This window comes from Rhodococcus wratislaviensis, from assembly GCF_900455735.1.
Classification (GTDB): domain Bacteria; phylum Actinomycetota; class Actinomycetes; order Mycobacteriales; family Mycobacteriaceae; genus Rhodococcus_F; species Rhodococcus_F wratislaviensis.
On the sequence record NZ_UAUI01000026.1, the window covers coordinates 57,672 to 288,357 of the forward strand.

Genomic DNA, 230,686 nt, shown 5'->3' on the forward strand with positions numbered 1-230,686 from the left:
GCGGGTGCCCGGGCCTGCGGAGACGGACGCCACCGACGCGACGATCTCCGCGTACGGCACGTCGACGACGCGGGAGACCGCGTACACGATCGGGATCGTGGCCTGCCCTCCGCACGTGATCATGTTGACGTTGGGGGCGCCGAGGTGTTCACGCAGGTTCGCCGGCGGGACCACGGCCGGTCCGACGGCGGCGGGTGTCAGGTCGACGGCGCGGATTCCCGCGGCCTCGTAGCGCGGTGCGGCCTCCCGGTGCACGTACGCGGATGTGGCCTCGAAGACGAGATCGGGTTTCTCCGGCTGGTTCAGCAACCAGTCGACACCCTCGGCCGACGTCTCCAGTCCCATCTTGCGGGCCCGTGCCAGGCCTTCGCTCTCGGGGTCGATCCCGATCATCCAGCGGGGTTCGAGCCACTCGGATCGCTGCAGTTTGTAGAGCAGGTCGGTGCTGATGTTGCCCGAACCGACGATCGCCACACTTGCCTTGGTCATGAACAAACTCCTACTTGAACTGCAGGGATACGGTTCCGAGCCCACTGAACTCGGCGCGGAAATGATCGCCCGGGTGAGCGTCGATGGCGCGGGTGCACGAGCCGGGCAGCACGATGTCGCCGGCCTTCAACCGGACGCCGAAGCTCTCGACCTTCTGCGCGAGCCAGGCGACGGCCGTCACCGGGTTGCCGAGCACCGCGTCGCTGCGTCCCTCGGCTTTGGTCTCACCGTTGCTCGTCAGGACGGCGTCGATGGTTTTGATGTCGATGTCCGCGGGCCGCACCCGGTTCTTGCCGAGCACGAAACCGGCGGACGACGCGTTGTCGGCGATGGTGTCCGGCAGTGTGATCTTCCAATCGGTGATCCGGCTGTCGATCAGCTCGATGGACGGTGCGAACGCCACGGTGGCGTCCAGGACGTCCTGCTCGGTGCAGCCTGCGCCGGGGAGGTCGGCGCCCAGCACGAACGCGACCTCGACCTCCACGCGCGGGAAGCAGAACCGCGCCGTGTCGACGGGTTGGTCCTCGAAGACCTCCATGTCGGCGAGCAGGTGGCCGTAGTCGGGTTCGTCGACGCCCATCATCTGCTGCATGGCGAGGGACGACAGGCCGACCTTGTGCCCGACGACCTTCGCTCCGTCCTGCAGCCGGCGGCGGATGTTGATCAGCTGGATCTCGTAGGCGTCGACGACGTCGATGTCGGGATGGTCCGCGGTCAGGGGGCCGATGGGAGCGCGGCCCCGTTCCGCGGCGTCGAGCTGATTCGCCAACTCGGTGCGTAGTTGCGTCGAGAGCATGGTTAGAGGACCTTCCCTGAAGTTCGTTTGCGTGCGCACGCCCACCGGTTTCCACTGCAACGTGTTTCGTTCTTGTTTGTTGGCGTCAGTAATACTTCCTGGCAGAAAGGATGGACTGACAACCCCATCATTCTATAACGTGTTCTACATGAGCAAGCACGAATACGACATCGTGGTCGTCGGTAGCGGTGCCGGTGGAATGACCGCGGCCCTCACCGCGGCCCACAAGGGACTCAGCGTCGTCATCCTCGAAAAGGCGCCACACTTCGGCGGCTCCACCGCACGATCCGGCGGTGGCGTGTGGATCCCGAACAACGAGGCGCTGATCGCCGCGGGAGTCGAGGACACCACCGACGCCGCGCGGACCTACCTGCACAGCATCATCGGCGACGTGGTCCCGAAGGACCGGATCGACGCCTACATCGACCGCGGCCCCGAGATGCTGTCGTTCGTGCTGAAGAACAGCCCGCTGAAACTGCAGTGGGTGCCCGAATACTCCGACTACTACCCCGAGGCCCCCGGCGGGCGGCTCGGTGGACGGTCCGTCGAGCCGACACCGTTCGACGGCAGGAAGCTCGGCGCCGACCTCGCGAAGCTCGAACCCGATTACGTGAAGGCCCCGTCCAATTTCGTGATCACCCAGGCCGATTACCGCTGGCTGAACCTCCTGATGCGCAACCCGCGCGGCCCCCTTCGCGCAGCCCGGGTCGGTCTCCGCTTCCTCGGCGCCAAGCTCACCGGGAAGCGCCTGCTCGTCCGCGGTCAGGCGCTCGTCGCGGGACTGCAGGCCGGACTGAAGGCCGCAGGCGTCCCGATCCTGCTCGACACCCCGCTCACCGACCTCTATGTGGAGGACGGCGTGGTCAAGGGTGTGACCGCCACGGTCGACGGACAGCCGCAGGTGTTCCGGGCACGCCGCGGCGTGGTGATCGCGTCGGGCGGTTTCGAGCACAACGACGAGGCCCGCAAGAAGTACCAGCGGGCACCGATCGGCACCGAATGGACCGTCGGCGCAAAGGCCAACACGGGCGACGGCATCTGGGCGGGCGAAAAGCTCGGTGCCGCGCTCGATCTGATGGAAGACGCCTGGTGGGGACCGTCCATCCCGCTCACCGGCGGCCCGTGGTTCGCGCTGTCCGAGCGGAGCCTGCCGGGCTGCATCATGATCAACGAATCCGGCAGGCGCTTCGTCAACGAATCCGCGCCGTACGTCGAGGCGACGCACGCGATGTACGGCGGCACGCACGGCCAGGGCGACGGACCGGGCGAGAACGTGCCGTGCTGGCTCGTCCTCGACCAGCGTTACCGCGACCGGTACGCGTTCGCCGGAGTCACCCCGCGGTCCCCGTTCCCCGGTCGCTGGCTGAAGGCCGGTGTCATCGTCAAGGCGGGCACCGTCGCCGAGCTGGCCGGGAAGATCGGCGTACCGGTCGACGCGCTCACCGAAACGGTCTCGCGTTTCAACACTTTCGCCCGCAACGGCAAGGACGAGGACTTCGGCCGTGGTGAAAGCGGGTACGACCACTACTACGGGGATCCCCGCAACAAGCCCAACCCGAGCCTCGGGGCGCTCGAGAAGGCGCCGTTCTTCGCCGTCAAGATGGTCCCGGGCGACCTCGGCACCAAGGGCGGTCTCCGCACCGACCGCAACGCCCGCGTGCTGCGGGAGGACGGAAGCACCATCGAGAACCTCTATGCGGTGGGCAATGCCAGCGGCCCGGTGATGGGCCACACCTACGCCGGCCCCGGCGCGACCATCGGCCCGGCGATGACGTTCGGCTATCTCGCGGTTCTCGATATCCTCGACAAGTCCTCGCAGGCCGATTCCCCGACGTCACTTACCGGAGACACCACCAATGCCCATTGATCCGAACATCGCCATCGGAGCCGAACTGCCCGTTCAGGAGTTCTCCTGGACCAGTTCCGACGTGCAGCACTACCACCTCGCTCTCGGCGCCGGATCCCGCCCGCTCGACGAGAGGGAGTTGCGGTACCTGACCGACGGAAAGCCGCAGGTGCTCCCCACGTTCGCCACGGTGGCCGCGAATTTCCACGCGACCGAGGCCCCGCGCGTGTCGTTCCCGGGCGTCGAGATCGACCTCGCCAACGTGGTCCACGGCAGCCAGGAAGTGACCGTGCACCAGCCGATTCCCCCGGAGGGCAGGGCCCGCACCACCACCCGTATCGCCGAGGTGTGGGACAAGGGCAAGGCCGCCGTCATCGTGCAGGAGTCGACGACCACCGACCTCGACGGCACTCGCCTGTGGACCGGGCGGTCGTCCATCTTCGCCCGCGGCGAAGGAGGTTTCGGCGGCGAGCGCGGACCGTCCCAGTCCGTCGAGTTGCCCGACCGGCCCGCCGACGTCGAGGTCGACACCCCCGTCCTTCCGCAGCAGGCGCTGATGTACCGGATGTGCGGCGACCGTAACCCCCTGCATTCCGACCCGAAGTTCGCTTCCGCCGCAGGGTTTCCCGCCCCGATCCTGCACGGCCTGTGCACCTACGGGATGGTGTGCAAAGCGGCCGTGGATGCGGTACTCGACTCGGACGCGTCGCAGGTCGCGGGGTTCCGAGTCCGGTTCGCGGGCGTGGTCTTCCCCGGCGAGACGCTGCACACGCGGATCTGGCGGGACGAGGGCAGGCTCCTCATCTCGGCCACGGTTTCCGAGCGTGACGATGCTCCGGCCCTGACCGACGTGGTGCTGACCCTGGCCCAAGGGTGACAGTTACCGAAATTTGACCGAATGTGCCCAGTTCGGGCGGATATTCGCGAATATCAGGCACGATGCCGCAACACTTTGTACGCTTTCCGTGACCTCATCGAGACGTGTCAACCGATGGTCGGGGCGGTTCCACGGCTCTCCACGAGCAGTAGCGAACAAAGGGGGGACCTCGTGTCCCAGCGCAGACATCTCCGTCCCGTGCGGCGCGCCGCCGTTGCCGGTGCTCTCGCGTTCTGTGCGACCGCCCTCGTCGCTCTCCCCGCGAACGCCGCACCGGTGGCGGGGAGTTCCGACAGCGGCAGCACCGGCGGCAGTTCGATGGGTTCGTCCGTACTCCCGACACCCATTCCCACCCCGACCGGGCTGGCCGCACTCGCGGCCGCGACGACCCAGACAGGCAAGCCCTATCTGTGGGGTGGGACGGGCCCGGACGCGTGGGACTGCTCGGGACTGGTGCAGTGGGCATTCCGGCAGGCGGGGGTGAATCTGCCACGCACCACGTGGGAGCAGGCCGAGGTCGGCGCACCCATTCCGCTGTGGGCGCTGGCTCCCGGCGACATCGTGGTGCTCAACCCGGACGCGTCGCACATCGGCATCTACGCCGGCTTCGGTCAGGTCTTCAATGCGTACGGGCGCGGCGTGCCCGTGGGTCTGGCGCCGCTGTCGCAGTTCCACATCTACAGCATCCGCCGGTTCTGACCCTCGGTCGTGGGCGTGCGTCTGCGGACGTACGGCCACACCGCGACGAGGAACAGCACCACCACCGCACCGGGTCCGAGCAGGGACGCCCATGCCGGTCCGTCCGGCAGTGTCGCTGCCAGACCGGCCGCGGCACCGGTGACGACCGCGCCCAGCAGTAGCGTCGGGATTCCGGGTGCGAGACCGGTATACGCGACAAGTAGCAATCCCGTCGCCGCGACACCCGCGGCCGCCGCCGCGAGCGCGGACGCGTTGCCCAGGACGAGCGCGATCAGCGCCGCCTGCACCACGACCACCCCAATCCATCTCATCGGAATGCCCCCGACGGCCGGCGGGCACGATCGGCGAGAGCCAGCGCCAGGTCCAGCGCGGAATCGTCGTCCCACGCCACCACCGGGACCCCGAGAACGCCCATGTTCCGGTACATGTTCCGCCGCTCGAGCCGCCACATCCTGCCGGTCATCGGATCGAGTTCGTACTCGAACGGCGGGCCTCGGAGCACGTCGACAGCCACCACGACGTGACCGCGTCGCCTCAACTCCAGCAGCGACAGCGCGAAATTGGTGTCCAGCATGGTGGAGAACGCGAGGACCACTGCCCTCGGCGGCAACGCGACGCGCGGGACGAGTGTGCCTTCGGCGGCGCCGGCGTCGGAGTCGAGCACGGTGTCGAGGATTCGGTAGAACTGCCTGCGCCCGATGTCGGCGCCGAGCCATCGCAGCCGGAGCCCGTGGACGACGACCCCGGCCCGGTCGCCGCGCTGCAGGGCCGTCTGCACCACTTGCGTCGCCCCGCGCACGGTCCGGTGCAGGCTCTCCGACGCCGGGCCGGGCGCCTGCGGGGTGGTGTCGAGTACGGCGACGACGTCCGCGGCGCGGTCCATGATCCGTTCGGTGACGTGGAGCCGGCCGCGCCGGGCACTCACCGGCCAGTTGACGCTCCGCAGCGGGTCTCCCGGCGCGTGCGGGCGGATGTCCCCGAACTCGACGCCCGAACCGAATCGGCGGGTGCGGTGCGCGCCGATTCGGTCCGGAAGTGTGGCGTGGGGCAACGGAGTCGGCATCGGCGGCGCCAACGGAAACACCCGCAGCTCCGTGACGGGAACCGGCAGCGACGCCGTGAGCAGGCCGCCGCCTGCACGTGCCGTGACCGTCAGTGCGGGTTCGTACCGACCCCACCGGTTCGCCGACACCACGTAGTCGCCGACGCCGACCTGCTCGACCGTGTAGCCGTCGGACGGCACCGGTGCCGCTTCGAGTTCCGCCGCACCACCGCACGCCGTCACGTCCACCGAGAGGTGCACGGACTCGGATTCGAAACACCGCAGCATGCGCGCCGACGCCTCGACCCGGACGCCGATGGCCGGACGGGGCAACCACATCACCGTGCCGAGCGCTCCCAGCATCGGGGCGGCGAACACGATCAGTTCCCACCACCGCCCCACGACACCCGCCGTCAGCGCCACGGCGGCGCAGGTCGTCAGTGCGAGGGCTGCCGGCGACGCCCGCCACGTCAGCTGGTGCTCGGTCATCGTGCCCTCGGCGCGGGGAGACGGCGCAACAGTTCCGCGAGGACGTCGTCGCTGCGGATGCGGCGCACCCACATCTCCGGGCGCAGGCTGATGCGGTGTGCGACAGCGGGAACGGCCAGGGCCTTGATGTCCTCCGGAATGACGAAGTCCCGGCCCGAGAGGAGGGCGCGTGCCCGAGCCAGCTGTACCAGGTCGAGTTCCGCGCGGGGACTGGCCCCGACCTCGACCTGCGGGTGGTGCCGGGTGGCGTTCGCGAGCGCGACGACATACCCGAGGACGTCGTGATGAACGCTGACCTGCTCGAGCGATTCGCGCATCGCCAGGAGGTCGGCCGCATCGACCACCTGCTCGACGACGACGGCGGCGGATCCCCGGTCGAGCCGTCGGCGCAGCATCTCGTGCTCGTCGGTCTCGGTGAGGTACCCCAGCCGCAGCCGGAGCGCGAACCGGTCCAGCTGCGCCTCGGGCAGCGGGTAGGTGCCCTCGTATTCGATGGGGTTGTCGGTGGCGAGCACGATGAAGGGACGCGGCAGGATCCGGGTGGTGCCGTCGACGCTGACCTGCCCCTCGGCCATCGCCTCGAGCAGTGCCGCCTGGGTCTTGGGCGGGGTGCGGTTGATCTCGTCGGCGAGGAGCAGGTTGGTGAAGATCGGGCCCGGACGAAACTCGAAGCGTCCCGACGGCATGTCGTAGATGGTGGCGCCGAGCAGGTCGGCGGGCAGCAGGTCGGGGGTGAACTGGACCCGCGTGAAGTCGAGCCCGAGCGCGGCTGCGAAAGATCGTGCCACCAGGGTCTTTCCGAGTCCGGGCAGATCCTCGATGAGCACGTGCCCGCCGGCGAGCACTGCGAGCAGGATGGATGTGAGTTCGTCGTGTTTGCCGACCACCGCCCGTTCGACCTCCGCCAGCACCGCGTGGGCGCGCGCGGTGGTGACCTCGGCGGGCATCGTCACAGCTGCTCCAGCCGTTGCAGGATCCGGTCGAGGACATTCCGGCCCGGCCCGGGTGCGGCCCGGTCGGAGCGCTGCACGCACTCGGGATCGACCCACTGCCACAAGTCGCCGAAGAACACCTCACCCGCGGCTGCGGTGTCGGCGGGGTCCAGTCCCTGCCGCTGTCCGGTGGACTGCTGGAACTCGCGCGCCAGGAGCGGACGCAGATGGTGATCCCAGTCGCCGCGCGTACCGTCCGCCCAGCTGATCAGTGATTCCGTTCGTGCCATCCAGCGGGCCGTCGCCTCGGCCCGTTCGGCTTCCAGGCCCGGCGGCTGGTCGTCGACGTCCCCGGGTGCCATGCGTCGTCGAATCTCGAAGAGCACCAGCGCGGTCACCGCTCCCGCGTACAGCACGGCCGCACTGTACCGGCCGGCGGCCACCAGCGGGACCTCCACGGCCAGCACCGCCCCGACACCGGCTACCGCGACGGCGAGCATGCGTCCCTCTCCAGGTCGTCGAGCACACGCCGGAGCAGATCCGCGGCCTCGTCGCGGTGCTGTTCGCCCATCGGATGCAGGCTGAACCGTGCCTCGGAGAACAGTCGCACCAGCGGCGCCGCCGCCTCGAAGCGCAGCGCTCCGAGTTGCACTGCACGAGCCAGCACTTCGGACGGGGTGTCCGACTCCCGCGGTTCGGCGCCCGGCGCCCCTTGCAGCGCATCCTCCATGGCGGCGTAGCTGGCGATGATGGCCTCACGCGGCGGCAGACTCGGCGCGACGACCACGGCGAGACCTTCCTCCGCTGCCCGGGCCAGCGACTGCGAGGCAGCCGGACCGTCGGGGGAACTCGCCGCGGTCCAGGCGCCGACCCGCGACCGGAGGGGGCGCCGGGCCACGGCCCCGAGGATCAGCACGGTCACCAGTACCGGACCGACAATCGCTGCCGCGGTCCACAATTCCGTCAGGTCCTCGCGGGTCTCGTCCACAATGCCGGGCGGCGGACGAGTCTCGGTGGGCACGGACTCGTCGGTTCGGTCAGCCCCGTCGTCGGCGGCCGGGCTCGCCGGCGACGGTTGACTGTCGAGTGGTTCGTCTCCACCGACGGACCCGAGGAGGAACGCCGCGGCCACGAGGAGCGAGGCGAACGCCGCCCAGCCGAGAATGTGCCGGCGCGAGACCGAGGACCCGGTGTTTCCGGTGGGCCCTGCCGGCGGCGGGTCGGGGGCGACCCGCGGCCGACCGCTGCGAAGGGCGGACGCCAGCGCCGCCGCCGCGACGACGACGGCGATCGCCGAGAGGATGACCAGCGCGCGCGTCGCACCTCCGCCCGGCTCCGACGGTGTCGCGGGGGTGTCGGGCGCGGGGGCCACCCGGACCGCAAGGGTGACCGTCACGACGGCCGCCAGCAGGGCGACCGTGTGGACGACCCTGCTGCGCACGCGACGGTCCGGCATCCTCACTCCCGAGTTGCCTCTCCATCGTGACACGCGCGGACCGGGAAAATCACCCGTTCGCGGCGGCGGACAGCGCAGCATGTTCGGGACGTATCCATCCACGAAGGAGAGTTACTTGACCACGTCCCCGGTAACCGGAGCCGACCTGGCTCGATCGCTGGAACCTCTGGGGGTTGCGGTTCCCTCGGCCGTACCCACGCACTGGTACAACCTTGCCGCCGATCTTCCGGAACCCGTTCCGCCGCACCTGCATCCCGGCACACGTGAGCCACTGGGACCGGAAGACCTGGCACCGCTGTTTCCCGCGAGCCTGATCGAACAGGAGGTCGCGACCGAGCGGTACATCGAGATCCCCGAGACGGTCCGCGAGATCTACGGCATGTGGCGACCGTCGCCGCTGGTGCGTGCGCGTCGGCTCGAGCGAGTGCTCGGCACACCCGTACGAATCTACTACAAGTACGAGGGTGTCAGCCCCGTCGGATCGCACAAGCCGAACACGGCTGTGGCACAGGCCTATTACAACGCGCTCGAGGGCACGACCAAGCTCACCACCGAGACCGGCGCGGGCCAGTGGGGCGCGTCGCTGTCGTTCGCCGGCGCCCTGCTCGGCCTCGAGGTGGAGGTCTGGCAGGTCCGCGCATCCTTCGACGCCAAGCCGTACCGCCGGCTCCAGATGGAGGCGTACGGCGGCATCTGCCATCCGTCTCCATCCGACCTCACCGAAGCCGGTCGGGCCATCCTGGCCGAGCATCCCGACACCACCGGTTCCCTGGGCATGGCGATCAGCGAGGCCGTCGAGGTGGCCGCCAACGATCCCGGTGCGCACTACTCACTGGGCAGCGTCCTCAACCACGTCATGCTCCACCAGACAGTGATCGGCCAGGAAGCGATGGCCCAGCTGGAGGAGGCGGGTGAGCCTGTCGCGCACACGGTGTTCGGTTGCGCCGGAGGCGGTTCCAACCTCGCGGGCCTGACGTTCCCGTTCCTCGGTCGCAATCTGCGCGAGGGCACCACCACCCGCCTCGTCGCGTGTGAGCCGGCGGCCTGCCCGTCGCTGACGCAGGGCGAGTACCGCTACGACTTCGGTGACGTCGCAGGCCTGACGCCGCTGTTGAAGATGTACACCCTCGGCAACGACTTCGTTCCGCCCGCCATCCACGCGGGCGGTCTGCGGTACCACGGCATGTCGCCGATGGTCTCGCACGCCGTCGCTCTCGGACTGATGGACGCGACCGCGATCGAACAGGACGACGCACTCGCCGCGGGCCTGCTCTTCGCCCGCGCCGAGGGCATCATCCCCGCGCCGGAATCCACGCACGCCGTGGCCGCGGCCATAGAGCATGCCCGCACGGTCACCGAACCGGAGGTCGTGGTCATCGGACTGTCCGGCAACGGCCAGCTGGACCTCCCCGCGTACAGCCGGCACGTCTGATCGATTCACCGGGGCAGACCCACGTACGGGTCTGCCTCGGTGGTCACCGGATCAGTGTGGACAGTCTGCTCACCACGCGGTCGAAGTCGAGCGTGCCGTCGAGTCCGGCGACCACGTCGTCCCACGACGCCTCGGCGACCAGGGTCAGCGCGGTACCCCGGTCGTACAGCACGTCGACGACGTTCGCGAACCGTCGGACGGTCTCCGCGCCGGCCTCCCGCAGTCGGGGCACGCCGGTAATCGCCCAGCATCCGAACTGCTCCGACAGGTCGAGGTAGTCGGCGGGTGCCGTCGGGGTGCCGCACAGCACCGCGAACTCGAACCAGACCGTGCGGTCCCGCACGGCGGAGGCCGTCACCGTGCGCGTCCCGACGGTCAGCGCCACGCGCTCGGACAGGGCCGGGGGCTCGCTTTCGGAAGCCCGGACGAAACGGCTCGAAGCGAACCCGGTGTCCGCGGCGGCCAAGGTGCGGTAGTCGACGGGACCGGCCACCCGCACGACGGTCAGATTCTGTTCCAGCACGGCGATCGACGGCGCGAACAGGTGATGGAACAGCGGATTCGGCAACAACCCGTCCGGTGGATAGTTCGATGTCGCCACCAAGGTGATCCCGCGGGTGAACAGGGCCTTCAGCAGTCGCGCGACCAGCATCGCGTCCCCGACGTCGTGCAGGTGGAACTCGTCGAAACACAGCAGCCGGACATCCCCGAGGGCCGTATCGATCGCGAGGTCGATGGACCCCAGCGTGTGCGCGTCGGCGTGGAGCCGGCGGAAGAACGAGTGGAAGTGTACGCGCCGCTTCGGGACCTCCGCCGACCTGTGGAAGCGGTCCATGAGCCACGTCTTGCCGCGTCCGACGGGTCCCCACAGGTACACGCCGCGAACTCCGGGCCTCCCCTGCTCCAGGCCCGCGGCGGTCTCGTCCAGGACGGCCGCGGCCGCGCGCTGCGCGTCGTCCAACAGAACCTCTACATCCACAGAGGAAACACTACGAATGTAGAGTCTCGTGCGACAAGCCGATGTGAGGAGGAAGACACCGTGCCCGAGCGGCGTGAGCAGATAGCAGACGCGGCGATCACGATCGTCGCGCGCGAGGGCATGCGCGCGCTGACACATCGAGCCGTCGACCGCGCACTGGATCTCCCGGGCGGGTCCACGTCCTACTACTTCCGCACCCGGCGTGCACTGATCGAATCCGCCGTCCGCCGGCTCGCCGAACGGTCGCGGCAGGAGTTCGAGACCACGGCGGCCCCGTCGCTCGACCTCGCATCCCTCGCCGAGGGGGTGGCCCGGTCCCTGGACCGGCTGCTGCACACCCGCCACGACGACCTCGTCGCGCGGCACGCGCTGACCGTCGAACTGTCCGGTGACGCCGACCTGCACCCTCTCCTCGCGACGTGCCTGTTCTCCCGTGCCCGCGCCGCCGAACTGTTCGACGCCCTCGGCGTCGCCGAACCCGAGAACGCGGGCGCGGACTTCGTCAGCGTCGTCGAAGGCCTGGTCTTCGACCGTTTCGTGGGCGCCCGCTCACTCGACGGCATCGAGCCCGGCACCGAACGCAGCGTGCGGCAACTGGCCCGCGCCGTCGAGTCGTATCTGCGCGGTGTGACGGCCTGAACGAATGTCACCCGGCGCGGTGTGGACGACGGGAATCCCGCGTTTCTGCCAAGATCGTGGCGTGAACCCCCAGTACCTCAGCCGTCTCCCCGACAGCGGTTTCGACCGCGTCGACGCACTCCTCGACCCCGTCGACACCGACCTCGCGGACGCCTTTCCGGGTGATCGACAGCAACCGCAGCCCATCCACACCGTCTACGTGAGTGCGGCGGACGCCGGACCGGACACCCCGAGGGTGTGGGGTGAGCAGGCTGTCGAACTGCTGGACAGGCACACGAACGCGCTGTCCGAAATCGGAACGACCGGTGCGCTTCCCGATGTCCGCGCGATGCTCGAACACCGTCCGATCATGGATCTGCGGATCGATTTCGAGGACGGCTACGGCTGGCGGAGCGACGACGTCGAGGACGCGGCCGCACTGGAGGCGGGACGCACGCTGCGACTGCTCTCGTCCGACCCGTCCGGCCCGCGGTCGCTGGGCATCCGGGCGAAGGGCCTGGCCCCGCACGAGCGCCGCCGCGGGATCCGGACCCTCGAACTCGTCCTCGAAGGCGCGGGTGGGGTTCCCGACGGCTTCGTGTTCACGGTGCCGAAACTGCGTGCGGCCCAGCAGGTCACCGCCGTCGTCGCGTTGTGCGAGGAACTCGAGCGTGCGTACGGGCTCCCCGACAGGTCGCTGCTCTTCGAGTTGCAGATCGAGAGCCCGCAGGCCGTGCTCGGACCGGACGGCACCGTGACCGTCGCGAAGGCCATCCACCTCGCGGACGGGCGCTGCACCGGACTGCACTACGGCACTTACGACTACAGCGCGGCCTGCGGAATCGCGTCCCGGTTCCAGTCGCTCGAGCATCCGGTGGCCGATCACGCCAAGTCCGTGATGCTGGTGGCGGCGGCCCAGACCGGGGTGTGGGTATGCGACGGATCCACCCAGGTCGTCCCGCAGGGCAGCGACGAGGAAGTCCACGCCGCGCTCGCCCGGCACCACCGACTCGTCACCCGTTCGCTCGAACGCGGGTACTACCAGGGATGGGACATGCATCCCGGGCACTTGATCACCCGCTGGCTCGCGACGTTCGACTTCTACCGCGGTGCGCTGCCCGCCGCGGCCACCCGTGTCCAGGCCTACCTCGACCGCCAGGGCGGCGGGGTGATGGACGAACCGGCGACCGCGCAGGCGCTCGCGACGGTGATCCTGCGGGGGCTGGCGTGCGGCGCGTTCGACGAGGACGCGGTCCGCACGCAGGCCCCCGGATGCACGGTGGACACCTTGCGTGACCTCCTCACCCGGGCGGTGGTCCCGGGCAGCTGAGCACCTCGGCGCGCACGAGGGCCGCCCGCACCACCCACTCCGACGCCCTACACTTGCCCCCACGCCCGATCAGGAGGTAGCCGCACCCGTGACCCCGAACACCTTGACCGCGCCCAGCTTCCACAGTCCGCCCCCCGGCGAGGCGAGCGTCCGCGAACGGGACGGCGGCACGGCGCGGTTGCGCCTGTGGGGTTCCCTGACCGCGGCCGGTCGGGCAGGCTTGGAATCATGACCCACGCTTTCGACTCCAGCTACCCCCGTGACCTGGTCGGATACGGGCAGCACCCGCCCGATCCGCAGTGGCCGGGCGGCGCGAAGATCGCCGTTCAGTTCGTCCTCAACTACGAGGAGGGCGCCGAGAACAACGTGCTCCACGGCGACGAGGCATCGGAGACGTTCCTGTCCGAGATGGTCGGGGCCCAGCCGTTCCCGAACCGGCACATGAGCATGGAATCGATCTACGAATACGGATCCCGCGCCGGATTGTGGCGCGTGCTCCGGGCATTCGAGCGACGCGGGCTGCCGCTCACGATCTTCGCGGTGGCCAAGGCGATGCAGCGGAACCCCGAGGCCGTCAGCGCCTTTCGCGAACTCGGGCACGAGATCGCCTGCCACGGCCTGTGGTGGAAGTCGTACCAGCTCTCCGACGAGGACGCCGAGCGCAAGGACCTGGCCGAGGCGGTGGAGATCCTGCGCGACCTCACCGGTGAGGCACCGCTGGGCTGGTACACCGGCCGCGATTCCCCGCTCACCCGGCAGCTGGTCGTCGAGCACGGCGGTTTCGAGTACGACTCCGATTCGTACGCCGACGACCTGCCCTACTGGGTGAAGGTCGATGCCCCCGGGAAGGGTCTCGTCGACCATCTGGTGGTGCCGTACACCCTCGACACCAACGACATGCGGTTCGCGTCGCCCGGCGGTTTCCCGAGCGGCGAGCAGTTCTTCGCGCACCTGCGGGACGCGTTCGACGTCCTGTACGCGGAGGGAACGGCCGGGGCGCCGAAGATGCTGTCCGTGGGTCTGCACTGCCGCATCGTCGGCAGACCCGCCCGCACCGCGGCGCTGGAGCGTTTCCTCGATCACGTGCAGTCCCACGACGACGTCTGGGTTGCCCGGCGCATCGAGATCGCCCGCCACTGGCGCGACGTCCACCCCGCCTGAGGACGGTCCGATGCCCCCGCGACGACCGTCGATGCTGGTCACGAATCTGGCCAACCGGGATCCCGGCAGCTCTCAGACCGTGATCCTGGAGGAGCTGCGCCGGGTGATCCTCAGCGGCGGCGCCCCGCCGGGCACCCCGATCCCGGTGGACGACGTGGCCGAGCACTTCGGCGTCAGCCGTATCCCGATCCGGGAGTCGCTGAAAACGCTGATCGGCGAAGGTCTCGTCGACCACCGGGCCAACGCCGGGTACACGGTCGCCCGGCTGACCGTCGACGAACTCGAGGAGCTCTACCTGGTGCGGGGTGTTCTCGAGTCGGCGGCGCACTCCGTGGCAATCACCCTCGCCGACGAGGCCGACGACGCCCGGGCCAGGGAGGCCTACGAAGCGCTCGACCGCTCGGTGCTCGAGGACGACCTGACCGCGTACCACCGGGAGAGCCGGAACTTCCACCTGGCCCTGGCGTCGCCGTGCCGGATGCAGCGACTGCTGCACATGTTCGAGTCGGCGTGGAACATCACCGAGCCGGTGCAGCCGATGTCGCAGGTGGGAACGCCTGAGCGGCTGCGCCTCCACCTCGGGCACCGGGACATGCTCGCGGCGTTCCTCGCCCGCGACGCCGGGGCGCTGAAGGCGGCCACCGACCGGCACAACGAACAACTCGACACGGTGATCGCGGCCCTGCCGACGGACACCGGAATCTTCCGGGACACGCCCGGGTAGGCCGTCCGGCAAGATATATTCTCAGCTCGGACCGTGCGCCGGCGAGAATATATCTTCGCCGTCACAACCAGGAAATATCCGAAAACTACTTTTGCTCCCAGCACTTCGGTGGTGTGCTTTTCACCGAGGCACCCTTACGTCGACGCAGTCGTGTCCGTACTGCACCAGGGAGCGAAACGATGACTCAGACAGCGCCCTCCAACGAGGGGGAAACCGTCCCCGGTGCACACCTGGCCGGCGCCGGGCTGATCAAGCCCGGCTACCACCCGAGACTCACCAACGACGATCTCGCGCCGCTGAAGACGCAGTCGTGGTCGTCCTACAACATCTTCGCGTTCTGGATGTCCGACGTGCACAGCGTCGGCGGCTACGTCACCGCAGGCAGCCTGTTCGCGCTCGGGCTGACCAGCTGGCAGGTCCTCGTCGCCCTGGTGGTCGGTATCGCGATCGTCAACGTGTTCGCGAACCTGGTGGCCAAGCCCAGCCAGGTCACCGGCGTCCCTTACCCGGTCATGTGCCGCAGCGCCTTCGGCGTTCTCGGTGCCAACGTCCCGGCCATCATCCGCGGCCTCATCGCGGTGGCCTGGTACGGAATCCAGACGTACCTGGCGTCGCACGCGTTCGTGATCCTCGGCCTGAAGATCTGGCCGGGCCTGGCGCCCTGGGCGGACGTGCACCAGCACGGATTCCTCGGACTGTCGGCCCTCGGCTGGGCCGGGTTCATGACGATGTGGGTGCTGCAGGCGCTGGTTTTCTGGCGCGGCATGGAGAGCATCCGCAAATTCATCGACTTCTGCGGCCCCGCGGTCTACGTGGTGATGCTGATGCTCGCGATCTACCTGATCAGCGAGGCCGGTTGGTCGAACATCAGCCTGAACCTCGGCGAGGTGAACTACACGGGCTGGTCCGCGGTGCCCGTGGTGCTGGGCGCGATCGCCCTTGTCGTGTCGTACTTCTCGGGCCCGATGCTCAACTTCGGCGACTTCTCCCGATACGGAAAGACGTTCGGCGCGGTCAAGCGCGGCAACTTCCTCGGCCTCCCGGTGAACTTCCTGTTCTTCTCGATCCTCACCGTCGTCACCGCCTCCGCGACCCTTCCCGTGTACGGCCGCCTGATCACCGATCCCGTCGAGACCGTCGCGCAGATGGACAACCTGTTCGCCGTCGTCCTCGGCCTCCTCACCTTCATCGTCGCCACCATCGGTATCAACATCGTCGCCAACTTCGTCTCCCCGGCATTCGACTTCTCGCACGTCAGTCCGCAGCGCATCAGCTGGCGTACGGGCGGAATGATTGCCGCCGTCGGATCCGTCCTGATCACACCGTGGAACCTGTACAACAATCCGGAGGTGATCCACTACACGCTCGAGACGCTGGGGGCGTTCATCGGACCGCTGTTCGGAATCCTCATCGCGGACTACTATCTGGTGCGCAGGCAGCGAGTGATCCTGGACGACATGTTCACCATGTCCGAGGGCGGGACATACTGGTACAAGAAGGGTTACAACCCCGCTGCGATCATCTCCACCGTCGTCGGAGCCCTGGTCGCGATGATTCCCGTGATCCTCAAGGCCCAGCCGTTCGGGCTCGACGTGTGGGGCATGGCGGGTGCGGCCCAGTACTCGTGGTTCCTCGGCATGGGCGTCGGATTCGTCTGCTACCTCGGGTTGTCCACCGGTGCCCGTCGCGCGCATCGCACAGCACCGATCGAAGCATAGGTCGACGTACGTGCACATCAAGATCGTCAATCCCAACACCACCCAGTCGATGACCGACAAGATCGGCGACTGTGCGCGCTCGGTCGCGGGGCCGGGGACGCTCGTCGAGGCGGTGAGCCCGCAGATGGGTCCCGCGTCGATCGAGAGCCATTACGACGAAGCACTCAGTGTCCCCGGGCTTCTCGAGGAGATCGCGCGCGGCGAGGAGGCCGGGGTGGACGGCTACGTGATCGCCTGCTTCGGCGACCCGGGCCTCGACGCTGCCCGCGAACTGGCCGCCGGACCCGTCCTCGGGATCGCCGAGGCGGCCATGCACGCCGCGAGCTTCCTCGGCCGCGGGTTCAGCGTCGTCACGACGCTGGGACGTACCCGGGGCCGGGCCTGGGAACTGGCCGAACGGTATGGCATGCAACGGTTCTGCCTCGGTGTGCACGCGTGCGAGATCGCCGTCCTCGACCTCGACCGCGACCCGGATGCGGTGAAGGTGATCATCGAGGCCTGCCGCGTCGCCCTCGACCGGGACGGCTCGGACGCGATCGTGCTGGGGTGCGCGGGCATGGCGGACCTGTGCGCCGTCATCTCGGCGGAACTCGGGGTGCCGGTCGTCGACGGCGTGGCGGCGGCCACTCTCATGGTCCAGTCCCTCGTGACGCTGGGATTGCGGACCGGCGCGCGCGGAGAATTCGCGACTCCCCTGCCCAAGAAGTACACCGGGCTGCTCGAGGGTTTCGGCCGCTGACGGTCAGAAGGACGGCGGGGTGCTCGTGATGAGGAACCGTGCCGGTTCCGCGGCATCGTTGAACCACCGGTGCGGCACGGTGGCCGGGTAGTACAGCGTGTCTCCCCGGTCGAGCACGTAACTCTCCTCGACGCCGACCTCCACTCGGATGCTGCCGTCGATGACGTAGATGAACTCCTCGCCGGCATGTTCGGTGTGTTCGCCGGCCTGCGAACCCGGTTGCGCGGTCACCTCGTTCGGTTCCATCGCGCGCACGCCCGTGGAGCAGAAGCGGAGCACGGCGCCGTCCGACAGCGCGAAGCGCCTGCCCTCCCGGCTGCGCACGAGGCTGGTGGGCGTGCGTGCGCCCTGTTCGAGCAGGGCGTGCGCCGTGGTTCCCAGCACCTGCGCGACCCGGTGCAGATTCATGACGCTCGGCACCGAGTGCCCGTTCTCGGCCTGACTCAGGAACGGCTGCGACAGTCCCGTTTTGGCCGCCACGTCGCGCAGGGTCAGTCCCGCGTCACGCCGGGCCGACCTGATCGCGGTGCCGATGGCAACGGCCAGTAGGCGTTGATCCTCGTCCATGAGGCGAACGCTAGCACCGTGTTTCGCGGAAACTGCGACTGATAACACGGACGAAACGAAATTGACCCTGCTTAGTAAAGATTGACGTGCTCAATAGAACGTGAACTCGAACGCTCCCTTCACTCGGACGGAGATCGACCCATGTCCTTCCACGCAGTCGACCAGCGCCTGCCTTTGGTGCGGCAAGCGGCCTTCGGTCTGCAGCACGTGCTCATCATGTACACCGGCTGCATCACCGTCCCGTTGGTCTTCGGTGCCGCAGTAGGACTCGACAAGTCCACCGTCGCGTTGCTGATCAGCGCCGACCTTCTGATCGCCGGCATCATCACGATCATCCAGAGCCTCGGGGTGGGGAAGCTGGCCGGCGCACGGCTGCCGATCGTCTGCGGCGCCACGTTCGCCGGGCTGACTCCGATGATCCTCATTGCCAAGGAATACGGGCTGCAGGCGGTGTACGGCTCGATGCTCGCAGGCGGCCTCGTCGGACTCGCCCTCGCCGTGCCCTTCGCGCGGCTGATCCGGTTCTTTCCACCGCTGGTCACCGGGGTCGTCCTCACCGTCGTCGGCATCTCCCTGATCGGCGTCGCCGCCGGCCTCATCGTCGGAAACGATCCGACGGCAGACGGTTTCGCGGATCCCGGCAACATCATGCTCGCCGGTGTGGTCGTGCTGGTCGCGATCGCCTTCCTCTGCCTCGGCCGCGGGATCTGGACCCAGCTCGGCGTGCTCCTCGCCCTCGTGATCGGCACGCTCGTCGCGATTCCGATGGGCCTGATCGACCTGGGCGGCGTGTCCGGCAGCCCCTGGTTCGGCATCACCGCCCCGTTCCACTTCGGGGCGCCGGAGTTCCCGATCACGGCGGTGGTGGCGATGAGCATCGTGATGGCCGTGGTGTTCGCGGAGTCGACGGCGAGCATGCTGGCGCTCGGCGAGATCACCGGGAAGCCCCTCACCAAGGGCGACGTGGCCCGCGGCCTCGTCGGCGATGCGCTGTCCGGCGTACTCGGCGGCATCTTCAACGCGTTCGTCGACACGATCTTCACGCAGAACGTCGGAGCCGTCGCCACCACCCGCGTCCACAGCCGCTACGTGACGGCCACCAGCGGTGCGATCCTGATCGTCCTCGGACTGATTCCGAAGATGGGCACCGTCGTCGCCGCCCTGCCCGCGCCGGTCGTCGGCGGTGTCGGCATCATCCTGTTCTCGACGGTCGCGGTGGTGGGGATGAACACGCTCCGCAAGGTTGATCTCAGCGACCGGATCAACACCACCATCGTCGCGGTGTCGGTGGGCATCGGCCTGCTCCCCGAGTTCGCCGAGGGCATGTTCGAGCACTTCGACTCGTCCGCCCAGATCCTGCTCGGCAGCGGCATCACCCTCGCCGCCATCTCCGCGTTCTCCCTGAACCTGCTGTTCAACCACACCCGGATCGGCGCTGCCGCCCGCGCCGCCTCCGCACCCGTCATCGCAACCGACCCCGTTCCCCCGACCTCCGAGGAGCCGCATGTTGCCGCCCGTGCCTGAGCCGTTCGACGTCCCCGTCATCGACATCTCCCCGTACGTGACCGGTGGGTCCGACACGGAACGCGCCCGGGTGGCGCGCGAAATCGACTCGGCGTGCGCCACCGTCGGATTCATCCAGATCCTCGGTCACGGCATCCCCGAACCGGTGATCGAGGGACTCGCCGGCGCCGTCGACGACTTCTTCGCGCTGCCCCTGGAGACGAAGAAGAGGTATCGCGTGGAGGGCGCCAACCGCGGGTACAGCCCGCCGAAGAGCGAGTCGCTCAGCCTCAGCCTGGGCGTCGAATCGGCCACCCGGATGAACGACTTCTTCGAGGCCTACAACGTCGGAACGGAGGCCCGGTCGTTCCCGGACCTGGACCTGTCCGAGGACGACTACGGGCTGAACGTGTGGCCCGAGGTGCCCTCCTTCACGGACGCCGTGCAGGCCTACTACGCGCACGGCGAGCGCGTCGCCCGCACCCTGACACGGATCTTCGCCGACGCCCTCGGGCTCGATCCGGGCTTCTTCACCGCCCTGACCGACCATTCCATCGACGTCCTCCGCATGAACAACTACGCGCTGCCGGAGGGCAGCGTCACCCTCGACGGCGAGCTGACCGGCATGGGTGAGCACACCGACTTCGGACTGGTCACCGTGCTGTGGGCCGATCGTGTGGCCGGCCTGCAGGTCCTCGGGCGCGACGAGCGCTGGCACGATGTGAGCCCCGCGGCGGGCGCACTCCTCGTCAACCTGGGCGATCTCACCGCCCGGCTCACGAACGACCGGTGGATGTCGACGCTGCACCGGGTGACTCCGCCCGTCGTCGACGGAACGATCAAGCGCCGGCGATCGGCGGCGTTCTTCCACGACGGCAACGTCGACGCGGTGATCGCGACCCTGCCGGGACTGTGCGAACACTCCGACGACGGATACGCACCGGTGACTGTCCGTGAGCACATCAAGGCGAAACTGGCGGGTTCGCGTCACGGCAAGAAGAACACAGCCGCGGGTCGGGAGGCCGAGCGGGTCCTCGCCGCGGCGGACCGGGCGGCCGCCCGGTGACCCGTGGGCACGTCGTATTGATCCACGGCGCCTGGGCGGGAAACTGGGTGTGGGACACACTTCTGGAGCCGTTGCGCAACAGCGGGTACGAGCCGCACCCGCTGGACCTTCCCGGCGTGGGAACCTGGCCCGACGGTGCGCGAACCGATCTGGACGCCGTGGCGGATGTCGTCGTGGCGCACATCGTTTCGCTGGACGGGCCCGTGTTCGTGGTCGGACACTCCGGAGGCGGCATCGTGGCCACCCAGGTGGCCGAGCGCATTCCGCAGCGGATCTCAGGTGTGGCGTACGTCGCCGGAATGATGCTGCCCTCGGGAAGCAACTTCGGCGACCTCTGCGCAGACCTGCGCCTACCGGAACCGGTCGGGATCTCGGCCTGGCTGCAGTCGACCCCCGACGGATCGGGGACCATTGTGCCCCCGGAAGCCGCGGCCGCCGTGTTCTTTAACGAATCGTCGGCCGGTGATGCGATCGCTGCCGCGCGAAAGCTGCTGCCGCAACTCGAGACTGCGCGTCTCATGGCCCCGGCGTGGACGCCGGAGCGGTTCGGCTCCGTACCGCGCCTGTACGTGGAGGCGACGCTCGACCGTTCGGTGCCGCTCGTGACGCAGCGTGCGATGCAGGACCGGGTGCCGGGCGCGCGGGTGGTGACGTTGGACAGCGATCACGCCCCGCAACTGTCGGCGCGCGAGGCCCTGGTCGCGGCACTCGTCGATTTCTGCGCCGTCGTCGGCCCGAGACCTGTTTCTGCACAGGAAATCTGATGGAAACACGATCCCGCTATATTTCGGAGCACATTGCCCATGGCTGAAACGAGCAATGTGCGAACCCGTGTCCGGCGGGCGCGAACCAGCCGCACTCCCGAGAACCCATGGAGGATGCGGATGCATGCCGATCTGATTTCCGATGTCACCGTCTACTCGAACGGCAGCTGGCTGCCGCACCGCGACGTCCTGATCGCCGACGGTCTGATCACCGAGATCCGCCCGACCGCTCCGGCACCGTCGGGGGCCACGGCGGTCGACGGGTCGGGGGCGTACCTGATCCCCGGATTCGTCAACACCCACACCCACCTGCAGCAGTCGTTGATGCGCGGCATCGGCGAAGGGCAGCCGCTGCTCAGCTGGCTGCTGACCGTGGGTGAGGAATCCGCGGTCATCACCCCGGAGCGCGCCTACCTGGCGGCGGTCGCCGCAAGCCTCGACGCCCTGCGCAGCGGCACCACGACGCTGGTCGAGCACATGTGGCCGCATCCGTCTCCGGACGTGCACGACGCGGTGCTGCGCGCCCTGGAAGACACCGGCGTGCGGGCGCTCCTCGGCCGCGGAGTGGCGGACCGCGCGGACACAACGCGCAAGTGGGGCGTCGACCCGCGGCTCCTGCAGCCGCTGCCCGGGGTGCTCGAGCACACCGACCAGCTGGTCAAGCAGGCCGACGGCACACGCGTCACGGTCGGTCTGGCCGTCCCCAACCCCCGGTCGCTGACGCCGGAGGGGATGGCGGTGGTGCGGCAGTTCGCGGGCGACCGCGACATGACCGTGTCGATCCACCTGCTGGAGACCACCACCGACGACGTGATGTGCCGCGAACGCGCCGGCGCGGGCGCGGTCGACTACCTCGACAGGAGCGGGTTCCTGTGGGACCGGTTGCTCGCCGTGCACTGCTGCGAACTCGACGCCCACGGGCGCGCGGTGCTGGCCCGTCGTGGTGTGGCCGTCTCGTACAACCCGATGAGCAACATGCGTCTCGGCAGCGGCGTCGCCCCCGTCCCGGAGATGCTCGAGGCGGGGATCGCGGTCGGGCTCGGCGTCGACGGCGCCGCCAGCAACGACACCCAGGACATGCTCGAAACGCTGCGCATGGGCGCGTACGTGCAGCGGGCGCATCGCAAGACGGCCGACCTGTTCGGTTTCGACGCCATGATGGACCTCGCGACGAACGGCGCGAACGGGAGTCTCGGTTTCGCGTCCCGCCCGAACGGTGTGGCCGTCGGCGGCGCGGCCGACCTGACGCTGATCCGCTTCGAGCGCGACTTCGGTTGCCTGCCGGTCCGCGACCCGGGCGCGACGCTGTTGACCACCGGGAGCCGGCAGATCGTCGACACCGTGCTGGTCGACGGCGAAGTGCTGATCCGGGACGGACGCAGCACCCGGGTCGACGAAGCGGGGCTTATCGCCGAATTGACCGCCACCGGTGCGCCATAGTGGTAGCCAGAGGTACCGAAAAGGCGCACGAGCGAGGAGCCCTCATGACCGAACCGCCCGGCCTGATCGCGTTCAACGCACTGAGCGACGCGCGGGCCGTCGATCTGCTCGTGCAGTGCTGCTCGTCGACGGTGTGGGCGCAGCGGATGGCCGCCGGTCGTCCGTTTCCGTCCGCCGACGCGTTGTACACCGCCGCCGAGAACGTCCTCGGCGACCTGACGGAGTCCGAGGTCGACGCGGCCCTGGCCGGCCACCCGAGGATCGGCGACCGGGCGGACAACCCGTCGTCCGCTCGCGAACAATCGGCGGTCGCCGCGGCCGACGACGACGTCCGCGCGCGCCTGCGGGCCGGTAACGAGGAATACGAGCAGAAGTTCGGGCACGTCTACCTGGTGTGCGCGTCCGGCCGGTCGGCGCACGAACTGCTGGACGTGCTGCGCGACCGCCTCGGCAACGACAGCGCCACGGAGCGCAAGATCGTGCGGACCGAACTGGCCGCCATCAACCGGATACGCCTCGAACGCCTTCTCGGCGAGATCGGAGACACGGCACACTGATGTCCAAGATCCTCAGCACCCACGTGCTCGACGCCACCGACGGCACACCCGCGGCCGGGATGCACGTCCGTCTGCTGTCACCCGAAGGCGACGTCATCGCGAGCGCGGCGACCGATACGGACGGCCGGATCGCCGAGATCGCACCCGAGGGTCTGATCGCGGCCACCTATTCGCTGGTCTTCGACACCGGCGAATACTTCGCCGCCCGCGGCCAGGAGACGTTCTACCCGGAGGTGTGCGTCACGTTCGTCCTCGACGACCCGCAGCGCGGCTACCACGTCCCGTTGCTGTTGTCCCCCTTCGCCTATTCCACCTACCGCGGGAGCTGAAGAATGACCGACCTCACCGGCGCCATCGTCCTGGGCGACAACCAGTACGGCAAAGCCGAGAACCGCATCGTGCGGATCTACCGCGACACCCCCCGGCACGAGATCCGGGACGTCAGCGTGTCGACCTGCCTGCGCGGCGACTTCTCGGCGGCGCATCTCGCCGGCGACCAGAGTTCGGTGCTGCCCACCGACACCCAGAAGCAGACGGCGTACTCCTACGCGAAGGAGAAGGGGCTCGACTCCATCGAGGAGTACGGGCTGACGCTGGCACGGCACTTTGTCGACGACGTGGCCCCGGTCGAGGGCGCCCGCATCGAGATCGAGGAATACGCGTGGCAGCGCGCGGTGGTCGACGGGGCGGAGCACGACCACACCTGGGTGCGCAAGGGTGAGGAGGTGCGCACCGCGGCGATCACCGTCGACGCCGACGGCACGTGGGTGGTCGGCGGGCTGAAGGATCTGGTGATCCTCAAGTCCACGGGCAGCGAGTTCTTCGGATTCCTGAAGGACGAGTACACGGTTCTCGAGGAGACCCACGACCGGGTGATGGCGACTTCGCTTGTCGTGCAATGGCGGTTCGTCACCACCGACGTCGACTGGAACGGTGTCTACGCGGGCATCAAGGAGCAGATCGTCGCGACGTTCGCGACCGTCCACTCGCTCGCCCTGCAGCAGACGCTGTACGAGATCGGCAAGGCGATCCTCGAGCGTTACCCCGTGCTCGCGGAAGTGCGCCTGTCCGCGCCGAACAAGCACCACTTCGCCCACGACCTCGCCCGCTTCGGAGTGGAGAACGACAACGAGGTATTCCACGCCGCCGACCGCCCGTACGGCCTGATCCAGGCGACGGTGCAGCGGTCCGACGCCCCGGACGCCGGACCCGCGTGGTCCGCGTACGCGGGCTGGCTCAGCTGATGAACGCCGGCCCGGGCACCGTCGTCGTCTCCGGCGCGTACGTCGCCACTGTCGACGCGGCGGGCACCGAGTACCCGGACGGGTACGTCGTCGTGCGGGGCAACCGCATCGTCGACGTCGGTGCCGGTCCCGCGCCCGTGATCGACGGTGCGCGAGTGGTCGACGGACGGGGTTGCCTGCTCACTCCCGGGCTGGTGAACACACACCATCACCTGTACCAGTGGATCACCCGCGGGCTCGCCGCCGACGACACGCTGTTCGGCTGGCTGACCACGCTCTACCCGATCTGGGCGGGGATCGACGCCGACGCCGTCCGTACCGCGGCCACCGGCGGTCTCGCCTGGCTGGCGAAGCACGGGTGCACGACCACGACGGACCACCACTACGTCGTGCCACGCGACGGCGGCGACGTTTTCGGCGCCGAGATCGAGGCCGCGCAGACCGTCGGGCTCCGGTTCCACCCCAGCCGAGGGTCGATGGACCTCGGTCACAGTCAAGGTGGACTGCCACCCGACTCTGTGGTGGAACGTCTCGAGGACGTCCTGAAGGGCACCCAGGACGTCATCGACCGGTGGCACGACCCGGCTCCCGACTCGATGCTGAGGATCGCGGTGGCCCCCTGCTCCCCGTTCTCCGTCACCGGCGACCTCCTGGCCGAGGCCGCGGCCCTCGCCCGTTCCGCAGGAGTGCGGCTTCACACCCATCTCGCGGAAACCGTTGACGAGCAGGACTTCTGCCTCGAGCGGTTCGGCTGTACGCCGGTGCAGTACATGGAGCAACTCGGCTGGGTGGGCCCCGACGTCTGGTACGCGCATGCCGTCCACCTGGACGACGTCGCGATCGCCGCAATGGCGGGCACCGGCACCGGGGCAGCCCACTGCCCCACGTCCAATGCGCGCCTCGGCGCCGGGATCGCCCGCGCCAAGGACCTCCGGGCGGCGGGGGTCCCGCTGGGGCTCGGAGTCGACGGCGCCGCCAGCAACGAGGCGTGCAACATGCTCGAGGAGGCCCGGCACGCCGTGCTGTTCGCGCGGGCCCGCGGCGGGCCGGGCGAGATGACGGTGCGCACCGCCCTCGAACTCGCCACGCGCGGCGGGGCCCGCGTCCTCGGCAGGGAGGACGACCTCGGCTCCCTCGAGCCGGGCAAGCTGGCCGACCTCGTACTGTGGCGGGTCGACACCCTCGCGCATTCCGGCATCACCGATCCGGTGGCGGCGCTCGTACTCGGAGTCACAGCGCCGCTGGAGTTGCTACTGGTGAACGGGCGAGCCGTCGTCGAGCGTGGGAGAGTGATCACCGTGAACGAGGAGAACGTCGCCGCAGAGGTCGAGCAGGCCCACCGGGCCCTGGTGCGCAAGGCGGGGTGAGTCGATGGATCTGTCGTTCGTGACGGAACTCTCGGCCCCGCGCAGCCGTGACGACCTGCCCGCCCCGGAACCCGGAACGGCGTACCTGGCGGGCGGCACCTGGCTGTACTCGGAACCGCAGCCGACGGTCACCCGGCTGGTGGACCTGACCACCCTCGACTGGCCGGCGATCACCGTCCACGACGACGGACTCGAGCTCGCCGCGACGTGCACAATCGAGAATCTCTGCAACGCACCGCTTCCCGCCGAGTGGACGGCGACGAACCTGTTCCGGCCGTGCGCCGAGTCCCTGGTCGCCTCGTGGAAGATCTGGCACACCGCGACCGTCGGCGGCAACCTCGCGCTGGCACTCCCGGCCGGGGCGATGATCACGCTGTGCTGCGCCCTCGACGCCGAACTCCTGATCTGGACGGCCGACGGGGGTGAACGCCGAGTCCCGGTGAACCGATTCGTCACCGGCGCCGGTCGCACGGTGCTCGGAGACGGTGACCTGATCCGCAGCATCCACCTCCCCGCTGCCGCGCTGCGAGGCCGCACGTCGCTGCGCAAGATCGCGTACTCGCCGCTCGGACGGTCCGGCGCCCTGCTGGCGGGGCGTGTCGACGCGGACGGTTTCGCGCTGACCGTCACCGCGTCGACCGTGCGCCCGTTCGTCCTCCGCTTCCCCGCCGTTCCGGGCTCCGACGCGTTGAGCGAGTCTCTGTCGGAACGGATCTCCCCCGACGACTACCTGACCGACGCGCACGGCGCCGCGGACTGGCGTCGTCACGTCACGGGAGTCCTCGCCGAGGAGATCAGGAGGGAGCTGGAATGAAGTTGACGGTCGACGGACAGTCGGTGGATGCCGACGCACGGCCCGGTCAGTGCCTGCGCACCTTCCTGCGGGAGCAGCAGCGATTCGCGGTCAAGAAGGGTTGCGACGCCGGCGATTGCGGCGCCTGTTCCGTGCTGCTCGACGGCGCTCCGGTGCATTCGTGTGTGGTGCCGGCGCATCGGGCCGAGAACCGCGAAGTGACCACCGCGGCCGGTCTCGGCAGTCCTGATCGACTCCATCCCGTGCAGCAGGAGTTCGTCGATGCGGCGGGCTTCCAGTGCGGGTTCTGCACACCCGGGATGGTGGTGACCGCGTCCGCGCTCGACTCCGGTCAACGCGCCGACCTGCCGCGCTCACTGAAGGGGAATCTGTGCCGCTGCACCGGCTATCGCGCCATTCGCGACGCCGTCTGCGGCGTGTGCACCACCGAATCGGACAGTGCCGGTGAGTCGTTCGGCCGTTCCATTCCCGCGCCTGCCGCCGCCCGGGTGGTGTGCGGCGCCGAGCCCTACACACTCGACCTGGCCGTCGCGGGCCTGACGCACATCCAGATCCTCGGCAGCCCGCACGCGCACGCCCGCATCACCCGCCTCGACACGTCCGCCGCGGAGAGGCTGCCCGGCGTCCACGCGGTGCTCACCCACCACGACAGTCCCGACGTCGCCTTTTCCACGGCCCGCCACGAGTTCCGCACCGACGACCCCGACGACACCTACGTGTTCGACACGACCCTCCGGTTCCGGGGACAGCGCGTCGCGGCCGTCGTCGCGGACTCCGTCGACATCGCCCGGCGCGCAGTGGAACTGATCGACGTGGAGTACGAAGTACTGGAACCGGTCTTCGATCCCGACCTGGCACGCCGCCCCGGTGCACCCCTGCTGCACGGCGACAAGGGCGCCGATTCCCGGATCGCGGACCCGGCACGGAACCTGGTGGCCGAGGTCCACGGGGAGATCGGCGACCTCGCCGCCGGGCTCGCCGCGGCACGGGACACGGGCGCGGTGGTGCAGGGCACATGGCAGACGCAACGCGTGCAGCACGCTCATCTCGAAACCCATTCGGCCATCGGGTGGCTCGACTCCGACGGGCGGCTCACCCTCCGCAGCAGCACCCAGGTGCCCTTCCTCGTCCGCGACGAACTCGCCCACCTGTTCTCGCTCGACCGCTCCCAGGTCCGGGTGTTCACCGCCCGCATCGGGGGCGGCTTCGGCGCCAAGCAGGAAATGCTGGTGGAGGACCTCGTCGCCCTCGCCGTTCTGCGCACCGGCAGACCGGTGCAGTACGAGTTCACCCGCTCCGACCAGTTCACGATCGCCCCGTGCCGGCACCCCATGCGGGTCTCGGTGAAGGTCGGTGCCGACGGCGACGGAAAGCTGACGGCACTCGCCGTCGACGTGCTCTCCGACGCCGGTGCCTACGGCAATCATTCGGTGGGCGTGATGTTCCACGGCTGCAGCGAATCCGTTGCGCTGTACCGGTCGCCGAACAAGCGGGTGGACGCCCAGGCCGTCTACACCAACAACCTGCCGTCCGGCGCGTTCCGCGGCTACGGACTTGGCCAGGTCATCTTCGCGGTGGAGTCCGCGCTCGATCAGCTGGCGACGCAGCTGTCCATCGATCCGTTCGAACTGCGCCGCCGCAACGTGGTCGTTCCGGGCGACGACTTCGTCAACTTCGAGGTGGAGCACGGCGACCTCACATACGGCAGTTACGGGCTCGACCAGTGCCTCGACCTGGCGGAGGCCGCACTGCGCCGCGGCAACGACGTGCGCCCGCCGGACGGGCCGCAGTGGCGGGTCGGTGAGGGCATGGCGGCGTCCATGATCGCGACCATCCCGCCGGGGGGGCACTTCGCGGACGTGTCCTGCACCCTCGTCGAGGGCGGCCGGTACGAACTTCGGGTGGGCACAGCCGAGTTCGGCAACGGCACCACCACCGTCCACGCCCAGCTCGCCGCGTCCGCGCTGGGCACCACCGCCGACCGGATCACCGTGCTGCAATCCGACACCGACGTCGCCGGGCACGACACCGGCGCGTTCGGTTCGGCAGGCACGGTGGTCGCGGGGAAGGCGGTCCATCTCGCGGGGACCCGGTTGCGGGAGCAGTTGTTCGAGGTCGCCCGCCGCATCGCAGGTGCCGCCGAGGACAGCGACTGCGCACTGACACCCGACACGGTCGAGGTCGCCGGGCGGGTCGTCGAACTCGACAAGCTGGTGCCCGAGGGACCGATCCGCGCCGAGGGCAGGCACGACGGCACCCCCCGCTCGGTGGTGTTCAACGTGCACGCGTTCCGGGTGGCGGTCGACACGGTCACCGGGGAGGTCCGGATCCTGCAGTCCATCCAGGCGGCGGACGCCGGCACGGTCCTCAATCCGCAGCAGTGCCGCGGGCAGGTCGAGGGCGGCGTCGCACAGGCGATCGGCAGCGCACTGTACGAGGAGATCCTGCTCGACGGCGCCGGGACGGTACTCAACCCGGAGCTCCGGAATTATCACCTCCCGCAGCTCGTGGACGTGCCGGACACCGAGGTCTACTTCGCAGACACCTACGACGAACTCGGCCCGCACGGCGCCAAGTCGATGAGCGAATCCCCGTACAACCCGGTCGCCCCAGCCCTGGCCAACGCGATGGCGGACGCCACCGGCGCCCGCCTTCGCCGTATCCCGATGACCCCCGCCGCCGTCTGGCGTGCGCTTCCGCGCCCGTGAGTACTTATTAACCGCGGGACGTTAATAAGTACTCACGGGCGGCGAAGCCGCAATGCGTCGACCATCGGACGCTGCCCCTTGACCAGTTTCGTCTCGGCGACGTCCGCCGGAAACCAGCGGGCGTCGTCGACCTCGGGGAACTGCTGAACCTTCCCCGACCGTGGCGGCCACTCCAGCTCGAACGTGTTGCTCTCGACGAAGGCGACGTCGTCGCTCACCTCGGCCGCATAGACGGTGATCACCTTGCGTGAGGGCTGCCGGAATTCGCCGAGCAATTCGTACTCCGCCGCCGGTGGCGGCGCGCCGATCTCTTCCTCGAACTCGCGCAACGCGGCCGCGTAAGGGTCCTCGCCCTCGACGTATTCGCCCTTGGGGATCGACCACGCGGCCTCGTCCTTACGTGCCCAGAACGGGCCGCCCATGTGCACGATCCACAACTGGAGCACCCCCGCATCGTCTGTGCGATACAGGAGTACTCCAGCGCTGGTGACGGTCATGGACCCAGGTTAGGCTGCGGCGTCCTCCCGCTGGTCGCGCAGCTCGGCAGGTTCGATTTCCTGGGCGTAGTGGAAGTGCGGGCGCCGGTGTCCGAGGAACGAACCGCACCACGACATCACCGCGACGTACCGGTTGCGGAATCCGACCAGGTAGACGAGGTGCACGGCCAGCCACAGGAACCAGGCGAGCACACCGGTCAGCTCGACCTTGCCGACGCGGGTGATCGCACGGAACCGGTTGATGATCGCCATGCTGCCCTTGTCGCGGTACGTGAACGGAGTTCCGAGGGCACGTTTCCCGGTGATGATGGCCGCGACGTGGCGTCCACCCTGCATCGCGAACGGCGACTGGGCGGGCAGGTTGTTCAGCGACGCCATGTCGCCGATCGCGTAGACGTCGTCGTAGCGGCCCACCGTGAGGTCCTCGTCGACCAGCAGACGGCCGCCGCGGCCGGTCTCGCAGCCGGTCCGTTCCGCGAGCACCGCGGCGAAGTCGTTGGCCTGGATGCCTGCCGACCAGATGATCGTGTCCGCGGTGAGGCGCTTCTCGAAGCCGGTGCTCGGCGACGACAGGGTGGCGCCGTGTTCGTCGATGTCGGTGACCATCGTGCCCAGCACCACCTCGACACCCGCCTTCTCCAGCGAGTCCTGGGTGTACTTGCTGAGCTTGCCGCCGAACACCGGCAACGTCTCCCCCGCACCCTCGACGAGGGTGACGGTGACGTCTTCGGACGTGATGTCGCGGAGCGACTTCTCGAAGTAGCGGCCCGCCAGTTCCTTGATCTGACCTGCCAGTTCGACACCGGTCGGACCGGCACCGATCACGATGAAGTGCAGCAGGTCGCGGCGACGTTCCGGATCGGAGGTGTTGTGCGCCTCCTCGAAGCAGCGGACGATCTGCCTGCGCAGCCGGTCGGCGTCGGCGACGGTCTTGAGCGCGTACGTGACCTCGGCGAACTCGTCGCGACCGAAGTAGGCCTGCCGGGCGCCCGTCGCGGCGATCAGGCTGTCGTAGCCGATCGTGTGACTCACACCGCCTGCCTCGTAGACGACCACTTTCTTGTCCGGGTCGACGTCGACGACGCGGCCGAGCCGGACGTCGCCGCTGGGGTACTTGGCGAGGATCGCGCGGATGGACGGGGCGATCTCGCCGGGCGAGATGACACCGGTGGCGACCTGGTACAGGAGGGGCTGGAAGAGGTGCTCGGTGGTCTCGGAAATCAGCACGAACGGTGTGCCGGCCTTGCCGAGCTTCTTCGCCGCCGCGAGGGCGCCGAATCCCGATCCCACGATGACGACCTGTGTGCGATCCACCGAAAACCTCCTACTGCTTCAGTCCTGCTTCAGGCGTCTACTTAGCGCCGCGTATGAGCTCCACATTAGGGATCGTCCGTTGTTAATCGCCAGTAAGCTGGGGAAATCGAAATTGTGTTATCTCGATTGCTCATAAATCCGCCAGAAAGACGTAACCTCAGGTCATGGAGTTCCGACAGCTTCGCTACTTCCTCGCGGTCGGTGAGGAGGGCAGTTTCTCGCGCGCCGCGCAACGCTGCTTCATCTCCCAGTCGGCGATCAGTCATCAGATCGCCAAACTCGAGCACGAGTTGGGCACCACCCTGCTGGAACGGTCGACTCGCGCCACCCGGCTGACCGCGGCCGGCGAACGCCTGATGCCCATCGCGGCCGAGATGATGGGCCTCGAGGCCCGCGCGCTGTCGGTGGGACTCGATCCCCGCAACCGGCTCCGCATCAGCGCGAGCATGAGCTTCGCGACGCAGAGTCTCGAGGCGATATCGCTTGTCCGCGAAGACTTCCCGCAACTGGACATCGAATTCGTCATCAAGGACTTCACCGACCGGATGACCGCCGTCGCGTCCGGGGACGCCGATCTCGCGCTCATCCGCGGCGGCGTCGACCGGCCGGGGCTCGAAACCGTGGAATTCGGGCTCGAGGACCTGGTGATCGTCACGTCGAGCAAACACCCACTGGCGGGGGTCTCGACAGTCGACCTGAGCGAACTGGCGCCGTACCCCCTGCTGCTACCGCCACGCAGCAGTCAGATCCTGATCCACAACGTGGTCGAGGACGCGTTCCGGCAGGTCGGGCAGCGAGTCATGCTCGGACCGTCGATCCCCAGCGACCACACGGCCACCCTCGACGTGCTCACGACCCCGCGGTCGTGGACCGTGCTGTACGCCGACACCGCCGACGCGACTCCCCGACGGGGACTGAGCTTTCTGCGCGAGGCGCACGACCGACTGCGCATCCCGGTGTGCGGGGTGGTCCGGAGCGGAACGGCGACGAGACCCGAACTCACACACCTGTTCCGCGCGCTCGCGCAGTCGATCGCCGGATCCGGCCAATCGACCGAGGCTTAGGCGTCGATCAGTCCGTGCCGGTCGACCCACGTGAGCACGTGGTCGAGCATCGTGCCCGGAACCTCGAGCTGCGGGGTGTGCCCCACGTTCCCGAGAATGACGCTGTCCCACCGCGGGTTTGCGGTCGCCACCTTGCGGGCCGCCGCGACCGGAACCAGCCGGTCGCGGTCGCCGTGAAGCAGGAGAACAGGTTGTGCGATCGATCGCATGGTGTCGAGGTAGCGGCGTGGGCGAGCCAGGACCCGCATCAGCGACCTGCTGGCCTGAAGGAACGCCGCATCCTCGGACGGCAGCCCGCGCCGGTATCCCGCGAGAGCCGCTGCCGCATCGAGGGAATCTTCCGACGCCCGGCTCGGCTCGGCGAAGCACAGGTCGATCATCCGCTCGACCAACTGCCGGTCCGTCAACTTCCTGCTCGAGTACTGCAGGAACCGCTCCCCCACGAACGGCGTGAAGTACATCGCGAACTGCGCCGCGATCCGCGGGTCCGGGATCCGTTGCGCGACAGGCAGTGCGGGATCGACAAGGACGAGGGCCGAGACCGTCTCGGGGTGCGCCGCCGCCTCGAACAGCGAGATCATGCCGCCCATCGAATTGCCCATCAGGATCACCGGACCGCCGACGACGTCCTTCAGGAAGCGATGCAGCACCTTCGCATTGGCGCCGACTCCGGTTCGGCGGCGGCCGGACGGACTGAGCCCGAATCCGGGGAGATCCACGGTCAGCACCCGGGTGCGCTCCGCGAGGACCGGTGCGATCCGGACCCAGTTGAGATGCGAGCCGCCGAGACCGTGAACCATGACCACGGGAAGAGATCCGGTGTCGTCACCGTATTCGACCCAGTGGACAGGACCGTCGATGTCGACGACGCTGCCGGAGCCGCCCCACTGCTGCGCGAACTCTTGCCCGGCGGGTTCGCCGACTCTGTTCGGATCCACCATGTGTCCGTCCGTTCCGACTGTTGGCGTGTCGAGGCCACCGGCCAGTGTACGGCGCACCTCGCGGCGTGGGCGAGAACCATTGATTGCATGTAATTATCGCGGGATCACCGAGCGGTCACTTCTCCTGATCCTAGCCTTATCGATGGGTTATACATTTAACGCTCACGTCACATCCGAGACCCCTCTCGTCACGTTTGCACGCAATAGTGGTTCAAACACGCCAGATTGCATGTAATCAAGGACGGAGAGACAAGATGGCCGGCAGCCACACGCTGAACGAACTCGCCAAGGAATCCCGTATGGGTGGGCTCGGGACGGAGACCACCGACCGCGAGATCCGCCGAATCGACCTCTCGGACTTCGAAGCTCGACGCTCCGACATCACCGAACAGCTGTGGAACGCGGCGGTCGACGTCGGCTTCTTCCAGGTCTACAACCACGGCATCGACCTCGCCGATGTGCGCAGGGCGTTCGCGATGTCCGAGCAGTTCTTCGGCCTCGATTCGGCCGTGAAGGCGCAGTACCCGCTGAAGAAGGGCTTCAACTCCGGGTGGGAGAGCAAAACCCAGGTGCGCCCGTCCATCGGCGTCCCGGACGAGAAGGAGTCGTACCAGATCACCCGGCCGCACATGGGCGACCTGTGGCCCACCGAGGAGGAACTCGCGGGTTTCCGCGACACGATGCTCGGATTCGAGGCGCAGTGCTGGGACGTGGCGATGCGACTACTGTCCTGCTTCGCCGACAAACTCGGGTTCGAGCACAACTTCTTCGCCGAGGCCCACGACCCGGCGGTCGACAGCTACCAGAGCACCCTGCGGATGCTGCACTACTTCGCCATCCCGGAGCACCTTCGCGGCGACCTCGGCCTGTGGCGCGCCGGAGCCCACACCGACTTCGACTGCCTCACCCTGCTGTTCCAGCAGGAGGGCCAGGGCGGTTTGCAGGTGCTGCCGGGCAAGGAGATGGACACCCAGGAGTGGACGCCCATCGAGCCGTCCGAGGACGCGGTCACCTGCAATATCGGCGACATGCTCATGCGGTGGAGCGACGACCGGTTGCCGTCCAACTTCCACCGGGTCAAGAACCCCGGACCGGACGGCGACCACGGCGCCCGCTACAGCCTCGCGTTCTTCGCCCAGGCCAACCGCGACGTCGTCATCTCCGGACCGGCGGGCAAGTACCCCGACATCACGGCCGAGGACTACCTCTACCAGCGCGTCAACGCGAACTTCGCGAAGGAAAAGTAAGTTGAACGCATGCTGCGCGGACCGGTGAGACCACGATGACGATCGGGGGCGTGCTGCTCGCCGCCGGGGCCGGTTCGCGCATGGGCCTGCCCAAGGCACTCGTCGTCGGCGCGGACGGGCAGCCGTGGCTCGCGCGCGGAGTGCGAGTGCTGTCGGAGGCCGGATGCGAGACCACCGTCGTGGTGCTCGGTGCCCGCGCCGAAGAGGCCGAGGACCTACTGCCCGGCGACGTCCCCGTCACCGTCGGGATCGCGGAGGACTGGCAATCGGGACTGTCGGCCTCCCTGCGCCGGGGGCTGGAAGTAGCGGCAACGTTCGACGACGTCGATGCCGTCGTCATCACCCTCGTCGATCTCCCCGACCTCGGTGCCGACGCAATCCGGCGGGTGGCGTCGGTGCCGCCCGGCGACGCCCGGTCGGCGCTCCGTCAGGCTCACTACGGCGGACGTCCGGGCCACCCCGTGCTGATCGGCCGGGACCACTGGCTCCCGTTGCGGCGCAGCCTCACCGGGGACTCCGGCGCAAAGAATTACCTCGGGGCACACGGTGCCGAGTCCGTCGACTGCTCCGACCTGGGGTCGGGCCGCGACGTCGATTCGCCGCGCGAACTCCGCTAGCCATGTGGACGAACGGGACGCTCGTTCGATCTGACGCAACGGGCGTCCCGTTGGTCCGGCCACCATCAGCGGCTGACGGCCTTCTTGTACCGCCGGATCGCGAACGGCACGAAGATCACCAGCAGGACCGCCGACCATGCCAGTGAGGCGATGATCGGGTGCTGCAACGGCCACGCGTCGGGAACGGTCATGGCCGGGTTGGTGTTTCCGAACAGTTCCCGCACGGCCTGCGTCACCGCGGAGACCGGATTCCATTCCGCGATCACCTTTAGCGGACCGGGCAGGTTGGTGGTCTCGACGAACGTGTTCGCGATGAACGAGAGCGGGAAGATGACGATGAAGCTGGCGTTGTTGAACACCTCCGGTGTCCGGATCCACAAACCGACAACCGCCATCACCCACGACAGCGCGTAGGCGAACAACAGCAGGAGCAGGTAGCCGAGCACCGCTTCGCCCAGGCTCGAGTGGATGCGCCACCCGATGATCAGACCCGTCAGCGACATCACGACGAGGCTGACGATGTTGATCAGGACGTCGGTGGAGGTGCGGCCGAGGAGGACGGCGGACGGGGCCATCGGCAGCGACCGGAACCGGTCGATGATCCCCTTCTGCAGATCCTCGACCATCCCGAGGCCCGTCCACGTGGCCCCGAAGATGACTGTCTGCGTGAAGATCCCGGCGATCAGGAACTCCCGGTAGGACATTCCCGGAACCTGGATGGCGCTGCCGAACACGTACGCGAACAGCAGCACGAACATGATCGGCGACAACGTGGTGAACACGATGAGGTCGGGGACGCGCTTGATCTTGATCATGTTGCGCTTGGCGATCGTGAGCCCGTCCGCGAGCGCGGTGTGCACGGACGCCGTCTGTGGTGCGCTCATGAGACGTGCTCCTCTTCGGCTTCGTGTCCGGTCAGGGTGAGGAAGACGTCGTCCAGAGTCGGCCTGCGCAGACCGACGTCGAACACCTTCACTCCTCGATTCGAAAGTCGGCCCAGCGCCTCGACGAGGGCGTCCGCGCCGCCGGTCACCGGCACCGTCACCCGGCGGACGTTCTCTTCGACCAGGATGTCGCCTGCGGCGAGTGGGGCCAGTTCGTCGCGCACGACGGACAGCTCGATGCCCTCCCGGACGCTCAGTTCGATGCGCTCACCGCCCACGCGGTCCTTCAGTTCGTCGGCGGTTCCGCGGGCGATGACCGAACCGTGGTCGATCACCGCGATCTGGTCGGCGAGGCGCTCGGCCTCTTCCATGTACTGGGTGGTCAGGAGAAGCGTGGTGCCCCTCGCGACCAGATTGTCGATGACGTCCCAGAGAGCCAGCCGGGCGCGGGGGTCGAGCCCGGTGGTCGGTTCGTCGAGGAACAACACTTCCGGCTCGGCCACGAGCGCACCCGCGAGGTCGAGACGCCGGCGCATGCCACCCGAATAGCCCTTGACGGGGCGATCTCCCGCTTCGACCAGGTCGAACTGTTCGAGCAGTTCACGGGCGCGCGCCTTACTGCGTTTGCCCCCGAGGTGGTAGAGCCGCCCGACCATCTCGAGGTTCTCGAAACCGGTGAGGTACTCGTCGACCGCCGCGTACTGCCCCGACGCGCCGATCCGCGATCGGAGCACCCGAGCATCGTGGACGACGTCGAGACCGGCCACCTGCGCCCGGCCGGCATCCGGAACGAGAAGCGTGGTGAAGACCCGCACCGCCGTCGTCTTGCCTGCGCCGTTCGGGCCGAGCAGCGCCATCACCGTTCCCGACGGGACCGCGAGGTCGACTCCGTCCAGTGCCGTGACCTTGCCGTACCTCTTGACCAGACCCTCTGCCGTTATCGCATCGACCATCAGAAGTTCCCATCCGTTGGCGTGTCGACCCAGTGTGACTCGAGGCACCGACAGGTTGCAGGGAATATTCGACGTTCCCGGCAGGCCCGGTGCGGCGGTAGTCTGAATCCGAGCAGGTCAGCGGCCAGATCTTCGGCAGGAGACAGTGATGTCCGACGCAGCGTCGGAACTCAGGACGGGCCGTGCGGCCTACGAACGACGGGACTGGCGCGGCACCTACGCACGACTGTCGGACGCCGACCGGCAGACCCCGCTGTCCGGTGACGACCTCGAACTGGTCGCCACCGCCGCATACTTGCTCGGCGACGACGACGCCAGCACCGAATGGTGGGAACGGGCGGTGCACGAGTGGACCCGCGCGGGTCGACCGGTGCGCTCCGCTCGGTGCGCGTTCTGGCTCGCGTTCGTCCTGATCATGCGGGGCGAGCAGGCGCGCGGCGGCGGCTGGCTGGGCAAGGCCCAGCGGCTACTGGACACCGCGGGCACGGACTGCGCCGAGCGCGGCTATCTGCTGGTGCCGCAGGGACTGCAACGGATCGACGACGGTGACGGCACCGCCGCCCGGGACATCTTCCGCACGGTGATGGAGACGGGCACCCGGTTCGCCGACCCGGATCTGACGACGCTCGGTGTGCTGGGCACCGGCCATTCGCTCGTCCTCCTGGGTGACGTTGCCGAGGCGGTGTCCGCATTCGACGAGGCGATGGTCGGGGTGACGTCCGACGAGGTGTCCCCGGTGGTGGCGGGGATCGTCTACTGCGCCGTGATCGAGCAGTGCCAGAACATCTGCGATCTCCGGCGATCCAGGGAATGGACTGTGGCGCTGGAGGAGTGGTGCTCTTCGCAACCCGACCTCGTCCCCTACCGCGGTCAGTGCCTCGTCCACCGCGCCGAGATCCTGCAACTGCAGGGCGAGTGGCCCACGGCGATGGACTCGGCGCGGCGGGCGCATGAGCGACTTTCCTCGCATGCCGCGGCGGGGTCCGCCGCCTACGTGATGGCCGACCTCCACCGCCTGCGCGGCGAGGTCGCCCAGGCCGAGAAGTTGTTCCTGGAGGCGAACCGCTGGGGCAGGCGCCCGCAGCCCGGCCTCGCGCTGCTGCGGATGGCGCAGGGACGGGTCGGCAGCGCGGCCGCGTCGATCCGCTGTGCGGTGGACGCGTCCACCGGCGCCGTGGAGCGCGCCCGGCTGCTGCCGGCCTGCGTGGACATCCTGCTCGCCGCCGGCGACGTCCCGGCAGCCCGAACAGCCGTCGACGAACTCGACTCGACCGCAACACGATTCGCGATCCCTTACCTGTCCGCACTGTCCGCGCAGGCGTCGGGATCGGTGCTGCACGCCGAGGGCCGGGGCAGTGACGCACTGACCGTTCTGCGCGACGCGTGGCGGCGCTGGCAGGACATCGGCGCGCCCTACGAGTGCGCGCGGGTCCGGGAGATGGTCGCGCTGGTGTGCCGCGACCTGGGGGACGACGACACCGCGCAGATGGAGCACGACCTCGCGTCCGCCACCTACCGGCAACTGGGTGCGGTCCCGGACCTCGAGCGACTGCGGGCAGAGTTCCGCCCCGACCCGACGGTCAGCACCCCACTCACCCCGCGAGAAGTGTGCGTGCTGCGCCTCGTGGCCGCAGGCAAGAGCAACCGCGCGGTGGCGACGGAACTGTTCCTCAGCGAGAAGACGGTCGCGCGGCACCTGAGCAACATCTTCGTCAAGCTGGGGATCTCGTCGCGGTCGGCGGCCACGGCCTATGCCTACGAGCATCGCCTCGTCGGGCCGTCTGCATGAAAGTACCCATACGGTCGTACGTATCTGCGCCTTTCTCCCGACGCGCCGAGTTCGGCCCGGTCATAGCGTTGAGCATGACCACCGATCACCCGAGGGAAGAAGGCAGACGATGTCCACAGAACGCTTCGACACGATCGTGATCGGCGCCGGACAGGCCGGCCTCGCCACCGGATACCACCTCACACGATGCGGGCAGCGCTTCGTGATCCTCGACGCCCACGACCGCGTCGGAGACGTGTGGCGGGAGCGGTTCGACTCGCTCCGGCTCTACAGTCCCGCCCGGTACGACGGTCTGCCCGGCTGGGGAATTCCCGCCCGGGGTTGGTCCTGGCCCGGGAAGGACGAGGTCGCCGACTACTTCGAGGCCTACGCGGAGCGATTCGCGCTACCGATCCGGACCGGCACCACCGTCGACGGCCTGTCCCGTGTCGGCGACCGGTACGTCGTCACGGCCGGGACGGACCGATTCGAGGCCGACAACGTCGTCGTCGCGTCCGGAACGTGGCAGTCCCCGGTCCTCCCGGATCTCGCCGAGCGCCTCGACCCCCGGATCCGGCAACTGCATTCGAGCGACTACCGCAATCCGTCCCAGCTGCAGGACGGGCCGGTGCTGGTGGTCGGGTGCAGCCACTCCGGCGCGGACATCGCGCTGGAAGTCTCCCATTCGCATCGCACCACGATCTGCGGGCCCGTCCGCGGGGAGGTGCCGTTCGACCTCGAGGGGCGCCTCGCCCACATCGCGATCCCGATCATGTGGTTCATGGCCAATCACGTTCTGACGGAACGCACACCCGTCGGCCGGAAGATGCGCACCCACGTCCGCTCGGGTGGCGGACCACTCCTGCGGGTCAAGCGAGCCGACCTGGCCGCCGCCGGGGTGGAGCACTTCCCCGCGAAGGTCACCGACGTCCGCGACGGCAGACCGGTCCTCGACGACGGCACCGCACTCGACGTCCGCAACGTCATCTGGTGCACCGGGTTCCGCAAGGACACGTCGTGGATCCAGATCCCGGTCACCGGATCCGACGGGTGGCCCGAGCAGTCCCGCGGAGTCTCGCCGGGCCATCCGGGACTGTATTTCGTGGGGCTGCCGTTCCTGCAGGCATTCGCGTCGATGCTCACCGGCGGGGTAGGCAGGGATGCCCAATACGTCGCGAAACACATTGCGCGCAGACAGACTCGGGCCGACCTCAGGCCGTCAGCACCAACCCTGACGTAGGCACACCGGTCCCGGCGGTGACGAGGACGTTCTGCACACCGGAGACCTGGTTCACGGACGTGCCGCGGATCTGACGCACGCCCTCGGCGATGCCGTTCATCCCGTGGATGTAGGCCTCGCCGAGCTGGCCTCCGTGGGTGTTGAGCGGCAGACTGCCGTCGAGGTCGATGGCGCCGTCGGCGATGAAGTCCTTGGCCTCGCCGCGGCCGCAGAAGCCGAGCTCTTCGAGCTGCATCAATACGTATGGTGTGAAGTGGTCGTAGAGGACGGCCAGATCCATGTCCTGCGGTCCGAGCCCGGCCTGATCCCACAGCTGCCTGCCGACCAGCTCCATCTCGGGCAGTCCCGCGAGCTCCGGACGGTAGTAGCTGGTCATGATGTACTGGTCGCTGCCGCTCCCCTGAGCCGCCGCGGCGATCACGGCCGGTTTCTGCTTCAGATCCTTCGCCCGCTCCGGTGACGTGACCACGATCGCGATGCCGCCGTCGGACTCCTGGCAGCAGTCGAGCAGGTGCAGGGGTTCGGCGATGAACCGGGAGTTCTGGTGGTCTTCGAGGGTGATCGGTTTGCCGTAGAAGAAGGCGTTCGGATTGGTGGCGGCATGCTTGCGGTCGGTGACCGCGACCCGTCCGAAATCCTCACTCGTAGCGCCGTACTCGTGCATGTACCGCTGTGCGACCACCGCGACGAACGCCGCCGGTGTCGACAGGCCGTGCGGGTAGGAGAACGCGTTGTCGGTACCCGACGAGTTCACCTGCTGCACCAGACCGGAGTTCACCTGCCCGAACCGCATTCCCGACCGCTCGTTGAACGCCCGGTACGCCACCACCACGTCGGCGACACCGGTGGCCACGGCCATCGCCGCCTGCTGCACCGTCGCGCACGCCGCACCTCCGCCGTAGTGGATGCGGCTGAAGAACTTCAGGTCCGGAATGCCGACGGAACGGGCCACGGCCGCTTCGGTGTTGGTGTCCATCGTGAAGGACGTCAGGCCGTCGACGTCCGCGGGGGTCAGCCCGGCGTCGTCGAGCGCCGCCGTGACCGCCTCCGCCGCCAGCCGTAATTCGCTGCGGCCCGAGTTCTTCGAGAAGTCGGTGGCACCGATACCGGCGATGACAGCCTTGCCCGACAGCCCGCTCATGCACCCGCTCCGTTCGTGCGTCCGTCCAGGACGAGGGTCACCTTCGACGTGATGTGGTCGCCGAGACCGTTCTTCCCGACGACGTCGAGCGTGACGACGCCGTCGACCACCGACGCCACCGTGCCGCTCAGCGTGAGGGTGTCGTAGGCGTACCACGGAACCCCGAGGCGCAACGCGATCGACGTGATCACCGCGTTCGGTCCCGCCCAGTCGGTGACGAACCGCTGCACCAGACCGGTGTCGGTGAGGATGTTGACGAAGATGTCCTTCGACCCGCGTTGCTGCGCCAGGTCGCGGTCGTGGTGGACGTCCTGGAAGTCGCGTGTCGCGAGTGCGGCCGAGACCACGAATGTCGGGTCGCCGGTGACGGTCAATTCCGGAAGCGTCGTTCCCACCGCGACATCGAGAGTGGACGTCATGACTGCTCCTTCGCTCCGCGGTTCCACGCGTACAGGGTCCACGGTGTGCCACCCGTCTCTTCGTCGCCCGGGAAGTCGAGGTAGATCGCCTCCACCGGCATCCCGACCGTCACCTCGGCGGGGTCGACACCGCGCAGCTCACCGAGCATGCGGACGCCTTCCTCCAGTTCGACCAGCGCCACCACGAACGGCAGCGAGCGTCCCGGGACCTTCGGCGCGTGGTGGACGACGTAACTGAACACCGTCCCGCGGCCCGACGCGACGACGTAGTCCGTCGTCTCCGCCTTGTCCTTCCACAGTGCGGGCACCGGCGGGTGCTGCAGTGCACCGTCCTCACGCTGCTGGATCCGCAGTTCGTGCGCGGCCACGCCGTCCCAGAAAAACTGGGTGTCCTGTGAGGCGCTGGGCCGCATCAACTTGGTGGGGTCGAGGTCGTCGTAGCTCGCGCCCCGACCGTTCGCCGACTGCGACTTCGGTTCGGCGGGTTTGGGCGCGAACTTCAGGATGCGGAACAGCATCTCGGCGACGACCTCGTCGGTGCCGTCGCCGTTCGCGACCCGCCACAGGCTGCGGGTGGTGAAGAACCATCCCTCACCGAGGCCCGTCTTCTTCGGGCCCACCAGGTCCTCGAGGGTCGTGGTGATGGTGACCTCCTCGCCGACCTTCAGGTAGCGGTGGTAGATCTGATCGCAGTTGGTGGCGACGACGGACGTGAATCCGGCCTCGTCGAGGATGGTCGTCATGCGCCCGAGCGGGTCGTCGGGTTGCCGAACGGCGTTCAGCCCCTGCATCGTCCACACCTGTGCCATCGCGGGCGGGGCGACGATGCCGTCGTGTCCCGCTGCCCGCGCCGCCGCCTCGTCGACGTAGATCGGATTCCGGTCGCCGATCGCCTCCACCCAGTTGCGGATCATCGGCAGGTTGATCGGGTCACGCCCGGGGCGAGGGGCGCTCGGGCCCGCCGACCGGACCTCTTCCGCGGCAGCGAGAATCTGTTCGGAACTCATTTCGCGCGGCGCTCCTATCGCGGGACTCGGGGAAGTTTCAGACCGGCTGTCGCGATCAGCTCGCGCATCACCTCGTTGACGCCGCCGCCGAACGTGATGACGAGGTTGCGCTTCACCTGCATGTCGAGCCACCTCATGAGGTCGGCGGTCTCGGGCTCGGACGGGTCGCCGTAACGTCCGACGATCTCCTCGACGAGTCGGCCGATGCGCTGAATACGTTCGGTGGCGAACACTTTCGTCGCGGACGCGTCGGCGATGTCGATGGCATCCGCCTCACTCGACGCCACCTGCCAATTGAGTAGTTCGTTGAGGCGGTACGTCGCGTGGATCTCGCCGAGCGCGCGCCGCACGTCCGGCGCGTCGAGCAGTTCGTGCGCGACGGCCCAGTTGCGGATGCGGTCGTAGAGACCGCCGACCCGGCCTGCCGGCCCGAGCATCACGCGTTCGTGGTTGAGCTGGGTGGTGATGAGTCGCCAGCCCTGATTCTCCTCACCGACCAGCATGTCCGCGGGAACCCGGACGTCGGAGTAGTAGGTGGCGTTGACGTGATGGGCACCGTCGCAGGTGATGATCGGCGTCCAGCTGTAGCCCGGGTCCTTCGTGTCCATGATCAGGATCGAGATGCCGCGGTGACGCGAATCCGCCGAGCCCGTGCGGACGGCGAGCCACAGGTAGTCGGCGTCGTGACCGCCGGTGGTGAAGATCTTCTGCCCGTTGACGACGTACTCGTCGCCGACGCGCACGGCCGTGGTCCGCAGGGCCGCGAGGTCGGTGCCCGCTTCCGGTTCGGTGTAGCCGATCGCGAAGTGCACCTCGCCGGCCAGGATCGCGGGCAGGAACTTGCGCTTCTGCTCCTCGGTCCCGTACTTCTGCAGCGTCGGACCCACCGTCTGCAACGTGACCGCGGGCAGCGGAACGTCGGCGCGGGTCGCCTCGTTGACGAAGATCTGCTGCTCGATCTCGCCGAAACCGCGGCCGCCGAACTTCACCGGCCAGCCCACACCGAGCCAGCCGTCCTTGCCCATCCGGCGGATGACGTCGCGGTAGGTGCTGCCGTGCCGCTCGGTGCGCATCACCTCGGCCTCGGCAGGCGAGATCAGCCCGGAGAAGTAGCGCCGGAGTTCCGCTTGCAGCTCACGCTGCTCGTCGGTCAGATCGATGAACACCGGGCCCCCACGAGGTCGAGTCGGTACGAGGCGCCGCCGACGAGGCGGGCCAGGTCTTTGGCGGTCGAGTAGTAGCGGTGCAGCGGGTACGTGACGTCGACGCCGATCCCGCCGTGTAGGTGGTGCAGAACCTGCATGGCGGCAGGCACTTCGGCGGCGATCCAGTACGCCATCACGTCCAGATCGTCCTGGGCGTCCAGGCCTTCGGACACCCGCCACGACGCCGCGAGCGCCGACACGTGGAGGGTGCGGGACGTGACGTAGACGTCGGCGATCTGCTGCGACACGGCCTGGAACGTGGCGAGCGGTTTGCCGAACTGGTGGCGCGTGGCGAGGTGCTCACCTGCCAGAACCGTTGCCCCCGAGAGCAGTCCGTCCGCCACTGCACCGATGGACGCCAGTGCGATGCGGTACAGCGTCTGCACCGCGTCGTCGCCGGCCGCGAGCAGTTCGCCCCGCGCACCGGCGAACGTGATCGCGAATTCGGGGCTACCCGACGCCGAGGGTGTCGGCGCGAGCGTGACGCCGTCCGCGCCCGGGTCCACCAGCACCACTCCGATGTCCGTGGGCACGAGGATCCGGTACGCCTGCTCGGCGTACGGCACCGCGAGCACGCGTCCGGTGACGGAGTAGCCGCCTCCGTCCTCGACCGCGGTCACCGAGGGCCGTGCCGGGAACTGCGCCCCCGGTTCGGCGAGGGCCGCGGTGAACGTGCGGCCGTCGGCGAGACCGGTGAGCAGGGCGTCCTGTTGTGCGTCGTCGCCCAGCGCGACGATGGGCAACACACCGAATCCGAGGGTTGCGAGGGCCGGGACCTGCGCCGCCTCCCGCCCGACCTCGGTGAGCAGCGCACCGACGTCGGTGACCGAGAGCCCCTCGCCGCCGAGACGTTCCGGCAGTGCGAGGGTCAGCAGGTCGGCGTCGGCGAATGCGGCCCAGAGGGCATCGCCGTCGAGGTCGCGGGCCAGCAGTCCGGCCGCGACCTGGGCCACGGCCTCCTGGGTTTCGTCTCGAGTGAAGTCCACGCTGACAATCCCACTTTCAATTTAGAACGTGTTCTAGTTGTATCACCATCCCGGACCTCGCGAAAGACCATCGCGACAGGCTCAGCCCCGCGGCAGCCCGAGAATCCGCTCGGCCGCGACCGTCAGCAGGATCTGCGTCGTTCCGCCCGCAATGGACAGGCAGCGCGTATTGAGGAACTCCCGCGCCAGCGGACCCTCCACCCAGCCGTCCGCGCCGCCGAGTTCCATCGCGAACTCCGCGACCGCCTGCCGCTGGCGGACACCGACCAGCTTGCGGACACTCGATTCGGGTCCGGGGTCCTGGCCGTCCAGCTGCCGGAGGGTGGTGCGCAGTTCGAGCTGCGAGCCGACGAGCGCGTTGCCGATGAGATGCCCGAGCTTGTCGTCGGCCACCGGGTCGCCGACCCCCGCGAGCGTGAGCAGTTCCTCCATCGCCGCACCGAGCGAGGAGCCCCCGCCCATTGCGACGCGCTCGTTCGCCAGCGTGGTGCGGGCCAGCTTCCAGCCGTCGCCGAGATTCCCGACCACCAGCTCGTCCGGCACGAACACGTCCTCGAGATACACCTCGTTGAACAGGGCGTCGCCGGTGATCTCGCGCAGCGGCGAGATGGTGATACCGGGGCTCGTCATGTCGACGAGGAAGTAGCTGATGCCCTTGTGCTTCGGCGCGTCCCGGTCGGTGCGGGCCAGGCAGATCGCCCAGTCCGCCTCCTGCGCCCTCGACGTCCACACCTTCTGGCCGTTCAGCAGCCACCCGCCGTCCACCTTCTCCGCGGACGTCCGCAGCGCCGCGAGGTCGGAGCCGGCGCCGGGTTCGCTGAACAGCTGGCACCAGATGATCTCGCCGCGCAGCGTCGGGGTGGCGAAACGCTCGATCTGCTCGGCGCTGCCGTGCTCGAGGATGGTCGGCACGGCCCACCAGCCGATCACGAGGTCGGGTCTTCCGACCCCGGCGGCCGCCAGCTCCTCCTCGATCAGGATCTGCTCCGCGGCGCGGGCACCCCGCCCGTAGGGCGCGGGCCAGTGCGGAGCCAGGTAACCCGATTCCGCGAGGGCCGCGCGTCGCTCCGACTTCGGCCGCGCCACCAGTTCGGCGATCTCGGCGCGGATCTGCGCCCGTTCGTCGTCGAGCCCGGTCAGGTCGATCGACAGGTGCCTGCGTGCGCCGGCCCGCGTCAGTTCCGTGACCCGCGCCCGCCAGCGGGCGGAGCCGCCGAGCAGCTGTCGCAGCGACGTCGCCCGGCGCAGGTAGAAGTGCGCGTCGTGTTCCCAGGTGAAGCCGATCCCGCCGAGCACCTGGATGCAGTCCTTGGCGGTCTCGACGGCGGCGTCGAGCGTGATCGACGCCGTGACCGCGGCCGCGATCGGCAGCTCGCCGCCGTCCGCATCCCACGCGTCCTCCGCCGCCACGGCCGCATCCCACGCCGCCGCCCCGGACTGTTCGACGCGGCACAGCATCTCCGCGCACAGATGCTTGATCGCCTGGAACGATCCGATCGGTTTGCCGAACTGCTCGCGAATCTTGGCGTACTCCACCGCCGTTCGCAGACACCAGCTCGCGATCCCGGACGCCTCCGCTGCGGCGAGTGTCGCGGCGAGGTCGAGCACGAGCCCCTCCCGCACACCCGTGACCACCCGGTCGGCCGCGACCGCCACGTCGTCGCAGCGCACCCGCGCGAGCGGACGGCTCTTGTCGATCGTGTCGGCGACCGTGATGTCCAGGCCGGCGGATGCGCCGTCGACCAGACACCACACGACGCCCTCGCCCGCGTCTGCGGGCAGCAGCACGGACACCCCCGTGTCCCCGCCGATCGCGAAGCCCGCGTCGCCGGTGACCGTCAGCCCGCCGTCGGCCCCGAGGGTCGCGTTCACCGGGGAGTTGCTGCCGAGAGCCACCGCGCACGGCATCGCGCCGTCGGCGAGATCCTCGGACCACCGTTTCGCGGCGGCACCGGAGCTGCGCCCGACGATCAGAGCGGCGAGAGCGGTCGAGAGAACAGGACCCGGGACGAGTTCAGTCGCGGCCTGTTCGAGCATCGCGGCGAGATCGACGATCTCCGCTCCCGACCCACCGACCTCGTCGGGCACGGCGACCGAGAAAATTCCGAGCGAGGCGAAGGACGGCCACGACGTACGCCACGAATCTGCTGGTCCTTGCCGTACTGTGACCAGCGGGTCCGTGGACCGCGCCCAAGCCTGGATCGAACCCGCTGCAGCCCTCTGTTCCTCGGTGGTGGCGATTGTCACAACGGGTATCCGCCTCTCCTGAATGACACATTCGTCTAGAACGTGTTCTAATATGACACCTGGCCATGAGTCAAGGCGCGAAGGAAAACAGGTAATGACGACCAGCTCTCGATCACGGTCCACGACGGTCGCTGCGGCGACGCTGGGCGAGGACGATCTCAGTTCCAACGCGCAGAAGGAACGGCGCAAGCGGATCCTCGACGCGACCCTGGCCCTGGCCTCCAAGGGCGGATACGAAGCCGTGCAGATGCGGGCCGTCGCCGAACGCGCCGACGTCGCCGTGGGGACGCTGTACCGCTACTTCCCGTCCAAGGTGCACCTGCTGGTGTCCGCGCTCGCCCGCGAGTTCGAGCGGATCGACTCGCGGGGAAAGAACCCGCCGGGCCGGAACCCGCTCGAGCGGATGCAGCTGATCCTCAGCCAGATCACCCGGGCCATGCAGCGCGACCCACTGCTGACCGAGGCCATGACGCGCGCGTTCATGTTCGCCGACGCCTCCGCCGCTGCCGAGGTCGATCAGGTGGGCAAGCTGATGGACCGTCTGTTCGCCCGCGCGATGACGGACACCGAGCCCACCGAAGACCAGTTGGCCGTCGCCCGCGTCATCTCCGACGTGTGGCTGTCGAACCTGGTGGCCTGGCTCACACGCCGCTCGTCCGCAACCGATGTCGCGAATCGGCTCGAACTCACCGTCGAACTGCTGCTCGGTGACGGAAGCCGCAGACCCGAGTAGGACGCGATCGGGGCACAGCCCCGGCCGAGAACGCGCTCACAGCCGTCACATCCCCTAGATTTGAACATGTGAGCGCCCATGATCTGCCCATCGAACTTCGCCGTGCCCTCTCGAGGGTTGCGCGAACCCCTCGCCTGCTCGTCGCTTCGGATTACGACGGCACGATGGCCCCCATCGTCTCCGACCCCGAGAAGGCGTTTCCCCACGCCGAATCGGTGCGCGCGCTCCGCGCCCTGGCCAGCCTCGCCGGAACGACGGCGGCCGTGATCTCGGGCCGCGCGCTCAAGGACCTCGCCGCACTGTCGCGGCTGCCCGCCGAGGTTCAACTGGTCGGCAGCCACGGCTCGGAATTCGACATCGGGTTCATCCATGCGATCGACGCCGACGCCAAGAAACTCCTCGGCGAGATCACCGAGGAACTCACCCGGATCGCCACGTTGCACGCCGGCACATCGGTGGAAGCGAAGCCGGCGAGCGTCGCCCTCCACGTCCGCAACGCCGACGCCGAGGAAGGTGCCCAGGCCCTGGCCGCGGTGCGCGCCGACGCCGGGCAGCGCGTGGGTGTGCAGGTCACCGAGGGCAAGTCCGTCATCGAACTGGCCGTCGTCGCCACCGACAAGGGGCATGCGCTCGACCTGATCCGCCACCAGGACGGCGCGACGGCAGCGGTCTTCGTCGGCGACGACGTCACCGACGAGAAGGCGTTCGCGCGTCTCCAGGGCCCCGACCTCGGCGTGAAGGTGGGCCCCGGCGAGAGCCTCGCCGAGTTCCGGGTGTCGACCACCGAAGACGTGGCCGCGGCCCTCGCGTTCCTGCTCGATGAGCGCCGCACCTGGCTGTCCGGGGCGCATGCGCCGCCGATCGAGCGCCTCACCATGCTCGCCAGTCCGCGGACCGTCGCTCTCGTCACCCCCGACGCAACTCTCACCTGGCTGTGTCATCCCGAACCCGACTCGGCGTCCGTGTTCGCTCATCTGCTCGGCGGACCGGAGGCCGGCCACTTCAGCGTCGGCCCGCACCGCAGCGCGCTGCCGCTGAGCCAGCGGTACATCGACAGCACGATGACCGTGCAGACACGCTGGGCCAGCCTCTCCGTCACCGACTACCTGCCGCACGACGTCCGCCAGGGCCGCACCGACCTGACCCGGGTGATCAGCGGGCAGGCCGCCGCCGTCGTGACGTTCGCACCGCGGCCCGAGTTCGGGCAGGGCCAGGTCATCCTCGAGGCGGTCAGCGAGGGACTGCGCGTTCACGGCACCAACGAGCCGATCGTGCTGCGCTCACCCGGCGTGCAGTGGAACGTCACGTCCGACGGCAACCAGCAGACCGCGCATGCCGTCGTCGACCCGTCCGGCGGCGACGTCGTGTTGGAATTGCGCTGCGGCACCGAGGAAATCGGCCCCTCCGAGACTCCCGAGGAGGAGCGCCGCGCACTCGCCGAATCGTATTGGTCGGACTGGGCGAAGAGCCTCACCCTGCCCACGCTCAAACCCGACCTGATGAAGCGCTCCGCGCTCACCCTCCGCGGCCTGGTGCACGTCGACTCCGGAGCGATCATGGCGGCCGCGACCACCTCGCTGCCCGAGGAGATCGGCGGCGTCCGCAACTGGGACTACCGCTACTGCTGGCTGCGCGACGCAGCGCTCACCGCGTCCGCGCTCGTCAGCCTCGGCTCCCTCAGCGAGGCCGAGGGCTACCTCGACTGGGTGCACGACGTCCTCGAGACACTGCCCGGCCCCGAACGCCTGCACCCCCTCTACACGCTGCACGGTGGCGGTCTGCCGCCCGAGGCCGTCATCGACTCGCTGCCCGGGTACGCCGGCTCGCGACCGGTCCGCATCGGCAATGCGGCCAATCAGCAGGTGCAACTCGACGTGTTCGGCCCCATCGTCGAACTCATCCACGACCTGTCCCACGCCCGCGAGAAGCAGGGCGTCGAGGTGGCGCTCAACGACCGCGACTGGGAACTGGTGTGCGCCATGGTCGAGGCCGTCGAACGTCGCTGGTTCGAACCCGACCACGGCATCTGGGAGATCCGTGACAATCCGCGTCACCATGTGTATTCCAAGGTGATGGGCTGGGTCACCATCGACCGGGCGGTGGCGCTCGCCGAACACTTCGGGCGGAACATCGAGCCCGGGTGGACGCCGTTGCGCGACAAGATCGCCGACGAGGTGCGCGAGAAGGGCTGGAAGGACGAGGTCCGCTCGTACACCGCCGCCTACGACGGCACCGACCTCGACGCCGCCACCCTGTTCATCGGACTGTCCGGGCTGATCGACCCGTCGGACGAGAAGTTCGCGGCCACCGTCACAGCCACCGAGGCGGAACTGCGCAGCGGGTCGACCGTGTACCGGTACCACCACGACGACGGACTGCCCGGCACCGAGGGCGGGTTCCACCTCTGCGCGGCCTGGCTTGTCGAGGCGTACCTGCTGATCGGTCAGCGGTCACAGGCGGAGGCGTTGTTCGCGCAACTGGTCGACGCCGCCGGGCCGACGGGGCTTCTCAGCGAGGAGTACGACCCCGTCGCCGAGCGGTCGCTGGGCAACCACCCCCAGGCGTACAGCCACCTGGGACTGCTGCGCTGCGCTCAGCTGCTGGCCTAGGGCGTTCGGGGCGGCCGGGTCAGCGTCTGGCGGGCCCGGCCGTCGAACCGCGCAGCAGTTCGGTCTCCAGCATCTCGACGGTCGCGACGCCGGAGTGCGACGGGGACATGAGCAGGGCGCCTGCCCGGCGACCCTTCTCCTCCTGGGGTTGCCGCACGGTCGTCAGGCCCTCACGCAGTGCGTCGTCGACGCCGTCGAACCCGGTGATCGACAGCCGGCCGGGCACGTCGATGCCCTGCCAGCGCGCCCAGTCCAGCGCGCCGAGCGCGAGGACGTCCGTCGTGCACACGAGCGCGGTGATCTGCGGATTCACGCCGAGTGCCTGCGCGGCGGCGGCGTGCCCCGCCTTTCCGGTGTGCTCGAACCGTTCGACGACGGTGAGCGTCCGAGGGTCCAGGCCGGCGTCGGACATGGCGTCGCGCACTCCCTCGATGCGTTCGCGCTGGACGTGGAAATTCGGCGACCGCAAGCGCTCGGCGTCGGCGACCCCGTCCGAGCGGTCGCGCCCCAGCCTCATGCTCAGCACGCCGATGTCGCGGTGGCCGAGCCCGATCAGATAGTCGGCGAGGCCCCGCATCGCGCCGCGGTCGTCGATGCCGATGAGCGACGCCCCCGGGATCTCCCGCGGCTGATCGCACACGACCATCGGCAGGTGACGCTCGCACACCGCCGCAAGGTACGGGTCGTCGTCCGCCACCGAGTACACGACGAACCCGTCGACGCCCGCCTGCTGCACGACCGCGGCGGCGTCCGCCTCCTCGCGGCCCGGGCCCGCCGGAATCAGGAGCAGACCCTGCCCGGCGGCCTCGCACGACTCGGCCAGTCCGGACAGAAAGCTCATCGCGGCGGGGTCGCGGAAGGAGTAGCTGAGGGCCTCGGTGAGCAGTAGACCGACGGCTCCGGCCTTGCGGGTGCGCAGGGATCGGGCAACCGGGTCGGGGCCGGGGTAGCCGCGGCGCTTGGCCGCCTGCAGCACGCGGTCGCGAAGTTCCGCGGAGAGTTGATCCGGCCGGTTGTAGGCGTTGGACACCGTCGTTCGCGAAATATTGAGCTCGGCCGCGAGCGACGCCAGCGTGGCTTGGCGACGAGGCTGTCGAGACCTGGGCATAGGGGGACGTTAGTACCTGGCCCGCGTTCGGGCGCGTCGGGGCTGCACCGAAAGTGCACTACCAGGACGTATCCGCTAAAGTGCAACGGTAACGGTTTCCAATAGCGTTTAGCGTTCGTCTCGGTCAGGAGTTTTCTGTGCGCGCTTCCTCAGGTTTTCGTGCCGCCACGGCGGCCGTCGGGCTGTCGTTCGCCGCGGCCCTCACCCTCACCGCGTGCGGCTCCGACACGACCGGCGACGGCACGCTGACCGTCGTTGCGTCGACGAACGTGTGGGGCAGCGTCGCGCAGGCCGTCGCCGGCGACAAGGTGGACGTCACCTCGATCATCACCGAACCGTCGTCCGACCCGCACTCGTTCGAGGCGAGCCCCACCGACGCCGCCAAGCTCACCGACGCCTCCCTGATCGTCTACAACGGCGGCGGGTACGACCACTTCGTCGACGACATCATCGGCACCGGCAACAGCGACCAGCTCTCGGTCAACGCGTTCGACCTCCTCGAGGGCGGCGCGCACGCCGGCGAGGACGAGCACTCGGACGGCGGTGACTCGGATGGCGGTGACTCGCACGAGGGCCACGACCACGGCGACGTCAACGAACACGTCTGGTTCGACGTCGACACCGTCGATGCCACCGCGCAGTCCATCGCCGACAAGCTCGGCCAACTCGACCCCGACAACGCCGACGCCTACAAGGCCAACGCCGCCACCTTCCACGGTCAGCTCGAGCAGATCTCCGCGATCACCGACGGCATCGCGGCCGCCCACAAGGACGCGCCCGTCGCCCAGACCGAACCGATCGCCTACTACCTGCTGCAGTCCGCGGGCCTGAAGGACGTCACCCCGCCCGACTTCACGAGCGCCATCGAGAACGGCAACGACCCCGCACCCGCCGCCATCGCCGCCACGCGACAGCTGCTCACCGGCAAGCAGGTGCAGGCCCTCGTCTACAACGTGCAGACGCAGGACCGGGTCACCCAGGACGTGCGGGCCACGGCCGAGTCGGCGGGAATCCCCGTCGTCGAGGTGACCGAAACCCTGCCCGAAGGCCTGGACTACATTCAGTGGCAGACCAACACCGCCGAGTCGCTCGCCGCGGCTCTGCAATAGAACTGATCGGCTTGTGACAGAACCCACTTCGAAGAACGACGGCAACGGTCGCGTCCCCGCACTGGAACTGACGGGGGCGCGACTGTCCTTCGGCGAACGCACACTCTGGCAGGACCTCGACATCACCGTGGAACCCGGCGAATTCGTCGCCGTCCTCGGGCCCAACGGGTCGGGCAAGACGTCGCTGCTGAAGGTGCTGCTCGGCCAGCTCGCCCTCAGTTCCGGCACCGCGCGCATCGCCGGATCACCCGCACGGAAGGGCAATTCGCACGTCGGGTACATCCCCCAGCAGAAGTCGCTCGACGACGGGCTGCCGCTGCGGGGCCGCGACCTCGTCGGCCTCGGAGTCGACGGCCACCAGTGGGGAACCGGTCTCCTCCGGCGCGGCCGGCGCCGTGCGATCGTCGACGCGGCAATCGCCGAAGTCGGCGCCCAGAACTACGCGGACGCACCGATCGGTTCCATGTCCGGCGGTGAGCAGCAACGACTGCGTATCGCGCAGGCCCTCGTCGGCAACCCGCAGATCCTGTTGTGCGACGAACCGCTGCTCAGCCTCGACCTGGCCAACCAGAATCTCGTGTCGGGACTCATCGACCGGCGGCGCCGCACCCACGACACCGCCGTGCTGTTCGTCACCCACGAGATCAACCCGATCCTCCCCCTCGTCGACCGCGTGCTGTACCTCGTCGACGGACAGTTCCGCATCGGCAAACCCGAAGAGGTCATGACGTCGGAGGTGCTGTCCGAGCTGTACCGCACCGACGTCGAGGTGCTGCACGTACGCGGACGCCTCGTCGTGATCGGCACCGGCGACGCCATCGACGCGCTCGGCAGCGCGGGCGGCCTCCGCCCCGGTGAGGGCGTGCACCACACGGACGAGGGACACGCATGAGCAACAAATTCACCGACGCGATGTCACGCATGTTCGACGTCTCGGCCACCGTCGACCTCCTGCAGTACGACTTCGTCCAGCAGGCACTGATCGCCGGCGCCATCCTCGGCCTGCTGGCAGGCGCAATCGGCCCGCTCATCGTGAGCAGGCAGATGTCGTTCGCAGTGCACGGCACGAGCGAGCTGTCGCTGACCGGCGCGTCGGCGGCCCTGCTCATCGGCGTCAGCGTCGGGGCCGGAGCCATCGCCGGGTCGGTGGTCGCGGCGGTCCTGTTCGGACTGCTCGGCGCGAAGGCCCGCGACCGCGACTCGGTCATCGGCGTGATCATGGCGTTCGGGCTCGGCCTGTCGGTGCTGTTCATCTGGTCGTACCAAGGGCGCACCGGCACCAGTTTCTCGCTGCTGATCGGCCAGATCGTCGCGCCGGGAGACAGCGGCCTGCAACTGCTGCTGCTCTGCGCCGTGCTGGTCATCGGGGTCCTCGGCCTCATCTACCGACCCCTCCTCTTCGCGAGCACCGACCCCGACGTCGCCGAGGCCCGCGGCGTCCCGGTACGTGCGCTGTCGATCGTGTTCGCCGTGCTCGTCGGCATCACGGCCGCCCTCGGCGTCCAGATCGTCGGGGCGCTGCTGGTGATGGCGCTGCTCATCACCCCCGCCGCGGCCGCCGCCTACGTCACCGCCAGCCCACTGAAGGCCACGATCCTGTCGATCGTGTTCGCCGAACTCGCCGCCGTCGGCGGCATCCTGCTGTCCCTCGCACCCGGTGTGCCGGTGTCGAGCTTCGTCACCACGATCTCGTTCGTCATCTACCTCGTATGCCGGCTCAGCGGATCCTCACGACGCAAGAACGCGGGACGAATCGCCCCCACCCACGCACACACGCACTGAGCCGCCACTCTCCGCGATCCGACGGCCGAACCGGCCCTCACACGCCGAAGAGTGGAGGCTCAGTACAAGTCCTGCCTACAAGTGGTCGGGGAAATAAGGCGCCAGCGTCGTCGCCACCTTCGTCGCCTGATCGCATGCCGCGTCGACTGTCGTGAACTCCGGGCTTCCCTCGCTGTAGAGAATTTCGAAATCGAGGACTCCGGGTTCAATGTCGACCGCGACAGTGCACGATCCGCCGAGGAAAAGCCCCACCACCGCACGACGACCGTCGATCTCGGTTTCATTGATGACCTCGAAGCGGTCATCTTGCCGGATGTCCTCGATGGTGTCGCCGCGCGCAGCGATCGTGATCCCGTAGTAGGGATCATGCGATGTGAACATGCAAGCAAAGTTCGATGTCGATTCGTGATCCGATCGACTAGGGGGGCGTGCGTCTATCCTCGCCTCCTTGATCGCCTCGATAGGCAGGTCGTCGCACGGGTGGTAACCGATAGTCGGAGCGGGGTCGGCTGTTGCTTCGCGGCCGGAGGATTGCTCGCAAGAAGTAGCGAATCCCAATAGAACAAGTGCCGACATTGCAGTCGCTACGGATCGTCTGCGGTTCACAGGTCTGTTCCCGCGACGCTCAGGCTTCCAGCGATCTGCGCATCCTGCTCCTGGTATCGGGCAAGCACAGCCTCGAACATCGATTTCATGTCGCGCGCATACGTTTGATGCGCTGTGAAGAGCCCCCGCGCAGTGTTGGCGAATTCGATGTCCGTACCGCTGATCGCCTTCTCGTCGAACTTGCGCGCCAGCTCGGCCGCAGACGCAATATCCTTCTCTCCGATCCCGAGATCTGTGGCGCGTAGCTCCTCATTCGCCCGACGGGCGAGATCACCCATGCGATCCGCATGCTCCTGGCACAGCTTGATGCACTGCTCTATGCCTGCGGGGTCGAGTTCGAGCCTGCCTCCCCCGGTGATGTTCTCGGTGAAAGCCTTCCATCCGGCTTCCGGTGCTTCTGGCCCCGCCATGTCGGTGTCCCCTCCGTGTGTCGTGCTGTGTCCCCACCTGTGCAATCGCCGGCGCGTGGCAATCTACCAACCGCGGGGACCGACCGACCCCGCTCGTGGAGTGGTACCGACCCTGATCAGGGTGTCGAGCGAGGATACGAGCTGGTCGGGTTCTGCCGGGTGCGCGGCGGCGGGATCGTGCCGTCCGATCACGTAGCGTCCGTCGCCGGCGATGTCGATCCAGTGCATGACGCCGACATCCCTGCCGCTGCCGTAGCGGGGGCCGCGGAAGACTCGGATCTTCCCGCGGCCGGCGTATCCCTTCTGCACGGCGGATTCGAGCCGCGGGGCGGGGGCCACCCGGTTGACCTCCTGCAGGATTCCCCGAGAGAAGTGGGTGTCCTGTTCGTCGCGCCGCTGGAACCGGCGTCGGCCGGCGGCGTTCTGCGGGATCAGCCCGATCAGTTGGGCGCCCAGCCGCCCCGCCGCACCGGCGCCGATCACCACGTCGCCACCGATCTGCGGTGCCCGGCCGGGGAGTTGCGAAGCGATCACCACCCATTGCCGGTGTTGCGCACCGATGATGCGGATCGGGGATTCGTCGGCGGTGGAACCGGAGATCTCGACATACACTTCTGGCTCGGCGAGCACGCCCAACGCCGACCGCACCTCGTCGTGCTCGGCTCCCGCGACGGCTTCGCGTATCCGGTTCTGCTCAGCGACATAGGCATTGAGCCCGGGGTGTGCGCTCACGATCCGGAACGGGTACGGAATGCGGTCCTGCCCGGTGCCGGCCCACAGTGCGTCGAACAGTTCGGGACGCAGCCGCCAGTTCCGCATCTTCATGCGCCGATCACCGGCGGCGAGACGAGGGGCAGTTTGCCGATCAACTCGTTACCGTTGTCGAGGGTGATCAGGTAGTCGGGCGTCTTGTGTTCCTTGTCCTCGCCGCCGCCCCTACCGGCCCCTGCGCCGCCCATCATTCCCCCACCCATCGGGCCGGTACCCCGCATTCCGGCACCCGCGCGACCTCCGGCGTTGACCCCCGCGACCCCGGGTGCGGTGCCGGGCCGGGCTACGGCCCCCGGCCGATTCCCGGCGCCGACACCACCGCCGAGCCCGCCGACTCCCAGTCCGCCGCCACCAGAACCCCCACCCGCGGAGCGCGAACCGGCACCCGAGGACGACTCGGCGCTGGGAGGCATGCCCGACCGACTCTGCGCCTGATCCCCCGTCACCGAGGCCGGGGCCGTCGTCGCCGGCGTGGTGGCCGCCGACGGCGCGGTTGCTGCATTCTGCTGCGTGCCATCCGCAGCGGACATGTTGTCCGCAGCCGACGGGTTCCTCACAGGAGCGTCGCCGGAGTTCGGCTGCCCGACATTCGGTCCACCGACCCGATCGCTCGAACTCGGGGTGCCGCTCGCCTGGTCGACACCGGGCCCGGACGGACCCGAAGGAACGTCGACGATGCTCTCCGGTTTCGTGAACGACGGCACGTTGCCGTCCGAGGTCGCGAGTCCCGGGTTGTAGATCGTGGCCATCTTCTCGCGCGCCTCACCGTCGCGCCGGTAGTACTCGTCCTCGGTGTCCGTGTCCCAGGGCGTCAACTTGTCCCACAGTCCGGTGCCGATGGTTTCGGGGACTTGCGACCGGAGCGACGCAACCGTCTCCGCCAGCGGCGTCAGCGCGTCCGCGACTCCGTGAAGTTGCGCCTGCGCCTGCGACGCGGACGACGAGTACCGCTCGGTCTCGCCGTAGGCGGCCGACGCGGCAGCACCTTGCCAGCTCTCGCTGATCGTCTTCTTGATCGCGTCGCTGAACTCGACGATCGCGTCGTGGGCCGTCGTCCCCAGTTCGGCCCAGGCCCTCGCGATGCCGCTCACGTTCTCGACGTTCATGCCGGCGACGGCGCTCGCGATCCGCGCGTGATCCCATTGATCCGAGTGAAAGTTCTCGGGATCCTTGATGTATGCCGGGTCGGTCACGTTTCCCCCTCCGATGGCGCAGTCCACCACGCGCGGTCAATTGTTCTGACGCAGCAGGACCCTCACCGGTTCCGCCCGCCCCCGCGAGAGAATCTACAAGACGGCACTCGGAACCCTAGTATCGAATATGTGCCGGCAATCGATCTGAACAGCGACCTCGGCGAGAGCTACGGCGCCTGGACCCTCGGCGACGACCTGGCGATGCTGAAGCTCGTGACCAGCGCCAACGTGGCGTGCGGTTTTCATGCGGGCGATCCCGCGACGCTGCTGTCCACCTGTTCGGCGGCGTCCGAGCTGACGGTCCGGATCGGCGCGCAGGTGGGCTACCACGACCTCGCCGGGTTCGGGCGCCGGTTCATCGATGTCACACCGCGTGACCTGACGGCCGACGTCATTTATCAGATCGGCGCCCTCGACGGTCTCGCCCAGGTTTCCGGTTCCGCGGTGGTGTACGTGAAACCGCACGGCGCGCTGTACAACGCGATCGTCCACCACCGCGAGCAGGCCCGCGCGGTGGTCGCGGCGGTCAGCGCGTACGACCCGACGCTTCCGGTCCTCGGTCTGCCCGGTTCGGTGTTCCTCGAGGAGGCCGAGAAGGCCGGGCTGCGGACGGTCACCGAGGCGTTCGCGGACCGCGCGTACACGCCCGAGGGAACGCTGGTGCCGCGCACGACGGACGGGGCCGTCCTGCACGATCCGGCGGTGGTGGCCGAGCGGGTCCGCAGGCTCGTCGCCGATCACACCCTCGAAGCGGTCGACGGTACAGTCCTGCCAGTTACCGCCGAATCCGTCTGCGTCCACGGCGATACGCCCGCTGCCGTCGAGATGGCCACCGCCATCCGGTCGTTACTCGACACCGAGGGCATCACGGTGGAGCCGTTCGTGTGATGCGCATCCTCGACGTCGGAGAAAGCGCGGTCCTCGCCGAGTTCGAGGATCTCGGCACCGTGCTCGCGCATTTCCGTGCGCTGGACGACTCCCGGCCACCCGGGGTCGTGGAGGTGATCCCGGCGGCGCGCACCATCCTGGTGCGGTTCGACCACGGCGCGACCAGCCGTGACCGCGTCGCCAAGTGGGTGCGGACCACGGAACCGGAGGCGATGGTCGCCGAGGACGCCCCCGACGAGATCCGGATTGCCGTGCGCTACGACGGTCCCGATCTCGAGGACGTGGCCGAGCTGACCGGTCTCGGTGTCGACGGCGTCGTCGCCGCACACACCGGAACACCGTGGACGGTCGCGTTCTGCGGCTTCGCACCGGGTTTCGGTTACCTCACCGGCGGCGCACCCGAACTTCATGTGCCGCGCCGCTCGACGCCTCGGACGTCCGTCCCCGCCGGGACCGTGGCTCTGGGCGGGGAGTTCACGGGAATCTATCCCCGCAGCTCGCCCGGCGGGTGGCAGCTCATCGGCACCACCGACGAACCGATCTGGGATGCCGAACGCACTCCCCCTGCCCTGCTCCGCCCCGGCGTCGTCGTGCGCTTCGCGCCCGTGAGTACTTATTAACCGCCCGACGTTAATAAGTACTCACAGGTCCAGGACCAGGCGGTCCCCCCTAGCGCGGGAGACGCAGATCATCATGCTGTTGCACTGCGCGCGTTCGCTTTCGGTGAGGAGATCGTCGCGGTGGTCGACGTCGCCGCCGAGGACCTTCACCTCGCAGGACCCGCAGATTCCCATCTCGCACGACGACGGATGGTCGATGCCGGCGTCGCGGACGGCCTCGAGCACAGTCTGGTCGGAACGTACCTGGACGAACTTCTCGCTGCGAGCCAGTTCGACCTCGAACTCACCGCTGGACGCGACCATGGGTGCCGACGCGGCGAACCGCTCGAGGTAGAGGTCGTCGGCACGGCCCGCCTTCGACATCCTTTCCACCAACGCGTCCATGAGCGGAGTGGGCCCGCAGCAGTAGACCGCCGCCCCCGCAGAGGACGCCACGATGGACTCCAGGTCGAGGTGACCGCTCGTGTCCTGCGGCACCAACTGCACCGCCGACGCGTCGAGCTCGCTCACGAATGCGAAGTGCTCGGCGGTGCGCGCGCCGTACACCAGTTCCCAGGTTCCGCCGCGCCGTTGCACTTCCCGGATCATCGGCAGCATTGGGGTGATGCCGATCCCGCCGGCGACGAACACGTACCGGTCCGCCTCTGCCAGCCCGAAGTTGGAGCGTGGCCTGCCGATCCGGATCGGGCGACCCGGCCGCAGCTCGCGATGAACCTCCACCGAGCCTCCCCGCCCCGCGGGCAGTTCGAGGACGGCGATGCGGTACCGCGTCGAGTCGGCTGGGTCGCCGCACAGCGAGTATTGCCGGACCATCCCCGACGGCAGATGCACGTCGACGTGAGCACCCGGCTCCCAGGCCGGCAGCTCACCGCCGTCCGCGCGGGCGAACTCGTACGAGGTGATCGACCGGGCCTCCCAGTGGGCGGCGACGACGCGGAGCGGAAGGGTCTGCGTATCAGACGAACTGGTTGACATGACTGCCGTCCTCGACGCGGTTCATCAGCTCGGTGAACGAGCGCCGGTAGTTGAGGGTGAACAGGTCGGCGGGTACGGAGAATTCCTGGTACTCGGAATCCCAGGGGATCTCGCGGGGTTCGATGAATTCGACGATCGGGATGTCCTCGAGGTACACCATCTCCTCGACGCGCAGGCATTCCTCCAAGTCTGCGCCGCGGTAGCCGACCTCGTTGGCGACGCCCCAGAAGATCTTGACGTGTTCGTAGTCGATGGGTGACGGGAACCCGGCGACGACGCGGCGACCCAGCTTCTCGTAGTGGTAGGTGATGGACGCGAGACCCGGTGCGGAGCAGCGGTACCGCATCATGCAGTCGCCGTCGTTGGCCCAGTCGCCGGAGCCGGCGTCGAGCGGGCGGTCCATCCAGACGTCGAGTCCGTCCCGGTTGACGTTCAGCGGTTCGACGACCTCCGGGGTCGGGCCCATCGACACCTTGTGGACGAAGGGGAAGTGTGCGACGTCGCGGAAGTTCTCGATCGTCACGCCGACACCAACCGACGAGTCGATGGGGTCGGCGGCAAGCCATTCGAGGTCGAGGCCCTGCCACTCCTCGATCTCGTACAGGTCGCGGATCGGGTCCTCGAGCACCGTCCAGACGTGTCCGAACCGCTCGACCGCGGGGTAGGTGGCGATCGAGGCCCGCGGCGGGATCTTGCCCTGATCGGCCAGGGACGGGATGCGGCTGCAGCTGCCGTCGGCGCTGGAGAACTCCCAGCCGTGGTACGGGCAGCCGATCGAACTCTGGTGCACTTCGCCCATCGACAGGTCGCCGCCGCGGTGCGGGCAGCGCCGCGACTGCACCGAGATCCGCCCCTCGCCGTCGCGGTAGATCACCAGGCTGACGCCGAGAAGCGTGGCCGTCTGGGGCTTGTCGAGGTCGCAGAGGCGCGCGACCGGGAACCAGGAGCGGCGCATGGACGCTTCGGCAAGTTCACGTTTGGTGGGGGTGGGGATCGAGGTTGTCACGAGGGTCCTTTCGGAGAGATCAGGCGCCGACGACGAGGGCTCCACCGTTGACCGCGAGGGTCTGACCGGTGATGAATGCGGCTCCGTCGGAGGCGAGGAAGGCGACGGCCGCGGCGATTTCGTGGGCATCGCCGAGACGGCCGAGGGGGACTGCTGCGAGTTCTTCGGCATAGACGTCATCGGGAACCATCCGGGTGTGGATCGCGCCCGGTGCTACTGCGTTGACGAGGATCTTCTGCGAGACGAGTTCGGAGGACAGCGCCTTCATCAGCCCGAGTTGCGCGGTCTTGGACACCATGTAGCCATAGGAGTGGCCGTCGGGAACCTGCCCCCACTGCGAGGAGATGAAGATGACACGCGGTGCCGCGCTGCGCGCGAGGAGCGGTGTGGCGGCTCGGGTGATGGCGTACGGCCCGAGGACGTTGACGGCGAGATAGGGCCGGAGGTTCTCGACCGGTGTCTCGTCGAGGGTCTTCCAGTCGTGCATGATGCCGGCGTTGTGGACCAGGATGTCGAGACGACCCCAGGTGTCGTTCGCGACGGCGACGACGCGTTCGCCGGCGTCCGGTGCGGTGACGTCCAGTTCGAGGCATTCGACGCGGCGCCCGGTGCTGTCGCGGATCCCCTCGGCGACCGCCGACAGTTCCGCGACGTCGAGATCGGCGATGATCAACTCGGCTCCGCGGGACGCGAGGGTCCGCGCGTGTGCGGCGCCCATGCCGCGTGCCGCGCCGGTGATCAGCGCGACGCGGTCATCCAGCCGAACACTCGGAATGGCGGCCGGACTCATACGCCCGCTCCCACGATGTGCGGCTCGGTGACGTACAGCATGTTGCCGTCGGGGTCGAAGAACGGACGGTACTGGTACCAGGTGCCGCTGGGGTGCTTCCACTGGATCCGCTCGTCGACCCATTCGACGCGTCCGTCCAGCGCGGCCTCGGCCTCGTCGAGGCTGTCGACCTCGAACGCGATCGAGTCGTAACCGGGTGCGTTGTCGGGGTTGACCGCGGTGCGGCGCGGCGCATGCTCGCCCACTTCGGATTTGAAGATGTAGAGTGTCACGTTGCCCATGTCGATCGCCGCCCACTCCTCCTCCTTCTCGTACGGGAGGTGGAAGGGCAGGCCGAGGACGCCGTGGTAGAACTCCACGAGTGCGTCGACATCGTGTGTGAGGATGTCCATGTTGTCGATGCGCTTCAATTTCAGCACGGTGTTCTCCTTGGTCGGTGCCGCGAAATCGGCAGGAATGGTGCAGGGCCCACCGGAATGGGCCGTCAGGGTTCCGTTCTCGACGTCGAGCGAGACGGTGGCGAGGGTTTCGAAGCGTGCCGCCGTGGGCAGGGCGGGGTCGACGTGGCAGCACGTCGCACCGCCGCCGAGCAGGTGCGACGTCATCGCCTCGACGACTGCGGGGGCATCGACGTCCGGTCTGCCGGACAGTCGACGGCGGAGCATGTCGAACCGGATCACGGTGTCCGGGCCGTCCCGGAGTTCGGTGTCGTGCAGGTTCGCCGGGCTGCTGAGGAAATGGTTGGTGTGGACGAGCAGGCCGTCGCGGTCCGGCAGGGCGTATCCGATCCCGCCGGGGTGTAGTTCGACGCTCACGGCGGCGGATTCGCCGCCGGAGTTCGCGACGAGTGTCAGCGACGTCGACGCCGAGACCTTCGCCTGGGCGAGCCGGACGAGCGCGTGGTTGAGGTCGCGCGACTCGTCGAGGACGGCGCGAGCCAGCACGTGCACTGGGACACCGATCCCGTTCCCGTCCTCGGAGTGGTGGAGGATGTTGAAGTGCACGCCGAGCCCGCGGTCGTTGACGCCGATCTTGCCGACGATGCCGTATTCGGTGACGGTGGTGGTCAGATGACCGTTCTCGTGCGGGATTTCCCAGACGAACCAGAGGTCGGCGAGTTCGGCGAACCAGTCCCACGCCTGAATGGAGACCGGTGCGTCCCCGTCCCGGAGCCGGACGACCGTCGAGCACTCGCTCGGCGTGACTCCGCCGACCGCGGCCAGCACCTCGGTACGCGCGTTGATCGCCGCGACCGCGGTCACCGGAAGACCGGCGCCTTCGGCGATGCCGGCAATCTCGTCGGCGATCGCGGGTGCGGCGGACGTGATCCGCTCGAGGGCGAGGGTCCCCCAGTGGTCCAGGTCGACGGCCGAGCCGGCAGCGCGGTCGAACAACTGCCGGTATGCGGCAACGGACGCGCCGACCTGTTCCGCATGGGCACTGCCGAACTCGTAGCCGCGGTCCCGCGGCCGGACCTGTGTGGAACGGAACCGGCGGGTCACGACGCCACCTGCAGTCGCGGCGCCACCAACTCGGCGACCTCGTCGAGGCGGGCGAACCACACGTCACCGGACTCGGCCATGTGCGCCACCACCTGCTCGAACTGGGCGAGCCGGTAGGGGCGTCCGATGACCTCGGGATGCATGGTGAAGCTCGTGTGCCTGCGTTCGGCACGGGCCGACTCGAATTCTGCTGTCCAACAGCGGCGCAACTCTTCCGGGTCGGCGACGTTGCCGCCACCGTCGATGTTCCAGCCGAAGCGCGGCCAGTCGTCGAGCGACCAGTGCACGGGCAGTTCGAGGATCTCGCGGCCGTCCCAGGACTCGATGTAGGGACGGTCGTCGCCCATACAGCTGGAGTCGTAGAGGAACCCGCGTTCGACGAGCAGAGCGAACGTTTCGGGGGTGAGTTCCCAGGACGTGGAGCGGTATCCCTTCGGCCGCGGGACGCCGAGCCGCTCGAGTGCCTCGAGCCCGTTGTCGATCTCGTCGATCTGTTGCTGCTCACTCACCTTGTCGCTGCGCAGGTGCAGGTGGCCGTGGTGACCGATCTCGTGCCCGGCGTCGAGCAGGCTCGCCACCATCGCGGGGTGGTGCTCCGCGGTGTGACCCGGGACGAAGAACGTCGCCGAGATGTCGTATCGGCGGAGCAGATCGAGGATGCGCGGCACTCCGCGCGTGACGCCGTAGCGCCCCTCGGACAGGATGGTCAGACGGCGTTCGTACTCGTCGCCCTCGCCGAGCCAGCCGGCCTCCGCGTCGACGTCGAATGTCAACGACACCGCGGCCGCCTTGCTGTCCGGCCAGTCGGCAGTGGGAAGTTCCTGAATCGTCAAGACGTGCTCCTCGTCGATTGTGCCGCTCCCGGCGGCTGAGAGAACTCGATGCTGCGCATTTCGGCATCCAGCGGGGTAGATTCAACGCTTTGCGTGTTTCAGAACACATTAACAGTGCGCAAACCGCTACACAACCCCGAAAATGCCCGGTTTGCGTCGATACTGCCGATCCGGCTGCGCATTGCGCAGCCTCGCTCCCGATGTGCGCGTTCGGCCCACCGGAAAACACGAAGGCGGCACCTCGACGCCGTAGTCGAGGTGCCGCCTTCCGGCATGGGACCCGTTGCGTTACAGCAGGGTCCAGGCTTCGGTGAGGACGCTGCGGAGGATGTTTTCGATTTCGTCGAATTCGGCCTGACCGCAGGTCAGGGGCGGGGCGAGCTGGATGACCGGGTCGCCGCGGTCGTCGGCCCGGCAGTACAGGCCGGCGTCGAACAGGGCGGTGGAGAGGAACCCGTGCAGGATCCGCTCGGCCTCGTCGTCGGTGAACGACTCCTTGGTGGTCTTGTCCTTGACCAGCTCGATGCCGTAGAAGAAGCCCTCCCCGCGCACGTCGCCGACCATCGGCAGATCGGTCAGCTTGTCGAGGGTGGCCCGGAACGCCGGCGCCTGCTCGGCGACGTGGGCGTTGAGGCCCTCGCGTTCGAAGATGTCCAGGTTCGCCAACGCCACCGCCGCCGAGACGGGGTGCCCGCCGAAGGTGTAGCCGTGCGCGAACATCGACGTCCCGTCGGAGAACGGTTCGAAGAGCCGGTCCGAGGCGATCATCGCCCCGATCGGCGAATACCCCGACGTCAGGCCCTTGGCGCAGGTGATGATGTCGGGGACGTACCCGAAGTCGTCGCACGCGAACATCGACCCGATCCGGCCGAACGCGCAGATCACCTCGTCCGAGACCAGCAGCACGTCGTATTCGTCGCAGATCTGCCGGACCCGCTCGAAGTAGCCGGGCGGGGGTGGGAAGCAGCCGCCGGCGTTCTGCACCGGTTCGAGGAAGACGGCGGCGACGGTGTCGGGGCCCTCGAATTCGATGGCCTCGGCGATCCGGTCGGCGGCCCAGATCCCGAACGCTTTCGGGTCGGAGCCGAGGGGTTCGGGGGCCCGGTAGATGTTGGTGTTGGGGACCCGGAACGCGCCGGGGGTGAGCGGTTCGAATGGGGCCTTCAGGGCGGGGATGCCGGTGATGGCGAGGGCCCCCTGCGGGGTGCCGTGGTAGGCGATGGAGCGGGAGATCACCTTGTGTTTGCCGGGTTTGCCGACCTTCTTGAAGTACTGCTTGGCCAGTTTCCAGGCGCTTTCGACGGCCTCGCCGCCGCCGGTGGTGAAGAAGACCCGGTTCAGATCACCGGGGGCGTAGCCGGCGAGGCGTTCGGCGAGTTCGATCGCCGGCGGGGTGGCGTACGACCAGAGTGGGAAGAACGCGAGTTGTTCGGCCTGCTTGGCGGCGGCCTCGGCGAGCTCGGTGCGGCCGTGCCCGGCCTGGACGACGAACAACCCGGACAGTCCGTCGAGGTAGCTCTTGCCGGTCGAGTCCCAGATCCGGGCGCCCTCACCGCGGGTGATGATCGGCGGGGTGATGTTCTGCCCGTGCCGGGAGAAATGCCCCCACAGGTGGCGCGCAGCCGAGCGTTCGAGTCCGGTCGTGATTCTTTCGGTGACAGCAGTCATCGTTATCCTCAATTGCGTTTTGGTTCAGTCTATTTCGGACCGGTTCGGGTTCCATCGGCCGGACCCGGGATGGCCACTCGGCGGATCGTCGAACACCGAGGTTGGATCCGGCATGCGTCAATCCTGACCGCATTTCCCCGCGAATTCAAGTAGTCACGGCGAGAATGTTGACGCAATACGCAGATTTTTGCCGGATTTGTCGACTTAATTCGCGAACACGGGTAGCCAACACGAGATCGCTCTTCTACTGTGAGGAAATCTTTCGTCGCCCCCGTCTTGGAGTGATCTCATGACCGTCTCGGCCCCCTGCCCGTCCTCTCCCCCGATCGGCCTGCCGACCACCGTGCCCGGCTGCTGGATCGCCGGATCCCCGGCCCAAGGATCCGGCGACACCCACCGCATCCTCGATCCGGCGACTGGCGCACTCGTCACGACACTGACGCTGGCGACCGCATCGGACGTCGACGCCGCCGTCCGGTCGGCACGAGCCGCCTTCCCGGCCTGGTCGGGAGCGGTCCCAGCCGAGCGCGCAGCCGTTCTCACCACCCTCGCCCGCGCACTCGAACGCGACGCGGAACTGTTCGCCCGCGAAGAAGTCGCGCAGACCGGCAAGGCGATCCGGCTCGCACGCGAATTCGACGTCCCGGGCAGCATCGACAACATCGACTTCTTCGCCGGGGCCTCCCGCAATCTCGAGGGCAAGGCCTCCGCCGAGTACTCCCCCGACCACACCTCGAGCATCCGGCGTGAGGCCGTCGGCGTCGTCGGGTCGATCGCGCCGTGGAACTATCCGCTGCAGATGGCGGTGTGGAAGGTGATTCCGGCGCTGGCCGCCGGATGCACGGTCGTGCTCAAACCGAGCGAGCTCACTCCCCTCACCACGCTGCGCCTCGCCCGGCTGGCCACTGAATCCGGTGTGCCCGACGGCGTGTTCAACGTGGTGACGGGTACGGGTGGCGAGGTCGGGGCCGCGCTCGCCGGACATCGCGGCATCGATGTCCTGACCTTCACCGGGTCGACCGCCGTGGGCCGGACGGTGATGGCGCAGGCAGCCGCGAACGGCACCCGCGTGCAGCTCGAGCTGGGCGGCAAGGCCCCCTTCGTCGTGTTCGACGACGCCGACCTCGATGCGGCCGTACACGGTGCGGTGGCGGCGTCACTGATCAACGGCGGCCAGGACTGCACCGCGGCGACCCGCGCGATCGTGGCGGACTCGCTGTACGACGACTTCGTCGCCCGTGTGGCCGAACTGATGGAACGGGTGGTCGTGGGCGATCCCTGGGATCCGGACACCGATCTCGGATCGCTGATCACGCTTGCTCATCGCGACCGGGTCGACGGCATGGTGCAGCGCGCCCGCGCCGCCGGGTTCCGGATCGTGACCGGCGGATCCGCCCCCGACCTGCCCGGAGCCTTCTACCTCCCGACCCTGATCGCCGACGTCACCGAGGACGCCGAGATCTACCGCGACGAGGTGTTCGGACCCGTGCTCACCGTGAGCCGCCACTCGGGCGACGACGACGCGATTCGCCGCGCCAACGACACCGACTACGGTCTCGCCGCGTCGGCCTGGACGACGAACCTGTACCGCGCGCAGCGCGCATCACGGGACATCGATGCGGGGTGTGTGTGGATCAACGATCACATCCCGATCATCAGCGAGATGCCGCACGGCGGGGTCGGCGCGTCCGGCTTCGGCAAGGACATGTCGACGTACTCGTTCGAGGAGTACCTGACCGTCAAGCACGTCATGAGCGACATCACCGGGGTCTCCCGGAAAGCCTGGCACCGCACGGTCTTCAGCGACGGACGGTAGGACTACTCCTTCGAGGGCGTGCCGTACCGCAGCTTGTGCACTTTGAGGATCGAGATGGTCTCCGTGGTGCGCACGCCCTCGATGGTGCTGACGTGTTGATTCAGGAAAGCCCACAGCTCGGCATTGTTGGCGCTGCCGACCTCGACGCAGATGTCGCTGCGCCCCAGCAGTGTCGAGACGTACGTGATCTCCGGCATCTCGGTCAAAGTGTCCACGACCTGCTGGTGCCGGGCCGGGTCGACCGTCAGGAACACCAGCGCCAGTTGCGAGTCGCCCAGCCGTTCGGGATCCGCGAACGCGACGATGCGCAGGATGTTCAGATCCTGCAGACGCTTCACGCGCGCCCGTACCGTCGCCTCGGAGGACCCCAGGTTTCGGGCGATTTCCCGAAACGCTCGCCGCCCATCGTCTTCGAGTTGCCGCAGGATCGCGCGGTCCAGTTCGTCCAGAGTGTGCTGAGACATGGACCGACTCTATCCAGAACGACGAGATCAGTGGCGTTGCGGGGCCAAAAGGCTGCATTTCGTGAATGAAAGCAAACAGTGAGTACGCATTGCGCGGCGCATTTCGTCTTGTGCGACGCATTGCGCGGTGTTAGTGTCTTGAATCACATACTTGCGGCGGTCCGTCGGCCTCCACCCCCACTCGACTCGAGTCGCCGAGGGCCGCATTCTGAATACACACACTGCGCCGACAAGGCCCAGAACTGGAGAATCCCGTGAGCCTGCACGATTCCTTCGCCGACGACCACACCTATGAGAAGAACCTGCGGTGGTGGGACGGCTTCACGATCAGCCTCTCGATCCCCGCCGCACTCTTCGTCGGCATGGGGTACGCAATCGGCCTGATCGGCGCGTGGACGACGCTCGTCCTCCTCGGCGCCGTCGCGGTCCTCGCGTGCCTACAGAACTTCATCTACTCCGAGATGGCCAGCATGTTCGTCGACAAGGTCGGCGGCATCTCGATGTACGCCCACCAGGGCTGGCGGACCCGGTCGACCCTCGTCGGTCCGCTCGCGACGTACGGCTACTGGTTCTCCTGGTCCAGTTCACTCGCCATCTACGGTCTGCAGATCGGAAAGCTGGTCCAGGCCGAATGGTTCCCCGAAGAGACGTGGACATTCTCCACGGGCCTGGCCACCATCGGACTCCCCCACGTCATCGCACTCGGCGTGCTGGTCATGGGCTGGGGCCTGAACGTCCTGGGCATGCGACCCGCGATGTGGCTGATGTACGCGACCGGCGCGCTCGTCCTCGTCCCGATCGTCGTCTTCGCGGCCGCTCCCCTCCTGTCCGACAACTGGTCGATGAGCAATCTGCACTGGGACATCGCCGCCAGCGGTGAAGCAGGCTGGCGCACCGCGATCGCCTGGATGTTCGTCCTCGCCTGGTCGGTGTACGGCATCGAGGCCGTCGCCTCGTTCGTGCCCGAATTCCGCGACACCATCCGAGACAGCCGAATTGCATTGCGACTGGCCGGTTTCTTCGTCATCGCCGTCTACATCCTCGTCCCGTTCGGCGTCGGCGGACTCGTCGACCAGGCGGATGTCGCCGAAAACCCCGTCTCCTTCTACCTGACCGTGTTCGAAAGCCTCTTCCCCGGTGGCGACATCGTGATGGCGATCTGCCTCATCGCCGGCCTCGTCCTCCTGATGGTCATGACCACCGCCGACGGCGGACGCGTACTCCACGGCAGCGCCCGGGAGGGCCTTACCATCAAGCAACTCGGTGAGCTCAACCGTTTCAAGGTCCCGGGGCGTGCCATGTCGCTGGATCTGCTCGTCAACGTCATCCTGATCCTGTTCGTCGGCGAGGCCCTCGCTGTCATCGTCGCCGGCATCGTCGGCTACCTCATCTGCCACATTCTGTCGCTGACCGGCTTCCTCAACCTGCGCCGCGACGAACCGGACGCCCATCGCCCCATCAAGCTCGGCAAGCAGTGGGTGTACATCGCCGGTCTCCTGGTCGTCGTCGACACGATCATGGTCGTCGTCGGCGCGCTCAGCGCCTCCATCACGGGATACGGCAGCACGAAGGAACTCATCGTCGGCGTCGTCGTCCTGTCGCTGTCGATCGTGCTGTACGCCTACCGGCGCGTCGTCCAGGACGGTCAGCCCTGGATCTGGAAGGAACCGGCCTCCGCCGTCGAAGCCGACTTCGTACCCGACGACGACGAGGACGAAGCACCCACCATCGATCCTGCACGCACCCTGTAGCTTCGCCCGTGAGTACTTATTAACCGCCCGAGGTTAATAAGTACTCACAGGCGCGAAGCGCATTGTGTCAGTGCAGATCCGCCATCGAGCGCACGTGGCGCGCCGCGACCGACAGCGACGCGAGATCGTGGGTGGACGCGGCGTCGATCTCCCCCAGCGTCCGGCGAGCCCGTTCGTTCCTCGCTCGATTCGCACTCTCCCACAGCAGAATCCGGGAGTCCGGTGCATCACCGGGCTCCCCCGAGGACAGGACGTCCCGGGTCAGGAGCCGGACGGAGCGGTACAGGTCGTCACGCAGCGCCACCCGGGCGAGGGTGTGCCACCGTTCACCCCGCGGAAGCGCCGACACCTTGATCAGCCATCGATCCACGCCGAGGTGATCGGAGAGGGCGAAGTAGAGCGGCGCCACCTCGGCGACGTCGTGCTCCAGTTCGCGGGCGACGTCCACGATGTCGAGCAGGCTGAACCGGTAGAGGCCGTCCGCGATACGCCGGGCGATGGACGTCTCGACGCCCGCCCGGTCGTAGGAGCGACGCGTGTCCTCCATCGCCAGCGCCTCCGCGCCGCGGAGCCATCCGCCGACGTCGCCGGAATGCGTGTGGACGTGGCACCGGAAGTTGTCGATCTCGTCGTCCACCGACAGCGGCTGACGACGGTTGGCGAGGAACCACCGCGACGCCCGGTCGAGCAGCCGGCGGGCCTCGACGACCAGTTCGTACTCCGTCGCCGGTGGCAGCTTCGCCGCGGCGATGTCGGACCAGAGTTCCGCAAGCCCGAACACTTCCGACGTGATGACGAACGCGCGCACCACATCCGCGGGCCCGGCCCCCGTCTCCTCGCGCAGCCGGTACGCGTACGTGAGCCCGCCGCGGGCGAAGATGTCGTTCACGATCTCGGTGGCGAGGATCTCCTGGCGGAGGGGATGCGCGTCGACGGGGAGGACGGAGCGCAGCGCGGCCGGGAAGTACGCGCCGAGCCGTTCGGAGAAGTACCCGTCGGAGAAGACGTCCGTATCCTCGAGTTCCGCTTTCAGATCCAGCTTGGCGTGGGCGAGGAGGGTCGCCAGTTCCGGCGAGGTCAGCCCGAACCCTGCCTCCGAGAGTTCGGCGAAACCGTCGGGGTTCGGAAGCGCCTCCAGGTCGCAGTCCAGACCGCGCTTGTCGACCAGGTCGTTCACCATCCTCGAGTGCACGTCCACCATCCGGTGGGCGTTCGACCGGGCGTCGCCCAGCACCCGGTTCTGCGCGCGATTGTTCGCGAGCACGAGTTCCGACACGTCGTCGGTGAGCGTCCCGAGCAGGTCCGAGCGCCGCACCGGATCCAGCCGCCGGTCGACGGGCAGCGAGTCGAGCAGGATCTTGATGTTCACCTCGTGGTCGGAGCAGTCCACTCCTGCCGAATTGTCCAGTGCATCCGTATTGACGAGCCCACCCGTGCGGGCGAACTCGATGCGGGCGAGCGGCGTCATGCCCAGGTTGCCGCCCTCGGCGACGGCCCGCGCGCGCAGCCGGCCCGCATCGATCCGGACGGTGTCGTTCGCTTTGTCACCCGCACCCGTGTGCGACTCCGACGAGGCCTTGACGTACGTCCCGACTCCGCCGTTGAACAGGAGATCCACCGGGGCGGCGAGGATGGCGCGGATCATCTCCGGCGGCGTCAACGTCGTCACCGACGAAGCGAGACCGAGCGCCGTCCGCATCTGGCTGCTCACCGGAATCGATTTGCTCTCCCGCGACCAGACGCCGCCGCCTGCACTGATGAGGGTCCGGTCGTAGTCGGCCCACGACGACCTCGGCAGCTCGAACAACCGGCGGCGTTCCTGCCAGGCCTGCTCCCCGCCGGGAGTGGGGTCGACGAAGATGTGGCGGTGGTCGAACGCGGCGACCAGCCCGATGCCGGCACTCGCCAGCATGGCGTTCCCGAAGACGTCGCCGCTCATGTCGCCGATCCCCGTGACCGTGAAACTGTCACGGTCGACGTCGATACCGAGTTCGGCCAGATGCCGGGTGACGCTCACCCACGCACCCTTCGCGGTGATGCCCATCTTCTTGTGGTCGTAGCCGACCGAACCGCCGGACGCGAACGCGTCACCGAGCCAGAAGTCGTACGTCCGGGCCACCTCGTTGGCGGTGTCGGAGAACGTGGCCGTGCCCTTGTCCGCCGCCACCACGAGGTAGGGGTCGTCGCCGTCCCGGCAGACGACCCGGTCGGGGTGAACCGATTCGGCTGTGTCCGAACGGTTGTCGGTGACGTCGAGCAGCCCGGAGATGAACTGCCGGTAGCACACTTGGCCGGTGGACGACGGATTGCGCACGACGAAACCGCCCTTGGCGCCCGCGGGTACGATGACGGCGTTCTTCACGGCCTGCGCCTTGACGAGTCCGAGGATCTCGGTGCGGTAGTCGTCGAGGCGATCGGACCAGCGGAGCCCGCCGCGCGCGACGGGTCCGTATCGCAGGTGCACGCCCTCCATGTCCGGTGAATACACGAAGACCTCGTAGAACGGCCGCGGACGCGGAAGCTCGTCGATCTCGGCGGAACGGAATTTCAGCGACAACTGGGGACGATCCGGACCGAGGGCTCCGTCCCGATAGAAGTTGGTGCGGGTCGTCGCCGCGACGAGGCCCGAGTAGGCGCGCAGGATGCGGTCGGCGTCGAGGCCCTCCACGTCGGCGAGCAGCGATTCGAGTCGGCGGGCACGATGTTCGACCTCGTCGTCGCGGGACGTGCCGCCGCCGGGACGCGATGGGTCGAAGTGCGCGTGAAACAGATCCACGAGCGCCGACGCGAACTCGGGACGCGACAGCAGGACCGCCTCGATCCGGCCCTGGTCGTAGGGCAGAGCACTCTGCCGCAGAAAGCGGGCGTACGCGCGCAGGAGCACGACCTCCCGCCAGTCCAGGCCGGCGGCGAGCACCAGCACGTTGAACCGATCCGCCTCCGCCCTTCCCGACCACAACGCACGGAACGTCTCCAGGACAGCCTCGGGTTCGACGGATCCCGACGCCACCGCGGACGTGACGAGCGGTCCCGCGGACACCTGGAAGTCGTAGAGCCGGCACACCAGTCCGTCGGCGCGGCGGAACACCGACGTCCGCTGGTCGACGACCTCGAGGTCGAGGCTCCCGAGAAGCCGGAGCACCCGCTCGAGCGACACGGTCGAGCCTCCGCTGTAGAGCGTGACCCGAAGTTGCCGGTTCTCGGGCGGTCCGACGGTGTCGACGTGCAGGTCGAATGCATCGGCAGTCAATCGGTCGAGGATTGCGACGTCGGGAGCCGGCGGCCGATCCTGTTCTTCGACATAGCCTTCCGGCAGTGACAGTGCGAGCGTGGACGTGGTCGAGCTCATAGATTCTCTCCGTTGAGATCCGGGCGCCGTGTGGTTGTCGTGGAAAAGGGAAAGATCCGCCCCGCGGGCGCCATTGACCGCGGGACGGATCGAGTGTCAGGACACGGGTGTGTCGGCAGACGGGGTGTGTCAGGAGTTGCGGTGTGCATCCGCGATGTCGAGAACCGTGTCGAGGATCGCGAGTCCTTCGCGGGCCTCGGCCTCGGTGACGGTGCACGGCGGCACAGCGTGAATCCGATTGAAGTTGGCGAACGGCAGCAATCCTCCTGCCTTGCACGCCGCGATCACCTCGTTCATCGCCGGACTGGAGGCGCCGTACGGAGCGAGCGGTTCCTTCGTGGCGCGGTCGGCGACGAGTTCGATCGCCCAGAACACGCCGAGTCCGCGGACTTCACCGATCGACGGGTGCCGGTCGGCGAGGCCACGCAGTCCCGGACCGAGGATCTCGCTGCCGATCCGGGCCGCGTTCTCGACGATCCGCTCGTCCTCCATCGCGTTGATCGTCGCGACGGCGGCCGCGGTGGCGAGCGGATGTCCCGAGTAGGTGAGCCCGCCGGGGTACGGCCGGTTGGCGAACGTCGCCGCGATCTTCTCGCTGATCGCGACACCACCGAGCGGGACGTAACCGGAGTTGACCCCCTTCGCGAACGTGATCAGGTCGGGAACGACACCGAAATGGTCGATCGCGAACCATTTTCCGGTCCGGCCGAACCCGGACATCACCTCGTCGGCGATGAACACGATGCCGTAGCGGTCGCAGATCTCGCGGACACCGGCCATGTAACCGGGCGGGGGCACCATGATCCCCGCGGTCCCGGGAACCGATTCGAGCACGATCGCTGCAATCGAGTTCGGCCCCTCGAGGCGGATCAGCTGGTCGAGGTGCTCGAGCGCGCGCTCGGTTTCCTGCTGCTCGTTCTCCGAGTGGAACTGCGACCGGTACAGGAACGGTCCGTGGAAGTGGACGACTCCGCTGTTGCCGTAGTCGTTGGGCCACCGGCGCGGATCGCCGGTGAGGTTGATCGCGGTGTCCGTGCCGCCGTGGTACGAGCGGTACCGCGACAGCACCTTGTAGCGGCCGGTGTGCAGCCGGGCCATGCGCACCGCATGCTCGTTGGCGTCGGCGCCGCCGTTGGTGAAAAACACCTTGTTCAGGTCACCCGGAGTCCGCTCGGCGATCAGCCGCGCGGCCTCGGAGCGGGCGTCGTTCACGTACTGCGGCGCGATGGTGCACAGCTTCGCGGCCTGGTCCTGAATGGCGGCAACGACTTTGGGGTGCTGATGCCCGACGTTCGTGTTGACGAGCTGGGACGAGAAGTCGAGCATGCGGTTCCCGGCACCGTCCCACACGTACGAACCCTCGGACGCGAGGATCGTCATCGGGGTGATCTGCTCCTGCGCGGACCACGAGTGGAACACATGCGCCCGGTCGAGGGCATACGCGCGCTCCCCTTCGACGCGGGCCGCGTCGAGGGACTGACCGGTGGGCAAAAGTTCCTGGGAGACTGTCGTCGTCATGACCGTAGGTCCTTTCCGGCTCAGTTGTTCTGGGGGAATCCGAGGTTGAGGCCGCCGTGGCTGGGGTCGAGCCAGCGGGTGGTGACGACCTTGCCGCGGGTGAAGAAGTGGATGCCTTCGGTGCCGTGGGCGTGGGTGTCGCCGAACAGGGAGTTCTTCCAGCCCCCGAAGCTGTAGTAGGCCATGGGGACGGGGATGGGGACGTTGATGCCGACCATGCCGACCTCGACCTCGTTCTGGAACCGCCGGGCGGCGCCGCCGTCGTTGGTGAAGATGGCGGTGCCGTTGCCGAACTGGCTGGAGTTCACCAGTTCCAGGGCTTCGTCGTAGGACTCGACGCGGATGACGGACAGGACGGGGCCGAAGATTTCGTCGGTGTACACACTCATGTCGGTGGTGACGTGGTCGATCAGGGTGGGTCCGAGCCAGAACCCGTCCGCACCGCCATTCGCCTGCACGGTCCGCCCGTCGACGACGATGGTGGCGCCGTCCTGTTCGCCGGCGTCGATGTAGGAGGCAACCTTGTCGCGGTGCACCTTCGTCACCAGCGGGCCCATGTCGGAGTCCTGGGTGCCGTCGCCGATCTTGAGGGTGTCGGTGCGCTCTTTGATCTTGGCGACCAGTTCGTCGGCGATGTCCCCGACCGCGACCAGGGCGGAGATGGCCATGCAGCGTTCGCCGGCGGAGCCGAAGCCGGCGTTGACCATGGCGTCGGCGGCGAGGTCGAGGTCGGCGTCCGGCAGGACGATGGCGTGGTTCTTGGCCCCGCCGAGTGCCTGGACGCGTTTGCCGTGGGCGGTGCCGGTGGCGTACACGTACTGGGCGATGGGGGTGGAGCCGACGAAGCTGATGGCCTTGACGGCGGGGTTGGTGAGCAGTTCGTCGACGGCGGTCTTGTCGCCCTGCAGGACGTTGAACACCCCGGCCGGGAGTCCGGCCTCGGCCCAGAGTTCGGCCATCCAGATCGCGGCGGTCGGGTCCTTCTCGCTGGGCTTGAGGACGACGGTGTTGCCGGCGGCGATGGCGATGGGGAAGAACCACATCGGGACCATGGCGGGGAAGTTGAACGGGGAGATGATCCCGACCGGGCCGACGGGTTGGCGGATGGAGGAGACGTCGATGTTGGTGGAGGCGTTTTCGGTCATGCCGCCCTTGAGCAGGTGGGGCATGCCGCAGGCGAATTCGACGACTTCCTGGCCGCGGGAGACCTCACCGAGTGCGTCGGAGACGACCTTGCCGTGCTCGGAGGTGATGATCTCGGCGAGTTCGCCCTTGCGGGCGTTGAGCAGTTCCCGGAACTTGAACACGATGGAGGAACGCTTGGCGAGGGAGGTGTCGCGCCAGGCGGGGAACGCGGCCGCGGCGGCGTCGATGACGGCGCGGGCGTCCTCGACGCTGGCCAGGGCGACCTGACCGGTCACGGCACCGGTGGCCGGGTTGGTGACCGGGGCGGTGTTGCCGCTCGTACCGGTGAAACTCTTGTTGTCGAACCAATGCGAGATGGTCCGGCCTTCGGCGGAGTGCGAGATGGTCCGGCCTTCGGCGGAGTGCGAGATGGTCCGGGTCTGCGCTGCGCCATCGCTGTGTGTCATGGGTGTCCTTACCGAGAGAGCCGATACGCGGAAAGTCCGCGCGGAGTGCGATGTCTTCACTCTGGTCCGTCAACCAGCCCCCGGAGCCCGACGATCTGTATATAAATACGACTTCTGATTTACACTGCGTAAATGCAGCCCACCATCGTCGACATCCTGGGGCTCCCGGTCGTGCAGGCGGGGGCGCCCGAGGTGATCGGCGGCGGACAGCTCGACAGACCGGTCCGGTGGGTACACGTCAGCGATCTACCCGACCTGTCGAACCTTCTCCAGGGTGGCGAACTCGTCCTCACCACCGGCCAGCCCCTCGCCGACGATTCGTCGAGCGTGGCGTACCTGGAGGGACTGGCCGCGGCGGGCGCAGCCGGACTCGTCGTCGAACTCGGCGTCCACGTCGACACCGTGCCGGACGGGGTGGCGCGCGCCGCCGACAGACTGTCGTTTCCCGTCATTGCACTGCACCGCCAGATCCGGTTCGTCGAGGTCACGGAGGAAGTGCACCGATCGATCGTCGCGGAGCAGTACGACGAGGTCGCGTTCGCCCGGCACGTGCACGAGGTCTTCACCGACCTGAGCATGAAGCGGGCGTCGCTCGGTGAGATCGTCGACGCCGCGGCCGGCATGCTCGGCGCCCCGATCGTGCTCGAGGACCTCAACCGGCAGGTACTGGCCTTCGCGGCGCAGGGAACCACGGCGGCGGATCTCCTCGCCGAGTGGGAACGTCGGTCGCGGCTGACACCCGTGTCGCATCAGACCGCGGTCGACGGCCCGGAGTCGTGGACGGCGACGCCCGTCGGCGCGCATCGGCAGGAGTGGGGACGACTCGTCGCTCCTCGCCCCGTCGCCGCCGAAGGTCGGGCGCGGATGACCCTCGAGCGTGCCGCGCAGGCGCTCGCACTGAACCGCATGGTCGAGCAGGACCGGACCGCGCTCGAGCAGCAGGCCCAGAGCGGACTCGTCGACGAACTCCGCCGCGGACGCATCCAGGACGAGGCCGAGGCGACGGCGCGCGCCCATGCGCTCGGCCTCCGGCCGGCACTGACCTACCTGCCGATGACGGTCCGGGTCGGCGAAACCGCCAGCGCCGACCAGGTTCTCGCGCAGCGACGCCGAGTGAACATGCTGGACGCCGTCCGCCACGCGGTCCGGACGTCGCGGCAAACGGCACTCACGGCGAACACCCGGGCCGGACAGATCGACCTGCTCCTGTCCCATCCGCCGGCGTCCACACCCGACGCGCTGTTCGAGCTCTGCGAGGCGATTCGTGCCGCGCTCACCCGGCTCGACGGCGTCCTCCATTGCACGATCGGTGTCGGTCCCGAATCGACCCGACTCCTGGACGCCGCGGGCGGCCTGACGGAATCCGCTCACATCGCCGAGGTCGCGCTGTCGTTGCCACCGGGCGACAAGGTTTTTCACCGAGCAGCCGACATCCGGTTGCGCGGTCTCCTCGCCCTCATCCGGACCGATCCGCGGGTGCAGGCATTCGCCGAGACCGAACTCCGCGGCCTGCTGGAACATCAGGCGCGACACGGCGGTGACAGTGTCGACGTCCTGCGCAGCTTCCTCGAACTCGGTGGCAACAAGACGGAACTCGCGAAACAGCTCCACCTCTCTCGCCCCACGCTCTACGCGAAACTGGCCACGATCCAGCGGCTGCTCGGCGTCGACCTCGACGACGCCGAGTCCCGGACGTCGCTGCACACGGCCATGCTGATCCTGCGGCTCCGCCACCCGTGAGTACTTATTAACGGCGGGCGGTTAATAAGTACTCACGGGGGCGAAGCCACTGGGCCGAACATCCTTCGACGAGGACCAGCTCAGGGTGCCCGCGTCCGAATAGTCGCGCGCCATCGCACCAATGTTGAGAATTATCTTCACAACTGTTGGCATGAAAGGACGCTTTCTTCACTATTGGCACCTACCAATCGAATTTCCGACAACACGGAGCTCTCATGAAGATCGGCATCCCCCGCGAGATCAAGAACCACGAATACCGCGTGGCCATCAGCCCCGCCGGTGTCCACGAACTCAGCGAACGCGGCCACGAAGTGATCATCGAATCCGGCGCCGGCATCGGCTCGTCCTTCGCCGACGAGGACTTCAAAGCCGCAGGCGCACAGATCCTCCAGGCCGCCGACCAGGTATGGGACGCCGCCGACCTGCTCCTGAAGGTCAAAGAACCCATCGCCGAGGAATACGCCCGCCTGCGCCAGGACCAGGTGCTCTTCACCTACCTTCACCTGGCCGCCTCCAAGGACTGCACCGACGCCCTGCTCACGTCGAAGACCACCTCCATCGCCTACGAAACCGTCGTCGGCGCCGACGGCTCCCTCCCCCTGCTCGCCCCGATGAGCGAGGTCGCCGGACGCCTCGCCCCGCAGGCCGGCGCCTACCACCTCATGCGCCAGGGCGGTGGCCGCGGCGTCCTCATGGGCGGTGTCCCCGGCGTGCGCCCGGCGAAGGTCGTCGTCATCGGCGCCGGCGTCTCCGGTAAGAACGCGATCGCCGTCGCCTACGGCATGCACGCCGACGTCACCGTCCTCGACCTGTCCATCGCCCGCCTCCGCGAGATCGACGACCAGTACCACGGCCAGGTCAAGACCATCACCTCCAACAGCCTCGAACTCGAACAGGCCGTCCTCGACGCCGACCTCGTCATCGGCGCCGTCCTCGTCCCCGGCGCCAAGGCCCCCACCCTCGTCTCCAACAACCTCGTCTCGCGGATGAAGCCCGGCTCCGTGCTCGTCGACATCGCCATCGACCAGGGCGGCTGCTTCGAGGACTCGAAACCCACCACCCACGCCGAACCCACCTACCAGGTCCACGACTCCGTGTTCTACTGTGTCGCCAACATGCCCGGCGCCGTCCCCCGCACCTCCACCTACGCCCTCACCAACGCCACCCTCCCCTACGTCGTCGCCCTCGCCGACAAGGGCTGGCAGGAGGCCACCGCGACCGTCCCCGGCCTCGCCGAGGGACTGTCCACCCACGACGGCCAGCTGCTGTCCACCGAAGTCGCTGCCGCGCACGGCTATACGGCCGCAGCATAGTCCTGAGCGGCTGATCTGCAGCCCGTGTGTACGCGTCGCGCACCTCCGTAACGGTGCGACGCGTACACACGGGGCGCGAATCGAGATCGGCGAGAGCGTATCCAGAAGCGCTGTGGATGCGGGACAATCGAACGATGGCTTGGCTCGAGGTCGTGCGCACCGGACCCTTCACCACCGTGCAGGATCGGGGCCGCCCCGGTTACGCGTCGATCGGCGTCGGCGAGTCGGGTGCCGCCGACCGCGACGCGCACGACAGCGCAAACCGGTTGGTGGGTAACCACTCCGACGCAGCGACGCTGGAGGTCACGCTCGGTGGGCTCGCGGTGCGTGCGGCCGGGACCGTCTCCGTCGCCGTCACGGGCGCCCGCAATCCCATCACCGTCAATTCCGAACCCCGGCCCGACTACACGATGCTGCACCTGACTGCCGGTGACCTGCTGGAGATCGCGTTCGCCTCGGAGGGACTTCGAAGCTACGTCGCGGCGCGCGGAGGTTTCGACGTGCCGGCGGTGATGGGGAGCCGGTCCACCGACACTCTGTCGGGTATCGGCCCCGATCCCGTCGCCGAGGGTGATCGGCTGCTGGTCGGTGCGGATGCCGGCGACTGGCCTGCGGACGAGATCATCCCCCCGCCCGTCGCTCCCGAGGATCCGCTGATGATGCGGGTGCGGCTCGGGCCGCGGGACGACTGGTTCACACCAGCGTCGGTCGAGGCGCTTCTCCGCGAGACGTGGACGGTCAGCTCCGACACCAATCGCGTGGGGGCGCGGCTCGAGGGTCCTGGACCGCTGCACCGCGCCGTGCCGGGAGAGATGCCGAGCGAGGCCATGGTGGCGGGGGCGCTGCAAGTGCCGCCCAACGGTCAGCCCATCCTGTTTCTCGCCGATCATCCGGTGACCGGCGGCTATCCGGTGATCGCTGTGGTCGCCGAGGCCGATCTTCCGGTGGCCGCGCAATTGCGGCCCGGGCACCGGGTCCGATTCCACCGAATGGTGGCGTCGAGCATTCCGCGGTGACGGCCTACCTCGCGGCGAGCGCGGTCCTGAGCCCGCGAAGACGCCCGGTCACGGGATCGGCTCCGAGCACCGACCTCCCACGGAACTTCGCTTCCGAGGCCGTCTCCGGCGCATCGTCGGACGTCGCCCGGAGGAATCGGTTGGGCAGCGCCAGCTTGTGAATGGTGCGCAGCGTCAGAAGGTACTGCCGCGCAAGCGAACCGGTGGTGTACGGCAGGTCGTACTTCTCGCACAGGCCGCGCACCGCAGTCGAGATCTCGGCGTACCGATTGCTGGGGATATCGGGGAAGAGATGGTGCTCGATCTGATAGCACAGGTTGCCGCTCATGAAGGCCATGACAGCTCCGGCCCGGAAGTTCGCGGTGCCGAGCATCTGGCGCAGATACCACTCGGCCCGGCTTTCGTCCTCCAGTTCCGCGAGCGTGAATTTCTCTGCTCCGTCGGGGAAGTGACCGCAGAAGATCACGACGTACGACCACACGTTCCGTAGCAGGTTGGCGACGAGATTCGCCTTCAGCGTTCGTCGCCACCGACGCCCGCTGAGAACGGGGAACAGCACGTAATCTTTGCCCATCTGCCGCGCGATCTTGCCGAGCAGATCTCGCACCGGTGGACGGAGACGCCGGCTCGCCTTGTCCTCGGCACTGGGCGGAAGCAGATCGTGGAGCGCGATGCCCCATTCGAACGTCGCCGCGAGCAGAAGATTCTGAATCGGTTGCACCAGGTGGATGGGGCGCCATTCCTGATCACGGGTGACCCGCATGACGCCGAACCCGACGTCCTCGTCCATTCCGAGCACGTTGGTGTACTTGTGGTGCCGGAAGTTGTGCGCATACTTCCACTGCGACGACGGCCCCACCTGATCCCACTCCCAGGTGCTCGAGTGGATCTCGGGATCGTTCATCCAGTCCCACTGCCCGTGCGAGACGTTGTGCCCGATCTCCATGTTCTCCACGCTCTTGGCCACACCCAGTGCCGTCGTACCGAGGACCACCCCGGTGGACGTCCGGCTGCCGTGGATCACCAGTCGCGCGAGGCCGTCGAGCAACCGCTGGAACGCGATGGTGCGGCGGATGTACGTCGCATCCTTCTCGCAGAGGGACTCCGCGACGTCGCGGCGTAGTGCGTCGAGTTCGAATCCGAGCGCCTCGACGTCCTGCTGGGTGAGGTGCGCGTACTCCTTGATATCGGTGATTGCCATGACCGGCCTCCAACCTCGCGGCCACTGATGACCTCAGTGAACGCCGGTGGTAGCAGCCTGTCAACACTGTAGGTCTACGGTAGGTGTCGACAGCGTTGACAGCGCCGCCCTCAGCCCACTACCGACCGTGCGGGCTTGGACGGGTCCGGGAGCCTAGCCGCGGCGACGGCGGGCGATGTCGGCGAGCACGACACCCGCGGCGACGGACGCGTTGAGTGATTCGACGGGGCCTGCCATCGGGATGCTGAGGATGGCGTCGCAGTTCTCGCGGACGAGACGCGACAGTCCCTTACCCTCGGAGCCGACCACGACCACCACGGGGCCGCTGCCGTCGAACTCGTCGAGGGTGGTGTCGCCACCCGCATCGAGACCGACCACCTGAACGCCCTTGGACGCCCAATCCTTCAGCGTGCGAGTGAGATTGGTGGCTCGGGCGATCGGCAGGCGGGCTGCCGCGCCGGCGCTCGTCCGCCACGCGACCGCGGTGACCGACGCACTGCGCCGCTCCGGGATCACCACACCGTGACCACCGAATGCGGCCACCGAACGCACGACGGCACCGAGGTTGCGGGGATCGGTGATGTTGTCGAGGGCCACGAGCAGCGGCGCCTCCTGATGCTTGCGGGCTTCCGCGATCAGGTCGTCGGGGTGCGCGTAGCGGTACGGCGGCACCTGCAATGCGATGCCCTGGTGCATGCCGTTGGCGCTGAGCCGGTCGAGATCGGTCCGGGGAACCTCGAGGATGGAGATGCCCGCGTCGGCCGCCCGCTGAACGGATTCCTTCAGGCGATCGTCGCTCTCGGTCCCGACCGCGACGTACAGCGCGGTCGCGGGGACACCGGCGCGCAGGCACTCGACGACGGGGTTGCGGCCCAGCACGTTCTCGGGGCCGTCGAGCACCTTGCGTCCGGCGGTCTGACGACCGCGGCCGGGCTGCTTGTCGGCTTCCCTGGCTGCGCGCGCGGCACGCTTGGCGGCGGGGTGCTTGGTGCGTGCTTCCGCGGGCGGGGTGGCGCCGCGGCCTTCCAGTCCCTTGCGGCGCTGGCCACCGGAGCCGGCGACCTGCCCCTTCTTGGTACCGGCCTTGCGGATGGCTCCGCGCCTACTCGAATTTCCAGCCATTACTACTGTCCTGCCTTGAGAGACCACTCGGGCCCGTTGGGGGTATCGGTGACCTCGATGCCCGCCCGGATGAGACGGTCACGCACCTCGTCGGCCACAGCCCAGTTCTTCTCGGCGCGGGCACTCTGCCTGCGCTCGAGTTCGGCCCGGACCAGAACGTCCAGGGCATCGGTTGCCGCGGACGCGTCCGCGGTCTCCTGAGTCCAGTGCTCGTCCAGCGGGTCCACGCCGAGGATTCCGAGCATGGCCCGGACCTGCGACGCGATCTCGCGCGCACCCTCGAGGTCGCCACCGTCGAGGGCGATGTTGCCCTCGCGGACCTTGCCGTGCACCTCGGCGAGCGCGGCGGGGACGGCGAGGTCGTCGTCGAGCGCGCGAGCGAACGCCTCGGTCCACCGTCCGACCGGTACCTCACCGGCACGCTCCTGCGTGCGCAGCACGAACGATTCGATCCGGCGGAACGCCGCGGCCCCCTCGTCGAGCGCGGTGTCGGAGTATTCGAGCATCGACCGGTAGTGGGCACTACCCAGGTAGTAGCGAAGCTCTTGCGGCCGAACCTTTTTCAACACGTTCGGCACCGAGAGAACGTTGCCGAGCGACTTCGACATCTTCTCGCCACCCATGGTGACCCAGCCGTTGTGCAGCCAGTACTGCGCAAAGTCGTCACCGGAGCACTTGGCCTGCGCGATCTCGTTCTCGTGGTGCGGGAACACCAAGTCCAGGCCACCGCAGTGGATGTCGAACGCCGCCCCGAGATAGAACTCGGCCATCGCGGAGCATTCGAGGTGCCAGCCCGGCCGGCCCCGGCCCCACGGCGTCGGCCACGACGGCTCGCCCGGCTTCTCCGCCTTCCACAGCGTGAAGTCGCGGGGATCGCGCTTGCATTCGCCGGCGCTCTCGCCCTGGTGGACGTCATCGAGTTTGTGCCCGGACAGGCTGCCGTACCGGGGGTAGCTGCGGACGTCGAAGTAGACGTCCCCGCCCGCCGCGTACGCGTGGCCGTTGTCGATGAGGCGCTGCATCATCTCGACCATCTGCGTGATGTGGCCGGTGGCTCGCGGCTCGACGGACGGCGGCAGCACACCCAGTTGCTGATAGGCCCACGTGAAGGACCGCTCGAACGTGGCGGCCCACTCCCACCACGGCCTGCCTGCCTCCGCGGCCTTGTTCAGGATCTTGTCTTCGATGTCCGTGACGTTGCGGACGAACGCCACGTCGTAGTCGTGGGCGAGCAGCCAGCGTCGCAGCACGTCGAATGCGACGCCGCTGCGTACGTGGCCGATATGGGGGTCGCCCTGCACCGTGGCGCCACACAGGTACACCGATGCGTGTCCAGGGGCCAGCGGAACGAAGTCACGCAAGGCCCGCGTCTCGGTGTCGAATAGGCGCAGGGTCACGACCAGCGATCCTACCTGGCGCTTCGATCGGGAATGACCAACGCGGTGGCCATGGCGGCGATCCCCTCGCCGCGGCCGGTGAGCCCGAGCCCGTCCGTGGTGGTCGCGGACACCGAAACCGGCGCGCCCAGAATGTCGCTCAGCACCTTTTGCGCTTCGTTTCGGCGCGGGCCGATCTTCGGCCGGTTCCCGATCACCTGGACCGCGGCGTTGGCGACGCCGAAGTCGTCCTCTTCGAGGAGACGGCGTACCTCGGCGAGCATGGCGGCACCGCTCACCCCGGACCACTCGGGCCGCCCGGTTCCGAAGACGGTGCCGAGATCGCCGAGTCCGGCGGCGGAGAGCAGGGCGTCGCAGAGTGCGTGCACGGCCACGTCGCCGTCCGAATGGCCTGAGCAGCCGTTCTCGTCCTCGAACAGCAGGCCGGCCATCCAGCACGGCCGCCCCTGCTCGATCGGGTGGACGTCCGTCCCGATTCCGACTCGCACTAGTGCGCTCCCTCTTCCACCAGCGCGCGGGCCAGTACGAGGTCCAGCGGCGTGGTGATCTTGAATGCTGTGGGTTCTCCGACGATGCTGCGGACCCGTTCCCCGAGGCGCTCCACCAGCCCGGCGTCGTCCGTGGCGATGCCGTCGGCGGCGTCGTAGGCGCGCCGGAGCACTTCCGCGGTGAATCCCTGCGGTGTCTGCACGGCCCGAAGTTCGGACCGTTCGGGGGTGCCGGTGACCGCACCGAGAACGTCGACGGTTTTGATCGTGTCCGTCACGGGGAGGACCGGGATGACCGCGTTGCGGCCGCATCGTAGTTCCGCGACCACCCGCGCGATGAGCGACGGCGGAGTGAGGGCGCGGGCGGCGTCGTGCACGAGCAGGTACTCGGCATCGTCGGCGACGGCCAGCCCGGCACGAACCGAATCGGTCCGCTCGCTTCCACCGGCCACAACGGTGACTTCACTCGGGACGAGGGTTCGCGTCGACTCGACGAGTTCCTCGGGAACGATCACGACGACGCGGTCGACAGCCCCCGACTCCAGGAGCCCGTCGACCGCGCGAGTAAGCATGGTCGTCCCACCCAGATCAACGAATGCCTTGGGCTTGTTCTCACCCAAACGCACTCCCTGACCTGCGGCGGGAACCAGCGCGACTACAGGACCTTTTCCCTCGGTCACTGTGTGTATCGCGGCTGTCTAGGACGCGGCCGCGAGGACCTCGTCGAGGATGGTCTCGGCCTTGTCGCTGTCGGTGCCTTCGGCCAGTGCGAGTTCGCCGACAAGAATCTGCCGCGCCTTCGCGAGCATGCGCTTCTCTCCTGCGGACAGGCCGCGATCCTGCTCACGACGCCACAGGTCCCGAACGACCTCGGCAACCTTGTTGACGTCACCTGACGCGAGCTTTTCGAGATTCGCCTTGTAGCGGCGTGACCAGTTGGTGGGTTCTTCGGTGTGCGGTGCCCGCAGTACCTGGAAGACCTTGTCGAGACCTTCCTGGCCGACGACGTCGCGTACGCCCACGTACTCTGCGTTGTCTGCGGGAACCCGTACGGTGAGATCGCCCTGAGCAACCTTGAGAACGAGATATTCCTTCTGCTCACCCTTGATGGTGCGGGTTTCAATAGCTTCGATCAGCGCCGCACCGTGATGGGGGTATACGACGGTGTCTCCGACCTTAAAAATCATCTGTCCCGTGCCCCTTTCGATCATTCGAGTTTAACACGTGTCCGGAACCTGGTCGCATCAACGGTGCAGGTCAGGGGCATCATGGCCTGACCGTAGGGGTTGACAGGGCCCCCGAGACGTGCATTCCGGACACCCCGATCGGGCGGTTCTCCAGCGCCGAAACCGCACGCAGACAACCATTGTGAGTACCCAGCGAGCAGGCCACGCGGGCGAACTACTACTCTGCCTAGTTGAAGTGCGAACCTGACACCGGAGGACAACTCGTGACTGCTCTCGACAAGTCGACTCGCCGAGTCGCTACCGCCGTCGCTCTCGCTGCCGGCGCAGCACTCGTGCTGTCCGCCTGCAGCGCGGGCCAGATCACTCAGACGTCGAGTCAGGTCGCCGCGGTCAACGGCAACAGCGCGGACGCCGAGTCGATCGCCTTGCGCAACGTGCACGTGGTCTACCCCAACTCCGCCGAGTACAGCCTCGAGCCGGGCGGCAACGCCGTCCTCGCGTTCACCGCGATCAACAACAACGAAGACACCCCGGACAAGTTGACCCGGATCAGCACCGACTTCGCGCAGTCCGTCGCCCTCGGCGAGAAGGCCGGCGGGCTGGAGATCGCGCCGCAGACCGCGCTCGTCGCCGGCCAGCCCGGTCAGGAAGCCGCTGAGGGCGCCGAGGCCGCCGGCCAGAAGGACGAGAGCGCCGACGCACCGGCCGATGTCGTCCTCGTCACCCTGGACGGCCTGAAGGAAGGCGTCCGCCCGGGCCTCACCTTCCCCGTCACGTTCGCTTTCGAGAAGGCCGGCGACGTCACCGTGTCCGTTCCCGTCGACGCGGGCCACGAGACCGAGCGCCACGTCTCCGACACGTCCCCCGGATCCGAAGCCGAGGGCGGCGGACACTAGCAGCCGGACCGGGTCCGCTGTCGGACCCGATACCTAGGCTGGCCCGGTGGCCAAACTCAAAACCAGCTTCCGCTGCTCGTCGTGCCAGTGCACGGTCCCCAAATGGGTCGGCCGGTGCCCCGAGTGCGGTAGCTGGGGATCGATGGACGAGGCCCCGATCGTCGCGTCCGTCGCCAGCCGGCCCGGCGCCTCGCTCGCGAAAGCCGGGGCCGGAGCGGTACTTCCGTCCACCCCGGCCACTCCGATCACGCGGATCGACAGCACGTCCACCCGCGCCAAGCCCACGGGCATCGACGAACTCGACCGTGTTCTCGGCGGCGGCGTGGTACCCGGTTCCGTCGTTCTCCTGGCAGGCGAACCCGGTGTCGGCAAGTCGACGCTGCTCCTCGAGGTGGTCCACCAGTGGGCCCGCCGCGGCCCGGACGACCGTTCCCTCTACGTCACCGGTGAGGAATCCGCCGGACAGGTGCGGCTGCGGGCCGACCGCACCGGCGCCGTCCACGAGCGGGTCTATCTCGCCGCCGAATCCGACCTCGCGACCATCCTCGGTCACGTGGAGCAGGTGCGTCCCACCCTGCTGATCGTCGACTCCGTCCAGACCATGCTGGCCGCGGACGTCGACGGCGTGGTCGGCGGAGTCACCCAGGTCAAGGCCGTCACCAGCGCCCTCACCTCCCTCGCGAAGGCCAGCGGCGTGCCGGTGCTCCTCATCGGCCACGTCACCAAGGACGGTGCGGTCGCCGGACCGCGGTCGCTCGAGCACCTCGTCGACGTGGTGCTGCACTTCGAGGGCGACAAACACTCCACGCTGCGGATGGTGCGCGGCGTCAAGAACCGTTTCGGCGCCGCCGACGAGGTCGGTTGCTTCGAACTGCGGGAAGACGGCATCGCCGGCATCAGCGACCCGTCCGGACTGTTCCTCCACCACCGCGCCGAGGCCGTTCCCGGAACCGCCGTCACCGTCATGATGGACGGCAAACGGCCCCTCCTCGGTGAGGTGCAGGCCCTCGTGGCGGCCACGTCCATGCCCGCACCCCGGCGCGCCGTGAGCGGGCTCGACAGCGCCCGCGTGGCCATGGTCCTGGCCGTGCTCGACCGCCGGTGCGGGGTGCCGATCGCGAAGAACGACGTCTACGCGGCCACCGTCGGCGGAATGCGGATGACCGAGCCGTCCGCCGATCTCGCGCTGGCCCTCGCCGTCGCGTCCGCGGTGAAGGACAAGCCCGTTCCGGACGGACTGGTGATCCTCGGCGAAGTGGGACTGGCCGGCGAGGTCCGCCGGGTACCCGGCGTCGGGCGCAGGCTCGCGGAGGCATACCGCCTCGGATTCACCCGCGCCATCGTTCCCCTCGACTCCGGGGCGGCCCCGAAGGGCATGAAGGTCACCGAGGTCGGGAACCTGGGGGCGGCCATCGCGTCACTGCGGTGACGCTCAGATCGACGACGTGCCGAACGGGCGCTCCGGCACACCGTCCACGAAGTCCTTGGTCTTCTCGAAGTGCTCGGCGGTGACGGTGAGGAACAGTCCCCGCGACGTCGCCACCACCACGTCGGGATCGGCCGTCGGCCCCTCGACGATGCGCGCCTCGGCGCTCGCATACACCTTGCGGCGGATCGATCCGTCGATGCGTGCATGGAATTCGAGGACGGAACCCAGCGGGATGGGCCTGGCGAAATCGATCTCCAGATGACCCGTGACCACCGGACCGTCGACGATCGATCGGCACACCATGCCCAGCGCCTCGTCGAACGCGGTCGAGAGGATGCCGCCGTGGATCACTCCCGGACCGCCCTGGTAGCGGGGGGCCACCTCGAGCCGTCCCCACACGTCGAGCCCCTCCCCGGCAGTGAAGCTCATCGACATCCCGGCAGGCGACTGGTCGCCGCACCCGAAGCACCGTGACCAGTGCTGCGGCACGGGCTGACCTGCGGCGGGAAAGCTGCCGACCGGTTCGGGCAGGGTCAGGTCGTCGGGCAAAGTCCAGGTACTACTCATGGATAGGTAATCTAAACGCGGGTCCGGACGTGTTTCCGCGGCGGTCCCCGACAAGTGACGTCTACCTCAGCGGGAGTATTGCGCGATGAACGATGCCGAGTCGTCGTCTGCGCTGCGGGAAACGATTGCCCGGCTGGCTCCCGGAACGGCACTTCGCGACGGCCTGGAGCGCATTCTGCGCGGTCGCACGGGCGCACTGATCGTCCTCGGCTACGACGAGCAGATGGAAGAGATCTGCGACGGCGGCTTCGAGCTCGACGTGGAGTTCGCCCCGACCCGCCTGCGTGAGCTGTCGAAGATGGACGGCGCCGTGGTCCTGTCCACCGACGGGTCCCGCATCGTGCGCGCCAACGTCCAGTTGGTCCCCGACCACAAGATCCCGACCGTCGAGTCCGGCACGCGTCACCGCGCCGCCGAGCGGACGGCCATGCAGACCGGGTACCCCGTGGTGTCGGTCAGCCAGTCGATGAGCATCGTCAGCGTGTACGTCGGCGGCATCCGGCACGTCATCGACGGTTCCGCCACGATCCTGTCCCGCGCCAATCAGGCGGTGGCCACCCTCGAGCGGTACAAGGCGCGGCTCGACGAGGTGACCCGCCAGCTGTCGGTGGTCGAGATCGAGGATTTCGTCACGCTCCGCGACGCCCTGACCGTGGTGCAGCGCCTGGAGATGGTGCGGCGCGTGTCCGTCGAGATCGAGCAGGACGTGCTCGAGCTCGGCACGGACGGACGACAGCTCGCACTGCAACTGGAGGAACTCGTCGGCGACAACGACGTGGCGAGGGAACTCATCGTGCGCGACTACCTGGCGGGCACCGGCCCGGCGCCCGCCGACGACGTCGAGAAGTCGCTCTCCGCGCTCGACAGGATCACGGACGCAGATCTTCTCGACCTCACGACGTTGGCCCGGGCGTTCGGCTACCCGGGCACCATCGAAGCGCTCGAGGCGCCGATGAGTCCTCGCGGCTACCGCGTCCTCACCCGCGTTCCCCGCCTGCAGTTCAACCAGATTCACCGGCTCGTCGGCTCGTTCGGGACGCTGCAGTCACTGCTGGCCGCGACGGCCGCCGACCTGCAGTCGGTGGAGGGGATCGGCGGGCTTTGGGCCCGGCACATTCGCGAGGGCCTGTCCCGGCTCGCCGAGACGTCGATCTCGGGCCCGTACGACTAGGGCCTGTTCTCGTCCCTACTGTCGGGGCTCCGGGCCGGGTTCTCCCACCACGGATTCCAGTGCGACCCGGACCGCGTCCAGGTGTTCGGCCATCGCGCGGGCGGCCTTGTCGTAACTTCCGGACGCGATGCCTTCCACGATCCGGTCGTGCTCGTCGTTCGACTTCTGCTGACGCCCCGCAACGAGATTCAGCGTTTCGGACTGCCGGGTGAGTGCCTCGCGGATATCGACGATCACCGATTCGAACACACGGTTCCGGCTCGTCCGGGCGATGAACGCGTGGAACTGCGCGTCCAGCGACACCCACACGAGGGGATCGTCCTCGTCCCGCATCTGGTCCACCAGTCCGCGCAGGGCGGCCAGGTCCTCGCCGGTGTGCCGCTGCGCCGCCCATCCGGCGGCGGGAATCTCCACGTGCGGGCGCGCCTCGACGAGTTCGTTGGCCGCGTAGTTCCCGAAGTCGAGGTCGCGGGCTATCGAATCGCTGACGACGAACGTCCCGAGGCCCGACTTCGTCTCCGTGAGTCCGAGCGCATGACAGGACCGCAGGGCCTCCCGGATCACCGACCGGCTGACCCCGTGCCGCGCAGCGAGGGACGCTTCGGACGGGAGTCGTTCACCGACCGATAGCTCACCGGACGTGATCGCGTCACGAAGATCCGCCAGGACCGCCTCCGCGGCGCTGACCCGCGCCGTGGCAGGACGCCTGGCTGCCCAGCTGTCCGACAGGTTCATGAGGACATTCTTCTCATGCCCCGGCCGCAACGTCAATACGAGACGCCGCCGGGGTTGACGCCCGCGAGTGAGCGCGGTAACAATTGCACCTGTCTGACAGCCTGGCAGGTGGATAGCCGGGTGGCTCGACCGAGAAATCTACCCTCATCGAGCAGCAGACTCCATCCACCGCATCCGTGCAGAGCAACGGCTCGCGCGAATCCCCGTGAGGAATGATCAAGTGCTCGAAACGCGAACAGAACACGATCTGCTCGGCGACCGCCAAGTGCCTGCGGATTCCTACTGGGGAATCCACACGCTGCGGGCCGTCGAGAACTTCCCCATCACCGGCCGGCCGATCTCCACGAACCCCTACCTGATTCGCGGGCTCGCCTACGTCAAATGGGCCGCGGCGAGCGCCAACGAGAAACTCGGGATCCTCGACCACCGCCGAGCCGACGCAATCCGGCAGGCGTGCCGGGAGATCGTCGACGGCCGCTGGCACGAGCAGTTCGTCGTCGACGTCATCCAGGGCGGCGCCGGAACGTCGACCAACATGAACGCCAACGAGGTGATCGCCAACCGGGCACTCGAGATCCTCGGCCACGCGCGCGGGGAGTACGCGGAACTCCATCCCAACGAGCACGTGAACCTCAGCCAGTCGACCAACGACGTCTACCCCACCGCGGTCAACATCGCGACGATCTTCGCGATCGACGACCTGCTGGACGCGATGCGCGTCCTGCAGGAGGCCTTCTCGACCAAGGCCGTCGAGTTCGCCGACACCGTGAAGATGGGGCGCACCCAACTCCAGGACGCGGTACCGATGACTCTCGGCCAGGAGTTCGCCACGTACGCGGTGATGATCGACGAGGACCGCACCCGTCTCGACGAGGCCGCTCTCCTCGTCCACGAGATCAACCTCGGCGCCACCGCGATCGGCACAGGCCTGAACGCACCCGTCGGCTACGCCGAGGCAGCCTGCGACACGCTGCGGGAACTCACCGGACTTCCCCTCGTCCTGGCCACGGACCTGGTCGAGGCGACCCAGGACGTCGGACAGTTCGTCCACCTCTCGGGCGTGCTCAAGCGGATCGCGGTCAAGTTGTCGAAGGTGTGCAACGACCTCCGCCTGCTGTCGTCGGGGCCGCGCGCGGGCCTGAACGAGATCAATCTTCCACCGGTACAAGCCGGTTCGTCGATCATGCCCGGCAAGGTCAATCCGGTGATCCCGGAAGTCCTCAACCAGGTGGCCTACGAGGTCATCGGCAACGACGTCACCATCACGATGGCCGCCGAATCCGGCCAGCTCCAGCTCAACGCATTCGAACCGATCATCGTGCACTCCCTCTCGGAGGGGATGCGCCACCTCGGCGCCGCCTGCCGGATCCTGGCCGACCGCTGCGTACTCGGCATCACGGCCAACACCGATCTGCTGCGTGCCCGGGTCGAGGACTCCATCGGACTCGTCACCGCGCTCAACCCGTACATCGGCTACACCGCCTCGACCCGGATCGCGCAGGAAGCGCTGGTCTCCGGCCGCAGGGTCGCCGACCTCGTGATCGAGGCGGGTCTGCTCGACCGTGAAGAACTCGACCGCCTCCTCAGCCCCGAGCATCTCGCCAACCTGAGAGCGTCCGGTTCGCCACGGCCGACACCCGTCGCCGCTGCCGCGGAGGTCGTCTCGTGACGATCGAGAAGGACGACACCTCCGGCGCAGACATCTTCGTCGAGGAAGACCTCGGCTACCGGAAAGCGCTCGGCCCGAGACAGATCCAGATGATCGCGATCGGCGGAGCGATCGGCACCGGCCTGTTCATGGGTGCGGGCGGACGCCTCCAGCAGGCCGGTCCCGCACTCGTCCTCGTCTACGCCCTCTGCGGGTTCTTCGCCTTCCTGATCCTGCGGGCACTGGGTGAACTCGTGATGCACCGACCCACCTCCGGGTCGTTCGTGTCGTACTCGCGCGAATTCTTCGGCGAGAAGATGGCGTTCGCCGCGGGCTGGCTGTACTGGATGAACTGGGCGATGACGGCCGTCGTCGACGTCACCGCCGTCGCGCTGTACATGAACTTCTTCAAGAAGTACTGGGCACCGCTCGGGAACGTCGACCAATGGGTCTTCGCCCTGGCCGCGGTCGTTCTGGTCCTCGGGCTGAATCTCGTCTCCGTCAAGGTGTTCGGTGAACTGGAGTTCTGGTTCGCCCTCATCAAGGTCGTCGCCCTCGCCGCGTTCCTCGGCTTCGGAATCTACTTCGTGCTGTTCGGAACACCGATCGAAGGACATTCGTCGGGCTTCAGCATGATCACCGACAACGGCGGACTCTTCCCCAACGGAATCCTGCCCGCCGTCGTGGTGATCCAGGGCGTCGTCTTCGCTTACGCCTCGATCGAACTCGTGGGAACCACTGCGGGCGAGACGAAGAACCCACAGAAGGTCATCCCCAAGGCGATCAACACGGTCATCATCCGGATCCTCGTCTTCTACGTCGGGTCCGTCCTGCTGCTGTCGCTGCTGCTCCCCTACACCGAGTACCACGCCGGCGAGAGCCCGTTCGTCACGTTCTTCGGCTCCATCAACGTGCAGGGCGCCGACGCGATCATGAACCTCGTGGTGCTCACGGCCGCGCTGTCCTCACTCAACGCGGGCCTGTATTCCACCGGCCGAATACTGCACTCCATGGCCATGGCCGGATCGGCGCCGTCGTTCGCCGCCCGGATGAACAAGGCCGGAGTGCCGTACGGCGGCATCGCCCTCACCGGTGTCGTCATCCTGCTCGGCGTCGGACTCAACGCCGTCGTTCCCGCGCAGGCGTTCGAGATCGTCCTCAACCTCGCCGCGCTCGGGATCATCAGCGCCTGGGCCGTGATCGTGCTGTGCCAGCTGAAACTGTGGAAATTCGCCAAGGAGGGGAAGCTCGCCCGGCCCGGTTTCCGGATGTTCGGCGCCCCCTACACCGGGCTCCTGACCCTGGCCTTCCTCGGGTGCGTCGTCATACTGATGGCGTTCGATCACCCCGTCGGAACCTGGACCGTCGGGTCCATCGCGATCATCGCCCCACTGTTGGTCATCGGCTGGTTCGGCGCGCGGAACCGCATCCGCACCCTGGCCTCGGACCGCCCGACCGTTTAGCGAAAGGACAACTGTGCCGAAAGTCGCCGTCGTCACCACCGGAGGGACGATCGCCAGCAGGCGGGACGGGCAGGGTGTCAGCAGACCGGTGGTCGCAGGCCCGGACCTGTTGGGCAGTGCGTGGACCGGGACGGAACTCCGTGTCGTCGACGTGATGTCGAAGGACAGTTCGAGCATGACGTTCGCCGATATGGACCGGGTCCGCGACGCCGTCACCGCGGAACTGCGCGACCCCGAACTCGACGCGGTGGTCGTGCTCCATGGAACCGACACCATGGAGGAGACCGCATTCCTGGTCGACCTCCACCACGCCGACCCGCGGCCGGTCGTGTTCACGGGTGCGCAACGCACCTTCGACCACCCGGACTCCGATGCCCAGGCCAATCTGGCCGACGCGGTCGCCGCGGGATCGGACCCCGCTCTGCGCGGAGCGGGTGTCCTCATCGCGTTCGGAGGCGCCCTGCACCGGGCGTCGGGAACGCGGAAGGTCGACACGACGTCACTCGACGCGTTCCGATCCGTCCACCCCGCCGGTGACCACTCGCGGCGAAGCCTCGAACCGCTGCCGTGGCATCCGATCTCCGGAACCCGTGTCGACATCGTCGCCGCCTACCCGGGGGCCGACCGCGTCCAGATCGACGCGTGCCGGGCTGCCGGCGCCCAGGGGCTGGTGCTCGACGGCCTCGGATCCGGGAACGCGAACCCGGCGATCGTCGAGGCGGTCCGGGACTGCGCGTCCGCCGGGATCCCGGTCGTGGTCACCACCCGGGTGCCGCAGGGCCCGACCTCCGCCACGTACGGCGGTGGGGGCGGCGGGCACGACCTCGTCTCGGCGGGCGCACTGTTCTCCACCGACCTCAGAGCAGGTCAGGCCCGCATCCTTCTCGCGGCGCTGCTCGCCGACCCCGAGCACACCGACCTCGACAAGGAATTCGATCGACGCTCGCGCATCGATCCCGCACCGAGGATCAGCTGAGGTTGAACGGCTCCGGCGCGCTGCGGAGCTGACCCAGCTGACCGACGACCGTGTACGCGCCGGGCCCCACCGGATCACGCTGGGGTTCCGGTTGCGTCAGGCAGTCGGGGGCGGAGGTCTTGGCCGACCATTTCACGGTGAACTGAGCCTGCTCGCCGGGCGCGAGGGTGCGCACGTCGGCCGCGGACTGCGGGAAGCAGTCGATGTTGGACCACAGCCGCACGGCACCGTCGATCGTGTAGACGAGCACCTGCTGGAGGCTGCTGCCCAGATCGCGTTCGCACGGTGTGGTGCCGATGTTGGTGACGACCGTCGTGAAGCTCGGCTCCTCACCCGCCAGGTACGTCGGCTTGTCGGCGGCCACCTTGATGGCCAGCGACTGGTCCGGGCACTGTCCCGCGGCGACCGGCTGGCCGCTGGGAGCCGCGCTGCTCGAGGCACCGCTGCTCGACGCGCCGGACGAGCCGGACGTGCCCGAGGAGGCCTCGCCGCCGGCGGCAGCGGCGCCACCGCCGCCGCCACCGGAACCGCCCGATCCGCCACTGGACGTGGACGAACCCGAGGCTGTCGGGGAAATCGACACAGGAGTGGTCAACGAGGAACTCGCTGCCGCCGGATCCGTCTCGGAGTCACCGCCACCACGAAGCGAGTTGATCAACCACACGACGAGCAGCAACACGACGATGGCGCCGCCGATCGCCAGCGCCCTGCGGCGCCAGTAAATCTCGGGGGGCAACGGTCCATTCGGTTCCAGCACGACGTCAACGGTAGTTCGGCGTCGCGCGGCAACGGCTCAGCGGGTGCGGCGTGTCGCGGTCAGTCCGTGAGCTCACCGATGTCGCCGACAGCGCCCTGCAGGTGGGTGCGGCCGTCGGACAGCTTGTACGTGACACCCGCGATGGCGCACGCGCCGCTCTCCACCTTCTCCGCGATGATGCGCGACCGCTGCATGAGCAGGGCCCCGGTCTCCACCACGTGGCGGCCCTCGAGTTCGTCGACGGTACTGAGGCCCTCGCGGCGTCCCATGAGGATCGACGGCGCGACCCGTTCCACGATGCTGCGGATGAATCCGGGCGGCACGTTGCCGTCGTCGAGCGCGTCGAGCGTCGCCTTGACGGCACCGCAGCTGTCGTGTCCGAGCACGACGATGAGCGGCACGTTCAGCACGCCGACGGCGTACTCGATGGACCCGAGCACGGCGTCGTCGATCACGTGACCGGCGGTGCGGACGACGAACATGTCGCCCAGACCCTGGTCGAAGATGATTTCGGCGGCGACGCGGGAGTCTCCGCATCCGAACAGGACGGCCGTGGGGTGCTGGCCGCCGACGAGCTTCGCGCGATCGGCGATGCCCTGGCTGGGATGGAGCGAGGTACCGCTCACGAATCTGTCGTTACCCTGACGCAGGGCTTTCCACGCGGACACGGGGTTGGAATTAGGCATGGGATCATTGTGCACCGGGCATGTCGCACCGTCGCGACGGGAATGTGACGACCGCGGAAAATCTGTTTCCCCCGTGAACGAAGGGACTTGTGAGGACGAAGTGGCCGTTGACTCCTCCGCGCTGATCAACTGGTACGACGTACAGGCCCGGGATCTGCCGTGGCGCCGCGACGGCGTCACCGCCTGGCACATCCTGATGAGCGAGATCATGCTGCAGCAGACGCCCGTCGTCCGGGTGGCCCCGATCTGGGAGGAATGGGTGCAGCGCTGGCCCGTCCCGTCCCGCATGGCCGCGTCGAGTCAGGCCGACGTACTGCGCGCGTGGGGCAAGCTGGGCTACCCGCGCCGCGCGCTGAGGCTCCACGAGTGCGCCGGAGTACTGGCCGCCGAGCACGGCGACGTGGTTCCGAGCGACGTCGACACTCTCCTCGGCCTGCCCGGTATCGGTGCCTACACCGCGCGGGCCGTCGCCTGCTTCGCCTACGGACAGCGGGTCCCCGTCGTCGACACGAACGTCCGGCGGGTGGTCGCCAGGGCCGTGCACGGAAGCGCCGAGCCGGGAAATCCGTCGACCACGCGTGACCTCGCCGACGTGTCCGCGCTGCTGCCCAGAACCCGCGCGCGGGCCGCCACGTTCTCCGCGGCCCTGATGGAACTCGGGGCCACCGTGTGCACCGCCCGCTCGCCCGAATGCGCTCGCTGCCCGCTGCCGAGCTGCGCCTGGGTGGATGCCGGACGTCCCGCGCACACCGGCGAGCGCCGGAAGGTCCAGAAGTTCGCAGGCACCGACCGTCAGGTGCGCGGCAAGCTCATGGCCGTACTCCGTGAGAGCTCCGCCCCCGTCGAACGCGTCCGGCTCGACCAGGTGTGGCCGGGCGATCCGGGCCAACGCGACCGCGCCCTCCATTCCCTGCTGATCGACGGACTCGTCGAGCAGACCGAGAACGGGCTCTTCGCCCTCGCGGGCGAGGGAAGCTAGCCCCCGGGCGGGTCAGCCGAGCCCGTCGAGGAATGCCTCGACCACTTTCCGGTACTGCTCCGGCTGGTCGTCGTGGACGAGGTGACCGGCCTGCTCGATGCGGACGTACTCGGCGCCGGGATGCCGCTCCGCCATGGTCCGCATCTGACCGTCGGGGGTGATCGTGAACTCCCCCTCGATCAGCAGGGCCGGCACCGTGATCGACGCCCACTGGTCCCAGAAGTGCCTGCCGCCCCACTCCTCGGAGATGTCGCGGAACGTGTCGACGTCGCCGTGCAGGTACCAGCCGTCGGCGCGCTTCTCGAACGAATCCAGGAAGTACTGTCCGGCAACCGGACCGAAGAACTCTAAGAGGTCTTCCCGCGTCGTGAACGGCTGCGGCCACTTCGAGATCATCGCCGCCCAGTCCGCGGCGGTCCGGCCACGGAAGTCGGGGGCCATGTCTTCGAGCACGAGCGCCGACACCTTCTCGGGGTGTTCGGCGGCCAGGCACCACGCGTGCAGGGCGCCCATCGAGTGACCGATCACCACCCACGGTTCGGCGAAGGGTGCGAGCGCGGCGGCCAGGTCTTCCACGAACGCTTCCGTCGTCAACTGCGCGGGTGCGGGCCTGCCGTGACCTGCGGCGTCGAACGTGAAGACGTGGCCGTGCTCGCGCAACCACGACACGTGCCGCCCCCACGTCCGGGCGCTGCCCATCAGCCCGTGCAACAGCAGAAACGGCTGTCCCGTCCCACCCTCGTCGTGCAACGCACTCTCACCCGCCACCCCTCCGACGCTAGCGGAGTAATCTCGCCCGCATGGCAGTGGTGAAGATCAACGCAATCGAAATCCCCGAGGGCGCGGGCCCCGAACTCGAGAAGCGCTTCGCAGCGCGCGCGCACGCCGTGGAGAACTCCCCCGGCTTCCTCGGATTCCAGCTTCTGCGTCCCGTCAAGGGCGAGAACCGCTACTTCGTCGTCACCCAGTGGGAGAGCGAAGAGGCATTCGCGGCGTGGCGCGACGGTCCGGCCCGGGAGGCACACGCGGGTGAGCAGAAGAAGCCGGTTGCGTCCGGAGCTTCGCTGCTCGAGTTCGAGGTCGTTCTCGACGTCGCGGCGGCGAACAAGAGCTGAGAGACGGGGCCGAGCGGGAGGATTGACACGACGGCCCGCCGGGTGCAAAAGTTCGCAGGACAAAGCGATGGTTCGGCAGGAATCCGGTGCAATCCCGGAGCGGTCGCGCCACTGTAAATCGGAGTAGTCCTTCACGGGAGCCACCTCGACAGCCAGATACTGCGGCCATCGCCTGGACCTAGGGGACGCGAAATCCCAGGAGGAACTATGGCACTCGCCTACGCACCCGGCTCGTCGGTCGATACGACCCGTCTCGCCGTCATCTCTTTCGCGATCGTTCTGTTCGCGATGCTCGCTCTCTATCTCGTGGGATTCGACCAGGGCGCGATTTCGCGCAGTGGCATGTACATGCATGAATTGATGCACGACGGCCGCCACCTCCTGGGTCTGCCATGCCACTGACCGATTCCTTCGCAAAACTCCTCATCCGTGGCCTGCTGGCCGGTCTGATCGCAGGCATCCTGGCCGGTGGCGTCGCCTTCGTCCTCGGTGAGTCGCACATCGATGCGGCCATCGCGATCGAAGAGTCGAACAGCGCCGCCGAAGCCGACGTCCACTCGCACGACGCCACGCAGGCCGAGGAGCCGGCCGGGCACTCGCACGACGAGGAAGAGGCACTGGTCAGCCGTGACGGACAGCGTTTCGGACTGTTCCTCGCCACGTCCCTCGCGGGCCTGGCACTGGGAGCAATCTTCGCCGTCGTCGCGAATTACGCGCGTCGGGTGACGACGCTGTCGGGACCGTTGCTCGGGCTGACACTGGCCACATTGGGCTGGTTGGCAATCGAGGCGGTGCCGTTCTTCAAGTACCCTGCCAACCCGCCCGCTGTCGGAGACCCCGAAACGATCACCCAGCGAACCTGGCTGTGGCTCGCCGCAGTCGTGCTGGGCTTGCTCGCGGTGGTGGCCTCCGTCTTCGCGGCGAAGGCCGTCGCAGCTCAGGAGTTCCTGTCGGTGCGGATCGCGGCACCGGTTCTCGCCTTCCTCGTGGTGGTGACCGTCGGCTACCTCGTACTGCCCACCGTCAACGAAGTGGGCGACGACTTCCCCGCAGTGCTGCTGTGGCAGTTCCGCCTGTCGTCCCTCGCGACTCAGGCAACGTTGTGGCTGGTTCTCGGACTGGCGTTCGCGTTCCTCACGGAGCGTGCCACCCGGGCTACGACGCCCGCGCCGGCGAACGCCGCCTGACCCACAGGGCGTCAGCGGGATTTGTCCCATCGGGCCGGGTCCGCCTCCAGGGCGGCCCGGTCCCAGCCACCCCGCTCGGCGGCCGCGTCGTATGTGCTGTGCAGGAACTTCAGCAGTGCGGCATCGGGATCGTCCGCGGTGCGGACGGTTTCGTACGGCAGCAGGAACTGCCCGTTCTCCTTGCTGTAGAAAGCTCCGTCGGGCCCGACCGGGTAGTCGGCGAAGCCATCGGGTTCCGGGTAGGCGTACGCGTAGAACGCACCTTCGACGCCACCACCGGGCCAGAAACCGCAGCTGCTCAGCTCGTGCGAGTAGCCCTCGACCATCACCCAGTCTCCGCAGTTCGGTGCTCCCCCAGGGTGAGTCGGTGCGGTTCGCCCGGAGAACCGCGTACAGGCCAGGTCGAGCGCACCCCAGAAGAAGTGCACGGGACTGACCTTCCCGATGAAATGGGAACGGAACTCGTGCAGGACGCGGTCCGCCTGCACGAGCTGCCGCCAGAACTGGTGCACCGACTCACCGTCGTACGAACAGTGCTGGGTGTCCTCCGCGAACGGGACGGCGGGGTCCACCTCGTTGGGCCGGGCCAGAATGGTCGTCACCACACCCAATTCGGCCAGCGTGTCCATCGTCTCCGCATAGAAGTCGGCCACCGACTTCGGTTCGAGGGCAACCGTCCCGGTGCCGCCCGTGCTCGTGCGGATCACCAGTTGATGCTCGGCGAAGTCGAATTCGATGTCGAAACAGTCGGTGCCGTACGGGATCGTCGACGTCGTGAGACCGCGGGGGCTCACGTACAGCGGGACCTGCCACCAGTGGTTGATCAACGGTGCGTGGGCCAGGCGGATCTTCCCGACGATCTGCGTCCACATGTGCAGGGTGTCCCGCGTCGCCGTCCAGTCGTCCACCTTCAACGCCGGCCATGCATCTCCGGATCGTGTCTGCTCGCGCACAGTGCCTCCCTGCCGACGACGTGCACTTCAATGTGCCCCTCGTGCGGGGTGATGGCAAGCGCGTCGCACCGATACCCGGGTAGGGGTGGACTCCACTCTCGGGGGTGATGTGCCGCGACGTCACCGATACCAGCATGGGGACATGACCACTCGCACTGCACCCTCGATCCCGCAGACGGTCGAGCGCGCGTACTGGCTGCTCGGACTTGCCCTGTTCGCCGGCATGGTCGAGGCCATCGCGCACACGTCGACCGCGCTGGAGGGCCCGGGCGCCGACGTCGGCAGCCTCGCCGGACAACTCATCGTCCGCGTCGTCGTCTACGGCGCGGTGCTGTTCGTCATGACCCGACTCCGCAGTGGCGGGGCGTGGGCGCGGAACACCCTCGCGATCGGTCTCGGCGTGTTCGGCGTCGCGTCACTCGTGATGGAACCGATCGCGTGGGTATCGGCCGGCAACGACCCGATGTCTGCCGTCTCCGGTCTGACGCTCGACGTCGCGGTGATCGCGGCCGCCCGGCTCACCCACCTCGTGGCGGTGATCGCGGCGGTGGCACTCATGTTCCGGCCCGACGCCAACCGGTACTTCACGCGCTGCTAGTTCACCGCCGCCGTGCTCGCCTGCGTCAGAAGCTGCAGGAACACGTCCTTCGGCTGGGCGCCGGACACGGCGACGCGGCGGTTGGCGACGAAGAACGGCACCGCCGACACCTGCAGTCGACGGGCGGTGTCGAGGTCGGCGCGGACCGCGTCCGCACCGGCATCGGACTCGAGTTCGGCGCGCACGGTGTCGGCGTCGAGCCCGGCCCGCGCCGCGATGTCGACGAGCACCTCTCGGTCGTCGATCACGGCTCCGTCGCCGAAGTGGGCGCGGAACAGCGCTTCCACCACGGCATCTCGTTTGTCGCCCGCCAGTTGGATCAACCGGTGGGCGTCGAACGTGTTGGCGGCGATCACGGTGTCGAAGTCGAGACGCAGCCCCTCGTCGGCCGCCGTGCGCGCAACGTGACCGAACATCTGACGGACCTGCTCGGCAGGCATGCCCTTGCTCTCCACCAGGGCGTCGAGCTCGCTGCGCCGCTCCCCGACCGGCGTATCCGGCGACAGCTGATACGACCGCCACACCACGTTCACCCGGTCGCGCCCCTCGAACTCCGCGAGGGCGGCCAGGAAACGGTGCTTGCCGATGTAGCACCAGGGGCAGGCGACGTCGGACCAGATCTCGATCTCGATGTCGCCGTCGGTGTTCTGCTGTGTCGTCACAGTTCGGTAAAACGAATCGCCGGCGCATTCTGTTCCGCCGAGTTCGTCACGATGTTTGTCTTGGTTCGCCGCGCTGCATTTCCGCACGCCGGATTCGACCGAACGGTACGGTGAGGGGATCGACACGGCGAGAGTAACGTCGTATCGATCGTGCCGCTGAGTGAGGGGCGCTCGTTGCGATGCCCGGACAATCGGCGACTCGATGATCGTGGAACCCGAACTGCTCCAGGAGTAGCCATGGTTTACGTCTCGTCACCGAGCAAGTCCGTCGAGTCACTCGGAATCGTGTTGATCGCCGTCGGAGTCGTCCTGCTCGCTCTGCTCACCCTCTACCTGGTCGGATTCGACCAGGGTGCGATCTCCCGAAGTGGCATGTACCTGCACGAATTGATGCACGACGGCCGCCATCTCCTGGGAGTTCCCTGTCACTAGTTCCACCACGACCGGAGCACGCGATGAACTCTCCAGCAGATTTCGAAGCACAGGCGAACAGGGTCGCGGAGTACGGCCCGGCCCATCACGCAGAGATGGATTCGCCGTATTACCTGTCCAATTCCGCGTTCGACGCGTTGCGACACGTTCTCCACGACGTCGGCGGCCAGACCGCCCTTCCCGTCAAGTACGAGGAGAAGGTCGAAGAGGACTGGGAGATGAGCACATACGTCACGTGCGAATGCCTCGGGTGGCGCGGTGTGTGGAACTCCGAAGAGCGCCGTCGCGCCGAGAACGACCTGGGCGCAACGCTCTATTTCGGTTTGCCGTACTACGCGCGGTGGATCACGGTGGCCGCCAAGACGCTCATCAACAAGGGCCTGATCACGCCCGACGAACTCTCCGCCAAGATCGACGAGGTCCGGGCCAGGTCTGCCGGCGGGAAAGCGACCGGAGGCCAGTCATGACGAAGTTCGAGATCGGCGACCGGGTCACCGTCAAGGACGCGACGTCGATGTTCCACACCCGCACCCAGGCATTCATCCGCGGGCGCACCGGCGTCGTCGTCGAACACCGCCCGGAGTGGGTGATCCCCGAGGACGAGGCGTGGGGACGCGTGGACGACGGCCGGACCGAGCCGTTCTACGTCGTCCGCTTCCGGCAGACCGACCTCTGGCCCCGCTACACCGGATTCGAGATCGACACGTTGGAAACCGAGTGCTCCGAGCGCTGGCTCGAGCCGGCAGGAGAGGCGGACACATGACGCATTCGCACGGCGATCACGCCCCGATCCAGGCCTCGGAAGAGGTCAGCGAGTTCGAGATCCTGGAGACCGCCATTCGGGAACTGTCCATCGAACACGGACTGTTCTCCCGCGAGGATCACCGCCGTTTCTCCGAATGGGCCGAGTCGGTGGGGCCTTCGGGTGGTTCGAAGTTGGTCGCGAAAGCGTGGGTCGACCCGGAGTTCAAGAAGCGACTGCTGGCGGACGGCACCGAAACCTGCAAGGAAGTGGGGATCGACTGGCGCGACCCGACCGGGTCGGGCACGCCCAGCGACTACACGTACTTCTACGTGCTGGAGAACACCCCGAACGTCCACAACGTCATCGTCTGCACGTTGTGTTCGTGCTATCCGCGGCCCGTTCTCGGTATGTCTCCGGACTGGTACCGCACCCCCAACTATCGCCGCCGGTTGGTGCGCTGGCCACGCGAGGTGATCGCGGAGTTCGGTCTGCACTTCCCGCCGGATGTCGAAGTGCGCGTGCATGATTCGAATCAAAAATCACGGTTCATGGTGATGCCGATGCGCCCCGAGGGCACCGAGGGGTGGAGTGAGGAACAACTTGCGTCGATCGTCACCCGCGACACCATGATCGGTGTCGCCGTCCCGCAGGTCGATTGGACCGCGACCACACCACCCTCGGACAACGGAGGAACCGCACGATGATGACGGACAAGGCATACGACGTCATCCTGAACACGTTGACACCGGAGACGACCCGCAACGACGTGACGCTACCGGACCTCGACCGCAAGCCCGACCCGTGGGAATCGAGCATGCAGGCCACCGCGGAATGCCTGTCCTGGCGTGGCGCCTGGGACAATCTCGACAGGCGCCACACCGAGGACCAGCTGGGCGAAACCATCTACCGCGACTTCCCCGTCCGCTCCCGGTCCGTCGTCGCCACCGCTCACGCGTTGATGGACAAGGGCGTCATCAGCCCGGACGAACTCCAGGCGAAGATGGAGGAAGTGCGCGCACGGTTCAACCGTCAGTAGCCGGCTGGACTCAGGACTCGAGTGCCGCGTCCAGCGTGATCTCGACTCCGGTGAGCGCCTTGCTCACCGGGCAGGACTCCTTGGCTGCCTGAGCTGCCTTGGCGAACCCGTCGGCGTCGAGACCGTCCACCTCACCGCGGACCGTCAGCTTGATTCCGGTGAGCTTGAAACCCGGGTTGTCCGGTCCGAGTGAGACATCCGCCTTCACTTCGAGGCTCTGCGGGGTCCCGCCTGCCTCCGCGATGAGTGCGGACAGCTGCATCGCATAGCAGGAGGAATGCGCCGCGGCGATCAGCTCCTCCGGGCTGGTGGTTCCACCGGCCTCTTCGGCCGCCCGCTTCGGGAACGAGACGTCGAAGGTCGCGACACCGGAACTGGTGAGTTCCACCTGGCCGCTTCCCTGTTCGAGCGATCCGTTCCAAGCGGTCCGTGCGGTACGTGTCGGCATGCCACATCCTCTCGTGGTTCTTCGGTTTACGTGTCGAACCTACTCGTACCGGGCGGACATGCGCAGCGCCCGGGAACGCAGGGCGGCCCGCAGAGCGTCCGGTGCGAGCACTTCCGCGTCCTCGCCGAACGCCCACAGAACCCCGCGTGCGTGGGAGTCGTCACCGAACACCACTTCCAGCCGCACCCGGTCGTCGTCGACCGACTGCTCGGAGCGGACGGCATAGGCACGCTCCACCAGGTCGTCGCGGCGCTCACGGCCCACGAGAACGTCGGCGACCACCGGCGTCCCGCGCGCCCGGAACGCCGAACGGCGACGCTCCCAGATCGCGGCGAGGTCGATGTCGGCAGATCGCTGCGCCGGCTCGTCGAGTTCGCGGACGTCCTCGATGCGCTCGAGCCGGTACGTCCGGTCGCGGCCGGCGTCCGTCGCCACCAGATACCACCGTCCCGCCGCATGGATGAGCCCCTGCGGGTCGATGACGCGCCACACCGCGTCGTTGCCCCGCGACGGGTACAGGATGCTCAGCCGCCGGCCCACGAACACCGCCTGCTGGATCAGCCCGAGATGATCGTCCACCGGTTCCGGGTCGGTCAGCCACGTTCCCTGGGTGACGAACACCCGCTCCGCCACCTTCGTCGCCGCCGCCCGGTGCGCGTCCGGCATCGCCGCCACCACCTTGCGCATCGCCGACGCGAATGCCGGCGCCATGCCCAGCGATTCCGACGTCATCGCCGAGCCTGCCGCCAGCAGGGCCTTGGCCTCGTCGACGGTCAGACCGGTGAGGTCGGTGGTGAATCCCGGCAGCAACTCGAAGCCGCCGTCACGACCGCGTTCGGCATACACCGGTATCCCCGCCGTCGACAATGCGTCGATGTCCCGCAGCACGGTGCGCGGCGACACCTCGAGTTCGCGGGCCAGCGCCGACGCCGACATGCGTCCACGATTACGGAGCAGAAGGACGAGTGAGAGCAAACGGTCGGCACGCATGGGAAAAGTCTGGCAGAAATACATGACAGAAGATGTCATGTTTCGCGGCGATAGTTGCCTCATGACCAACACAACAGATCCCCGACCCCTGTACCGCGAAGCCCTCACCTGGACCACCGGCCTCATCGAGAAGGTCCGCGAAGACCAGCTGACGGCGTCCACTCCCTGCACCGACTTCGACGTCCGCACCCTGCTCGGCCACCTCGTCGCCACCGTGGAGAGGGCACGCGTCATCGGCGAGGGCGGCGACCCCGGCACCGTTCCGCTCGTCGTCACCGACATCCCCGGCGACGGCTACGCGGACGCCTACCGGTCCGCCGCGGACCGCATGTGGCCCGTCTGGACCGACGACAGCCGACTCGACGCAACAGTGACCGCGCCGTGGGGCACTGTTCCCGGCCGCGCCGCGATCTGGGGGTACATCAACGAGACCCTCGTGCACGGCTGGGACCTGGCCGTCGCCACCGGCCAACCCTCCGAGACCCGCCCGGAACTCGCCGAGGCCGTGCTCGCCGTCGCCCGGCACGCGATCCCGGCCGAGACGCGCGGCGGCCACGTGCCGTTCGCGGACGTGGTCGATCCGCACCCCACCGCCGGTCCCACCGAGCGCCTCGCCAACTGGTCGGGACGCAAGAGCATCTGACCCCGCGCACACGAACGGGCCGCCGGTGGATTACCACCGGCGGCCCGTTGTCGTTCGACTACTGCCTGACTACTCCGAGTCGGCTGCGCCGGACTTGGCCAGGTCGACCGGAACCTCGTCGGGGACCGTGACCGGCTTCGCCTCGCCGCGGAACGTGAACTTCGCGTCCTCGCCCGCGCCTTCGCCGTCCCAGTTCTCGACGTCGACGTACACGATCTGACCGGGACCGACCTCGCCGAAGAGGATCTTCTCCGACAGCTGGTCCTCGATCTCGCGCTGGATCGTGCGACGCAGCGGCCGCGCACCCAGGACCGGATCGAAGCCACGCTTGGCCAGCAGCGACTTGGCCTTGTCGCTGACCTCCATCGTCATGTCCTTGTTCTTCAAGGCCACCTCGACACGTGCCACCATCAGGTCCACCATCTGAACGATCTGCTCGGTGGTGAGCTGGTGGAACACGACGATGTCGTCGATGCGGTTGAGGAACTCGGGACGGAAGTGCTTCTTCAGCTCGTCGTGCACCTTGAGCTTCATCCGCTCGTAGTTCGACTCGTCGCCCTTACCGGACGTGAAGCCGAGACCCACTGCCTTGGAGATGTCCGAAGTACCGAGGTTCGAGGTGAAGATGAGCACCGTGTTCTTGAAGTCCACGGTCCGGCCCTGACCGTCGGTGAGACGGCCGTCTTCGAGCACCTGCAGGAGCGTGTTGTAGATCTCCTGGTGTGCCTTCTCGATCTCGTCGAACAGCACCACACTGAACGGCTTGCGGCGCACCTTCTCGGTGAGCTGGCCGCCCTCTTCGTAGCCGACGTAGCCGGGAGGGGCACCGAACAGCCGCGACGCGGTGAAGCGGTCGTGGAACTCACCCATGTCGATCTGGATGAGAGCGTCGTCCTCACCGAACAGGAAGTTGGCGAGCGACTTGGCCAGCTCGGTCTTACCGACACCGGACGGGCCGGCGAAGATGAACGAACCGGACGGACGCTTCGGGTCCTTCAGGCCGGCACGGGTACGACGGATGGCCTTGGCGACAGCCTTGACCGCGTCTTCCTGACCGATGATCCGCTTGTGCAGCTCCTCCTCCATGCGGAGCAGACGCGTGGTCTCCTCCTCGGTGAGCTTGAACACGGGGATGCCGGTCCAGTTACCCAGGACCTCGGCGATCTGCTCGTCGTCGACCTCGGCGATGACGTCCAGGTCACCGGAACGCCACTGCTTCTCCCGCTCCGCACGCTGAGCGACGAGAGTCTTCTCCTTGTCGCGCAGGTTCGCGGCCTTCTCGAAGTCCTGCGCGTCGATCGCGGACTCCTTCTCGCGGCGGGCGTCGGCGATCTTGTCGTCGAACTCGCGGAGGTCCGGCGGTGCGGTCATCCGGCGGATGCGCATCCGGGCTCCGGCCTCGTCGATGAGGTCGATGGCCTTGTCCGGCAGGAAGCGGTCGTTGATGTAGCGATCGGCCAGGGTGGCTGCGGCGACGAGTGCACCGTCCGTGATGGACACGCGGTGGTGCGCCTCGTAGCGGTCGCGAAGACCCTTGAGGATCTCGATGGTGTGTTCCACCGTCGGCTCGCCGACCTGCACCGGCTGGAAGCGGCGCTCCAGTGCGGCGTCCTTCTCGATGTACTTGCGGTACTCGTCGAGGGTGGTGGCACCGATGGTCTGCAGCTCACCGCGGGCGAGCTTCGGCTTGAGGATCGAGGCCGCGTCGATGGCGCCCTCGGCCGCGCCTGCACCCACGAGGGTGTGCAGCTCGTCGATGAACAGGATGATGTCGCCGCGGGTGTTGATCTCCTTGAGGACCTTCTTCAGGCGCTCTTCGAAGTCACCGCGGTAGCGGCTGCCTGCCACGAGCGACCCGAGGTCGAGCGTGTACAGCTGCTTGTCCTTGAGCGTCTCGGGGACCTCGCCGTTGACGATGGCCTGAGCGAGACCCTCGACGACGGCGGTCTTACCGACACCGGGCTCGCCGATCAGCACCGGGTTGTTCTTGGTACGGCGCGACAGCACCTGCATGACGCGCTCGATTTCCTTCGAGCGGCCGATGACGGGGTCGAGCTTGCCTTCGAGGGCTGCCTGGGTGAGGTTGCGACCGAACTGGTCGAGCACCAGCGACGTGGACGGGGTGCCCGCCTCGCCGCGAGTGCCGCCGGCCTCGGCCGGCTCCTTGCCCTGGTAGCCGGAGAGCAGCTGGATGACCTGCTGACGCACCCGGTTGAGGTCGGCACCGAGCTTGACCAGAACCTGCGCTGCGACGCCTTCACCCTCGCGGATGAGGCCGAGCAGGATGTGCTCCGTGCCGATGTAGTTGTGTCCGAGCTGCAGTGCCTCGCGCAGGCTGAGCTCCAGGACTTTTTTGGCACGCGGGGTGAAGGGGATGTGGCCGGACGGGGCCTGCTGGCCCTGGCCGATGATCTCCTCGACCTGGCTGCGCACTCCTTCGAGGGAGATGCCCAACGACTCCAGCGACTTGGCAGCGACACCTTCGCCCTCGTGAATGAGGCCGAGCAGGATGTGCTCCGTACCGATGTAGTTGTGGTTGAGCATCCTGGCTTCTTCTTGAGCCAGGACAACAACGCGCCGTGCGCGATCGGTGAACCTCTCGAACATCGCTCTCCCTCACACTTTCCGACGTGCAGTCACGAGACCGGGTGTCTCGTCCCTGTGCGCCGCGTTTCGCTCCGGCACTACAAGCAGATCGCCAGCGCCTGCTCCGAGGGCAGAAGCCCCGAACCGACGAAGGTTCCACGACCCCAGCTATTACTCTAGTTGGCTGCCGATCGACCTGCTGCCCCTCCACCCCTTTAGGTAGAAGAGCAGGCCTGCTTACCCGTATTTAACGCCCCAGCTCCGGCAATCGTTTCCCCTTCGCTGTACGCCTGGAGCGAACAGGTCCCGCGATGCCGATGTGGACCACCATTTCGTAGCCGCCGGGATGGCTCGAATGGGCACTTCTTTCCAGTTGTTCGCCATCCAGACGTTCCTGGACGGGACCCGGCGGGCACGTCGTGACCGTGGTGTCGCAGAAATGCGACGACCGCTTTGCCCGCGAAGTTCGAGGCCCGCTCCCCGAAGGAAGCGAGACCTGCGTGTCCGGACAGGGTATGTCGATGAGCTGTGAGTTCGCCACCCATATGTTTCCGCCGGCCTCGCGGCGATACCCAGCGGGTTGCGCAGGCCTTCCCCGGTAACCGGCGCCACCCGGCGCGAGAGGAGTTGGTGAGAGCTACCCCGCGACGGGGGCGACGAAACTGCAGGGCACGTCGCGCGGGTGTGCCGGATCCAGGGCGTTCAGCACGAATCCGGCGGCCCGTGCCGAACCGGCGACGGCGACGTGGTCGGAGTAGTCCTGCTCGCAACCGTCCTGGACGACGATGTTGGTGGTGTCCGGGCCCGGCTCGATGCCGCTCGTGTACGGGACGACCAGTTCGTCGTAGCGGGTCGCGATGTTGGTGTACTCGATGCCGGGGACGTAGACCCCGTCTGCCCGCATGCGGTCGATGAACGCGGACCCCTGGAGCATCTCGGGACAGGCCCGGCAGACGGGGAAACCCGCCGCCATCTCGTCGTCGATGCCGAGCGACCGCATGTACCGCCCGACGCTGATCTGGTCGTTGCCGTACGTGCCGTGCCACGGCGGTGCCAGTGACACGACCTTTGCGACCTTGTCTGCACCACCGAAGAACTTCACGTAGTTGTTCGCCTGCAGGGTGCCCTGGGAATGTCCGACCAGGTCGACTTTCGAGGCGCCCGTGCTCGACAGCACCTGATCGACGAATGCGGCGATCTGAGCGGTGCCGGTGTCGATGGGAGTCATCCCGCCGATCGCATCGAGCGGCCACGGCAGGTCGGGGAAGTTGCCGTAGGTGAGGGAATACACGCAGTAGCCCTCGTTGGCGAGGAGCGGTGCGTACACCGCCCAGTTGGTCTGGCGTGCGCCTCCCGTGCCGTGGACGAGGACCACCGGTTCGGGATGCGCGTCACTCGGCCGGCAGGACCAGTCGTTCGAACCCGGGGCCGAACCGCCCGGATTTCCCAATTCGAGGGGCACGCCGGCGAGGAACGAATCCGGCACCGGATAGGTCGGCGCTGCGGACGCCACCCCGGCCCACATCACGAACGCCAGGAACAGAATCCCTGAAACGGCCACGCAGCGGCGCACGGCTACCCCCAGACTTCCCGATTAACGGATCAGTGCGGGACGGTAACAGTCCAGGTCACCTCGCGGAGCGAATCAGCGAATTCTGTTCCCAGCTAACTTTCAGTTCGCCTTGTTGTAGGCGTCGATAATTTCCGCGGAGATACGCCCGCGCGCAGAAACCTTTTTGTTGTTCTTGCGCGCCCATTCACGGATAGCGGCGCTCTGTTCCCGATCGACCGAAACTCGGGACTTGGTGGCGGCCGGGGCCGCCACGGCCTTGCCGCGCTTGCGCGAGCTCACCTTGCGCGCGTGGGAAACCCACACGTCGAGCTGCTCGCGCAATTTCGCCGCATTCTCCGAGGAAAGGTCGATCTCGTACTGAACACCGTCGAGTCCGAACTCGACCGTCTCGTCGGCAGACGCCTCTTGATCGACATCGTCGATCAGGGTGACAGTGACCTTCTTAGCCATGGGATGAAATTCCTCTCGAATGAAGCGACGTCTCATCGTCAACGTGAGCTACGACCCGGAGGTAACCATACCCCTGTTCTTCCGATTCGGAATACGAGGAATGGATCGAATTCATCCGCGTGAATTCACCCTGGTGAATCAGCGAGAAGAAGGCCGAACAATGGGAAAGAGGATTGTTTCGCGGATTCCCAAACCCGTCAAAGCCATGAGCAGACGGTCGATTCCCATTCCGGTACCGGTGGTCGGCGGCATTCCCTGCTCCATTGCGGCGAGGAATTCTTCGTCGAGGGCCATCGCCTCGTCGTCCCCGGCCGACGCGAGACGCGCCTGATCGACGAACCGCTCACGCTGGATGACCGGATCGACCAATTCCGAATAGCCCGTGGCCAACTCGAACCCGCGGATGTAGAGGTCCCACTTCTCGGTCACCCCGGCCTTGCTGCGGTGGTCACGAGTCAGCGGCGACGTCTCGACCGGGAAATCACGGACGAACGTCGGCTCGAACAACTGGTCGCCGCACTGGTGCTCCCACAGTTCCTCGACGAGCTTTCCGTGCCCGTAACCCTTGTCCTTGGGGACCTCCAGGCCCACCTTCTCGGCGAGCGCCAGCAATTCCTCGACGGTGGTATCCGGAGTGACCTCGACACCGATCGCCTGCGACAGCGACGGGTACATCTCGAGGGTCTTCCATTCACCACTGAGGTCGTATTCGGTGCCGTCGGCGAGAGTGACGACCTGCGAACCGAAAGCGGCCTGCGCCACTTCCTGGACGAGTTCGCGGATCATGACGGCCGAATCGTCGTACGTGCCGTACGCCTCGTACGTCTCGAGCATCGCGAATTCCGGCGAGTGCGTCGAGTCGACACCCTCGTTGCGGAAATTCCGGTTGATCTCGAAGACCTTCTCGATACCGCCGACGACGCACCGCTTCAGGAACAGTTCGGGAGCGATACGGAGATAGAGATCGATATCGAGGGCATTGGAATGCGTGATGAAGGGACGGGCCGCCGCGCCGCCCGCCACCGTCTGCAGCATCGGCGTCTCGACCTCGAGGAACCCGCGACGCTCGAGCGCGTTCCGGAGCTCACGGACGACAGCCACCCGCTTACGCGCATTCTCCCGCGCATCGGAGCGCACGATCAGATCGGCGTAGCGCTGCCGGACCCGGGACTCCTCGTTCATCTCCTTGTGCGCAACCGGCAGCGGCCGGAGCGACTTGGACGCGATCTGCCACGAATCGGCCATCACACTCAGCTCACCGCGACGGGAGCTGATCACCTCACCGTGCACGAAGACGAAGTCACCGAGGTCGACATCGGCCTTCCACGACGCGAGAGCGTCCTCGCCGACGGCGGCGAGACTGATCATCGCCTGCAGCTGGGTGCCGTCGCCTTCCTGCAGCGTCGCGAAGCACAACTTGCCCGTGTTGCGCACGAAGATCACCCGGCCGGCGACACCGACCTGGTCGCCGGTCGCCGTGTCGGGCTCGAGTTCCGGGTACTTGGCCCGGATCTCCGCCAGCGAGTGGGTGCGCGCCACCGACACCGGGTACGCCTCGCGTCCCTCCGCGAGGATGCGCTCACGCTTCTCCTGGCGGATCCGAAGCTGCTCGGGGGTGTCGTCGACTGGCTGGGCTGCTACTTCACTCACGGGTCACCAGCCTAATCGACAGCCGGGCGTGCCCCTATTCAGAGGTCGGTACCAACTCGACGGCTCGCCGTCAGTGTGCCGAGACGGTGGCCAGCTCCCGCACGCAGTGCTGCGTGGCGATGAGCGAGCCCAGCAACCCCGCCGCCTTGATCGCCTTGTACCCGCCCACGAGATCGGTCGCCTTGTGCAGACCCAGCTGCTGCAGCGCCGCCGCGGCGAGACTGGACGTGTAGCCCTCGGAGCAGACGATGATCCACTCGACGTCGTGGTCCACCGCAAGCGCCAGGTGCGCCGAGCTGGTGGGATCGCACCGCCACTCGAGGACGTTGCGTTCGATGGCGAGCGCACCGGGCAGCGTTCCCTCGACCGCTCGCTGCGCCTGCGGGCGGATGTCCACCACGATCGCGCCGCGCGCCACGGCCTCGGGCAGCTCGAATGCGTACATGCGGTCGATCTGGTTGCGGGCCTCTTCGAGCATCTGGTCGATGTTCACTTCGAACCACCCTCGGGGAGATCGGTGAGCTCGGTCCGGGTACGGCGCAGCGTGCCGTGGTCGGTGACCTCGTAATAGGACATGGCCGACAGCGGCGGCGAGTAGGCGTGCACGCTCAGCGTCGGCGTCACCACCTCCGCTCCGGGTGCGTCCGGCGCCCGCACCACGTCATGGACCCAGCCGAGCGGGAACGACGCCTGATCGCCGGCGTCGAGAGTGCGGTGGCGCAGTCGGTCACCCGCCCAACGGAACTCGGACAGCGCGCCACTGAGAACGGTGAGCGCGCCGAAAGATCCTGCGTGGTCGTGCAATTCGGTGTTCCGGTCGGGAACCCAGCTGATCAGCCAGACGTCGACGTCGTCGTCCGAGTAGAGCCGGGTCGACCAGCGCTCGTCGGTGGGCCAGCTCTGCGGGAGCAGGACGTCGTGACGGCCGTCGAGGACCTCGGAAGCACCCTGATCGGTGATGCGCAGCAGGTCAGCCGGGCGAAGACGGGTGGGTACAGATGCAGAAGAATACGTTGCGAGCACGAGAGAGACTCCCAGAAGTGTGAATTGGTCAAGGCAGCGTTCAGCCTCGACAACACTCCTGAGCACTCGTGCAGAGATTCACGGGGACTATTCTGACATAACTTCCGCGAAGAGGGAACCCGTCACTCGAGCGGGCTGCGACGCGCACCCCGGCGAGCCTGATTCCGCTCGTAGACCAGGCGCAGCCCTTCCAGCGTGAGATCCGGTTCGTGCTCGTCGACGGTCTCCGTCTCGGGCATGATCAGCGGCGCGCGGTCACCGGTCGCGATCACCACCACGTCGGAACCGGAGAAGGCGGGCAGTTCCTTGCGCACGCGACGGACCAGCCCGTCGACGAGCCCGGCGAAACCGAACACCGCACCCGACTGCATGCATTCGACGGTGTTCTTGCCGACGACGGAGCGGGGCCGAACCAGTTCGACCTTGCGCAGCGCCGCCGACTGCGACGCGAGTGCGTCCGAGGAGATCTCGAGGCCCGGCGCGATGGCGCCGCCGAGGAACTCGCCCTTGGCGGACACCACGTCGACGCACGTGGACGTCCCGAAGTCGACCACGATGCACGGTGCGTCGTAGAGGTGATGCGCCGCAAGACTGTTCACGATCCGGTCGGCGCCCACCTCCTTGGGGTTGTCGACGAGCAGCGGAACACCGGTTCGCACCCCGGGTTCCACCAGCACGTGCGGGACGTGCCCCCAGTACCGCGTCAGCATCACGCGGATCTCCCGCAGCACCGACGGCACCGTCGACAGCGCGGACACACCGGTGATCTGATCGGTGTGCGCGCCGAGGAGCCCCCGGAAGATGAGGGCCAACTCGTCGGCCGTCATGCGCGCGTCGGTGCGCATCCGCCAGTCCTGCACCAACTTCGAGTGTTCACCGGTACCGGTGAACAGTCCGAGAACGATGTTCGTGTTCCGGACGTCGACGGTGAGGAGCATGGGTTACACCAAACTGGATTCGCGCTCGGCGTCGAGCGTCGACAGCATGCGCGGGGTGATGAGACCGGAGCCCTCCGGGGCGTGCGCCGGGTCGGCGCCGAGCTCGATCGGCGAGTTGGCGGCGTCGACGAACACGACGCGCGGCTCGTAGTCGCGCACCTCCTGCTCGTTCATGACGCCGTAGGCGATGAGGATGACGAGGTCGCCGGGCTTGACCAGATGCGCTGCCGCACCGTTGATCCCGATGACGCCGCTTCCCCGCTCACCGGCGATCACATAGGTTTCGAGCCGCGCGCCGTTGTCGATGTCGACGATGCACACCTGCTCACCCTCGAGGAGGTCGGCGGCGTCCATCAGATCCTGGTCGACCGTCACCGAGCCCACGTAGTGCAGGTCGGCATGTGTGACGGTGGCGCGATGGATCTTCGACTTCATCATGGTGCGAAACATGTTCCGGTCCTTACTCTTCTAGCGGGAAAGAAGTTCGTCTGCGTCCGACGCGCCGGACGGTGGTTCGGCATCGCGTTCGAGGAATCCGGTGCCGACGGCGACACCGACGTTGTCGATCAACCGGGTGGTCCCGAGCCTGGCTGCGACGAGCAGTCGGCCGTCGCCTCGTTCGGGGGCGGGGCCGAGATCGACGCCCCGTACTTCGAGGTAGTCGACCTCGATCTCCGGGACGGACGCCAGCACGTCGCGGGCGGTGGCGAGGATCGCCTCGGCACCACCGGCGGCGGCGTGGGCGCCGGCGATCAGGGCCGCGGACAGTGCCGTCGCCGCGTTGCGCTGCGCCTCGTCGAGGTAGCGGTTGCGCGAGGACAGTGCCAGTCCGTCGTGCTCGCGCACCGTGGGCACGCCGAAGATCCGGACGTCGAAGTTCAGGTCGGTCACCATCTGCCGGATCAACGTCAGCTGCTGGTAGTCCTTCTCGCCGAAATACGCGACGTTCGGCGCTGCGATCTGCAGCAGCTTGGCGACGACGGTGAGCATCCCCGCGAAGTGCGTCGGCCGGGACGCGCCCTCCAGCTCGGCGCCGAGCGGTCCGGGATGGATCGTCGTCCGCGGTCCTGCCGGGTACATGGTGGCTGCGGTGGGCACGAACGCCAGCTCGACCCCGGCCTCGCGCAGCAGTTCGAGATCGGCGTCGAGGGTGCGCGGGTAGGCGTCGAGGTCTTCGCCGGCCCCGAACTGCAACGGGTTGACGAAGATCGAGACGATCACGACCGCGCCGGTGAGCTTGGCCTGCCGCACCAGCTCGAGGTGACCCGTGTGGAGAGCTCCCATCGTCGGCACGAGTGCGACCTGGCGGCCGACGCCGCGAAGCGCCTTCGAGACCCGGGTCAGCACGTTCGGGTCGTGGTGCACGGTCAGTTCGCCGCGCTTGTATCCGCCCTGCAGATCGCTCACGGAACTCACCTCCGGTCTTCCAGGATTTCCAGCAGTTCAGGTGTCGCGCCGGCGCGTTGCGCCGATCGCAGAGAGAGGGCGCGGTAGCCGGCCGCGATCCGAGGATCTACCTCTTCGAGTACCCGCAGATGCGTCGCCACCGCTTCCGAGTCCCCCCGCGCGACCGGCCCGGTCAGTGCCGACGGCCCGCGGCGCAGAGCGTTGTCGAGGGCCGCGGACAGCAGCGGCTGGAGAACGCGTTCGGCCAGGCCGTTCGGATCGTCGCCGATCAGCTCCTGGCCGAGCAGTTCCTGGCCCTCGAGGGCGACGCGCAGCGCGGCAACGGCGTCGACGACGAGCGTGACCAGGTGGTTGCTGCCGTGAGCGAGTGCGGCGTGGTAGAGCGGCCGCATGTCCTCACGGACCCGGACAGGCTCGCCACCGATCTCGAGGACCAGCGACTGTGCGATCGCGTAACCGATGTCGTCGGCCGCGGTGATGCCGAAACAGGCGGACGCGAGACGGACGGTGTCCTCGTCGTGCCCGGTGAACGTCATCGCGGGGTGAATCGCGAGCGGAACGACTCCCTGCTCGGTGAGGGGGTCGAGGATCCCGATGCCGTTCGCGCCGGACGTGTGGGCCACGATCGCGCGGCTCGGCACCGCACGGGTGGAGGCCAGCCCCGCGATCAATGACGGCAGTTCGGCGTCGGGGACGGCGAGAATGAGCAGTTCGGAGCGGGCCGCGACCTCTGCCACCGGCAGAATCTCGGTCTCGGGAAGCCGGGTGCGTGCCCGGTGACGTGACGCGTCGGAGACCGCCGAGCAGGCGACGACGACGTGACCTGCCCGCTCCAACGCGGCACCGATTGCTGTACCGACCCGGCCGGCGGAGACGATTCCTACCGTCAACCTCGCAGGCGCAGGGCCATTAGTGATCCCGAAAGAGGTCACCTTCGTCCTCTCGTTCGTTCCAGTCCCGCTCGGCGGGTACCAGACGTTCTCGAGTGAGGATAGCCCGGCTCGAACTCACCCCGCCATGCGCCGGCGGAGTGATATATGCCTCACACGATGCGGGTTGATCCTCGGGCGCGTCCGGCCTTATTCGGCCCGGCGACGCCTGCCTCCGGCGCTCTGGGCGGTCCCGGACGCCGACTGCATGTTGGCCATGATCTCGGCGACGGACAGCCCGTTCGAGTGCGCACCCGACGGTTCGTCGTCCTCGGGCGCCCGCCGGCGGCCCCGCCGCGCTTCGGGCTCTGCCTCTTCCTCGGAGTCGGAGTCGGGCTCGGGCTCGGGTTCCGCGACAGGTTCGGGCTCGACCTCCGCGACCGGCTCCGGCTCGGGCGCCGGCCGGGTCTCGGCAACCGGCTCGGGTTCCGGTTCCGGTTCCGGTTCGACCTCGATCTCGGGTTCGGTATGTCCGGCGTAGGCGGGTTCCACGATGGACGTCTCCGCGGTGACCGGATCGTCGTCCGGATTCGCGAAATGGTGAGACGACTGGGCGGAACCACTCTGATGCCCGGCACCGGCGGCATGCCCCGCACCCGGGATGTACAGGCCCGACGCCGCAGGCTGGTAGCTGCTGTACGAGCCGCCTGCGAGTTCCTGCACCCGAGTCGAATCCGCCCGCAGCGCGATCCGCTCGGTCGGCATCGCGCCGTCGAACAGGGCCTCCAGATTCTTGCGGAGCGACGAGAGTTCGGCCCGCAGCGCGGCGAGTTCCTCGGCGTCGGCGCGCACCTCGCTGCGCACCCGCTTCTCGACGGTGAGCTCGTATTCGCGCCGTGCCGAGATCTCCCGCTCGAGCTGCAACTCGTAGACGGTCTGCAGGTCGTTGACCTTCGCCTTGTCGAGCGCCGACTCGCGCCGGTACTTCGTCATGGCGATGGCGCCGACCGTGGCAGCCCACAGCGCGGCCACCAGGCCCACCCGCAGGAGTTGGACACTGTCGCTGAAGATCAGGAAGAGGGACGCGATCACCGCGAGTGCGAGTAACCCCGCAACGATCATCTGGCTCGCGCTGCGCCTGTTGCGGCGCGCAGACTTGAGGCGACCAGGATTCGTCATGGTGCCAGGGTACTTGGCCGCGAAGGGTGCACCGCGCATTCGTTCGGACCTGCGGCGATCCTTGGTGCCCTAATGCGCCGGCTCGTCCGACGGGTCGTCGGGGGTGCGGCAGCAATGTTCCAGCCACAGTGCCGCGCCGACGAGCGCAAGCGCGGCGACGAGACCCACCCACGCGCCGGGAGTGTCCGAGACCGCGGCCCGGAGCACCGAACGCTGCGGAAGCAGGTACAGCAGGAACCCGCCCCATACCCCGGCCGTCGCGGCACCGACGAGCGCGGATGCCTTGGCCAGCGCCGCCACCCGGGCGGCGGTGATCGGGTGCAGCTGACGCGGTCCGTCGCCCAGTTGATGGTTGCTGATCCGGGACCGCACCATGAACGCGAGCACGACCTCGATCAGCGCGACCGGATACAGCGACGCCCCGGCGTACACGGGAATCGGCGGAAACGATCCGTAGAACACGCGGACCAGAATCCAGGTGGCGGCGACGGCGAGCGCGGCCAGGAACAGCAGATCCCAGATGCGCGTGGGTTTCATCGTGCCCGTCGGTTCCGGCTTCATCGCGACCGCCGGTCCAGGACGAGCCGCGTCCGGTGCACACCGGCCCGTTCCTCGTCGTCCAGCAGCGGCAGCAGCGCGTCCACCCGGGTCGTCGTCCCGTCGACCGGCAACACCGCCTCGGGTTCGACGTCCAGCCACGGAATCAGCACGAAGGCACGCTCGTGCGCTCTCGGGTGCGGCAACGTCAATTCCGGGTCGTCGCTGCGGATGTCGTCGCACGTGACGACGTCGACGTCGAGCGTGCGCGGACCCCACCGTTCGATCCGCACCCGGTCGGCGGCGGCCTCGAGTTCCTGCCCGCGCCGCAGCCAGCCGTAGCCGTCGAGTGCGGGATCGTCGACGACGAGGACCGCGTTGAGGAAGTCCTGCTGCTCGACACCGCCCCACGGCGCCGTCGAATACACCGGCGAGACCGCGACGACCGCGTCACCGAGACCGTCCAGAACGGACTGCAGATGGGCAAGGCTGTCGCCGACGTTCGATCCGATCGACAACACCGCGCGACTCATGGCCGCGACCTGTGCGCGACCACCGCGACGTCCGCGAACGTCAGCGGGATCGGCGCGGACGGCTTGTGCAACACCACCTCGGTGCTCCGGACGCGAGGATCGGTCATCACCCCGTCCGCGATCTCCGCGGCGACGGTCTCGATGAGGTCCCGTGAGGGTCCCGCCACGATCGCGGCCGCGCGCTCGGCCAGTCCGCCGTAGTCCAGGGTGTCGTCGAGGTCGTCCGATGCGGCGGCCGGGGCGAGGTCCATCCACACGGTGATGTCGACGTAGAAGTCCTGACCGTCCCGCTTCTCGTGCTCGAAGACGCCGTGATTGCCACGAACCTTCAACCCGCGCAACTCGATTCGATCACTCACGTCCGGCTGCACCCTTTGCCCAGGCCTCGGCGACCGCAATCGCGTCGAGGGAACCCTGCGCATCGTGCACACGCACTCCCCACGCTCCGTGGGTCGCGGCGAGCGCCGAGACGACGGCGGTCGCGATCTCCCGTCCGGCGGGCGGGCGCGGCTCCCCGTCCGAATCCGCCAGCAGCGAACCCAGGAACCGCTTGCGGGACGCGCCGATCAGGACGGGGAATCCCAGCTCGTTGAACTCGGGCAGCGCCTTCAGCAACGCCCAGTTGTGGTCGGCATTCTTCGCGAAACCGAGACCCGGATCCAGCACCAGCGAACCCGGATCCACCCCTGCCTTCACGGCCAGGTCGACCTGGACCATCAGTTCGTCCCGGACCTCACGGACCACGTCTTCGTAATGGTCGGCGGTGCCGCGGTGCACATAGTCGGCGGCCGAACGCCAGTGCATCAGGATCCACGGAACTCCGGCGTCCGCGACGACCGAGGCCATCGCCGCATCCGCGCGGCCACCGGCGACGTCGTTGATGATCGACGCACCCGCCTCGATCGCGGCCTGCGCGACGGACGCCCGCATCGTGTCGACGCTGACGCAGATGCCCTCGCTCACCAGGTCCGCGATCACGGGTGCGACGCGACCGGCTTCGACGTCGGGATCGACCCGCGCCGCGCCCGGCCGGGTGGACTCGCCGCCGACGTCGACGATGTCGACGCCGAGACGCTTCAGTTCCAGACCGCGCGCGAGCGCCGCGTCACGGTCCAGGAAACGTCCGCCGTCGGAGAAGGAATCGGTGGTGACGTTCAGGACGCCCATCACCACGGTTCGGCCTGGCGAGGGCAACTCGATCACGGTCACTTCCGCAGAATAAGGTCCAGAGCCTCGGAACGTGAGGCCGCGCTGGACTGGAGCAGGCCACGCACCGCGGAGGTGGTGGTACTCGCGCCAGGCTTGCGGATCCCCCGCATCGCCATGCACAGGTGCTCGGCCTCGATGACCACGATCGCACCGCGCGGGTCGAGCTTCCGCATGACCGCGTCGGCGATCTGACTGGTCAGACGCTCCTGAACCTGCGGACGCTTGGCGTACAGGTCGACCACGCGCGCCAGCTTCGACAGCCCGGTCACCTTGCCCGTCTTACCGGGGATGTACCCGACGTGGGCGACCCCGTGGAACGACACGAGGTGGTGCTCACACGTGGAGTACAGCGGAATGTCGCGAACGAGCACCAGCTCCTGGTGCCCCTCGTCGAACGTCGTGTTCAGCACGGTGTCCGGGTCGGTGTAGAGGCCCGCGAAGACCTCGCGATACGACCGCGCCACGCGGGCGGGCGTATCCCGCAGTCCGGGACGGTCCGGATTTTCACCGATCGCGATCAGCAGTTCGCGCACCGCAGCTTCGGCACGCGGCTGATCGAACACCCGGCCTGTCTCGAGTGCCACTGGCTCACTACCGAGATGATTCACCGACAACCGAAACTCCTCCAGTACCGGGACCGATCGTCCCGAAGCAACAGCCTAGTGTCGGGCGGATCAGTTCGATCCGTCCGGTCCTTTCCAGGCCCTCGTCTGCGCGTCGTCGTCGCCGGTGCCACGCTGCTCGTGCGGCGGGTTCCACTGATTGCCCGGACCCTGGTTCCCGGAGTACTGACCCTCCGGGTTCTGGTTGCCCGGATCACGAGGCGGCCAGCCCGGAGCCGACCAACCCGCGGGGGCGCCGTAGTCCGGACGCGGCTGCGTCATCCCACCCTGCGGCCGGGCCGGTGCCGGCTGCGAGTAACCGTTGGCGGGCGCCGGCTGCGGGTACTGCTGCTGCGGCGAAGCCTGCTGCGACTGCTGCTGGGCGAACACCGGCTCGGGCTGCTGGGGCCACGGCTCGCCGCGCTCGACCGCGAGTTCCCGCGGCGTCTTGACCGGCGGCTTGTCGGACGGCGTCCGGTGGCCGAAGTCGTTGAACGCGGTGATGCGCGGGCGCTTCTCGACGCTGTGGAAGATCTTCTCGAGATCCTTGCGGGTGAGCGTCTCGCGTTCGAGCAGTTCGGTGGCCAGGATGTCCAGCACGTCGCGGTACTCGTTGAGGATCGCCCACGCCTCGGTGTGCGCGGCCTCGATGAGGTTGCGGACCTCTTCGTCGATCTCGCGCGCGACCTCGTGGGAGTAGTCGGACTGCTGACCCATCGACCGGCCCAGGAACGGGTCTCCACCCTCCTGGCCGTAGCGCACGGCACCCAGCTTGGCGCTCATGCCGTACTCGGTGACCATCGACCGGGCGATCTTCGTCGCCATGTCGATGTCGGAGGACGCACCGGTGGTCGGCTCGTGGAACACGAGTTCCTCGGCCGCGCGGCCACCCATCGCCATGACGAGTCGAGCGATCATCTCGGACCGCGTCATCAGGCCCTTGTCGTCCTCGGGCACCGTCATCGCGTGACCGCCGGTGCGGCCGCGGGCGAGGATGGTGACCTTGTAGACGGGCTCGATGTCGGGCATCGCCCACGCGGCGAGCGTGTGCCCGCCCTCGTGGTACGCGGTGATCTTCTTCTCGTGCTCACTGATGATGCGGCTCTTGCGTCGGGGACCGCCGACGACACGGTCGACGGACTCCTCGAGCGCGGCCTCCGTGATGACGGTCCCGTTCTCGCGGGCCGTGAGCAGCGCGGCCTCGTTGATGACGTTGGCCAGATCTGCACCCGACATTCCGACGGTGCGCTTGGCCAGACCTTCGAGGTCGGCGTGCTGATCGATCGGCTTGCCCTGCGAGTGAACCTTCAGGATGGCGCGACGACCGGCGAGGTCGGGGGCGCCGACCGGGATCTGCCGGTCGAAGCGGCCCGGACGCAGCAACGCCGGGTCCAGGATGTCGGGGCGGTTGGTGGCGGCGATGAGGATGACGCCGGTGCGGTCGCCGAAACCGTCCATCTCGACCAGCAACTGGTTGAGGGTCTGCTCACGCTCGTCGTGGCCGCCGCCGAGGCCGGCGCCGCGCTGGCGTCCGACGGCGTCGATCTCGTCGACGAAGATGATGCAGGGGCTGTTCTGCTTGGCCTGGTCGAACATGTCGCGCACGCGGGACGCACCCACACCGACGAACATCTCGACGAAGTCCGAACCGGAGATCGTGAAGAAGGGGACACCGGCCTCGCCTGCCACCGCGCGGGCGAGCAGGGTCTTACCGGTTCCGGGCGGCCCGTACAGCAGCACACCGCGCGGGATCTTCGCTCCCAGCGACTGGTAGCGCATCGGGTTCTGCAGGAAGTCCTTGATCTCGTACAGCTCTTCGACGGCCTCGTCCGCACCCGCGACGTCGGCGAACGTGGTCTTCGGCATGTCCTTGTTGAGCTGCTTGGCCTTCGACTTGCCGAAGCCCATGACGCCGCCGCGACCGCCGCCCTGCATACGGCTCATCACGAAGAAGAAGATGCCGAGCAGGATCACCATCGGCAGGACGAACAGCAGGATGGACGTGAGCCAGCTCTCCTGCGTGACCGTGGTGTTGTAGCTCTGCAGGCCCTTGTCGGAGATCTCGTTGAAGATCTGCTCGGACGCCGACGCCGGATACTTCGCGAGGATCTCGGTCTTGCCGTCCGTCGCGTCGTTCCCGTCCTTCAGCCACAGGCGGACCTGCTGCTCCCGGTCGTCGATCTGCGCCTTGTCGACGTTGTTCGCGTCGAGCTGCGCGATCGCCACGGAGGTGTCGACACCCTGGAATCCGCGCGTGTCGTTGCCGAAGTAGCTGAAGGCGTAGATCACCAGCAGGATGCCGGCAACTATCGCCAGGTTTCGAAACACAGTCTTACGGTTCATACAGGTCGGCCGATATGGCCGGTCCTTTCGAGAGTGCGGGTCTTCCGGGTGCGCCTTCCGGCTGCCAACCGGACAAACCAGGTTACCGCGAAGGCACCCCGGCGACTCCAGGTAGCAGCCAACCGCCGTTGGGAGCGGTCTCTTTTCTTTCAACGCATGCGGTGTCCCATCGGTTCCCCCGGACTCGATCCTGGTCCGAATGTGCGGGAGTTCACCGCGCGGGCGCGACCCTCGGCCAGCCGCCGCCCACCCGCTCGATGTGAGCGGCCAGGGCCAGGATCCGGGCCTCGCCCCCGGGCGGCGCCGCGATCTGCACGGCCAGCGGGGTGCCCGAATGCGAGTGCGTGCCGACCGGCACACTCGCCGCCGGCCACCCGACGAGATTCCACAGCGCGCTGAACGGGGCGTACCGCACGTTGGCCACGACGTTCGACAGCCACGACCGCTCGCTCCACGTCGTCGCCGCGAGCGGCGGCTGCGCGAGAGCGGGCGTGATCACGACGTCGTAGTTCTCGAAGAATGTGCGCAGCGACTCTTCGAGCCTGCCCACCTGCTCGGGACGGACGAATCGGCCCAGCGCCCTGCCCACCGCGACGTGTCTGCGGGTCCGCGGCTGCAGTTGCCGCACATCGAGCCCCTTCGCGTCGGCGGCCGTTCCCGCGGTCCAGCGGGCGAGGACGGGAAGCAGGTTGACCGGGTACGGCAACGTCGCAGGCTCGACGTCGTGGCCCGAGCCGGTCAGTTCCGTGCCCGCGCGCAGGGCCGCGTCCCGCCACTGCGGATCGACCGTGGCCAGGAACGTCGGCGACCCTGCCGCGACCGCGATCCGCAGTGGTTCCGATGCTCCGATCCGCGCGAGTTCGGGTCGGTCGGCGAGGACGGACAACATGAGGGCGGCGTCGTCGACGGTGGTGGCGATGGGCCCGTTCTCGGCCATGCCGAACCACGAGGTGGCGCCGAGTTCGGAGGGCACGACTCCCCTGCCCGGTTTGATGCCGAACACTCCGCAGTTCGCCGAGGGGATGCGGATCGAACCCAGACCGTCGGTCCCGTGGGCCAGGGGCACCATCCCCGCGGCGACGGCGGCGGCCGCTCCCCCGGACGAACCCCCGCAGGTCCGCGACGGATTCCACGGATTGCGGGTGATGTGGCCGGGCGCGTCGGTGGTTCCCCACACCGCCAGTTCGGGGAGGGTGGTCAGGCCCACGACCACCGCACCGGCCGCCCGCAGCCGCGCGACGACCGGGTGGTCGGAAACCTTCGGTTCGGCACTGGTCGCGCCCGATCCCTCACGCATCGGCAGTCCGGCCACCGGGATGACGTCCTTGATCGCGACGGGCACTCCTGCCAGCGGAAGTGTGGACAGATCGGGTCGGCGGGAGAGGGCGAGCGCGGCGGCTCGGGCCTGTTCGGCGAGGACCGTGACGAACGCCTGAATCTTCGGTTCCCGCTCGTCGATGGCCGCGAGCGCGGCCTCGACATGCTCCATCGGGCTCGAGACGCCCGAGCGAACCTGCTCGGCGACGACGACGGCTGAGGTGAACGGGGAGTCCCCCATCATCCGAGTATATGGCGCAGGGATGCAGTCATTTCGAGTATTCGCGCTGGATACGGTGGGTCTGCGGGGTTACCATTCGCTTGTCCCTGGATGGGACTCTTCACACCGCTCCAGACAACCTCGATGTGCCCAGAGAACCCGCCCAGTAGAACCCTCGATGTGCAATGACCAGAGGAAACGGGTCGGGCAGAGACGGATCGGCCGCTGGATCGGACTCTGCCGAACGGACCGCCGGAGTCACGAACTCCGAACACGAGAGCAGCGAATCGACGGTCGCGGCCGGACCGTCGACGGTGGTTGCTGAGCAAACCGTGTCCGCACGGACGATGACCGCCGAGCAGACCGCGGCCGCCGAGCAGACTGCCGCGGCCGAGCACACCGCGGCCGCCGACCAGACCGCGGCCGCCGGTCCGACCGTGACCGCCCGGCAGCCGGACACGCTCATCACCAGGCCGCCGGGCAATGCGGCTCTCGACGATGTGGAGGTCGGTCAGCAGGTCGACGACTTCGATCTGCTGATGGGCCTGGGCAGCGGCGCGTTCGGCCGCGTGTTCCTGGCACGGCAGCGGTCGATGCAGCGCCTCGTGGCGGTGAAGATCTCCCACGACAAGGGGAACGAGCCGCAGACCCTCGCGCAGCTCGACCACAACTACATCGTGCGCGTGTTCGACCAGCGGTTGCTCGAGGACCGCCAACTGCGCCTTCTCTACATGCAGTACCTGCCGGGTGGCACCCTGCTGCGGGTTCTGCGCCGCGTGCGCGTCACCCCGGAACAGGACCGGACGGGCAGCCTGCTGCTGGACGTGGTCGACGAGGAGATGCGGGAGAAGGGCGAGATCAGGCCCACCGACTCGAGTGTGCGGGACGAGATCAGTTCACTGACCTGGCCCGAGACGATCGCGTGGCTGGGGCGGCGGCTGGCGGACGCCCTCGACTACGCCGGTAAGCGCGGCGTCCTGCACCGCGACATCAAACCCGCCAACATCCTGCTGACGGCCGAGGGGGTGCCGAAGCTCGCCGATTTCAACATCAGTTTCAGCGACACCGTCACCGGAGCGTCACCGCTCGCCTACTTCGGCGGGTCCCTGGCCTACATGTCCCCCGAACAGCTCGAGGCGTGTCACCGCGGCATGCCGGGGACGGCGGCGGACCTCGACACCCGCAGCGACATCTTCGCGCTCGGCGTGATGCTGTGGGAGCTGATGTGCGGTCGGCGTCCGTTCGAGGACGAAGACGTGTCCAGCGAGTCGCTCGTCGCGCTCGAAGCGATGCTGGACCGCCGCAGCCGCGACATCGACCCGGAGTTTCTCGACCAGTTGCCCTACGACTGTCCGCCGTCCCTGCGACGGGTACTGCTGACGTGTCTGGCACCGAAGCCGGAGGACCGGTGGTCGTCCGGTGCCGAACTGGCCCAGCAGTTCGACCTGTGCCTGAATCCCCGGGCCCGGGACCTCGTCGATCCACCGCCGAACAGTTGGCGCATGCGGCTGCGCCGCTTCGCGCTGCCGATTCTGGTGATCGGTATCGCGGTGCCGAACGCGCTCGCCGGCGCCTACAACTACCACCACAACAAGATGCTGATCATCAGCAATCTGACGCCGGAGGCGCAGCACTCGTTCGAGGGGATCCAGTTGGTCATCAATTCGATCGCGTTCCCGTTGGGTGCGATCATGCTGCTCTACTGGTGCCGATATCCGCTGCTCGTTCCCCGGGGTCTGCGCAAGGGGAAAACGTACGACCGCCAGACGCTGGCCCGGGCCCGCACCGACACGCTGCTGCTCGGCGACCGCGTCGTGCTGGTGGTGTTCGGGTTGTGGGTCATCGCGGGCATCGCCTATCCGATTTCCCTGCAGCTCGCGGCGGGGAATGTGCCGCCGGGCGCGTACGTGCACTTCATCGCATCCCTGATCGTGTGCGGCGCCGTGTCGGTGGCGTACCCGTTCTTCGTGGTGGCGTTCTTCGCGGTGCGCTGTATCTACCCGACCCTGCTGCCGCAGGACATCGCCAGCAGCGCCGACGCCCACAAACTGCGGGGCCTCGACCGCCGGAGCACGCTGTATCTCGCGGTGGCCGCCTCGGTCCCGCTGGCCGGTGTGGCCGGGGTGACGTTCCTGTCACCCGACGAGATCACGCTGGTGATCATCGCGGTCCGCATCCTGTGCGTCGGCGGCATCTTCGCGTTCGTGGGCGTGTACTGGCTGTTCCGGCAACTGGAACAGGACCTGCGCGCGCTGGAGCTCGCCGTGTCACACGAACCCGTCCGCTGACGAGTAGCGCGGAGATCAGCCGCCGTAGACGGAAGGCTCGAGGGTCCCGATGTACGGCAGGTCGCGGTACCGCTCGGCGTAGTCGAGGCCGTACCCGACGACGAATTCGTTGGGGATGTCGAAGCCGACGTTCGCGACGTTGACGTCGACCTTGATGGCGTCGGGCTTGCGCAGCAGCGTGACGACCTCGAGCGAGGCGGGGTTGCGGCTCGACAGGTTGCGCATCAGCCAGGACAGCGTCAGACCGGAGTCGATGATGTCCTCGACGATCAGCACGTGGCGGCCGGCGATGTCCTTGTCGAGGTCCTTGAGGATGCGCACGACGCCGGAGGACGACGTGGACGAACCGTAGGAGCTGACGGCCATGAACTCCATCTGGGTGGGGATGGGGAGGGCCCGCGCGAAGTCGGTCATGAAAAAGATGGCGCCCTTGAGGACACCCACCAGGAGCAGATCCCCTTCCGGGGCACCCTCCGGGTAGCGCTTGGCGATCTCCTCGGCCAGTTCGACGGTACGTCGACGGATCTCGTCCTCGGAGATCAGTACCGATGCGATGTCGCCTTCGTACACGCGATCAAACCCTTCGTCGGTCGTCCAATCCGACGTTCAGCCTGCCACGTCGTCGGCGGACCACCAACCTCGCGTCCGGTGTTCCGCCCCCGATCGCCACCTGTCCCTGTCCGCGCCACCGTGCGACGAGGTCGTCCACGGCCCGCAGCTGGGTGTCTCCGAGACCGCGCGCACCGGCTGCAAGGAGCCAGCTGCGCAGCACGCGCCGGCGGACGGGCGGCGCCGACAGTGCGAGCAGGGCTGCGTCGATTTCGCCGTCCACCTCGACTTTCGCTTCGGCGTCGGCGGCCATAGCGTCGAGGACCGCCCCTTCCTCGCGCAGGTGTTCCCCGGTGCGGGCGAGGGCCCCGGCGACGCCGCCGCCCAGGACGTCCTCGAGCAGCGGCAGCACCTCGGTGCGCAGCCGCACCCGCACGAAGTCGGGTGAGGCGTTGTGCGGATCCTCGTGCGGGCCGAGTCCCAGTTCCGCGCAGGCCTGCCGGGTCACCGCGCGCCGCACGTCCAGCAGCGGTCGCCCCCACGGGCTGTCGTACGCGCTCATCCCCCAGATGGATCGACCACCCGAACCGCGCGACAACCCCAGCAAGACCGTTTCGGCCTGGTCGTCGAGGGTGTGCCCCAACAGCACCGGGCGGGTTCCGCGCGCCGAGTCGAGGGCGCGGTAGCGGGCCTGCCGGGCAGCCGCCTCCAGCCCGCCCGACCCGGTCACGTCGACGGGAAGCACCTCGGCGGACGTGCAGCCGAGAGTCCGGGCACGGGCTGCCGCCTCGTCCGCCACGTCCGCCGAACCCGGCTGCAGCCGATGATCGACGACGAGGGCACGCACCGATCGCGCTTCGGCGGAGGCCGCCGCCGTCAGCGCCAGTGAGTCGGCGCCACCGGACAACGCGACCGCGATCTCACCGTCCGGGGCGTGCGCCACGATCCAGCGCCGCACGGCGTGACGAACCTCGAGGATCGCCGGCTCCTCGGGAAGCACCATCACCGGCTCAGCCCTTCTCGAATCAGCCCAGCACCCGGGACACCCAGGCGTCCGGCGCATCGATCTCCGCGAGCCGGGGCAACGTGTCGGGGCCGGTCCACACGACGTTGAACCGGTCCATCCCGACCTTGTCCACGACCGCGTCGACGAACGCCTTGCCGCGCACGTACTGCGCCATCTTGGCGTCCATTCCGAGCAGCGCCCGGATGAGGCGTTGCACCGGGTTGCTCTTGCGCCGGCGCCGCTGATCGAACGCCGCCCGGATCGCGGCCACCGACGGCACGACCGCCGGACCGACGGCGTCCATCACGTGGTCCGCATGTCCTTCGAGGAGGGTGCCGAGCACCAGCAGACGGTCGAGTGCCTCACGCTGCGGCTCGGCCTGGGTCGCGCGCAGCAGTCCGACGATGCCGCCCGGTGCGCCCGACTCGTCCGCCTCCGTGCGCCCGCGGTCGCGCAGCGCGGAGGTCAACCGGCCGACCATGTCGGTGACGGACTCGTCCTCGGCGGACCCGAGGGTCTCCACCGACTCCTGCATGTACCCGGTGAGCCACGGTGAGGACGAGAACTGCACCCGGTGTGTCACCTCGTGGAGGCACACCCAGAGCCGGAAGTCGCTGGGCCGCACGCGCAGTGTGCGTTCGACGGACACCACGTTGGGCGCCACGAGCAGCAGGGTTCCGTTGTCGCCGGTGAACGGGTCGTACTGACCGAGGATCGCCGACGACAGGTACGCGAGCATCGCCCCGGCCTGAATGCCCGCCGGCTTGCCGACCAGCATGCCGGGAGCGGCGTCGCCGCCCGTGAGCTGCGACATCGAATGCGCGGCGGCGTGGATCCACCCGGCCCGGTCGAGGATCTGGGCGGTAGGCACCGGAAGCCCGTCGGCGAGGCCGGTGACTTCCCGGACGGGCAGTTCCGCGCGCATCGACGCGTCGGCCAGTTCCGCGACCACGGTTTCCGCCGTGTACCGCGACGTCACGGGTCCGCTGCGCGCGAGCTTCACCCCCGTCCGGGCTGCGAGTTTCCAGTCGACGGCACCGCTGAAGGCATTTCCCTCGGCGGCCATCACTGGCACCCGCACGTGCGGAGCGCTGCCGCCAGTGCGTCGAGTGCGGGTCGGCTGACCTCCGGCGGGCGGTCGTTGGACATCAACGCGAACGTGAGGACGCGCCCGTTCTGGTCCACCACATAGCCGGCGAGCGCGCTGGCCGTGGACAGGGTGCCGGTTTTCGCCCGCACCCAGCCGGCGCCCGTGCGGTTCCCCGACGCGTACCGGTCCGAGAGGCTGCCCGTGGCACCGGCCACCGGCAGGTAGTCGAGCATCGGCCGCAGGGCGGGATTGCCCTCGCCCGCGGCGGCCGTCAGAACCTGGTCGAGTGTGTGGGGGGCGATGCGGTCGTCGACGGACAACCCGCTCGCGTCGTGCAGCGTGAAACCCGACAGATCGAATCCGGCCGCGGTCAGCGTTTGGCCGATGGTCGCGACGGCGCCCGTGAACGATGCTTCCGCGCCGGCATTCATCGCAACCTCCCGCCCGATCGCTTCGGCAAGCACATTGTCCGAGTGTTCCATCATCTGCCGCAACCGGTCGCGCAGCGGCGCGGACTGCACACTCGCCACGGTAGCCGCACCGGGCGCCGCGACCCCCGACGTGACCGCCGACGGGGCGACGCCGAGCGCACCGGCGAGCGTTCGCCCGGCGTCGAGCGCGGGCGTCGAACTGCGCGGCGACTCGTCCACGAGCGGGTCGGCGCGTCCGCCGTCGATCATGATCGGTTCGGTGGGAGTGATGAATCCGGCGCCGACGTCCGTCGGGAACCACCCCTGCGCCATCGTGTCGCCCGAGTAGATGCTCGTGTCGACCACGATGCTCGTCACCTGGATGCCCGCGTTCCGGATCTGGTCGACCAGCTGCGAGATGTGCGCCGCACCCGGGTAGTAGCCGTTCTCGCCGACCGGCTTCGCGGTGAGAGTGGGATCACCACCGGCGACGAGGACGATCTCGCCGGGAGTCGCTCCCTGCACCACCTTCGTCGTCACGCGCCGGTCGGACGGCAGCGCCAGCAGCGCGGATCCCGCGGTGAGGACCTTGGTGGTCGACGCGGGGGTCATCGGGGTCTGCGGGTTGACGCTCCACAGGACCTGACCGGTGACCGCGTCGGCGACCGTTCCGCTGAACTTGCCGAGGTCGGGGTTGGCGGCGGCCGGACCGACCGCGGCGGCGATCCCCTGCGCCGTCGGCATCGGTGCGTCGTCCGGCACCGGCGTGACCTGCGGGGCCGCTGTGATCGGCGCAGGTTCCGGCGCGATCGTCAGTTCGCCGCGGCCCGCCGACGCGTTGTGCGCGGTCACCGCGACCACCAGAACAGCCGCCATCGCGAGCACCACGACGACGACCGACGCGAACAGAATTCGCATGTTCCGACGGTGGCGTCCCGCCAACGAGCCCATCTTCTTCTTTCCCTGGCCCGGCAACGCGCCTCCGTCTTCACTGTGATTCGTGGGTGGTCAGACAACCAACCTTATCCTCGACCCGATATCCTCTCCCCGAATCATCATCGACACGACAGCGAGGAATCGGCGTGGAGTTCGACGTCACCATCGAGATCCCCAAGGGTCAGCGAAACAAGTACGAGGTCGACCACGTGACCGGTCGCGTGAAGCTGGACCGCTACCTCTACACCGCGTTCGGCTACCCGGCCGACTACGGCTTCATCGAGAACACCCTCGGCGAGGACGGCGACCCGCTGGACGCGCTGGTCCTGCTCCCCGAGTCCGTGTTCCCCGGCGTCATCGTCGAGGCACGTCCCGTCGGCATGTTCAAGATGGTCGACGAGGCCGGCGGCGACGACAAGGTTCTGTGTGTGCCGGCCGGCGACCCGCGCTGGGATCACATCCAGGACATCGGGGACGTCCCGCAGTTCGAACTGGACGCCATCAAGCACTTCTTCGTCCACTACAAGGACCTCGAGCCGGGCAAGCACGTCGAGGCCGCCGACTGGGTCGGGCTCGCCGAGGCGACGGCCGAGGTCGAGGCTTCGTTCAAGCGTCTGAAGGACAACGGCGGGCACTGAGCGGTTCGCCGTTTACGCCAACGGCGTCCAACTCCGGTTTCGGGGTCGGGCGCCGTTGTCGTCTCACTCCTCCGCGGCTCCCCGCGCCGCGGCCTGGAGTCCGGACTCGCTGCGGAGGGGTACTTCCTTCCACAGCACGGTGAGGACGAAGGCGACGACCGCGAGAATCGACACGCTGAGGAAGACGGAACCGATGGCGTCGGCGAATCCTTCGCGGAAGGGCAGGGCCAGCACGTCGTCGAGTTTCCCGATCACCGAGCTGTCCGTGAGGACTCCGCTGACTCCGGCGTGGTCGGGGCTGAGGATCCCCCGCCCCATGGCGGCCTCGGCGGGGTCGTTGCTCTGTGCGGCTGCCACCACGGCTCGACGGAAGTCGGGTGTGCCTGCGGCGGCCGTCACTCGCTCACCGATGGCCGGGGTGAGGCGGGAGAAGAGGATCGACAGGAAGATCGCGACGCCGGCGGTGCCGCCGATCTGCCGGAAGAACGTGGCCGCTCCGGTCGACACCCCCATGTCCTGCGGGGGCAGCGCGTTCTGAATGGCGAGGGTGAGGGGCTGCATCAGGTTTCCGAGACCGAGTCCGAGGATCAGCATGAACACCATCACGACGGGCATCGGGGTGTCGGCGGCCAGCGTGTGCAGCAGGAACGCGCCGACCACGATCAGGGCGGTGCCCAGGATCGGGAAGTACCGGTACCGCCCGGTCCGCGAGATCATCTGTCCGCTGACCACCGAACCGGCCATGAGCCCGAGGACCATCGGCAGGATCTGGAACCCGGCCAGGGTGGGGCTCGAGCCCTTCACCACCTGCAGGTACTGCGGTAGCAGGGTGATGCCGCCGAACATGACAGCGCCCACGACGAGACTGATCACGACGCCGAGCGCGAACGTGCTGTTGCGGAAGAAGCGCATCGGGATGAGCGCGTCGTCCTTCATCGCCAGTTCCACGAGCACGAAGGCCAGCACACCGATGACGCCGATCACGTAGCACACCAACGACTTCGAGCTGCCCCATCCCCAACTGTGCCCCTGTTCGGCGACGACGAGCAACGGCACCACACCCACCGCGAGGGCGATCGCGCCCCACCAGTCGATCCGCCGGCTTCCGCTCGGTCGTCGCGGGAGGTGCAGCACGCGGGAGACGACGGTGAGCGCGACCAGCCCCACCGGCACGTTGACGAGGAAAACCCAACGCCAGCCGTCGATTCCGAGGATCTCGTCCTGTCCGGCGAACACGCCGCCGAGGACCGGGCCGAGGACGCTGGACGTACCGAACACGGCCAGGAAGTAGCCCTGGTACTTGGCCCGTTCACGTGGGGAGACGATGTCGCCGATGATGGTGAGCGCCAACGAGAACAGACCGCCGGCGCCGAGTCCCTGGACCGCGCGGAAGGCCGCGAGCACGTACATCGACGTCGAGAACGTGCACAGGACGGAGCCGATCACGAACACCGTGATCGCGAACATGAAGAACGGCTTGCGGCCGTAGATATCGGACAGTTTGCCGTAGAGCGGCGTCGCCAGGGTCGCGGTGACGAGGTACGCGGTGGTTGCCCACGCCTGCAGCGAGTACCCGTCGAGGTCGTCGGCGATGGTCCGGATCGCCGTTGCCACGATCGTCTGATCGAGCGCGGCGAGGAACATACCGAGCATCAATCCACTGAGTACAGCCAGGATCTGCCGGTGGGTGTAGGCCACCGGCGTTTCGACCGAATTCGACACTGTTTCCTCGCTGCGCTGTCGTTTACTTGTAGTCCGCAAGTATGCGAGCGCGGCGAGGTTTCGGGCAACTGATGAACTGGGCTTTACCTGCGGATAATCCTCTGCGACCGGTACAACCGCACCCGTTCCGGAAGTGCGGCTGTACCGACGGACGGTTTATTCGCCGGTGAATTCGGGGGCGCGCTTCTCGAAGACGGCGGTGATCGCCTCGGTCAGGTCCTGCGACGGCAGGAACGCGGCGTTCCACGCGGCCACGTAGCGCAGGCTGTCGTCGACGGCGGCCGCGCGGGAGTGGTCGAGGACGTCCTTGATGCCGTGGACGACGAGCGGCGGGTTCGCCGCGATCTCGGCCGCGGTCTCCTGCGCGGCGGCGAGGACGGCGTCGGCGTCCGCGAAGACGCCGTTGACGAGACCGATCTTCTCGGCGCGCCCGGAGTCGATGTCCTTGCCGGTGAGCGCGAGTTCCCGCAGATGACCGTCGCCGATGATGGCGGGAAGCCTGGCGAAGCTGCCCATGTCGGCGACGATCGCGACCTTGACCTCACGGATGCTGAACTTCGCGTCGGTGCTGGCGTAGCGGATGTCGCACGCGGAGATCAGGTCGACGCCGCCGCCGATGCACCAGCCCTGGATGGCCGCGACCACCGGTTTGCGGCAGTCGGCGACCGCGTTGATGCCGGACTGCATCCGCTTGATCATGTCGTGGAACGCGGTACGCGGGCCGGCCTGCGCCTTGTCCGCGAGGACGGAGCCGAAGCTGCCGCTCATGGCGGGCAGGTCCAGACCGAAGGAGAAGTTCTTGCCGGAGCCGGCGATCACCACCGCGCGCACGTCCGGATCGGTGTCGAGTTCACGGAAGATCTCGGGGAGCTCGCTCCAGAAATCCGGGCCCATCGCGTTGCCTTTTCCGGGTCCGATGAGCGTCACCTGCGCGACGTGATCCTTGCGCTCGACGGTGAACGCATTCCAGGTCTTCTGTTCGGTCATTACTCAAGAGTAACCACCGCTGTTCGAGGTCAGGCGAAATACCCTGGAGGTCTCTGCACCGTCTTGTGAACGGACAGCCGCCATGACGCACCGGACGACCCCGGTTGGCAACGCCGTAGTCGTCGGCGCCGGAATGGGGGGACTGCTTGCCGCGGCGGCTCTCACCGGCTCGTTCCGGAGCGTCGTCGTCCTCGACCGCGACGTCCTGCCCGATACGGCCACCGCGCGCAGGTGCGTGCCGCAGGCCCGGCACGTGCACGCGCTTCTCGCCGGTGGGCAGGCCGCGATGGAGGACCTCCTGCCGGGGTTCGTGTCCGAACTCCTGACCCTCGGCGCCACCGCGGGCGACGCGCTGGGCGACATCCGGTGGATCGTCGACGGGCATCGGATGGCCCGCGAGATCAGTGGGGTCCCCGGCATTCTCGCGAGCAGGCCGCTCGTGGAGTGGCAGATGCGCAGGCGGGTCGAGGCCCTGCCGAATGTGCGGATACTGGACCGTTCCGACGTCACGGGTCTGATCGTCGACGGCGAGCGGGTGACCGGGGTGACCGTGCAGCACCGGGGTGGTGTCCCACCGGAGGTCGTCGAGACCGATCTCGTCGTGGACTCGTCCGGCCGTAGTTCGCAGGGTGTCGCCCGGCTCGGCGAGCTGGGGTTCGCGCCACCGGCCGAGTCGCAGCTGGCAGTGGACGTCAGCTACGCAACGAGGCACTTCCGGCTCGACCCGCCGCACCTGGACGGGGATTCCGGCATCGGGATGGCGCCGGGACCGTCGAGTCCGCGCAGTGGATTCATGGGTGTGCAGGAGGACGGCACCTGGATCGTCACTCTCGCCGGGTACGGGGACGACGTGCCGCCACTGGATCCGGACGGATTCCTCGACTTCGTGAAGTCGTTCCCCGCCCCGGACATGTACGACGCACTTCGCACGGCCGAGCCGGTGGACGACGGCGTGCGGTACCGAATCCCGACGACGGTCCGGCGGCACTATTCCGCGGACGATCTGCCGTCGAATTATCTGCCGTTCGCGGACGCCATCTGCTCGTTCAACCCGATCTACGGCCAGGGCATGAGCGTCGCCGCGGTGGAGGCGACGATCCTGCGGGACTGCCTGCGGTCGAGTCGGACGCATCTCGCTCGCCGGTTTCTCCGCGGGGCGAACCGGTGCATCGATGCCGCGTGGACCCTCACCGTCGACAACGACCTCCGGATTCCGGCCGTGCCCGGACGGCGGTCGGCGCGGGTCCGGTTGGTCAATGCGTACACGTCCCGGCTCGATCGGGCGGCGGCCGTCGACCCGGCGGTGGGGTCCGCGTTCCTCCGGGTGACGCATCTTCTCGAGCGTCCGGGGACGCTGCTCCGGCCGGCGACGGTGCTGCGGGTTCTGCTCGCCGCCCGCTGACGGACGACCGCGAGATTACCTGTATGTTGACGTCACAGATACCTGAAGGATCTGCGCCGCCACGAGAGGAAATCCGTGCTCGACATAGCCTGGAACCCGACGCTGAACACGCTCACCCGCAACGCCTGGCGACTGTCCTTCGGCGGCGGAGTCGCGCCGGTCCAGCGAACCCCGTCGACGCGCATCCACGAGGCTCCCCATCAGGACCTGTACCGATTCGACACCACCGAGACCGACGGCGGCCGGCCCGTCCTCCTCGTGCCCCCGCTCGCGGCGCCCGCACACTGCTTCGACCTCCGTCCGGGCCAGAGCCTGGCCGCACACCTCGCCGATTCTGGGAAGGCGGCGTATCTCCTCGACTACGGCACCATGGGCTACTCCGACCGCGGCCTCGGATTCGAGGATTGGATCGACGACTTCATCCCGGCGGCCGTCGACCGCGTGTCCCGACTCCACGACGGTGCACCCGTCGACCTGATCGGCTGGAGTCTCGGGGGAACGATGTCGCTGCTCACGGCTGCGGGCCGAAACTATCTGCCGATCGGCTCGGTGACGGCGATCGGCACGCCGATCGACTACGAGTCGGTGACCATGATCGCGCCGCTGCGCATGGTCGGCCGGTTCACCGGCGATCGCCCCCTCACGACCGCGACGCGGGCGATGGGCGGGCTGCCCGCGCCGCTGGTCCAGGCGAGCTACCGCTTCACCGCACTTCAGCGCGAGCTCACCAAGCCGTGGTTCATCGCCCGGAACCTGCACGACACCGAGACCCTCGCGCGGATGGAGTCCATCGACCGGTTCATGGCCGACATGCCGGGTTATCCGGCCCGGTTCTTCCGCCAGGTCTGCACCGAGCTGATCCTCGGGAACACGCTCGCCGCGGGGAGCTTCGATACCCGGAACGGTGCGATCACGCTGGCCGATCTCGCGGTGCCGGTTCTCGCGATCGGCGGCACCGAGGACGTCATCGCGCCGATCCCGTCGGTCCGGGCGGCGACGGACGTCTTCACCGGTTCTCCGTCGGTGCGGTTCGAGTCCGCTCCGGGCAGCCACCTCGGACTTGTCGCGGGCCCGAAGGCCAAGGAGTCCACGTGGGCCCACATCGACGGCTTCCTCGACGGTGTCGTCGCACAGACCGCCTGAGATCAGGTCAGCCCGGCCCTCGCGACGGCCCCCGCGAACAGTGCGGTGACCGCGGCGCCCATCGTCGACTGATCCACTTCCTCGGGGTCGACGGAGTGTTCGAGCACGAGGCCGGAGATGAGGGCCATCAGCGAGATGGCCGTGGTGCGGACGTCGAACGTGTCGTCGACCCCCCACTCCCGTGCGCGTTCACCGATCAGTTCGACGAGCTTTCCCCGCAGTTGCCGCCGCTCCCGCAGGTACGCCTGGGCGATCTGCGGGTCACGTGCGGCGAGCACGCCGAATTCGAGCACCAGCAATGACCAGCCCGGCTCGCGCACCATCCACGACGCTATGGCCTCGCCGCCTTTGCCCGCGGCGTCCGACGGGTTCAGGCCGGCGATCTCGGCGAGGACCCGTCCCGCCAGTTCGAGTGAGCGCGCCGCGAAGAGTTCGGCGAACAGGTCCTGCTTCGACTCGAAGTTCGAGTAGACCGCCCCCTTGGTGAACCCGGCCCGGCGCGCGACCTCGGCGAGCCTGGCCGCGCTGAAGCCCCGCTCCGCGAATTCCTCCGCCGCCGCGTCGAGGAGGCGCTGACGCACGACATCACGACCGGGACGCGTCGTCGGCGCCCATTCGGTGTGACGACTGTCCGGTTGACGATCTTCAGTCACGATACCTAGGGTATTCAATACCTACGGTATCGACAAGGATCGAGGACGTCCGATGACCATGACCGACAGCGAATCCCCCACCCCGGCTCCCGTGCACCACGACAGTCCGGTGTCGAAGTACGGCGCTCCCAGGGTGATGGTCGCGCTGGTCTTCGGCGTTCTCCTCCTCCAGCTCGGCTTCATCCTCAGCTACGTGGCCGCGTTCCATCAGCCCACACCCCGCGACATCGAGATCGGTGTCGTCGCGGCGGAGGGACTGCCCGCAGGCACGGACCAGCAGGTCGCCGACCGGCTCGATGCGATCGACGGCAGGCCGCTGCGCGCCCGTGTCGTCTCGGACACCGTGGAGGCCCGGCGACTCCTCCACGACCGTGAGATCCAGGGCGCATTCGTCATGAATCCCGTCGGCCCCGACACCCTGATCACGGCGAGTGCAGGCGGCAGCTCGATTTCCAGCGCGCTCGAATCGGTCTTCGCGGAGGTGGAGAACAGCCAAGGTCGCCAGTTCACGGTGCGCGACGAAATTCCGGTAGGCGCGCACGACAACCGCGGACTGTCCGGTTTCTATCTGGCGGTCGGATGGGTGGTCGGCGGCTACCTGCTCGCGGCGGCGATCGGCCTGTTCATCGGCGCCCCGCGGACCCTGCGTCAGGCCTCCGTGCACACGGCTGTCCTGTTCGGGTACGCCGTGCTGTCCGGTGCCCTCGGCGCCCTGATCACCACTCACGTGCTCGGCACGTTCGCAGGCCACTGGTTCCCGCTGTGGCTTCTCGGAACAGGTGTCGTCTTCGGCACCGCCGTGTTCACACTGGGGTTGCGCGCCTCGGTCGGCATCCTCGCAGTGCCCCTCGCGATCGCCGTCTTCGTCATTCTCGGCAATCCCAGCGCCGGCGGTGCGTTCGGTTCGAACGTCATCCCCGCCTTCTACGCGGCCATCGGACGCTGGATCACCCCGGGCGCGGGCACCGAGGGAATTCGCAGCATCGTGTACTTCGACGACGTCGGACTGGGGCAGCCCGCCCTCGTCCTCGCGCTCTACTCGGCGGTCGGGCTCGGACTGCTGTTCGGGTTCACCGTCCGGCGCCTCCGGAAGCCGGAATCGACTACGCCCCGTTCCGATGTCGTGTCGGACGACGCTTCTTGATGTCGTACCGGAGGAATGGACCTACTCTTGGTTCATGCCGACGCCCCTGCACCCCCACGCCGCGCATGTCGCCGAGACTCTGATCGCGCGGGGACACCACGGGGTGATCGTGACCCAGCCCGACTCCACCCACTCCGCGGCGGAGGCGGCGGAGTCTCTGGGGGTCGACATCGGGGCCATCACCAAGTCGCTGGTGTTCCTCCTGGACGACGATCCGATCCTGCTCCTGGTGTCGGGGGCGCACGAGGTGGATCTGGCGAACACGGGCAAGCGCCTGCAGGGAAATCTGACCCGGGCACCCCTCGACATGGTGCGGATCGCCACCGGCCAGCCGATCGGGGGTATCGCCCCGCTCGGACATCCCACGAACCTTCCGACGTACGTCGACAACGCCCTGTCCGAGTACGCGGAACTGTGGGCGGCCGCCGGCCACCCGGACACCGTCTTCCGCACGTCGTTCTCAGAGTTGGTGCGGATCACCGCGGGCCTGGCGATCGACGTCGACTGAATCCCGGTCGGTCCACGCCCCTATAGTTGACGTCAGATCTCGTGAACGAGAGTGACGTGAACGAGAATGACACAGTGCCCAGACGGGCCGACCCGGAGAATGATTTGTCCGACAGAGCCGAGAACGCCGAAACCGTCGATGGTTCGGACCTCCCCCGCGACCCTCAACTCGCCCCCGGAATCTGCGCGGACGACTACCGCGCAGCCCTCCGCCGTCACCCGGCCGGGGTCACCATCGTGACCCTCGACTCGGGGTCCGGCCCGGTCGGCTTCACCGCGTCCTCGTTCTCCTCCGTCTCACTGGACCCGCCGTTGGTGTCGTTCAACATCGCGAACACGTCGTCCAGCATCGATGCACTTCATTCCGCGGATTCGCTGGTGATCCACCTTCTCGGAGAGCACCAGCAGCACCTGGCTCAGCGATTCTCCCGAAGCGCCGACCAGCGGTTCGCCGACGTGTCCCTCTGGGCGCGACTCGACACCGGCGAACCGGTCCTCCACGGAACTCCCAGCTGGTTGCGGGTCATCGTGGACCAGTTGATTCCCGTCGGCGATCACACGCTCGTCATCGGCCTCGTCACCCGCGTCCATGCCGAGGCAGACGACGATTCCGCTTCGGCTCCCCTGCTGTATCACGAAGGCCGGTACTACCGGCCCACTCCGCTCGGCTCAGCGAACAACGGCAGCTGACCTGGTCAGGACGCCAGCACCCGCTCGCGGAGGGGGAGCTCGAAGCGACGCAGCGCTTCGTCGACGGCGTCGGCGGAGGTGACGAGACCGCGCTCCTCCAGCCACGGGAGGGTGCCGTCGACGAGCTGCTCCAGAACCCTGGGCAGCGACAGCGGCAGCAGGGTCACACCGTCGGCGACGCCTGCCGCCTGGATGTCGGCGATGAGTCCGGCGAGGCCGACCGGAGTTCCGATGTACTGCAACGACACCGGAGCACGCGGTGTCTCCAGGGCGCTGTCGAGGAGGGCCAGCTCCTTGCGTGCGGCGCGGGCCTCTCCGGCGATGAGCACCTCGAGGTCCACCAGGACGGTGACGCCGTCGGGGTCGCGACCGTCGGCGACGAGTTCGGCGCGGATCCGCGCGCGTTCCTGCTGCGCCTCACGCAGATCGGATGCCCGGATCCGAACGACGTTCGGCGGGAACGATGTGAGGTCGAGCTGATCCGTCGAGTCGGCGGTCAGGTCCACCCAGTAGTCCGCACCGTTGATCGGCCGCGTGCCTGCGGCGCCCTCGGCCGCCGGGTGGTGGCCCGATCCGGTCAGTTCGACGGCGACGCGGAGGGGACGGGAAACGAAGGCATTGTCTCGAGACATAGGGGTTCCTCGGGAATGACGTGTGAATGAAACGGAGCTGGAAGAACGGTCAGCTCGAACACATACCCGAGGCGGTTCGGCACAGATCGACATGCCGACGGCACCAGTGAGCAATCATTGTGCTCCCAGCCTGCGATGCCATGCGGTCATACTAGCGCGTCCTGCGAAAAACGTGTCTCCGGCACCGGATTCCACTGGCCGCTCTCGTTGGCGTAGGTCCAGCTCCGACGCCCCGCCACCAGAGTGCGCACCGCGTCGACCAGCCGATCCACGTCCTCGGAGCAGCTTCCGAGACCCACACTCACCCGCACGGCGCCGTCGGGCCTGCCGAGGCGTCCCAGCAGCGGATGGGCGCAGAAACGCCCGTCGCGAACTCCGATTCCGTGTTCGGCGGACAGGTAGGCGGCGATCTCTCCCGGCTCGAACCCGTCGATCGTGAACGTCACGATCCCCACGGTGTCGGGGGCGTCCGACCACAGCCGCAGGAACTCCAGGCCGTCGACGGAGCCGAGGCCGTCGAGGAGCCGGCCGGTGAGCGCCGCCTCGTGTTCGGCCACCGTGCCGAAGTCCAGCTCGGACAGCGCATCGCACGCGGCGGCGAGCGCCGCCGCGCCGAGCACGTTGGGGGTTCCCGCCTCGTGCCGGGCAGGGGCGGGCGCCCACTGGGTGGATTCGACGGTCACGTTCCGGACTGCTCCGCCGCCCGCGAGGTAGGGCTCGGCGGCGTCGAGCCAGTCCCGGCGGCCGACCAGCACGCCCGAGCCGAAGGGGGCATACAACTTGTGTCCGGAGAATGCGAGGTAGTCGACGCCCCACTCCTCGACATCGATGCGGCGGTGCGGTGCAAGCTGAGCGGCGTCGACGAGAATCCGTGCGCCGCAACGATGCGCCACCTCGGCGAGGGTGGCGATGGGCAGCACCTCGCCTGTCACGTTGGACGCACCCGTCACCGCGAGTAGGGCGGTGGGCTTGGAGCACAGTTCGGCGACGAGCAGGCGGACCGTCTCGTCCAGCGTGTCCGCCGCCCTCACGACGCGAGAGTTCTTCCACGGCAGCAGGTTCGCATGATGCTCGATGTCGAGGACCACGGTGCTGCCGGGGACGCAGCCGGCGAGCAGATTCAGCGAGTCGGTCGTGTTGCGGGTGAAGACCACCACCTGGTCCTCGCCTGCTCCGACGAACCGGGCGACCGAGTCGCGGGCCTTCTCGTAGCACTCGGTCGACACTCGCGACGCGTAGCCGGCGCCGCGGTGCACGCTGGAGTACGTCGGAAGCAGTGCCGCGATTCGGTCGGTCACCTGCGCCAACGCCGGGGCACTGGCGGCGTAGTCGAAGTTGACGTAGGCGCAGTCGCCGCCCTGAACGAGCGGAACCCGCAGGTCGGAGCCCGAAACCTGGGCCAGGGGGGCAACACACACGTCAGCGGTCAATACAGCAGTCATCACGACATCCCTCGTAGTCAGGGACTCGTCGCAGGGTCGGTGCCCTCTCGGAGTCCGCGCTTGCCGGGTTCGGTATGAACCTCAGCCTGGTCGTCACCCGGAGCACCCCGCCGCGGTGGAGGGTTGCCGACCAGCTAGCCGGGGCTTGACGCTGGTACTCGTGACCTGTTTCGAAGATTGCAGGATCGACGCGCGGTTGTCAACCCGAACCCGGGAGGGTCCGGCATCCGGGCGCAAGAACCCGCGTCAGTTGGGGGTCACCCCGAGGAGCGGGGCGAGCTGGTTCGCAATCGGGTTGAGGTCCAGCCTGTTCGGGTCCTTCTTCGGCTTCGAGTCCCACGGCTGCACGGTGGCGGGGTCGCCGAACACGATCCGGTTCGCACTGCGGACGCCGGTGAGACTGCCCTGCGGAGCCGCGCAGGACGCCGCGGTGTTCTGCGGGAAGTCCTGCTGCGTGTCGTCGAAGTTCGGGTCCTTCCGCTTCATCTCCTCGAGGATCGCCTGGGTGCCCTCGTAGCCGACGGTGCACGACGGCGGATTGTTGGTCTCGGCCACCAGGCCCAGGTGAACGGTTCCGTCGCCGGGCGCAATGGTCGACGACGCCGCCGCCACCCCCGGCAGGTACACGAACAGGGTCTGCAGGGCCGTGGCCTGCACCGCGATCGCCTTCGTCGTGGCGGACAGGTTGGCGAGGTTCGTCGTGACACCCGGTGCGACCGCCGAGACGAGTTGCCCCAGTTGATCACTCGCCGAGTTTCCGTTGTCGATCAGCCGCCGGACGTCGGGGTCGCTGCTGCGCAGCCGATCCGCAAGCGAGTCCAGATCGGCACTGAAGTCCCTGATTGCAGAGGACTGTTCGGACTGCGTGTCCAGCACTGCGCGACTGTCTCGCACCAAAGCCATTGTCCGATCGAGTGATTCGGCGCCCGATGCCGACAGCCCGGAGAACGAATCCGCGAGTGATTGCAGGTCTTCACCCTTGCCGTCGAACGCCGCGCCGAGTTCCGTCACGACCGTGTGGAGCGCGTCGATCGGCACGGATTCCGTCAATCCCTGCGTGCCGGCAAGCAACTCTTCGACGGGCACCGGCGTCGACGCATCCTCGGCGGCGATACGGGACCCGTTCGCCAGGAACGGCCCGCGATCGGTGGCGGGCTGAAGGTCGACGTACTGCTCGCCGATCGCCGACCTGTTCGCCACGAGGGCTTTCGCGGACGCGGGAATGCCGGGCGCGCTCGAGTCGATTCTCAATTCGACGACGACGCCGTCCGCGGTCAGGGACATGTCCCCGACGCGGCCGACCGGCACGCCGCGGTACGTGACTTCCGCGTTGGTGAAGATGCCGCCCGACGTCTCCAACTCGAGGTTCACCGTGTATTCGCCGAAGCCGAGGAGATTGTCGAGGCGCACGTAATTCGCACCCACGTAGACGAGGCCCATGAGGGCCACGAGAACGAATCCGATCAGCTGCCACCGGACGAGCGGCGACCTCACCGTCCACCCTCGATCCGGCGTCGAGCGGACGCCGTCCCCGCTGCGGCGAGCCGGCACCGATTCGCGAAACGACTGTTGATGGCAGCGACAGGCACAGGCACTCCGATGGCAGAGGGATACATGAGACGAGCAGTTACACATATATCTAGTCCGGTAGCTGTAGCAGCGCAAACTCCGCACCGCCCTCGGTGGTGCACGTCACCCGAAGGTCTTGACTGAATTTTCAGTTTGGAATATCTTCAGTACTCAACAGGACGTGATGACGGTCACCTCCGCCGAGAATGTGAGGTCCGCAGTGTCCACGAATCTCGACCCGACGACGCCCCTCGACGACACCGCCCCCTCCCCTCCGGAGGACCGTTTCGGACACGTCGAGACGATCGGCGTGGAGTACATCCCCGAAGCGGAACGCGATTCGCGACCGCTCAACATGCTCGCCGTATTCTTTGGCGGCAACCTGGCGTTCTCGGTGATCGTGTTCGGCTGGCTCCCGATCACGTTCGGACTCGGGTTCGGCAGTGCGATCGCGGCCAGCGCGGTCGGCATCGGACTCGGCACGCTCCTCATCGCCCCTCTGTCACTTCTGGGCCCGCGCACCGGCACGAACAACACCGTGTCGAGTGGTGCGCACTTCGGAGTGAGCGGACGGATGATCGGCTCGGGGCTCACCCTGCTCTTCGCCCTCGCATACGCCGCGATCGCGGTCTGGACCTCGGGTGACGCGCTGATCGCGGCCGCCCACCGCCTGCTCGGCACGCCGGTCGACAACGGCATGCTCGCCCTGGGTTACGGCATCATCGCCGCCGAGATCGTGGCCGTCGCGCTGTTCGGCCACGGCACGGTGGTCGCGCTCCAGAAGTTCGTGCTGCCCGTCGTCGCCGCGCTGCTCCTGCTCGGTGTCTTCGCATTCGCGGGTCGCTTCGACGGCGGAGCGGGCAGCGGCGACTATCTCCTCGGCGGGTTCTGGCCCACCTGGATTCTGGCCGTGGTGCTCGCCGTCGGCGGTCCGCTGTCGTACGCCCCGACGCTCGGCGACTACAGCAGGCGGATCTCCCGGGTGCGGTTCAGCGACCGTACGATCGTCGCGGCCACGATGGCAGGCATCTTCTTCGGGCTGTTCCTGACCGCGGCTTTCGGATCGTTCACCGCGTCGACGTTCACCACGCTGAGCGACTCCTACGTTGCCCACCTGGTGGCGGAGGCGCCCGGTTGGTACGTGCTGCCGATCGTCCTCGTCGCCCTCGCAGGAGGACTCGGCCAGGGCGTCCTCAACGTCTACGCCAGCGGTCTCGATCTGGAAGCGCTGATCCCCCGGTTGCGCCGCGTCCACACCACGCTGATCACGTCGGCGCTCGCGGTCGCCCTGCTCTACATCGGCGTGTTCGTCGTCGACGCCGTCGATTCGATCACCGCGATGACCTTGGTGCTCAACGGTTTCGCCGCGCCGTGGGTGGCGATCAACGTCGCCGGCTTCCTGGTTGCGCGGCGAGGGCAGTACGACGCCGTCGACCTCCAGGTCTTCAATCTGGGCCGCAGGGGTGGGCGCTACTGGTTCACCGGCGGGTGGAACCTGCGCGCCGTCATCCCGTGGGCGGCCGGATCCGTGTTCGGCGTCCTCGCCGTCGACACGTCGCTGTACTCCGGGCCCCTTGCCGACATCGCGCACGGTGTCGATGTCAGTCTTGTCGGATCGTCGGCCATCGCCGTGGCCGGCTACCTCGTCGCGCTGCGACTGTGGCCCGAACACGTGGCCCCGGTCGAGGCGCCGACGTCCTAGGACGACACGAAGGAGATTCACCGATGAGCGAGCGACGCGATGCGATTCTGAAGGCCAGCGCGACAGCCATTGCCCAACGAGGCATCCGCGGGCTTCGCGTCAACGATGTCGCGGAGGTCGCGGGCGTGTCGCCGGGCCTGCTGTACTACCACTTCAAGGATCGCATCGGCCTCCTCGAGGCCGCCCTGAACTACATCAACGACCGTGCCCGCGCCTACCGCGGCGAGGGCGAGGGATCCGGCGACTCCGCCCGCGACCGCCTCACCCGCTCCCTCCTCGGCGAGATCCAGGACCGTCCCGAGGTCGTGGAGAACTCGCTGGCCTGGAACGAGTTACGCGCATCCGCCGTGTACGAGGAGGCCTTGCGGGAACCCCTCGCACGGACCACCGCCGCGTGGGTGTCGGAGATCGCCGACGCGATCGCGCAGGCGCAGGGCACCGGTGAGATCGCCCCCTCCCTCGACCCCCGGCGCACCGCGGTCACCATGACCGCCCTCGTGGAGGGCCTGTCCGGGCGGTGGCTCTGCAAGGAGATCTCCACCGAGGACGCCCGCTCCCATCTGCTCGGCGCGATCGACGTCGTGATGTCCGAGCCCACCCACCACTCCGATCCGACCCACCACATTTCCGACACCCCCATCACATCCAGACCGAAGGAATAACGATGACCATTCGCACGATCACCGCACTGCCCGCTCCGTCCTCACCGGCGCGCTTCACCGAATCCGCCCGCACGCCGCTGCGGGTCGGGCTGGTGCAGCACCGCTGGCGTCCCGATGCCGACGCACTCCGCACCGAGCTGACCGACGCGATCGGCGAGGCCGCCGCCCTCGGCGCTGCCGTGGTGTTCCTGCCGGAACTCACGTTGTCGAAGTACCCCGCCGACACCCGCGCGACCGGGACCCCCGGCCGCGACGCCGAGAACCTCACGACCGGGCCCACCTACACTTTCGCGGCCGCCGCCGCTGCCCGGCACGGGGTCTGCGTCCACGCCTCCCTCTACGAACGAGCCGACGGCCCGGACGGTCTCGGCTTCAACACCGCCATCCTCGTGTCCCCGTCCGGTGAACTGCTCTCCCGGACCCGCAAGCTGCACATCCCCGTCAGCGCCGGTTACTACGAGGACACCTACTTCCGCGGCGGTCCCGCCGACGACGCCTACCCCGTCTACCGCCCCGCCGAACTGAACGGTGCCGCACTCGGTTTGCCGACGTGCTGGGACGAGTGGTTCCCCGAAGTCGCGCGGATGTATTCACTCGGCGGCGCCGAGATCCTCGTCTACCCCACCGCGATCGGGTCGGAGCCGAGCGCCCCGTCTTTCGACACCCAGCCGATCTGGCAGCACGTGATCGTCGGAAACGGCATCACCAGTGGCACATTCATGGTGGTCCCGAACCGCTGCGGCAACGAGGGCGGCATCGACTTCTACGGTTCCTCGTTCATCTCCGACCCGTACGGCCGGGTGCTCGTGTCGGCGCCCCGCGACGAGGAGGCGGTCCTGGTGGCCGATCTCGACCTCGATCAGCGGAAGGACTGGCTCGATCTCTTCCCGTTCCTGACCACCCGCAGGCCGGACACGTACACCCGGCTGACGGATCCCGTGGACCACGAGCACCCCTACGGACTCCCGACGACCGTATCGGCCGCGGAGACCCGGTCATGACCTGGCGGATGCCCAGCGAGACCGAACCGCAGGAACGGGTGTGGATGGCGTTCCCACCCCTCGGGGCCTCGATGACCGCGACAGCGGACGACGCGCACGAGGCGCGGACCGCGTGGACTGCCGTCGCCCACGCGATCGCCGAATTCGAACCGGTCACCATGGTCGTCGATCCGGCGGACCGGGACGTCGCCCGGCAATACCTGTCCCCGGACGTCGATGTAGTCGAGGCTCCCCTCGACGACGCCTGGATGCGCGACATCGGACCCACGTTCGTCCTCGACGAGAACGACCGCCTCGGTGCCGTCGACTGGACGTTCAACGGCTGGGGACAACAGGAGTGGGCCACCTGGGATCGCGAACGGTCGATCGGCGCGGCCGTCACCCGGTGGTCCGGTGCCCAGCCGGTCCCGTCGTCGATGGTCAACGAGGGCGGCGGGATCCAGGTCGACGGTCACGGCACCGTGCTCGTCACCGAGACCGTGCAACTCGACCCGCTGCGCAACCCCGGCCTGGACGCGGCGGGAGTCGAGGCCGAACTCGCGCGCACGATCGGCGCCGAGCACGTCGTCTGGCTCCCCCGCGGCCTCACGCGGGATTCCGAGAAGTTCGGCACCAAGGGCCACGTCGACATCGTCGCGGCGTTGCCCACACCCGGGGTGGCTCTCGTGCACTCCCAGCGCGACCGATCCCACCCCGACCACGAGGTGACCGCCGAGATCCTGAAAGTTCTCTCCGACAGCCGTGACCGTTCCGGTGCGCCGTGGCGGATCGTGGAGGTGCCTGCCCCGACGGTCCTGCGTGACGAGGAGGGCTGGGTGGATTACAGCTACATCAATCATCTCGTCGTCAACGGCGGCGTCATCGCGTGCGGCTTCGACGACCCCCACGATGCTCTCGCCCGCGACATCCTGTCGAGCGTCTACCCCGGTCGCCGCGTCGTCACGGTCGACGCCCGGCAGATCTTCGCGCGGGGCGGCGGCATCCACTGCATCACCCAGCACCAGCCTCGCGGGCGGATCTAGCGGGCACTGTTCTCGCTGTCCACTTCCGCGAGCCGCCTCGCCAGGAATCGCCGGGTCGGTTCGTTCGCCGCCAGGCCGATCGCGGCGCGGTACTCCGCGCTCGCCTCCGCGGGCCTGCCCGCTCGGCGCAGCAGGTCGGCGCGCGTCGCGTGCACGGTGTGCGTCCGCGCCAGCCTCGGCTCCCCGGCGAGTGCGTCCAACTCGGCGAGGCCGGCGTCGGGGCCGTCGCGGAAGCTCACTGCGACAGCGTGATTGAGACGGACCGCAGGTGAGTCACCGTACGTCCCGAGTTCGTCGTATCCGGCGACGACGGCGTTCCACTCGGTGGCCGCCCAGTTCGGCGCCGTCGCGTGGGCGGCCGCGATCGTGGCCTGCGCGCTGTACGGACCGCCTCCCCTGCGCCGTGCGGCCCGCAGGCACACGACGCCTTCCTCGATCTTCGCCCGGTCCCAGCGCCGACGGTCCTGGTCCTCGAGGGCGACGAGATCGCCCGCGCCGTCCGTTCGCTGGGCGCGCCTACTGTCGTGAAACAGCATGAGCGCCATCAGCGCCCACGCCTCACCCTCGTCCGGCATCAGCTCGCACAGCAACCGGCCGAGCCGCAGCGCCTCCTCGCAGAGTTCGTCCCGGATCGCGGTGTCGCCCGACGTCGCCGAATAGCCCTCGGTGAACACCAGATAGATGCAGGCGAGCACCTGCGGGGTGCGCTCCGGCAGCAGATGGTCGGGCGGGACCCGGAAGGGGATACCGGCAGTCCGGATCTTCGACTTCGCGCGGCTGAGCCGTTGGGACACGGTCGGTTCCGGGGCAAGGAACAACCGGGCGATCTCCGCGGGCCTCAGCCCGGCCACCAGGCGGAGAGTCAACGCGACCTGCGACTCCGGGGACAGCGCGGGATGGCAGCACGTGAACATGAGCCGCAACTGGTCGTCACGCACCGGCCACACCTCTTCCTCGTCCGGAGGCGGAACGAGCCGCGCCGCATCGTGCTCCTTGTCGCCGCGCAACGACTCCCGGCGCAACCGGTCCAGGGCCCGGTTGCGTGCGACGGTCGTGATCCAGGCTCCCGGGTTCTTCGGCAGCCCCGCCTCCGGCCAGCTGCGGATCGCCTCGGCGAACGCCTCCTGGACCGCATCTTCCGCGAGGGACAGGTCGCCGACCATCCGTGCCACGGTCGCCAGCGCCCGACCGGACTCCTCCCGGAAGACGCGGCCCAGCGTGTCGCCGTCCATTACTCGGTGTAGGCGACGATCTGCCGGAGTTCGATGCAGCCCTTCGACGTCACCGGGATCTTCGCCGACAACGCGATCGCGCTCTCCCGGTCGTCGGCCGCGAGCACGTACAGGCCGTTCGCGACCTCGGCTGTCTCGGCGAAGGGGCCGTCGGTGAGAAGGAGCTCCCCGTCCCGGACGCGGATCGTCGTCGCGGAGTCCGGCGGATAGAGGGCTCCGCCGCCGCGCACCGCGGACCCGGCGAGGCGACCGAACTTCTCGTGCTCGGCCATTCCCTCGTCCCACTGGGGTGTGCCCGGCGCCACCGCCGCCGCCACCGGTTCGCGGAGCAGCGCCATCCAGCAGCCTTTCTGATCGGTCACGGGCATCCACTCGAACATCGGCCACAACTCGATGATCGCCTCGGGGATGTGCCGCGCCACATTCAGCACCTCGTCCAGGTCCGGTCCCTCGAGGACGTAGAAACCACCGATCACCTCCGCGGTCTCCGCGAACGGACCGTCCGTGATCAGTGTGCGGCCGCCCTCGTTCCGGATGGTCGCCGCCTCCGCGCTCGGATACAGGGCACCACCTCCGACGATCGCGGAGCCCGCTCTTTCCGTGAACGTCTGGTGGCGCGCAACGGCCACCGCGAACTCCGGACTGTCCGGTGCCCACTCGGTGGCGTTCTTCTCGTCCGCCAGCAATGCCAGGTAGTACATGAGGTCATCCTTCCTCTAATCGAAGGAACCCGGGTGCTCCTTCTGACCAGACGACGAAGAAGAGAAGTGAACTTCTACATGCGCGGTGCGAGAACCGGCAACTGCGGGTGAAGAATGGTCGAAGAAGCCCTACCGACCACCAACTGTTCACCATCTGGCCACTTGATCGTGAGATAACGAGCCGTACGCACCACCACCCGCTCAGAGAAGGAATTCTGGATTGTCTCTCCAGTCGCCGACGGATTCGGACCTGTCGCTCCGTATACCCCGGGAATTCCTCCGCCGTGAATTCGCACCGGCGCCGCGCACACTCGTCGACATCCTGGTCGCGACGGCCGAGGCGCACCCCGAAGCCCCGGCGATCGACGACGGCTCGACGTCGCTCACCTACCAGGAACTGCTCGAGGAGATCCGGCAGACCGCGGAGGTCCTGGCCGAATCGGGAGTCGGGGCCGGCGATCGCGTCGGAATCCGCATGCCGTCCGGATCCTGCTCGCTCTACGTCGCGATCCTGGCGACGCTCGCCGTCGGCGCCGCCTACGTGCCGGTCGACGCGGACGACCCAGAGGAACGCGCCGAACTCGTATTCGGTGAGGCGCAGGTCCGGTGCGTGATGACCGGCGCCGGTATCACCGCAGGCACCGCCCCCGACAGGGCCGAGTCTCCGAGCGCCCGTCCGCCGACCGTCGACGACGACGCCTGGATCATCTTCACCTCCGGTTCCACCGGCACCCCCAAGGGGGTCGCGGTGAACCATCGCAACGCGGCGGCGTTCGTGGATGCCGAAGCCCGGATGTTCCTGCAGGAAGACCCGATCCGGCCCGGCGATCGGGTGCTGGCCGGACTGTCGGTCGCGTTCGACGCATCCTGCGAGGAGATGTGGCTCGCGTGGCGTCACGGCGCCTGCCTCGTGCCCGCACCCCGGTCCCTGGTGCGCAGCGGCATGGACCTCGGCCCGTGGCTCGTCGCGCGCGACGTCAGCATCGTCTCGACCGTGCCGACCCTCGCGTCGCTGTGGCCCGCCGAGGCCCTCGAGGCCGTGCGCCTGCTGATCTTCGGCGGCGAGGCCTGCCCACCGGAGCTCGCGGAGCGACTCGCCGTCGACGGACGCGAGGTATGGAACACGTACGGGCCCACCGAGGCGACCGTCGTGGCCTGCGGCGCCCTGATGGACGGCAAGAGTCCGGTCAGCATCGGTCTCCCGCTGGACGGCTGGGACCTCGCAGTGGTCGACGGAACCGGTGAACCCGTCCCGGAGGGCGAGGTGGGCGAACTGGTCATCGGCGGCGTCGGCCTGGCCCGGTACCTCGACCCGGATAAGGACGCCGAGAAGTACGCCCCGATGCCGACACTCGGCTGGGACCGCGCGTACCGCAGCGGCGACCTCGTCCGCCTCGACCGCCGCGGACTGCTGTTCCAGGGTCGCGCGGACGATCAGGTGAAACTCGGTGGCAGGCGGATCGAACTGGGAGAGGTCGACAACGCCCTGCAGAACCTTCCCGGCGTCGGCGGCGCCGCCGCGGCCGTGCGCCGGACCGGAGCCGGGCACCAGATCCTCGTCGGCTATCTGGCCAGCACCAACCCCGACTTCGACCTCAAGGCGGCGCACACCGCGCTCACGGAGCAACTCCCGGCGGCGCTGGTTCCCCGGCTGGTCCTCGTCGACGAACTGCCCACCCGCACGTCGGGCAAGGTCGACCGGAACGCCCTGCCCTGGCCCCCGCCGGGTATCGACGACGCCGCGGAGAAACTGGGCCTCGAGGGCACACAGGCCTGGGTCGCGGGGCTGTGGACGGCGATTCTCGGCGCCGAGATCACGGGCCCCGACGACGACTTCTTCGAGCTCGGCGGCGGATCCCTCTCGGCAGCCCAGCTGGTCACGGCACTGCGCGAACGGTTCCCCGAAGTGACGGTCGCGCAGCTCTACGACCATCCGAGGCTCGGTTCGCTCGCGGAATACCTCGACGAGCTGGCGCCGATCGACGCCGCCGAACCCCGCATCGTCACGCCGACTCCGCGTCGGAGCCAGCTCGCGCAGATCGCGGCCACGATTCCGCTCACCACGCTCACTGGCCTGCAGTGGGTCACGTGGCTGGCCATCGCGAACAACGCCTTCTCGTGGTTCACGACGGTGTCGTGGGCGCCCACGGTGTCGTGGTGGTGGATTCTGCTCGCGTTCTTCGTGTTCATCAGCCCGGTCGGCCGGATGGCGATCTCGGTGATCGGCTCACGGATCCTGCTGCGCGGACTCGAGCCGGGAACGTATCCCCGAGGCGGCAGCGAACACCTGCGACTGTGGGTGGCGTTGCGCCTGACCGAGGCCAGCGGCGCCGCGAACCTGTCTGGCGCGCCGTGGATGCTCTACTACGCGCGGGCGCTCGGCGCCAAGGTCGGCAAGGGGGTCGACCTGCACACGCTCCCGCCGGTCACCGGCATGCTCGAACTCGGCGACGGTTGCTCCATCGAACCCGAGGTCGACCTGTCGGGGCACTGGGTGGACGGCGACGTCGTCCACATCGGTGCGATCAAGATCGGTCCGGGTGCGTCGGTGGGCGCCCGGTCCACGCTGATTCCCGGCGCCACCGTAGGCCGAAACGCCGAAGTCGAGGCCGGTTCCGCCGTGTTCGGACGCGTCAAGGCCAATCAGCACTGGGCCGGTTCACCGGCGGTCAAGGTCGGCAAGGCCGTCCACCCGTGGCCCGAGGAGACCCCGCGCCGCGCGGCTTACTGGGTTCCCGCGTTCGGCGTGACGTCGATGCTCATCGCCGGACTGCCGATCTTCGCCCTCGTCGCCGGCATCGTGGTCATCGGCTGGTGGATCCGCGACGCAGGCACGATCGGATCCGCCGTACTCCAGTCGCTGGTGATCCTTCCCGTCGCGACGCTCGTCAGCCTCGCCGTGTTCGCCCTCCTCACGGTCGTGTCCGTCCGGCTGCTGTCCATCGGGCTGCGTGAGGGCTACCACCCGGTCCGCAGTCGCATCGGCTGGCAGGTGTGGGCCACCGAACGACTCATGGACTCCGCCCGCACGTTCCTGTTCCCGCTGTATGCGAGTCTCCTGACGCCGGGATGGCTGCGGTTGCTCGGCGCCCGGATCGGCAAGAACGTCGAAGCGTCGACCGTCCTCATGCTGCCGAAGTTCACCACCGTGGCGGACGGCGCGTTCCTCGCCGACGACACGATGATCGCGAGTTACGAACTCGGCGGCGGCTGGATGCACATCGAACACGCGAAGGTCGGCAAGCGCGCCTTCCTCGGCAACTCCGGGATGACCGGTCCCGGTCGGCGCGTGCCCAAGAACGGCCTCGTCGCCGTGCTCTCGGCCACGCCGTCGAAGGCGAAATCCGGTTCCTCCTGGCTGGGCAGTCCCCCGGTCCGGCTCCGCAGGGCGCCCGGCGACGCCGACGCCTCCCGCACGTTCCGTCCCCCGGTCCGGCTCAAGATCGCCCGTGCGGTCGTGGAGACGTGCCGTCTCATCCCGGTGACGGTGACGTTCGGAATCGGCCTCGGCGTGCTGTTCGCGCTGCAGGTGATGGCTCACCACATCGGCTTCTGGCTCGCGGCGCTGGCCAGCGGTGTCGTCCTCCTCGTCGCGGGCGCGGTCGCCGGGCTGATCTCCGTGATCGCGAAGTGGCTGGTGGTGGGTCGGATCGGCAAGATCGAGCACCCGCTGTGGAGTTCGTTCGTGTGGCGGAACGAGGTGTCGGACGCCTTCGTGGAGACCGTCGCCGCACCCTGGTTCGCCCGTGCCGCCACCGGCACCGCCGTGCTCAACGTCTGGTTGCGGGGTCTCGGCGCCACCATCGGCAAGGGCGTGTGGTGTGAAACCTATTGGCTCCCCGAGGCGGATCTCGTCACGCTGGGCGACGGCGCGACCGTGGAACGGGGGTGTGTCGTGCAGACTCACCTGTTCCATGATCGGATCATGTCCATGGACACCGTCATCCTCGGGGCCGGCGCCACCCTCGGGCCGCATTGTGTCGCGTTGCCCGCCGCCCGGATCGGCGAAGGCGCCACGGTCGGCCCTGCCTCACTCGTCATGCGCGGCGACACCGTGCCGCAGTCCACGCGCTGGCAGGGGAATCCGATCGCCCCCTGGGCGGCGAGGTGAAGTCCGAGAAGGGGATCGACGAGCCGGTCGACCCGTACCTCCCCCAGAACGGCAACCGCGGATACCGGGTGTCCCGGTACGAACTCGACCTCACCTACAAGGTTCACAGCAACCGGCTGACAGGCAAGGCCACGATCACCGCGGTCACCACCGAGGCTCGCTCGCGGTTCGCTCTCGATCTGGCGGCCAACCTGCACGTCACGAAGGTCGCGACCAACGGTTCCCGGAACACGAAGTGGCTGCACCGGAACGGCAAGCTGATCGTCACGCCCGCGCAGACCGTCCCCGCGGGCGGCGCCCTCGTGCTCACCGTCCAGTACGGGGGTTCGCCGAAACCGATCCGCAGTGTGTGGGGTGAGGTCGGCTGGGAGGAGTTGTCCGAGGGCGCGCTCGTCGCCAGTCAGCCCAACGGGGCGGCGTCCTGGTTCCCGTGCGACGACCACCCGAGTTCGAAGGCGAGTTACCGCATCGCGATCACGACCGATTCGCCGTACTACACGGTGGCCAACGGTGCGCTGGTCAGCAAGCAGACTCGGGCCAGCCAGACGACGTGGGTGTACGAGCAGACCGAGCCGATGGCGAGTTATCTGGCCACCATCCAGATCGGGCCGTACGAACGCCGGAGCCTCGGTTCCGGCGGTGTCCCCATGTTCGCCGTCCATCCGCCTCGATTGCGCGCGCCGTTCGACGTGGACTTCGGCCGGCAGCCTCAGATGATGGACGTGTTCTCCCGATTGTTCGGCCCGTACCCGTTCGCCGACTACACGGTGGTCGTGACGGACGACGAGTTGGAGATCCCGCTCGAGGCGCAGGGGCTGTCGATTTTCGGCGCCAACCATTGCACCGGCCGGCGCTGGTCCGAACGCCTGGTGGCGCACGAACTGGCTCATCAGTGGTTCGGCAACAGCCTGACGCTCGGCCAGTGGCGCGACATCTGGCTGCACGAAGGCTTCGCCTGTTACGCGGAGTGGATCTGGTCGGAGAACTCCGGTGGACATTCCGCGCACCAGCTCGCCCTGCAGGCGCATCAGGGCCTGTCCCGCAAACCGCAGGACCTGGTGATCGCCGATCCGGGACCGCAGCTGATGTTCGACGACCGCGTCTACAAGCGCGGCGCTCTCACACTCCACGCTTTGCGACGCCGGCTCGGCGACGACAAGTTCTTCGGGTTGCTTCGGCAGTGGACGCTGGCCCATCGCCACTCGACCGTCACGAGCGAGCAGTTCACCGACCTGGCCACCCACTACACCGACGAGCCGCTGCGCCGGCTGTGGGATTCCTGGCTCGGCGAGAAGACCCTGCCGCCGATGTGAGCTGCGGTCACTGCGGGTTCGGCAGGTGCGCGCGCCACTTCGTGAGTGCGAGCGCGAGGCAGCCGGCGGCTGCGACCGCGCCGAAGACGAACATTCTCGGGTACGTCACCGCCGGGAACGTCTCGGACAGGTAGGCCATCACGGCGGGTGTCCCGAATCCCAGGTAGGTGAGCGAGTAGAAGACGGCGGTCAGTCCGGCGAGATCGTCCGGTCCTGCGATCCGCTGAATCTCCTGCAGTCCGGACACCATGGCCATGCCGTATCCGCAGCCGAGCACGACGGCGGCGGCGAGCGCGAGCGGAACGGTCAGCGCCGACGCTGCGACGGCGGCGACGCCCATTCCGGCGAGGACGACGATGAGTGACACCACGACGGCACGCGCGTTGCGGGGGGTGTCGATTTTGCGGCCGAGTGCCTGGATCGCGAATCCCGCCCCGAGGCCGACCGCGCACATGAGCGCCGAGAACGCGAGCGGCAGCCCACCCGTGTTCCCGGACATCAGCGACGGCAGCACCGCGTAGGCGGCGGCCGCCGTCCCGAACACCCACGGTGCGAGCGGCGCGATCACGAACAGGAATCGCTTGTGTGCGGCGGACGGGATCGCGAGGTCGCGGGCGAGCGAGACGCGCTCGGCGACCGGCTGGGCCGCGCGGGTCTCCGGGGCCCGCCACAGTGCGACGGCAGCGGCGACGGCGATCGCGCTGTGCACGACGTACGACAGGACGCTCGGCAGTGGCGCCCACTGCGCGAGAACGCCGGCGACGCCCGCGCCGAGGCCGAAGCCGCCGGTCAGACTCATCGCTGCCCGTCGCGCACCGGCACCGTCCGTGACCGTGGGATCCCACGGCGCGGACGACAGTTCCTTCACCCAGCTGCCACCGACGGCCATGCCGAGGCCGAGCGCGATACCGCACAGGACGCGGCCGACGATGAGCATCGCCGCGGAGTCGGCGCCGAGGGCCAGGAGCGCGGAACCGGCGATCGTCAGGAACGGTGCCGGGAGCAGGATCGGCCGCCGTCCCAGCCGGTCGGAGAGGGGTCCGCCGAGGAGCAGGGCGGGCACGATCCCGACAACGTAGGCGAACAGGAACAGATCGACCGTGACCGGGGAGAAACCGTGGTCGGCGCGGTACATGCCGAGGAGCGGCGTGAATTCGTTGCCACCCCACGCGACCGCGAACATGGTCGCGGCCACCAGCAGCCAGGCGCGGGGCGACGCGAGGGCCTCCGGCGCCTCCCTCGGGGATTCGCGGACGACGGTCATCGCGCAACTCCTCTCGGGTTGAGGGCGTGGACCTGGCGCATGTGGACGAGTACGGCGGTGTCGTATCCGGCGGCGTCACCCGCCTCGACGAGTTCGGTCAGCTGCTCGTGGTCGGCGATGATCCTGGGCAGCTGTCCCGGGTCGCGGGTGATCGAGTGTGCCGTCATGCGGCGCTGACGCTCGCGAATGCTGGAGTAGAACGTCGCGAGCAGCGGGTTCTCGCCGGCCTCGACGATCATCCGATGGAAGTCGGCGTCGGCCGCGCTGAAGGCGGCGACGTCGCCGCGCTCGGCGATCGTCCGCTGCTCCGCGAGGTTCTCGCGCAGGCGGGCGACGAGGAGTTCACGGGCGTGTGGCTGGTCGGCCAGCACCCGGACGCTGTGCGTCTCGACGAGTTGCCGGGCGTCGACGACGTGCTCTGCCTCGCCGTCGGCGACGGGCACGATGAGCGCGCCGCGCTTCGGGTAGAGCCGCATCCAGCCCTCGGCCTCGAGCCGGAGGAACGCTTCGCGCACCGGGGTGCGGCTGAGCCCCATGCGTCCGGCGATCTCGCCCTCGCTGATCAGCTCACCGCCGGGCAGACCGCCCGACAGGATGAGCTCTTTGACCTCGCGATAGGCCTGCTCCGCGGCGGAATACAACATAGACACAAGATGTATTTATACTCCGGAGACGGATTCGGGTCTATGCAGAGACAGCCACTGTGAGCTCTATCTCCACAGGTGCGCCGGACGGCAGGGCGTACACACCGATCGCGCTGCGCACCGGCAGCGCGTCGGGTCCCAGGCATTCGACCAGCACATCCGACGCGCCGTCGGCCACCGCGGACAGTTCGCGGAAGTCCGGGGTACACGCGACGAAGACGCTCATGCGCAGGCACCTGGAGATGGCCGCCGTGCCGCCGACGGCCGCGGCGACGGCGGCGACGGCATTCCTCGCCGCCAACCCGGCCGCCTCCCGGGCCCGCGGGATGTCCAGGTCCCGTCCGACGACACCGGTAACCGTCAGCACACCGTCACGGCGTGGCGTCATCCCGGCGCTGTACGCGATCCCGTCGTGCACGACAGCGGGAACGTAGCGGCCCTGGGGCCGTGGAGCGGTAGCGACGGATTCCTGCTCAGACACCGAGTGCAATTCCTTCCTGGCGGGGGTCGGCGGCGCCGGACAGCAGCCCGCGCGCTGCGTCGAGGGAGATGATCTGCGCGCTTCCACCGGCGGCCCACGGACCCTGCAGTGCGACGTCGTGACCCAGACGCCCCAACTCGGTGCGCACCTCCTCCGGAATGCGGGACTCACACCGCAGTTCCGCCGGGCGACCGACCACATCGGCGTCGCTGCCGGGGAAGACCGTGAAGCGGGGCGCCGCGACGGCCTCCGCCGGGTCGAGCCCGTGATCGAGCAGGTGCGAGATCAGTTGCATGTTCCATTGCACCTGCCCGTCCCCGCCCGGGGTGTTTCCGACGTGCATGAGATTCCCGGCCGTATCGGTGATCACCCACGCGTTGAGGGTGTGCAGCGGTTTACGCCGCGGCGCCGCGGCGTTGGGATGTCCCGGAATCAGGTAGGCCCCGCGGCCGTATCGGTTGTTCAGCACCACTCCGGTGCCGGGAACGGTCATCTTGGCGCCGAATGTGAAGGCGAGCGAGTGGATGAAACTGACGGCACGGCCGTCGGAGTCCACCGCGACGGTCGAGGTGGTGTCTCCGGCGCTCACACCGAAGGCGCCCGCCGACGCCCGGCGGCCGTCCAGCCGGTCTCTCGCCGCCCCGATCGCGGCCGGCTCGAGCACGGCCTTCCACCCGTCGGTGCCGGCGCCGCAGGACGCGAACCGGTCCTCGAAGGCCAGACGCGCCGCCCTCGCCATGCGATCGACCGCCGGAGCGGTGAGCCAGGGGGAAAATCCGACGACGCCGTCGTTCAGCGCCGCCTGCTGGAGCACCATCCACCCCGGCGTGGGCAGGGGTGTCTGGTGAACGACTGCACCGGCGTAGTGCCCGGTGATCGCCGACTCCGGTCGCGCGTCGGCGCCTGCCGACCACTCGTCCCCGCCGAACGGCGCCCCACCGGCGCGGAGGGCCTCGACAGCCCGCCGAGCGAACGAGCCGGTGTAGAAACCGTGCACGTCGCGCGCGAGCTCACGAATGGACCGGGCCAGGTCGTGCTGCGGCAGCAGCTCCCCGACCTGCGGCAACCGTCCGCCCGGGAGATACACCGCACGCAGGCCGGGGTCGGCGGCGATCGCGGTCTGCGCTTCTCTCACGTCGTCACGCGTCTTGGCCGAGCAGGGAAGCCCCTTCTCCGCCGTGCGCACCGCCGGCGCCCAAAGATCCGTCAGCGAGCGGGTGGCGCCGCCCGCGTGCAGCGCACCGAGGGCCGCCGGCGCTCCGGGAACCGCCACCGCCAGCGCCCCGTCGAGGGGAATCGACCGCAGCCCACGTTCTGCGTAGAAGTCCACGTCACCGCCGTCGGGCCCGAAGCCGCTGCCCCCGACCGTCCACACCGATCCGTCCGGTTCGCGGACGACGGCGAACGCGTCACCGCCGATCCCGCACTGCCCCGGCAACGTCAGCCAGGTCATCGCGGCCATGGCGAGCGTCGCGTCGATGGCGTTGCCGCCGTCGGCCAGAACTCGGGCACCTACGGTGCTCGCCGCGGGATGACTGGACGAGACCATGCCGTCGGCGGAGAGAGTGGACGGTCGCGGGTTCACTTCATGCACCCCCGCGCTGCCCGCCGGCGCGGGATGGAGCTGGTGTCGTCGGGGTCGATGCCGACGAAGATCTCGCCGTCACGTTCCTCGACCGGGTAGGTCTTGATGGCCACCGTCGCCGGTGGGCACACGGGTTCCCCGGTCTCGAGATCGAACACGCTTCCGTGGCAGGAGCATCCGATGCCGTCGTCGACGAGTTTCCCGGACGAGAGCAGGCAGTCCAGGTGTGTGCAGTAGTTGGACGTGGCGTAGGCCTTCCCGTTCAGGCGGGCCACGGCGAACTCGTGTTCGCCGGCGAAGAAGCGGCGCACGATGCCTTCGGAAACCTGTCCGGAGCGCGCAACGCGAGTGAATTCCATGGTCTTCTCCCTCTGTCGACAGGTAGATCTCAGGCCGAAGGGCTGAGGTAGACGGTCTTTTCGGCTTGGTAGAACTGCATCATCGAGTCCCCGGCCTGTTCCTTGTGGGTCTGCGTACTCGATGCCTTGTATCCGCCGAACGGCGCGTTCATGCTCATGCCGGTGGTGGGCTGGTTGATCTTCACCAGACCCGATTCGGAACGGCCCGCGAACGCGAGCGCCTTGGTCACGTTGTTGGTGACGATTCCCGCGCTGAGCCCGAATTCCGTGTCGTTCGCGAGTGCGACCGCCTCGTCGAAGCCGGACGCCCGCAGGAAGACCAGCAGTGGGCCGAACACTTCTTCCGTGACCACCCGCATGTCCGGGCTGCCGCCGGCGAACACGGTCGGGACGGCGAAATAGCCGGTCCCACTGTCGAGACGTACTCCACCACAGACCAGTTCGGCCCCTTCGTCGCGGCCGATCTGCACGTACTCGAGGAATTTGGCGAGCTGCCCCTCGCTCGCGAGAGCCCCCATGCCCACGCCAGGGTCCGCGCCCGGGCCCACGGTGATCCCTTCGGCGAGCTCCACCACGCGGTCCAGCAACCGGTCGTGGATCTCGTCCACGGCGATCACCCGGCTGGTACCCGTGCACGCCTGCCCCGACAACCCGAAGGCGCCCTTGACGATCAGCGCAGCGGCCTTGTCGACGTCGGCGTCGTCGAGAACCACGACGGGGTTCTTGCCGCCCATCTCGAGCTGACTGCGACGAGACGGACCCACCGCCGCGTGAATCGCGCGGCCCACCTGGGTGGAGCCCGTGAACGTCACGGCATCGACGCGCTCGTCCGCCGCGACCGCGGCACCGGCACGACCGGAGCCCTGGACCAGGGCGAGGGCCCCGGCCGGAAGTCCCCCGGCGAGCAGTGCCTCGACCAGCCGCTGTCCCATCAACGGCGTGAGCTCGGACGGTTTGAACACCACGACATTTCCGGCGGCCAGTGCCGGTCCGAGTTTGCGCGACGGAATGTTGAGCGGGAAGTTCCAGGGGGTGATCGCCCCGACGATTCCGACGGGTTCGCGCAGGGTGATGACGAGGCCCTCCCCCGGCGTGGGATACGTGCTGCCCGTGGTGCGCAGCGCCTCGCCCGCGTAGAAGCGCAGGTTCATCGGCGTGCGGCCGACTTCCATGGCCGCCTCTGCCCGGGTCTTGCCCTCCTCCCGGACGAGTTCGCCGACGAGGTCGTCTGCCCGCGCCTCGAGGTGCGCGGCCGCGGCTTCCAGGATCGCCGCGCGGCGTTCCGGGGGCGTCGCGGCCCACTGCGGCGCCGCCTTGGCCACCGCGCTGACGGCGGCATTCACGTCCGCCGCGGTCGAGTCCGGGAACACGCCGATCACGTCGTCGTGGTCGGCAGGATTTCGTCGCTCGAACGTCGCTCCGGTGGACGACGGGACCCACTGCCCGTCAATGAGATTGAGACCCTCGATCATGACACCGTCACCAATTCCTCGTCGTCCTCGTCCATCAGGTCGAACAGGTCGACGTCCTGATCCGCCAACCGGGCCGGCGCGATCGACCGGCCGATCAGTTCTCTGGCCGCGCTGATCTCGTCGCCGCGGTCGAGCGTGAAGGCGCCGCGCACGACACCGCTGTCCAGATAGAAGGCGGTGAACTCGCCGTCGCCGGCGCTGCCGCGGAGAACCAGGTCGGTGTAGCGGGCGGTGCCGGTGAACTGGATGTTCTTGCCGAACTGATCGGACCAGAACCAGTGCGCGGGGTCCACCACCCCGACGCGTCCGAGCATGAGGTTCGCGGTCGCCGCCCCCTGCTTGCTCGCGTTGTCGAAGTGTTCGACGCGAACGTGTCGTCCTGCTGCGTCGGAGAATCGCGCTGCCACGTCGCCGGCGGCGTAGACGTGCGGAACCGATGTCCGCCCCTGTGCGTCCACGAGGATTCCGCCGTCGACGGCAAGTCCGGAGGCCTGCGCGACCTCGACGTTGGGGACGATGCCGATGCCCACCACCACGACGTCGGCCTGAAGCACCTCTCCGCCCTCGAGGGCGATGAGCACGCCGTCCGTCCGGGTCGTCACGGTGTCGACCCGGACGCCGCCGCGGACGATGACTCCGTTGTCCCGCTGCAGCCGAGTGCAAACCTCACCCATCTCGGGTCCGAGAATTCGGGCGAGAGGTACCGCGTCCGCCTCGAGGACGGTCACGTCCGCTCCCAGGGTTCTTGCGGTGGCGGCAATTTCGAGTCCGACGAAGCCCCCGCCGATCAGCACCAGGCCGACGCCGGGGCGGAGGTGGGCGGCGAGCCGTTCGGCGTCGTCGATCGTCCGCAGGTAGTGCACCCGTTCGGGTGCCGGACCGTTCACCGGTATCGTGCGCGGCCTGCCGCCGGTCGCGACGAGTACCGCGTCGGCCGCAAGGCTTCGGCCGTCGGACAGTTCGACCGACCCGCCGCTCGCGTCGATCCGGGTCACCGTCGTGCCGGTGAGAAGTTCGACGTTCTGCGTGTCTCGCCACGCGTCGGGCAGCAGCATCAGAGACTCGCGATCCTCCTGCCCGGCAAGGAATTCCTTGGACAGCGGTGGGCGCTGATACGGCGCGTACGGCTCGTCGCCGACGAGGAGGATCCTGCCGTCGAACCCTCGGCGCCGCAGCGTGCGCGCCGCGACGGCAGCGGTCTGGCCGGCGCCGATGGTGACGATGGTGTTCAGCGTCATGGGGTCACTCGCTCTCTCAGTCGACTTCGGCCGGCGAAGTCGCGGTCTCGGCGTAATCGGGGCTGCGGGTGAGATCCACGTAGACGACGTCGTCCTCGACCTTCACCGCGTAGGTCGGCTGGCACAGGTCCTGGTCCTCCTCGTAGCCGGTGTCGAGGTCGAACGCCCACTGGTGGCCCGGACAGATGACCCGCCCGTGCAGCAGGGTGCCTTTCGCCAGTGACCGATCCTGATGGATGCACAGGTCACGAAAGGCATAGATCCGGTCGTCGGCCTGGAACAGGGCGACCGCGGTGTCCCCGACCTCGACGCGAAACTTCCGGCGGCGGCCGAGCTCACGCACGGTTACCAGCCGGGTCCAATTCGTCTCCATCGTTCTCTCCTGTCGGGCGGGATGCCTGCGTCCGGAGGGGCCCGATGCGGGCCCCTCCCTTCGCACGGTCAGGCGGTCGCGAGCTCGAGGTCGGTTGCCACGTACGTGTCGTAGAGCCCCTTCGTGTACGAGAAGCGCATCTCGGCCCCCCACTGCACGAGTTGCAGGCAACGCTGCTGCAGCTGCGGGGTATCCGCGTGGTCGAGCACGATCTGGTATCCACGCTCACCGTGCACCACGTCCGACGTGATGTGCAGGTCGAAGAACTCGATTTCGTCCTCGGTGAATCCGTACACCTCGCGCAGAGGGATGATCTGCTTCTTGTAGATGCTCGGTACCTGCGACTCGAGTCCGACGACGAGCGCGGCGGTGGCCACGACGAAGTGCTCACGCTGCGACACCGCGTAGCACCACGACTGCAGTCCGCGGGTGATCGCGTTCATGTTCGACGGGTCCTCGACGCGCTCCTTCGTGGTGCCGCACGCCTCGGCGAACTTGATGAGGAGGTCGGTGTGCCGGATGTCGGCCAGTTCCTCCTCGTACATGTTCTGGAGGGTGAAATCCTTTGCATTGGTGAAGGTGTCGGGGGTGTTGGAGTAGATGTTCGCGAGGTAGTCGGCGAAGGGTCCGACGTAGTGGTAGTGGTTCTCCGCCCACCGCGCGAAATGGTGCTTCTCGAGCTTGCCCTCGGCCCACGCCTTGCTGAACGACGCGTTCTTCGCCTCGCGGCCCTTGATGGCGTTCTCCAGAGCTGTGCGGAATTCGTCCCTGCCTAGAAGTTCGGTCATGATGTGCCTCGTCTTCCTCGAGTGTGAGAATGGTTGGGGATGCTCCGACTGGAGTGAATTCGACGTTATCGACTCGAGGTCTGCCCGACCACGGTCGAAGTGACTGCGTTGGAACGGTTTCGATGTGCACATTGTCGGCACATCGTGGAGATTCAGCTGGGTACCGCGGCGAGGGCGTCGAACTCGGCCAGCATCGCCGCTCCGACTGCCTTGTCCTGCTTGCCGTTTCCTCCGCTGATACCGATGCCGCCGACGATCTGGCCGTCGAAGACGAGGGGAAATCCGCCGACGAACACCGCAAACTTGCCCGGCAGCATCTGGCTGATGCCGAAGGCTTCGTTCCCCGGCAACGCCGGACCGTCGGGAGCCTCGTTGAACAGATGTGTCGCCCGCTCGTGACCGGCAGCGGTGAACGCTTTGGCGATCGCGATGTCGACGCCGGTGAGGCGCGCTCCGGGCAGCCGGTGCAGGGCCAGCACGTTGCCACCGTCGTCGCAGACGCACAGGGTCTGCTTGACGCCGATTTCCTCGGCCTTCGCGCGTCCCGCGGCGAGCAGTGGGAGTGCGTCGTCGAGGGTGATTCGGTGAACCTGATGCATTGTCTTCTCCGTTGCGTATTCGGGAGGAAGTGATGCACCGATTTCTATCACCGGGATGACCGGAGGAACCATGGTCAAACTATCCGGCGATCTCGGCGAATTCAGGGCATAGTGCATAGGTAGTGCAGGCGTGCGCTCCGCCATACTGCACATCCGATACTCCCGAGGAGGGTCCGTAGTGGACGACACCACGACACCGAACGCGGAGGACGAGCGGTTGTCGTTACGCGGCCTGCTGGAAGAGCCCCTGCTCGCGTCGGCCCGGCTGCTGTCCGGTACAGACGCCCTGAGCGATCCGGTGACGTGGTGCCTGCCGTGGGGTGAGGTGATGAGCCGGCCCGACTCCCTCGCCGAGGTCGCTGTGTACACCCGGCCGGAAACCCTGTCCGCGCACGGACGTGAACTCGAATCACTGGTGGCACGGGGAGCCGGCGTCCTTCTCGTCGACGGGTCGGCGCCCGCGGACACGGTCTGGCCGACCGGACTCACGGTCGTGGAGCTGGGTTTTCCCGTCGGGTTCACCGCGCTCAACCGGCTCCTCGCCGAGCGCGCACTCACCCAGGAAGCGCACGTGATGCGTTATGCCCTCACCGTGCACCAGTCGCTGGCGGGGTTGCTGCACCGCGGAGCGGGCCTGCCGATGCTGATCCGCGAGGTCGCGGCGCTGACCTCGGACGTTGCCGTCGCCCTGGATGTCCGGGGGCGCCTCCTCGCGCACGCCGGTCTCCCGGACGCCGAGGACGCGGGGACCGTCGCCCTCCTGGAGGCTCTCGCGAACGCGCTGCCGCGGCTCGAGGAATCACCACCGGCACGGATGCACAACGTTCACGTGCTCCGCCTGGAGCATCCGGACGGACTGTTCGCGCCCACGACGGCGGTCGCCGGGGCAATGCAACTCGCCGGCCGCTACGAGGGCTGGATCGTGGTCGTCGTGCCCGGGGCGAACCCGCGTCGGCACGACATCGCACAGCACCGGGTGGTCGTCGAACAGGCCGGGACGATCATCGGCACCGAGATGCTCCGGCAGCGGAGCGTGGACGAGGCCGAGGAGCGGGCGCGCGGCGACTTCGTCCAGGCCCTCGTGCACGGCAATTTCGCCAACGACCACGACCTGCGCACCCGGGCGGCGCTGCACGAGATCGATCTGGACCTGCACTACATCGTGTTCGTCGCACCCGGCCTCGTCGACCGGGCGTCGGGACGGCCCGGAGCGAGCATGGTCCGGCTGGCCCGATACGCCGCCGGCGTCCTCCCACGCCCGGGCGTCCGTTCTCACGTCACCGTCATCGGCGACGTGCTCGTGGTGATCCGATCGTTGAGCTCCGTCGACACGCCCGGCGTCGAATCCGAGATCAGCGAGTACGCGCACGCCATGTCGCTCGATCTCGAAACCCGTTTGGGTCAGCGGATTCCGGTGGCCCACGGACGCCCCGCGGCGGGCGCCCGCGATATCGGGGAAAGCTACCGCGAGGCCCGCATCACCCTGGGCATCGCCCAGCGGCTCGGGCTGTCCGGTTCGGTGGCGTACAACGACCTGCGCGGGTTCAGTGTGCTCGCCCGCGCCACCGACACCGACGAGAGCCGACGGCTCATCCGTGACGTCCTCGGGCCCCTTCGAGCGTCGAGTTCGCATGCCGACACCGAGGAGTTGCTGTTCGCCTACCTCGAGGAGGGCGGAAACATCAACGCCGCCGCACGGCGCCTCCGAATCCACCGGAACACGATGATCGCCAAGCTCGATCGCACGTCGCGGCTCATCGGCATGGACATCCGGGAACCCGAGAACCAGTTCACCCTGTGGCTGGCGCTCCGTCTCGATCTGCTCTCCCAGGTGCAGGACACCGTCAACCACGAGATCGTGACCCGCTGACCCTCAGACGGCCACCGGGTCCTCGCCGGCGAACGTCCCGGCCAATCCGGCGAGCACGACGACGGCCGCCACCACGAACAGCAGTCCGTACGGATCGGCCGCCAGGTGCGCGGCCACGCCCACCCAGGCGGCGCCCACCGCTGAGCCACCGAAGCGGATGAGGTTGAACAGTCCCAGACCGGTTCCGACAGCGCCCGCGGGCGATCGGGTCGAACCGGCCGCGGCGGGTGTCTGGACCATGCCGATCCCCACTCCGGCGACGACGAGCACGGCGCCGATCGCGACCGGGTTCCGGACGTCGGCGGACAACGTGATCGCCAGTGCCACTTGACTACTGATCAAGACACCCAGCCCGGACCGCATCACCACTCGGGCGCCGATCCTGTCGACGAGACGCCCGACGACCGGCGCCACGCACGTCATGACGACCGGCAGCACGAAGAGCATCAGCCCCGCCTGTGTGGTCGAACTGCCCGAGCCCGTCAGGTAGAGCGGAAGCGCGAGTAGCAGGGCCCCCAGCGCGAACATCTGAGTGAAGGCGGCGAGCGCGCTACGCAGGAACCGCGATTCGATCACCAGGTCGATGGGCACGAACGGGTTCGCCGCCCGCCGGCAGTGGACCACGAATCCCGCCGTGACGACGATTCCGCCGCCGATGGTCGCGATACTGACCCAGGCGGGAACCTGCTCCTGCGAGACGGTCGTGAGGCCGAGGATCAGCAGGACCGCGCCGAGCGTGACGGCGAACGCCCCGATCACGTCGAGCCGCATCTTCTTGCCGGGGTAGCGCGGGATGTAGCGGAGGGTCGCGGCGAACCCGATCAGGGCGACCGGCACCAGTGGCACGAACGCCCACCGCCAGCCCCACCAGTCGCTGACGATTCCGCCCATGGACGGACCGACGGCCTGACCGATTCCGTTCACCGCCGCCCAGGCGCCGACGGCGCGCGCCCGCCGCGCAGGCCCGAACAGCCACGCGATCAGTCCCATGACCGCCGGCGCGAACGCGGCCGCGGCGATCCCGCCGAGCGACCGCCAGATCACGAGCACGGGCAGGGACGGCGCGAGGGCCGCGCCGAGCGAACAGACCGCCGTCCCCAGGAGGGCGGCGCAGTACACGCGCCTGCGACCGAACCGGTCCCCGATCCACCCGGCCAGCGGCATCGTCGCCGCGAAGGTGAGGAGGAATCCGACGACGACGAAGATGCCGCTGCCGAGGCCGGCGTCGAAGTCCGTGAGGATCGCGTTCAACGGGACGTTGACGATGTTGTTGCTGACGGTGCCGACGAACGTTCCGGCGAGCAGCGCCGCCAGCGCGAGCGACGTGCCGGGTCCGCGTTCGTCACCCGCGGTTGCACTCTGAGCCTGACCGACCGCCGTGTTCATAGGGTCCACTTTCATCCGAGAGTTCGCGTTCCGGCGATGCCAGTTCGCACCGGGAACCCTTGCCACAAACTTTGGTTAGGCAAGCCTAATTATGAACACAAGATTCCGTGAAATGGCTTCTGCCGAGCATTCCTTTACTTGCGCGTGACAACAAGCAATCCCGGCGAAAAATGCCGGGCACAATGCACAAATACGCTGGTTATCGATGTGCACTCTGGACGTTGACCCTGGAAAACGCCCCGCGCAGTATCACTGCACTGTGACTAGTGCCACTAGTCTGTACCTATTTCGAAGGGGCGCACTGTGGATGTAAGTCTCACCGCCGCACATTGGGTGTATCTCGGAGGAATCATTGTCATCCTCGGGACGATGCTCATGCGGAAGAACATCGTCGTCCCCGCCGTCATCGGCACCTTCCTGACCGCGTTCGTGTTCTCCGACAGCCTCGTCACCGGTCTCGCGTCGATCTTCAATGCGAGCCTCGTCGCCGCCCGCGAGCTGTTCAACATCTTCCTGATCATCTCGTTGGTGACGGCGATGCTCGGCGCCCTCCGGCAGATGGGGGCCGACCGGCTGATGGTCGCCCCGTTCCGGCGCGTCATGCGCGGCGGCACCAGCAGCTTCATCGTCCTGGCCGTCGTCACCTACACGATCTCGCTGTTCTTCTGGCCGACCCCCGCGGTTCCGTTGATCGGAGCGGTCCTCATCCCCGTCGCCATCCGCGCCGGCCTTCCCCCGATGGCGGTCGGCATGGCGATCGCCATCTGCGGGCAGGGTATGGCGCTGTCCTCGGACTACATCATCAAGGTGGCGCCGGGCCTGTCGGCGAAGTCGGCGGGCGTCGATCCGGACGTCGTCGCGGACCGCGCCCTGGTGATGTCCCTGATCGTCGGCGTCACCGCCCTCCTCATCGCCTACTTCACACAGCGCAGGCACATGCGCCGACCCGCACCGGAACTACTCTCCGACTGGGAGTCACGTGCGGAGAGCGACTTCGGCAAGCCCGTCGGCGACGCTCCCGACAGCGGTGCGACCCCCACCGGCGGCGGCGCGATCGATCGCATACCCGCCGAAGCGGCGACGAGTGCGGCGCCCCCGACGTCGACGGCTGTTCTCGCCGAACCCGTCACGGCCTCCGCACGGCAGGTCATCGACGACACGTTCAAGAGCATCCGTGCCGCAAAGACTTTCGCAGTCCTCGTCCCCACCGCCTATCTGGCGTTCATCGTCTACCTCATGGTCGGCAAGTTCACCGACCTGGTGCCCGACCTCAAGGGCGGCGACGCCGCGGCGATGGTCGGCGGCATCGCCGCGCTCATCCTGTTCGCCGCTGCCGCGACCAACGACAAGAAGGGTTTCCTCGAGACGACGTCCGAGCATCTGATCGACGGCCTGGTCTTCGCATTCAAGGCTATGGGCATCGTCATCCCGATCGCCGGATTCTTCTTCATCGGCAACGGCGACTTCTCCGCCGCCATTCTCGGGCTTCCCGCGGATGCGACCGGTCCGACGCTGCTGTTCGACCTGGTGAACGCCGCGCAGTCCCACCTGCCGCAGAACGCGTTCGTGACGTCGTTCGGGATTCTCGCCATCGGGATGATCGCGGGCCTCGAGGGCTCCGGATTCACCGGGCTGCCGCTCACCGGTTCACTCGCGGGTGCGCTCGGGCCTGCTGTCGGGATGGACCCCGCAACCCTGGCGGCGATCGGTCAGATGGGGAACATCTGGTCCGGCGGTGGAACGCTGGTCGCCTGGTCGTCGTTGATCGCGGTGGCCGGCTTCGCCCGGGTTCCCGTCCTCGAACTTGCCAGGAAGTGTTTCGTGCCCGTGGTGTCCGGCCTGGTGCTCTCCACCGCGGTGTCCGTACTGATCTTCTGACAGCTCGACGGCCTCGGTGGGCATTTCCCACCGAGGTCACGCGCGGAGTCGATCCGCATTCTCGAGGATGGCGGCACGCAGCGCCTGCTCCGGTTCGCTGAGAACACTCCGGCGGGCCTCCAGCACGAATTCGACGTCGACGCCAGGCACCCACTCGTCCCGCGACCGCATCCGCACCGGCACCAGTCCCGTGGGCGGCAGCGTCTCGGCATGGAACACGACGCCGAGCCCCGCGAGACAGGCGGCCCGCAACCCGTTCAAACTGTCCGTCACACAGGCCACCCGCGCACCGCGCCCGGATTTCTCCAGGACGTCGAGCGCCGCTTCCCTCGTGATCGACGGCGGCGGATACGTCACCAAGGGCACCGGCCCCTCTGCATCCGGAACGAAGTCTGGGGCCGAGAAGAACGCCAACCGGTCGGTCCACACCAGTTCGCCGTGCCGGTCCCCTCGGCGACGCTTCCCGAAGACCAGGTCCAGCCGGCCTTCGTGCAGTTGTCGGAACAACACTTCGCTCAACGCCACCGTCAGTTCGAGATCCACGAGCGGATGGCTGCGGCGGAACTCGCCCAGAATCCGGGGAAGCTCGTGCAGAACCAGATCTTCGGACGCCCCGAACCGGACCCGTCCGCGCACGCCGGATTGCGTGAAGTATCGCTCGGCGTCCGAGTGCCGCTCGAGTATCGACGTCGCGAAACCCACCATCACGGAGCCGTCCGCGGTCAGCTCGACCGAGTGTGTGTCCCGCAGAAACAGGCGGCGCCCGGCAGCCAGTTCCAGCTTCCCCACGTGCTGACTGACGGTGGATTGCCGCAGGTTCAGGCGCCGGGCCGCGGCGGTGAAGCTCCGGGTGCGCGCGACTGCGAGAAAGCTTCGCAGATGGACCGGATCGAACATCACCCATTGTTATCACGATTCGGCATTACAGTAAACGCACCTATCGCCTTTCGGAATATGCGCGTGTTGCTTACGGTCGAACCATGCTGACGAAGATCCCGCTGCTCGGAAGACTCGATCCCTTCATTCTCGGCATCCTGATCACCGTCGGGATCGCCAGCCTGGTCCCCGCGGACGGCACGGCCCTGACCGCGTTCACCTGGGCCACGAAGGTAGCCGTCGGGCTTCTGTTCTTCCTCTACGGCGCCCGACTGTCCACCCAGGAAGCGTTGCACGGTCTGCGTCACTGGCGTCTGCACGTCACCATCCTCGCGGCGACGTTCGTCGTCTTCCCGCTACTCGGAATGGCTGCGCGCGTGCTGGTCCCGACGATCCTGACCCAGCCGCTGTACCTGGGTCTCCTCTACGTCTGTTTGCTGCCGTCGACGGTCCAGTCGTCGATCGCCTTCGTGTCGATCGCGCGAGGCAACGTGCCCGGCGCGATCGTCAGCGCCTCGTTCTCCAATATCCTCGGCATCTTCGTCACCCCACTCCTCGTGGCATTGCTGATGACGAGCGAGGGGGCAGGCTTCGACGCGTCCTCCGCGATCGGCATCCTCGTCATGCTCCTGCTCCCGTTCATCGCCGGCCAGGCAGTGCGGCGGTGGATCGGTCCCTGGGTGAAGAAGCACGGCGCACCGCTCAAGCTCGTCGACCGGGGATCGATCCTGCTGGTCGTCTACGTCGCATTCAGTGAGGGAATGAATGAGGGCATCTGGGGCACGCTGTCCGTCGGCCGGCTCCTCGCGTTGCTCGCGGTGTGCGCGGTGCTTCTCGCGATCGTCCTGTCCGTCACCTGGTTCGGGTCGAAGCGACTCGGTTTCGACCGGGCCGATCAGATCACGATCACGTTCTGTGGGTCGAAGAAGAGCCTCGCCACCGGTCTTCCGATGGCCACCGTCCTGTTCGCCAGCCAGCCGATCGGCTTGATCGTGCTGCCGCTCATGCTGTTCCATCAACTGCAACTGCTGGTGTGCGCGTGGATGGCGGGCCGGCTGGCCCGACGCGCCGCCACCGAGGAGACGGAACTCGCGACCAGCTCGAGCTAGCCGGGAATCAGTCGGCCAGCACGGCCTTCAGGAAGGTCTTGGTCCGCTCGTTCTTCGGCGCAGTGAAGATCGTTGCCGGGTCGCCTTCCTCCACGATCCGCCCGGCGTCGAACATCATCACCCGGTTCGACACGTCCCGCGCGAACTGCATCTCGTGCGTGACGATCAGCATCGTGATGTCCGTGGTGCGCGCGACGTTCCTCAGCACGTCGAGGACGTCCGCCACCAACTCCGGATCCAGCGCCGACGTGACCTCGTCGAGCAGCAGAATGTCGGGATCCATGGCCAGCGCCCTCGCGATCGCGACCCGTTGCTGCTGGCCGCCGGACAGTTGCGTCGGGTGCGCGGTCTCCTTGTCCGAAAGACCGACCGTCTCGAGTAACTCGCGTGCCCGCTGCACGGCCGCGGCCTTGTCCATCCCGAGCACATGGATCGGCGCCTCGGTGATGTTCTCGATGACGTTCATGTTGGGGAACAGGTTGAACTGCTGGAAGACCATGCCGATCCGGCGTCGTATCCGGCGCACGTACTTCTCCGACGCCGGCACGAGTTTGCTTCCCTTCTCCTCGTGCGTCAGAGGTGTCCCGTCCACCCAGATGACGCCGTCGTTCACCTTCTCGAGGGTCATGAGCAGTCGCAGGATCGTCGTCTTGCCCGAACCGCTCGGACCGATCAGGGTCACCCGGTCGCCGCGCGCGACCTGGAAGTCCAGGTGGTCGAGCACTACGTGGTCGCCGAACTGCTTCACGACGTCGTCGAATCGGATCATCGGGGTTGCTGTGCTCGCGTCATCGGGCAAGACGTCTCTCCAATCGCCGTATGAGCAGGGACGTCGGATAGCTGGCGACCAGGAAGATCACACCCGCCAGCGTCAATGGTTCAAGGTATTGGAAATGCCGGGCGCCGAACTGCTGCGCGGCCGTCACCATCTCCACCACCGTGATGGCGAACAGGAACGGGGTGTCCTTGAACATCGACACGGCATAGTTGCCCAGCGCCGGGACGACGCGGCGGATGGCCTGCGGCAGGATGATCGCCCGCCACGTCCGAGTGGGCGCGATGGACAACGCCCGCGCCGCCTCCCACTGGCCGACGGGCACCGCTTCGATACCCGCCCGGTACACCTCGGCCATGTACGTCGAATAGTGGATTCCGAGTACGACGACACCGATCTGCAGCGGCGACAGTCCGGTGAACGTGTAGTACACGAACAGCAGTTGCACGACGAGCGGGGTCAGCCGGATGAACTCGCTGACCGCGCGGACCGGGACACTCACCCACCGCGGTGCGGCCTGCCGGATCAACGCGATGACGAGTCCCAGAATGACCGAGATCAGGAACCCGAGAACGGTCGCGATCAGGGTGATCTTGAAACCGTCGAGCAGCACGGGCAGTGCCTCGAATGCGCGATCCCAACTCCACTGGACGCTCATTGCTTCGCCGCCTCCAGTCCCCGCGGATCGGAGGGCGCGAGGCTGAAGATCTCACGCAGGGACGGCCCCGTGCCGAGGCGGTTCTTCGCCCGCACCTCCAGTGCGTTCATCACCAGTGTCAGCACGTAGCCGATGACGAAGTAGATGACGAGCCCGACGCCGAACGCGAAGAGGGTGTTTCCGGTCGTCTGCCGGAGTTGGTCGATTTCGAAGGTCAAGTCCTGCAGCAGGATATAGCTCGCGAGGGCCGTGCCCTTGAGGAGCTGGATCAGAAGGTTCGTCAGCGGAGGAATCATCTCGGCCCAGGCCTGGGGGAAGACCACCCGGCGTAACCGCTGCCAGTGACTGAAGTCCAGTGCCGTGGCCGCTTCCCACTGCGATTGCGGCACCGAGTTGATCGCGCCGCGCACCACCTCGGCACCGTAGGCGCCGTAGTTCAGCCCCAGCGCAAGGATCCCGCAGAGCACCGGGTCGATGAGGTAGCCGAACAGCGGAACCACGTAGAACAGCCAGAAGAGCTGCACCAACAGCGAAGTTCCCCGGAAGAATTCGATGAACGCGCGAGCCGATCCCCTGATCACGATGCTGTGCGCACGGGCGGCCAACCCGAGCGCGAGCGCGAGTACGAACGCGAGGAGGGCGCCGCCTGCCGTCAGCTGGAGTGTGACGACGATGCCTTCCTGGATGCTCGGCCACGCATCCAGCAGGGCGTCGATATTCCCCTTCACAGGCAGTAGACCTCTACGACGATCAGCCGGCGCCGCCGCAGAGTTTGGCGGTCGTCAGGTTCGGATCGGGCAGTTCCTCCGCGGTGAATCCGAACGGTCCGACGATGGAAAGGTACTTGTCCTTGTCGGAGGTGATCTTGGCCAGTTCGGCGTTGTAGGCGTCCCGCAACTCGGTGTCTTCCTTGCGGAAGACCGTGCCGCCGGCACCGACCTGGGGTACCCCGTCGATCTCGGCGACGAAGGAATTCGTCACTTCCACCGGGGCCTGCGGGTTGTTCTGCGCCAGCCAGTTCAGTGAGATCCCGGTGAGCGCAAAGACATCCGCTCGCCCGTTGGCGACGGCGTCCATTCCGTCTTGCGGCGACGCCACCTGCATCGCATCGATCCCGAGTTGCTGCGCGTAGTCCGATTCGATCGCCCCGGTCATCGCGGCCATCCGCACCCCACTCTGCTGCACCGACTGCATATCGGTGAGCTTCGCGGGATTGCCCTTCGGCACCATCAGTGCGGTCGTGTAGTTGAACTCCGGCTCACTGAACGCTGCCTGCTCGCACCGCTGCGGGAGGATCGACATTCCGGCGCTGACGACGTCGAAGCGGCGGGCCTGCAGTCCGGGAATGAGCGCTCCGAAGTCGGTGCTCACGCCCTCGACGTTGTCGATGCCCAGGTTCTTGAAGATCTCGCGGTGCAGGGCCACGGTGGCGCCGGTCAACTGACCATCCTGCTCGAAGCTGTACGGCGCCTCGCCGGCGAAGCCGACGGTGACCGTTCCGCTGTCCTGCAGTTGCTGGAGGAGCGATCCGCCACTGGTCGTGTCGGTTTTCGTGCACCCCGCCAGGGAGCCGGCGGCCACCATCATGCCTGCGAAGGCGACAGCCGCTCTGACCGCCGGACGTTGTTTCGACATCGTGCTCGTCACCACAGATTCCCTTCGTCACCTCGGGTGATCCGGGAGGACGCGCACCGCACGGCACGATCCCAACGGATCTGCCCGGGCCACGTTACGCAGGCGAAGGATCTGCCATAGGGGAACCGGGGGGACGTTACCGCAGCGTTATCAAAGTCGCGGTCGGCGAAGTCTCCGGGAATGCCGAAAGCCCCCCAACAAGGTTGGGGGGCTTTCGGTAACGGATGTTCGGCGGTGTCCTACTCTCCCACACCCTGTCGGGTGCAGTACCATCGGCGCTGGAGGGCTTAGCTTCCGGGTTCGGAATGGGACCGGGCGTTTCCCCTCCGCTATGGCCGCCGTAACTCTATGAAACTGTCACACGGAACATCAGCGAAGACACACAACAACCGGTGTTGTTGGTGGTGTTCTTCTTTCTTCTGTTCTGAAACGTGTGTGTTGTTTCAGATACTGCACAGTGGACGCGTAGCTTCTTTGTGGTAAGTCCTCGGCCTATTAGTACCAGTCACCTGCATCCGTTACCGGACTTCCAGTTCTGGCCTATCAACCCGGTGGTCTGCCGGGGGCCTTACCCCCTCGAGGGGGTGAGAAACCTCATCTTGGAACAGGCTTCCCGCTTAGATGCTTTCAGCGGTTATCCCTTCCGAACGTAGCTAACCAGCGGTGCTCCTGGTGGAACAACTGGCACACCAGAGGTTCGTCCGTCCCGGTCCTCTCGTACTAGGGACAGCCTTCCTCAAGTTTCTAACGCGCGCGGCGGATAGAGACCGAACTGTCTCACGACGTTCTAAACCCAGCTCGCGTGCCGCTTTAATGGGCGAACAGCCCAACCCTTGGGACCTACTCCAGCCCCAGGATGCGACGAGCCGACATCGAGGTGCCAAACCATCCCGTCGATATGGACTCTTGGGGAAGATCAGCCTGTTATCCCCGGGGTACCTTTTATCCGTTGAGCGACACCGCTTCCACTTGCCGGTGCCGGATCACTAGTCCCGACTTTCGTCCCTGCTCGACCTGTCAGTCTCACAGTCAAGCTCCCTTGTGCACTTGCACTCGACACCTGATTGCCAACCAGGCTGAGGGAACCTTTGGGCGCCTCCGTTACATTTTGGGAGGCAACCGCCCCAGTTAAACTACCCACCAGGCACTGTCCCTGAACCAGATCATGGTCCGAGGTTAGAGGTCCAATACGATCAGAGTGGTATTTCAACAACGACTCCACACTCACTGGCGTGAGCGCTTCACAGTCTCCCACCTATCCTACACAAACCGAACCGAACACCAATACCAAGCTGTAGTGAAGGTCCCGGGGTCTTTTCGTCCTGCCGCGCGTAACGAGCATCTTTACTCGTAATGCAATTTCGCCGAGTCTATGGTTGAGACAGCTGAGAAGTCGTTACGCCATTCGTGCAGGTCGGAACTTACCCGACAAGGAATTTCGCTACCTTAGGATGGTTATAGTTACCACCGCCGTTTACTGGGGCTTAAATTCTCAGCTTCGCCACCGAAGTGGCTAACCGGTCCTCTTAACCTTCCAGCACCGGGCAGGCGTCAGTCCGTATACATCGTCTTACGACTTCGCACGGACCTGTGTTTTTAGTAAACAGTCGCTTCTCACTGGTCTCTGCGGCCCCACCCAGCTCACACTGCAAGAGTGATCACCGGACGAGGCCCCCCTTCTCCCGAAGTTACGGGGGCATTTTGCCGAGTTCCTTAACCATAGTTATCTCGATCGCCTTAGTATTCTCTACCTGACCACCTGTGTCGGTTTGGGGTACGGGCCGTGTGAAAGCTCGCTAGAGGCTTTTCTCGGCAGCATAGGATCACTGAATTCGCCTCATTCGGCTATGCGTCACCTCTCAGGCTTAATGAATGGCGGATTTGCCTACCATTCGCCCTACAGGCTTACACCAGTATTACCACTGACTGGCTCAGCTACCTTCCTGCGTCACCCCATCGCTTGGCTACTACCAGATCAGGTCCCATGCATCCACATCCAGGGCCCCCGAAGGGGCGTAAGGACGCTTCAGGATGGTTAGTATCACTGATTCACCAGGGGCGCGTTCACACGGGTACGGGAATATCAACCCGTTGTCCATCGGCTACGCCTGTCGGCCTCGTCTTAGGTCCCGACTCACCCTGGGCGGATTAACCTGGCCCAGGAACCCTTGGTCATTCGGCGGACGAGTTTCTCACTCGTCTTTCGCTACTCATGCCTGCATTCTCACTCGTGTGGCCTCCACGGCTGGGTCACCCCGCCGCTTCCATGGCCACACGACGCTCCCCTACCCATCCACACCACTGCCCAAGACTCCGCAGAATCAAGGGGGTGCATTGTGTGAATGCCGCAGCTTCGGTGGTGTACTTGAGCCCCGCTACATTGTCGGCGCAGGATCACTTGACCAGTGAGCTATTACGCACTCTTTCAAGGGTGGCTGCTTCTAAGCCAACCTCCTGGTTGTCTTCGCGACCCCACATCCTTTTCCACTTAGTACACGCTTAGGGACCTTAGCTGGCGATCTGGGCTGTTTCCCTCTCGACTACGAACCTTATCGCCCGCAGTCTCACTGCCGCGCTCTCACTCACCGGCATTCGGAGTTTGGCTGATTTCGGTAAGCTTGTGGGCCCCCTAGACCATCCAGTAGCTCTACCTCCGGTGAGAAACACGCGACGCTGCACCTAAATGCATTTCGGGGAGAACCAGCTATCACGGAGTTTGATTGGCCTTTCACCCCTACCCACAGCTCATCCCCTCAGTTTTCAACCTAAGTGGGTTCGGTCCTCCACGACGTCTTACCGTCGCTTCAACCTGGCCATGGGTAGATCACTCCGCTTCGGGTCTAGAACATGCCACTACAACGCCCTATTCGGACTCGCTTTCGCTACGGCTACCCCACACGGGTTAACCTCGCGACATGCCACTAACTCGCAGGCTCATTCTTCAAAAGGCACGCCATCACCCCCAGCAGCAAGCTGCTCGAAGGCTTTGACGGATTGTAAGCGCACGGTTTCAGGTACTATTTCACTCCCCTCCCGGGGTACTTTTCACCTTTCCCTCACGGTACTAGTCCGCTATCGGTCACCAGGGAGTATTCAGGCTTATCGGGTGGTCCCGACAGATTCACACCAGATTTCACGGGCCCGGTGCTACTTGGGTTTCCATCACGACAGTCATCATGTTTTCGTGTACGGGACTCTCACCCTCTACGACAGGCCGTTCCAGACCACTTCCACTAACACAATGATTTCTTACTGTCGGCCAACACGGCAGCATTGACAAGATGAACCCCACAACCCCACGAATGCAACACCTGCCGGCTATCACACATCCATGGTTTAGCCTCTTCCGCTTTCGCTCGCCACTACTCACGGAATCACTATTGTTTTCTCTTCCTGTGGGTACTGAGATGTTTCACTTCCCCACGTTCCCTCCACACACCCTATATATTCAGGTGCGGGTAACACGACATCACTCGTGCTGGGTTTCCCCATTCGGACATCCTCGGATCTCAGCTCGGTTGACAGCTCCCCGAGGCTTATCGCAGCCTCCTACGTCCTTCATCGGCTCCTGGTGCCAAGGCATCCACCGTACGCTCTTCATTACTTACAACAAAGATGCTCGCGTCCACTGTGCAGTTCTCAAACAACACACAACCAACCACCCACACAGACACCAGACCAGAAAAAACACACCCTCACGGGCACGCCCTCCTGCGGTATGACCTGCAGTGCTTGCTTGTCGTCACTTTCCTGTAGAGGAAACACTTACGTGTTCTCTCAGGACCCAACAGTGCATCGATATAACTCTTCTCCCACCGGCACTCGGGCCGGCAGCAGTGAAAAGAATGTGTGTCAGTGTTCCACCCATGAGCGTCTGCCGTTCCACATGTGGGAACGAAACAGTCTCTGCCAGAGGAGAAATCAACCTGTGTTGATCTCCTGCTGGAGATGTGCTCCTTAGAAAGGAGGTGATCCAGCCGCACCTTCCGGTACGGCTACCTTGTTACGACTTCGTCCCAATCGCCGATCCCACCTTCGACGGCTCCCTCCCACAAGGGGTTAGGCCACCGGCTTCGGGTGTTACCGACTTTCATGACGTGACGGGCGGTGTGTACAAGGCCCGGGAACGTATTCACCGCAGCGTTGCTGATCTGCGATTACTAGCGACTCCGACTTCACGGGGTCGAGTTGCAGACCCCGATCCGAACTGAGACCGGCTTTAAGGGATTCGCTCCACCTCACGGTATCGCAGCCCTCTGTACCGGCCATTGTAGCATGTGTGAAGCCCTGGACATAAGGGGCATGATGACTTGACGTCGTCCCCACCTTCCTCCGAGTTGACCCCGGCAGTCTCTTACGAGTCCCCACCATTACGTGCTGGCAACATAAGACAAGGGTTGCGCTCGTTGCGGGACTTAACCCAACATCTCACGACACGAGCTGACGACAGCCATGCACCACCTGTATACCGACCACAAGGGGGGCCGTATCTCTACGGCTTTCCGGTATATGTCAAACCCAGGTAAGGTTCTTCGCGTTGCATCGAATTAATCCACATGCTCCGCCGCTTGTGCGGGCCCCCGTCAATTCCTTTGAGTTTTAGCCTTGCGGCCGTACTCCCCAGGCGGGGCGCTTAATGCGTTAGCTACGGCACGGATCCCGTGGAAGGAAACCCACACCTAGCGCCCACCGTTTACGGCGTGGACTACCAGGGTATCTAATCCTGTTCGCTACCCACGCTTTCGCTCCTCAGCGTCAGTTACTGCCCAGAGACCCGCCTTCGCCACCGGTGTTCCTCCTGATATCTGCGCATTTCACCGCTACACCAGGAATTCCAGTCTCCCCTGCAGTACTCAAGTCTGCCCGTATCGCCTGCAAGCTCGAGGTTGAGCCTCGAGTTTTCACAGACGACGCGACAAACCGCCTACGAGCTCTTTACGCCCAGTAATTCCGGACAACGCTTGCACCCTACGTATTACCGCGGCTGCTGGCACGTAGTTGGCCGGTGCTTCTTCTGCAGGTACCGTCACTTTCGCTTCGTCCCTGCTGAAAGAGGTTTACAACCCGAAGGCCGTCATCCCTCACGCGGCGTCGCTGCATCAGGCTTTCGCCCATTGTGCAATATTCCCCACTGCTGCCTCCCGTAGGAGTCTGGGCCGTGTCTCAGTCCCAGTGTGGCCGGTCACCCTCTCAGGTCGGCTACCCGTCGTCGCCTTGGTAGGCCATTACCCCACCAACAAGCTGATAGGCCGCGGGCCCATCCTGCACCAGTAAACCTTTCCACCCTCAGCCATGCAGCCGAAGGTCATATCCGGTATTAGACCCAGTTTCCCAGGCTTATCCCGAAGTGCAGGGCAGATCACCCACGTGTTACTCACCCGTTCGCCGCTCGTGTACCCCGAAGGGCCTTACCGCTCGACTTGCATGTGTTAAGCACGCCGCCAGCGTTCGTCCTGAGCCAGGATCAAACTCTCCGTTGAAGACTCTAGATTTCACAGGCGAACCTGCCAATCAGTCATAGACATCGAGTCAAATCACTAGCAATCAAAAACTCAAACTAGCATTTCAAACACTGACCCCCCTCCGACGGAAGAAGGAGAAGAGCCAGCAAATACCCACACCACCAACACCCCGAAACCCGAAGGCCCCGAAAGCAATCCGTGATGCGGAGTACCAAAAACATTTGGCACTGACATTCATCGACACACTGTTGAGTTCTCAAAGAACACGCACACACCATCACTACCGAAGTCTCAACTTCGGCCGCTCCGGGGCAACCGTTCCATCTTATCCTACCAGCCTCACCGGCGCAAGCCGAGACGCTGATCAGAATCTAACCGGGATGGAAGCACCACCGTACACGACGGTGAACCTCCGATGTACCAGGCGCCTTCGTCCAACCTCGTGTCCCCCGCCTTCCGGCCGGGGTCGGTGTCCGTGTCGCTCTGACCTGGAATAAGTTACGCGAAGGGAAACAAGAACACCAAATCGCCAGGTCAACCGCGTGAAACCGGCGATTCAGGGCACCCAGTACTTGGCAGCCAGCTCCTCGATCACCACATCACCGTCCGAGGCCTGCTCCAAAGCCGCGAGGTCGGCGTCGATGGAAACCAATCGTGGATCGTCCCCCTCCGCCTCCTGGACTGGGTGCCCCCCGTCCTCGGCCAGCTGACGCAACAGCTTCTCGCGCACCCGGTCCTTCAGCGAATCGCTCATATCGAAATCATGACCGCGCGGCGGTGGGTTGTCGAGAGTGCACCGAACTCACTCCTCGGTCTCGTCCGGAGCCTTCACGTTGTCGCTCTTGCCGAAGACTCGCAGCGCGGTCGGAATGAGGACGATCAGCGCGCCCAGGATCGCGATCAACGAAAAGACCTGCATTGCCATCTGTGAACCGACTCTCTGTTTCGTGCCCGCGGCGACCAGGTGTCAGGCCGGCGCGAGCCAGCTTCCCCAAGATGTGTTCCTGGTGACGGTAAACGCCGCAAGGAAAATGAGCACACCGACTGTCACTCGCGGACCGAACACGATCGTGCGATCGCGTTTCCCTCGCCATCGGCGACGTGCCCATCCGATCCAGGCGAACACCATCACCGCGATGAACGGGACGATGAGAACATTGCCGGCCACAGCCGCGCCGATGTCGAGGTTGGTGAGGTCGTGCACGGCCCTCAGTCCGCCACAGGCCGGGCACCACCACCCGGTCAGGGCGTAGACCGGACAGAAGCCGTACGAACCGGGCTGATGCGGATCACGGAAGTGGAGGATCGTGGCGGCGAGAACGGCGCCGGCGGCTACAGCGGCGGGTGCGCCGAGTGCGCGCACACCGACCGCCGGCGTCGTCGGAGTTCCGTTCTGAGTATCCACGGCTCCAGTGTTCACGATTCTCCCGGTCTCCGGTGCCTGCGCTCTGGTCCTCGGTGACACCGTCCCCGCATCACGTGAACGATCCCGGAGACGACTCTGGCCCTTCCCGACTGATCGGGAAGGGCCAGAGAACCGCTGAGCTGCCTGAGAGAATCGAACTCTCGACCTTTTCATTACGAGTGAAATGCTCTACCGACTGAGCTAAGGCAGCGGTGCCTTTCGGCGGTGGCGAGTCTAGCGCCTCAACCCCGAGTATGCGAAAACGGCTCCCTGAACGCGTCGCCGAGTGTGGCCACCATGGCGTCGACAGCCCACTGCGGTTTGACATTGACGGTGATCGCTTCGCGGCACTCGAGGATGGCTTCGATGCACTTCAGGAGCCCTTCCGGGGTTGTCCGCGAGGCGAGGTCGGCCGCCCGATCCGCCATGTCCGGGTGGTTCGCGGCCGCGTTCGATTTCCATGCGACGGCAAGCGCGTCGCGGTAGAGGCCGGCCAGATCGATCAATGCACGGTCGAGTGCGTCACGGCCCGTGCGAGTGGCCCGGGACTTCTGGCGCTTCTCGAGATCCTTCAGCACGCCGGCCGAACCTCGCAGAGCTCCGGCCGCACCCTTGCCGGTGCCGCCCGCCCCCAGCGCGGTGCGCAATTCCTCGGTCTCCTGCTCGTCCCTGGACGCGCTCATCTCCTTCGCCTCCGCGTCGGCGGAACGCACGAGTTCCTCGGCCGCGGCGAACGCGGTGGCGGGCCGCAGCGCCGCGACGGCGAGATCCAGAGCGTCCTTACGGCGCACCTTGGCATTGAGATCCGTCGCGAGACGTCGGGCGCGCCCGACGTGACCGCCGCTGATCGAGGCGGCCAGCTGCGCATCGGCGGGGTCCAGGCCGTCCCGCTCGCGCAGGACCTTGGCGATGGAGTCGGCCGACGGGGTCACGAGATGGATGTGCCGGCAGCGCGACCGCAGCGTCACGGAGATGTCCTGCGGGTCGACGGAGGGCGCACACAACAGGAACACGGTGCGGTCCGGCGGCTCCTCCACCACTTTCAGGAGAGCGTTGGCCGCACCCTCGGTGAGCCGGTCCGCGTCCTCGACGACCACGATCTGCCAACGCCCCGTGCTCGGCCGGCGAGCGGCGGTCTGCACGATGGCGCGCATTTCCTTGACGCTGATGCTCAGGCCCTCGGGGACGACCTGCCGGACGTCTCCGTGGGTACCGGCCATCGCGGTAGTGCAGGCGTGGCACACGCCGCAGCCGGGCACGCCGTCGCTGGTGCATTGGAGTGCGGCGGCGAAACATTGCGCGGCCACCGACCTACCCGATCCGGGCGGGCCCGTGAACAGCCACGAATGCGTCATCGAGGAGCCCATCGCACCGACTCCACGACGGGCGGCAGTCGCCGCGGCCGTCAGCTCGGCCTCGACGTCCTCCTGGCCCACCAACCGGTCGAATACCGTCACCGCGCCAGCCTAACCGGCACGTGCGACAACCCGGCCGGCCCGAGGTACCGGCTCACGCCTTCTTGTCCGCTGCCTTCTTCGCGGCCGCTTTCTTGGCCGGCGCCTTCTTGGCGGCGGTCTTCTTTGCGGCCTTCTTGGCGGGCGCCTTCTTCGCGGCGGCCTTCTTCTTGACGGGACCGCGGGCACGCCGATCCGCCAGCAATTCCGAAGCGCGGGCGTCGGTGATGGACTCCACCTCGTCGCCCTTGCGGAGGCTGGCGTTGGTTTCACCGTCGGTCACGTACGGCCCGAACCGGCCGTCCTTGATCACCATCGGCTTCTCGCTGACCGAGTCGACACCCAGCTCACGCAGTGGCGGGGTGGCGGCGGCCTGACGTCCGCGGCGCTTGGGCTCCGCGTAGATCTTCAGAGCCTCGTCGAGGGTCACCGTGAACATCTGGTCCTCGGTGGCGAGGGACCGCGAATCCGTCCCCTTCTTCAGATACGGGCCGTAGCGACCGTTCTGCGCGGTGATCTCTTCCTTGGACTCCGGATCGACACCCACCACCCGCGGCAGCGACAGCAGCTTGAGGGCGTCGTCGAGGGTCACCGTCGCCAAGTCCATCGACTTGAGCAGCGAGCCCGTCCGCGGCTTCGGACCGGTGGCCTTCTTCGCCGCCTTCTTCGCCGGCGCCTTCTTGGCTGCCGTCTTCGTCTTGGTCGTCCCGTCGCCCGATTCGTCGGTCACCGGCACCACTGCCGGTTCGGGCTCCGGTTCCGGCTCGGGAAGGATCTCTGTGACGTACGGGCCGAAGCGGCCCTCCTTCGCGACGATCTCGTGCCCGGTGAGCGGGTCGACGCCCAGCTTGCGGCCCTCCTGCGGAGTCGAAAAGAGCTTCTCCGCGTACTCCGGTGTCAGCTCGTCCGGCGGAAGGTCGTCGGGCAGGTTGGCCCGCTGGGAGATGAGGTCGCCCTCGGGGTCGTCCGGGTTCTGGACCATCCGCTCGAGGTACGGACCGAACCGTCCGACCCGGACGTGCACTTCCCGTCCCTCGGCGTCGTCGAAGAGCCTGATCGAGTTGACCTCGCGAGCATCGATCTCCTCGAGGTTGACGCCGACCATCTTCTTCAGGCCGCCCTCACGGGCAACCGAACCCTCGGCGCCGTGATCGCCGCCGAAGTAGAAACTGCTCAGCCAGTTGCCGCGCTGTTCGCGGCCACCGGCGATCGCGTCGAGATCGTCTTCCATCCCGGCGGTGAAGTCGAAGTCGACCAACCGCCCGAAGTGCATCTCGAGGAGGCCGATGACGGCGAACGCCACCCAGGACGGGACCAGCGCGCTGCCGCGCTTGTAGACGTATCCGCGATCGAGAATCGTCTTGATGATCGACGAATACGTGGACGGGCGGCCGATGCCCAGTTCTTCGAGGGTCTTGATCAGGCTCGCCTCGGTGTAGCGGGCGGGCGGGTTGGTGGTGTGACCGTCGGGATCGAGTTTGGTGGCGGTGACCGCCTGACCCTCGACGAGCACCGGCAGGCGCGACTCGGCGTCGTCGGACTGGCCGCCGGCCTCCTCGTCGACGCTCTCCACGTAGGCCTTCAGGAACCCGGCGAACGTGATGGTGCGGCCCGATGCGGAGAAGGTGCACTCCTCGCCGGTGCCCGCGGTTCCGGTGATCCGCAGGGTCAGCGTCGTGCCCCGCGCGTCGGCCATCTGCGACGCCACGGTGCGCTGCCAGATCAGCTCGTACAGACGGAACTCGTCGGTGTCGAGGCGGGAATGCAGCTGACCGGGGGTCTGGAACACGTCGCCGGCGGGGCGGATGGCCTCGTGCGCCTCCTGCGCGTTCTTGACCTTGCGCGTGTACTGGCGCGGTGTGTCGTGCACGTACTCGGCGCCGTACAACTCGGTGGCCTGCGCGCGGGCGGCAGCGATCGCCGACGACGACAGCGTCGTCGAGTCGGTACGCATGTAGGTGATGTAGCCGTTCTCGTACAGCCGCTGCGCGATGCGCATGGTCCGCTCGGACGTGAAGCGGAGCTTGCGGCCCGCCTCCTGCTGCAGCGTCGACGTCATGAACGGCGCGTACGGCTTGCGGGTGTACGGCTTGCTCTCGGCGGAGGAGACGGTGAGGTCGACACCGGCGAGGGACTCGGCCAGACGCTGCGCCCGCGCCTCGTCCAGAACCGTGACGGTGCTCGTCTTCAGCTGGCCGTCCGCGCCGAAGTCGCGGCCGGTGGCCACCCGGGAGCCGTCGACGCTCACCAGGCGCGCCCCGAAACTGCGGGGGCTGGCCTCGGCGCCGGCGTCGAGGGTGGCGGAGATGTCCCAGTAGGACGCCGAGCGGAACGCCATCCGCTCGCGTTCCCGCTGCACGATGACGCGGGTGGCGACGGACTGCACGCGGCCTGCCGACAGCCTCGGCATGACCTTCTTCCACAGCACGGGGCTGACCTCGTAGCCGTACAGACGGTCGAGAATGCGGCGGGTCTCCTGCGCGTCGACCAGGTCGTTGTCGAGTTCGCGGGTGTCCTCGGCCGCGGCGCGGATGGCCGGCTCGGTGATCTCGTGGAAGACCATCCGGCGAACCGGAATCTTCGGTTTGAGCGTCTCGAGGAGGTGCCAGGCGATCGCTTCGCCCTCGCGGTCGGGGTCGGTGGCGAGGAAGAGTTCGTCGGCGTCCTTGAGGAGGCTTTTCAGCTCCGTGACCTTGGACTTCTTCTCCGGACTGACCACGTAGAGCGGTTCGAAATCATGGTCGACGTTGACGCCGAGCCGCGCCCACGACTCACCCTTGTACTTGGCCGGGACGTCTGCGGCTCCGCGTGGAAGGTCGCGGATGTGGCCGACCGACGCCTCGACGACGTAGTTCTTTCCGAGGTACGGGGCGATCTTGCGGGCCTTGGTCGGCGACTCGACGATCACGAGGCGGCGAGGCTGGCCGGACGCTCCCGCCGCACCCTGTGCACTGCCGTTGTCCCCTTTAGCCACCTGTAGCCCGAGCCTTCCTGAAGTCGATCGCTGCCACTCGACAGTTGTGCAGACAAACCCTTTTATACCCGGTTCGCCTATTACTAGAGTGACATACCCGGAACCCATCCTCGCAGATCAGTACCGTCTACGCGGCTCTACACGTGGGGCCAACCGGTACGGTCGTCCAAATTTCCGGGCGCCTCACCGATGCTCTCGACGAGTCTGCCGAGCCTACGCCGACCCGAGATTCGGAGCCCCGGACCGGAGCCACGGGTGCCGATCAGCGTCGGCGCGATGCCTGCTCTCATCAATGCCTGAGCCAACGGCGCGTGGGTATCCGGGGCGTGCGGGTCGAGTCCGAGGACGAACCGCTCGCCCTCCGCTTCGCTCCTGCCCGACGCGAGTGCCCACACCCTCAGCTGACGCCCCGAAGGCACCCAGCCGGAGGGCACCGCCTTGACCGCTCCCCTCGTCCACTGGTCCGCGAGCGGCCGCAAGTCGACGACCGATGCGGTGCGGACGAGCGGGCTGCCCTCGTCGCTGCGCGTGATCTCGACCTCGAGTCCGGCCTGGGCGATCAGCTCTGCAATAGCCTCCGCCCGCCACGGCGCGTCCACCACGATCGAGATGCGCGCACGCCCGGCCGATGTGACCACCTGGCCCGTCGCGGCGAGTAGACCGCACAAGTCGGTGACCGCCGGCGGCATCGCCTCTGCGGAGAAAAAGGAGAGCTGACTCACTGAAGTACCCCCTATTGCCACGGCACCGTTGCCGTGAAAACGACTCGTCCCCCACCGCCTCAGGCGATGGGGGACGAATCAGACGCGGCCACGAGGACCCCGCCTATCTGATTTACGTGTTCACGAATGTGAACGGCAGAATCAGACTGCGCGAACGCCGGTGGCCTGGGGGCCCTTGGTGCCCTGGCCGACCTCGAACTCCACGCGCTGGTTCTCCTCGAGGGTGCGGAAACCGCTGCCCTGGATCTCGGAGTAGTGAACGAAGACGTCAGCGGAGCCGTCTTCGGGTGCGATGAAGCCGAAGCCCTTTTCCGCGTTGAACCACTTCACAGTGCCCTGTGCCATGCTTTTCCTTCTCTTTCTAACCACCGGATTCGGCGGACAGCACATACAGTCCACCGGGCCGGTTCCGACCGCTGTACTTCTAGATTTCCCCCTCAGGAAAAGCAGAGCACCGCGTTCGCAACATCGATCCTGCGAACGTTCACTCTTTCAAGCCTACGAACACAGAAGCTGCGACCAGTTGTAGTCAACCATGAACTCCGCGAACGCAACAGTCGAAATCCGAACAATTCACACAAAAAGTTGATCTTGTAGCGAACAGGCGCGAAACAGCGGATTGACGCCGGGGTCGCGGCACCCCGCGCGACAGCCCCGAAGGGGCACTCGTTATCATCAAATGCGCAGGTCGTGGCGGTGTGGAAGCTACTCGCCCGTCCCCTACGACAGCCCGGAGACATCAGTGAGCACACCGTTTTCACCACGTGACGACAGTGGAAATACGGGCGAAACATACGGCCGAGCGCTGCTGAACCGAGTCCTCGAGGGTGTCCCCCGGGACGAAAACCCGCTCACTTTCGCCGCGGAAATGCCTGCCCGGACTTCTCAGCTGTCGGAATGGCCCGCGTGGGCGCACCCGAGCGTCGTCCGGGCCATGCAGGAGAACGGGATCCCCCGTCCCTGGACGCACCAGGCCGCCGCCGCCGACCTGGCCCGTCACGGGTCGAACGTCGTGGTGTCGACCGGCACCGCCTCGGGCAAGTCCCTGGCCTACCAGCTTCCGGTACTCACCACTCTGGCAACGGATCCGCGGGCGACCGCCCTCTACCTCTCGCCGACCAAGGCACTGGGCGCAGACCAGCTGCGGGCCGTGACGTCGCTCATCGACTCGGAAGTCCTGGATGCCGGGGACGACCTCCGGGGCGTGTGCCCGTGCGCGTTCGACGGCGACACCCCACTCGAGGTGCGGCACTGGGCACGGGAGAACTCGCGGTGGCTCTTCACGAACCCCGACATGCTGCACATCTCCCTCCTCCGGACCCATCAGCGATGGGCGCACTTCTTCCGCAATCTGGCCTACGTGGTGATCGACGAATGCCACTCCTACCGTGGTGTCTTCGGCTCGAACGTCGCGCTCGTGCTGCGGCGGCTCCGGCGCATCGCGGCCCGGTACGGCGCCGATCCCGTCTTCGTCCTCGCGTCCGCCACCACGGCGGACCCCGGGGCGGCGGCGTCGCGGCTGATCGGAGCGCCCTGCGCCGAGGTCGTGGAAGACGGTTCACCACACGGCCCCCGGACGGTCGCGCTGTGGGAACCCCCGCTCATGCGGGAGGTCACCGGGGAGAACGGAAGCCCCGTTCGACGGCCCGCCGGTTCGGAGGCAGCGCGCATCATGGCCGACCTGATGGTCGAAGGGGCCCGCACCCTCACCTTCGTGCGCTCCCGCCGGGGCGCGGAGCTGACCGCGATGGCGACCAAACGTCTACTCGGGGATATCGATCCCGAACTCGCGACGCGAGTCGCGTCGTATCGAGCCGGGTACCTCGCCGAGGATCGTCGTGAACTCGAGACCGCACTCGCCGACGGCACGCTGCTGGGGGCGGCGACGACGAATGCGCTGGAACTCGGCGTAGACATCGCCGGCCTCGACGCCGTCGTGGTCGCCGGGTTCCCCGGCACGGTGGCGTCGTTCTGGCAACAGGGAGGCCGGTCCGGCCGACGCGGCGAAGGGTCGCTCGTCGTCCTGGTCGCGCGGGACGATCCCCTCGACACCTACCTCGTCCATCACCCGTCCGCGCTGCTCGACAAGCCCGTCGAGGCGACTGTCACGGACCCGAGCAATCCGTACGTCCTCGGCCCGCAGTTGCTCTGCGCGGCAATGGAACTACCGCTGTCCGACGCGGAGGCCGAGGCGTTCGGGGCGATCGAGGTACTCGGGAAGCTGGCGGAGCAGGGCCTGATCCGCCGACGCACACACGGTTGGTTCGTCACCGCCGGCACAAATCCTCATGGCGCAGTGGATATCCGGGGTGGAATCGGAACTCAGGTGGCAATTGTCGTGTCGGAATCCGGACGCATGCTCGGAACCGTCGACACCGGCCGCGCTCCTGCCACGGCACATCCCGGCGCCGTCCACATCCACCAGGGTGAGTCGTACGTCGTCGACGAACTCGACCTCGACCAGGGACTCGCCCTGGTGCACGCCGAAGACCCGGACTGGACGACGTCGGCTCGCGAAACCACCGAGATCACCGTCACCTCGGTGCTCGAACAGAAGCAGTTCGGCGACGTCGAGGTCGCGCTCGTCGAGGTCGAGGTGACCCATCAGGTGATCGGATACCTCCGACGACTGTCTTCGGGCGAGATACTCGACGCAGTGGAACTGGACATGCCGAGGCAGACCCTCCCCACCCGCGCGGTGATGTACACCGTCACACCCGAACTTCTGGTGCAGGCGGGTGTTCCGGCCGAACGCGTGCCCGGTTCGCTCCACGCCGCCGAACACGCCGCAATCGGGTTACTGCCTCTTGTCGCGGTGTGCGATCGAGGCGACATCGGCGGGGTCTCGACGGCGTTGCACGCCGACACCGGACTTCCCACTGTGTTCGTCTACGACGGTCACGCAGGCGGCGCCGGATTCGCCGACCGCGGGCACGCCGAACTCACCCGCTGGCTCGGCGCGACCCGGGAAGCGATCGAATCGTGCGAATGCACCTCGGGGTGCCCGTCCTGCGTGTACTCGCCGAAGTGCGGAAACGGCAACGACCCTCTCGACAAGGACGGCGCGATCCGGGTCCTGACGGCGGTACTCGACTCGCTCGGCTGAGGGTTCAGCGCAAATACAGCCGAACCTTGTCGATCACGTCGCGGAGCAAATGAATCTCCTCACCGGTCGGCGGGGCGGTCACCGTGAGATCGTCGGCCACCTGCAGTTCCCAGCCGGTCTGCGCTCGCACCTCGTCGACGGTGACCCCCTCGTGCACGCTGACCAGTTCGAGTTCGTCGAACGGGCCCTGCCGCGACAGCACCCCCAGGTTGGTGAACACCTTCGTGACCCCTCGACCGCGGGGCATGATCCCGTCACCTGCCGCCCGGGCCCGGACAGGACTCGGCGACGTGCAGAAGTCGAGTTCCGCGGGGAAGGCGCTCGGGTCGTGTCGCCGCATCACCACGAAGATCTCGCCGGCGTTGGGCATGATCTCCACCGCGCCACCGGCGCCGGGCAGCCGGACTGTCGGCTTGTCCCAGTCTCCGATGATGCTGGTGTTGAGGCTGCCGTACCGATCGATCTGGGCCGCGCCGAGAAATCCGACGTCGACGTTGCCGCCCTGCAGCACGTAACCGAACAACGCCGACATCGACACCACCGACTCGGCGCCCGACACGACGACCGAGTCGGCGATCCCCTCGGCCATCGCGGCGGGGTGGGCGCCGCACACTCCCGATTCGTAGATCAGTTCGACGTCCGGGTTGCTCGTCCTCTTGGCGAGATCGACGGCGAGCGTCGGCAAGCCGACGCCGGCGAACACGCGCCGCTTCCCGGCGAGTTCGCGGGCGGCGACGGACACGATGACCTCCGTCGCCGAGATCGCTCCGACTGGTGCTGTGGTCATTTCCGGCTCCCGTAGTCGACTGGTTCGGAGAATCGAGGCTCGACGGCGAGGTCGTTCCAGTAGTCGTCGCCGAGTTTGTCCAGGTACTCGTCGTGATTCGCAGTGCCGTGGATCCATTCCTTCAGCCAGGCCTGCAGGAGTCCGGAGTCCTTGCTGATGGCGGTCCAGCGCCGGTAGAACGCGCAGTCCCGGTCGTAGTAGCCCTGCACGTAGGACGGATGCGCCCCGCGCGGACAGACGACCACGGCATCGACCGCGTGGGAGGGGATCAACGTGCGACTGGGGTCGGAGCGGACGACCTCGTCGTCGACGATCTCCTCGACGACCACGATCGCCTTCCGCGCGGCGTACACCGCTTCCTGCTGGACCCCGGAGATACCCCAGATCTGCACGTTGCCCTGGCGGTCGGCGCGCTGCGCGTGAACGATCGTGACGTCCGGGTTCAGCGGAGGCACGACGTACACGGTGCCCTCCCCGTAGGGATCGTCGACGAGTCGAATTCGGGGATTGAGCCGGGGAAGGTCGCTTCCCGCGTAGGAGCGCAGCGGAAAGAACGGGAGGCCGGCGGCACCCGCCTGATAGCGGCAGACCATTCCGTAATGGCTGTACTCCTCGACCTCGAGGGCCACCGGATCGTGGTGCTCGATGCGGCGTCGTAACTCGTGCAGTGATCCGGCCGAGCCGCTCGCGAAGAACGAGGCCACGAGCTTGGTGACACAACCGGCCGCCACGAGTTGATCCGACACGATGTCGGGCGTCATCCGGCACAGCGTGAGGTTCTGCCGTTCCTGCCGGATGATCTCGTGCGCAGCCGCGAACGAGATGAGATGCGAGAAGCCCTCGAGGCACACGGTCATGCCGTCTTCGACGTACGTTCCTATGGCTTCCGCCATGCTGACCACTTTGCTCATCGCCATGCCCTTCTCCGGAACGACGGGAGGTCGCCTCGGGACCCTCCCCGCCGGATTACCGCCGTGTGAATCAATAGTGTTGACAAATCTGTTGCTGGAACTGCAATAGTTCTCCCGTGGAGATTTCTCAGATCACTGCCTTTCTCGCGGTCGCCGAGGAACTGCACTTCGGCCGGGCAGCGCAGCGCCTGCACTCGGCCCAGCCGCCGTTGAGCCGAACGATTCGGCAACTGGAAAAGCAGCTCGGGGCAACTCTTTTCGAAAGAAACACCCGGAACGTTCGCCTCACGCCGGCCGGTGAGGCACTGCTCGGCCCGGCGCGCGAGATCCTGGACGCCTGCCGGCTCGCGGAGATCGCCGTCGCCGCCGCCGGGCGCGGACAGGTCGGCCGGGTGCGCATCGGCTTCGCCGGAGTCTCGTCCCACCTGCTCATCGGGCGGTGGGCCAAACTCGTCCGGCACACCCACCCCGGAATCGAATTCGTTCTGGACAGTTCCGCTTTCGCGAGCGAAGCACTGAACAAGCTCCTCGACGGAACACTCGACATCGGTCTGGTCCGGTGGATCTTCACCCCGCCCGGCATCGCGTCCCGCGTCATCCTCAACGAGGACTTCGTGGTGGCCGTACCCACCGACCACGCGCTGGCAGGCAGTGACAGTGTTCGCATCGAGGAGCTGGCCACCGAGCCCTGGGTGACGCTGCCCGCCGATCCCGGATCGGCGCTGCGCGACTCCCTGCAGAGGGCGGCCCATGACGCCGGTTTCACGCCCCGGATCGTGCAGAGCGCCCCGGACTCGATGGCGCTGATGGCGTTGGTGTCCGCGGAGGTCGGCTGTGCGTTGACCGTCTCCTCCGTGGCCGAGAACGTCAACAACCCGGACGTCGTGTTCCTCCCGCTGGTCGGCGGTCCCAGCACTCTGCAACTGCGGATCGCGTGGAGAGCGGACGACGACAGCGCCGCGTTACGGGAAGTCCTCAGGCTGTCCGAGGAGGCATTGCCCACTCCGGACTGAGCCGGACGGTCAGGAGTGGGCTGTCGCACGTGTCTGCCCTGCGCTCGGAGCGGTGTCCACCGCATCGTCCTCATCGATGTCGAGCTGCAGTTCGTCCGCGTCGGATTGCTCCGCGGTCGACAACCGGCGCGCGTCGAAGCCGGTCCGATTCAGCAGCAACAGCGTGCAGATCAGGGAGACTGCGGCATAACCGGCCGACACGAACGCGACACCGACGATGTTTCCGGACGAGTTGAGCATCCACTGCGCCAGCACCGGGGTGCCGCCGCCGACAACCAGCGAACACAGCTGGTAGGCCGCCGAAAGACCGGTGTAGCGAATGTTGGCGGGGAAGGCACGCGCGAGCACTCCGGCGATGGCGCCGTAGAACATCGAATGCGGAATGGTCGCGAGGCACATCGCGACGACGGCAATGGCGAAGTTCTCGGTCCGGATCCCGAAGAACATTGCCGGCATCAGGATGAACTCGGGAATCACCATGATGCACATGGCTTTCCGCATGTCGATCCGGGACACCAGGACGGCGCCGAACGGCTGCACGATGAACTGGACCACGAGTGCGATGGCGATCGCGCCGAGGAACGCGCCCCGGTCGTAGCCGAGTTCGCTGGTGGCCCACGACAACGCGAAGGTGTTCTTGAAGTACGTCACCTGGGCCAGGGGCAGCGCGCCCGCACCGAGGAGAACGAGGACCCAATGCTTGCGCAGCACCTCACCGATCGGCAGTGCGACGGTCTTCTTGCGCTTCAGCACGGTCTTCATCGCGTCCGACTCTTCGAGCTTGAGGCGGATGATCATGCCGACGATCACCAGGGCCGCGGAGATCAGGAACGGGATTCGCCAGCCGTAGAGCACGAAAGCCGGGGTGGGCATGGCGGAAAGCAGGAAGAACGCCATGGTCGCCAGGAGGTTTCCGGCGGGCGACCCCTGCTGGGCGAACGCCGAGTACAGAATCCCCTTCCCCTTGGGTGCGTTCTCGCTGGCGATCAGGACCGCCCCGCCCCATTCACCGCCCACTGCCACACCCTGGACGACCCGGAGGAATACCAGGGCGGCGGGTGCCCATATCCCGATCTGCGCATAGGAGGGCAGGAGTCCGATTCCGACGGTCGCGGTGCCCATCATCATGAGCGTGATGACCAGGGTGTTCTTTCGACCGATCTTGTCGCCGAGATGGCCGAAGACGATGCCGCCGATCGGGCGGGCGAGGAACCCCGCCCACAGCGTGACGAACGCGAGCAGGGTGCCCATGCCCGCAGGCAGGGTGTCGGAGAAGAACACCTGACCGAAGACCAGCGCCGACGCGGTGCCGTAGATGTAGAAGTCGTACCACTCGATCGTGGTGCCGATGAACGAGGCGATGCCCGCCCTCCGCGCCTTTGTCTCGGCCTCGGTCCGCTTCGATGGTGCCGTGGTCATGTAATGCCCTCTCTCGCCAAAGGGAGTGGTGTGGATGAAAACCAGCTCGCATCAGTGAGACTCGCATCACAGGATCGATGCCGTCCAATACTTCCTGAGCGGGGGATTGTTACCGATCTGGTCATAATCAGGGAAACCTCCCACACGCTGGAGCGACACCGACCACCGCGACGCTTCGATGTCACTCCGCGGGACCTGCCCTCGCCACTGCCCGGGCGTCCCGGACACCCAGCGAGGACAAAAGCACCGGCGCGGTGACCGCCACTTCGACGTCCCAGTCGTCGATCTCACAGGACACGACTTCGGTGCGCATTCGTCCCGCGACCTCCCTCGCCGCGGCACACGCCGCCTCGGTACCGCGGTCCAGCCCGACGGCCGCGGCGAGGGCAGCCAGATCTGCGGCGGACTGCGCCCGGTGCCGCACCGATACCGCCGAGCCGACGTGCACGAGCATCGCCGTGACCACCATCAGCGCCGCGAGCGCACAGCACGCAGTGACGGTCACGGAACCGCGGTCGTCGGTGATCCCCGAACTCACCGCCCTCCCCCGCTCCACCCCGGCACCGCGGGTTCGAGAGCAGCCACCGCCTCCGCGGAGATGTTCACGAGCGGAAGAAGCGGACTGCGAGCCCGCACGGTCGCGACGACGAACTCCCCCTCGGACCGGACCGACACGTCGGCGCCGTCGGGGGCCACTCTCGCCGCCGTGGAGATCGCCGATTCGCGATCTCCACGGGCAGCGAGCCGCGCAGCCTCGCGGGCGGAGTCGACACACCGGACGTGCAGCGTCGCCGCGGTGATCGCTCCGACACACAGCACGACCACCGCCACGATCGACGCGATCGCGATAGCCGCCTCGACCGTGACGCCCCCGGCCTCCGACCGGCGCAGGTTCTCGGCCGCGCTCATCACACCGCGGTGTTCAGCGCTTTGTCGATGATGTTCGTCAACGCCGTGACAATGCTGTCGCCGGTGACGACCGAATACAGGACTGCGCCGAAGGCCGCGGCCGCGATGGTGCCGATGGCGTACTCCGCGGTCGACATGCCGTCCTCGTCCGTCGCGAGCAGCGTCAAGCGGGCGGTCAGTGCTCGCACTTCCGCCAAGGCCTGGATTCCGTGTCCCATGGTGTTCCCCCTTCAGAGTGTCCGGCGCAGCGGTTCTGCGCCGGAAGTGTCGATGTGTCACAACAGCCCGCCGTCCAGCACGCGTGAGGCCAGCCCGACGACGACCGGGATGATCCCGAGACAGATGAATGCCGGCAGGAAGCACAGCCCGAGGGGGCCACTGATCAGCACGCCCGCCCGTTCGGCCGACGCCGCCGCCAGGTGCTCGACCTGGATTCGGCCGTCGGCGGCGAGTTCCGTCATCGAACCGGCGAGCGACGACCCCGATGCGGCCGACCGGCGCGCCATGCGGGCGAGCGATTCGGTGGCCGGGTCCGACGCCGCCGCCTCCCACGCGGTCGCCGCGTCCGCCCCCAGCGACAGCAGGTCTGCGGCGCGGCGCAGCGATTCCGACAGAGGCGCGGGCGCCGACCGCGACACGGCCTGCGCCGCGGTCGCGACCGGCAGTCCGGCGCGCAGGCACGCTGCCAGCAGGTCGAAGGTCGCGGCGATCGCGAGCGGGTCCTCGCGGCGCGCGGTGTCGTCCACCGAGGACGCCGCATCACCCGGGCCACCGGTGTCGCCGCGCAGTCGCTGCATCGGCGATCGGGGTGCGGGCAACACCAGCACGGCGCCGGCGAGGAGAAGTACCACGCACCAGATCATCCCGTCACACGTCCGGTGATCCGGTCGGTCCACAACAGGCCCGCGCACACCAGTCCTGCCCCGAGCAGCAACAGGATTCCACCCACACCCCCGCCGAACAGCACCGCCAAAGGCGACGCCCCCATCATCTGGCCGAGACCGACACCCAGGAGCGGCAGCCCGGCCAGTACGGTCGCCGTGGCCCTCGCCCCGGCCAGCGAGGCCTCGGTTCGCTGACGGAAGCGACTGCGTCCCAACAGGTCCGTTCGTGCCGCCTCGAGCAGTTCCGCCAGTGCGAGACCGTGCGCGTCGGCCACCGCCCAGATGTCGGCGATGCGCCCCAACTCGGCACCGACGCGGGAGTCCGCGATCCGGAACCCGTCGGCGGCAGATCCTCCGAGCCGCGACCGCGCCGACGCGGCCCGAAATGCAGCCGCCACACTGCCTGCCGACTCGTCCGCGGCCGTCTGGCATGCCGCAGCCGGATGGGCGCCCACACGAAGTTCCGCTGTCACGACCTCGAGGCTCGACAGTATGACACGCAGATCCGCGTCCTTGGCTCTCGCCGACCTACGTCGTGACGATCTGAAACGCACTGTTGCACAGACGATCATCGCAGCGAGAACCGCACAGAGTCCGCCCAGTTCGTACACGATCGGAATACCGGCGAGCGCCGCCGGAACCACCCAGGGCAGACGCATCCGGCGCCGGGGACCCTCCCTGCCCGTCACCGCGAGCAACCGGGGCCGCGATCGTGCGGACGGCACCGCCAGCACCGCACAGGCGAGCACTACCAGACCGGCGATCACGACGGCACCTCCGTCTCCGAACCCTCCGGTCCACGCCGGGAACACAAGTGACGGAGCCGGTCCACCGCCGGACCCTCACCCGTGTCGTGGTTCCAGGCGGGCATGATCGTGACGTGCCCGTACTCGTCGCGAGTGACGACACCGATCTGCGTCAGCCGCCGCGCCCCGCTCGAAGACCGGTGGACGTGCAGGATCACCTGGACGGCGGCGGCGAGCTGACTGTGCAGCGCCGAGCGGTCCATTCCGCCCAGTGCCGCAAGCGCTTCGAGCCGGGCGGGAACCTCCTCGGGCGAGTTGGCATGCACCGTTCCGGCACCGCCGTCGTGGCCTGTGTTGAGAGCCGTCAGCAGGTCGACGACCTCGGCGCCGCGAACCTCGCCGACGACGATCCGGTCGGGACGCATACGCAGGGATTGACGGACGAGGTCCCGGACGGTCACCTCACCCACACCCTCGACGTTGGGTGCGCGGGCCACGAGCCGGACGACGTGCGGGTGCGTCGGCGCCAACTCCGCGGCATCCTCGACGCACACGATCCGTTCCGCTTGGTCCACTGCCCCCAGCAGCGCCGCCAGCAGCGTGGTCTTGCCTGCGCCGGTGCCGCCGGTGACCAGGAAGGCGAGCCGCGCGTGCACGATCTTCACCAGCAGGTCGTGGGCCGCCTCGGCCACGGCACCGCCCGCGACGAGCGCGCCGAGCCCCTGGGTGGCCGGGCGCAGCACCCGCAGCGACAGGCAGGTGCCGCCCTGAGCCACGGGGGCGAGGACGGCATGCAGCCGCACACCGAACGAGCCGTTTCCGACGTCCCGCAGTCGTCCGTCGACCCACGGCTGAGCGTCGTCGAGACGGCGTCCGGCAGACAGCGCGAGACGTTGGGCGAGTCGGCGCACCGCCGCCTCGTCGGTGAAGCGGACGGCTGCGCGTTCGAGCCCGCGGCCTCGGTCGACCCAGACCCGGTCGGGCGCCGTGACGAGCACGTCCGCGACTCCGGGCTCCGTCAGCAACGACTCGAGCGGCCCGGCACCGGTGAGTTCGGTCATGAGCACCCGCAGTGCCCCGAGCAGGTCGGTGTCGCCGAGCACGCCGCCCGACTCGGTGCGGATGGCAGCGGCGACCGTCGCCGGCGTCGGCTCGCCGGACGTGTGCGCGAGACGTTCGCGCACCCGGTCGAGGAGGTCGGGGGTGACGAGGGAACTCATGCCGCCCACTCCCGCGACCGCGGTCTGCTGCCGACCGTGTCGAGGACCGCCTCGGCCGCGACGCCCAGCGGGGAGCGCCTGCCAGGCCGCAGTCCGCCGTGTTCGAGCATTCCGGTGAGCGCGCGCTCGGCGCGCATCGACGCGATCAGCGGCAGGTCGAGAACCTCCGCGACGTCGGCGCCCCGAAGCCCACCGGGTGCCGGACCGCGGACCACGAGTCCCTGGTTGGGGTTCCTCTCGGTGATCCACTGCGACGCCTTTCCCGCGGCGATGCAGGCCCGGACAGTCGCGGGCACGACGAGGACCACCAGATCGGCGAGTTCGAGGACGGTTTCCGTGACCGGGCCGGGAAACCGCGACACGTCGCACACGACCAGATCGCCCGCATGGCGGCCGGCCTCGGTGACCGCACGGACCGCGGCCGCTGTCGGTCCGGCGCCGTGCCCCGTCCTGCTGCAGGCGAGCACCCGCAGCCGCTCGCCGCGGGCGGGGAGGGCGTCCCGGAGCGCACCCGAGGAGATCCGGCCGCCTTCGATCGACAGACCCGACCATCGCAGTCCGGGCACGTCCTCGATGCCCAGCAGCACGTCGAGGCCGGACCCCCACGAATCGGTGTCGAGCAGAAGTGTGGACTGCGGTCGCGACGCGGCGGTGAGGGCTGTCGCCGCCGCCAGCGTGGAGGCGCCCGCACCGCCGCATCCACCGACCACGGCGACGACGGTGCCGTCCGCTTCGGGACGCTGGGGTTGTTCGCCGAGCACGGCGACCAGTGCCGACTCGTCCTCGGGCACGGCGAGCACGTGTTCCGCACCGACCGCGGTCGCGATCCGCCACTCGTCGATGCCCGGCGGCCCGTCGCACAGCAGCACCACACGGCGCCGCCGTGGGAGCCGGTTGCGGCACGCTGCGGCTGCGCGCGCGTCGAGCACGACGATCGGGGCGCTTCCCCAGAGATGCCGGGCGTCGGCGACGTCGACCTCGTTCAGCGCCCGGTCGGCGGCTGCCGCCACGCGCCTGATGCTGTGCAGCAGTGCCGGGTCGTCGATCAGAACCAGCACTTCACCCCCGCCTTCTGCGTCCATGCAGCGAGCGTGCCCGCTGCCGGAGACCGCCGGAAGGGGCTCAGCTCGAACTGTGGACAACTTCGGGCCTGTGGATAGAAACTGGTACTGCCGCACCAATTTAAGTACTTCGGGCCGAGGAGGCGGCAGACCTGCCGCAGACAGAGGACGACCCTCGCCAGGGGGGGAGGAGGCGAGGGTCGTCAGTGTTCAGCCCCGGGGGGTCGGGCTGAACATCGTCCGGATCAAATCCGGACATCAGCAATACTACACCTCCCCCGATCAGTATTTGCAAGTTCAACTGTTGAACGTTCCGTCGTGTCGATAGTGCCGAAAGACCCTTCCTTCGACCGTTCATACGAACCCCCGCCCCACCCGAAGTCCGCATATCCTTGGAAATTGTGACCGCGAAGCCACAGAGAAGCGCCAAGACAGGTCGACACACCGAGACAGGTCGGATTGCCGCATTCTTCGACCTCGACAAGACGATCATCGCGAAATCCAGCACCCTCGCGTTCAGCAGACCGTTCTTCGACCAGGGCCTGATCAATCGCCGATCGGTTCTCAAGAGCAGTTACGCGCAGTTCCTGTTCCTGCTGTCGGGCGCGGATCACGATCAGATGGAGCGGATGCGCGCCTACCTCACGAGCATGTGCGCGGGCTGGAACGTGGACCAGGTCCGGTCCGTGGTAGCCGAAACCCTCCACGACATCGTGGACCCACTGGTGTTCGCCGAGGCCGCCGACCTCATCGCGGACCACAAGTTGCGGGGCCACGACGTCATCGTGGTCTCGGCGTCCGGCGAGGAGGTGGTGGCGCCGATCGCCGAGGCCCTCGGGGCCACGCGAAGCACCGCCACCCGCATGGCGGTCGCGGACGGGCTCTACACGGGCGAGGTGGAGTTCTACTGCTACGGCGAAGGCAAAGTGGACGCGATGCGGCAACTGGCCGACGAATATCACTACGACCTGTCGGCATGCTACGCCTACTCCGACTCGGTGACCGATCTCCCGATGCTCACCGCGGTCGGCCACCCGACTGCGGTCAACCCCGACCGCGCGTTGCGGAAGGCCGCGGCCGGAAACGGTTGGCCCATATTGACTTTCTCGAATCCGGTCTCCCTCCGGGCACGCCTCCAGGCGCCGTCCGCCACCACCGTCGCGACCACGGCGGCGGTGAGTGTCGGAGCCCTGGTCGCGGGCGCATTCACGTATGGAGTGTTGCGCCGCAAGCGCTGACCACCGCAACCCGCGACACGGTCACAAACCGAATTTGATACTTGCTGTGAGGGGGGTCACGGGGTACAAAGGAGTTACGGAAGAACGGAAGGCCAAGGTCGACCCAGAAGAGAAGGATCGATCTCCCGACCAGGATTCCCAGCACGGGCACTAGGTACCCACGCGAAGCATAAGCCACTATAAGGGCAGAAGCGTTGTGGGCCTGCGAGACTCGAGTCTTCACCGGCAAGGACCCTGCACAGGTTGCAAGGACGACCCGACGATATTCGGACTCTCGCCGAGGCCACCCACACAACCCACCTTGCACGCTTGGTAACCGGTTGTCCGTGCTAACGGGCGGCGAAGTCGACACCAGTCGGCAGCGCCGCCCGTTTCACGTGTTCGGTAAGTTCTTGCAGCGCAAAGGATTCGACTAACTCGCTGCGGCCTCCGCGATCGACGTGGCTTCCCGCGCTCCGGCCTCCAGGGCGCCGCAGCACAGGACGACCCAGCTGCCGACACCCTCCGGCTCGCCCGACGCGAACGCTGCAGCCCCGTTGCGGTACACCTGCTGCCGGCGCAACCAGCTCACCTCCGGCACCCCGAGATTGTGCGGATCGAGCCCGCTCGACACGGAAACCAGACGCGACGCGGCGCGCGCGACGATGCCGTCGCCGACCCCGAACGGCTTCAGCGTCAACAATTCCCCGTGCACCACGGCTGCCAGAACCGGCGCGGGTGCGGCCGTTCCCCCCGTCACGAGCTGTGCGAGACCGTCGAGCCGCTCCGCGACGCCGGACCCGGCCCGCGGCCTGCCGAGCAGTTCCTGATCCTCCACGAGGTCGGCCGCGGCCAGCAGATGCAGCCGTGCGAGGGCCTGCAGGGGTGCCCGCTGCCAGGTGGACTGCAACAGCGTGAGGGCGTCACCGTCGAGGGCCTGCCCGACACGCAGTGCCCCCGACAGAATCGGGTCGCCGGCCTCGCCGGGGGCGGGTAGCTCAGTGCTGCCGCCGTCCAGCGACGCCGAGGCGCGGGCCGCCCGGACCGCCGCCTCGGCCGCCGTCGTCGGCCAACCGCGCCGGTTGGTCTTGTGGCGGTGAACCGCACCGAGTGCGTCGCGCGCACGGTCCGCGGCTTCGCGGACGCCGGGAAGGTCGACGAGGGGCTGCAACGGGTCGCTCACGTATCGGAACGCTACCCGGCGCCCCGCGTCAGGCGCCGAGCCGGATCGATCCCCCGGGAATCGCATCCAGCAGCTTCCGCGTGTACTCCTCCTTCGGGGACGTGAAGACCTCGTCGGTGGTCGCTTTCTCCACGATCGCGCCGGTGGACATGACGAGCACGTCGTCGGCGATCTGCCGCACCACCGCCAGGTCGTGGGTGATGAACAGGTACGTCAAACCCAGCTCCGCCTGCAAGTCGTTCAGGAGGGTGAGGATCTGGTCCTGGACCAGCACGTCGAGCGCCGACACGGCCTCGTCGCACACCACCATCTCCGGCTGCAGCGCCAGCGCCCGGGCGATCGCCACACGCTGCCGCTGGCCACCGGACAGTTCGTTCGGGAACCTCCGCATCACCGAAGCCGGCAGCGCCACCTTGTCCAGCAGATCGCGTACCCGCGCTTCGCGCTCCGCCTTCGTCCCCACCTTGTGGGTGCGCAGGGGCTCCTCGACGGTGCGGAAGATCGAGTACATCGGGTCGAGCGTGCCGTACGGATTCTGGAAGATCGGCTGCACCCGGCGGCGGAACGCGAGCGTCTCCCGGCGGTCCAGCGTCGCGACGTCCTTGCCGTCGAACACGACATTCCCCGACGTCGGCGCGAGAAGTCCGAGGACCATTTGCGCGACCGTCGACTTGCCCGACCCCGACTCGCCGACGATGGCCGTGGTCGTCCCGCGCCGGACCGCGAACGACACGTCGTCGACGGCGGTGAAGTCGGTGGACTTCCGTAGCCCGTGCCGGATCTTGAACACCTTGGTCAGCCCGGTGGCCACGACCACGTCGTCGGTCGCCTGGCCGAAGTCGACACCGATCTCGCCGTGCTGTTCGGCCTCACCGACCACCTCGAGGGCATGCTCCCGGATGTCCGCCCGGGCCAGCGAGGAACTCCGGCGTTGCGACGCCAGCGACGGCGCCGCCGCCACCAGCTTCCGGGTGTACGGGTGGCGCGGCCGCTGCAGGATCTCCAGCGCCGGCCCCGCCTCGACCACCCGCCCCTTGCTCATGACGATCAGGTGCTCGGCCCGCTCGGCGGCCAGGCCGAGGTCGTGGGTGATGAGTAGGACCGCGGTGCCCAGCTCGTTGGTGAGACCGTCGAGATGGTCGAGGATCTGGCGTTGGACCGTGACGTCGAGGGCCGAGGTGGGCTCGTCCGCGATCAGCAGTTGCGGGCGGGCCGACAACCCGATGGCGATGAGGGCGCGCTGGCGCATGCCACCGGAGAACTCGTGCGGATACTGGCCGAGGCGGTCCTCGGCGTCGGCGAGTCCGGCCTCTTCGAGCAGCTCGGCGGCACGGGCCTTCGCGGCCTTGCCCTTCGCGATCCCGTTGGCTTCCAACGCCTCCTCGATCTGGAAGCCGACCTTCCACACCGGGTTGAGGTTGGACATCGGGTCTTGCGGGACGAGGCCGATCTTCTGACCGCGCAGCGCGACGAACTCGCGCTCCGAGGCCTCCGCGAGGTCCTGCCCCTCGAACAGGATCCGACCGCCGGTCACCTTGCCCGTCCCGGGAAGAAGGTTGATGATCGCGTGGGCGGTCGTGGACTTGCCCGAACCGGACTCACCGACGATCGCCACCGTCTGCCCCGGATACACCGTGAGGCTGACACCGCGCACCGCGGGCACGAGCCCGGAATGGGACTGGAACGACACTTCCAGGTCCCGGATCTCGAGCAGCGGCACCTCGTCGGCCGAATGCTTCTGCCCGGCTAACTCGTTCGTGGACACCGCGCTCACCTCTTCCGGGCCTTGGGATCGAGCGCGTCCCGGAGAGCATCGCCCATCATGATGAAACCGAGCACCGTGATCGCCAGCGCGGTCGCCGGATAGAACAGGATCGGCGACCCCTGACGCAGCGTGACCTGGGCGGTGCTGATGTCTCCGCCCCACGAGATCTCGGTGGACGGAAGACCGATGCCGAGGAACGACAGCGTCGCCTCGGCCACGATGTAGATGCCGAGCGAGATGGTCGCGATCACGATGATCGGGGCGAGGGAATTCGGCAGCACGTGCCGGACAAGGGTGCGTATGTTCGACACACCGAGCGCCCGCGACGCCATCACGTAGTCGTTGTTCTTCGCCGAGATCACCGCGCCACGAGCGATTCTCGCCATCTGAGGCCACCCGAACAGAGCGAGGACGACGACCAGCGTCCAGATGGTGCGGTTGGCGAACAGCTGCATGAGGACGATCGCGGCGAGGATGAGCGGAATGCCGAAGAAGATGTCGGCGACCCGGGACAGCAACGAGTCGGCCCAGCCGCCGTAGAACCCGGCGACCGCACCGAACACCACGCCCACGACGAGCACGATCGACGTGACACCGACCCCCACCAGCACCGACGCCCGCGCCCCGTAGATCGTGCGGGAGTAGATGTCGCAGCCCTGCTTGTCGAATCCGAACCAGTGCCCCGCCGACGGACCCTGCATGCTGAACGCGAGATCGCAGAACCTGGGGTCGGTGCTGGTGAACAGACCGGGGAAGGCCGCCACGGCGATCACCACGACGATGATCACCGTGGCGACCAGGAACAGCGGACGTTTGCGGAGGTCCCGCCACGCATCCGACCACATGCTCGTCGGCGGCTGGTCGATGTGGACGGCGTCGGTCTCTCCCGGCGCCGCCACTTCTTCGGGTGCCACGAAATGCGCCTGACGGGTCTTCCGGTCGCCCGTCCGGGGCGACTCGTTCTCCACTTTCTCAGACATAGCGAATCCTCGGGTCGAGCGCGGCGTACAGGAGGTCGACGAGCAGGTTGGCGAGCAGGTAGATGACGATCAGCACCGTCACGAAGGACACCACTGTCGGCGCCTCACCGCGGGTGACCGCCTGATAGATCGTGCCGCCGACACCGTTGATGTTGAAGATGCCTTCCGTGACGATCGCGCCGCCCATCAGGGTGGCAAGGTCGGCGCCGAGGAACGTGACCACCGGGATCAGCGAGTTCCGCAGCACGTGCACCTGCACCACTCGGCGCCGCGAAAGACCCTTGGCCGTCGCGGTTCTCACGTAGTCGGCGGTGAGGTTCTCGGCGACCGACGTCCGGGTGAGCCGGAGCACGTACGCGAACGACACCGACCCGAGGACGAACGCGGGCAGCAGCAGATTCTTGAAACTGGTGTTGCCCCCGACCGTGGGCGGCACCAACCCCCATTTCACGCCGACGAAGAACTGGGCCAGGAAGCCGATGACGAAGATCGGGATCGCGATGATCACCAGGCTCACGAGGAGGACGGAACTGTCGAAGATGCCGCCCTTGCGGAGTCCGGCCCACAGGCCGAAGCCGATCCCGAAGATCCCCTCGATGGCAAGTGCCATCAGCGACAACTTGATGGTGATCGGGAATGCCTGCGCCAGAACCTCACTGACGGGGCGGCCGGAGAAGGACGTACCGAAGTCGAGGGTGAAGATGCCCTTCAGATACAGGAGGTACTGCGTCAGGAACGGCTCGTCGAGGTGGTATCGGGCACGGAGTTGGGCCGCCACCGCGGGGCTGAGCGCCTTGTCGCCGGCCAGCGCGGCGATGGGGTCTCCGGGCAGCAGGAACACCATCGCGTAGATCAGGAACGTGGCCCCGAGGAACACGGGGATCATCTGGAGCAAACGGCGACCGACGTACCAGAGCATCGGATCACCTCCTATTCGTCGGGAGCAGTGACGTCAGGAATCCGCAGCCTCGGCTCGTACTCCCGAGCGGGGCCGCGAACTGACAGCTCGCGGCCCCACCCGTCGTCGAAGAATCGTCGGTGCGTCAGTTCTTCTCGATGTCGGAGTACATCGGGATGCCCTTCCAGTCGATGACTACGTTCGACACGTTCTCCGACCAGCCGCTGGCGGCGTTGCGGTACCACGTCGGGACTGCAGGCAGGTCCTGCAGGAGAACTTCCTGCGCCTGGTTCAGCAGGTCCTGGGCTTTGCCGGGATCGACCTCACCCGCGGAGGCACGCAGAAGACGGTCGAACTCGGGGTTCGAGTAGTCGCCGTCGTTGGAGCTGCCGCCGGTCTGGTAGTTCTGCGCGAGGAAGCCGTACTGCTGCGGGTAGTCGCCCTGCCAGCCCGACCGGAACGCGCTGGGGATGGTGCGATTGGTGGCCTCGGTGCGGATCTGCGCGAACGTGGGGTACTCCTTGCCCTTCGCGTCGATGCCGAGGGTGTTGCGGATGTTGTTGGCGGTGGCGTCGACCCATTCCTTGTGTCCGCCGTCGCCGTTGTACGCGATCTCGAAGCTGCCCGACCACGGGGCGATGGCATCGGCCTGGGCCCACAGCCTCTTCGCCGCCTCCGGGTCGTACTTCAGGTTGCCGTTGCCGGCGAGCGAATCCGACCAGCCCTCGATGGCGGGGCTGGTGAAGTCGAGCGCGGGGGTGCGGGTGTTGTTGTAGATCTGCTCGGTGATCTGGTCGCGGTTGATCGCCATCGAGATGGCCTGGCGGCGCAGCGTCCCCTCCTCACCGCTGAAGTGCGGCAGACGGCCCGGGATCGTGAACGTCTCGATGGTCGCGGACGGCTGGTTCACGGTGCGGCCCGGCAGGTCGGTCTCGAACGTCGTGACCGCGCTCGGCGGCACCTGATCGAGGACGTCGACGTTGCCCGCGAGCAGATCCGTGTACGCCGTGTCGAGGCTGTTGTACATGACGAAGTCGACGCCGGCGTTCTTCGGCTTGCGGTTGCCGTTGTAGTCGGGGTTCACGACGGTGTCGATCCGGACGTTGTGCTGCCACGCTCCGGGGCCGGACATCATGTACGGGCCGTTGCCGATGGGATTCTCACCGAACGCGGCCATGTCCTGGTACGCCACTGCGGGCAGCGGGTAGTACGCGGCGAACCCGAGGCGGTCCGGAAAGGCCGACTCCGGCTGCTTCAGTTCGATCGTGAACGTGGAGTCGTCGACCACCTTCAGTCCCGACATGGTCTGCACGGCCGGGTTCTCGGCGGCCACCTCGTCGTAGCCCTGGATCGGGTCGAAGAACGACGCTTGGATCTGCGCATTCGTGGACAGCGCGCCGTAATTCCAGGCGTCGACGAAGGAAGCCGCCGTGACCGGCGTGCCGTCCGTGAACGTCCAGCCGTCCTTCAGCTTCACGGTGAAGTTCTTGCCGTCGGTCGTCTCGATCGACTCGGCGACCTCGTTGCTCACCCCGCCGTCGGAGTCGTAGGAGACGAGCCCCGCGAACAGCGAATCGACGACGCGGCCGCCCTGATTCTCACTGGTATTGGTGGGAATCAACGGGTTCTGCGGTTCACCCGCCCAGGCGTTGACGATTCCGCTTCCGCCCCCGCTCGTCGAATCTCCGGACGAGCAGGCGGACAGCATCCCTGCTGCCAGGCCGACCGCCAGAACGGCGGTTGCCACACGTGTGATGCGCAAAACGATCCTCCCAGATCTGCGTGGTTCCGGGCAGCGGTTCCGGGCGCAGCCCGAATGATGGGATGACGATAAGTCAACGTTTCAATCTGTGTAGCCACGACGGGCGAAACTCGTGCAATCGGCACCTGATCGAAACATCGTCGGCACGGGGGTCTCCACTCGTCGTCCCCGATCGCCGTCCGTCGCGCCCAGTCGACCGATCGTCGCAGAATATGGGCATGCAACCCTCTGCAACGGTGCGCTCGGGAGACCATGTGACTACCCTCACACGTGCTAGAAGTGCCGAATTCGAGACTGGAAAGAAGGCCGGGCCACAATGACCAGTGCAGCACAGGCGAGCGGAGCGACGGAGAAGTCGGAACATTCTGATTCCGTCCCGCAGGTGTATCCGCCGAGCCCCGAGTTCACCGCCACGGCGAACGCCGGCCCGGAACTCCAGGCTGCCGCCGACGAAGACCGTCTCGCATTCTGGGCGAAGCAGGCCGAGCGCCTGCACTGGCACGCCCCCTTCTCCGAGGTCCTCGACTGGTCCGACGCCCCCGTCGCGAAGTGGTTCGTGAACGGACGGCTCAACGTCGCCTACAACTGCGTCGACCGCCACGTCCTGGCCGGCAACGGCGACCGCGTCGCCATCCACTTCGAAGGCGAACCGGGCGACACCCGCGACCTCACCTACAACGACCTGCTCGCCGAAGTCAGCAAGGCCGCCAACACCTTCACCGACCTCGGACTCGTCGCCGGCGACCGCGTCGCGATCTACATGCCGATGATCCCCGAGGCCATCGTCACCATGCTCGCCTGCGCCCGCCTCGGCCTGACCCACTCGGTGGTGTTCGCCGGCTTCTCCGCCAGCGCCCTGCGCTCACGCATCGACGACGCCGAAGCCAAACTCGTCGTCACCGTCGACGGACAGTGGCGCCGCGGCCAGGCCGCACCCCTCAAACCCGCCGTCGACGAAGCCGTGGACGGCGCCGCGTCCGTCAAGAACGTGCTGGTCGTCAAGCGCACCGGCATCGACGTCGACACCACCGAGGGCCGGGACCTGTGGTGGCACGAGACCGTCGAGAAGGCGGAGGGCACCCATCAGGCGCAGCCGTTCGACTCCGAACACCCGCTGTTCATCCTGTACACCTCCGGCACCACCGGAAAACCCAAGGGCATCATCCACACCTCCGGCGGGTACCTCACCCAGGCGTCGTACACCCACCACAACGTCTTCGACCACAAGGCCGGCCAGGACGTGTACTGGTGCACCGCCGACATCGGCTGGGTCACCGGCCACAGCTACATCGTCTACGGGCCGCTCTCGAACGGCGTCACCCAGGTGGTCTACGAGGGCACGCCGAACTCCCCCGACGAGCACCGGCACTTCCAGATCATCGAGAAGTACGGTGTCAGCATCTACTACACCGCACCCACCCTGGTGCGCACGTTCATGAAGTGGGGCCGCGACATTCCCGACGCCCACGACCTGTCCTCGATCCGGCTCCTCGGCTCGGTCGGCGAACCGATCAACCCCGAGGCCTGGAAGTGGTTCCGCGAGGTCATCGGCGGAAACCAGGCCCCGATCGTCGACACCTGGTGGCAGACCGAGACGGGCGCGATCATGATCTCCCCGCTGCCCGGGATCACCGCCACCAAACCCGGCTCCGCGATGGCCCCGCTGCCCGGCATCTCCGCGAAGATCGTCGACGACGACGCCAACGAACTCGGCGCCGGCGGCTCCGGCTACCTCGTCCTCGACAAGCCGTGGCCGGCGATGCTCCGCGGCATCTGGGGCGACATGGACCGCTACCGCGAAACCTACTGGTCCCGCTACCCGGAGCAGGGCTGGTACTTCGCCGGCGACGGCGCCAAGTACGACGAGGACGGGGCTCTGTGGGTCCTCGGCCGCGTCGACGACGTCATGAACGTCTCCGGGCACCGCATCTCCACCTCCGAGGTCGAATCCGCCCTCGTCGGACACCACGGTGTCGCCGAGGCCGCCGTCGTCGGCGCCGCAGACGAGACCACCGGCCAGGGCATCGTCGCGTTCGTCATCCTCCGCGAGGGCGTCGAAAACACCGGCGACACCCTCATCGCCGAACTCAAGGCCGAAGTGTCGCGGGAGATCAGCCCGATCGCCAAGCCCCGCCAGATCACGATCGTCCCCGAACTCCCCAAGACCCGCTCGGGCAAGATCATGCGACGCCTGCTCAAGGACATCGCCGAAGGCCGCGACCTCGGCGACACCTCCACGCTCGTCGACCCCAAGGTCTTCGACGCGATCCGCGGCAAGTAGGGCGCTCCGCGCCCCGTGAGTGGTTGACGAGTCCCTGCACTCCTCAACCACTCACGGGCGGCGAAGCCGCCACAGCGTCTGCTCCTCGCCGATTCCCTTCAGCGCGGTCGTGAAGACGTCGCACCGGTAGTCCGATTCCGCCAGCAGCGACGCCACCTCCGGGTCGTCGTGAACGGCTCGGGACAGGACGATGTCGCCGCCCGCCGCACACCCCTGCACCCGCGCCGCCAAGTTGACGGTCGCGCCGAAGTAGTCGACCCGGCCGTCGTTGTCGATCATCACGGCGGGCCCCTGGTGCAGCCCGACTTTCAACGCCACCGAGTCGTCGGCACCGAGGTGCCCGCGACGGAAACCGTCCCAGCCGGACTGCATCGACGCCGCCGCCGACCAGGCCTCCCTCGCATCGGCGAACGTCGCCATCACCGCGTCACCCATCTGCTTCACGACACCGCCGTTCTCGCGCACCACGGCGTCACGCAGGTAGCGGAAATGGCTCTGCACGAACGCGAACGCCCGGACGTCCCCGATGCGCTCGTACAGGGCGGTCGAGCCGCTCAGATCCGTGAACAGCACCGCCAGGTTCGCGATCCCGATCTCGTCGCCGGGCGCCACCCCCTGATCCGGGAAGAGGTCCTGGAAACCGTCGAGCGACGTGACGAGCGCACCGGTCGCCGCGGCGTCCTTCCACCGCTCCCGCTCGACCACCACGAGCGCTTCGCCGGGGAGCCGGTTGGCGACCTCCAGACGGATCGCCCCGTCGGTGTCGGGAGAACCGTGCACGCGGAGTTCGCCGGGACCGCACTCGACCCGCAGCGTTCCACCGGCAGGGCCGACCTCGCAGTGCACCGGGGTGCCCACCTGATAGCACCGGAGGCGCAACCACCCCGGGTCGACGTCGAGCCGCTCGGAACGCTGCTCGCCCGGCTCGAGCCGCAGCTGAGCCACCGCCGACGGTGAATTCGCCGGACCACCGATGCAGTACCGGGCCCGCTCCGCCCGGCGGACGGCCGGGTTGACGTCGAAGCGGATCTCCACCGACCGTGCCAGGTCGGTGTCGAAGGCGATGTCGCACGTGTCGCAGTGGACGCGGCTCGCCAGCTGTCGAATGCGGCCGGCGTCCTCGCGGACGGTCCGGCAGACGGGGCAGAGCACGCTCCAGCTCAGGTCCAGCAGTCCGCAGTCCGCGGCGTGGAGGAAGACGTACAGCAACTGCATCCGATCGACACCCCAGCGGTCCGCCAGCTCGAACGGTCGCATGCCCGTCACCTCCAGGTCGGACGCGGTCCGCAGGTGGGATTCCAAGCGCTCGATCAGGTTCGGGGCATCGTGCGATCGGGACAGCTGTGCCGTGCGGAGTTCCAGCCGGCCGGCATCGAGTTGCTCCGGCGGTGGCAGCGCGGGCACGGCATGCGTCTGCGGGTCGCGGATGTGGAGTTCCAACGCGCGCGCGAGCGCCACCGTCTTCCGTATGCCAGTGCGCGCCAGCAGGGTTCGCGCCACGATCGCCCCGAACCAGGTCCGCGGGACGATCCGGGCGAACACCTCGACTTCGGTCTCGTCGGCGGCCGGGCGAAGCCGGACACCCGTGGAGACCTCCGCGAGCGGACCGCCGGAGAACCGACGGAGGACCTGGTAGAAGCGGCCCTCTATCCACTCGAACGGGAACTCCTCGTACCGCACCCGCCGCCCGTACGAACGAGTCTCCGCCGAATAATGCCCCTTGCGCCGGCGGTCCAGCATCGGAGCGAAGTGCACCGGTGACAGGTCGATGTTGCGGTTGAGCCGATCGGTATCGGCGAGGAACGACCACAGATCCTGCTTCGGCAGCCGGATCCGGGCCGTCCTGGACAGCAGCACGGCTTTCGCCATGCAAGAACTATAGGCCGCTGCGCGGCTCGTGAGTGGTTGACGAGTACAGAGACTCGTCAACCACTCACGGGGGCTACGCCCCTACGTCGTCGAGCGACTGGTCGCGGGTCTCGCGCATGACGAGCAGCGCGACGAACGTGAGCGCGGCGGCGATCAGCAGGTAGATGCCGACCCAGCCGACGCCGTACGACGTGGCGAGCCAGGTGGCGATGAACGGGGCCACGGCTGCGCCCAGGATGCTGGCGGTGTTGTAGGCGATCCCCGAACCCGTGTAGCGCACGTTGGTCGGGAACAACTCGGGCAGAACGGCACTCATCGGCCCGAAGGTCATGCCCATCAACAACATTCCGATGGCCAGGAATACGAGCATGCGAGCGTTGCCCATGCCTTCCTGGTTCAGCATCACACCGAACGTGAGCCCGAACACCATGATGAGCCCGGTGATGACGAGCAGCGTGACGCGGCGGCCGTAGCGGTCGGCCAGCCACCCCGACACGGGGACGGCTGCCGCGAAGAACAGGACCGCGATCAGCTGGAGGACCAGGAAGTCGGTGTAGTGGAAGCCGGCTCCCGTGCCGCCCTGGGCGGGGGTCTTGCCGGTGCCGTAGCTGAGCACCCAGGTGGTCATGATGTAGAAGAGCGTGTAGGTGGCGAGCATGACGAACGTGCCGATGATCAGCTGACGCCAGCTGGTTTTGAACACCTCGGCCAGCGGGGTCTTCACCTTCTCGCCCCGCGCCACGGCGCGGGCGAACACGGGCGTCTCCTCGAGCTTCAGCCGCACGTACAGACCGATCATCACCATGATCGCGCTGAGCAGGAACGGGATACGCCAGCCCCAGGTGAGGAACGCGCCGTCCAGGTCGGGGCTGCTGTTGTCGTGATCCAGGAACAGGGTGATGATCAGGAACAGGCCGTTGGCGAGGAAGAACCCGATGGGCGCGCCGAGCTGCGGCCACATGGCCGCCCAGGCCCGCTTGCCCTTCTGCGCGGTCTCGGTCGCGAGCAACGCCGCGCCACTCCACTCGCCGCCCAGTCCCAGACCCTGGCAGAAGCGCATCAACGCCAGCAGCGCGGGCGCGACGAGGCCGATCTGGTGGTACGTCGGCAGCAGGCCGATCACGAACGTGGCGATTCCCATGGTGAGGAGTGAGCCGACGAGCGTCGTCTTGCGTCCGATGCGGTCGCCGAAGTGGCCGAACAGGATCGAGCCGAGTGGCCGGGCGACGAAGGCGAGACCGAACGTGGCCAGGGAGGCCAGCAGGGCGGTGGTGCCGTTTCCCTTGGGGAAGAACAGGTGCGGGAACACCGACACCGCGGCGGTGGCATAGATGTAGAAGTCGTAGAACTCGATGGATGTCCCCACCATGCTCGCGACGACGATCCTGCTTCTGGGTACGCCGGCGACGGTGGCCCCGCCGTCCGGTTCTGGCTTCGACGTATCGACGGCACTGCTCACTCGACTTACTCCTACACGATGCTATTTCAACTATTGGGACGAGAGTCCATTCCTTAGGAATTGAACACCTCGTGTCTTTCGATTGGCAAATTGGATAAGCTCTTCTCGGTGCGCCGGGAAGTCTGGTCGGCAGAGCATTTGCCGTACCCGGACCACATCGAAAGCGAGCGACCCCGGTGACCCAGCCCCTCCGCTCCGAACTCTCCCGCTACCTCCGCACCGAGACGGTCGGCGGTTCGATCCTGCTCGTCGCCGCGGCGATCGCCCTCGTGTGGGCGAACTCCCCGGTCTCGGATTCGTACTTCGCACTGCGCGACTGGCCGATCGGCCCGGAGGCGCTCCACCTGAACCTGACGGTCGGGACGTGGGCGCAGGACGGGTTGCTGGCGGTCTTCTTCTTCGTCGCCGGCCTCGAACTGAAGCGGGAAATGGTGGTGGGCGAACTCGCCGACCGCAAACGTGCCCTGCTCCCGATCATCGCGGCCTGCGGCGGTGTGGTGGTGCCCGCGATCATCGCCGCGACGATCGGCGCCGGCACACCCGGCATGGACCGGGGCTGGGCGATCCCGGTCGCCACCGACATCGCATTCGCACTGGGTGTGCTGGCGCTGACCGGGTCTCGCATCCCTGCGAGCGCCCGGGTGTTCCTGCTCAGCCTGGCAGTCGTCGACGACCTTCTCGCGATCGTGCTCATCGCGGTTCTGTTCACCAGCTCGATCGCCCTGCTGTGGCTGCTGGGCGCCGCCGTGTGCCTGGCCGTCTACGCGTTCGCCCAGCATCGGCGCATCACCACCCCACTGCTCTACGTTCCACTCGCACTGCTCACCTGGTACTGCATGCACGACGCCGGAATCCACGCCACACTGGCCGGTGTCGCGCTCGGCCTCCTCACCCGGGTCCGGCGCGACCCCGGCGAGAGAGAATCCCCGGGCGCCCGCCTCGAGCACCGCATCCAGCCACTGTCGGCGGGCGTCTGCGTCCCGCTGTTCGCCTTGTTCGCGTCCGGCGTGGCCCTGAGCAGCGAGCTCCTCGGGCAGCTGTTCACCAACCCCATCTCTCAGTCCGTGATCGCGGGGCTCCTCGTCGGCAAGACCGTCGGCATCTTCGGCATCTCCTGGCTCGCGATCCGACTGGGTATCGCGAAGAAACCGCGAGCACTGGGGTTCCGGGACATGTTTGCCCTCTCAGTGCTCGGTGCGATCGGGTTCACCGTTAGCCTTCTCGTAGCGGATCTCGCGCTTGCGGGAATCGGTGACGGCAGCGAGGCCGAAATAGCTAAGGTCGCGGTGCTCGTGACATCGTTGACAGCGTCGCTGATCGGATCAGCGTTACTGTGGCGACGCGGTCGGGCCCATGCGGCCCGGAAGGATGACTCGGAAGTGCAAGAGCTACCTGGAGGGGTCGACAAGTGAGCATCACTCACGGCAAGGGAGACAGCCCGCGATACACGGGAGACGGGGTGCCGAACACGGTGTCGTCGATCCCGCTCACGGACGTGGACGCTCAGACACCCGGCGAGGCGAGCCTCGGCACGCTGGTCAAGCATGCGACCGCGCAGGTGTCCACCCTGGTCCGCGCCGAGGTCGAGCTCGCGAAGGCCGAGGTCACCGGTGAGGTCAAGAAGGGCCTGCAGGGCAGCCTGTTCTTCATCCTCGCGTTCACCGTGTTGCTGTTCAGCTCGTTTTTCTTCTTCTTCTTCCTCGCCGAACTCCTCGACGTGTGGATCGCCCGCTGGCTGGCATTCCTGATCGTCTTCCTGATCATGGTCGTGGTGACGGCGCTTCTCGCCCTGCTCGGTTATCTGCGGGTACGCAAGCTCCGTGCACCGGAGAAGACCATCGACTCCCTGAAGCAGGCCAAGACGGTGCTCCCGACGTCGTACTCGGATGCGGAAGCCCATCTCGCATCGTCCAGCGGACGTCACGCGCGGTAACTCGCCTGTGGCACCACCCGATCCGTCTACCGTCCGTTTCGACGGCCCCTGGATTCATCGCGACATCCATGCCAACGGAATCCGCTTCCACACCGTCGAGGTCGGCGCATCCGCACCGGATGCGCCGCTCGTCGTCCTGCTGCACGGATTCGCGGACTTCTGGTGGTCGTGGCGCCACCAGCTGACCGCGCTGTCCGCGGAGGGGTATCGGGCCGTCGCCGTCGACCTCCGCGGCTACGGGGATTCCGACAAACCGCCGCGCGGCTACGACGGGTGGACGCTGGCCGGCGACATCGCCGGCCTCATCCGGGCCATGGGATACGGCGAGGCCACGCTCGTCGGGCACGCCGACGGTGGCCTCGTCTGCTGGGCCACGGCCGTGCTCCACGCCCGCCTCGTCCGGTCGATCGCACTGGTCAGCTCGCCGCATCCCCTCGCGCTCAAGCAGGCCGTCCTCCGCGACCGCTACCAGCGCAAGGCGCTGCTGCCGTCGTTCGTCTCCTGCCAGGTGCCGTGGCGTCCCGAACGTCGTCTCACCCGCGACAACGGGTCGGAGGTCGAGCGGTTGATCCGCGCACGCTCCGGCCCTGCCTGGACGGAGAACCCGGAGTTCGACGTCGTGATGTCACGGATGCGCTCGGCGATTCAGATTCCCGGGACCGCACATTGCACGCTGGAGTACCAGCGGTGGGCGTTCCGCAGCCAGTTCCGCCCGGACGGCAGCCGTTTCATGGCGTCGATGGATCAGACGCTGCGGATCCCGGTGCTGCACCTCCACGGCGACCTCGACCCCTACGTGCTCGCGGACACCGTGCGCCGCAGCCACCGCTTCGCGCCCACCCAGCAGATGCAGACGGTCCCCGGTGTCGGCCACTACGCGCACTGGGAAGCCCCCGAACGCGTCAACGCCGCCCTGCTGGACCTCGTCGCACCCCGCACGGTCTGACCGACCGTCAGAGGATGCACGCCCCGGTGTCCACGGCGGCGGACGCCCCGGACGCAGCCTGCAGCTGACGCGACACCTCCGCGGCGGTGAGCACGAACCCGGTGTCGCTGTTGTCGACGGCGGCGCCGAAGACCACACCGAGCACCCGGCCGTCACTGTCGACGAGCGGCCCGCCCGAGTTGCCCTGCCGGATGGAACCGCGGACCGTGTACACCTCACGCTGGACCGTTCCTGCCCGGTAGATGTCGGGACCGCTGAGGTCCAGAATCTCCCGGACACGCGCGGCGCTGGCCGTGTACGGCCCGCCGCCCGGGTAGCCGAGCACCAGGGCGCTGTCGCCGGTCTGGGCCGGCTCCGGCGCGAAGTTCAGCACGGGGGCGTCCAGTCCCGGCACCTCGAGCACCGCGACGTCGGCGGACGGGTCGAACAGCACGACCTCCGCGTCCATCGGTCCATTCGCGGTGTCGACGACGATGCCCGCCGTCCCCGCGACCACGTGGGCGTTGGTCATCACCCGGTCGGGGGCCACGACGAAACCGGACCCCTCGAGCGCCCGCTGGCAACTCGGGGCCACACCCCGGATCCGCAGCACGCTCGATTGCAGCGAGGACGCAACGGGGCTCTCCAGGACGCTGGCGTCCGGCGGGTCGACGGTCGTAATGGGGGTGCGCCCGAACGGCCCGATGACGTCGGGAAGCCCGGACGTGTCGAGCAGGGCGGTGAACTCGGTGGGCAGTTGCCGCATCCAGGCGGGCGCGATGTTGTCGACCGTTTCGAGGACGCTCGACCCGCGCACCGCCGCCGCCAGCTGAGGCTGGGACGAGGACGTGAGCGGGATCGCGAGCAGCCACGCGGCGACGAACACCGCGACAGCCTGCACACAGGCGCCGATCACGCTGTCGACGGACCGCGCGACCGGACTGTGCATGCTGCCCCGCGCGGCCCGGCCGAGGACCATGCCCGCGACCTCGCCGACGATGACCAGCACCACGATCAGGGCGATGCCGACCAGCACGCGACCGCGGCCCTCGTCGACGTGCACCAGCACGTGCGGGGCGATCAGGATGCCCGCCACCGCACCGAGCACGACCCCGATGAAGGCGAGCACCGACGCCACCGCACCCTGCCGCCAGCCGGACGTCGCGGCGACGAAGGCGATCAGCACGATCGCCAGGTCGATCCAGTGCGAGCCGGTCACCGCTCGGCCGCCGGCCGGTTGTGACCGTGGGTCAGATGCTCGTCGTCCAGATCGTTGTCGAGTTCGGCGAGGACGGTGTCGAGGTCGCGGATGTCGTGCCGGTCCCACTCCTGTTCCCAGCCGGAGACCGCGAACAGCGCGGCCAGGATGCCTGCCGTGAAACCCCACACGAGCATGCCGTCGGCGGCGAACGCGGGCCCCTGGTATCCGGCCCGGTGACGCACCTGAAACCGGTTCCGCGGATCGATCAGGGTGTGCACGGGAACCCGGGCGACACGTTCGGCCTCCGCGGGATCGACCACGCCGACCGCGCTGGGCTTCTCCCAGTACGCGAGGACGGGAGTGACGTCGAATCCGGACGGCGGGATGAAGATCTCCTCGAGCACGGCGAGCGGGCGGACACCGGACGGGTCGAGTCCCGTCTCCTCCTGGGCCTCCCGCAGCGCGGTGGCGATGGGTCCCTCGTCGCCGGGATCGCTGGCGCCACCAGGGAACGCCACCTGGCCACTGTGCTGACGCATCGTGGACGCACGCTGGGTGAGCAGGATGTCGGCGTCGGCGGGCAGACCGCCCGACATCAGCGGGTCCGCCGCGGCGGGGCCGCCGAACAACACGAGCACCGCCGCCTCACGGGTGGTCGCGCCGCGGGGCGCGCGCCGATCGAGGACGGGATTGATCCTGTGCGGGTCGGCCGGGGTCCGGTGCACGACCCGGCGCAGCCAGGGCGGAACGGCGACGCCGTCCACGGAATTCGTCATGCCGCCACCCCCAGGTTCTGTTCGACGGCGTCCGCGATCTCGTCGACGCTGCGGAACGGCTGCGGCAGAACCTTCGCCACTGTGCCGTCGGGCCGGATCAGCACCGAGACGGGCAGGACAGGCGGGGCTCCGACCGCGGCGCGGACACGACCGTCGCCGTCCTGCACACCGGGAAGGGTGACGGAGTAGTCGATGAGCCGGGACAGCGCGCTGGACTCGTTGGGATCGGTGTGCACCGTAAGCACGGTAACCGCGTCACCCGCACGATCCGAAAACTGCTGCATATAGGGCAGCTCCTCGGCGCAGGGGCCGCACCAGTAGGCCCACAGGTTCAGCAGCGCCGGTTTACCACCGAGCGCGGCGGCCAGATCCACCTGGCTGCCGTCGCCCACGCATTCCAGTGTGATGCCGGACAGGACCGAACCCGGCGAAGGATCGGACGTGGCCGCCGAGGCCGGGCACGATGCCAGGCCCGCCTGCGTCCTCAGTGCCGCGAGCGCGTCGGGATCGGCGCTCACCGCTGTCGGGGTTCGACCACCCGAACCGAACCGGTCCTGGTACGACGGCGCCTCCGCGTCGTCACCCCGCGGCCAGATCGCGACGACGAGAGCCACCACGACCACGAGGGCGGCCAGACTCCACCGCGCTGCGCTAGACACTCGTATCTACCCTCACCTGCCGGCCAGACGCAGCAGATGCTCCGTCTCCGGTCCACGAACCAGTTCGGCGGCGACGTCGGGGTCGATCGGGCCGAGCCCGTACGACGGACAGTCCTTGGCGAGCACGCACACCCCGCAGGCGGGTTTGCGGGCGTGGCAGACGCGCCTGCCGTGGAAGATCACCCGGTGCGAGAGCAGGGTCCACTCCTTGCGCTCGATCAGGGCGCCGATCGCGTGCTCGACCTTGACCGGGTCTTCCTCCTCGGTCCACTTCCAGCGTCGGACGAGCCTCCCGAAGTGGGTGTCGACGGTGATCCCCGGCACATCGAACGCGTTGCCGAGGATCACGTTGGCCGTCTTCCGGCCGATCCCCGGCAGCGTCACGAGGTCCTTCAGGTTGGCGGGGACCTCGCCGTCGAAGCGTTCGAGCAGAGCCTGCCCGAGCCCGATCAGAGAGTTCGTCTTGTTGCGGTAGAAACCGGTGGACCGGATGTACTCCTCGAGTTCGGTGCGTTCGGCCTCCGCGTACGCCTTGGCGTCGGGATAGCGGGCGAACAGCGCCGGCGTCACCATGTTCACCCGCACGTCAGTGCACTGCGCGGAGAGGATGGTCGCGACGGCGAGGTCGAGTGGGGTGGTGAAGTCGAGCTCGCAGTAGACGTGGGGGAAGGCCTCTGCAAGCTTGCGGTTCATTCTCCGGGCGCGCCGGACGAGTCCGAGCCGGGTTTCGTCCTGCTTCGCGGCCCGCGAACGGGTGCGTCCACGCACTTCGGAGCCGTCGCTGGGGGTCGCATGCACGGGATCAACTCTACGGATACCCGACCGATCCGAATCGCCGCTGTGTCGCTTCTGAGACATTTGCAGTGTTTACTTCCCGGTATGCAAGGTCTCGCTGTGGTCCTCTTCCCAGTGCTGCTGATGCTGTTTGCGCTGGCAATGGAGCGGGTGGAGTTCAGACTCCGCCGGCTCACGGTTCGTCAGCAAGAGGTGGAAGAGTTCCTCGACCAGGCAAGTCACGACGAAGTGGCCACCCTGGCCCACGAAGGTTTCCCCCACGCATTGGCACGCTTCCATCGACGTCGCAAGGGTCGGTCGGGCTTCGAAGCCGACGACGCCGCCGTCACCGAAGTGGGCTCGCGGCGCGCCAGCTGAGCGCTGGGCAGCCCCCGAATCAGCACACCGCAGGACGCATCCCCCGGTTAACTTTTGCGACTTCCGTGGTATCGGTCACTCAGACCGAGCCGTCTCAACGTAGACTTCAGAGCCGTACCTGTTGCACAGCGACACGCCGCGGATCACCGGGGCACCGTCGACATGCAGCAAATCGCGCACAATATGCATACAGACGAACAATATTCCCAAGGAGCGCACGTGGACGACGTCCTGGCAAGAGCCGGCATCTTCCAAGGAGTCGAGCCCTCAGCGGTAGCGGCGCTGACCAAGCAGCTGCAGCCTGTCGACTTCCCCCGCGGACATGTCATCTTCAACGAAGGTGAGCCCGGTGACCGCCTGTACATCATCGTTTCGGGCAAGGTGAAGATCGGCCGCCGCTCGCCGGACGGCCGTGAGAACCTGCTGACGATCATGGGCCCGTCCGACATGTTCGGTGAGCTGTCCATCTTCGACCCGGGTCCTCGTACGTCCACCGCCACGACCGTCACCGAGGTCCGCGCGGTCAGCATGGACCGCGAAGCGCTCAAGGCATGGATCGACCACCGCCCCGAGATCGCCGAACAGCTCCTGCGGGTGCTCGCGCGCCGTCTGCGTCGTACCAACAACAACCTGGCCGACCTCATCTTCACGGACGTTCCCGGTCGTGTCGCCAAGGCCCTGCTGCAGCTCGCGCAGCGGTTCGGCACCCAGGAGGCGGGTTCCCTGCGTGTCACCCACGACCTCACGCAGGAAGAGATCGCCCAGCTCGTCGGCGCTTCCCGTGAGACCGTCAACAAGGCGCTCGCCGACTTCGCCCACCGCGGATGGCTGCGCCTCGAAGGCAAGAGCGTGCTGATCTCCGACTCCGAGCGCCTGGCACGTCGCGCGCGGTAGTCCCCCGCACCTACGACTGCGGCCACCCCCTCACACCGAGGGGGTGGCCGCAGTCGTTTCAGTGACTAGTCGAGGCTGCGCAGGTAGGCGAGCTGCACATTGACGGACTTCTCCGCCACCGGCCACAACTTCGGGTCGACGTCGGAGTAGACGTGCTCGACCACCTCGCGGACGCTGGGGGTGCCGCCGAGCGCGCCGAGCGCGGCCCGCACCTGGTCGAGTCGCTCCTCGCGATGATCGAGGTACTGCTGCGCGACGACGTTCAGTTCGGGCAGTTCGGGTCCGTGGCCGGGCATCACCCGGTGTCCGGCCCCGAGGTCCAGCAGGCGGCGCAGCGATGACAGGTAGTCGCCGAGGTCGCCGTCCGTGTCGTCGAGCACCGTGGTGCCGCGGCCGAGGATCGTGTCGCCGGTGAGGACGGTGCCCTCACCTTCCACGGTGAAGGACACCGAATCCTTCGTGTGCCCGGGCGTGGCGATAACCGTGAGGGTGAGCCCCGCGACGTCGATGGTCTCGCCGTCCACGAGGGTGTCGCCGCCGCCGCGGAGGAATTCGGGGTCCACCGAACGCACGGGCGCGCCGGTGAGTTCGAAGAACCGCTGCACTCCCCCGGTGTGGTCGAAATGACGGTGCGTGATCAGCGTCAGTGCGACCGGTCCGAGTGCCGCGACGCGGGCGAGATGCTCCTCGTCGGCGTCACCCGGGTCGATCACCACACACTCGTCCCGGCCCGGCGCACGCAGAATCCACGTGTTGGTTCCGTCGAGCGTCATCATGCCGGGATTGTTCTCGAGCATCACCGAGACGATCGGGGTGACCTCCCGCACCTGGGCGTAGGCCGGATGGGCAAGTGTCATGGCACTACGACTCCGGCTGCACTTCGGCGATCAGCTCCACCTCGACGGGGGCGCCGAGCGGCAATTCCGCGACGCCGACAGCCGACCGCGCGTGGGCACCCGCGTCACCGAACACCTCGCCGAGGAATTCGGAAGCGCCGTTCACAACGCCGGGCTGACCGGTGAATCCCTCGGCGGACGCGACGAATCCGACGACCTTCACGATCCGCACCACCGAGTCGATGCCGACGAGCGCGTCGATCGCCGCGAGCGCATTGAGTGCGCAGGCCCGGGCCGCGGCCTTGGCGTCTTCGTCCGACACGCCGGCGCCGAGCTTGCCCGCGATCGTCAGGTTGCCCTCGACGATCGGCAGCTGCCCCGACGTGTAGACGTAGTTGCCGGTGCGCACGGCGGGCACGTAGGCGGCCACCGGCGGGACGACGGACGGCAGCGTGATGCCGAGCTCGGCGAGGCGGGCGGTCCAGTTCTGTGTCTCTGCCACGGCCGTCAGCCCTTCGGACGCTTCAGGTACGCGACGTGCTGCTCACCGGTGGGTCCGGGCAGAACCGTCACCAGTTCCCAGCCGTCGGTGCCCCACTGGTCGAGGATCTGCTTGGTCGCATGTGTGAGCAGCGGAACGGTGGCGTACTCCCAGGAAGTCAATTCACTCATGCCGGTGAGCCTATCCCCCGCACATCCCGGCTCCCAGACTTATAGGCTCGACCCGTGGTTGCATCCCCAGACCAGCTCACCCCGACGTGGCCCGAGAAGGCTGCGCGGGCCCGGCTGCACTTCGTCTCCGGAAAGGGCGGCACCGGAAAGTCCACGGTGGCCGCCGCGTTGGCTCTCGCGCTGGCCGAGGGCGGGCGTCGCGTGCTGCTCGTGGAAGTCGAGGGCCGGCAGGGGATCGCCCAGCTCTTCGACGTGCCCCCGCTGCCGCCGCAGGAGACGAAAGTCGCGGCCGCCGAGGGTGGCGGGGAGGTCATGGCGCTGGCCATCGACATCGAGACCGCGTTCCTCGAATACCTCGAGATGTTCTACAACCTCGGCTTCGCCGGCCGCGCGATGCGCAAGTTCGGCGCCATCGAGTTCGCCACCACCATCGCACCGGGGCTTCGGGACGTGCTGCTGACCGGCAAGATCAAGGAATGCGTGGTGCGCACCGACAAGTCCGGGAAGCGGGCGTACGACGCCGTCGTCGTGGATGCCCCGCCGACCGGGCGGATCGGCAACTTCCTCGACGTGACGAAGGCGATGGCGGACCTCGCGAAGGGCGGGCCGGTGCGCTCGCAGAGTGAGGGCGTCGTGCGCCTGCTGCATTCCGACGAGACCGTCGTCCACCTCGTGACGCTGCTCGAGGCGCTTCCGGTGCAGGAGACCACCGACGCCGCAGAGGAACTGGCCCGCGCCGATCTGCGGCTGGGCACCATCGTCGTCAACCGCACCAGCCCGCAGTTCCTGCCCGCCGAGACGCTGGCCGACGCCGCGAAGGGCCGCATCGACGCCGAGGCCATCCGCGCCGGGCTGCAGAAGAGCGGGATCACCCTCGACGACGAGGATTTCGCCGGGTTGCTCACCGAGACGATCGAACACGCATCCGTGCTCGAGGCGCAGGAGGAGAGCGCCGGAGCCCTCAGCGAAGTGGACGGGGCGCGACTGCATCTGCCGTCCCTCGCCGACGGTGTCGACCTGGGCGGGCTGTACGAACTCGCCGAATATCTGACGGAACAGGGTGTCCGATGACCCAGACAACTGAACACGAGCGTCGCCGCACCGCCTCCGCTCTTGATGTCGCGGGGATTCTGCAGAACAAGGCCACGCGGATCGTGGTGTGCTGTGGCGCCGGTGGCGTCGGCAAGACCACCACGGCAGCATCGCTGGCACTGCGTGCGGCGGAGCAGGGGCGGAAAGTGGTCGTGCTGACCATCGACCCCGCACGCCGGCTCGCGCAGGCGCTCGGCGTCGCGGAACTCGACAACTCGCCGCAACCCGTGCAGCTCGGACCGGACGCGACGGGCGAACTGCACGCCATGATGCTCAACATGCGTCGCACGTTCGACGAGATGGTGATCGAGCACTCCACACCCGAGAAGGCGGAGCAGATTCTCGCGAACCCCTTCTATCAGACCGTCGCCACCTCGTTTTCGGGAACGCAGGAGTACATGGCGATGGAGAAGCTGGGGCAGCTCGCCTCCAGCGACAAATGGGACCTGGTGATCGTCGACACCCCGCCGTCCCGCAACGCCCTGGACTTCCTCGACGCACCCCAGCGTCTGGGCGCTTTCCTCGACGGTCGCATGATCCGGTTGCTCACCGCGCCGGGTCGCGGTCTCACCCGGCTCGTCACCGGCGCGATGGGCCTGGCGCTGCGCGGCGTCTCCACCATCGTGGGTAGTCAGATGCTGTCGGACGCCTCGAGTTTCGTGCAGTCCCTGGACTCGATGTTCGGCGGATTCCGGGAAAGAGCCACGCGTACTTACGAATTGCTCCGGCAGCCGGGCACGAAGTTTCTGGTGATCGCGGCAGCGGAGCCGGATGCACTGCGGGAGGCGGCGTTCTTCGTCGACCGGCTCGCAGGCGACGAGATGCCGCTCGCGGGCCTCGTCCTGAATCGGACGCACCCCACTCTCAGTTCCCTGTCGGCCGATCACGCGGTCACTGCCGCCGACCAACTCGGGGACCAAGACCCCCTCACCGCCGCTGTGCTGCGGATCCACGCCCATCGGGCGGTGATCGCCAAGCGTGAGGTCCAACTACTGAGCCGGTTCACGGCCGCCCACCCTCGGGTGCCGATCGTCGGCGTGCCCTCGCTGCCGTTCGAGGTGTCGGACCTCGAGGCCTTGAGAGCGGTAGGTGACCAGCTCACCCGCACGAGCTGATCAGCTCGCTGCCGGAGAACCGGTCACCCGCCTGTGGCCTGTCTGCGAATCAGATACCGAACGTCAGACAGCGGACTGGTGCTGCCGCTGAGCTTCGAAGAAATCGGACCATGATTCCACCTCGGGGTGCTGCTTGAGCAACGCCCGGCGCTGACGTTCCGTCATGCCACCCCACACGCCGAACTCGACACGATTGTCGAGAGCATCGGCTCCGCACTGCATCAATACCGGGCAATGCCGGCAAATGGTTGCGGCCTTGCGCTGTGCTGCGCCGCGTACAAAGAGTTGATCGGGATCGACTTCCCGGCAACGAGCCTGGGTGACCCAGGCGATTCGCGCTTCTGCTTGCTCGACGTCCAGACGGCTGGTTGGGGTGGTCATGTGCATTCGTTTCCCCTCTTCGAGTCTGCACACCCCAGCACCTAGCACGCCGAGGCTGCACCACATAAGCGATGGGGTGTTATCTCCATCACACTGTTCCAACAATTTAGGTAAAGAAACCGCAACGCGCAAGACGAAGAACACGCTTTTTTGGTACGCCCGTCCATACCCCGTGCTCAGGGCTTTTTCCTGGCCGAATTCTGCGCCCAACCAGCGCACCCACAGACCCCACGTACTCTGTAGATCGTGTCGATTGCAAAAACAGTGGGGAAGCTCGCAGGATCCTCCGCCTTGGCAGGAGTGCTCCTCGCCGGCGTGATGTTTCCGCTCGCCGGAGGGTTCGGTTACGCCTCCAACAGGGCGGCTGACACCGTCGACAACGTCTCGGCCGAACTGGTCGAAGGAACCGTTCCCGCGGTCTCGACGATGGTCGACTCGGCGGGCAACCCCATCGCGTGGCTGTACGACCAGCGCCGCTTCGAAGTGCCCAGCGACAAGATCTCGAACGAGATGAAGCTCGCCATCGTCTCCGTCGAGGACCGCCGCTTCCCGGAGCACAAGGGCGTCGACTGGCAGGGCACGATGCGCGCCTTCCTGACCAACACCACGAGCGGTGAGGTGCAGCAGGGCGCGTCCACCCTCGACCAGCAGTATGTGAAGAACTACCAGCTGCTCGTCGTGGCCAAGACCGACGCCGAACGCCGGGCCGCGATCGAGACGACGCCCGCCCGCAAGATCCGCGAGATCCGGATGGCGCTGACACTCGACAAGGAACTCACCAAGGACGAGATTCTCACCCGCTACCTCAACCTGGTTCCGTTCGGCAACGCCTCGTTCGGCATCCAGGACGCCGCACAGACCTACTTCGGCATCGACGCGTCCGAACTGAACACGCAGCAGTCCGCGATGCTCGCGGGCATGGTGCAGTCGAGTTCGGCGCTGAACCCGTACACGAACCCCGAGGGCGTCCTCGAACGACGCAACGTGGTTCTCGACACGATGATCTCGAACATTCCCGAGCGCGCCGCCGAACTCCGGCAGCTCAAGGAGACGCCCCTCGGTGTGCTCCCCGAGCCCAACCGGCTGCCCCGCGGGTGCATCGCCGCCGGTGACCGCGGCTTCTTCTGCGACTACGCCCTGCAGTATCTGGCCAACGCCGGCATCAGCCGCGAGCAGATCGACAAGGGCGGCTACCTGATCAAGACGACGCTCGACCCCGCGGTCCAGGCGTCGACCAAGGCGGCGCTCAGCTCGAACGCCAGCCCGGAACTCGACGGCATCGCGAACGTCATGAACGTGGTCCAGCCCGGCCAGGATTCGCACCGGATCCTCGCGATGGGCAGCAGCCGCACCTACGGCCTCGACGCGAACGCCAACGAAACCGTGCAGGCCCAGCCGTACTCACTGGCCGGTCACGGCGCCGGGTCGATCTTCAAGATCTTCACGACGGCCGCCGCCATGGAGAAGGGCCTCGGCACGAACGCCATCCTGGACGTGCCCGGGCGGTTCGAGGCCCGGGGCATGGGTAGTGGTGGTGCGCGCGGTTGCCCCGCGGCCACGTACTGCGTCGAGAACGCTGGCAAATACCCGGCGGCACTGTCGGTGACGGACGCGCTGGCACAGTCGCCCAACACCGCGTTCGTCAAGCTGATCCAGGCGACCGGCGTCGCCCCCACCGTCGACATGGCGGTGCGGCTGGGTCTGCGCTCGTACGCCCAGCCCGGCACGTCGGGATTCGACGACCGCAGCATGGCGGACTTCCAGAAGGATCAGAACCTGGGTTCGTTCACTCTCGGCCCCACGTGGATCAATCCGCTGGAACTGTCGAATGTCGCGGCGACACTCGCCTCGCACGGCAAGTGGTGCCCGCCCACTCCCATCGATTCGGTCTTCGACCGTGAGGGCAAGCCCGTCTCGGTCACCCAGCAGGCCTGCGAGCAGGTGGTCGAACCCGGCCTCGCCGACACCCTCACCAACGCCATGAGCAAGGACGACAAGCCCGGCGGCACGTCCGCCGGAGCGGCGGGCAGCGTCGGCTGGACACTCCCGATGGCGGGCAAGACGGGTACCACGGAGTCCCACATGTCCTCGGGCTTCCTCGGGTTCACCAACAACTTCGCCGCCGCCGTCTACGTGTTCGGTGACTCGCCGACGCCGGGTGAAATCTGCTCGGCCCCGCTGCGGCCGTGTGGTGACGGAAACCTGTTCGGCGGAAACGAACCGGCGCGCACCTGGTATGCGGCGATGAATCCGATCGCCAACAACTTCGGGCCGACGACGCTGCCGCCGGTCGACCAGAAGTACGCGCGGGGTTCACAGAACGGTCAGGTTCCGGACGTGACCGGGCTGAGCCAGTCGGCCGCGACGTCCCGTCTGCAGGGCGCGGGGTTCACCGTGAACGCGGTCACCACCGAGTCGCAGGCGGCCAAGGGGACGGTCACGAGCGCATCGCCGTCCGGTTCGGCCATTCCGGGGTCGACCATCACGATCTACGTCAGCGACGGATCGGTGAAGGCCGCTCCCCCGCAGGCGCCGGCTCAAGGGATCCCGGTTCCGCCCATCCAGCTGCCCGGCCTGCCGCCGATCCAGCTGCCGCCCATACCGCGGTAACCCCAGGTGAGTGGGAAAGTGTGTCGACGCACGCTTTCCCACTCACGTCGGGGGTCAGAGGCGGGACTTCACCGCGTGCGAGAGCCGCGAACCGTCGGCCTTGCCGCCCGCGAGTGCACCGGCGGCCTTCATGACCTGACCCATCTGGCGCATGCCGGGACGCTCACCGATTTCCTCGGCCACCTGAGCGATCGCGGTGTCCACGACGTCGACCAGTTCGGCGTCGGTCAGCGGCGTCGGGAGGTACTCGTCGATGATCTGCGCCTCGGCCCGCTCCTGCGCTGCCAGCTCACCTCGACCGTTCTCGGTGTAGATCTCGGCGGACTCGCCGCGCTTCTTCGACTCCTTCGCGAGGACCTTCAGCACCTCGTCGTCGGTGAGTTCGCGGGCTTCCTTGCCGGAGACCTCCTCGGTCTGCACGGCGGCCATCAGCATGCGGATGGTGGCGGTGCGCAGCGAATCCTTGGCCTTCATGGCGGCCGTCATGTCGGAGCGCAGTCTTGCTTTCAGTGAATCTGGCATGGGCGAAACGCTACGCGCCCCGATTCGTCCACTGCATCTCGATTGCGCTCATCAGTATCCTGGAAGAGTGTCTGACGAGTTCCGTGCCAACCTGACCCGCGCCGCCCTGGGTACGGCGGGTGCCGCCGCCCTCGGCATCGGCTACGCCTCGCTCATCGAGCGCAATGCATTCGCGCTGCGTGAGGTCACGATGCCGGTACTCGAACCCGGGTCGTCGACGCTCCGTGTGCTGCACATCAGCGACCTGCACATGATGCCCGGACAGCGGCTGAAACAGAACTGGCTGCGGGAACTGGACAACCTCGACCCCGACCTCGTCGTGAACACCGGCGACAACCTGTCGCATCAGCGGGCGGTGCCCGCAGTGGTCCAGGCGCTGGGGAATCTGCTCGCCCGCCCCGGACTGTTCGTCTTCGGCAGCAACGACTACTTCGCGCCCAAGCCGAAGAACCCGCTCAAGTACTTCCGCAAGGAACACAAGCGCGTCCTCGGCGAGCCGCTGCCGTGGGGCGACCTCCGGGCCGCGTTCACCGAGCGCGGCTGGTTCGACGTCACGCACGTCCGCCGCGACCTCGAGGTGTCGGGTGTCCGGATCGCGTCGGCGGGTGTCGACGATCCGCACCTCAAGCGCGACCGGTACGACACCATCGCCGGTCCGCCCAATCCGCTGGCCGATCTCCGGCTGGGCATCACCCACTCGCCCGAGCCGCGGGTGCTCGACCGGTTCGCGGACGACGGTTACGACCTCGTGCTGGCGGGCCACACGCACGGCGGTCAGCTGTGCCTGCCGTTCTACGGCGCGCTGGTCACCAATTGCGACATCGACCGTTCGCGGGTGAAGGGTCCGTCCAAGTGGGGCGCGCACACCCAGCTGCACGTGTCCGCGGGAATCGGGACGTCGCCGTGGGCGCCCGCCCGCTTCTGCTGCCGCCCCGAGGCGACGCTCCTCACGTTGGTTCCGGCTCAGCGCGGCGGCTCGGACGCCGACGCCGACCGGGGTCGCACCGAGTCGTCGGAGAGCACCGTTATACGGAACTGACCAGGGGATTTAATGGTGACTGGTTGCGTAATGTAAGCTAGCCGAGGTTCAACACGGGGTGTGGCGCAGCTTGGTAGCGCGCTTCGTTCGGGACGAAGAGGTCGTGGGTTCAAATCCCGCCACCCCGACAGTGTGAGACACCGAGAAGAGGCCTTGACCGGTTCGCCGGCCAGGGCCTCTTCTGCATGGTGGAGGCGTTGTCGGGGTTCACAGACCCCGCGAGCGCCCGGCCGAAACCTCAGGCTAGCCTCACCTCATGTCTTCGAGGCTCTACGTACGCGCCGGGCTGGTCGCCCTGGCCACCGTCTTTCTCGCCGCCTGCGGCACCACCGACACCGGATCGTCCGCCGGCAACGCCGACGTCGCCACCGGCGGCAGGCAGTTCGCCACGGCGGACGCCGAGACCGCCAAGCTCGGCACCGACGCCGAACCAGGCGTCTTCCCCCGGACCATCACCCACGCCCTCGGCGAGACCGTCATCGAGAAGAAGCCCGAACGGGTGATCGTCCTCGACGGCGGTGAGCTGGACGACGTGCTCTCCCTGGGAATCACGCCCGTCGGACTGGCCAGCCCCGAGAGCGCCGCCGGTCAGCCGTCCTACCTCGCCGACAAGCTGGCCGGGGTGCCGGACGTCGGGACCACCAACAATCTGAATCTCGAGGCGATCTCCGCGCTGCAGCCCGATCTGATCCTGGGCAGCAAGCTGCGCGCCGACAAGCTGTACCCGCAGCTGTCGTCCATTGCTCCGACCGTGTTCGGCATCCGCCCCGGTTTCCCGTGGAAGGAGAACTTCCTGCTGGTCGCGGACGCGCTCGGTGAGGAGACCAAGGCGGAGGACGTCCTCAACGCCTACCAGACCCGCGCCGACGAGGTCCGCGAGTCCATCACGGGCGAGCCGACGATCTCGCTGGTCCGGTTCATGTCCGGCAAGATCCGCCTGTACGGCAACCTGTCGTTCATCGGCGTCATCCTGAAGGACGTCGGCCTTCCGCGTCCGACGGTGCAGAACGTCGACGAACTGGCCGTCGAGGTGAGCCAGGAAACGATCGGGGAGGCGAATGCCGACCGGATCTTCTACTCCAGCTACGGCGCGCCCGAGACCACCGACGAGTCGACTGTGGTCGGCGGCCCGCTGTGGAATCAGATGCAGGCGGTGAAGGACGGCAAGGCCGTGCACGTCAGCGACGAGACCTGGTTCCTCGCGCTGGGACCCACCGGGGCGATGATCGTCCTCGACGAACTCGAGAACATGCTCGCGGCCTGAGTCACTGCGGGGCAGGCATGAACGCGTCGTAGATTGCCTGCGGCGCACCGTCGATGGCCCAGATGACCATGAGTCCGACGGCCACCGTGAGGGCGGGCCCGAGCACGACCTTCTCGAAGGGCCCGCCCGCCCGGATGGACAGGAACGACGGGAGCCGGAACTCCCACCACCGTTCCTTGCCGAGTGTGAGGAACGGAGCCAGGAAGGGGACGCCTTCCTTGGTGATGGCGTCCCCGAGGCAGTGGGTGGCGCAGCCCAGCGCCACCGCCACTCCGAGTCCGGTGGAACCGGCCTCCGTGGGATACGACTGCCAGGTGAGCGCGGACAGCACCGCGGCGACCGCCGAAACCGCCAGCCAGCCTTTTTCTTTGGCCAGCTCCCCGGCCAGCCCGCGGAGCGCGAGCCCGAGGCAGACGAACAGTGTCGCGATGATGGCCGGCTTGCCGAACTGGACGACCAGCGCGGACACCCCGGCCCCGATACCGGCGGCGAACAGGGCCGTGTGGGTGAGCGTCCGGTGCCCGCCGCGCCGCTTGCCGTCGCGTTTGCCCTTTGTGACGGTGTAGAAACCCAGCGACACCGCATCGACGCCCTTCGCGACGACGCTGCTGACCGGCCCGAACGAGCGTGAGACCGTGGACTGGCTCGTGTCCAGGTCCGGGAGAAGCGCCGCTCCGGCGCACACCGCCGCGAACGTGAAGGTCTCGGCGGTCGAGGTGGGCCCACCCCAGTCGAGGGGCAGCAGATCTGCCACCGCCAGACCTACAGCCGCACCGGACATTGCATGGGTGGGACCCATCACCATGGAAGACAGCACCTTTCGACCCCGACTCGGGACACGGTCATCCGAGCCGGTGTCCTGACACCGCCCAACCTAGCAACAACATCCGACACACCCGTCACACACCTGTGAGTACTTCTTAACCGCGGGCGGTTAAGAAGTACTCACGGGCGCGAAGCGCAGTGGCGTCCGTCCCCGCTGAAGGTGGATGATGGAAGTGCGCTGCGTGCAGTCGGGCGGAGGAGGGTCGTCGTGGAAACTGTGATCGTGTTCGTTCTCGCCGTGCTGCTCTATTGGTGGGGCCTGCTCTGAGCCTGCCCCACCAACGACATCAGTTCCGGCTCTGCCCTTCCCGGACACCGATTTCCACTCGCTTGCCCAGGTCGGGGTCGACGCTCTTCCAGTAGTCGAAGACCCGCAGCAGAACCGGTTCGCTGACGCCGCCGAGTGCGTGGCCGACGATGTTGTTCACCAGGCGGTCGCGTTCGTCGTCGCTCAGGACCTCTCGGACGAGCGTGCCCGCCTGCGTGAAATCGCCGTCCTCGGCGTGCTCGATGTAGCCGGCTCGCACCGACTCGCCGTCGAACGCCCACAGACCTTCGTCACCCGCGAGCGACGCGTCGGCGTGGGGGCCGCCGTAGGAGTTCGGCGCGTACACCGGGGTCTCGGGCGAATTGGTGGCGTACCGCATCGCACCGTCCTGCGAGTACGAGTTCACCTGATTCTTCGGCGCGTTGACCGGCAGCTGCGCGTAGTTGGCGCCGATGCGGTACCGGTGCGCGTCCGCGTACGAGAAGACCCGTCCCAGCAGCATCTTGTCGGGCGAGAAGCCGATTCCCGGAACGACATTCGACGGCTCGAACGAGGCCTGCTCGATCTGCGCGAAGAAGTTGTCGGGGTTCCGGTTGAGGGTCCACTTGCCGACCTCGATCAACGGGTAGTCCTTCTGCGACCACACCTTGGTGAGGTCGAACGGGTTGAATCGGTAGCCCTCTGCCTCGTCGACGGGCATGACCTGGACCTTCAGCGTCCAGCTGGGGAACTCGCCGCGGGCGATCGTGTCGTACAGGTCGGCGCGGTGATGATCGGGGTCGTTGCCGGCGAGGGTGTCGGCCTCGTCCTGAGTGAGGAACTCGATGCCCTGATCGGTCTTGAAGTGGTACTTGACCCAGAACCGTTCGCCGTCGGCGTTGACCCACTGGTACGTGTGCGAGCCGAAACCGTCCATGTGACGCCAGGTCTTCGGGATTCCGCGGTCACCCATCAGCCAGGTCACCTGGTGGGCGGACTCGGGCCGCAGCGTCCAGAAGTCCCACTGCATGTTGTGGTCGCGCAGACCGGACCCCGGCAGCCGCTTCTGCGAGTGGATGAAGTCGGGGAACTTGATCGGGTCCTTGATGAAGAAGACGGGTGTGTTGTTGCCGACGAGGTCGTAGTTGCCGTCCTCGGTGTAGAATTTCACGGCGAATCCGCGCGGGTCGCGCCAGGTGTCGGGGCTGCCCTGCTCGCCCGCGACGGTGGAGAAGCGCACCAGCGACTCGGTCTTCGCGCCGGGCTGGAACAGTGTGGCCTTCGTGTAGCGGCTCACGTCGTGGGTGACGACCAGTTCGCCGAACGCACCGCCGCCCTTGGCGTGGACGACGCGCTCTGGAACGCGCTCGCGGTTGAAGTGGGCGAGCTTCTCGATCAGGTAGTGGTCGTGGAGCAGGATGGGGCCCTGCGTGCCCGCGGTGAGGGATTCGTTGTCGCTGACGACGGGAATTCCGAAGTTGTTGGTGGTGGCGCGCTGTGTTTCAGGCATGGCAAAGC

General features: G+C 67.6%; 217 protein-coding genes, 2 tRNA genes, 3 rRNA genes and 2 riboswitches (1 of these 224 running past the window's edge). Of the genes, 86 read left to right on the forward strand and 136 right to left on the reverse strand.

Going from position 1 to position 230,686, the window contains the following annotated elements; translation table 11 throughout:
- Nucleotides 1–489: the 5' portion of an acetaldehyde dehydrogenase (acetylating) gene (locus tag DTA22_RS30750; protein ID WP_112301956.1), read on the reverse strand. 414 nt of this gene lie to the left of the window's left edge; only the first 489 of its 903 coding nucleotides appear in the window; its start codon is at nt 487–489; the stop codon falls past the left edge of the window.
- Nucleotides 490–499: 10 nt separating this feature from the next.
- Nucleotides 500–1,285 carry a 2-keto-4-pentenoate hydratase gene (locus DTA22_RS30755; protein ID WP_037242056.1) on the reverse strand — a complete coding sequence of 262 codons (786 nt, stop codon included), beginning with the start codon at nt 1,283–1,285 and terminating at the stop codon, nt 500–502.
- Between the two features lie 148 nt (nt 1,286–1,433).
- Here DTA22_RS30755 and kstD point away from each other — a divergent pair, with 148 nt between their 5' ends.
- The 3 genes from kstD (at nt 1,434) to DTA22_RS30770 (ending at nt 4,707) form a co-directional block, all read left to right on the forward strand.
- Nucleotides 1,434–3,152 carry a 3-oxosteroid 1-dehydrogenase gene (gene kstD, locus DTA22_RS30760; protein ID WP_112302101.1) on the forward strand — a complete coding sequence of 573 codons (1,719 nt, stop codon included), beginning with the start codon at nt 1,434–1,436 and terminating at the stop codon, nt 3,150–3,152.
- Nucleotides 3,142–4,008 carry a MaoC/PaaZ C-terminal domain-containing protein gene (locus tag DTA22_RS30765; protein WP_112301957.1) on the forward strand — a complete coding sequence of 289 codons (867 nt, stop codon included), beginning with the start codon at nt 3,142–3,144 and terminating at the stop codon, nt 4,006–4,008. Before kstD ends, DTA22_RS30765 begins: the two co-directional genes overlap by 11 nt.
- Nucleotides 4,009–4,206: 198 nt before the next feature.
- The gene (locus DTA22_RS30770) at nt 4,207–4,707 is read left to right on the forward strand and encodes a C40 family peptidase (RefSeq protein ID WP_005263843.1); all 501 of its coding nucleotides are present in this window, start codon (nt 4,207–4,209) and stop codon (nt 4,705–4,707) included.
- On the opposite strand, the gene DTA22_RS30775 is transcribed toward DTA22_RS30770, so the two are convergent.
- From DTA22_RS30775 to DTA22_RS30795, 5 genes are read right to left on the reverse strand one after another with little or no spacing between them, the layout of a single operon-like run.
- Nucleotides 4,686–5,018 carry a hypothetical protein gene (locus tag DTA22_RS30775; protein ID WP_112301958.1) on the reverse strand — a complete coding sequence of 111 codons (333 nt, stop codon included), beginning with the start codon at nt 5,016–5,018 and terminating at the stop codon, nt 4,686–4,688. The genes DTA22_RS30770 and DTA22_RS30775 overlap by 22 nt on opposite strands.
- Nucleotides 5,015–6,238: a DUF58 domain-containing protein gene (locus DTA22_RS30780; RefSeq protein ID WP_112301959.1), complete on the reverse strand. Its 1,224-nt coding sequence runs from the start codon at nt 6,236–6,238 to the stop codon at nt 5,015–5,017. The genes DTA22_RS30775 and DTA22_RS30780 overlap by 4 nt, the downstream gene beginning before the upstream one ends.
- Entirely contained in the window at nt 6,235–7,191 is a 957-nt protein-coding gene (locus DTA22_RS30785) for an AAA family ATPase (RefSeq protein ID WP_005263839.1), read from the reverse strand. Before DTA22_RS30785 ends, DTA22_RS30780 begins: the two co-directional genes overlap by 4 nt.
- Entirely contained in the window at nt 7,188–7,670 is a 483-nt protein-coding gene (locus DTA22_RS30790) for a hypothetical protein (protein WP_112301960.1), read from the reverse strand. Before DTA22_RS30790 ends, DTA22_RS30785 begins: the two co-directional genes overlap by 4 nt.
- A complete protein-coding gene (locus DTA22_RS30795) occupies nt 7,652–8,626 on the reverse strand; it encodes a DUF4129 domain-containing protein (protein WP_112301961.1) in 975 nt (324 codons plus the stop codon). Before DTA22_RS30795 ends, DTA22_RS30790 begins: the two co-directional genes overlap by 19 nt.
- Nucleotides 8,627–8,741: 115 nt before the next feature.
- On the opposite strand from DTA22_RS30795, the gene DTA22_RS30800 reads away from it, so the two are divergent.
- Nucleotides 8,742–10,058, forward strand: a complete 1,317-nt coding sequence (locus DTA22_RS30800; protein ID WP_112302102.1) for a TrpB-like pyridoxal phosphate-dependent enzyme — start codon at nt 8,742–8,744, stop codon at nt 10,056–10,058.
- 43 nt (nt 10,059–10,101) lie between these two features.
- Here DTA22_RS30800 and zapE read toward each other — a convergent pair whose 3' ends face one another.
- Nucleotides 10,102–11,019: a cell division protein ZapE gene (gene zapE, locus DTA22_RS30805; RefSeq protein ID WP_112302103.1), complete on the reverse strand. Its 918-nt coding sequence runs from the start codon at nt 11,017–11,019 to the stop codon at nt 10,102–10,104.
- A gap of 78 nt (nt 11,020–11,097) precedes the next feature.
- On the opposite strand from zapE, the gene DTA22_RS30810 reads away from it, so the two are divergent.
- From DTA22_RS30810 to DTA22_RS30835, 7 genes are all read left to right on the forward strand, one after another.
- A complete protein-coding gene (locus DTA22_RS30810) occupies nt 11,098–11,676 on the forward strand; it encodes a TetR/AcrR family transcriptional regulator (RefSeq protein ID WP_112301962.1) in 579 nt (192 codons plus the stop codon).
- A 61-nt stretch (nt 11,677–11,737) separates the two neighbouring features.
- Nucleotides 11,738–12,985 carry a DUF6986 family protein gene (locus tag DTA22_RS30815; RefSeq protein WP_112301963.1) on the forward strand — a complete coding sequence of 416 codons (1,248 nt, stop codon included), beginning with the start codon at nt 11,738–11,740 and terminating at the stop codon, nt 12,983–12,985.
- 88 nt (nt 12,986–13,073) lie between these two features.
- Nucleotides 13,074–13,217 (forward strand): hypothetical protein, encoded by a 144-nt coding sequence (locus tag DTA22_RS36380; RefSeq protein WP_174233890.1) that lies wholly within the window; start codon nt 13,074–13,076, stop codon nt 13,215–13,217.
- Nucleotides 13,214–14,146 (forward strand): allantoinase PuuE, encoded by a 933-nt coding sequence (gene puuE / locus DTA22_RS30820; protein WP_112301964.1) that lies wholly within the window; start codon nt 13,214–13,216, stop codon nt 14,144–14,146. The genes DTA22_RS36380 and puuE overlap by 4 nt, the downstream gene beginning before the upstream one ends.
- Nucleotides 14,147–14,156: 10 nt before the next feature.
- Nucleotides 14,157–14,870, forward strand: coding sequence for a GntR family transcriptional regulator (locus DTA22_RS30825; protein ID WP_112301965.1), 714 nt, complete (start codon nt 14,157–14,159; stop codon nt 14,868–14,870).
- A gap of 179 nt (nt 14,871–15,049) precedes the next feature.
- Nucleotides 15,050–16,588, forward strand: a complete 1,539-nt coding sequence (locus tag DTA22_RS30830) for an NCS1 family nucleobase:cation symporter-1 (RefSeq protein WP_112301966.1) — start codon at nt 15,050–15,052, stop codon at nt 16,586–16,588.
- A gap of 10 nt (nt 16,589–16,598) precedes the next feature.
- The gene (locus tag DTA22_RS30835; protein WP_037242109.1) at nt 16,599–17,327 is read left to right on the forward strand and encodes an aspartate/glutamate racemase family protein; all 729 of its coding nucleotides are present in this window, start codon (nt 16,599–16,601) and stop codon (nt 17,325–17,327) included.
- A 3-nt stretch (nt 17,328–17,330) separates the two neighbouring features.
- Here the strand turns inward: DTA22_RS30835 and DTA22_RS30840 are convergent, their stop codons facing one another.
- Nucleotides 17,331–17,894 carry a helix-turn-helix domain-containing protein gene (locus DTA22_RS30840; RefSeq protein ID WP_037242113.1) on the reverse strand — a complete coding sequence of 188 codons (564 nt, stop codon included), beginning with the start codon at nt 17,892–17,894 and terminating at the stop codon, nt 17,331–17,333.
- 141 nt (nt 17,895–18,035) lie between these two features.
- On the opposite strand from DTA22_RS30840, the gene DTA22_RS30845 reads away from it, so the two are divergent.
- The 10 genes from DTA22_RS30845 to DTA22_RS30890 all read left to right on the forward strand — a co-directional run bounded on the left by DTA22_RS30845 (nt 18,036) and on the right by DTA22_RS30890 (nt 29,357).
- Nucleotides 18,036–19,418, forward strand: a complete 1,383-nt coding sequence (locus DTA22_RS30845) for a uracil-xanthine permease family protein (RefSeq protein WP_112301967.1) — start codon at nt 18,036–18,038, stop codon at nt 19,416–19,418.
- A complete protein-coding gene (locus DTA22_RS30850) occupies nt 19,399–20,463 on the forward strand; it encodes an isopenicillin N synthase family dioxygenase (protein ID WP_112301968.1) in 1,065 nt (354 codons plus the stop codon). Before DTA22_RS30845 ends, DTA22_RS30850 begins: the two co-directional genes overlap by 20 nt.
- On the forward strand, nt 20,460–21,227 hold the full coding sequence (locus DTA22_RS30855) for an alpha/beta fold hydrolase (RefSeq protein WP_112301969.1): 768 nt from the start codon (nt 20,460–20,462) through the stop codon (nt 21,225–21,227). The genes DTA22_RS30850 and DTA22_RS30855 overlap by 4 nt, the downstream gene beginning before the upstream one ends.
- A gap of 120 nt (nt 21,228–21,347) precedes the next feature.
- Complete coding sequence (locus DTA22_RS30860) at nt 21,348–22,667, forward strand: amidohydrolase family protein (RefSeq protein ID WP_112301970.1); 1,320 nt, start codon at nt 21,348–21,350, stop codon at nt 22,665–22,667.
- 44 nt (nt 22,668–22,711) lie between these two features.
- Nucleotides 22,712–23,224 carry a 2-oxo-4-hydroxy-4-carboxy-5-ureidoimidazoline decarboxylase gene (gene uraD / locus DTA22_RS30865; protein WP_112301971.1) on the forward strand — a complete coding sequence of 171 codons (513 nt, stop codon included), beginning with the start codon at nt 22,712–22,714 and terminating at the stop codon, nt 23,222–23,224.
- The gene (uraH, locus tag DTA22_RS30870; RefSeq protein ID WP_112301972.1) at nt 23,224–23,553 is read left to right on the forward strand and encodes a hydroxyisourate hydrolase; all 330 of its coding nucleotides are present in this window, start codon (nt 23,224–23,226) and stop codon (nt 23,551–23,553) included. The genes uraD and uraH overlap by 1 nt, the downstream gene beginning before the upstream one ends.
- A gap of 3 nt (nt 23,554–23,556) precedes the next feature.
- Nucleotides 23,557–24,468 carry a factor-independent urate hydroxylase gene (gene pucL, locus DTA22_RS30875; RefSeq protein WP_112301973.1) on the forward strand — a complete coding sequence of 304 codons (912 nt, stop codon included), beginning with the start codon at nt 23,557–23,559 and terminating at the stop codon, nt 24,466–24,468.
- A complete protein-coding gene (locus DTA22_RS30880) occupies nt 24,468–25,835 on the forward strand; it encodes an 8-oxoguanine deaminase (RefSeq protein ID WP_112302104.1) in 1,368 nt (455 codons plus the stop codon). The genes pucL and DTA22_RS30880 overlap by 1 nt, the downstream gene beginning before the upstream one ends.
- A 4-nt stretch (nt 25,836–25,839) precedes the next feature.
- Nucleotides 25,840–26,649, forward strand: a complete 810-nt coding sequence (locus DTA22_RS30885) for an FAD binding domain-containing protein (protein WP_112301974.1) — start codon at nt 25,840–25,842, stop codon at nt 26,647–26,649.
- A complete protein-coding gene (locus tag DTA22_RS30890) occupies nt 26,646–29,357 on the forward strand; it encodes a molybdopterin-dependent oxidoreductase (protein ID WP_112301975.1) in 2,712 nt (903 codons plus the stop codon). The genes DTA22_RS30885 and DTA22_RS30890 overlap by 4 nt, the downstream gene beginning before the upstream one ends.
- 32 nt (nt 29,358–29,389) lie before the next feature.
- On the opposite strand, the gene DTA22_RS30895 is transcribed toward DTA22_RS30890, so the two are convergent.
- On the reverse strand, nt 29,390–29,854 hold the full coding sequence (locus tag DTA22_RS30895; RefSeq protein WP_112301976.1) for an NUDIX domain-containing protein: 465 nt from the start codon (nt 29,852–29,854) through the stop codon (nt 29,390–29,392).
- 9 nt (nt 29,855–29,863) lie between these two features.
- Nucleotides 29,864–31,168, reverse strand: a complete 1,305-nt coding sequence (locus DTA22_RS30900) for an NAD(P)/FAD-dependent oxidoreductase (protein ID WP_112301977.1) — start codon at nt 31,166–31,168, stop codon at nt 29,864–29,866.
- 164 nt (nt 31,169–31,332) lie between these two features.
- Here DTA22_RS30900 and DTA22_RS30905 point away from each other — a divergent pair, with 164 nt between their 5' ends.
- The gene (locus DTA22_RS30905; protein ID WP_037242148.1) at nt 31,333–32,232 is read left to right on the forward strand and encodes a LysR family transcriptional regulator; all 900 of its coding nucleotides are present in this window, start codon (nt 31,333–31,335) and stop codon (nt 32,230–32,232) included.
- Here the strand turns inward: DTA22_RS30905 and DTA22_RS30910 are convergent.
- Nucleotides 32,229–33,173: an alpha/beta fold hydrolase gene (locus DTA22_RS30910; protein ID WP_112301978.1), complete on the reverse strand. Its 945-nt coding sequence runs from the start codon at nt 33,171–33,173 to the stop codon at nt 32,229–32,231. The genes DTA22_RS30905 and DTA22_RS30910 overlap by 4 nt on opposite strands.
- 254 nt (nt 33,174–33,427) lie before the next feature.
- Between DTA22_RS30910 and DTA22_RS30920 the strand changes: the two genes are divergently transcribed.
- Both DTA22_RS30920 and DTA22_RS30925 read left to right on the forward strand, forming a co-directional pair.
- Nucleotides 33,428–34,420 carry an isopenicillin N synthase family dioxygenase gene (locus tag DTA22_RS30920; protein WP_112301979.1) on the forward strand — a complete coding sequence of 331 codons (993 nt, stop codon included), beginning with the start codon at nt 33,428–33,430 and terminating at the stop codon, nt 34,418–34,420.
- A 35-nt stretch (nt 34,421–34,455) separates the two neighbouring features.
- A complete protein-coding gene (locus DTA22_RS30925; RefSeq protein ID WP_112301980.1) occupies nt 34,456–35,037 on the forward strand; it encodes a nucleotidyltransferase family protein in 582 nt (193 codons plus the stop codon).
- Between the two features lie 65 nt (nt 35,038–35,102).
- On the opposite strand, the gene DTA22_RS30930 is transcribed toward DTA22_RS30925, so the two are convergent.
- Nucleotides 35,103–35,921, reverse strand: coding sequence for an ABC transporter permease (locus DTA22_RS30930; protein ID WP_112301981.1), 819 nt, complete (start codon nt 35,919–35,921; stop codon nt 35,103–35,105).
- The gene (locus tag DTA22_RS30935) at nt 35,918–36,874 is read right to left on the reverse strand and encodes an ATP-binding cassette domain-containing protein (RefSeq protein ID WP_112301982.1); all 957 of its coding nucleotides are present in this window, start codon (nt 36,872–36,874) and stop codon (nt 35,918–35,920) included. Before DTA22_RS30935 ends, DTA22_RS30930 begins: the two co-directional genes overlap by 4 nt.
- Nucleotides 36,875–37,022: 148 nt before the next feature.
- Here DTA22_RS30935 and DTA22_RS30940 point away from each other — a divergent pair, with 148 nt between their 5' ends.
- Together DTA22_RS30940 and DTA22_RS30945 are read left to right on the forward strand one after the other, a co-directional pair.
- A complete protein-coding gene (locus tag DTA22_RS30940) occupies nt 37,023–38,663 on the forward strand; it encodes a helix-turn-helix transcriptional regulator (RefSeq protein WP_112301983.1) in 1,641 nt (546 codons plus the stop codon).
- A gap of 109 nt (nt 38,664–38,772) precedes the next feature.
- Nucleotides 38,773–39,882, forward strand: a complete 1,110-nt coding sequence (locus tag DTA22_RS30945) for a flavin-containing monooxygenase (protein ID WP_112301984.1) — start codon at nt 38,773–38,775, stop codon at nt 39,880–39,882.
- Here DTA22_RS30945 and DTA22_RS30950 read toward each other — a convergent pair.
- The 6 genes from DTA22_RS30950 to DTA22_RS30975 form a co-directional block, all read right to left on the reverse strand.
- Nucleotides 39,854–41,023 (reverse strand): lipid-transfer protein, encoded by a 1,170-nt coding sequence (locus tag DTA22_RS30950; protein WP_112301985.1) that lies wholly within the window; start codon nt 41,021–41,023, stop codon nt 39,854–39,856. The two genes, DTA22_RS30945 and DTA22_RS30950, sit on opposite strands and share 29 nt — an antisense overlap.
- Nucleotides 41,020–41,442, reverse strand: a complete 423-nt coding sequence (locus tag DTA22_RS30955) for a MaoC family dehydratase (RefSeq protein WP_112301986.1) — start codon at nt 41,440–41,442, stop codon at nt 41,020–41,022. Before DTA22_RS30955 ends, DTA22_RS30950 begins: the two co-directional genes overlap by 4 nt.
- A complete protein-coding gene (locus DTA22_RS30960) occupies nt 41,439–42,449 on the reverse strand; it encodes a bifunctional MaoC family dehydratase N-terminal/OB-fold nucleic acid binding domain-containing protein (RefSeq protein WP_112301987.1) in 1,011 nt (336 codons plus the stop codon). Before DTA22_RS30960 ends, DTA22_RS30955 begins: the two co-directional genes overlap by 4 nt.
- A 14-nt stretch (nt 42,450–42,463) precedes the next feature.
- Nucleotides 42,464–43,615: an acyl-CoA dehydrogenase family protein gene (locus DTA22_RS30965; protein WP_112301988.1), complete on the reverse strand. Its 1,152-nt coding sequence runs from the start codon at nt 43,613–43,615 to the stop codon at nt 42,464–42,466.
- Entirely contained in the window at nt 43,600–44,640 is a 1,041-nt protein-coding gene (locus tag DTA22_RS30970) for an acyl-CoA dehydrogenase family protein (RefSeq protein WP_112301989.1), read from the reverse strand. Before DTA22_RS30970 ends, DTA22_RS30965 begins: the two co-directional genes overlap by 16 nt.
- An 81-nt stretch (nt 44,641–44,721) precedes the next feature.
- Entirely contained in the window at nt 44,722–46,887 is a 2,166-nt protein-coding gene (locus DTA22_RS30975) for an acyl-CoA dehydrogenase (RefSeq protein WP_112301990.1), read from the reverse strand.
- A gap of 94 nt (nt 46,888–46,981) precedes the next feature.
- Here DTA22_RS30975 and kstR point away from each other — a divergent pair, with 94 nt between their 5' ends.
- Entirely contained in the window at nt 46,982–47,620 is a 639-nt protein-coding gene (gene kstR / locus DTA22_RS30980) for a cholesterol catabolism transcriptional regulator KstR (RefSeq protein WP_005566090.1), read from the forward strand.
- Nucleotides 47,621–47,688: 68 nt separating this feature from the next.
- Nucleotides 47,689–50,229: a trehalose-phosphatase gene (otsB, locus tag DTA22_RS30985; RefSeq protein WP_037242198.1), complete on the forward strand. Its 2,541-nt coding sequence runs from the start codon at nt 47,689–47,691 to the stop codon at nt 50,227–50,229.
- Nucleotides 50,230–50,248: 19 nt separating this feature from the next.
- Here otsB and DTA22_RS30990 read toward each other — a convergent pair whose 3' ends face one another.
- On the reverse strand, nt 50,249–51,337 hold the full coding sequence (locus tag DTA22_RS30990) for a LacI family DNA-binding transcriptional regulator (RefSeq protein ID WP_112301991.1): 1,089 nt from the start codon (nt 51,335–51,337) through the stop codon (nt 50,249–50,251).
- A 137-nt stretch (nt 51,338–51,474) separates the two neighbouring features.
- On the opposite strand from DTA22_RS30990, the gene DTA22_RS30995 reads away from it, so the two are divergent.
- The 3 genes from DTA22_RS30995 to DTA22_RS31005 are packed head-to-tail and all read left to right on the forward strand — an operon-like array spanning nt 51,475 to nt 54,228.
- A complete protein-coding gene (locus DTA22_RS30995; protein WP_112301992.1) occupies nt 51,475–52,446 on the forward strand; it encodes a metal ABC transporter solute-binding protein, Zn/Mn family in 972 nt (323 codons plus the stop codon).
- 13 nt (nt 52,447–52,459) lie between these two features.
- Complete coding sequence (locus tag DTA22_RS31000; protein WP_037242206.1) at nt 52,460–53,338, forward strand: metal ABC transporter ATP-binding protein; 879 nt, start codon at nt 52,460–52,462, stop codon at nt 53,336–53,338.
- Entirely contained in the window at nt 53,335–54,228 is an 894-nt protein-coding gene (locus DTA22_RS31005) for a metal ABC transporter permease (protein WP_112301993.1), read from the forward strand. Before DTA22_RS31000 ends, DTA22_RS31005 begins: the two co-directional genes overlap by 4 nt.
- 75 nt (nt 54,229–54,303) lie before the next feature.
- Here the strand turns inward: DTA22_RS31005 and DTA22_RS31010 are convergent, their stop codons facing one another.
- The 4 genes from DTA22_RS31010 to DTA22_RS31025 form a co-directional block, all read right to left on the reverse strand.
- Entirely contained in the window at nt 54,304–54,804 is a 501-nt protein-coding gene (locus DTA22_RS31010) for a DUF3558 domain-containing protein (RefSeq protein ID WP_112301994.1), read from the reverse strand.
- 26 nt (nt 54,805–54,830) lie between these two features.
- Nucleotides 54,831–55,244: a hypothetical protein gene (locus DTA22_RS31015; RefSeq protein ID WP_112301995.1), complete on the reverse strand. Its 414-nt coding sequence runs from the start codon at nt 55,242–55,244 to the stop codon at nt 54,831–54,833.
- A gap of 63 nt (nt 55,245–55,307) precedes the next feature.
- Nucleotides 55,308–56,069, reverse strand: coding sequence for an ESX secretion-associated protein EspG (locus tag DTA22_RS31020; RefSeq protein ID WP_112301996.1), 762 nt, complete (start codon nt 56,067–56,069; stop codon nt 55,308–55,310).
- Entirely contained in the window at nt 56,066–57,208 is a 1,143-nt protein-coding gene (locus tag DTA22_RS31025) for a PPE domain-containing protein (protein ID WP_112302105.1), read from the reverse strand. Before DTA22_RS31025 ends, DTA22_RS31020 begins: the two co-directional genes overlap by 4 nt.
- Before the next feature lie 129 nt (nt 57,209–57,337).
- On the opposite strand from DTA22_RS31025, the gene DTA22_RS31030 reads away from it, so the two are divergent.
- Nucleotides 57,338–58,096: a LamB/YcsF family protein gene (locus tag DTA22_RS31030; protein ID WP_112301997.1), complete on the forward strand. Its 759-nt coding sequence runs from the start codon at nt 57,338–57,340 to the stop codon at nt 58,094–58,096.
- Complete coding sequence (locus DTA22_RS31035) at nt 58,096–58,716, forward strand: 5-oxoprolinase subunit B family protein (protein WP_112301998.1); 621 nt, start codon at nt 58,096–58,098, stop codon at nt 58,714–58,716. The genes DTA22_RS31030 and DTA22_RS31035 overlap by 1 nt, the downstream gene beginning before the upstream one ends.
- A gap of 21 nt (nt 58,717–58,737) precedes the next feature.
- Here DTA22_RS31035 and DTA22_RS31040 read toward each other — a convergent pair whose 3' ends face one another.
- The 6 genes from DTA22_RS31040 to DTA22_RS31065 all read right to left on the reverse strand — a co-directional run bounded on the left by DTA22_RS31040 (nt 58,738) and on the right by DTA22_RS31065 (nt 65,490).
- A complete protein-coding gene (locus DTA22_RS31040; RefSeq protein WP_112301999.1) occupies nt 58,738–59,691 on the reverse strand; it encodes a PDR/VanB family oxidoreductase in 954 nt (317 codons plus the stop codon).
- Entirely contained in the window at nt 59,672–60,697 is a 1,026-nt protein-coding gene (locus DTA22_RS31045) for an aromatic ring-hydroxylating oxygenase subunit alpha (protein WP_037242226.1), read from the reverse strand. The genes DTA22_RS31040 and DTA22_RS31045 overlap by 20 nt, the downstream gene beginning before the upstream one ends.
- A gap of 19 nt (nt 60,698–60,716) precedes the next feature.
- Nucleotides 60,717–61,487 (reverse strand): SDR family NAD(P)-dependent oxidoreductase, encoded by a 771-nt coding sequence (locus tag DTA22_RS31050; RefSeq protein ID WP_037242227.1) that lies wholly within the window; start codon nt 61,485–61,487, stop codon nt 60,717–60,719.
- Complete coding sequence (locus DTA22_RS31055; RefSeq protein ID WP_112302000.1) at nt 61,484–62,989, reverse strand: C45 family autoproteolytic acyltransferase/hydolase; 1,506 nt, start codon at nt 62,987–62,989, stop codon at nt 61,484–61,486. Before DTA22_RS31055 ends, DTA22_RS31050 begins: the two co-directional genes overlap by 4 nt.
- The gene (locus tag DTA22_RS31060) at nt 62,986–63,822 is read right to left on the reverse strand and encodes a polysaccharide deacetylase family protein (RefSeq protein WP_037242232.1); all 837 of its coding nucleotides are present in this window, start codon (nt 63,820–63,822) and stop codon (nt 62,986–62,988) included. The genes DTA22_RS31055 and DTA22_RS31060 overlap by 4 nt, the downstream gene beginning before the upstream one ends.
- Nucleotides 63,823–64,110: 288 nt before the next feature.
- Nucleotides 64,111–65,490, reverse strand: a complete 1,380-nt coding sequence (locus DTA22_RS31065; protein WP_112302001.1) for an aspartate aminotransferase family protein — start codon at nt 65,488–65,490, stop codon at nt 64,111–64,113.
- 289 nt (nt 65,491–65,779) lie between these two features.
- Here DTA22_RS31065 and DTA22_RS31070 point away from each other — a divergent pair, with 289 nt between their 5' ends.
- Nucleotides 65,780–67,306 carry a gamma-aminobutyraldehyde dehydrogenase gene (locus tag DTA22_RS31070; RefSeq protein WP_245973370.1) on the forward strand — a complete coding sequence of 509 codons (1,527 nt, stop codon included), beginning with the start codon at nt 65,780–65,782 and terminating at the stop codon, nt 67,304–67,306.
- A gap of 2 nt (nt 67,307–67,308) precedes the next feature.
- On the opposite strand, the gene DTA22_RS31075 is transcribed toward DTA22_RS31070, so the two are convergent.
- Nucleotides 67,309–67,770: an Lrp/AsnC family transcriptional regulator gene (locus tag DTA22_RS31075; RefSeq protein ID WP_037242237.1), complete on the reverse strand. Its 462-nt coding sequence runs from the start codon at nt 67,768–67,770 to the stop codon at nt 67,309–67,311.
- Nucleotides 67,771–68,024: 254 nt separating this feature from the next.
- Between DTA22_RS31075 and DTA22_RS31080 the strand changes: the two genes are divergently transcribed.
- Nucleotides 68,025–69,521 (forward strand): APC family permease, encoded by a 1,497-nt coding sequence (locus DTA22_RS31080; protein ID WP_112302002.1) that lies wholly within the window; start codon nt 68,025–68,027, stop codon nt 69,519–69,521.
- A gap of 67 nt (nt 69,522–69,588) precedes the next feature.
- On the opposite strand, the gene DTA22_RS31085 is transcribed toward DTA22_RS31080, so the two are convergent.
- From DTA22_RS31085 to DTA22_RS31095, 3 genes are all read right to left on the reverse strand, one after another.
- Nucleotides 69,589–72,870 (reverse strand): NAD-glutamate dehydrogenase domain-containing protein, encoded by a 3,282-nt coding sequence (locus tag DTA22_RS31085; protein WP_112302003.1) that lies wholly within the window; start codon nt 72,868–72,870, stop codon nt 69,589–69,591.
- A 129-nt stretch (nt 72,871–72,999) separates the two neighbouring features.
- Nucleotides 73,000–74,388: an aspartate aminotransferase family protein gene (locus DTA22_RS31090; protein ID WP_037242244.1), complete on the reverse strand. Its 1,389-nt coding sequence runs from the start codon at nt 74,386–74,388 to the stop codon at nt 73,000–73,002.
- A 20-nt stretch (nt 74,389–74,408) separates the two neighbouring features.
- Complete coding sequence (locus DTA22_RS31095; protein WP_245973371.1) at nt 74,409–75,980, reverse strand: CoA-acylating methylmalonate-semialdehyde dehydrogenase; 1,572 nt, start codon at nt 75,978–75,980, stop codon at nt 74,409–74,411.
- Between the two features lie 132 nt (nt 75,981–76,112).
- Here DTA22_RS31095 and DTA22_RS31100 point away from each other — a divergent pair, with 132 nt between their 5' ends.
- The 3 genes from DTA22_RS31100 (at nt 76,113) to DTA22_RS31110 (ending at nt 80,049) form a co-directional block, all read left to right on the forward strand.
- On the forward strand, nt 76,113–77,720 hold the full coding sequence (locus DTA22_RS31100; RefSeq protein WP_112302004.1) for a PucR family transcriptional regulator: 1,608 nt from the start codon (nt 76,113–76,115) through the stop codon (nt 77,718–77,720).
- 215 nt (nt 77,721–77,935) lie between these two features.
- Complete coding sequence (ald, locus tag DTA22_RS31105) at nt 77,936–79,033, forward strand: alanine dehydrogenase (RefSeq protein ID WP_112302005.1); 1,098 nt, start codon at nt 77,936–77,938, stop codon at nt 79,031–79,033.
- A gap of 134 nt (nt 79,034–79,167) precedes the next feature.
- The gene (locus DTA22_RS31110; protein ID WP_112302108.1) at nt 79,168–80,049 is read left to right on the forward strand and encodes a 5-oxoprolinase subunit C family protein; all 882 of its coding nucleotides are present in this window, start codon (nt 79,168–79,170) and stop codon (nt 80,047–80,049) included.
- A gap of 4 nt (nt 80,050–80,053) precedes the next feature.
- On the opposite strand, the gene DTA22_RS31115 is transcribed toward DTA22_RS31110, so the two are convergent.
- The 6 genes from DTA22_RS31115 to carD all read right to left on the reverse strand — a co-directional run bounded on the left by DTA22_RS31115 (nt 80,054) and on the right by carD (nt 85,444).
- Nucleotides 80,054–81,250, reverse strand: coding sequence for a fatty acid desaturase family protein (locus DTA22_RS31115; RefSeq protein ID WP_112302006.1), 1,197 nt, complete (start codon nt 81,248–81,250; stop codon nt 80,054–80,056).
- Nucleotides 81,251–81,403: 153 nt separating this feature from the next.
- Entirely contained in the window at nt 81,404–82,372 is a 969-nt protein-coding gene (gene rlmB, locus DTA22_RS31120; protein WP_007301532.1) for a 23S rRNA (guanosine(2251)-2'-O)-methyltransferase RlmB, read from the reverse strand.
- Between the two features lie 2 nt (nt 82,373–82,374).
- Nucleotides 82,375–83,769, reverse strand: a complete 1,395-nt coding sequence (gene cysS, locus DTA22_RS31125; protein WP_037242255.1) for a cysteine--tRNA ligase — start codon at nt 83,767–83,769, stop codon at nt 82,375–82,377.
- Nucleotides 83,770–83,780: 11 nt separating this feature from the next.
- A complete protein-coding gene (gene ispF / locus DTA22_RS31130; RefSeq protein ID WP_112302007.1) occupies nt 83,781–84,257 on the reverse strand; it encodes a 2-C-methyl-D-erythritol 2,4-cyclodiphosphate synthase in 477 nt (158 codons plus the stop codon).
- Nucleotides 84,257–84,937: a 2-C-methyl-D-erythritol 4-phosphate cytidylyltransferase gene (ispD, locus tag DTA22_RS31135; protein WP_112302008.1), complete on the reverse strand. Its 681-nt coding sequence runs from the start codon at nt 84,935–84,937 to the stop codon at nt 84,257–84,259. Before ispD ends, ispF begins: the two co-directional genes overlap by 1 nt.
- A gap of 18 nt (nt 84,938–84,955) precedes the next feature.
- On the reverse strand, nt 84,956–85,444 hold the full coding sequence (gene carD / locus DTA22_RS31140; RefSeq protein WP_005262216.1) for an RNA polymerase-binding transcription factor CarD: 489 nt from the start codon (nt 85,442–85,444) through the stop codon (nt 84,956–84,958).
- Nucleotides 85,445–85,707: 263 nt separating this feature from the next.
- On the opposite strand from carD, the gene DTA22_RS31145 reads away from it, so the two are divergent.
- Nucleotides 85,708–86,340: a copper chaperone PCu(A)C gene (locus DTA22_RS31145; RefSeq protein WP_112302009.1), complete on the forward strand. Its 633-nt coding sequence runs from the start codon at nt 85,708–85,710 to the stop codon at nt 86,338–86,340.
- 46 nt (nt 86,341–86,386) lie between these two features.
- Nucleotides 86,387–87,769 (forward strand): DNA repair protein RadA, encoded by a 1,383-nt coding sequence (radA, locus tag DTA22_RS31150; RefSeq protein ID WP_037206067.1) that lies wholly within the window; start codon nt 86,387–86,389, stop codon nt 87,767–87,769.
- A 3-nt stretch (nt 87,770–87,772) separates the two neighbouring features.
- Here the strand turns inward: radA and DTA22_RS31155 are convergent, their stop codons facing one another.
- Nucleotides 87,773–88,336: a PaaI family thioesterase gene (locus DTA22_RS31155; protein WP_037242265.1), complete on the reverse strand. Its 564-nt coding sequence runs from the start codon at nt 88,334–88,336 to the stop codon at nt 87,773–87,775.
- An 85-nt stretch (nt 88,337–88,421) separates the two neighbouring features.
- On the opposite strand from DTA22_RS31155, the gene disA reads away from it, so the two are divergent.
- Nucleotides 88,422–89,507, forward strand: coding sequence for a DNA integrity scanning diadenylate cyclase DisA (disA, locus tag DTA22_RS31160; protein WP_005244912.1), 1,086 nt, complete (start codon nt 88,422–88,424; stop codon nt 89,505–89,507).
- Between the two features lie 15 nt (nt 89,508–89,522).
- On the opposite strand, the gene DTA22_RS31165 is transcribed toward disA, so the two are convergent.
- Nucleotides 89,523–90,242, reverse strand: coding sequence for a FadR/GntR family transcriptional regulator (locus DTA22_RS31165; protein ID WP_112302010.1), 720 nt, complete (start codon nt 90,240–90,242; stop codon nt 89,523–89,525).
- A gap of 220 nt (nt 90,243–90,462) precedes the next feature.
- On the opposite strand from DTA22_RS31165, the gene DTA22_RS31170 reads away from it, so the two are divergent.
- From DTA22_RS31170 to DTA22_RS31180, 3 genes are read left to right on the forward strand one after another with little or no spacing between them, the layout of a single operon-like run.
- Nucleotides 90,463–91,911 carry an aspartate ammonia-lyase gene (locus tag DTA22_RS31170; RefSeq protein ID WP_112302011.1) on the forward strand — a complete coding sequence of 483 codons (1,449 nt, stop codon included), beginning with the start codon at nt 90,463–90,465 and terminating at the stop codon, nt 91,909–91,911.
- Nucleotides 91,908–93,353 carry an amino acid permease gene (locus DTA22_RS31175; protein WP_112302012.1) on the forward strand — a complete coding sequence of 482 codons (1,446 nt, stop codon included), beginning with the start codon at nt 91,908–91,910 and terminating at the stop codon, nt 93,351–93,353. Before DTA22_RS31170 ends, DTA22_RS31175 begins: the two co-directional genes overlap by 4 nt.
- Before the next feature lie 13 nt (nt 93,354–93,366).
- A complete protein-coding gene (locus DTA22_RS31180; RefSeq protein ID WP_037242276.1) occupies nt 93,367–94,329 on the forward strand; it encodes an asparaginase in 963 nt (320 codons plus the stop codon).
- Here the strand turns inward: DTA22_RS31180 and DTA22_RS31185 are convergent.
- Both DTA22_RS31185 and DTA22_RS31190 read right to left on the reverse strand, forming a co-directional pair.
- Nucleotides 94,322–95,086, reverse strand: a complete 765-nt coding sequence (locus DTA22_RS31185; RefSeq protein WP_039953105.1) for a hypothetical protein — start codon at nt 95,084–95,086, stop codon at nt 94,322–94,324. The two genes, DTA22_RS31180 and DTA22_RS31185, sit on opposite strands and share 8 nt — an antisense overlap.
- 59 nt (nt 95,087–95,145) lie before the next feature.
- Nucleotides 95,146–95,772 (reverse strand): carbonic anhydrase, encoded by a 627-nt coding sequence (locus DTA22_RS31190; protein ID WP_005244926.1) that lies wholly within the window; start codon nt 95,770–95,772, stop codon nt 95,146–95,148.
- A 100-nt stretch (nt 95,773–95,872) separates the two neighbouring features.
- Here DTA22_RS31190 and DTA22_RS31195 point away from each other — a divergent pair, with 100 nt between their 5' ends.
- On the forward strand, nt 95,873–96,751 hold the full coding sequence (locus DTA22_RS31195; protein WP_112302013.1) for an HhH-GPD family protein: 879 nt from the start codon (nt 95,873–95,875) through the stop codon (nt 96,749–96,751).
- 12 nt (nt 96,752–96,763) lie between these two features.
- Here DTA22_RS31195 and DTA22_RS31200 read toward each other — a convergent pair whose 3' ends face one another.
- Entirely contained in the window at nt 96,764–97,519 is a 756-nt protein-coding gene (locus tag DTA22_RS31200) for an alpha/beta fold hydrolase (RefSeq protein ID WP_112302014.1), read from the reverse strand.
- A 32-nt stretch (nt 97,520–97,551) separates the two neighbouring features.
- Between DTA22_RS31200 and DTA22_RS31205 the strand changes: the two genes are divergently transcribed.
- The 3 genes from DTA22_RS31205 (at nt 97,552) to DTA22_RS31215 (ending at nt 99,053) form a co-directional block, all read left to right on the forward strand.
- Complete coding sequence (locus tag DTA22_RS31205) at nt 97,552–97,866, forward strand: antibiotic biosynthesis monooxygenase family protein (protein ID WP_037242287.1); 315 nt, start codon at nt 97,552–97,554, stop codon at nt 97,864–97,866.
- Between the two features lie 51 nt (nt 97,867–97,917).
- Nucleotides 97,918–98,050, forward strand: a riboswitch (cobalamin riboswitch).
- 23 nt (nt 98,051–98,073) lie between these two features.
- Nucleotides 98,074–98,268, forward strand: coding sequence for a CbtB domain-containing protein (locus tag DTA22_RS31210; protein ID WP_005244930.1), 195 nt, complete (start codon nt 98,074–98,076; stop codon nt 98,266–98,268).
- Nucleotides 98,259–99,053, forward strand: a complete 795-nt coding sequence (locus DTA22_RS31215) for a CbtA family protein (RefSeq protein ID WP_037242289.1) — start codon at nt 98,259–98,261, stop codon at nt 99,051–99,053. The genes DTA22_RS31210 and DTA22_RS31215 overlap by 10 nt, the downstream gene beginning before the upstream one ends.
- 11 nt (nt 99,054–99,064) lie before the next feature.
- Here DTA22_RS31215 and DTA22_RS31220 read toward each other — a convergent pair whose 3' ends face one another.
- A complete protein-coding gene (locus DTA22_RS31220) occupies nt 99,065–100,006 on the reverse strand; it encodes a DUF5996 family protein (protein WP_112302015.1) in 942 nt (313 codons plus the stop codon).
- Nucleotides 100,007–100,148: 142 nt separating this feature from the next.
- Between DTA22_RS31220 and DTA22_RS31225 the strand changes: the two genes are divergently transcribed.
- Complete coding sequence (locus DTA22_RS31225; protein WP_112302016.1) at nt 100,149–100,604, forward strand: hypothetical protein; 456 nt, start codon at nt 100,149–100,151, stop codon at nt 100,602–100,604.
- Here the strand turns inward: DTA22_RS31225 and DTA22_RS31230 are convergent.
- Nucleotides 100,601–101,266 (reverse strand): DsbA family oxidoreductase, encoded by a 666-nt coding sequence (locus DTA22_RS31230; protein ID WP_112302109.1) that lies wholly within the window; start codon nt 101,264–101,266, stop codon nt 100,601–100,603. The two genes, DTA22_RS31225 and DTA22_RS31230, sit on opposite strands and share 4 nt — an antisense overlap.
- Before the next feature lie 237 nt (nt 101,267–101,503).
- On the opposite strand from DTA22_RS31230, the gene DTA22_RS31235 reads away from it, so the two are divergent.
- The 5 genes from DTA22_RS31235 to DTA22_RS31255 are packed head-to-tail and all read left to right on the forward strand — an operon-like array spanning nt 101,504 to nt 103,479.
- Nucleotides 101,504–101,698 carry a CbtB domain-containing protein gene (locus DTA22_RS31235; protein ID WP_005244942.1) on the forward strand — a complete coding sequence of 65 codons (195 nt, stop codon included), beginning with the start codon at nt 101,504–101,506 and terminating at the stop codon, nt 101,696–101,698.
- A 23-nt stretch (nt 101,699–101,721) separates the two neighbouring features.
- The gene (locus DTA22_RS37215) at nt 101,722–102,165 is read left to right on the forward strand and encodes an SH3-like domain-containing protein (RefSeq protein ID WP_112302017.1); all 444 of its coding nucleotides are present in this window, start codon (nt 101,722–101,724) and stop codon (nt 102,163–102,165) included.
- The gene (locus tag DTA22_RS37220) at nt 102,162–102,461 is read left to right on the forward strand and encodes an SH3-like domain-containing protein (RefSeq protein WP_025431751.1); all 300 of its coding nucleotides are present in this window, start codon (nt 102,162–102,164) and stop codon (nt 102,459–102,461) included. Before DTA22_RS37215 ends, DTA22_RS37220 begins: the two co-directional genes overlap by 4 nt.
- Nucleotides 102,458–103,147, forward strand: a complete 690-nt coding sequence (gene scnC, locus DTA22_RS31250) for a thiocyanate hydrolase subunit gamma (RefSeq protein WP_037242302.1) — start codon at nt 102,458–102,460, stop codon at nt 103,145–103,147. The genes DTA22_RS37220 and scnC overlap by 4 nt, the downstream gene beginning before the upstream one ends.
- Entirely contained in the window at nt 103,144–103,479 is a 336-nt protein-coding gene (locus tag DTA22_RS31255; protein ID WP_037242305.1) for an SH3-like domain-containing protein, read from the forward strand. Before scnC ends, DTA22_RS31255 begins: the two co-directional genes overlap by 4 nt.
- A 10-nt stretch (nt 103,480–103,489) precedes the next feature.
- On the opposite strand, the gene DTA22_RS31260 is transcribed toward DTA22_RS31255, so the two are convergent.
- Together DTA22_RS31260 and DTA22_RS31265 are read right to left on the reverse strand one after the other, a co-directional pair.
- On the reverse strand, nt 103,490–103,927 hold the full coding sequence (locus DTA22_RS31260; RefSeq protein WP_005244949.1) for an OsmC family protein: 438 nt from the start codon (nt 103,925–103,927) through the stop codon (nt 103,490–103,492).
- 39 nt (nt 103,928–103,966) lie between these two features.
- The gene (locus DTA22_RS31265; RefSeq protein WP_037242307.1) at nt 103,967–104,917 is read right to left on the reverse strand and encodes a helix-turn-helix transcriptional regulator; all 951 of its coding nucleotides are present in this window, start codon (nt 104,915–104,917) and stop codon (nt 103,967–103,969) included.
- A gap of 61 nt (nt 104,918–104,978) precedes the next feature.
- Here DTA22_RS31265 and DTA22_RS31270 point away from each other — a divergent pair, with 61 nt between their 5' ends.
- The gene (locus tag DTA22_RS31270) at nt 104,979–105,560 is read left to right on the forward strand and encodes a TIGR03086 family metal-binding protein (protein ID WP_037242310.1); all 582 of its coding nucleotides are present in this window, start codon (nt 104,979–104,981) and stop codon (nt 105,558–105,560) included.
- 69 nt (nt 105,561–105,629) lie between these two features.
- On the opposite strand, the gene DTA22_RS31275 is transcribed toward DTA22_RS31270, so the two are convergent.
- The 18 genes from DTA22_RS31275 to DTA22_RS31360 all read right to left on the reverse strand — a co-directional run bounded on the left by DTA22_RS31275 (nt 105,630) and on the right by DTA22_RS31360 (nt 124,017).
- Nucleotides 105,630–108,167, reverse strand: coding sequence for an ATP-dependent Clp protease ATP-binding subunit (locus DTA22_RS31275; protein ID WP_037242312.1), 2,538 nt, complete (start codon nt 108,165–108,167; stop codon nt 105,630–105,632).
- Nucleotides 108,168–108,783: 616 nt separating this feature from the next.
- Nucleotides 108,784–109,719: an esterase/lipase family protein gene (locus DTA22_RS31280; RefSeq protein ID WP_112302018.1), complete on the reverse strand. Its 936-nt coding sequence runs from the start codon at nt 109,717–109,719 to the stop codon at nt 108,784–108,786.
- Between the two features lie 99 nt (nt 109,720–109,818).
- Complete coding sequence (locus tag DTA22_RS31285) at nt 109,819–110,169, reverse strand: histone-like nucleoid-structuring protein Lsr2 (protein WP_005244957.1); 351 nt, start codon at nt 110,167–110,169, stop codon at nt 109,819–109,821.
- A gap of 138 nt (nt 110,170–110,307) precedes the next feature.
- On the reverse strand, nt 110,308–111,819 hold the full coding sequence (gene lysS / locus DTA22_RS31290; protein WP_112302019.1) for a lysine--tRNA ligase: 1,512 nt from the start codon (nt 111,817–111,819) through the stop codon (nt 110,308–110,310).
- A 70-nt stretch (nt 111,820–111,889) separates the two neighbouring features.
- Nucleotides 111,890–112,312 carry a rhodanese-like domain-containing protein gene (locus DTA22_RS31295; RefSeq protein ID WP_112302020.1) on the reverse strand — a complete coding sequence of 141 codons (423 nt, stop codon included), beginning with the start codon at nt 112,310–112,312 and terminating at the stop codon, nt 111,890–111,892.
- Entirely contained in the window at nt 112,309–112,842 is a 534-nt protein-coding gene (locus tag DTA22_RS31300; RefSeq protein WP_037242322.1) for a cysteine dioxygenase, read from the reverse strand. The genes DTA22_RS31295 and DTA22_RS31300 overlap by 4 nt, the downstream gene beginning before the upstream one ends.
- Nucleotides 112,843–112,964: 122 nt before the next feature.
- Entirely contained in the window at nt 112,965–113,780 is an 816-nt protein-coding gene (locus tag DTA22_RS31305; protein WP_005244962.1) for a type III pantothenate kinase, read from the reverse strand.
- A gap of 3 nt (nt 113,781–113,783) precedes the next feature.
- Entirely contained in the window at nt 113,784–114,230 is a 447-nt protein-coding gene (gene panD, locus DTA22_RS31310) for an aspartate 1-decarboxylase (protein ID WP_005262154.1), read from the reverse strand.
- Nucleotides 114,231–114,248: 18 nt separating this feature from the next.
- On the reverse strand, nt 114,249–115,187 hold the full coding sequence (gene panC / locus DTA22_RS31315) for a pantoate--beta-alanine ligase (RefSeq protein WP_112302110.1): 939 nt from the start codon (nt 115,185–115,187) through the stop codon (nt 114,249–114,251).
- A 5-nt stretch (nt 115,188–115,192) separates the two neighbouring features.
- Entirely contained in the window at nt 115,193–116,119 is a 927-nt protein-coding gene (locus DTA22_RS31320) for a Rossmann-like and DUF2520 domain-containing protein (protein WP_037242324.1), read from the reverse strand.
- Nucleotides 116,120–116,266: 147 nt separating this feature from the next.
- Nucleotides 116,267–117,235, reverse strand: coding sequence for a DUF6779 domain-containing protein (locus DTA22_RS31325; RefSeq protein WP_181910948.1), 969 nt, complete (start codon nt 117,233–117,235; stop codon nt 116,267–116,269).
- Between the two features lie 69 nt (nt 117,236–117,304).
- On the reverse strand, nt 117,305–117,772 hold the full coding sequence (locus tag DTA22_RS31330; RefSeq protein ID WP_181910949.1) for a DUF3180 domain-containing protein: 468 nt from the start codon (nt 117,770–117,772) through the stop codon (nt 117,305–117,307).
- Between the two features lie 20 nt (nt 117,773–117,792).
- Nucleotides 117,793–118,305, reverse strand: a complete 513-nt coding sequence (gene folK / locus DTA22_RS31335) for a 2-amino-4-hydroxy-6-hydroxymethyldihydropteridine diphosphokinase (protein ID WP_112302022.1) — start codon at nt 118,303–118,305, stop codon at nt 117,793–117,795.
- Entirely contained in the window at nt 118,302–118,664 is a 363-nt protein-coding gene (gene folB / locus DTA22_RS31340; RefSeq protein WP_037242509.1) for a dihydroneopterin aldolase, read from the reverse strand. Before folB ends, folK begins: the two co-directional genes overlap by 4 nt.
- Nucleotides 118,657–119,514: a dihydropteroate synthase gene (folP, locus tag DTA22_RS31345; RefSeq protein ID WP_112302023.1), complete on the reverse strand. Its 858-nt coding sequence runs from the start codon at nt 119,512–119,514 to the stop codon at nt 118,657–118,659. Before folP ends, folB begins: the two co-directional genes overlap by 8 nt.
- A complete protein-coding gene (gene folE, locus DTA22_RS31350) occupies nt 119,511–120,128 on the reverse strand; it encodes a GTP cyclohydrolase I FolE (RefSeq protein ID WP_025431746.1) in 618 nt (205 codons plus the stop codon). The genes folP and folE overlap by 4 nt, the downstream gene beginning before the upstream one ends.
- A 60-nt stretch (nt 120,129–120,188) precedes the next feature.
- Entirely contained in the window at nt 120,189–122,459 is a 2,271-nt protein-coding gene (ftsH, locus tag DTA22_RS31355; protein ID WP_037242332.1) for an ATP-dependent zinc metalloprotease FtsH, read from the reverse strand.
- A gap of 211 nt (nt 122,460–122,670) precedes the next feature.
- A complete protein-coding gene (locus DTA22_RS31360; protein WP_112302024.1) occupies nt 122,671–124,017 on the reverse strand; it encodes an amidase in 1,347 nt (448 codons plus the stop codon).
- A gap of 164 nt (nt 124,018–124,181) precedes the next feature.
- Here DTA22_RS31360 and DTA22_RS31365 point away from each other — a divergent pair, with 164 nt between their 5' ends.
- Nucleotides 124,182–126,284, forward strand: coding sequence for a serine/threonine-protein kinase (locus DTA22_RS31365; protein WP_112302025.1), 2,103 nt, complete (start codon nt 124,182–124,184; stop codon nt 126,282–126,284).
- Between the two features lie 15 nt (nt 126,285–126,299).
- On the opposite strand, the gene hpt is transcribed toward DTA22_RS31365, so the two are convergent.
- The 4 genes from hpt to dacB are packed head-to-tail and all read right to left on the reverse strand — an operon-like array spanning nt 126,300 to nt 130,290.
- A complete protein-coding gene (hpt, locus tag DTA22_RS31370) occupies nt 126,300–126,854 on the reverse strand; it encodes a hypoxanthine phosphoribosyltransferase (protein ID WP_005244976.1) in 555 nt (184 codons plus the stop codon).
- A gap of 4 nt (nt 126,855–126,858) precedes the next feature.
- Nucleotides 126,859–127,836 (reverse strand): tRNA lysidine(34) synthetase TilS, encoded by a 978-nt coding sequence (tilS, locus tag DTA22_RS31375; RefSeq protein ID WP_112302026.1) that lies wholly within the window; start codon nt 127,834–127,836, stop codon nt 126,859–126,861.
- A gap of 22 nt (nt 127,837–127,858) precedes the next feature.
- On the reverse strand, nt 127,859–128,905 hold the full coding sequence (locus DTA22_RS31380; RefSeq protein WP_037242339.1) for a zinc-dependent metalloprotease: 1,047 nt from the start codon (nt 128,903–128,905) through the stop codon (nt 127,859–127,861).
- Entirely contained in the window at nt 128,905–130,290 is a 1,386-nt protein-coding gene (gene dacB / locus DTA22_RS31385; protein ID WP_112302027.1) for a D-alanyl-D-alanine carboxypeptidase/D-alanyl-D-alanine endopeptidase, read from the reverse strand. Before dacB ends, DTA22_RS31380 begins: the two co-directional genes overlap by 1 nt.
- Before the next feature lie 131 nt (nt 130,291–130,421).
- Between dacB and DTA22_RS31390 the strand changes: the two genes are divergently transcribed.
- Complete coding sequence (locus DTA22_RS31390) at nt 130,422–130,913, forward strand: inorganic diphosphatase (RefSeq protein ID WP_037242345.1); 492 nt, start codon at nt 130,422–130,424, stop codon at nt 130,911–130,913.
- A gap of 63 nt (nt 130,914–130,976) precedes the next feature.
- On the opposite strand, the gene DTA22_RS31395 is transcribed toward DTA22_RS31390, so the two are convergent.
- Nucleotides 130,977–132,674, reverse strand: a complete 1,698-nt coding sequence (locus tag DTA22_RS31395; RefSeq protein WP_112302028.1) for an MDR family MFS transporter — start codon at nt 132,672–132,674, stop codon at nt 130,977–130,979.
- A gap of 117 nt (nt 132,675–132,791) precedes the next feature.
- Nucleotides 132,792–133,622 carry a crotonase/enoyl-CoA hydratase family protein gene (locus DTA22_RS31400; protein ID WP_112302029.1) on the reverse strand — a complete coding sequence of 277 codons (831 nt, stop codon included), beginning with the start codon at nt 133,620–133,622 and terminating at the stop codon, nt 132,792–132,794.
- Nucleotides 133,623–133,704: 82 nt separating this feature from the next.
- Between DTA22_RS31400 and DTA22_RS31405 the strand changes: the two genes are divergently transcribed.
- Nucleotides 133,705–135,024, forward strand: a complete 1,320-nt coding sequence (locus tag DTA22_RS31405) for an FAD-dependent oxidoreductase (protein WP_112302030.1) — start codon at nt 133,705–133,707, stop codon at nt 135,022–135,024.
- A 75-nt stretch (nt 135,025–135,099) separates the two neighbouring features.
- The gene (locus tag DTA22_RS31410) at nt 135,100–136,167 is read left to right on the forward strand and encodes an alpha/beta fold hydrolase (RefSeq protein WP_112302031.1); all 1,068 of its coding nucleotides are present in this window, start codon (nt 135,100–135,102) and stop codon (nt 136,165–136,167) included.
- Nucleotides 136,168–136,169: 2 nt separating this feature from the next.
- On the opposite strand, the gene DTA22_RS31415 is transcribed toward DTA22_RS31410, so the two are convergent.
- A complete protein-coding gene (locus DTA22_RS31415) occupies nt 136,170–136,748 on the reverse strand; it encodes a TetR/AcrR family transcriptional regulator (RefSeq protein ID WP_112302032.1) in 579 nt (192 codons plus the stop codon).
- 124 nt (nt 136,749–136,872) lie between these two features.
- Between DTA22_RS31415 and DTA22_RS31420 the strand changes: the two genes are divergently transcribed.
- The 3 genes from DTA22_RS31420 (at nt 136,873) to DTA22_RS31430 (ending at nt 139,161) form a co-directional block, all read left to right on the forward strand.
- A complete protein-coding gene (locus tag DTA22_RS31420) occupies nt 136,873–137,964 on the forward strand; it encodes an ABC-2 transporter permease (protein ID WP_112302033.1) in 1,092 nt (363 codons plus the stop codon).
- Nucleotides 137,965–137,998: 34 nt separating this feature from the next.
- Complete coding sequence (locus DTA22_RS31425) at nt 137,999–138,472, forward strand: YbaK/EbsC family protein (RefSeq protein ID WP_005244991.1); 474 nt, start codon at nt 137,999–138,001, stop codon at nt 138,470–138,472.
- A gap of 179 nt (nt 138,473–138,651) precedes the next feature.
- The gene (locus DTA22_RS31430) at nt 138,652–139,161 is read left to right on the forward strand and encodes a flavin reductase family protein (protein ID WP_370184656.1); all 510 of its coding nucleotides are present in this window, start codon (nt 138,652–138,654) and stop codon (nt 139,159–139,161) included.
- A 5-nt stretch (nt 139,162–139,166) separates the two neighbouring features.
- On the opposite strand, the gene DTA22_RS31435 is transcribed toward DTA22_RS31430, so the two are convergent.
- From DTA22_RS31435 to DTA22_RS31445, 4 genes are all read right to left on the reverse strand, one after another.
- Nucleotides 139,167–139,793: an LLM class oxidoreductase gene (locus DTA22_RS31435; RefSeq protein ID WP_037242358.1), complete on the reverse strand. Its 627-nt coding sequence runs from the start codon at nt 139,791–139,793 to the stop codon at nt 139,167–139,169.
- A gap of 49 nt (nt 139,794–139,842) precedes the next feature.
- Complete coding sequence (locus tag DTA22_RS37225; RefSeq protein WP_368680942.1) at nt 139,843–139,935, reverse strand: putative leader peptide; 93 nt, start codon at nt 139,933–139,935, stop codon at nt 139,843–139,845.
- A gap of 4 nt (nt 139,936–139,939) precedes the next feature.
- Entirely contained in the window at nt 139,940–141,235 is a 1,296-nt protein-coding gene (locus DTA22_RS31440; protein ID WP_112302035.1) for an aminotransferase class V-fold PLP-dependent enzyme, read from the reverse strand.
- A 51-nt stretch (nt 141,236–141,286) separates the two neighbouring features.
- Nucleotides 141,287–141,401: riboswitch (SAM riboswitch) on the reverse strand.
- Nucleotides 141,402–141,481: 80 nt separating this feature from the next.
- Nucleotides 141,482–142,729: an MlaD family protein gene (locus tag DTA22_RS31445; RefSeq protein ID WP_112302036.1), complete on the reverse strand. Its 1,248-nt coding sequence runs from the start codon at nt 142,727–142,729 to the stop codon at nt 141,482–141,484.
- A gap of 295 nt (nt 142,730–143,024) precedes the next feature.
- Between DTA22_RS31445 and DTA22_RS31450 the strand changes: the two genes are divergently transcribed.
- From DTA22_RS31450 to DTA22_RS31465, 4 genes are read left to right on the forward strand one after another with little or no spacing between them, the layout of a single operon-like run.
- Nucleotides 143,025–144,506 carry a purine-cytosine permease family protein gene (locus DTA22_RS31450; protein WP_112302111.1) on the forward strand — a complete coding sequence of 494 codons (1,482 nt, stop codon included), beginning with the start codon at nt 143,025–143,027 and terminating at the stop codon, nt 144,504–144,506.
- 23 nt (nt 144,507–144,529) lie between these two features.
- The gene (locus DTA22_RS31455) at nt 144,530–145,168 is read left to right on the forward strand and encodes a TetR/AcrR family transcriptional regulator (protein ID WP_112302037.1); all 639 of its coding nucleotides are present in this window, start codon (nt 144,530–144,532) and stop codon (nt 145,166–145,168) included.
- A 2-nt stretch (nt 145,169–145,170) separates the two neighbouring features.
- Nucleotides 145,171–146,169 (forward strand): nitrilase-related carbon-nitrogen hydrolase, encoded by a 999-nt coding sequence (locus tag DTA22_RS31460; RefSeq protein WP_037242364.1) that lies wholly within the window; start codon nt 145,171–145,173, stop codon nt 146,167–146,169.
- Nucleotides 146,166–147,191, forward strand: coding sequence for an agmatine deiminase family protein (locus tag DTA22_RS31465; protein ID WP_112302038.1), 1,026 nt, complete (start codon nt 146,166–146,168; stop codon nt 147,189–147,191). Before DTA22_RS31460 ends, DTA22_RS31465 begins: the two co-directional genes overlap by 4 nt.
- Here the strand turns inward: DTA22_RS31465 and DTA22_RS31470 are convergent.
- Together DTA22_RS31470 and DTA22_RS31475 are read right to left on the reverse strand one after the other, a co-directional pair.
- Nucleotides 147,188–148,423: an RNA polymerase sigma factor gene (locus tag DTA22_RS31470; protein ID WP_112302039.1), complete on the reverse strand. Its 1,236-nt coding sequence runs from the start codon at nt 148,421–148,423 to the stop codon at nt 147,188–147,190. The two genes, DTA22_RS31465 and DTA22_RS31470, sit on opposite strands and share 4 nt — an antisense overlap.
- Nucleotides 148,423–149,124, reverse strand: a complete 702-nt coding sequence (locus tag DTA22_RS31475; RefSeq protein WP_112302040.1) for a YciI family protein — start codon at nt 149,122–149,124, stop codon at nt 148,423–148,425. The genes DTA22_RS31470 and DTA22_RS31475 overlap by 1 nt, the downstream gene beginning before the upstream one ends.
- A 220-nt stretch (nt 149,125–149,344) precedes the next feature.
- Here DTA22_RS31475 and DTA22_RS31480 point away from each other — a divergent pair, with 220 nt between their 5' ends.
- Nucleotides 149,345–153,235 carry a Pls/PosA family non-ribosomal peptide synthetase gene (locus tag DTA22_RS31480; RefSeq protein WP_112302041.1) on the forward strand — a complete coding sequence of 1,297 codons (3,891 nt, stop codon included), beginning with the start codon at nt 149,345–149,347 and terminating at the stop codon, nt 153,233–153,235.
- Nucleotides 153,232–154,548, forward strand: coding sequence for a M1 family metallopeptidase (locus DTA22_RS31485; protein WP_174233891.1), 1,317 nt, complete (start codon nt 153,232–153,234; stop codon nt 154,546–154,548). The genes DTA22_RS31480 and DTA22_RS31485 overlap by 4 nt, the downstream gene beginning before the upstream one ends.
- 7 nt (nt 154,549–154,555) lie before the next feature.
- Here DTA22_RS31485 and DTA22_RS31490 read toward each other — a convergent pair whose 3' ends face one another.
- From DTA22_RS31490 to DTA22_RS31535, 10 genes are all read right to left on the reverse strand, one after another.
- Nucleotides 154,556–155,812: an MFS transporter gene (locus tag DTA22_RS31490; protein ID WP_112302042.1), complete on the reverse strand. Its 1,257-nt coding sequence runs from the start codon at nt 155,810–155,812 to the stop codon at nt 154,556–154,558.
- Nucleotides 155,809–156,456 carry a GntR family transcriptional regulator gene (locus DTA22_RS31495; RefSeq protein WP_037242377.1) on the reverse strand — a complete coding sequence of 216 codons (648 nt, stop codon included), beginning with the start codon at nt 156,454–156,456 and terminating at the stop codon, nt 155,809–155,811. The genes DTA22_RS31490 and DTA22_RS31495 overlap by 4 nt, the downstream gene beginning before the upstream one ends.
- Before the next feature lie 40 nt (nt 156,457–156,496).
- Complete coding sequence (locus DTA22_RS31500) at nt 156,497–156,937, reverse strand: RidA family protein (protein WP_112302043.1); 441 nt, start codon at nt 156,935–156,937, stop codon at nt 156,497–156,499.
- Nucleotides 156,930–158,522, reverse strand: coding sequence for a gamma-glutamyltransferase family protein (locus DTA22_RS31505; protein WP_112302044.1), 1,593 nt, complete (start codon nt 158,520–158,522; stop codon nt 156,930–156,932). The genes DTA22_RS31500 and DTA22_RS31505 overlap by 8 nt, the downstream gene beginning before the upstream one ends.
- The gene (locus DTA22_RS31510; RefSeq protein WP_005245019.1) at nt 158,519–158,881 is read right to left on the reverse strand and encodes a Rieske (2Fe-2S) protein; all 363 of its coding nucleotides are present in this window, start codon (nt 158,879–158,881) and stop codon (nt 158,519–158,521) included. Before DTA22_RS31510 ends, DTA22_RS31505 begins: the two co-directional genes overlap by 4 nt.
- A gap of 29 nt (nt 158,882–158,910) precedes the next feature.
- Complete coding sequence (locus DTA22_RS31515) at nt 158,911–160,353, reverse strand: aldehyde dehydrogenase family protein (protein WP_112302045.1); 1,443 nt, start codon at nt 160,351–160,353, stop codon at nt 158,911–158,913.
- Complete coding sequence (locus DTA22_RS31520; RefSeq protein ID WP_112302046.1) at nt 160,350–161,591, reverse strand: NAD(P)/FAD-dependent oxidoreductase; 1,242 nt, start codon at nt 161,589–161,591, stop codon at nt 160,350–160,352. The genes DTA22_RS31515 and DTA22_RS31520 overlap by 4 nt, the downstream gene beginning before the upstream one ends.
- 16 nt (nt 161,592–161,607) lie before the next feature.
- Nucleotides 161,608–161,964 (reverse strand): Rieske (2Fe-2S) protein, encoded by a 357-nt coding sequence (locus tag DTA22_RS31525; protein ID WP_112302047.1) that lies wholly within the window; start codon nt 161,962–161,964, stop codon nt 161,608–161,610.
- A gap of 68 nt (nt 161,965–162,032) precedes the next feature.
- The gene (locus DTA22_RS31530; protein WP_037242390.1) at nt 162,033–162,752 is read right to left on the reverse strand and encodes a TenA family transcriptional regulator; all 720 of its coding nucleotides are present in this window, start codon (nt 162,750–162,752) and stop codon (nt 162,033–162,035) included.
- Nucleotides 162,753–162,904: 152 nt separating this feature from the next.
- A complete protein-coding gene (locus tag DTA22_RS31535; RefSeq protein WP_112302048.1) occupies nt 162,905–163,351 on the reverse strand; it encodes a GlcG/HbpS family heme-binding protein in 447 nt (148 codons plus the stop codon).
- A 178-nt stretch (nt 163,352–163,529) separates the two neighbouring features.
- Between DTA22_RS31535 and DTA22_RS31540 the strand changes: the two genes are divergently transcribed.
- Nucleotides 163,530–165,221, forward strand: a complete 1,692-nt coding sequence (locus DTA22_RS31540) for a PucR family transcriptional regulator (protein ID WP_037242393.1) — start codon at nt 163,530–163,532, stop codon at nt 165,219–165,221.
- Nucleotides 165,222–165,224: 3 nt separating this feature from the next.
- Here the strand turns inward: DTA22_RS31540 and DTA22_RS31545 are convergent, their stop codons facing one another.
- Nucleotides 165,225–166,607, reverse strand: a complete 1,383-nt coding sequence (locus tag DTA22_RS31545; protein ID WP_112302049.1) for an MFS transporter — start codon at nt 166,605–166,607, stop codon at nt 165,225–165,227.
- 303 nt (nt 166,608–166,910) lie between these two features.
- On the opposite strand from DTA22_RS31545, the gene DTA22_RS31550 reads away from it, so the two are divergent.
- Complete coding sequence (locus DTA22_RS31550) at nt 166,911–168,485, forward strand: hypothetical protein (protein ID WP_112302050.1); 1,575 nt, start codon at nt 166,911–166,913, stop codon at nt 168,483–168,485.
- 36 nt (nt 168,486–168,521) lie between these two features.
- Here the strand turns inward: DTA22_RS31550 and DTA22_RS31555 are convergent, their stop codons facing one another.
- Nucleotides 168,522–169,382 (reverse strand): LysR family transcriptional regulator, encoded by an 861-nt coding sequence (locus DTA22_RS31555; protein WP_112302051.1) that lies wholly within the window; start codon nt 169,380–169,382, stop codon nt 168,522–168,524.
- A gap of 83 nt (nt 169,383–169,465) precedes the next feature.
- Here DTA22_RS31555 and DTA22_RS31560 point away from each other — a divergent pair, with 83 nt between their 5' ends.
- The gene (locus DTA22_RS31560; RefSeq protein ID WP_112302052.1) at nt 169,466–170,470 is read left to right on the forward strand and encodes a bile acid:sodium symporter family protein; all 1,005 of its coding nucleotides are present in this window, start codon (nt 169,466–169,468) and stop codon (nt 170,468–170,470) included.
- A 7-nt stretch (nt 170,471–170,477) separates the two neighbouring features.
- On the opposite strand, the gene ehuA is transcribed toward DTA22_RS31560, so the two are convergent.
- The 15 genes from ehuA to DTA22_RS31630 all read right to left on the reverse strand — a co-directional run bounded on the left by ehuA (nt 170,478) and on the right by DTA22_RS31630 (nt 185,900).
- On the reverse strand, nt 170,478–171,239 hold the full coding sequence (gene ehuA, locus DTA22_RS31565) for an ectoine/hydroxyectoine ABC transporter ATP-binding protein EhuA (RefSeq protein ID WP_112302053.1): 762 nt from the start codon (nt 171,237–171,239) through the stop codon (nt 170,478–170,480).
- A 19-nt stretch (nt 171,240–171,258) separates the two neighbouring features.
- On the reverse strand, nt 171,259–171,903 hold the full coding sequence (gene ehuD / locus DTA22_RS31570; RefSeq protein WP_112302054.1) for an ectoine/hydroxyectoine ABC transporter permease subunit EhuD: 645 nt from the start codon (nt 171,901–171,903) through the stop codon (nt 171,259–171,261).
- Nucleotides 171,900–172,631, reverse strand: a complete 732-nt coding sequence (gene ehuC / locus DTA22_RS31575; RefSeq protein WP_112302055.1) for an ectoine/hydroxyectoine ABC transporter permease subunit EhuC — start codon at nt 172,629–172,631, stop codon at nt 171,900–171,902. Before ehuC ends, ehuD begins: the two co-directional genes overlap by 4 nt.
- Before the next feature lie 22 nt (nt 172,632–172,653).
- Nucleotides 172,654–173,538, reverse strand: a complete 885-nt coding sequence (gene ehuB, locus DTA22_RS31580; RefSeq protein WP_011596789.1) for an ectoine/hydroxyectoine ABC transporter substrate-binding protein EhuB — start codon at nt 173,536–173,538, stop codon at nt 172,654–172,656.
- Nucleotides 173,539–173,764: 226 nt separating this feature from the next.
- Nucleotides 173,765–173,881 (reverse strand): 5S ribosomal RNA (gene rrf / locus DTA22_RS31585).
- A 132-nt stretch (nt 173,882–174,013) separates the two neighbouring features.
- Nucleotides 174,014–177,148 (reverse strand): 23S ribosomal RNA (locus DTA22_RS31590).
- A 351-nt stretch (nt 177,149–177,499) separates the two neighbouring features.
- Nucleotides 177,500–179,018: ribosomal RNA gene (locus DTA22_RS31595) — 16S ribosomal RNA — on the reverse strand.
- Together the 16S, 23S and 5S rRNA genes form the textbook arrangement of a ribosomal RNA operon.
- A gap of 538 nt (nt 179,019–179,556) precedes the next feature.
- The gene (locus tag DTA22_RS31600) at nt 179,557–179,754 is read right to left on the reverse strand and encodes a hypothetical protein (RefSeq protein ID WP_005568355.1); all 198 of its coding nucleotides are present in this window, start codon (nt 179,752–179,754) and stop codon (nt 179,557–179,559) included.
- A gap of 48 nt (nt 179,755–179,802) precedes the next feature.
- Nucleotides 179,803–179,925: a hypothetical protein gene (locus tag DTA22_RS36910; RefSeq protein WP_005248443.1), complete on the reverse strand. Its 123-nt coding sequence runs from the start codon at nt 179,923–179,925 to the stop codon at nt 179,803–179,805.
- A 42-nt stretch (nt 179,926–179,967) separates the two neighbouring features.
- Nucleotides 179,968–180,405 (reverse strand): DUF2752 domain-containing protein, encoded by a 438-nt coding sequence (locus tag DTA22_RS31605; protein WP_112302056.1) that lies wholly within the window; start codon nt 180,403–180,405, stop codon nt 179,968–179,970.
- 138 nt (nt 180,406–180,543) lie between these two features.
- A tRNA-Thr gene (locus DTA22_RS31610) sits at nt 180,544–180,616 on the reverse strand.
- A 31-nt stretch (nt 180,617–180,647) separates the two neighbouring features.
- Entirely contained in the window at nt 180,648–181,862 is a 1,215-nt protein-coding gene (locus DTA22_RS31615) for a DNA polymerase III subunit delta' (protein ID WP_037228875.1), read from the reverse strand.
- Nucleotides 181,863–181,914: 52 nt separating this feature from the next.
- Nucleotides 181,915–184,833, reverse strand: coding sequence for a type I DNA topoisomerase (gene topA, locus DTA22_RS31620; protein WP_112302057.1), 2,919 nt, complete (start codon nt 184,831–184,833; stop codon nt 181,915–181,917).
- A 137-nt stretch (nt 184,834–184,970) separates the two neighbouring features.
- On the reverse strand, nt 184,971–185,555 hold the full coding sequence (locus DTA22_RS31625) for a hypothetical protein (protein WP_037228882.1): 585 nt from the start codon (nt 185,553–185,555) through the stop codon (nt 184,971–184,973).
- A 141-nt stretch (nt 185,556–185,696) separates the two neighbouring features.
- A complete protein-coding gene (locus DTA22_RS31630) occupies nt 185,697–185,900 on the reverse strand; it encodes a cold-shock protein (protein ID WP_005248460.1) in 204 nt (67 codons plus the stop codon).
- Between the two features lie 397 nt (nt 185,901–186,297).
- Here DTA22_RS31630 and DTA22_RS31635 point away from each other — a divergent pair, with 397 nt between their 5' ends.
- Complete coding sequence (locus tag DTA22_RS31635) at nt 186,298–188,661, forward strand: DEAD/DEAH box helicase (RefSeq protein ID WP_037228885.1); 2,364 nt, start codon at nt 186,298–186,300, stop codon at nt 188,659–188,661.
- A 4-nt stretch (nt 188,662–188,665) separates the two neighbouring features.
- On the opposite strand, the gene DTA22_RS31640 is transcribed toward DTA22_RS31635, so the two are convergent.
- Nucleotides 188,666–189,448 carry a CoA-transferase subunit beta gene (locus DTA22_RS31640; protein ID WP_112302058.1) on the reverse strand — a complete coding sequence of 261 codons (783 nt, stop codon included), beginning with the start codon at nt 189,446–189,448 and terminating at the stop codon, nt 188,666–188,668.
- Nucleotides 189,445–190,365: a CoA transferase subunit A gene (locus DTA22_RS31645; protein ID WP_037228888.1), complete on the reverse strand. Its 921-nt coding sequence runs from the start codon at nt 190,363–190,365 to the stop codon at nt 189,445–189,447. The genes DTA22_RS31640 and DTA22_RS31645 overlap by 4 nt, the downstream gene beginning before the upstream one ends.
- A gap of 110 nt (nt 190,366–190,475) precedes the next feature.
- Between DTA22_RS31645 and DTA22_RS31650 the strand changes: the two genes are divergently transcribed.
- On the forward strand, nt 190,476–191,372 hold the full coding sequence (locus tag DTA22_RS31650; protein WP_112302059.1) for a LysR family transcriptional regulator: 897 nt from the start codon (nt 190,476–190,478) through the stop codon (nt 191,370–191,372).
- 9 nt (nt 191,373–191,381) lie between these two features.
- On the opposite strand, the gene DTA22_RS31655 is transcribed toward DTA22_RS31650, so the two are convergent.
- The 8 genes from DTA22_RS31655 to ssd all read right to left on the reverse strand — a co-directional run bounded on the left by DTA22_RS31655 (nt 191,382) and on the right by ssd (nt 197,632).
- Complete coding sequence (locus tag DTA22_RS31655) at nt 191,382–192,791, reverse strand: MFS transporter (RefSeq protein ID WP_112302060.1); 1,410 nt, start codon at nt 192,789–192,791, stop codon at nt 191,382–191,384.
- A 181-nt stretch (nt 192,792–192,972) separates the two neighbouring features.
- A complete protein-coding gene (locus DTA22_RS31660) occupies nt 192,973–193,329 on the reverse strand; it encodes an Rv3654c family TadE-like protein (protein WP_112302061.1) in 357 nt (118 codons plus the stop codon).
- Nucleotides 193,326–193,700, reverse strand: a complete 375-nt coding sequence (locus tag DTA22_RS31665) for a TadE family type IV pilus minor pilin (protein WP_112302062.1) — start codon at nt 193,698–193,700, stop codon at nt 193,326–193,328. The genes DTA22_RS31660 and DTA22_RS31665 overlap by 4 nt, the downstream gene beginning before the upstream one ends.
- A complete protein-coding gene (locus DTA22_RS31670) occupies nt 193,700–193,918 on the reverse strand; it encodes a DUF4244 domain-containing protein (protein ID WP_037228900.1) in 219 nt (72 codons plus the stop codon). Before DTA22_RS31670 ends, DTA22_RS31665 begins: the two co-directional genes overlap by 1 nt.
- Nucleotides 193,919–193,975: 57 nt before the next feature.
- Entirely contained in the window at nt 193,976–194,563 is a 588-nt protein-coding gene (locus DTA22_RS31675) for a type II secretion system F family protein (protein WP_037228902.1), read from the reverse strand.
- A complete protein-coding gene (locus tag DTA22_RS31680; RefSeq protein ID WP_174233892.1) occupies nt 194,560–195,351 on the reverse strand; it encodes a type II secretion system F family protein in 792 nt (263 codons plus the stop codon). Before DTA22_RS31680 ends, DTA22_RS31675 begins: the two co-directional genes overlap by 4 nt.
- Nucleotides 195,348–196,550, reverse strand: a complete 1,203-nt coding sequence (locus tag DTA22_RS31685) for a TadA family conjugal transfer-associated ATPase (protein ID WP_037229300.1) — start codon at nt 196,548–196,550, stop codon at nt 195,348–195,350. Before DTA22_RS31685 ends, DTA22_RS31680 begins: the two co-directional genes overlap by 4 nt.
- Nucleotides 196,547–197,632: a septum site-determining protein Ssd gene (ssd, locus tag DTA22_RS31690; protein ID WP_112302064.1), complete on the reverse strand. Its 1,086-nt coding sequence runs from the start codon at nt 197,630–197,632 to the stop codon at nt 196,547–196,549. Before ssd ends, DTA22_RS31685 begins: the two co-directional genes overlap by 4 nt.
- Nucleotides 197,633–198,012: 380 nt before the next feature.
- Between ssd and DTA22_RS31700 the strand changes: the two genes are divergently transcribed.
- Nucleotides 198,013–198,849 carry an HAD-IB family hydrolase gene (locus DTA22_RS31700; RefSeq protein ID WP_037228907.1) on the forward strand — a complete coding sequence of 279 codons (837 nt, stop codon included), beginning with the start codon at nt 198,013–198,015 and terminating at the stop codon, nt 198,847–198,849.
- Nucleotides 198,850–199,261: 412 nt separating this feature from the next.
- Here DTA22_RS31700 and DTA22_RS31705 read toward each other — a convergent pair whose 3' ends face one another.
- The 5 genes from DTA22_RS31705 to DTA22_RS31725 all read right to left on the reverse strand — a co-directional run bounded on the left by DTA22_RS31705 (nt 199,262) and on the right by DTA22_RS31725 (nt 205,416).
- Complete coding sequence (locus DTA22_RS31705; RefSeq protein WP_112302066.1) at nt 199,262–200,011, reverse strand: oxidoreductase; 750 nt, start codon at nt 200,009–200,011, stop codon at nt 199,262–199,264.
- 28 nt (nt 200,012–200,039) lie between these two features.
- Nucleotides 200,040–201,785, reverse strand: a complete 1,746-nt coding sequence (locus tag DTA22_RS31710) for a dipeptide ABC transporter ATP-binding protein (protein WP_112302067.1) — start codon at nt 201,783–201,785, stop codon at nt 200,040–200,042.
- Complete coding sequence (locus tag DTA22_RS31715) at nt 201,782–202,756, reverse strand: ABC transporter permease (protein WP_112302068.1); 975 nt, start codon at nt 202,754–202,756, stop codon at nt 201,782–201,784. The genes DTA22_RS31710 and DTA22_RS31715 overlap by 4 nt, the downstream gene beginning before the upstream one ends.
- Complete coding sequence (locus DTA22_RS31720) at nt 202,749–203,675, reverse strand: ABC transporter permease (protein WP_037228913.1); 927 nt, start codon at nt 203,673–203,675, stop codon at nt 202,749–202,751. Before DTA22_RS31720 ends, DTA22_RS31715 begins: the two co-directional genes overlap by 8 nt.
- Nucleotides 203,676–203,799: 124 nt before the next feature.
- Nucleotides 203,800–205,416: a peptide ABC transporter substrate-binding protein gene (locus DTA22_RS31725; protein ID WP_112302069.1), complete on the reverse strand. Its 1,617-nt coding sequence runs from the start codon at nt 205,414–205,416 to the stop codon at nt 203,800–203,802.
- Nucleotides 205,417–205,732: 316 nt separating this feature from the next.
- Here DTA22_RS31725 and acs point away from each other — a divergent pair, with 316 nt between their 5' ends.
- The gene (acs, locus tag DTA22_RS31730) at nt 205,733–207,697 is read left to right on the forward strand and encodes an acetate--CoA ligase (RefSeq protein ID WP_112302070.1); all 1,965 of its coding nucleotides are present in this window, start codon (nt 205,733–205,735) and stop codon (nt 207,695–207,697) included.
- Nucleotides 207,698–207,748: 51 nt separating this feature from the next.
- On the opposite strand, the gene DTA22_RS31735 is transcribed toward acs, so the two are convergent.
- Together DTA22_RS31735 and DTA22_RS31740 are read right to left on the reverse strand one after the other, a co-directional pair.
- Nucleotides 207,749–209,566, reverse strand: a complete 1,818-nt coding sequence (locus DTA22_RS31735; protein ID WP_112302071.1) for an adenylate/guanylate cyclase domain-containing protein — start codon at nt 209,564–209,566, stop codon at nt 207,749–207,751.
- 73 nt (nt 209,567–209,639) lie between these two features.
- The gene (locus DTA22_RS31740; protein ID WP_037228923.1) at nt 209,640–211,025 is read right to left on the reverse strand and encodes an MFS transporter; all 1,386 of its coding nucleotides are present in this window, start codon (nt 211,023–211,025) and stop codon (nt 209,640–209,642) included.
- A 176-nt stretch (nt 211,026–211,201) separates the two neighbouring features.
- Here DTA22_RS31740 and nhaA point away from each other — a divergent pair, with 176 nt between their 5' ends.
- The 3 genes from nhaA to DTA22_RS31755 are packed head-to-tail and all read left to right on the forward strand — an operon-like array spanning nt 211,202 to nt 213,904.
- Complete coding sequence (gene nhaA, locus DTA22_RS31745; RefSeq protein ID WP_037228926.1) at nt 211,202–212,437, forward strand: Na+/H+ antiporter NhaA; 1,236 nt, start codon at nt 211,202–211,204, stop codon at nt 212,435–212,437.
- Entirely contained in the window at nt 212,434–212,958 is a 525-nt protein-coding gene (locus DTA22_RS31750) for a phage holin family protein (protein ID WP_037228928.1), read from the forward strand. Before nhaA ends, DTA22_RS31750 begins: the two co-directional genes overlap by 4 nt.
- Before the next feature lie 7 nt (nt 212,959–212,965).
- Complete coding sequence (locus DTA22_RS31755; RefSeq protein WP_037228931.1) at nt 212,966–213,904, forward strand: alpha/beta fold hydrolase; 939 nt, start codon at nt 212,966–212,968, stop codon at nt 213,902–213,904.
- Nucleotides 213,905–213,911: 7 nt separating this feature from the next.
- Here the strand turns inward: DTA22_RS31755 and marP are convergent, their stop codons facing one another.
- From marP to nth, 4 genes are read right to left on the reverse strand one after another with little or no spacing between them, the layout of a single operon-like run.
- Nucleotides 213,912–215,102 (reverse strand): acid resistance serine protease MarP, encoded by a 1,191-nt coding sequence (gene marP, locus DTA22_RS31760; RefSeq protein WP_037228933.1) that lies wholly within the window; start codon nt 215,100–215,102, stop codon nt 213,912–213,914.
- Nucleotides 215,099–215,860, reverse strand: a complete 762-nt coding sequence (locus DTA22_RS31765; RefSeq protein WP_112302072.1) for an NUDIX hydrolase — start codon at nt 215,858–215,860, stop codon at nt 215,099–215,101. The genes marP and DTA22_RS31765 overlap by 4 nt, the downstream gene beginning before the upstream one ends.
- Nucleotides 215,857–216,519 carry a TlpA family protein disulfide reductase gene (locus DTA22_RS31770; RefSeq protein WP_112302073.1) on the reverse strand — a complete coding sequence of 221 codons (663 nt, stop codon included), beginning with the start codon at nt 216,517–216,519 and terminating at the stop codon, nt 215,857–215,859. Before DTA22_RS31770 ends, DTA22_RS31765 begins: the two co-directional genes overlap by 4 nt.
- 12 nt (nt 216,520–216,531) lie before the next feature.
- Nucleotides 216,532–217,377: an endonuclease III gene (gene nth, locus DTA22_RS31775; RefSeq protein ID WP_112302074.1), complete on the reverse strand. Its 846-nt coding sequence runs from the start codon at nt 217,375–217,377 to the stop codon at nt 216,532–216,534.
- Between the two features lie 21 nt (nt 217,378–217,398).
- Here nth and DTA22_RS31780 point away from each other — a divergent pair, with 21 nt between their 5' ends.
- Both DTA22_RS31780 and DTA22_RS31785 read left to right on the forward strand, forming a co-directional pair.
- Nucleotides 217,399–217,671, forward strand: a complete 273-nt coding sequence (locus tag DTA22_RS31780; RefSeq protein WP_037229304.1) for a hypothetical protein — start codon at nt 217,399–217,401, stop codon at nt 217,669–217,671.
- 219 nt (nt 217,672–217,890) lie between these two features.
- Entirely contained in the window at nt 217,891–218,565 is a 675-nt protein-coding gene (locus tag DTA22_RS31785; RefSeq protein ID WP_005256089.1) for a Crp/Fnr family transcriptional regulator, read from the forward strand.
- A 65-nt stretch (nt 218,566–218,630) separates the two neighbouring features.
- On the opposite strand, the gene DTA22_RS31790 is transcribed toward DTA22_RS31785, so the two are convergent.
- Genes DTA22_RS31790 through DTA22_RS31800 form a run of 3 tightly spaced genes read right to left on the reverse strand, consistent with a single transcriptional unit; the run spans nt 218,631 to nt 220,073 of the window.
- A complete protein-coding gene (locus DTA22_RS31790; RefSeq protein WP_112302075.1) occupies nt 218,631–219,422 on the reverse strand; it encodes an MBL fold metallo-hydrolase in 792 nt (263 codons plus the stop codon).
- Nucleotides 219,423–219,426: 4 nt separating this feature from the next.
- A complete protein-coding gene (locus DTA22_RS31795) occupies nt 219,427–219,903 on the reverse strand; it encodes a RidA family protein (protein WP_112302076.1) in 477 nt (158 codons plus the stop codon).
- A gap of 5 nt (nt 219,904–219,908) precedes the next feature.
- The gene (locus DTA22_RS31800) at nt 219,909–220,073 is read right to left on the reverse strand and encodes a DUF4177 domain-containing protein (protein ID WP_005248493.1); all 165 of its coding nucleotides are present in this window, start codon (nt 220,071–220,073) and stop codon (nt 219,909–219,911) included.
- A 54-nt stretch (nt 220,074–220,127) separates the two neighbouring features.
- Between DTA22_RS31800 and DTA22_RS31805 the strand changes: the two genes are divergently transcribed.
- Together DTA22_RS31805 and DTA22_RS31810 are read left to right on the forward strand one after the other, a co-directional pair.
- Complete coding sequence (locus DTA22_RS31805; protein ID WP_037228947.1) at nt 220,128–221,144, forward strand: ArsA-related P-loop ATPase; 1,017 nt, start codon at nt 220,128–220,130, stop codon at nt 221,142–221,144.
- Nucleotides 221,141–222,280: an ArsA family ATPase gene (locus DTA22_RS31810; RefSeq protein WP_037228950.1), complete on the forward strand. Its 1,140-nt coding sequence runs from the start codon at nt 221,141–221,143 to the stop codon at nt 222,278–222,280. Before DTA22_RS31805 ends, DTA22_RS31810 begins: the two co-directional genes overlap by 4 nt.
- Before the next feature lie 63 nt (nt 222,281–222,343).
- Here DTA22_RS31810 and DTA22_RS31815 read toward each other — a convergent pair whose 3' ends face one another.
- A complete protein-coding gene (locus DTA22_RS31815) occupies nt 222,344–222,667 on the reverse strand; it encodes a WhiB family transcriptional regulator (RefSeq protein ID WP_005248496.1) in 324 nt (107 codons plus the stop codon).
- A gap of 258 nt (nt 222,668–222,925) precedes the next feature.
- On the opposite strand from DTA22_RS31815, the gene DTA22_RS31820 reads away from it, so the two are divergent.
- The gene (locus DTA22_RS31820; protein WP_037228954.1) at nt 222,926–225,271 is read left to right on the forward strand and encodes a penicillin-binding protein; all 2,346 of its coding nucleotides are present in this window, start codon (nt 222,926–222,928) and stop codon (nt 225,269–225,271) included.
- Nucleotides 225,272–225,325: 54 nt separating this feature from the next.
- Here the strand turns inward: DTA22_RS31820 and DTA22_RS31825 are convergent, their stop codons facing one another.
- Nucleotides 225,326–225,793, reverse strand: coding sequence for a GatB/YqeY domain-containing protein (locus DTA22_RS31825; RefSeq protein WP_005248498.1), 468 nt, complete (start codon nt 225,791–225,793; stop codon nt 225,326–225,328).
- A 67-nt stretch (nt 225,794–225,860) separates the two neighbouring features.
- Here DTA22_RS31825 and DTA22_RS31830 point away from each other — a divergent pair, with 67 nt between their 5' ends.
- From DTA22_RS31830 to DTA22_RS31840, 3 genes are all read left to right on the forward strand, one after another.
- The gene (locus DTA22_RS31830) at nt 225,861–226,832 is read left to right on the forward strand and encodes a metallophosphoesterase (protein WP_037228956.1); all 972 of its coding nucleotides are present in this window, start codon (nt 225,861–225,863) and stop codon (nt 226,830–226,832) included.
- A gap of 54 nt (nt 226,833–226,886) precedes the next feature.
- Nucleotides 226,887–226,960, forward strand: a tRNA-Pro gene (locus tag DTA22_RS31835).
- A gap of 128 nt (nt 226,961–227,088) precedes the next feature.
- Entirely contained in the window at nt 227,089–228,096 is a 1,008-nt protein-coding gene (locus DTA22_RS31840) for an ABC transporter substrate-binding protein (protein ID WP_037228958.1), read from the forward strand.
- Nucleotide 228,097: 1 nt separating this feature from the next.
- On the opposite strand, the gene DTA22_RS31845 is transcribed toward DTA22_RS31840, so the two are convergent.
- Both DTA22_RS31845 and DTA22_RS31850 read right to left on the reverse strand, forming a co-directional pair.
- The gene (locus DTA22_RS31845; protein WP_037228961.1) at nt 228,098–228,901 is read right to left on the reverse strand and encodes a metal-dependent hydrolase; all 804 of its coding nucleotides are present in this window, start codon (nt 228,899–228,901) and stop codon (nt 228,098–228,100) included.
- A gap of 307 nt (nt 228,902–229,208) precedes the next feature.
- On the reverse strand, nt 229,209–230,678 hold the full coding sequence (locus tag DTA22_RS31850; RefSeq protein WP_112302077.1) for a catalase: 1,470 nt from the start codon (nt 230,676–230,678) through the stop codon (nt 229,209–229,211).
- Nucleotides 230,679–230,686: the final 8 nt, after the last annotated feature.

Coding starts and splice junctions, on each gene's coding strand:
- DTA22_RS30755 (WP_037242056.1), bottom strand. CDS start 1,285: ATGCTCTCGACGCAACTACGCACCGAGTTGGCGAATCAGCTCGACGCC.
- kstD (WP_112302101.1), top strand. CDS start 1,434: ATGAGCAAGCACGAATACGACATCGTGGTCGTCGGTAGCGGTGCCGGT.
- DTA22_RS30765 (WP_112301957.1), top strand. CDS start 3,142: ATGCCCATTGATCCGAACATCGCCATCGGAGCCGAACTGCCCGTTCAG.
- DTA22_RS30775 (WP_112301958.1), bottom strand. CDS start 5,018: ATGAGATGGATTGGGGTGGTCGTGGTGCAGGCGGCGCTGATCGCGCTC.
- DTA22_RS30780 (WP_112301959.1), bottom strand. CDS start 6,238: ATGACCGAGCACCAGCTGACGTGGCGGGCGTCGCCGGCAGCCCTCGCA.
- DTA22_RS30790 (WP_112301960.1), bottom strand. CDS start 7,670: ATGCTCGCCGTCGCGGTAGCCGGTGTCGGGGCGGTGCTGGCCGTGGAG.
- DTA22_RS30795 (WP_112301961.1), bottom strand. CDS start 8,626: ATGCCGGACCGTCGCGTGCGCAGCAGGGTCGTCCACACGGTCGCCCTG.
- puuE (WP_112301964.1), top strand. CDS start 13,214: ATGACCCACGCTTTCGACTCCAGCTACCCCCGTGACCTGGTCGGATAC.
- DTA22_RS30825 (WP_112301965.1), top strand. CDS start 14,157: ATGCCCCCGCGACGACCGTCGATGCTGGTCACGAATCTGGCCAACCGG.
- DTA22_RS30830 (WP_112301966.1), top strand. CDS start 15,050: ATGACTCAGACAGCGCCCTCCAACGAGGGGGAAACCGTCCCCGGTGCA.
- DTA22_RS30840 (WP_037242113.1), bottom strand. CDS start 17,894: ATGGACGAGGATCAACGCCTACTGGCCGTTGCCATCGGCACCGCGATC.
- DTA22_RS30845 (WP_112301967.1), top strand. CDS start 18,036: ATGTCCTTCCACGCAGTCGACCAGCGCCTGCCTTTGGTGCGGCAAGCG.
- DTA22_RS30850 (WP_112301968.1), top strand. CDS start 19,399: ATGTTGCCGCCCGTGCCTGAGCCGTTCGACGTCCCCGTCATCGACATC.
- DTA22_RS30860 (WP_112301970.1), top strand. CDS start 21,348: ATGCATGCCGATCTGATTTCCGATGTCACCGTCTACTCGAACGGCAGC.
- uraD (WP_112301971.1), top strand. CDS start 22,712: ATGACCGAACCGCCCGGCCTGATCGCGTTCAACGCACTGAGCGACGCG.
- uraH (WP_112301972.1), top strand. CDS start 23,224: ATGTCCAAGATCCTCAGCACCCACGTGCTCGACGCCACCGACGGCACA.
- pucL (WP_112301973.1), top strand. CDS start 23,557: ATGACCGACCTCACCGGCGCCATCGTCCTGGGCGACAACCAGTACGGC.
- DTA22_RS30880 (WP_112302104.1), top strand. CDS start 24,468: ATGAACGCCGGCCCGGGCACCGTCGTCGTCTCCGGCGCGTACGTCGCC.
- DTA22_RS30885 (WP_112301974.1), top strand. CDS start 25,840: ATGGATCTGTCGTTCGTGACGGAACTCTCGGCCCCGCGCAGCCGTGAC.
- DTA22_RS30890 (WP_112301975.1), top strand. CDS start 26,646: ATGAAGTTGACGGTCGACGGACAGTCGGTGGATGCCGACGCACGGCCC.
- DTA22_RS30895 (WP_112301976.1), bottom strand. CDS start 29,854: ATGACCGTCACCAGCGCTGGAGTACTCCTGTATCGCACAGACGATGCG.
- DTA22_RS30905 (WP_037242148.1), top strand. CDS start 31,333: ATGGAGTTCCGACAGCTTCGCTACTTCCTCGCGGTCGGTGAGGAGGGC.
- DTA22_RS30910 (WP_112301978.1), bottom strand. CDS start 33,173: ATGGTGGATCCGAACAGAGTCGGCGAACCCGCCGGGCAAGAGTTCGCG.
- DTA22_RS30920 (WP_112301979.1), top strand. CDS start 33,428: ATGGCCGGCAGCCACACGCTGAACGAACTCGCCAAGGAATCCCGTATG.
- DTA22_RS30925 (WP_112301980.1), top strand. CDS start 34,456: ATGACGATCGGGGGCGTGCTGCTCGCCGCCGGGGCCGGTTCGCGCATG.
- DTA22_RS30930 (WP_112301981.1), bottom strand. CDS start 35,921: ATGAGCGCACCACAGACGGCGTCCGTGCACACCGCGCTCGCGGACGGG.
- DTA22_RS30935 (WP_112301982.1), bottom strand. CDS start 36,874: ATGGTCGATGCGATAACGGCAGAGGGTCTGGTCAAGAGGTACGGCAAG.
- DTA22_RS30940 (WP_112301983.1), top strand. CDS start 37,023: ATGTCCGACGCAGCGTCGGAACTCAGGACGGGCCGTGCGGCCTACGAA.
- DTA22_RS30945 (WP_112301984.1), top strand. CDS start 38,773: ATGTCCACAGAACGCTTCGACACGATCGTGATCGGCGCCGGACAGGCC.
- DTA22_RS30950 (WP_112301985.1), bottom strand. CDS start 41,023: ATGAGCGGGCTGTCGGGCAAGGCTGTCATCGCCGGTATCGGTGCCACC.
- DTA22_RS30955 (WP_112301986.1), bottom strand. CDS start 41,442: ATGACGTCCACTCTCGATGTCGCGGTGGGAACGACGCTTCCGGAATTG.
- DTA22_RS30960 (WP_112301987.1), bottom strand. CDS start 42,449: ATGAGTTCCGAACAGATTCTCGCTGCCGCGGAAGAGGTCCGGTCGGCG.
- kstR (WP_005566090.1), top strand. CDS start 46,982: ATGACGACCAGCTCTCGATCACGGTCCACGACGGTCGCTGCGGCGACG.
- DTA22_RS30990 (WP_112301991.1), bottom strand. CDS start 51,337: ATGCCCAGGTCTCGACAGCCTCGTCGCCAAGCCACGCTGGCGTCGCTC.
- DTA22_RS31005 (WP_112301993.1), top strand. CDS start 53,335: ATGAGCAACAAATTCACCGACGCGATGTCACGCATGTTCGACGTCTCG.
- DTA22_RS31010 (WP_112301994.1), bottom strand. CDS start 54,804: ATGTCGGCACTTGTTCTATTGGGATTCGCTACTTCTTGCGAGCAATCC.
- DTA22_RS31015 (WP_112301995.1), bottom strand. CDS start 55,244: ATGGCGGGGCCAGAAGCACCGGAAGCCGGATGGAAGGCTTTCACCGAG.
- DTA22_RS31020 (WP_112301996.1), bottom strand. CDS start 56,069: ATGAAGATGCGGAACTGGCGGCTGCGTCCCGAACTGTTCGACGCACTG.
- DTA22_RS31035 (WP_112301998.1), top strand. CDS start 58,096: ATGCGCATCCTCGACGTCGGAGAAAGCGCGGTCCTCGCCGAGTTCGAG.
- DTA22_RS31040 (WP_112301999.1), bottom strand. CDS start 59,691: ATGTCAACCAGTTCGTCTGATACGCAGACCCTTCCGCTCCGCGTCGTC.
- DTA22_RS31050 (WP_037242227.1), bottom strand. CDS start 61,487: ATGAGTCCGGCCGCCATTCCGAGTGTTCGGCTGGATGACCGCGTCGCG.
- DTA22_RS31065 (WP_112302001.1), bottom strand. CDS start 65,490: ATGACTGCTGTCACCGAAAGAATCACGACCGGACTCGAACGCTCGGCT.
- DTA22_RS31070 (WP_245973370.1), top strand. CDS start 65,780: ATGACCGTCTCGGCCCCCTGCCCGTCCTCTCCCCCGATCGGCCTGCCG.
- DTA22_RS31075 (WP_037242237.1), bottom strand. CDS start 67,770: ATGTCTCAGCACACTCTGGACGAACTGGACCGCGCGATCCTGCGGCAA.
- DTA22_RS31085 (WP_112302003.1), bottom strand. CDS start 72,870: ATGAGCTCGACCACGTCCACGCTCGCACTGTCACTGCCGGAAGGCTAT.
- DTA22_RS31090 (WP_037242244.1), bottom strand. CDS start 74,388: ATGACGACGACAGTCTCCCAGGAACTTTTGCCCACCGGTCAGTCCCTC.
- DTA22_RS31095 (WP_245973371.1), bottom strand. CDS start 75,980: ATGACACACAGCGATGGCGCAGCGCAGACCCGGACCATCTCGCACTCC.
- DTA22_RS31100 (WP_112302004.1), top strand. CDS start 76,113: ATGCAGCCCACCATCGTCGACATCCTGGGGCTCCCGGTCGTGCAGGCG.
- ald (WP_112302005.1), top strand. CDS start 77,936: ATGAAGATCGGCATCCCCCGCGAGATCAAGAACCACGAATACCGCGTG.
- DTA22_RS31110 (WP_112302108.1), top strand. CDS start 79,168: ATGGCTTGGCTCGAGGTCGTGCGCACCGGACCCTTCACCACCGTGCAG.
- DTA22_RS31115 (WP_112302006.1), bottom strand. CDS start 81,250: ATGGCAATCACCGATATCAAGGAGTACGCGCACCTCACCCAGCAGGAC.
- rlmB (WP_007301532.1), bottom strand. CDS start 82,372: ATGGCTGGAAATTCGAGTAGGCGCGGAGCCATCCGCAAGGCCGGTACC.
- carD (WP_005262216.1), bottom strand. CDS start 85,444: ATGATTTTTAAGGTCGGAGACACCGTCGTATACCCCCATCACGGTGCG.
- DTA22_RS31155 (WP_037242265.1), bottom strand. CDS start 88,336: ATGAGTAGTACCTGGACTTTGCCCGACGACCTGACCCTGCCCGAACCG.
- disA (WP_005244912.1), top strand. CDS start 88,422: ATGAACGATGCCGAGTCGTCGTCTGCGCTGCGGGAAACGATTGCCCGG.
- DTA22_RS31165 (WP_112302010.1), bottom strand. CDS start 90,242: ATGAACCTGTCGGACAGCTGGGCAGCCAGGCGTCCTGCCACGGCGCGG.
- DTA22_RS31190 (WP_005244926.1), bottom strand. CDS start 95,772: ATGCCTAATTCCAACCCCGTGTCCGCGTGGAAAGCCCTGCGTCAGGGT.
- DTA22_RS31205 (WP_037242287.1), top strand. CDS start 97,552: ATGGCAGTGGTGAAGATCAACGCAATCGAAATCCCCGAGGGCGCGGGC.
- DTA22_RS31210 (WP_005244930.1), top strand. CDS start 98,074: ATGGCACTCGCCTACGCACCCGGCTCGTCGGTCGATACGACCCGTCTC.
- DTA22_RS31215 (WP_037242289.1), top strand. CDS start 98,259: ATGCCACTGACCGATTCCTTCGCAAAACTCCTCATCCGTGGCCTGCTG.
- DTA22_RS31225 (WP_112302016.1), top strand. CDS start 100,149: ATGACCACTCGCACTGCACCCTCGATCCCGCAGACGGTCGAGCGCGCG.
- DTA22_RS31235 (WP_005244942.1), top strand. CDS start 101,504: ATGGTTTACGTCTCGTCACCGAGCAAGTCCGTCGAGTCACTCGGAATC.
- DTA22_RS37215 (WP_112302017.1), top strand. CDS start 101,722: ATGAACTCTCCAGCAGATTTCGAAGCACAGGCGAACAGGGTCGCGGAG.
- DTA22_RS37220 (WP_025431751.1), top strand. CDS start 102,162: ATGACGAAGTTCGAGATCGGCGACCGGGTCACCGTCAAGGACGCGACG.
- scnC (WP_037242302.1), top strand. CDS start 102,458: ATGACGCATTCGCACGGCGATCACGCCCCGATCCAGGCCTCGGAAGAG.
- DTA22_RS31255 (WP_037242305.1), top strand. CDS start 103,144: ATGATGACGGACAAGGCATACGACGTCATCCTGAACACGTTGACACCG.
- DTA22_RS31260 (WP_005244949.1), bottom strand. CDS start 103,927: ATGCCGACACGTACCGCACGGACCGCTTGGAACGGATCGCTCGAACAG.
- DTA22_RS31265 (WP_037242307.1), bottom strand. CDS start 104,917: ATGCGTGCCGACCGTTTGCTCTCACTCGTCCTTCTGCTCCGTAATCGT.
- DTA22_RS31270 (WP_037242310.1), top strand. CDS start 104,979: ATGACCAACACAACAGATCCCCGACCCCTGTACCGCGAAGCCCTCACC.
- DTA22_RS31275 (WP_037242312.1), bottom strand. CDS start 108,167: ATGTTCGAGAGGTTCACCGATCGCGCACGGCGCGTTGTTGTCCTGGCT.
- DTA22_RS31285 (WP_005244957.1), bottom strand. CDS start 110,169: ATGGCTAAGAAGGTCACTGTCACCCTGATCGACGATGTCGATCAAGAG.
- DTA22_RS31305 (WP_005244962.1), bottom strand. CDS start 113,780: ATGCTCCTCACCGTCGACGTCCGGAACACGAACATCGTTCTCGGACTG.
- panD (WP_005262154.1), bottom strand. CDS start 114,230: ATGTTTCGCACCATGATGAAGTCGAAGATCCATCGCGCCACCGTCACA.
- DTA22_RS31325 (WP_181910948.1), bottom strand. CDS start 117,235: ATGACGAATCCTGGTCGCCTCAAGTCTGCGCGCCGCAACAGGCGCAGC.
- DTA22_RS31330 (WP_181910949.1), bottom strand. CDS start 117,772: ATGAAACCCACGCGCATCTGGGATCTGCTGTTCCTGGCCGCGCTCGCC.
- folK (WP_112302022.1), bottom strand. CDS start 118,305: ATGAGTCGCGCGGTGTTGTCGATCGGATCGAACGTCGGCGACAGCCTT.
- ftsH (WP_037242332.1), bottom strand. CDS start 122,459: ATGAACCGTAAGACTGTGTTTCGAAACCTGGCGATAGTTGCCGGCATC.
- DTA22_RS31360 (WP_112302024.1), bottom strand. CDS start 124,017: ATGGGGGACTCCCCGTTCACCTCAGCCGTCGTCGTCGCCGAGCAGGTT.
- DTA22_RS31365 (WP_112302025.1), top strand. CDS start 124,182: ATGACCAGAGGAAACGGGTCGGGCAGAGACGGATCGGCCGCTGGATCG.
- tilS (WP_112302026.1), bottom strand. CDS start 127,836: ATGGTGCTTCCCGAGGAGCCGGCGATCCTCGAGGTTCGTCACGCCGTG.
- DTA22_RS31380 (WP_037242339.1), bottom strand. CDS start 128,905: ATGGCCGCCGAGGGAAATGCCTTCAGCGGTGCCGTCGACTGGAAACTC.
- dacB (WP_112302027.1), bottom strand. CDS start 130,290: ATGGGCTCGTTGGCGGGACGCCACCGTCGGAACATGCGAATTCTGTTC.
- DTA22_RS31400 (WP_112302029.1), bottom strand. CDS start 133,622: ATGACCGAACAGAAGACCTGGAATGCGTTCACCGTCGAGCGCAAGGAT.
- DTA22_RS31405 (WP_112302030.1), top strand. CDS start 133,705: ATGACGCACCGGACGACCCCGGTTGGCAACGCCGTAGTCGTCGGCGCC.
- DTA22_RS31420 (WP_112302033.1), top strand. CDS start 136,873: ATGACCATGACCGACAGCGAATCCCCCACCCCGGCTCCCGTGCACCAC.
- DTA22_RS31425 (WP_005244991.1), top strand. CDS start 137,999: ATGCCGACGCCCCTGCACCCCCACGCCGCGCATGTCGCCGAGACTCTG.
- DTA22_RS31435 (WP_037242358.1), bottom strand. CDS start 139,793: ATGTCTCGAGACAATGCCTTCGTTTCCCGTCCCCTCCGCGTCGCCGTC.
- DTA22_RS37225 (WP_368680942.1), bottom strand. CDS start 139,935: ATGGCATCGCAGGCTGGGAGCACAATGATTGCTCACTGGTGCCGTCGG.
- DTA22_RS31440 (WP_112302035.1), bottom strand. CDS start 141,235: ATGACTGCTGTATTGACCGCTGACGTGTGTGTTGCCCCCCTGGCCCAG.
- DTA22_RS31455 (WP_112302037.1), top strand. CDS start 144,530: ATGAGCGAGCGACGCGATGCGATTCTGAAGGCCAGCGCGACAGCCATT.
- DTA22_RS31460 (WP_037242364.1), top strand. CDS start 145,171: ATGACCATTCGCACGATCACCGCACTGCCCGCTCCGTCCTCACCGGCG.
- DTA22_RS31465 (WP_112302038.1), top strand. CDS start 146,166: ATGACCTGGCGGATGCCCAGCGAGACCGAACCGCAGGAACGGGTGTGG.
- DTA22_RS31470 (WP_112302039.1), bottom strand. CDS start 148,423: ATGGACGGCGACACGCTGGGCCGCGTCTTCCGGGAGGAGTCCGGTCGG.
- DTA22_RS31475 (WP_112302040.1), bottom strand. CDS start 149,124: ATGTACTACCTGGCATTGCTGGCGGACGAGAAGAACGCCACCGAGTGG.
- DTA22_RS31490 (WP_112302042.1), bottom strand. CDS start 155,812: ATGACCGTCGTCCGCGAATCCCCGAGGGAGGCGCCGGAGGCCCTCGCG.
- DTA22_RS31495 (WP_037242377.1), bottom strand. CDS start 156,456: ATGTTGTATTCCGCCGCGGAGCAGGCCTATCGCGAGGTCAAAGAGCTC.
- DTA22_RS31510 (WP_005245019.1), bottom strand. CDS start 158,881: ATGGAATTCACTCGCGTTGCGCGCTCCGGACAGGTTTCCGAAGGCATC.
- DTA22_RS31515 (WP_112302045.1), bottom strand. CDS start 160,353: ATGATCGAGGGTCTCAATCTCATTGACGGGCAGTGGGTCCCGTCGTCC.
- DTA22_RS31520 (WP_112302046.1), bottom strand. CDS start 161,591: ATGACGCTGAACACCATCGTCACCATCGGCGCCGGCCAGACCGCTGCC.
- DTA22_RS31525 (WP_112302047.1), bottom strand. CDS start 161,964: ATGGAGACGAATTGGACCCGGCTGGTAACCGTGCGTGAGCTCGGCCGC.
- DTA22_RS31530 (WP_037242390.1), bottom strand. CDS start 162,752: ATGACCGAACTTCTAGGCAGGGACGAATTCCGCACAGCTCTGGAGAAC.
- DTA22_RS31535 (WP_112302048.1), bottom strand. CDS start 163,351: ATGCATCAGGTTCACCGAATCACCCTCGACGACGCACTCCCACTGCTC.
- DTA22_RS31545 (WP_112302049.1), bottom strand. CDS start 166,607: ATGAACACGGCGGTCGGTCAGGCTCAGAGTGCAACCGCGGGTGACGAA.
- DTA22_RS31555 (WP_112302051.1), bottom strand. CDS start 169,382: ATGTTCGATCCGGTCCATCTGCGAAGCTTTCTCGCAGTCGCGCGCACC.
- DTA22_RS31560 (WP_112302052.1), top strand. CDS start 169,466: ATGCTGACGAAGATCCCGCTGCTCGGAAGACTCGATCCCTTCATTCTC.
- ehuA (WP_112302053.1), bottom strand. CDS start 171,239: ATGATCCGATTCGACGACGTCGTGAAGCAGTTCGGCGACCACGTAGTG.
- ehuD (WP_112302054.1), bottom strand. CDS start 171,903: ATGAGCGTCCAGTGGAGTTGGGATCGCGCATTCGAGGCACTGCCCGTG.
- ehuB (WP_011596789.1), bottom strand. CDS start 173,538: ATGTCGAAACAACGTCCGGCGGTCAGAGCGGCTGTCGCCTTCGCAGGC.
- DTA22_RS31600 (WP_005568355.1), bottom strand. CDS start 179,754: ATGAGCGATTCGCTGAAGGACCGGGTGCGCGAGAAGCTGTTGCGTCAG.
- DTA22_RS36910 (WP_005248443.1), bottom strand. CDS start 179,925: ATGGCAATGCAGGTCTTTTCGTTGATCGCGATCCTGGGCGCGCTGATC.
- DTA22_RS31630 (WP_005248460.1), bottom strand. CDS start 185,900: ATGGCACAGGGCACTGTGAAGTGGTTCAACGCGGAAAAGGGCTTCGGC.
- DTA22_RS31640 (WP_112302058.1), bottom strand. CDS start 189,448: ATGACCACAGCACCAGTCGGAGCGATCTCGGCGACGGAGGTCATCGTG.
- DTA22_RS31645 (WP_037228888.1), bottom strand. CDS start 190,365: ATGGCGATGAGCAAAGTGGTCAGCATGGCGGAAGCCATAGGAACGTAC.
- DTA22_RS31655 (WP_112302060.1), bottom strand. CDS start 192,791: ATGACCACGGCACCATCGAAGCGGACCGAGGCCGAGACAAAGGCGCGG.
- DTA22_RS31665 (WP_112302062.1), bottom strand. CDS start 193,700: ATGAGCGCGGCCGAGAACCTGCGCCGGTCGGAGGCCGGGGGCGTCACG.
- DTA22_RS31670 (WP_037228900.1), bottom strand. CDS start 193,918: ATGGGACACGGAATCCAGGCCTTGGCGGAAGTGCGAGCACTGACCGCC.
- DTA22_RS31675 (WP_037228902.1), bottom strand. CDS start 194,563: ATGATCTGGTGCGTGGTACTTCTCCTCGCCGGCGCCGTGCTGGTGTTG.
- DTA22_RS31685 (WP_037229300.1), bottom strand. CDS start 196,550: ATGAGTTCCCTCGTCACCCCCGACCTCCTCGACCGGGTGCGCGAACGT.
- ssd (WP_112302064.1), bottom strand. CDS start 197,632: ATGGACGCAGAAGGCGGGGGTGAAGTGCTGGTTCTGATCGACGACCCG.
- DTA22_RS31715 (WP_112302068.1), bottom strand. CDS start 202,756: ATGTCTGAGAAAGTGGAGAACGAGTCGCCCCGGACGGGCGACCGGAAG.
- DTA22_RS31720 (WP_037228913.1), bottom strand. CDS start 203,675: ATGCTCTGGTACGTCGGTCGCCGTTTGCTCCAGATGATCCCCGTGTTC.
- acs (WP_112302070.1), top strand. CDS start 205,733: ATGACCAGTGCAGCACAGGCGAGCGGAGCGACGGAGAAGTCGGAACAT.
- DTA22_RS31735 (WP_112302071.1), bottom strand. CDS start 209,566: ATGGCGAAAGCCGTGCTGCTGTCCAGGACGGCCCGGATCCGGCTGCCG.
- DTA22_RS31765 (WP_112302072.1), bottom strand. CDS start 215,860: ATGACGAATTCCGTGGACGGCGTCGCCGTTCCGCCCTGGCTGCGCCGG.
- nth (WP_112302074.1), bottom strand. CDS start 217,377: ATGTCTCAGAAGCGACACAGCGGCGATTCGGATCGGTCGGGTATCCGT.
- DTA22_RS31780 (WP_037229304.1), top strand. CDS start 217,399: ATGCAAGGTCTCGCTGTGGTCCTCTTCCCAGTGCTGCTGATGCTGTTT.
- DTA22_RS31790 (WP_112302075.1), bottom strand. CDS start 219,422: ATGACACTTGCCCATCCGGCCTACGCCCAGGTGCGGGAGGTCACCCCG.
- DTA22_RS31800 (WP_005248493.1), bottom strand. CDS start 220,073: ATGAGTGAATTGACTTCCTGGGAGTACGCCACCGTTCCGCTGCTCACA.
- DTA22_RS31810 (WP_037228950.1), top strand. CDS start 221,141: ATGACCCAGACAACTGAACACGAGCGTCGCCGCACCGCCTCCGCTCTT.
- DTA22_RS31815 (WP_005248496.1), bottom strand. CDS start 222,667: ATGCACATGACCACCCCAACCAGCCGTCTGGACGTCGAGCAAGCAGAA.
- DTA22_RS31825 (WP_005248498.1), bottom strand. CDS start 225,793: ATGCCAGATTCACTGAAAGCAAGACTGCGCTCCGACATGACGGCCGCC.
- DTA22_RS31840 (WP_037228958.1), top strand. CDS start 227,089: ATGTCTTCGAGGCTCTACGTACGCGCCGGGCTGGTCGCCCTGGCCACC.
- DTA22_RS31845 (WP_037228961.1), bottom strand. CDS start 228,901: ATGGTGATGGGTCCCACCCATGCAATGTCCGGTGCGGCTGTAGGTCTG.
- DTA22_RS31850 (WP_112302077.1), bottom strand. CDS start 230,678: ATGCCTGAAACACAGCGCGCCACCACCAACAACTTCGGAATTCCCGTC.